Source organism: Barrientosiimonas humi, assembly GCF_006716095.1.
GTDB lineage: Bacteria > Actinomycetota > Actinomycetes > Actinomycetales > Dermatophilaceae > Barrientosiimonas > Barrientosiimonas humi.
On record NZ_VFOK01000001.1, the window covers coordinates 3,117,387 to 3,346,090 of the forward strand.

Consider the following 228,704-nt stretch of genomic DNA (forward strand, 5'->3'; position numbering starts at 1 on the left):
GGGCGGCGCCGACCGAGCAGTCGACGTCGCTGACCGCACCGCACTCGCGGCAGACCAGGTGGTGGTGGTTGTCGCCCACGCGCAGCTCGTAGCGCGCCGGCGACCCGGCGGGCTGGATGCGCCGCAGCAGGCCGAGCTCGGCGAAGGTGTTGAGGCAGTCGAAGATCGCCTGGCGCGACACGGCCGGCAGCTCGTGGCGCACCTGGTCGACCAGCGCGCGGGCGTCGGCGTGCGGCTGGTCGCGGACGGCGCGCAGCACCGCCGCGCGCGGCCGCGTCACGCGCAGGCCGGCGGCGCGCAGCGTGGCGGTCTCGTCGAGCTCGGGGGGCACGGCACCCACCCTCACCGACTCATTGGACCGAGTCAAGATACCTCCCGGTCGTCTCACCCGTCGGAAGGGATTCTCACCCCTGGGGCGGGGTGCGGTCCACACCGAGCCCCGCCGCGAGCGCGTCGACGATCTTGGGCCGCAGCTGCTGCGCGGAGATCACCTCGTCGACCGAGCCGACCTCGACCGCGCGGTGCACGCTGTGCACCCGGTCGAACTCGGTGGCGACCTCGCCGAGCTTCTCGCTGCGCACGGCCTGGCGGGTCTCGGCGAGCTCGGTCGCGAGCGCCGCCCGCTCGGTGTCGGACGCCTCGGCGAGCCGGCTCTCCAGGCTGGTCACCCGCTCGTCCTTGGCGGTGCGCGCGTCGACGTCGCGGGTGAAGACGACCGCGGCCGCCGGCGCACCGCCGATGACCGACGCGAACGAGCCCTCGAGAGCGAGCACGGTCATCCGCGGGTTGAGCGCCTTGGAGAAGACCACGAACGCACCGCCGTGGTAGCGCGAGATCACGCAGAACACGATCGGGCGGTCGAAGTTGACGATCGCGCGGCCGATCTCGGCGCCGTACTCCAGCTGCAGGTTGCGCATCGACTCCGGCGACCCGTCGAAGCCGGAGAGGTTGGCGAGCACGACGACCGGGCGGTTGCCGCGCGCGGCGTTGATCGCGCGGGCCGTCTTCTTCGACGACCGCGGGAAGAGGGTGCCGGCGGTATAGACGTCGGGCCCGTCGGTGGGCGGGAACCCCCGCCGCGCAACGGGTTTGGACTCGATGCCGATGAGCGTGACCGGGAACCCGCCGATGTGCGCGTCGTAGACGACCGAGGTCTCGGCGTCGGCCATGCCGGCCCACCGCTCGAGCGTGACGTGGTCCTGGTCGGCCACCGCCGACATCACCGTGCGGATGTCGAACGCCTTCTTGCGGTCGGGGTTCTTCGCCACCGAGAAGATGTCGCCGACGGTGCTGAAGCCGGAGTCGGTCGCGTCGTGCGGGTAGTCCTGCACGTCGCGGTCGACCGGGTCGGTGGTCGGTGCGCGGCGCGGCCCGTCCTCGCCGGGGGCGACGTAGGCGTGATCGTAGTGCGCCATGAGGATGCCGAGCGCGCCGGCGAGGTTGGGCGACCAGTACTGCGCCTGGCCGTTCGGGCCCATGACGCGGTCGAAGCCGCCGATGCCGTGGTTGTCCTCGGCCGAGACGCCGCCGGAGAAGTCGAGCGACTGCTTGCCGGTCAGCACCATCGCGCTGTCCGGCGTCATCACGAGGATGCCCTTGGTGTGCATGAGCATCGTGGCCTCGGCGTTCCAGTACGGCTGGGCGCCGACGTTGATGCCCGCGACGACGATGTTGATCTCGCCGCCGGCCTGGGTGAACTCCACGATGCGCTTGAGCGCCTTGGCGACCCAGTCCATGTTCTCGGTGCCGGAGTCCATCGAGATGCGGGCGCCGGCGGACACGGCGAACCACTCGACGGGCACGCCGAGCTCGGTCGCGAGGTCGAGCGCGGCCATCACCCGGGCGCACTCGGGCTCGCCCAGCGCGCCGAGCGCGCGCAGCGGATCCCCGCACAGCAGAACGCGTTTCACGCCCTCGGGGTATCGCTGGGTCGGGGTCGAGATGACCCCGACGATCATGCCGGAGCTGTTGCGGCCGTACGGCCGGTCGACCGGGACGAGCCGGCCGGACTCGTCGAGGTCGTACTCCTGGGCGGTGCCGCCCACGCCGGCAATGAGCGACTGCAGCTCGTAGGGGTAGACCGTGCCGCGCCGGCGGGCGCGGATGACCTTCTGCTGGTAGTCGTCGAGCGGGGCGAGGCGCTCGGTCGGCGGCCCCTCGATGGAGCTCACGACACCCGACCCCGGCTGGTAGTGGAAGCGCGCGACGAGCGGCACCACCTCGCCGTCGGCGGCGGCGATGCGGCCGCCGACGCGCAGCTCCTCGATGCCGGCGCCCGCGGTGAGCGGGGCGATCTTGGACTTCAGCGCGGTGAGCTGGTCGAGGTCGGCCTCGATGGGCGGCCAGATCTGCACCCAGACGTAGTTCAGGTCGAGCCGCTCGCCGGTGCTCGCGGCGCGCACCCGGCGGATCGCCTCGAGACAGTTGGCGATGGCGCGCTCGGCGTGCGGCAGGCCCACGACCTTCCCGTCCTCGTCGCGCACGACTGCCAGCTGGCGGACCTGCGCGAGGGCCACCAGGCGTACGTCGGACTCGTTGCCCGGGGCGACGCAGCGATAGAGCAGCACGTCCTCGGGCGCGTCGAGGCGGGTGATGTCGAAGTCGGCGAGGCGCCACAGGTTGAGGCGGCGGCCGACCATCGGGTGGACGCCGCGGATGAGGGCGTCCTCGGCCAGCGAGCCGTCGGGCTGCGGGCGGAAGGTGAAGTAGCCGACCGGACGCCCCTCGTCGGGACAGACCGCGACGGCGACCCGGCGCACGGTGGCGGTGAAGTCCAGCTGCGAGAGCCGCTCGGCGAGCGCGGCGGCGGCCTCGTCGGGCGTCGCGGGCTCGTCGGGCCAGGCGAGGTAGAGGTCGACGACCGCCTCGTGGCCCTCCGGGCGGGCGGCGAGCTGCTCGGTGACGCCGGTGACCAGGTCGCTGCCGGGCGCGAGCTCGGAGACCCGGCCGATGGTGGTGACCAGGTGCGTCGGCCGGTCGTCGAGGGTGTAGTCGGCGACGGCGTACGGCCGGGCGGCGAGGGTCAGCTCGCGCAGGTTGCGCAGGTCGTGCTCGCGGTAGTGCCGCTTGACCAGCACCGCCAGCATCGGCTCGTCCTCGGGCAGCCGGTCGCCCTCGAGGTGCTCGGCGAGGAAGCGCACGATCTGCTCGGGGATGGCGGCGAGCCCGTCGATGCGCGCGTCGCGGTCGGGGCCGGCAGGGGTGCCGGCGATCGCGACCAGCTCGTCGCGCACACCGCCGAGCACGCTGCGCCGCTCGCTGTCGACCAGCGGCTGGTCGAACCAGCGGAACCGCACACTGCGCGCGAGGTCGCCGACCACGGGGAAGCGCAGCTGGGTGGCGACGACGAGGCGGTCGAGCACGTCGCGCGCGACCGCGTCGAGCGGCGGCTGCGGCGGCGGCTCGGCGATCCAGCGCTGCAGCAGGCTGGAGACCAGCTGCACGTCGGGGGCCGAGCGCAGCTGGGCGAGGAAGACGCGGAAGACCGCCTGCTCCAGCTCGGGGGTGCGGTCCAGGCTCGCGACGCCGTAGTGGCGCAGCACCCGGCTGAGCTTGGTGCGGAACTCCTCGGGCAGCGCCCCGCGGTCGGGGTCGAGGCTCTGCAGGTAGGTGTGGAAGTGCTCGCGGGGGCTGTGCACCCGGGTCTCCAGGTGCAGGTCCTCACCGACCGGCCGGTTGCGGGACAGCTCGGCGAAGTCGGCGAACGTGCCGACCAGCTCCAGCTCCTCGGCGAGCGGCGTGGCGCCCTCGGCGATGAGCTGCTCGCCGTCGCGCAGGTAGTCGGCGAGGGTGCGGCCCTCGTCGCGCGGGTCGACGTCGTAGCCGAGCAGCATCGCCGACAGGTCGGCGCGCAGCCGCTCGACGCGGCCGGCCAGCGTGGACGGCATCGAGTCGCCGTCGGGCAGGTCGAGGTCGACCTCCTCGTCGGCCGTGGCCGCCTCGGCGACGCCGTCACCGACCGGCTCCAGACGTACGAGCGGGGCACCGGTCTCGACCTGGCTGCCCGTCGCGACGAGCAGCTCCTTGACGCGCGCGGGGAACGGCGCGGGCAGCACCGTCTCCATCTTCATCGACTCCAGCACCAGCACCGGGGCGCCCGCCTCGACCTCGTCGCCGACGGCCGCCGGGGTCGCGACGACCAGCGCCGGCGCGGGTGAGCGCAGCACGCCACCCTCGTCGAGGCTGACCCGGTGGGTGACGCCGTCGACCTCGACCAGCTGCACGGGTCCGTGGTTGGCGGTGACGAGGCGGTGGTTGCGGCCGCCGATGCGGATGCGGCTGGCGTAGTCGTTGATGCGGTCGACGTCGGCGTCGACGGTCTGCTCGGTGGCGCCGGTCGCGACGAGCACGCGGTACCGGGTGGGGCCGATGCGCGACACGGTGACCTTGTACGGGGCGCCGCGCAGCTTCAGGTCGACCGCGCGGCCGGTGCGGTGCTGCACCTGCGGGCGGCCGCCGCGGGCGGTCTCGAGCAGGCGGGTGCGCTCGACCTCCTCCTCGGCGACGTACGCCTCGATGCCGGCCGCGACCAGCGCGACGCCGGAGTGGCGCGTGGTGACCAGGCCACCCTCGGCGCGGGTGCGGTCGATCCACCCGGTGTCGGCCCAGGTGACGCCCTCGCCGCCGACGACCTCGGGGGCGTCGAGCAGCTCGAGAACGAAGCTCTTGTTGGTGGCGCCGCCCTCGATGACGACGGTGGTCTCGGACATCGCGCGGCGCAGCCGGGCCAGCGCCTCGTCGCGGTCACGGCCGAAGGCGATGATCTTGGCGATCATCGAGTCGAAGTCGGCGGGGATCGAATCCCCTTCAGCCACACCGGTGTCCACCCGGATGCCCGGCCCGGCCGGCAGCTCGAGCAGGGTGATCCTGCCGGGGCTGGGCGCGAAGTCGCGGTCGGGGTCCTCGGCGTTGAGACGGGCCTCGACGGCGTGACCGACCTCGACCGGCTTGTCGCCCTCGAGCCGGCCCCCGGAGGCGACGTGGATCTGCAGCTTCACCAGGTCGGTGTCGGTGGTGACCTCGGTGATGGGGTGCTCGACCTGCAGGCGGGTGTTGACCTCGAGGAAGGCGAAGAAGCGGTCCTGCGGGTGATAGAGGAACTCGACCGTGCCCGCCCCGGCATAGCCGACCGCGACGGCGAGCCGCTCGGCGCTGGCCTTGAGCTCCTCGACCTGGTCGGGGTCCAGCAGCGGCGAGGCCGACTCCTCGATGACCTTCTGGTTGCGGCGCTGCACCGAGCAGTCGCGCACGCCGATCGCCCACGCGCTGCCCTGCCCGTCGGCGATGACCTGCACCTCGACGTGCCGCGCGCCGGTGACCAGCCGCTCGAGGAAGACCACGCCGGAGCCGAAGGCGCGCTCGGCCTCGTCGCGGGTGCGCTCGTAGGCCTCGGTGAGCTCGGCGTCGGAGGACACCTTGCGGATGCCGCGACCGCCGCCCCCGGCGGTCGCCTTGAGCATGAGCGGGTAGCCAATCTCGGCCGCGGCCGCCTTGGCGTCGTCGAGCGTGTCGACCCCGCCGCGGCTCCACGGCGCGACGGGCACGCCCACCTCCTCGGCGATCAGCTTGGAGCCGATCTTGTCGCCGAGCTTGCGCATCGCCTCGGCGCTCGGGCCGATGAACGTGACGCCGACGCGCTCGCACAGCTCGGCGAAGCTGGGGTCCTCGGCGACGAAGCCCCAGCCGACCCAGGCGGCGTCGGCGCCCGTCTCGCGCAGCGCCTTCTCGAGCACGTCGTAGTCGAGGTAGGGCCGGTTCGCGGCCGGGCCGAGGTCGTACGCCAGGTCGGCCTCGCGCACGAACATCGCCCGACGCTCGCCCTCGGTGTGCAGCGCGACGGTCTCGATGTGCGGACCGTCCGGGCCGGCCGCGGCGTTGAGGTCGCGGACCGCGTGGATGAGACGCATCGCGGCCTCGCCACGGTTGACGATGGCAATGCGCGAGAACATGGGCAGGCTCCTTCAACAACCTCGCCGGCGGCGGTCGTACGTCGTGCGCGCGCGTGGGTGCGCAGGTCGCCAGCCTGCCACCTTGCCGCGGTCGGCGGCGGGGCGACGCCGAACCGGCGGGTAGCTCAGCGCGCGGTGGTCGCCGACGCGGTCGTCAGCGTGCCTAGGGTCGGGTCATGAGTGAAGGGCTCGAGGAGCTGCGCGAGGCGCACGACCAGCTGGCCGAGCTCTACGCCGCGCACCTCGCGGACCACCTCGCGAGCGCGCCGGTGGACCGGGCGGTGCTGGACCTGTTCGCGGAGCTGGTGACCCAGGGTCGTGTCGACGGATCTGCACCACAAGTTGCCGACATCGGTTGTGGCACAGGGAGACTCGCGCCCTATCTGGCACGGCACGGCTTCGAGGTGAGCGGGGTCGACCTCTCGCCGGAGATGATCCGGGTGGCTCGCCGAGAGCAGCCCGGTCTGGAGTTCGCCGTCGCCGACCTGCGTGCGCTGCCGTACGCCGACGCCGGCCTCTCGGGTGCTGTCGCCTGGTACTCGCTGATGTATCTCCCGCCGGGCCAGCGCGCGGACGCCTACGCGGAGCTCGCCCGGGTCGTGCGTCCCGGCGGTCATCTGGTCACCGCGTTCAAGCTGGGTGACGACCGGCACCGTCGCGGTGGGGCGCGGGTCGGGGTCGCGTTCGACATCTGGTGGATGTCGGTCGATGAGGTCGAGCGGCGGCTGACCGACGCGGGGTTCGTCGTCCGCTTCCGGGCCACGCGCCCGGCCGAGCCCGACGAGGAGCAGGCACAGGCGTACGTCATCGCGCAGCGCGGCTGAGCGACCTGCCGGGGCGCTCTCTCGACGGGACGGGGTGGGCGGGGACGGGGCGGGGTCGCGGCGGCGATGTGATGAGGTGGGGCGTACGCACGAACGCACCCCCGCAGAGGTCAGCACCATGAATCCATCCGCCGGCAAGCTCGGCCGCGCCGCGCTGGGCGGGCACAACCGCGCCGCCGTGAGCACGACGATCGCAGGCGCCGTCACGGCGCTGTCGGCCGCACCCGCCCAGATCGGTCACGTGCTGCGCCGCCGCTTCCCGACCGTGGCGGTCACCGGCATGACCGGCGTCGGCAAGACGCAGCTGGCCGACCGGCTGGCCCGACGCGCCACGCCCGAGGGCTCGCTGGACGTGGGGTCGGCGGTGATGGAGCGGCGTACGCGACGCTCGTCGAAGCTGCACGGCTTCCGGTTCCGCGTGGTGCCGGGCGACAACGCCGCGACCCGGCTGGGCGCGCTGGACGAGGTGTTCCACGACGAGCCGGTCGACGGGGTGCTGCACGTCGTCGCCTACGGCCACGCCACGGCCCGGCGCACCGGTGGCACGAGCGGCACCGCCGAGGCCACCCGCGAGGAGCAGCTGGCCGCCGAGCTCGAGGACTGGGCGATCACCTCTCACCGCATCGCTTCGATGGCGGTGCGCCGCGACCGGCCGCTGTGGCTGGTGATCGTGGTGACCAAGGCCGACCTGTTCGCCGGTGACGTGGAGGAGGCCGTGCGCTACTACTCCCCCGGCAGCGGCACGCCGTTCGGCGACAAGCTCGACGAGCTGCGCGCGCTCGCCGGCGGAGCCCGGCTGTCGATCGACGTGCTGCCGGTGAGCACCCAGCGCGGCGACGGCCCGCTGGACAAGCGCGGCGAGGAGCTGCTGGGCGCGCTCGAGACGCGCATGGCGCAGCTCAGCGGCCACGTGTGACCTGACCCCGCGTGCGGTCGAGGGCGCGTGCAGTCGACGGCGCGTGGGTCAGCCGTCGACCTCGGCCTCCCTGGCCCGGTCGTCGACCATCGGCCCTGCGTGCACCCACCACCGCACCCGCGGGTCGTCGGCGCCGAACGTGCCGAGGTCGGCGTGCCCCCACAGCCCCGCGGCGTCGATGCCGAGGTCGTGGCTGCCGGTGCGCTCGGCCAGCGTCGCGGGGCTCAGCCCGTCCGGCGGGCGCTTCCAGCTGAGCAGGGTGGAGGCGGCGAGCACGCGCTGCTCGCGGTTCCCGTCGCGCAGCATCCGCAGGAGCGCGTCGGTCGCCTCGTGCCCGGCCGTCTCGCGCGCGATGTACGCCGTCCGAGACCGGGCGAGCGGGCTCAGCGACCCCGAGCGCAGGGCGTCCAGCGCGACCCGGGCGATGACGTCGCGGTAGGGGCTGGCCCCGAGCAGCACGACCGCGTGGTGGCGGCGCTCGGCGTGGTCGTGACCGAGCGCCTCGAGCACGAGGCGCTGCAGCACGGGGTCGGTCATGCCGGACTCGCGATAGGCGGCGCGGACGTACGTCCGGGTGTCGCGCACCGCGGCCGGGCTCGCCGGGCCGGCCGGGGTGGGTGAGTCGAGCCGCCGACGCAGCGACCGGGCGAACGCGGCGCGCGAGCCGTCGGAGTCGCGCACGGTCGCGTCGAGCAGCCGCTGCAGCCGGGTGCGCACGAGCGGGTCCGTCTCGCCGTACGCCAGCTGGCAGTTGAGCGCGAGATAGGCGCCGAAGTGGTCCGAGCCGCTGGTGGTCTCGAGGTCGTCGACGAGGCGGGTGACGATGCCGGGGGCGACGGAGTCGCCGAGCACGTCGAGGAGGTTGTGCTTGCGCGGGCAGCCGGGCTGACCGGCCACGTCACGGACGGTGCGCTCGACCGCGTCGGCGTGCGAGGGGTCCGCGGCGAGCCGGCACAGCGCCTCCAGCCGGGCGGCCTGCTCGAGCCGCGTGGAGCGCAGCAGCTCGCTGCACAGGGTCTGCAGCCACTCCTCGCGGGTGCGGTCGAGGATCGAGAGCCCGCCGTCGCCGGTGAGCAGGTCGGCGGCGTCGGTCCAGGTGCGACCGGTCGCGAGCCCGGCCATGATCTGCGCGTCGAGCACGTTGAGCTGCCGCGCCCGCTGCGCCCGGTCGCGCTCCGGCTCCACGACGCGCAGGCGCCGCCAGTCCAGGGCGCGGGTCATGCTGTCGATGACGCCGCGCAGGGCGCCGGCGGTGACGCCGAGCTGCTGCTCGTAGCGGTGGATCGTCCCGATCCCGATCTTCCCGCTGCCGTCCTCGACCCGGGTCAGCGTCGGGGTGCTGCGCACGGCCGGGTCGCGCAAGGTCGCGAGCCAGGCCCGGTCAGGCTCGTTGCCGAACTCCGAGGCCAGGCGAGAGCTGCGCAGCAGCCAGGCGGTGCGCACGCGCGAGTCGACGGTTGCGTCCTCGAACCTGGTCAGGTCCGTCGCGGCGAACAGACGCGATCTGCCACGATGCCCCAGCTGCCACACCATCCACTCCCTCCCGCGGAGCGTCCCCAGAGCCTGAGTATGTGCGGGTGGAGTTATGCCCGATCCAACAACGCGGGCGTTATTTCACGAGACGACGCGCGCTGGAAAGACGGGCGTACGCCGGCAGCCGGACCGTGCGATCAGCCGTCAGCCGTCAGCCGTCAGCCGTCGGCCAGGCGGGGAGGGAAGCCGCCGGTCGCGATCGGGCCCCACCGGTCCGGCGTGATCCGCAGCAGCGACTTGCCCTGGGTGCGCATGGCCTCGCGGTACTCGTCCCAGTCGGGGTGCTCCCCCGAGATGTTGCGGAAGTACTCGACGAACGGTTCGACGTCGTCGACCGCGTCGATCACCTCGGCGGTGCCGTCGACCTGGATCCAGGCGTCGCCGAAGTCGTCGGAGAGCACGAGCACCGAGACGCGCGAATCACGCCGTGCGTTCACGGTTTTCGCGCGCTCCGGATAGCTGGTCACGACGATGCGACCGCTGTCATCGACACCCCCGGTGACCGGCGACAGCTGCGGCCGCCCGTCCCGGCGGACGGTGACGAGCACGAGGTTGTGGCGCGGACGTACGAACTCGAGCATCTGCTCGCGGTCGACCGTGGTGTTCTTCGCGATGGTGCGTGCCATGCGCCCAGCCTGGCAGGCGGCCCGTCGACTGACAGACTCGATGCCGTACACCGACGTCACCCGACCCTGGAGGTTCGATGCCCACCGAAAGTCTGCAGCTGGGACTGGACACGTTCGGCGACGTCAACGCGCGCGCCGACGGTGAGCTCGCGCCGTACGACGAGGTCATCCGCAACGTCGTGGCGCAGGGGGTGCTGGCCGACCAGGTGGGGGTCGACGCGTTCGGCGTCGGGGAGCACCACCGCGACGACTTCGCCGTCAGCTCGCCCGACATGGTGCTCGCGGCGGTCGCGGCGCAGACCGACCGGATCCTGCTCGGCAGCGCGGTGACCGTGCTCAGCTCCGACGACCCGATCCGGGTCTACGAGCGGTTCGCGACGCTCGACGGGATCTCCCACGGGCGCGCCGAGATCACGCTCGGCAGAGGCTCGTTCACCGAGTCGTTCCCGTTGTTCGGGTACGACCTCGCCGACTACGAGCGGCTGTTCAGCGAGAAGCTCGACCTGTTCGCCGCGCTGCGCAGCGAGGGTCCGGTGTCGTGGTCGGGGAGCCACCGGCCGCCGCTGGACGACACCGAGGTCTTCCCCAAGTCGGTGCGCGGCTCGTTCCCGGTGTGGGTGGGCGTGGGCGGCTCGCCGGAGTCGGTGGTGCGCGCGGCGCGGTACGGCATGGCGCTGATGCTCGCGGTGATCGGCGGCGACCCGAGCCGGTTCGCGCCGTACGCCCAGCTGTATCGCCAGGCGCTGGAACAGCTCGGTCAGCCGGCGCTGCCGATCGGCGTGCACGCACCGGGCTTCGTCGCCGAGACCGACGAGGAGGCGCGCGAGCTGCTCTTCCCCCACTTCAAGCGCAACCGCGACCGCATCGGGCGCGACCGCGGCTGGGGACCGGTGACCAAGGAGGAGTACCTCGCGGACATCGAGCACGGTGCGATGCACGTCGGGTCGCCGGAGACGGTCGCGCGCAAGATCGCCGGCACGGTGCGCACGCTCGGACTCGACCGGTTCGACCTGAAGTACAGCCACGGCACGATCCCGCACGAGGACCTCATGCGCGCGATCGAGCTCTACGGCACCAAGGTGATCCCGCTCGTGCGCGAGATGGTCGCCGACGGTCAGTGAGCCCCGGCCCGCATGCCCTCCGGCAGCGGGAAGGCGCGCAGCGCCGCCACGGCGACGGCGACGCCGATCATCAGCGGAGCGAGGCCGAGACCACCGAGCAGCAGGGCGCTGATCAGCAACGCTGCCAACGGTTTTCGCAGACCGATCGCGGTCGCGGCGCCCACCCCGGAGGCCATCGCGGCGGTGACCTCGAGCCCGGGGACGAGCGCGAGGGCCGCGGCACCGGCGGCCGCGCCGGCGAACATCAGCGGGAAGAACTCACCGCCGAGCCAGCCGGAGCTGACGCAGATCGCGGTGGCCAGCAGCTTGGCGAGCGCGAGCGCCGCGAGCGCGAACCAGGCCGACTCGTCCGCGAGCTCGACCACGTCGACGAACTCCTCGTGCCCGGAGAAGCGCACGAGCGGCCAGGCCGTCGCCAGCGCCGCGAAGACGAGGGTGCCGACGAGCGTCTGGGCGCGCGGCGTGCCGACCCGGCCGAGCGCGGCGGCGACCTGCGGGCGGGCGTGCAGGTAGGCGTACGCGACGACGGCGGCGAGCGCCGCCGGGAGCACGGCGCGGAGCAGGTCGAGGGCGGTGTCGAGGTCGTACGCCGGCAGCCCCAGGTCGACACCGCCGTGCCCGAGCGCGCGCACGGTGGCGAGGAACGTGGCGAAGCCCGCGATGGCGGCGAGGAACGGCAGGGCCTTCGGCGGGGACAGCGCGTCGTCGTCGTAGGCGGCGGCGCCGGGCGGCGATCCGTAGAGACCGGCCAGGGCGGCGGCGGAGCCGGAGCGGCCGATGAGCTGCTCCTCCGCGTGGTTGCGAGCGATGGCGTGACTGACCAGGGCGGACAGCTCGGCGACGACGGCGAGCAGACCCGCCTCGGGTCCGATGGCGCCGCCGAACCCGACCGCGACGATCGCGGCGGCGGCCAGCACCGCGGTGCGCCGCCAGCGGACGGCGCGCGGGTCGGCGGACTCGGCGATCTGCAGGTCGATGGTCGAGGCGTCGAGCGAGGGGCGCAGCACCGCGAGCAGGGTGCCGCCGACGAGGATGGCGACGAAGACGTACCACCGCGCGTCGGACACCGACCAGACCAGGTCGGACAGCAACCCGGTGAGCAGGTAGGTCAGCCCGGCGACCACCCCCGCGAGCGCGCCGAAGACCACGGCGATGGTGACGAGGCGCAGCGACGGCGACGGCGCGTCGGTGTCGACGGCTGACCCGTCGGGAACGGACGTCATGGCGTCAGCCTGCCGCACCCGGGCCCGGCGCGGCGGCCAGTCGAGCGGGCGCACGCGGGCGGATGTCGTACGTCTGCGGCAGGCTGGGCCTGACCGCGAACCTCCCGAGCCGACCAGCCCCAGGAGAGCCCGATGCCTGCACCGCACCACCGGATCGCGACCGAGAACCGGTTGCTCGCCGCCGACATGTTCGCGTCGCTGACCCCGCAGCAGTGGGCGACGCCGAGCCTGTGCGAGGGGTGGACCGTGCGCGAGGTCGCCGGGCACCTGCTGGCGCCGCTGGAGTCGGACTTCAGCTGGCCGACGGTGATCGGGGTGCTCGTGCGCTATCGCGGCAACGTGGACAAGTACGTCGACGACGAGACCCGCAAGCGCTCGGCCCGCCCGACCGAGCAGATCGTGGCGCAGCTGCGTGAGCGGGCGGGCGAGGAGCTGACGGTGCCGTTCACCGGGGCCGGCGGCCCGATGGCTGACTCGGCGATCCATCTGCGCGACGCGGCGCGGCCGCTCGGGCTCGACGTCAGCCCCGACCTCGACGCGTGGCGCGCGACCCTCGACTTCCTGGTGAGCAAGCCCGCGACGCGCGGGTTCGTGACGCGGAAGCGGCTGGCCGGGCTCCGCCTGGTCGCCACCGACCAGGACTGGTCGTGGGGTGCCGGCGAGGAGGTGCGCGGGCCGAGCGAGGCCGTGGCCATGGCCGTCGCCGGGCGGCCGGTGGCGCTGGACGACCTCGCGGGCGAGGGCGTGCAGGTGCTGCGAGGACGGTTGTCTGCGTGAGCGACGGGCGGGGCCCCGCCCACCAGCCTGGCGAGGCACCGGCTGACGCGAGCGGTCGCTGGTGGTGAGCTGAGCGCGGGACCTCGGAAGGACCTCGGCGAGCCCTCTCCGTTGGGGCGTGTGGTGCGCCAGGCCAGCGCAGGGTGTACGTCGTCGTGGGCTACTGCGAGAGGGCGTAGACCAGCAGGAAGCCGACGAAGAACAGCGCGCTGAGCAGGGTCGTCTCGCGCTCCTCGTGGGCCTCGACGAGCAGCTCCTCGACGGCGAGGTAGAGCAGGGCGGCCGCGCCGAACGCCAGGACCGTCGCGAGCACGGCGGCGGAGGCGCCGTCGAGCAGGATGACCGCGCCGAGGCCGCCGACCGCGGTCAGCAGACCCAGCGCCCAGCAGATCGCGGTGGCGCGCGCACGGCTCATGCCCAGCTGGGTCAGCTCACCGGCGACCGACAACCCGAGGAACAGCACCTCGATGGTCAGTGCCGCGGTGATGATCAGGCCCTGGGTGCCGCCCATGGTGCTGCCGAGACCGACGAGCGCACCGTCCACGAGCAGGTCGACGGCGACTGCCGCGAGCAGGCTGACCGGCGCGACCGCAGCCGCCCGGGTGGCGACCCGGGCGCGACGCTCGTCGGCGCGACGGCCGTACGCCGCGAGTCCGAGCATCAGGGCGACCCCGGCGGCGAAGCCGACGACCGCCCAGCCCTGGTTGCCCTCCTCGCGCAGGTCGGGGAGCACCTCGCCGACGAGGGCAGCGATGACCACGCCCGCGGCGAAGTGCTGCACCCCCGCGACCACCCGGGGCGAAGGTGGGCGCAGGACCGCCACGGTCGACCCCACACCTGCCGCGACCACCGGGATGCTGACCAGCAGCGACGCCTGACCGATGGAGCTCATCCACGCACCTCCGTGCTCGGTTTTCTGCATCGTTGCACGCGGGTGCGGCGCACCGGCGGGGTGAGGCACGCCGAGCTGCGAGCGTGAGAGTGCGCGACACGCCCACCGCGCGCGCCGCGAAGGGGCCACAAGTGCACTCTCAGGAGACCCGGCCGACGCGGGCGCAAACCTCGCCAGCCGGCGCCTCAGAGGAGCGCGGCGACCTTGTGCGCGGTCTCCTTGGCCGACCCGGGGTTCTGGCCGGTCACCAGGTTGCCGTCGACGACGGCGTTGGAGACGAAGGGGAGGAGCGCCTTGGAGTAGTTGGCGCCGGCGGGAGCTCGTAGATGCGCGGGTGCGGGTCGGTGTCCTCGGCGAGCTTCTTGGCCTCGGGCTCGAGGTAGGCAGTGGTGGGGGCGGGCAGGTCGGTCATGGCGTCGTTCCTTCTGCTCGGGGGCCGGTCGTCGTGCGTCATCGACGCTCCGGAGCGGGCGGGGCGAGGAGGAGTGCCGCACACGACACCTTTGGTGCGGATCGCGACACGGTCGTGTTTGGCTCGACTGGCCTCCGTGCGCGCCGGCGGACCGGCGGCGAGGGCATCGCCGTGAGAGTGCACAACACGCCCATCTCGGGCGCCGAGCAGGGGCCACTTGTGCACACTCACGCAGCGGCTCCCCGAACTCGGCTGGTCACAGCCGGGTGCTGTCACACCTCGCCCATACGGTCCCGTCATTCGACGGAGGGGAGATGGAGATGACCGACGCACAGACCCAGGCGTGGCTCGACCAGGAGGACGCGATGGTGCGCGACTGCGTCCGCGAGCACGGGTGCTTCTTGCAGTACGTCTGCGCAGAGCCGGAGACGAGATCGGCGAGCTTCTGCTACTCGACGGGGTTCTTCGGCCTCGGGCACCCGGAGCTGATCGTGTTCGGCCTGGCCCCGCAATCGGCCGGCGGGATGCTCAACTGGTGCTTCGCCGAGGTCAAGGCGGGCAAGATCATGATGCCGGGCGAGATCCTCAAGTTCGGCGACGGCTGCGGTCGAGCGCGCGTCGAGGAGTTCCCCAACCCGGGAGAGATGCTGCTCAGCGCGAACCGGTTCTACCAGCGGCCGCCGGAGTTCTCGGTGCCGGCGTACCAGCTGACCTGGGACGTCAACGGCGCCTTCCCGGAGGACCCGGGCTATCCGTACGGCCCGCACCAGCAGCCCCGCCCCGGGACTCTGTAGAACGCGCGGTGAACGCGGCAGTGATCGACCCGGCGTGGCCGGACGAACCTCGACCACGGAGTGCGGGGTGAGCTAGCCCTATCGCGCTGACTCAAACGGACGGCACCCTCGACCCCCGCAAGCGCGAGGCTGGCAGGGCTGCCACGCCGTCGGTGCCCGGGCCCGCCCCTCGACCCCCACGAGCGCGGGGCGCACGGCGTCGCCGGCCAGAGCTGGCTCATGCCGTTGGCTCTACCCCCGAGGAGCGCGGGGAGAACCCTCGACGCTGCCGCCGATCCAGGTGTTGGTGCCTCTACCCCGCGACCGCGGGTAGAACTCGGACCAGCCGCCGCTGCTCGGCGCGACGTACCCTCTACCCCCGCGCCTGCGGGGAGAACAAGATCCGGCATGGCAGATCGGGTCGCGGCAGGCCTCTACCCCCGCGACCGCGGGTAGAACTTCAGCGGCCACCAGTCGTAGCCGCCCACGTCGCCTCGCCCCGCGACCGCGGGGAGAACACGACGAGCCGCGCGAACTCGAACACCAGCGAGCCTCGACCCCCGCGACCGCGGGGAGAACTCCGGCAGCGGCACGAGCCGGACGTGCCCGCCCCCTCGACCCCCGCGACCGCGGGGAGAACTACCGCAGGTCCTTGTCGGTCATCCCGCGGGCCCTCTACCCCCGCGACCGCGGGGAGAACTCCAACGCGCTGAATCCCTATAGCGGACAGGAGCCTCCACCCCCGCGACCGCGGGGCAGACCCCGGGATCACCGACGCCGGGGGCGGGTTCGGGCCTCCACCCCCGCGACCGCGGGGCAGACGTCATCACCCGACCCAGGGCGTCGACCTGGGGCCCTCCACCCCCGCGACCGCGGGGCAGACCGGGCTCGGCCGCGAGCCTGGTCCAGGTCGGCGCCATCACCCCCGCGACCGCGGGGCAGACACCTGCGGGATGCGCTCGTCGCCGGGGCACACCCCTCCACCCCCGCGACCGCGGGGCAGACCGGGCTCGGCCGCGAGCCTGGTCCAGGTCGGCGCCATCACCCCCGCGACCGCGGGGCAGACACCTGCGGGATGCGCTCGTCGCCGGGGCACACCCCTCCACCCCCGCGACCGCGGGGCAGACGACGCAGTGAACTCGCCGGCCTTCCAGCAGGGGCCTCCACCCCCGCGACCGCGGGGCAGACTCCGCTGTCCCGGTGCACCCGCCCGCCGAGTGGCCTCCACCCCCGCGACCGCGGGGCAGACCGCCTGATGATGGCTTGCGCGCGCACGTGGGCGCCTCCACCCCCGCGACCGCGGGGCAGACGGCAAGCAGCCGGTCGCCGGGTTCGACCTGACGCCTCCACCCCCGCGACCGCGGGGCAGACCCCGTACATCAAGCGTCCGTTCGCGGCTGGTGGCCTCCACCCCCGCGACCGCGGGGCAGACGCGCGGGTGCCGACCGGCGCCGAGACGTGTGCGCCTCCACCCCCGCGACCGCGGGGCAGACTCCGAGACGCGCCAACCCATTCCGCGCGCGGCCCCTCCACCCCCGCGACCGCGGGGCAGACGGCGGCTCCCACCCGTCGGCACTGAGGGCGAAGCCTCCACCCCCGCGACCGCGGGGCAGACCCGGACTTGCCCGAGCCGGGCGAGTATCGAGGCCCTCCACCCCCGCGACCGCGGGGCAGACGTCGGGTCGCTGGTCTCGACGGTGACGTCGTCCCCTCCACCCCCGCGACCGCGGGGCAGACCCCACGTCGTAGGCCGCGGTGGTGCGCATCGTCCCTCCACCCCCGCGACCGCGGGGCAGACGTGGTGCCGGACCCGAGCGTGGACGTGCCGCCCCCTCCACCCCCGCGACCGCGGGGCAGACACGCGCCGTAGTCCGCGTACTTCTCGAACGACGCCTCCACCCCCGCGACCGCGGGGCAGACCCAAGGACGGCGGCCAACGGCGATTCGTCATGGCCTCCACCCCCGCGACCGCGGGGCAGACACGATCTACCGCGACGGGTCGGCGTACGCCGACCCTCCACCCCCGCGACCGCGGGGCAGACGGGTTTTTTCAAATCGTCTCAGATTGTGAAAAGCCTCCACCCCCGCGACCGCGGGGCAGACCGCACGGCGTACAGCGGGCGCCCGGCGGCGTCCCCTCCACCCCCGCGACCGCGGGGCAGACACTTCCTGACCTGCAACGACGCGCGACTGATGGCGCATTCTCATTCAGTTCGCGCGCCCACGGGTTCCAGCCCAAACGGACCTAGTTGAAGCGGGCCAGCGACCTCCCGATCAAGGAGCAAGGAGACGTGAGTGAGGCCGGGGTGGAACTCCACCCGCGGCGCGCGCATGTCCCTGGCCACGTCGTGCACAGTGACTTCCTGAAGCTCTGCCCCGTGCTGCGCGGCCAGACGCTGACACTCATCCAGGAGGCGCCCAGGCTCGGCCGGCACCGGAACCTGCGTGGTCCAGGCAGCAGACCGGCCCAGCACGCGCTGGAGCACCAGCTTCCGCACTGAGTTGAGGTTGTCTCGCCGCGGAGCCGTGACGCTGACGTGTCCCTCCCGCACCAGGCGCACCGCCTCGGGCCCCTGCCCCCGAACCAAGACCTCACGCAGGCCATGGGTCTCCAGCCCTCGATGGTTCTGCGTCACGAGAACTGGCACCGCAAGCACGTCGTCCGACAGCTGAGAACCAAGCGCCAGCAACGCTTCTGGCGCGGCGGCAGGTGTGAACCGGTACACGACGGCGTCGGCCCACCACCGCTGCACGTCGCCGAGTCGCGCCGTGGACCACGACTCAACCTCGACCGTCTCGGTGGCTGCACTCACCGCATAGGTCGCCATCGGGCGGGCGCCGAGCGAGGGGTGAAATCCCGGGCGACCAAACGCCCTGCGCTGCGCCTCACGCTTGTCGAGAGCGGCCAGCAAGCCCGAGGTAGCGACCCGCACCCGGCGGGAGCCCTGCTCCGCAGGCGACCACACTTCGCGCCCCTTCGACATGGCCGCTACGTCTGCGTGTTCGAGCACGTAAGCATCCACCACGGCGGGAGATGTCGGGCGCCCGAGGTAAGGGATCTCGGCCATCACCGCTTGCAGGCCTCCGAGCTCGGCTGGGTCCAACGGCACATCCGCGAAGACGTACGACACACACCCGTCCGCCACGGTCGTCCCACGGCGCGCGGGCTTGCTGATCGTGCCGGTGAGACCACCGCGTTCGATGCGTCCGGTCGACAGATCGAGGTCAGCATCAACGCGCACCCACGTGGTGACGTTGCCCGCGCGCTCTCCGCTGCGCGGCACCACCATCGTCGGAGGCGCCAGGCCGAACATGGCCCTGGCAACCTCGACCCCCTCGCCGCGGCCGTACGCCGTCGCCAGGGTGGCGCTCGCAAGCCGGGCTGGCGAGGGGGGCCACTCCGCCGACCCGCGTTCGTCGTGCGCTTGAAACTCACCGAGCGGGAAGCGGACGTCGACCACCAGGTCAGGCACCGCCGTCCGCCTCGACTAGCTCGCGGTCGGACTTCTCGAGAAGCTGGCCGAGGATCGACTTCGGCGGGATCGTGACCGTGACGGGACCCTCCCACCCAGCCCGCGAACCCAGCTCGCGAACCAGAGCCACCAGCTCCTCGCCGCTGGGGAGGCTCACCTCCTCGGCGTCGACGGCGTGCCGGACCAGCGTGGCCTTGGGGGCGTTCACGATGCGGAGCTCGGTTCCGGCTCGAAGCCGCGCGTCCTGCGCCGCGACTTCGCGAAGCAGCAAAGCCAGGGCCACCATGAGCGCGTTGGCGTCGGCGGCGTCCTGGTCGGCCCAGCCGAAACGTCGGAGCCCCGAGAAGGACAGGAACCAGTGGCCGACGATGGACTCATACGTCACGTCGACGGGTGCCTTCTCGATCGCGGTAGGCGGCATGGAGCCCAGCCCTAGTGCGCTCGGACCGACCTCGTCCTTGCTCCCGCCCTGCTTGGCCTGAGGCCCGAACAAGGTGTCCTGCTTCGCCGCCATCCGGTGCCGCCTGGCCACGCCAGTCGCGACGATCTCAGCCGTCACGATGCGAGCAGACCTCGCGTCGCTGTGCACCTTCGCGTAGCCCTCGAACGCGTCAGCGAGCTCCTTGCCGAAGACCTTGGTGTTGCGATCGAGCTTCTTCTGGCTGACCGTGTGCGAGTGCCACCACCCGAAGATCGGACTCGTCGGGAACCAGCGCACCAGCGCCCCAGCGTTGGATGTCGTGGCTTGCTGAATCTCCTGGAACGGAATGCCCGCTTCCTCCAGCTGCACCCGAGCGGCGCGCCACGTGGCGTCAGCCTGCCGATGCGACAGGCGGACCGAGGTGGTGAGCAAACCACCGTCCTCGTCGACGAACCTGACGAGCGGGTACCCGATGTCCTCGGCGACTGCCTCCACGGCCGCCTCCATGCGGGAGGCCTGCGATCCCCACGAATCGATCGTGACGGCCACCCTGCCGTCCGGGAGCGTGAACTCGCCCTGAACCACACGTCCGCCAGCCTGCATGGTGCCGGCCGGGGGCGTCACGGTCTCCCCGATCAGCGACTCGAATCCCGTGGTGAACTGCAGCCCTGCCACGTCACGGTCGGAGATCCAACCCTGGACGAGATCGACGTACTTCTGGGTCTTCATGCGTGCGCTCCTGCCAAGACGCTGGCCGCGGCGACCGGCACGACCATCCCCAAGCCGTACGCTCTGCCGCGCCCGATCCCGTTGGCCAGCACCTTCTTGGCCGCGTCCGCAGCCACGTCCGCAACGACGAACGACAGGTCTCGCACGGTGAACCGGACTCGACGCTCGCCCCGCACGCCGTAGCCGCGGGCCGCCGACCATGCGAGGTCTTCGACGTCGATCCCGTGCCGTGCGAGCAGGCCGGTTGCCCACGCCGCCATTTCCTCGTCGGTCACCGGTCTGACCCGGACCGCACCATCAACGGTGTTCCGCTTCTCTGCGGCCACGAGAGCGACGCAGCGCGTGCCCGACACCAGCGGCGGGGTCTCGATCGGTCGCCCTCCGGGCACTGTCGCCCCCGCACTGCGCACCCGAAGCCGCACGTCTCCCGGTTCACCCAGGGGATCTGATGGCAGGTCGACGCGAAACTGCGAGCCGGTGTCGATGCGGATTCCCGCTGACCGACCGTGCATGTCGGGGAGGAGCTTGCAGAACCAGCCGTGCGTGGCCTCCGGCTGTGCGACGGTCTTGAGCAGGTCGGTGGACAACGGGTAGTCGATGACGAGGTCGGTCATGACGATGAAACCCTTCTGATCGAGTCGAACCTGGATGCTTTGGTGCCGCCGCCGATCGACCGGACCGACGCGGTGAAGGTGGGCCACGACGCAGGATGGATGTCGTTGATCACAAGCTGCGCCACGGCAGATGCACCCATCGGCGCAGGGTTGAGGCTCCAGACGAGCCCAGCGCCACCTTCCGCGTCGAGGGTGCCGGGCAGGAGCTGGAGCACGCCCACGAGAGCCAACAGCTCCACGACAGGCACAGCCGCCGCCGACTCTGTCCCGAGGGTCAGCCGTGGGGATGTCTCCGCCACGGAGAACCTCAGGACCATCGAGTCGGTGATGAATCGGGGAGCGTCCCCATCGAGGAGGGCATGTACGTCGTCGAGCAGCAGCTGCCGTTGTTGCGCACGGTGCTGAGCCGAATCCTTTCCCCTCTTCGCGGGAGGCCACAGGTCTGCGCAGGACTTGCGGACGTAGCTGCGACCCGAAATGAGGATGAGAGCAGCCGACTTGACCTGCGGATCCGCCGGGATGACGGCACCGCCCTTGGTCCCGCCGACGTCCATCGTTCGCAGGACATCATCAAGGGCTGGGCTGTCCCACGACTGAGCGCACAGGTCAGCCAACGCGGACCACGCCGGTGTCGTAGACCGAAGGGTCGCCACGTCGGGCAGCGGGAAGTTCTCCGGAGCGGTGAGATTCTCCAGCTGGTCCACGACCGAGCGGGCAACATCACCCGCCTCCTTCTCGTGTGTGAGGGCGGGGGTCCCCGACTCTAGGAAAGAGAGCGTCCCGTCGGACAGGGCAGCGAGGCCGAGCGCGGCAAGGAACCCGGACGGGTGTCCACCGTCGAGCGCAGTCAGTTCCCACGTCGTCATGCCAACCTCCGGGAAGCCGCCCAGTCTGCGAGGCGCACGATCGCCTCGGCGAGCGCGAGCGAGTAGGGACCGTAGGTGCGCACGAGCTCGTTGAACTCGTCGACCCGGGTGGCCCACTCGTCCGTGGTGGGATCCTGCAGCGGCGGGGCGTCCGGGCCGTCGAGCAGCGGGCCGAACGGGCGGAACGACCCGTGGTGGGTCAGGATCAAGTGCCGGACCATCGCCGGATCGTGGGGGCTCACCTCACCCGCGGCCCTCGCCGCCTCGAACCGGGCGACGGAGTCGGCTTCGTGCCGCCACCCGTGCGGCACGCCGGACTGCCGCTGCACCCATCGCCAGTCGCGGCGAGCCAGCGCTGACTTTCCGACGTCGTTCGCCGACTCGTCCACGACGTAGGTCCCGTCGGGGCAGCGCCGGTGACGCAGGGCATGCTGAAAATTGTTGTTCCGTTTGCCCTCATCATGTCGAAGTGCCGCTAGGGCTAGGTCTTCGGTGAGCGCCTCTGGCAGCGCGAGCCGGGAGCACCATTCCCGCACCTGCTTCTCGACGTCACGCTGGTGCTCATCCAAGCCGTACGGCTCCGCCAGCACGACCTCGTCGGGGTCCGGCGAAACGGGTGTGACCTCGAACCAACCGGTCGAGTCGCCTAGCTCGTTCACCAGCTCGACCACCTCGACCTCGCCCTGGTATCGCGATTCGTCGGGCTTGGCAGTCAGCTCGAAGCGCCCGATGGCGTTCTCCGTCGTGGCGTCAGCCGGCGGCTGCCCGTCCACGAGATCCGCACCCGCTCCTTCGATTCCGAAGGCGTCTTGCTGCGGCGGGAACACGACGACCGAACCCGGACGGAGGCCAGCGGCCGGTGGCGACAGCTGCGGCACCCCGCTGGCGGGATCAATCAACAAGAACGGAATCCGGGCGCACAGTTCGCGGGCCAGAGCGATCGGGACGGTCCAGGTCTCGTCAGGGTCCGGCGGGTGCCGTTCCAAGTGAGCTACCAGTGGGTTGTCCGCCGCCGATGAAGGCTCTCCGGAGGCTCCATCCGGCCACAGCTTGGAGATGCCCACCGAGCGGCGGAAGGCGACGCTGACCTCCGCAGCGGGATCGTCCGGGAAGCGCAGCCACCGGCCGACCGGCGCTTCGTAAGGCGAGCGCCCAGTGGGCACGTACGAGTCGAAGACGAACCGCGGCAGCACGGCCGCTGCGCCTGGTGCCGCAGCGTGCTCTGGACTCTCGAGGACGCGGATGAGCGCGGAGACCGTCGTCGGCGCGGCCGCCAGAAGCGCCGAGCCCAAGTCAGCGGCGGCGGTTCCGTAGACAGGTTCAGGCTTCCCCTCGCCGACGATGATCCGCACCGAGCCGCCTGAACGGGAGCCCACTCGGTTCACTCGTCCGAGGCGCTGGGTGAGGGCCGCGGCCGATGCAATGGGCGTCAGCAGATGATCGAAGTCGAGGTCGGCTCCGACCTCGAGAGTCTGGGTCGCGACCACGATGAGCGCGTTCTCGTCCGGCCCCCGACGCCGTTCACCCGTTCTGACCGATGCCAGCCGACGAAGCACGCGCCTCTGAAACGTGTTCGGCATTCCGCCCACCAGCAGAACGATGTCCGCATCGCGGTGCCGTGAGCGCAGCGTGGAGGCAAGGGTCTTCGCCCGCTGCGGAGTGTTGGCGAAGACGAGGTACGACTGCCCCGGCTCGACGGTCAGACCCGAGACAGCTCGAGCCATCCCTTGGTCCCCCGTGCTGGCCTCCACGTGCTCAACCGCCACCGGCACTTCTGCGCGGCGGCGGATCCGGTCGCCGACCTCGGGCTGGGACCGGATCTCGGCCACGCGGTCGAACTGCAGCCCGGCGTCACCGGCACTGGGCGTGGCCGTCATGCGCATCACCCTGCGCTGAGGAATGGCCCCGCCCAGGCAGCCTTCGTCCTGCTGCTGGCGCTCGAGCACCTGCAGGGTCCGGTCCAACTGCCCCGAAAGGTGCGCCTCGTCGAGCACCAGCAGCGAGTCGGTGCCCAGCAGAGCCATGTCGATGGGACGGCGACCCACGGAGCCCACGTAGCTGCGCCCGAGCAGGGTCGAACCCACGAGGTCCACCGTGCCCACGACGATCCCTGGCGCCGCTGGATGCGCCGCGATCTGAGGGCGTACTGAGAGCCCACCGCGCAGAATCGACAGCGACACGAGCGGAGGTTCGGACTCAACGTGGGCCTCCGCGCTGTCGCCACCAAGTCGCAACGCATCGGCGACCGCAGCGACCGCGGGCGTCTCAGCGCGCTTGAGTTTGTCGATCCATCGCTCGGCGGAGGCGACGGTGTCGTCGACGACAACACGCCGATCGACCACCAGGACGTAACGCATCGGCACAGTGCGTTGCTGCCCTGAGGGGCGACCCAGATCTTGGGCCAACGCCCACAGCCAGGCGAGCAGCACCGATGTCTTCCCGTATCCAGTGGGCACCGTGAGCGTCCTGGGTGGGTCCCCCCGACGCAGCGCCTCGGCCACCTGCACCAGCCAGAGATACGGCCGGTGACCCGTCATCTCGAAGAAGAAGCCCTCGAAGGAACCCCGTTGGCTCGCCACGAGTGCGACGTTAGCGGTGAGCACCTTAGGAAAGATGGTTTTCAAACAGAACGTCCGCCATCGTCCCCATCCAGGGAGGGAAGCCACGCCGGGGGAACCTCGCTGCGGCCATGCATTCTCCGCCAGGCTGTCGAGCGTCGCAACGACCAGGAGACAGCGTTGGGCGCGGCGTTCGCACTCAACGCGGTGATCTCCAGGCGGCCAGCGCGAACGGCCCATATGCTTAGTTAATGACCGAATGGGTCCTGGACGGGAAATGGCATCGAGTCGACCCGGACATCGAGGGCCGGTCGCTCTGCGCTCGGAGGCTTACAGGTCGCCCACGGTCGATGGATGTCGTCGTCGAAGACGTGCGAGAGAACCAGACCTCGGTTTGCGGCACCTGCGACCGGATTCATGCCGATTGGACAGCAGACAAAAACACTTCTCCTCCGAAGTCCAAGACACGGCTTCAGCGGCTAACCCCGGAACAGTTGCGGATCTATCGAGAACGCGAGGAAGAGCAGGCGCGTCGAGCGACAATACGAGAGGCCGAGGCGAGCGACTCGCGGCCTAGATCTACATCGGTGCGAGCAGTTTCCGGAGGACTCCCCACGCTAGGAAGGCGCAGGAAATAGACGTCCTCGACCGAGCGCTTCGCTCTGAGTTAAGGATCAGGTGGGAGGCGCCGACCTTGGTCAATCCAGGCCATCGACTAGCCTTCCGGCACGCGAGGCCACTTTGCACAGATTCAGAGGAAATCTCCGAACGGTCCCAAAATTTGAACCAGTCACGAAACGTCGGGGCCAGACTCGAAAGTCTTCTTTGATACTGCTGATCTCGCCATCAGCCTCCAGCACGAGTCAATGCGCTAGACCGACACGTGCGACACCGACACCCATGCAGGCGCGACAGCCCCGGCACCTTGGGCTCCAGATCCAGCGACTCGCGCGGCTTTGGACGCTCGCGCCCCTCCTCGCCTAACCGCTACCTGCACTTGGGAGCGTGCCTCGAGGTAGTTCAACGCACGTTCTCCCGCAGCGGCTCGTGATCCGCCCCCTGTAGCGCAGACGATCCGACCGGTCGCGGCCACCAGAATTACGCGTACCACGGTTATGGAACATGGTCATTGTGCGAGATTGGTCGCACCCTGATAACGAACTAACCTCGGGCGTACGGTCAGAAGCTCTGCGCCATATTGGTGAAGCGGCTGTAGTGCCCCTGGAACGCCACCACGATCGTGTCGGTGGGGCCGTTACGGTGCTTGGCCACGATCAGGTCGGCCTCACCCGCACGCTCGGACTCCTTGTTGAAGGAGTCCTCTCGATGGAGCAGGATAACCATGTCGGCGTCCTGCTCGATGCTGTTGTGGGCGGCGATGCCGTTAGCGATGAAGTTGTGCGATCCGATCACGGTCGCGTCGTAGACCGCTTCGAGCCCGTCAAGCTCGACCGCCACGATCGCGTCCCAGAGAACGTCGTTGACCGCATCGAGATCGAGATCGGACTCGTCGAGCAGGGTCGCAACCGCTTCGAGTGCCGACCCGGAGTCCCCACCGTCCGACACCGCCGTGGCCAGCCCCCGGTGCAGCGCGGGGGTCACCGCAGCAGCGTCGCGGGTCGCGGTCTGCTCCCGGACGTGCTCCAGCAGGGCTAGCGCCGACTCGGTCAGCTCGCCGTGGCAGTAGACCTCTTGGAGGAAGCGACGCTGATCGTCAATCCCCTCCACGCAGAGCTGAAAACCGTTCTGATCAACCGTGACTCGCGTCGAGATCCCGAAGCGGAGCAGCAGCTGCGACACGTCGTGGAGCAGCCGTCGGGACTGCGCCTGCAGCGTCACGGTCCCCTCGCCAGCGAGCCAGGAAACACGACCATCGAGGCGCCACAGCGCGTCGATGAAGACAGCGATCTGGCGCTTGGGCATGTGGAACAGATCGGGGATCAGTTCACGATCAGCCTCCGGAACCATGTCCACACCAAGGGAGCAGCCGTACGCCGCGTGGCCATAGTTCGCGCGGTCGTACGGCGTCTTGCTCGACCAGAGCAGCGCCATGGTGCGCACCTGGGCGTCGTCGCCGAACTGTTCGTGCCGCTCCGGTGCAGGGACGTGACGCGGGACAGCGATCCGGTCGTCAACGCGCAGGTCACCCAGCTGCTTCCACCCGTCGTACGTCAGGAAGCGGTGGTTCTCCGTCGCACGCACGGTCTTGCCCGAGGCGAGCGTCATCCGGAAGACCGGCCGGGTGCCTGTCGAGAAGGCGTGCGTCAGCGGCCGGGCGACGTATCGCAGCGAGTCGTCCAGTGCCCAGACAGGCACATCGCGCGCGCCCGACTCGGCAAGCTCCCCGATCGTCACTTCCGCACCCGTGTCGGCACGCAGCAGCCGAGTGTCGGCAGTCAGGCAGCCCGATTCGCGAAGGTCGCTCATCTGCGGCCGCTTGTCCGTGCGCTGCTCGGGTCCACGGTTCAGCTGGCTGATCGCGATGACCGGGACGTCGATCTCCTTGGCCAACAGCTTGAGCGCACGGGAGAACTCCGAGACCTCCTGCTGACGCGACTCGACGCGCTTGCCCGAGGTCATGAGCTGCAGATAGTCGATGACCACCAGCTTGAGGTTGTTGGTCTGCTTGAGCCGGCGGCACTTCGCGCGGATCTCCATCAGCGACATGTTCGGAGAGTCGTCGATGAACAATGGCGCGTCGGAGACCCGGCCCATCGTCGCGGCCAGGCGCGTCCAGTCGGTGTCGCGCATCTGCCCCTTGCGCATGTGCTGCAGCTGGATCTCGGCCTCGGCCGACAGCAGACGCATGGTGATCTCGGACTTGCTCATCTCCAGGCTGAAGATGACCGCGGCCTGGTTGTGCTTGATCGCCGACGACCGCACGATGTCGAGTCCCAGGGTCGACTTGCCGACGGCAGGCCTCGCCGCCAGCACGATCATCTGCCCCGGGTGCAGGCCGTTCGTCAACGTGTCGAGATCGGTGAATCCCGTTGGCACACCGATCATCTCGCCCGAGGTCGACGACGCCGCCTCGATCTCGTCGGCGGTCGACTCGATGACCTCGCCGAGCCGGACGTAGTCCTCGCCGCCGCGCTTGTCGGCCACGGCATAGACCTCGGCCTGGGCCGCGTTGACCAGGTCCTCGACGTCGCCGCCGCCCTGGGCGTAGCCCATCTGCACGATGCGGGTGCCCGCGTCGACCAGGCGCCGCAGCACCGCCCGCTCGGCCACGATCTGGGCGTAGTAGCCCGCGTTGGCCGCGGTCGGCACGCCCTGGATCAGCTGGTGCAGGTATGCCGGCCCGCCCGCGCGACCCAGCTCGCCCCGCTTGTTGAGCTCGTCGGCGACGGTGATGGCGTCGGCCGGCTCGCCCCGGCCGTACAGATCCAGGATCGCGTCCCAGATGACCTCGTGCGCGGGGCGGTAGAAGTCGGTGCCCTTGACCGCCTCGACACAGTCGGCGATGGCGTCCTTGGACAGCAGCATCCCGCCCAGCACCGACTGTTCGGCACTGACGTCCTGCGGCGGGACGCGCTCGTCGGAGGGACCATCGCTCGGGGCGTCATAGGCCCCTTCGAGCTCGGCGATCGACACCCGAGATCCTCCTTCGCACCGGTCGGCTCAGCTCGCTGCTGACAGCAGAGATGAGACCACCCGGCACCGACAAGCAACACGTCCGCCCGACGTTAGGACGCGCCTCGGCGACACGCCCAACTGGCGGAGGGGAGTCGCGTCAAGGCCTGTGGACGACGCTGTGGAGAACTTGCGGACAAGTGGGCTCAGCCTGTGTGCAAGCGGTGGACAGCCCTGTGGACAAACCGCATCCCCGCACCCACGACAGGCCGTTGACCTGCAGAAACGTCGTCCACACACTGTGCACAGCAGAAAGTTACGCCTCCGTCGGCTGGCCCCGCGGTTGTCCACCGACGTGGCCCACCAACGGTTCTTGCACCAGCACCAATCCGATGCGGCGGCCGCTCCGAAACACTGGTCATGAACCGCCCGCTCGACCCGCCCGGGGCACCATGATCAGCCCCATGGAGCCCGGCCCCGATCGCGGACCGGGCCCCGCCGCGCCCGCCGGCGGGACCGAGTCCGCCGGCCCGACGGAGCCGGCCGACCTGGCCGGGCTGATCCGCCGCTGCGCCCGCGGCGACGAGGACGCCTTCGCCACGCTGTACGACGCCACCAGCCCGCGCGTCTACGGCCTGGCCCTGCGCGTGGTGCGCAACCCCGCCCACGCGGAGGAGGTCACCCAGGAGACCTACCTGGAGATCTGGCGCCACTCCGCCCGCTTCGACGCCGGCCGGGGCAGCGCCCTGTCCTGGCTGCTCACCCTCACCCACCGCCGCGCGGTCGACCGGGTGCGCAGCGTCGAGGCAGCCACCCGGCGCGACGACGACTACCAGCAACAGACCGAGCCACGGGCGTACGACACCACCGCCGAGCAGGCCCACCGCGGACTCGACGCCCAGCGCGTCCGCAAGGCCCTCGCCGGCCTGACCGAGACCCAGCGCCAGGCCGTGGAGCTGGCCTACTTCGGCGGCTACACGCACACCGAGGTCGCCCAGCTGCTCGACCTGCCGCTGGGCACCGCCAAGACCCGCATCCGCGATGGACTCATCCGGTTGCGCGACACGATGGGAGTCGAGCGATGAACGCCGCCGACACCTACCAGCTGCTCGGCGCCTATGCCGTCGACGCGCTCGACGACACCGAGCGCGCCGAGGTCGAGCGCTACCTCGAGGCCCACCCCGACGACCGCGCCGAGATGCACAGCCTGCGCGACGCCGCCGCCGACCTGAGCCTGCTCACCGAGACCGCGCCGCCCGCCCGGTTGCGCGCGTCCGTGCTGGACGAGGTACGCCGCACTCGCCCGCTCCCGCCCGAGGGCTCGGCGAGCGCGGACGTGGAGCCGACCGAGGACGTACGCCCGGAGCAGCCGCGCGACGAGCTCGCCGCTCGCCGTCGGCGCCGCGCCCCGTGGCTGCTCGGCGCCGCCGCGGCCGCCGCGGTCGCGATCGGCGGAGTGGGCGTCTGGTCGCCGTGGGACGACGCGCCCGGACCGACGCAGACCGCCATCAGCCAGATCACCGAGGCGCCCGACGCGCAGGAGTACACCCTGCGCATGGACGGCGGGTCGGTCACGATCTACCGCTCGGAGTCGCAGTCGCGCGCCGCGCTCCGCTCGACCACCCTGCCCAACGCCCCCGAGGGCCGCGCCTACCAGATGTGGCTGCAGCACGCCGACGGGTCGATGGTGTCGGCCGGGCTGGTGCCGCGCGCGTCCGACGGCACCGTCACGATGATGCTCAGCGGCGACGTCGCCCAGGCGGTCGGCGCCGGGATGACCGTCGAACCCGCAGGCGGGTCAAGGCAACCCACGAGCGAGCCGCTCGGGATCGTCGAGTTCCGATGACCGAACCGCGGTATGCCGTCGTCGGCTCGGGAGTCAGCGGCCTCGTCGCCGCCTACGTGCTGTCCGGCGCCGGCCCGGTCACGATCTACGAGGCCGACGCGCGCCCCGGCGGCCACGCCCACACCCACGACGTCACGCTTCCCGGCGGCCAGGTCGTGCCCGTCGACAGCGGGTTCATCGTGCACAACGACCGCACCTATCCGACGCTGTGCCGGCTGTTCTCCGAGCTCGACGTCGCCACCCAGCCGACCGACATGAGCATGTCCGTCAGCGGCGGGCCACGGCGCTGGCAGTACGCCGGCGGCCAGGGCGCGCGCGGCATCCTCGGCGACCCGCGCACGGCGGCGAGCCCGGCGTACTGGCGGATGCTGGGTGAGGTCCGGCGCTTCCACCGCGCGGCGCGAAACCTGTTGGCAGACACCGGGAGTGGTCTCGATACGGGCTCCGCTGGCGCTCCGCCCTACTCGACCAGCACGGACGTCACCATCGGTGAGTGGGCCGGGGGCCTGGGGTTCAGCGACACCTTCCACCAGATGTTCCTGCGCCCGCTGGTGGCCGCCGTGTGGTCGTGCGACACCGCAGACGCGCTGCGCTACCCCGCCCGCAGCCTGCTCACCTTCCTCGAGCACCACGGCATGCTCACCGTCACCGGGTCGCCGACGTGGCGCACGGTCGTGGGCGGCTCGCGATCCTATGTCGACCGAGTCCTCAAGAACGTCAGTGAGATTCGGCTGTCCAGCCCCGTGCGCGAGGTCCGCCGCACCGACGACGGCGTCGAGGTCACCGACCCCCACGGCACGAGGACGTACGCCGGTGTCGTCATCGCCGCGCACCCGCACCAGGCCCTGCGCATGCTCCACCGGCCGGACGCCCTCGAGGACGCCGTGCTGTCGGCGATCACCTACTCCACCAACCCCGCCCAGCTGCACACCGACACGAGCCTGCTGCCGACCCGGCGCCGCGTGCGGGCGTCGTGGAACTACCGGCTCCCCGACGACGAGCAGCAGGGCGTGCTGGTGTCCTACGACCTCACCCGCCTGATGCGCCTGCCGCGGGGCGACGAGCAGCGAGTCCTGGTGACGCTCAACGGATCTCACCGCGTCGACCCCAGCACGGTCATCGCCGAGATGACCTACGAGCACCCGCTCTACACCGCCGAGGCGGTCGCTGCGCAGCGCCTCCTGCCGCAGCTGTCCGACGACCGCATCGCTTTCGCCGGCGCCTACCACGGGTGGGGGTTCCACGAGGACGGCGCGGCCAGCGGCCTGGCCGCCGCCCGACGTCTCGGGGTGAGCTGGTGACCGCGCTCTACCGCACCCGGGTCGCTCACCACCGCGGCACGCCGCTGCGGCACTCGTTCCGCCACTCCTCCACCGCCTGGCTCGTCGACCTCGCCCGGCTCGGCGGGCGTACGACCCCGCCCGACCTGCCGCGCTGGCTCCGCCCGGTCGTGCAGTTCCGTGCCTCCGACCACCTCGGCGACCCCGAGTCCCGTTGGTACGACAACGTGCTCGCCTTCGCGGACACGCAGGGCGTCGACCTCTCCGGGCAGCAGGTGCTGGCGCTGACGACGCCGCGCAGCCTCGGTCACGCCTTCAACCCGATCACCGTCTACTGGTGCCTCGACGGCGAGCACCTCACCTGCGCGATCGCCGAGGTGCACAACACCTACGGCGAGCGGCACGCCTACCTCGTGCGGCCCGACGAGGAGTCGCGGGCCGAGACCGACAAGGAGCTCTACGTCTCGCCGTTCAACGACGTCTCCGGTCGCTACACGCTCTCGCTCCCGCTGCCCGGCGACACGTTCGACGTGCGAGTCACGTTGCACCGCAACGGTTTCACCCCGTTCGTGGCCACCTGGGACGGCGAGCGAGTGCCTGCGCCCGACGTGCTGCGCACCGCGCTGACCAGCGCCCTCGCGCCGCGCCTGGTCGCGGCCCGCATCCGGGTGCACGGCATCCGGTTGTGGGCGCGGGGCCTGCCCATCGTCCACCGACCGCACCACACCCCCCAGGAGTCGGTATGACCGCGTTCGACGCCACCCTCAGCCCGCTGCGCCCCGACGACGGCCCGATCGACGCCACCCGATGGCCCGACGTCGCCCACGCCCCGTCCACGCTCCGCGCCCGGCTCGCCCGCCCCGTCGCGGAGCGGATCTTTCTGCGCGCCGTCGACCGCATGCCGATCCGGGTGCTGCTGCCCGACGGTCACGCCGTCGGTGGCGGCGCGGCCACCCTCGGCGCGCCGACGATGGTGGTGCACGACGCGGAGCGGCTGCTGCGGCGCCTCGGCGACAGCGGCCTCATCGGCTTCGGCGAGAGCTACTGCGCCGGCGAGTGGGACAGCCCCGACCTCGCGCCGCTCATCGCGGCGTTTGCCGACGCCATCGACGAGCTGGTGCCGGCGCCGCTCGCCCGGCTGCGCGCGGCCTACCTCGCGCGGCAGCCGCACACCGACCGGCAGACCACCGACAACTCGCGCAGCAACGTCGAGCGGCACTACGACCTGTCCAACGAGATGTTCGCGCTGTTCCTCGACGAGACGATGAGCTACTCCGCGGCCCTGTTCGACCCGCCCCCGACGTACGACGCCCACACCCACCCCCAGCCCCTCGCCGAGGCGCAGCGCGCCAAGATCGACCGGCTGCTCGACCAGGCCGGCGTCGGCGAGGGCACCCGGGTGCTCGAGATCGGTTCTGGTTGGGGCGAGCTCGCGCTGCGCGCCGCGCAGCGCGGCGCCCACGTCGACACCATCACGCTGTCCTCGGAGCAGCTCGACCTCACCCGCGACAAGGTCCGCGACGGAGGGGTCGGCGACCGCGTCGAGGCGCGGCTGCTCGACTACCGCGAGGTCACCGGCAGCTACGACGCGGTCGTCTCGGTCGAGATGATCGAGGCCGTCGGTCTCGACTTCCTCGACACCTACTTCGCGACGATCCAGCGGGTGCTGCGGCCCGGCGGCCGCGCCGCGATCCAGGCGATCACCATGCCGCACCACCGCGTCGACCTGACGCGTGGCGGATACACCTGGATCCACAAGTACATCTTCCCCGGCGGCGCCCTCGCCTCCCGCGAGCTGCTGCTCGAGGAGGCCGGCCGCGCGGGGCTGAGCACCGTCGACACCCTCAGCATGGGCAGCAGCTACGCACTGACCCTGCGGCAGTGGCGCCAGGAGTTCGACGAGCAGCGAGATGCGTTGTGCGAGCTGGGTTTCGACCACACCTTCCAACGCATGTGGCGGTTCTACCTCGGCTACTCCGAGGGCGGATTCCGCTCCGGATACCTCGACGTGCACCAGCTGACCTTCGAGGCGGGCGCGTGAGACGTCCGACCAGCGCACCCGCCCGTCCCGTCGCACCGGCCCTCGTCGCGCTCCTCGAGGACGCCCTCGGCGCCCCGCCACCGGTGCGCATCGTCGCCTGGGACGGCTCCAGCGCCGGCCCCGACATCGGCGCGCCCACCGTGACGCTGCACTCGCCGCGGGCGCTGCAGCGCCTCGTGCGCCACCCGGGCGAGCTCGGCGCCGCCCAGGCCTACGTCACCGGTGAGCTGTCGATCGACTGGCCGGTCGAGCGAGCGCTGCGACACGTCTGGGAGCAGGCGCGGCGCCGCCCCACCCGCCGGATCCGCCTGTCCCCCAGCATGATTCGTGACGCGGTCGGCATCCTGCGCGCCGCCGATGCCTTCGGGCGGCCGCCGGCACCGCCCGCGACCCAGATCGCGGTGACCGGCCGCCTGCACTCCCGCCGCCGCGACGCCGCGGTCATCCACCACCACTACGACATCCCGACCGACTTCTACGAGCTGATCCTCGACGACGCCATGGCCTACTCCTGCGGCTACGTCACCGGGGCGAGCCTCGATGCCCACGAGACACCGGCGTACACGCTGGAGGACGCGCAGGGCGACAAGCTCGACCTGGTCTGCCGCAAGCTCGGCCTCGACCAGCGGCCCGGCATGCGGCTGCTCGACGTCGGGTGCGGCTGGGGCGCGCTCAGCCTGCACGCCGCCGAGCACTACGACGCCCGGGTCACCGGCGTGACGATCGCCCGCGAGCAGCAGCAGTTCGTCGAGAAGCGCGCCGCCGACCGCGGGCTCACCGACCGGGTCACGATCCGGCTGCAGGACTACCGCGACGTCGCCGACCGGCCGTACGACGCCGTCGCCTCGCTCGAGATGGGCGAGCACGCCGGCGACCGCGGCTACCCCGCGTTCGTCGAGACCCTGCGCCGCAACGCCGCGCCGCACGCGCGCATCCTCGTGCAGCAGATGACCCGGCGCGGCAAGCACCCCGGCGGCGGCCCGTTCATCGAGGCGTTCATCGCGCCCGACATGACGATGCGGCCGGTCGGCGAGACCGTCGAGCTGCTCGAGCGCGGCGGCCTCGAGGTGCGCGACGTGCACGCGCTGCGCGAGCACTACGTCTGGACCGTGCGCGCCTGGCAGGGCCGGTTCGTCGCCGCGCGCGAGGAGCTCGTGCGCCTCGTCGGCGAAGAGGTCGTGCGCGTCTGGGAGCTCTACCTCGCCGGCGGGCTGCTGGCCTTCGAGGAGGGGCGCATGGGCGTCGACCAGATCCTCGCGGTGCCCGCGACCGGCGCGCCCGCCACCGTCCCCGCCGTGCGGCCCGCGACCTGGAGCGACCCCCGTGGGTGACTTCGCTGCACTGTCGCTGCTCAGTCTCGCGCTGGTGCTCGCCCTCCAGCTCCTGACGTACGCCATCAGCCGCCGGGCCGGCCGGCTCTCCGTCGTCGACGTGACCTGGGGCATCGGCCTCGCCCTGGTCGCACTGCTCGCCGCAGCGGTCGGCACCGGCGACGCCACCCGCCGGACGCTGCTCGCCGTCATCGTCGTCGTCTGGGGCTCCCGGCTCGCCTGGCACATCCACCGCAGGTCGCGCGGCAAGGGCGAGGACCCGCGGTACGCCCGGCTCGCCGAGGGCCGCTCCCCCGCCTCGATCTTCGTCCGGGTCTTCCTCACCCAGGGCCTGGCGCAGTGGTTCGTCTCGCTGCCGATCCAGGTCTCCGCCAGCACCGGACCACCGCGCGGATTCAGCCTCGCCCTGGTGGTTCTCGGCGTCGTCGTCTCCGTCGTTGGCATGACGATCGAGGCGGTCGCCGACCGGCAGCTGGCCGCGTTCAAGGCCGACCCGGCCAACCGCGGCACGATCATGGACCGCGGCGTGTGGGGCTGGTCGCGCCACCCCAACTACTTCGGCGACTCGTGCGTGTGGGTCGGCGTCTACCTCGTCGCGTGCGCCGTGTGGCCGGGCGTGCTGACCGTGCTCTCGCCCGCGGCGATGGTGTGGTTCCTCGTCGTCGCGACGGGCGCCCGGCTGCTCGAGCGGCACATGGCCGACCGCCCGGGATACGCCGACTACCAGCGGCGCACGAGCTTCTTCGTCCCGCTCCCGCCGAAGAAGGGTTGACCTCAAGTCAACTTGAACTTCTAGCGTCGCCTGGGTGACCGCCACTCAGCCCGCACCGGCCGCGCCGCCCACCGACGCGCCCACCTCGATCTTCGACCCCACCCTGCGTTCGGTGACGATCGGCCTTCTCGCGCTCGTCTTCCTCGGCGCGTTCGAGGCCCTCGCCCTCACCACCGTCATGCCCGCGATCGCCGCCGACCTCGACGGAACCGCCTGGTACGCCATGGCTTTCACCGTCACCATGGGCTCCGGCATCGCGACGCTCGCCTTCGCCGGCGCCCTCGCCGACCGGCGCGGACCCGCCCTCCCGCTCGGCCTCGGCGTCGCCCTGCAGGCCGCCGGACTCGTCGGAGCCGCTCTGGCCCCCACGATGACCGCGTTCCTGCTCGCGCGCGTGCTGCAGGGCGTCGGCGCCGGCCTCGCCGTGGTCGCGCTGTACGTCGTCGCCAACCGCGCCTTCCCCGCCGCCCTGCACACCAAGATCTTCGCTGCGTTCGCGACAGCCTGGCTGCTGCCGAGCATGGTCGGCCCGCTCGCGGCCGGCACCATCGAGCAGCTGTGGGGCTGGCGCTGGGTGTTCGGCGCCGCGCTGGTCGTGCTGGCCCTCGCCACCGTCGCCCTGCGACCCGTGCTGCTGCCGAGAACCGTTGCCGCGCCGTCTGATCCGAGCGATGCGCTCGGGGACCTGAGCAGCGCGCCCGGGACAGGCGTACCTCCCTGGCCGCGGCGCGCCATCGCCGTCTCGGTGCTGCTCGCGGTGCTCGTGATCGCGGTCAACGCGGTGGCCGAGACACCCGGAGCCTGGCGCCTGCTCGGAGTGCTCGGGCTCATCGCCGTGCTCGTCGCGCTGCGACCCCTGGTGCCGGTCGGCACGCTCCGCGCCCGCGCCGGCCTGCCCGCACCGATCGCGATGCGCGGTCTGGCGTTCGCGGCGTTCGCCGGCGCCGAGATCTACGTCCCGCGGCTGCTCGTGGAGGAGCGCCACCTCACACCGACCCAGGCCGGGCTCGCACTCAGCCTGGCCGGGGTCGCGTGGTGCCTGGCCTCCGGTGCCCAGGGCCGGTGGGAGCAGCGCCTGCCGCTGCGCCCGACGCTGACGACCGGGGCCGCGCTGATCGCGACGGGGACCGCGAGCGCGGTCGGCGTGGCGACGCTCGACCTGCCGTGGTGGGTGCTCATGGCCGGCTGGACGCTGGTCGGCACGGGCATGGGCACGATCTATCCGCGCCTCACGACCGTGGCGCTCGGCCAAGCCCCGGCCGGTCAGGACGGCTTCGTCTCCTCAGCCCTGCAGACCGTCGACAACGTCGGTGCCGCAGCCGCGCTCGCCGCCTCGGCCATCGTCTTCGCGACGGTCGGCGCGGTCTCGGTGACCGCGGGCTACGCCGCCTGCTTCCTGCTCAGCACCGCAGCCGCCACCCTCGCGCTCCTGGTGACCACGCGCGTACGCCCGGGCCCCAACCCACATGAAACCGGGTCACACGCGTCTGACCCTGATTGATCGGGGTCAAACGCACCTAACCCGGTTTCATGACCGCGGGGCCGGTCCCACGCGCGGCCTGAGCGGCACCGGGCGCGGGCGCGGTCAGGCGTCGTCGACCGGTGGTTGCTGGGTCTGCGGGCGGTCGCCGCGGCGGCGCAGCACCGTGACGACGTAGTCGGTGCCCGGGGCGTACGGCGCCAGCTCGTAGGAGGCGAACCGCTGCTCCACCTCGAGCCCGGCCGCCTCGGCGTCGGCGACGAACTCGTCGGGGTCGTACGTCCGCGAGCCCGCCGGCCCGGCCTGGGTGTGGAAGCCGACCAGCAGCCGCCCGCCCGGCGCCAGCAGCGCCCGCAGCCGCGCGAGCACCGCCCGCTCGGTGCCCTCGGCCAGCAGGATCATGACGTTGCCGACGCAGACGACGAGGTCGTACGCCGTCGGATAGCCCGCCTCGTGCAGCAGCTCCGGCGCGAGGTCGTCGAGCCGGGCCTGCAGCACCGGGAGCTCGGGATAGGTGCGGCGCGACTGCTCCACCAGCTCGGCGTCGAGGTCGACCCCGATGACGCGGTGCCCCCGCCGCTGCAGCGCCGCCCCGACCCGACCCATGCCGGAGCCGGCGTCCAGCACCGTCGCCGCGCGCGGCGCCAGCACGTCCGCGAGCCGCGCCTCACCCTCGATGTCGTGCCCGTCGCGCAGCAGCCGCGCGAACCGCTCGCCGTAACCCCGGTTGCCCGGGCCCCCCATCTCCCAGCGCGTCGGACGGGCCGGACTGGTCGGGCGAGGTGCGGTCACACCCTCCAGGATGGCGTACGCCCGCCGCACCCCCTCCCGGACCTCCGCCTGACCGTGCGCCCCGCCGCCCGAGACCGCACCGAGAACCGACTCGGCCCCTCCGGCGTCGCTTCGCCAGAGGGGCCGAAAGGCCTGTGCGCAGGTGGTCTGCCGGGGTCAGCCGTTCTGGCTGGTGGCGTAGACACCCACGGGGTAGGACGTGCCGCGCTCGACGGTGCGCGGGACCTGGATCGACACGTAGTTGCTGCAGCCCACGATGCCGAAGTGCAGGTGCGGCCCGGTCGAGTTGCCGGTGTTGCCCGAGCGGCCGACCTGCTGACCCTGGCTGACCGACTGACCCGCACGCACCGAGATCGAGCTCATGTGGTTGTACTGCGTGCAGTTGCCCGACGCGTCGCGCAGCAGCACCGCGTTGCCGCCGCCGTAGACGTCCCAGCCGGCCTTGTAGACCGTGCCGGAGCGGGCCGCGACCACGCTGGTGCCGGTCGGCATCGCGAAGTCGATGGCGTACTGGTCGTAGCGGCCGTCGTGGCTGAAGCTGCCCTGGGGACCCTGCGAGATGCGGGCCGAGGTGCCGGCCGGGAACGGCAGCTTGTAGAGCGCGTTGGGGTCGGCCGGGGCGCTGCCGCCACCGGTGCTCGGGCCGCTGCCGCCACCGGTGCCGCACGGGAAGCCACCCAGCGAGCTCCAGGTCGCGGGGCCGACGACGCCGTCGACCAGCAGGCCCTTGCTGCTCTGGTAGGACTTCACGGCCGACAGGGTCTGCGGACCGAAGCTGCCGTCGACCGAGATGCGCAGCCGCTCCTGCAGGGTGCGCACCAGCGAGCCGGTGGAGCCGTAGCGCACGACCGTGACCGTGCAGTTGTTGGGGGCGGGCTCGGGCTCGCTCGGGGTGGGGCCGGGGAAGCCGCCGAGCGACTCCCACGTCTTCGGGCCGACGATGCCGTCGACCTCGAGGCCCTTGCGCTCCTGGTAGGCCTTGACCGCGCGCAGCGTGATCGGGCCGAAGCTGCCGTCGACGGCGATGCCGCCGAGGCGCGACTGGAGGGTCTTCACCAGCGACCCGGTCGCGCCGTAGCGCAGCACCACCAGGGTGCTGCCGGTCATCGGGGCGGCGGGCAGCGTGGTGGCCGCCTGCGGGACGGCCGCGGCCGCCGGGGCCGTCACCGCGGCCGGGGCGACACCGGGGGCCGCGGTGGCCGAACCGGCCATCGCGACGCCGCTGATCGAGGCGGGGACGGACAGCGCGGCGCCGGTGGCGAGCGCGGTGCCGCGGCGACCCGCGACGGCGGGAACGGCGCGGGCGGCGAGGCTGGGCTGCGCCTTGAGGTGGCGCGGGGCGGGACGTCGGCTCATCTGACCCTCCGTGGACGGCTGCGGCGAGCCGACGTCGGCCAGCGGCCGGCGGCACGAGCAGCGCGTGTGCACAGGGCACCCGGCGTGCTCGGCGAGCACCGGCGATCGGTCGGTCGTGGTCGTGCTCGTCATCTGTATTCCTCCTACGGTGCCGCAGTGAGAGGGGGAGCGGCGGGGGTCAGTTACGGGCTGTGGAAAGGCCGCCCGCGAGCGAGCGGCCTGTGGACAGGGGTCAGACGAGGCGGATCGCCTTCACGGGCGAGACCCACATCTTGTGGATCGAGATCTGGGTGCCCGGCTTCGCGGAGTCGATGATCATCCCGTTGCCGGCGTAGATCGCGACATGGCTCACCGGCGAGTAGAAGAACACCAGGTCCCCGACGCGCAGGTCGTTCAGCGAGACGCCCGAGCGGAACTGCGACTGCTGCAGCGAGGTGCGCGGGAGGTTCACGCCGACCTGGCGGTAGACGTACTGCGTGAAGCCCGAGCAGTCGAAGCCGGCCGGGGTCGAGCCGCCGTAGACGTACCACGTGCCGAGGTACTTCTTGGCGATGTCGAGCACGTCCTGGCCGTTGTAACTGGCACCCGGCTCGGGCTCGGGCGCCGGCTCGCTCGGGGCGCTGGGGTCGGGAGCGGGGGTCGGGTCGGGCGTGTCGCACGGGTAGCCGCCCAGCGAGCGCCAAGTGATCGGGCCGACGATGCCGTCGACCTCCAGGCCCTTGCGCGACTGGTACGCCTTCACCGCCGACAGCGTGGCCGGCCCGAAGTCTCCGTCGGCCGTGATGCCCAGGCGCGACTGCGCGACCTTGACCATCTCGCCGAACGAGCCGTAGCGCAGGACGTAGCTGCTGCAGGTCTCCGGCGGGGCCGGGGTGGGGCTCGGGGCCGGCGCGGTGCCGGGGAAGCCGCCGAGCGCGGCCCAGGTCAGCGGACCGACGTAACCGTCGACCTCCAGGCCCTTGCGCTCCTGGAACGCCTTGACCGCGCGCAGGGTGATCGGGCCGAAGCTGCCGTCGGCGGTGATGCCGAGGCGCGACTGGAGCGTCTTCACGAGCGACCCGGTGGAGCCGTAGTGCAGCACCACGACCGAGGTCGGCGACTGCGGCAGGGTGACGGGGGCCTGCGGGAGTGCGCTCGGTACGCCCGGGGCCGCCTGCGGCGTGACGGGCGCGGCCACGGCGGTCGGGGCGAGCCCGGCGAGCGAACCGGGGACGGCCACCGCTGCGCCGGCGGCCAGGACGGCAGCGCGACGAAGGGTGACCTGCTGTCGGAGGGTGGCGCGTGCCGGGCGTTGACGCAGGTGCTGCGGTGCGGCGGTAGGCATCCGGTCGGGGGCCTTTCGGACGGGACCATCGCGGTCGTCGGACGTGCGGGTCGTGCGCGGGCGCGGTGCTCGGTGCTCGGTGCCAGAGCCAGTCCCCCGACGGTTCGGGCACGGCGGACAGCATGCCGGACCTGCGACGGGTGTGAAAAGAAGAAACGGATGTGACTCGGTGTGTCTGATTGACAACTGGGGCCAGAGTGCTCGAATCCGAACATTCCGCGGAATCCCGCGGTTCCGCGGCATTCCGGGGGCTGCCGCTGCACGACACATCTGTAACTTCGAACACCATGCCGAAGGGTGTAGCGATAGCACCCTGTCTCATATTCTGAGACCCCTAGGATGGGTGGGTGGTGAAGGCGCAGCGATCCCGGGCCGTTCCGGACGACGCACCCGCCGCTCCCGGCGACGCCAGGGCCCGCCCGCACCGGGCCATCGCCCGGCTGGCGGTCCCCGCGTTCCTCACCCTCGTCGCCGAGCCGCTGTTCCTGCTCGCCGACTCCGCCATCGTCGGCCACCTCGGCACCGCCCAGCTCGCCGGTCTCGGCGTCGCGAGCGCCGCGCTGCTCACCGCGGCCAACATCTTCGTCTTCCTCGCCTACGGCACCACGAGCCTGGTCGCGCGTCAGCTCGGCGCCGGCCGGCCCGACGCAGCGCTCTCGGCGGGACTCGACGGCGTCTGGCTGGCGGCCGGGCTCGGCCTCGTCAGCGGCGCGCTGACCGCCGCCTTCGCCCGACCGATCTGTGCCCTGTTCGGGGCGAGCGCCGCAGCGCTCGACCATGCGACGACGTACCTGCGCATCTCGGCCATCGGCATCCCGGCGATGCTCGTGCTGCTGGCCACCACGGGCGTGCTGCGCGGCTTCCAGGACACCCGCACGCCGCTGGTCGCCGCCACCCTTGGTTTCACGGCGAACATCGTGCTCAACCTGGTGCTGGTCTACCCCGCGGGCCTGGGCATCGCGGGCTCGGCGCTCGGCACGGTGATCGCCCAGACCGGCATGGCCGGCGGACTGCTGTGGGTCGTGCTGCGCAAGGCGCGCACCAGCGCGGCGGCGCTGCGTCCGCACCCGGGTCGCGTGCTGCGCGCGGCGCTCGGCGGGATGCCGCTGCTGGTGCGCACGCTCGCGCTCCGGGCCGCCATGCTGCTCACCACCTGGGTCGCGGCCGGGCTCGGTGACGTGCCGCTCGCGGCGCACCAGGTCGCCCTGACCGTCTTCGGTTTCCTCGCCTTCGCGCTCGACGCACTGGCGATCGCCGGGCAGGCGCTGACCGGGGCATCGCTCGGCGCCGGTGACGTCGAGGGCACTCGCGCGGCGACCCGGGTGATGCTGTGGTGGGGCTGGTGGGGCGGCGTCGCCCTCGGCCTGCTGGTGCTGGCCGTGCACCGGGTGCTTCCGGCGCTGTTCACCCCCGACCCGGCCGTGCGCGACGCCCTCGCCGTCGCGCTGCTCGTGCTGGCCATCGGACAGCCGATCGCGGGCCTGGTGTTCGTGCTGGACGGGGTGCTCATCGGCGCCGGCGACGGCCTCGCGCTCGCGGTGGTGCAGGTCGGCGTGCTGGTCGCCTACCTGCCGGTGCTGCTCGCGGTGCGCGCCAACGCCCCCGACGACGCCGTCGCCGCCCTGCAGCTGCTGTGGTGGTCGTTCACGGCGTTCATGGCCTTCCGGCTCGTCGCGCTGTGGCTGCGCGCCCGCACCGACCGCTGGCTGGTCACCGGCGCCGCCTGACCGCCCGTACGTCCGCCGCACCTGCCGTACGCCAGCTGCCGACGGCGTACGCCTTCCGCAGATCGTTCACCGGTGCACGAAATGAGCAGGGGTCACCCCAGGATCCCGGGGGTCGCCGCCGCAGATCGTTCACCAGTGCACGAAATGCGGAGGAGGTGCCCTGACTGCGCCCGGAGACACCGACGGGGTGGCCGCACCTCATCGGTGCGGCCACCCCGTGGGTTACAAGAACTACCGCGCCGGGACGACGTTCAGGTTCACCGTCGCGACGACCTCGGGGTGCAGGCGCACCTCGACCTGGGCCGGGCCGGTGGACCGGATCGGCTGGGTCACGACGATCGCGCGGCGGTCGATCGTGCCGGCGCCTGCGGCGGCGACGGCGTCAGCGATCTCGGCGGTGGTGACGGCGCCGAAGAGGCGACCGCTCTCGCCCGCGCGGGCGCTGAGGTTGATCGTGGCGGCCTCGACGTTGCCCTTGAGCTGCTGGGCGTCCTCGAGGGACTTGACCGCGCGGGTCTCGCGGGCGCGGCTGATCGCCTCGACCTGCTTCTGGCCGCCCTTGGTCCACGGCGTGGCCAGGTTGCGGGGCAGCAGGTAGTTGCGGGCGTAGCCGTCCTTGACGTCGACGACGTCACCGGCGGTGCCCAGCTTGGACACCTCGTGGGTGAGAATGACCTTCACTTCGGATCTCCTTCCGCGAAGGCTCAGCGAGCCGAGCTGGAGTAGGGAAGCAGCGCCATCTCGCGGGCGTTCTTGACCGCGGTGGCGATCAGCCGCTGCTCCTGGACGGACACACCGGTCACCCGGCGAGCGCGGATCTTGCCGCGGTCGGAGATGAACTTGCGCAGCAGCGCGGTGTCCTTGTAGTCGATGTTCTCGACCTTCGCCGCCTTCAGCGGGTTGGCCTTCTTCTTGGGCTTGCGCACAACGGGCTTGGCCATCGTGGTGCTCTCCTTAGGTTGCGGGGAGCCCGAGCGGTGCTCGGGATGGGTGTTCGGTTGTTCTCGGTTGTTGGTCTCGATACGCCTCGCCTAGCGGCTCGGCTACTCGACCAGCGTGGGCCTCGGCGACGATGCCGGCGAGCCGGAGCTTGCGACGGATCGCCGGAGGAGGAGCCGAGGCCAAAAGGATCTAGAACGGAGGCTCGTCGTAGGACGGGCCGGTGCTCCAGCCGCCGCCCTGCTGACCGCCACCCTGCTGACCACCGGAGGACTGGCCCCCGGTCGCCCACGGGTCCTCGGCCTGGCCGCCCTGAGCGGGACCGCCCTGGCCACCGGACGGTTGCCCGCCCTGCTGGCCGTAGCCGCCACCGCCGTAGCCGCCGCCTCCGCCGCCGCCGAAGCCACCGCCGCCACCACCACTGCGCTGGGTCTTGTTGACCTTGGCCGTGGCGTAACGCAGCGACGGGCCGACCTCTTCGACCTGCATCTCCATGACGGTGCGCTTCTCGCCCTCCTTGGTCTCCCAGGAGCGCGAGACGAGCCGGCCGGAGACGATGACGCGTGCGCCGCGGGTGAGCGACTCGGCGGCGTTCTCGGCCGCCTCCCGCCACACCGAGCAGCGCATGAACAGCGTCTCGCCGTCCTTCCACTCGTTGGTCTGCCGGTCGAACTGGCGCGGCGTCGACGCGACCGTGAAGTTGGCGACCGCAGCCCCGTTGGGCGTGAAGCGCAGCTCCGGGTCGCTCGTGAGGTTGCCGATCACCGTGATCGGGGTGTCACCAGCCATGCGGGATCCTTTTCTGAGTGCGGATCGGTGAGGAGTCTCAGGCGTCGCCGCGCATCAGCTTGGTGCGCATGATCGACTCGTTGAGCCCGAGCTGACGGTCCAGCTCCTGGGCCGTGGCGGGCTCGGCGGTCATCGTGACGACCGCGTAGATCCCCTCGGACTTCTTCTTGATGTCGTAGGCCAGCCGGCGACGACCCCAGATGTCGAGGTTGTCGACGGTGCCACCGTCCTTGGTGACGACGGTGAGGAACTTCTCCAGCGAGGGCTGGACCGTGCGCTCATCAAGCTCGGGGTCGAGGATGATCATCAGTTCGTACTGACGCATGCGGGAAACCCACCTCCTTCGGTCTCGGCGGTCACGGTCTCTCCGTGACAGGAGGGTTGCAGCGTCTCGGTGCACCCACCTCGGGTGGTCGTCGGGCCGTTGGACTCCACGGTGCCACGCGGCACCGACAGACGTCCGGGCGTGATCCGTCGACCTGTGGATGCACCGGGAACCGGACAAGGGTAGCCGCGCGCGCGGCGCCGGCCCTAATCGGTCGGGCTGGGCACCGCCGTCAGCCGCCCGGGCTGCGCCTGCGGCTCGGCCGCGCGGGCCCGCTCGTCGGCGCGCTGGGCGAGGTCGACCATCCGCCAGGCGAGGGCCCCGAGGGCGAGCAGCCGGGCGAGCGAGACGAGGGCGTACGCCGCCGCCGGCAGGCCCTTCGCGGAGTCGAAGCCGCTGCCGACGTACAGCCAGGTGGCGACGAACGCGGTGATCTCGACCCCGGCCCACAGGAGGTGGTCGCGCCACCCGATCAGCGACGCGGCGATCAGCGGCAGCAGCCAGGTGGCCGCCTGCACCGGGTTGCTCTTGCCGGTCACCATGACGATCACGAGCATCACCGTCGCGACCGGGATCAGCGGCAGCGGCCGCTCGCGCGCGACGAGCATCCCGCCGACCGCGAGCGCCACGACCCAGCCGAGCACCGCGATGGCGGTGAGCACCCCGGCCGGCAGCGTCACGCCGACGATCTCCAGGATCTTCCAGACCGAGCCGTACGCCGCCGCCTGGTCTGCCCAGAGCCGGTACGGCGCGAGCGGGTCGCCGCCGAGGGCGTACGCCAGGACCAGGCACAGCACGATCACGCCGGCCGCGGCGGCCAGCGTCTTGCGCACGTCGTCGCGCCGCCCGGCGCGCCAGCCCACGAGCGCGACGGCGGCCAGCACGACCAGCGGGAAGCTGCGCGCCATCACGGCGGCTCCGAGCAACGCCCCGGCCGCGACCGGGTGGCGACGCACCCACGCGGCCAGGCCGGCCGCCATGAGCAGCACGCCGAACAGGTCGAGCGAGACCAGCGCAGAGGTGATGAGCACCGGGCTGAGCGCGACGTGCGCGGCCCGCCAGGGGGTGTCGGGCAGCATCCACGCGATCGCGCAGACGGTTCCGGCGACCAGCAGCGCCACGACCACGGCCGCGAGCGCGAAGAACCACTGCTGCCGCGCCAGCGGGGTCGACCCGTCGGGGGTCACCAGCTGCATCACCCAGGTGAGCATCGCCGTGAGGAACGGCTGGTTGGTGCCGGGAGCGAACGGGTCGTACGCCGACCCCGGCGCCGCGCCGTTGGCGGCGGCGGGCAGGTCGGAGTAGCACATGCGCCACAGCGAGTTGGGCGTCGCCCAGCCGGTGCGCACGCAGCTGTTCTTCTGCAGCACGCCGAGGGCCACGACCATGCTGCCGAGGGCCGACAGCACGGCGGCCGCGGCGAGCCAGCCGCGCTGCCCGACGCGGGCGTAGCGACCGACGGGGCCACCGATGACCTCCGAGGCCGCCCGCGCGACCGGGTCTTCACGGGTCGGCAGCTGCTGGGTCATGCCGCGGAGTCTAGGTGGCTCCGCTGCGGCACGCCCGGGCTAGTCCTGCTGAGGTCGGGCCGAGGCCGAGGGCCCGTTGCCGTTGCCGCCGCCGAAGGTCGAGGTCGGCTGCGGCGGGCGCGAGGGCTCCGGCTCGGGCTGGGGCTCAGGCTCCGGCTGCGGCGGGCTGGGCTCGGGCTCCGGCGGTGCCGTCGGCTCGGGCGGCTGCGTCGGCTCCGGGGGCTGCGTGGGCTCCGGGGGCTGGGTCGACGAGGGCGGCGGCGCGCTCGAGGACGACGGCTCCGGAGCCTCGCTGCTGCTCGGCTCCGGTGCCTCGCTGCTGCTCGAGGGCTGCTCGGGGCTCGGCTCAGGAGCCGGGGCGGGCGCCTCGCTGGATGCCGGCGGCGGCGCCGGAGCCGGCTGCTCCTGCGTCGGGCGCGAGGTGGTCGTCGGGCTGAACGAGCTGGTCAGCCCGGGAGCCTTCGGGAACTTCGTCGCCGGGTCGCCCTGCAGCGCCCCCTGCATGAACGCGGTCCAGATCTCGGTCGGGAAGGTGCCACCGGTGAGGTTCGGGATGCCCGCGATGTTGCGCATCGGCTGGTACGTCTTGCCGCCGTCGGCGGACTGGAAGATGCCGACCGACGCGGTCAGGTCGGGCGTGAACCCGTTGAACCACACGGCCATGTTGTTGTTCGACGTTCCGGTCTTGCCGGCCGCCGGGCGGCCGAGGCCACGGGTGCCCGGGCGACCCGACCCCTCGGTGATGACGTCCTCCAGCGCGACTCGGGTGTTCATCGCGACGGCCCGGTCGAACACCCGCGTCGTCTTGGGCTTGGCGTCGTAGGTGTAGCTGCTCGTGCTCGAGGTGACCTTCTTGATGTAGTACGGCGTCGACTTCACGCCCTCGCCGGCGATGGTGTTGTACGCCGTCGCCATGTCGACCACCCGCACCGAGTCGGTCCCGAGGATGTTCGACAGCGTCGGTTTGCCGAGCGAGCTCTTCGGGATGCCGGCCTGCTCGGCCACCTGGGCGGTGCGGCTCGGGCCGATGTCCTCGTTGAGCTGCAGGAAGACGGTGTTGACCGAGTTCGCGGTCGCCCGCTGCAGCGAGATGTTGCCGTAGGAGATGTTGCCGAAGTTGCCGACGCGGCCGCGCGGGTTGGTCTCGCTGACGTACTGCTTGAAGTACATCGGGCTGCGGCCGGAGTAGGTCTTGTTCAGCGTCATGCCGTCCTGCAGCCCGCCGAGCAGCCCGAAGACCTTGAAGCCCGACGCGGCCTGCATCCGCTGGTAGGTCGCGTTGTTGGCCTCCTTGGCCGGGTCGCGACCGCCGTAGACCGCGACCACCGCGCCGTCGCCGGGGCGCTGCGCGACCAGTCCGACGTGCAGGTTCTTCGTCGCCTCGGTCTCGGGGACCCGCTTGTTCACCGCGTCCACCGCGGCGGTCTGGGCCTTGCGGCTGATCGTCGTGGTGATCCGCAGACCGCCCCGGTCGATGTCCTCCTGGGTCAGGCCCAGCGGGCCCTTCAGCTCGGTCTCGACCAGGTCGCGGATGTAGCCGTTGGGGCCGGGCACCGTCTGGCGCTTGCGCTCCTGGAAGGTCGGCATCGTCTGCCGGTTGCGCTCCTCCTGGGTCAGCCAGCCCTGGCTGACCATGCCGTCGAGGACGTACACCATGCGGGCGTTGACCCGGTTCTTGGCGTCCTGACCGTTCGCCGGGTCGAGCCGGCTCGGCGCCTGCACGACGGAGGCGAGGAACGCGCCCTCGCTGACCGTGAGGTCCTTCGCGTCCTTGTTGAAGTACGCCTTCGACGCCGCCTGGATGCCGTAGGCGTTGCGCCCGAAGTAGATGGTGTTGAGGTAGTTCTGGAGGATCTCGTCCTTGGGCGTCTGGTTGTCGATCTTCAGCGAGATCATGACCTCTTTGAGCTTGCGGGTCATGGTCTTGTCGGCCGTCAGGAAGTAGTTCTTGACGTACTGCTGGGTGATCGTCGAGCCACCCACCGTCTGCCCGCCGGTGAGGTTGGTCCACAGCGCCCGCACGATGCCGGTCGGCGAGACACCCTGGTTGTCGTAGAAGCTGCGGTCCTCGGCCGACAGGAAGGCGTAGCGCACCGACTGGGGCACCTGCGAGATCGGGATGTCCTCGCGGGTCGTGTTGTTGAACCGCGCCAGCTCGGTCTTGCCGTCGTCGTAGTACAGGACCGAGATCTGCCGCTGCGCCGCGGCGTTGGGCTCGGGGATCTCGGTGCGCTGGTAGATCACGAACAGCGCGATGACGCCCACCACGAACAGCGCCGCGAGCGCGGCGAGGCTGCGGGTGATCACCTTGAACAGCAGGGAGCGCTGCTTGCCCCGGCCACGCGGCTTGCCGCCGCCAGCACCTGCGCCGGCCGCGGACGTACGTCGGGCGCGCCGTTCGCTGCGTCGCTCGACCGGCGCGACGGCGGCCTGGGTGTCGTCGGCGTCGTCGGAGCGTCGGGGTGCGTCGGAATCCGCCACGGAAGTCCTCACGGGCTGGGTGGGCAACAGGAAAGTCGGCGCGCGACGGGCGCGCCGACATACCAGACTAACCCGGATTCGCCGGACGACCGACACGCCGACGCTGTGAGCTGCCTAGGTCCCCCCGGGCTCGCCTCGCGTCGTCCGCGCCCGGCGGCGGGAACGAAGGCTCGGCGCGCGCGGGCTGCCCCGGATGTATCGGCGCGATACATCGGGCGTGCTACCGTGCACCTGACAAACACGAAGTTTGTCAGTCCCACCCCGTCCCGCCCGTCATTGCCGCATCGCCAGGAGGTCTCGTCGTGGCTGCTGCCGCCCGGTCCTCCCGCCGCGCCGCCGTGCTCGAGCTCGCGGTCCTCGGGCTGCTGCACGAGTCGCCGATGCACGGGTACGAGCTGCGCAAGCGGCTGTCCGGGGTGCTCGGCGCGTTCCGCGTCGTGTCGTTCGGGTCGCTCTACCCGTGCCTGCGCACGCTGGGCGAGCGCGGGTGGATCACCGAGTCCGCCGACGGGCCGGTGACGGCCGGGCGTCGGGCGCGGATCACGTACGAGCTCACGGCCGAGGGCAAGGAGCAGTTCCAGACCCTGCTCGACCAGGCCGGCCCCGCGGCGTGGGAGGACGACACGTTCGACGTGCACTTCGCCTTCTTCGCGCGGGCCACGCGCGACGTGCGGCTGCGCATCCTCGAGGGCCGGCGATCCCGCCTCGAGGAGCGGCTCGACGCCGCGCGCCAGGTGAGCCGGGAGCGGCGCGAGCGGCTCGACGCCTACACCGCCGAGCTGCAGCGGCACGGCCTGGAGTCCACCGAGCGCGAGGTCCGGTGGCTCACCGAGCTCATCGAGACCGAGCGCACCGCGCCAGCGGCGCCCTAGGCCGGCGCGGGCGTACATCCACCAGACATCCCCGAGTTCCATTGACCTGCAAGAAAATCCAAGGAGAAACCATGGGTAAGGTCCGCGTCGCGATCGTCGGCGTCGGCAACTGTGCGAGCAGCCTCGTGCAGGGAGTCGAGTACTACAAGGACGCCGACGCGCAGTCGACGGTCCCCGGTCTGATGCACGTCGAGCTCGGCGACTACCACGTCGGCGACGTGGAGTTCGTCGCCGCGTTCGACGTCGACGACAAGAAGGTCGGCAAGGACCTCGCCGAGGCGATCAACTCCAGCGAGAACAACACCATCAAGATCACCGAGGTGCCGACCAGCGGCGTCGAGGTGCAGCGCGGTCACACCCTCGACGGGCTGGGCAAGTACTACCGCCTGACCATCGAAGAGTCGGCGGCCGAGCCGGTCGACGTCGTGCAGGCGCTGAAGGACGCCGAGGTCGACGTGCTCGTGTCCTACCTGCCGGTGGGCTCGGAGGAGGCCGACAAGTTCTACGCCCAGTGCGCGATCGACGCGGGCGTGGCCTTCGTCAACGCGCTGCCGGTGTTCATCGCCTCCGACCCGGAGTGGGCGGCGAAGTTCGAGCAGGCGGGCGTGCCGATCATCGGCGACGACATCAAGTCGCAGGTCGGCGCGACCATCACCCACCGCGTGATGGCCAAGCTGTTCGAGGACCGCGGCGTCGCGCTGGACCGCACCTACCAGCTCAACGTCGGCGGCAACATGGACTTCAAGAACATGCTCGAGCGCGAGCGCCTGGAGTCCAAGAAGGTCTCCAAGACCCAGGCGGTCACCTCCAACCTCGAGGGGTCGCTGGCCGGCAAGGTCGACGACAAGAACGTGCACATCGGCCCGTCCGACTACGTCGCGTGGCTCGACGACCGCAAGTGGGCCTACGTCCGCCTGGAGGGTCGCGCGTTCGGCGACGTGCCGCTGAACCTGGAGTACAAGCTCGAGGTCTGGGACTCCCCCAACTCCGCGGGCATCATCATCGACGCGATCCGCGCGGCCAAGATCGCCAAGGACCGCGGCATCGGCGGCCCGCTGCTGTCGGCCTCGTCCTACCTGATGAAGTCCCCGCCGGAGCAGCGCGAGGACAGCCTCGGCCGGGCCAAGCTGGAGGCGTTCATCGCCGGCAGCGAGCCCCGCTGACCGGGCTCGGCCGCCGCTGACGTACGACGACGGCGGCACACATCGCACGACGGCGGACCACATCACACGTGGTCCGCCGTCGTAATTTCTGGTCCGCCGTCGACGATGCCGGCCGGGCGAGCCTGCGAGCGCGGCCGGAGGAGGAGACGCGGCCGAACAACATGTCAGTCCACCGTCGACGATGCCGGGCCGGCGAGCCCCGCGGAATGCCCGCCTCGGGCGCGGGGTTGACACGGGCGTACGCCCACCCCCCGATGCGAGGAGCGTCCGCATGTCTTCCGATTCCCAGCAGCCGGTGCCTGACCGGGCCGAGCACAACGCGTTCTTCCCGAGCGAGTTCTCCCTCGGCGAGTACGTCCCGCCGCAGACCGACTTCGACGGCACCGAGCACGACGGCGCAGTGGCGGGCAGCGGCAAGCGGATCCTGGTGATCCAGACCGACGAGCGATACCTGCAGATGAAGAACGGCACGCTGTTCTCCACCGGCAACCACCCGGTCGAGACGCTGCTGCCGCTGGTGCACCTGGACGCCGCCGGGTTCGAGATCGACGTCGCGACCCCCTCGGGCAACCTCGCGAAGTTCGAGCTGTGGGCGATGCCGGCGAAGGACGAGGCCGTGCAGCAGGCGTACGACAAGCTGCTGCCGCAGGTGCTCGAGCCGAAGAACCTGGCCGAGGTCGCCGACGATCTCGGCCCCGACTCCGACTACCTCGCCGTCTTCGTCCCCGGCGGGCACGGCGCGATGATCGACCTGGCCGACAACCCCGACGTGGGGCGGGTGCTCGGCTGGGCGCTCGACGAGGACCGCTTCGTCATCACCCTGTGTCACGGTCCCGCCGCGCTGCTCGCGGCGAACGACGCCGACGGCACGTCGCGGTTCGCCGGCTACACCACCTGCGCGTTCCCCGACGCGCTCGACACCGGCGCCAACGTCGACATCGGCTACATCCCCGGTCCGATGCCGTGGCTGCTGGGCGAGGCGCTGGTCGCCAAGGGCCTGAAGCTCGCGAACGAGGAGATGACCGGCGCGGTGCACCAGGACCGCAACCTGCTCACGGGCGACAGCCCGCTCGCGGCCAACGCCCTCGGCAAGCTGTCCGCGGACGTGCTGACGGCGTACGTCAAGGACGGGAAGTCGGCCTGAGCAGACACCGCTCCCCCGCCGCTCGTCGAGTGGTCATTCGTGGTCGGTCAGGACTCCCGTCCACCCACCACGAGTGACCACTCACCGGGCAGGGTCGAGGGCGGTCAGGGCGCGCAGCAGCGTGTCCCGCGCGTAGGCGCGCACCTGCCGGCCCTCGCTCAGCGCGATGACGACGGCGCCGTCCAGCACGGCGAGAACCAGGTCGGGCGGGGCCGAAACACCATGTGCCGCAAGGATCTTCGCGGTCGCGGCGTCGAGCTGTGCGCGTCCTGCGCGGTAGGCCCGCGCGAGCGTCCGGTCGCGCCCGGCACCCACGAGGTGCTCGTAGTGACCGCGGATCTCGCCCACCTTGGGCGGGAGCAGCGCGGTGATCAGGTCGTCCACCAGCCCGCCGTACGCCCTCGCCGGCTCCCCCACGCCCGTCGCCTCGGCCACCGCCCGCTTGGCCACCCGCTCGGCCGCGACCACCCACGAGTCGACGATGCGCTCCCCGGCCGCGGCGAGCAGCTCGTCGCGGCCGGAGAAGTAGTAGGTCGTGGCCGCGAGCGGCACCTGCGCCGCCTCGGCGACGCGGCGGTGGGTGAGCGCCGCCGGGCCGTCGGACAGCACCAGCCGGGCCGCGGCCGCCACGACCGCGGCCCGGCGGCGCTCGCCCTTCGGGGTCGCCATCAGTGGGCGCCGCCGGCGAGGTTGAGGCCGACGATGCCGGCCACGATGAGCACGACCGAGACGATCTTGATCGCCGACGTGCCCTCCCCCAGCCAGACCATGCCGATGATCGCGGTGAGCGCGGCGCCCGTGCCGGTCCACACGGCGTACGCACTGCCGACCGGCAGCGACCGCAGCGCGTAGGCGAGCCCCCCGAGGCTCAGCGCGGCGGTGACCACGAAGGTCAGGCTCGGCCACAGCTTCGAGAAACCCTCCGACGCCTTAAGGCTGATCGCCCACGCGCTCTCGAGCATTCCGGACACCAGCAGGATGACCCATGCCATGACGTACCCTCCTCTAGTTTCTGGTACGAGCGTACCACTTTTGAGGAGGGCGGCAACGTGGCGGACTGGCGGGGCGGACGGCCGGGGCCGCCGGCTGAAACGCGGTTCTAGCGCTACGACTCCGCTGCAACCCGGTCAGAGCGCTGAAACGCGGTCTCAGCGGCCCTCGGCGGCCGGCGCCGGGATGCCGCGGCGGAAGAACTCCGGCCGCCGCCACGCCTGGTAGGCCATGAGCAGCAGGCCGATGCCGATGATCGAGACACCCAGCACGAACACCATGCCGACGCCGCCGATCGAGGAGCCCGAGCCGTAGGAGGGGTCCATCGAGTCGACCGCGGTCTTGAGGAACATCGCGAGCAGCACCACGCCGCCGACGAGCGGGCACAGCAGCTTCAGCACGAACGAGCGCACCGACTCCAGGGCCTCGCGGCGGAAGAACCACACGCACGCGACGGCGGTGATGCCGTAGTAGAAGCAGACCATCATGCCGAGCGCGGTGATGGTGTCCCAGAGCGCGTTCTCCGAGAGCAGCCGGGTGACGACGTAGAACACGCCGGCGGCGGTGCCGGAGACGAACGTCGCGACCGAGGGGGACTTGAAGCGCGGGCTGACCCGGCCGAAGGACTCCGGCAACGCGCGGTAGAACCCCATCGACAGCAGCGTGCGCGCCGGACCGACCATCGTCGACTGCAACGACGACGCCGACGAGGTGAGGATCGCCAGCGACATGACGAACGCCAGCGGCCCGAGCACCGGCCCGGCCAGCACGGCGAAGATCGACTCCTGGTTCTCCGGGTTGCCGGCGCCGAGGCCGGTGGTGCCGACGCCCGCGAACGCGATGGTCGACAGGGCCACGAGCAGGTAGAGCGCCATGACGACCAGCACCGTCAGCGTCGAGCCGCGGCCGGGCGTGCGGGCGGGGTCCTTGGTCTCCTCGTTCATCGTGAGCGTGACGTCCCAGCCCCAGAAGATGAAGATCGACAGCGACACCCCGGCGGTGAAGGTCGTGAGGTCGCCGACGCCGAACGGGTTGAACCACTCCAGCTGCGGCGGGGTCGGGTCGAAGGCGCTGCCGCGCGCGAGGTGCACGAACCCGGCGACGGCGAAGACCAGGAGCACGATCACCTGGAAGGCGACGAGGACGTACTGCACCGTCATGGTGGTCTGCACGCCGCGGTAGGACACCCAGACCGCGAGCGCGAGGAACGCCAGCGTCGTCGGGATGTTGACCCACAGGTTGGTGGTCAGGTCGGCGATGGCGTCGTTGCCGGTGACCTGCGCGAGCATCAGGTAGAGGAAGTCCACCGCGACGGCGGCCAGGTTGGACAGCACGATGACGGTGGCGGCGATGAGACCCCAGCCGCCCATCCAGCCGACCCACGGGCCGAACGCGCGGGTGGCCCAGGTGAAGGTCGTGCCCGCGTCGGGCATCCGGTTGTTCAGCTCGCGGTAGCCCAGCGCCACGAGCAGCATCGGCACGAACCCGGCGAGAAAGATCGCGGGCAGGTGGGTGCCGACCTCGGCCACGGTCGGGCCGAGCGCGGCGGTGAGGGTGTAGGCCGGCGCGATCGTCGAGATGCCGATGACGACCAGGCCGAGCACCCCGACCGCGCCCTTCGCGAGACCCTTGTCGGCCGGGTGCTCGCTCGGGTGCTCAGGGTCCGTACGTTCGTGAACAGCGTTGTGGCTCATGGCTTCTCACCCTTCGCCGGGTCAGGGGGTGGGACGACGAGCACCGGCACGGGCGACTGCCGCACGATGCGGTGGGCGACCGTGCCGAGCCGCAGCCGGGTGCGCTGGTCGAAGCGACGGGCGCCGACCACGGCGAGGTCGCTGGGCCGCCACGAGACGCGGGCGAAGGCCTCGTTGCTGCTGCGGCCGTGCGCGATCTCGACCGCGGCGTCGGTGTGCTCGCGGGTGATCTGCTCGATCTGCTCGCGCGCCCGGTCGATCTGCTGCGCGGGGGCGCCGATGCGCCGGTCGACCTCGAGCATCGACACGATGCGCAGCGGGATGTCGCGCCGCCGGGCGAGCAGGGCGGCCGCCCGGGCCACCTCGGCGCCGCCCGGACGAGTGCCGATGAACGCCGAGACCCGTTGCGGGGCAACGGGTTCGGTCACCTGATCGACGGCCAGCAGCACTGGCACGGGGCTCGCGTCGAGCACCCCGCGGGCGACCTGGCCGAGGGTGCCGGGCAGCGCGCTGTCGCGCGGCGCCACGACGATCAGGTCGGCGCCGGTCTCGGCGGCCGCCGCGAGGATGCCCTCCGCCTCGCTGTCGGCCGCGCGCGTGATGAGCCGGCCCGAGACGGTGTCGGGCAGCTCGGTGAGCGCCTCGTGACCCCAGCGGTGCAGCGTGGCGTCGAGGATCTCGCCGTAGCCGCGGGTGTCGGCGCCGGGATAGACCGCGGTGAACGGGTTCTGCGCCGGCTCGACCTGGGCGATCACCACCTCCGCCGGCGGGTCGCTCGCGAGCGCGCCCGCGAGCCGCAGCGCCCGGCGCCCACCGCGGTCGGCGGTGTAGCCGACGAGGTATCTCATGCGGTGACCTCGAAGGGGGAGGCGACGCCGTCGTACGTCGGGTCGTGGGGTGACCCGTCGAGCTCGGCGACGATCCGGGCGGCCGTGCGCCGGCCCATCCGCACCGCGCCGTCGACGTGCTGATAGCCCGCGCCGGCGAGGTCGGAGGAGGCGAAGAAGATCGGGCCGACCGGGTCGTGCTGGCTGGGCCCGAAGCGGTGCAGCCCACCGAGGTCGAAGCTCGTGGCATAGGCGCCGCGCGTCCACTCCTCGGACCCGAAGTCCGACAGGTAGAACACCTGCGGCTCGCGCGCCTCGTCGCCGAGGAACAGCGCCAGGTCGTCGAGGATGACCTTGCGCCGGGCGTCCTCGTCCAGCGCCCAGACCGCGTCGGCCTTCTCGTCGGACACGAAGCCCACGAGCGTGCCGCGGGCGTCCTCGTGGAAGGTGTTGTCGTAGACCTCCTGGACCGTCGAGGTCGGCGAGAACGCCGTGCCCGACAGGCCCGCCTCGCGCCAGAACGGCCGGTCGTAGACCGCGTGCACCTTGATCACCAGGCCCATCGACTGGTGCTGGTGCGCGACCAGCTGGGTGCGCGGCAGCGCCGGCTCGTAGCTCACCCGGCCGTAGAGGTTCGGCGGCACGGCGAGGATCGCCCGGCGAGCGCGTACGACCACGTCGGCTCCGTGCGCGACGACGCCCTCGGCGGTCCACTCCAGCCGGAGCACGGGGTTGTCGAGGAAGACGACGTCGTCGCCGAGGCGGGCGGCGAGCGCCTGCGAGACGCCCTGCATGGTGCCGACGACGCGCCGGTCGAGGATGAAGTCCTCGTCGACCAGGTGCGAGAACGACCCGGCCGAGGCGGCCATCAGCAGCGCCTGCAGCGCCGAGAACGACGTGGCCGGCTTGGTGAGCATGCCGCCGGCGATGAACAGGCCGACGCAGTCGACCGCCACCGGGTCGTCGACCTGCTCGCGCAGCCAGTGGTGGAAGGAGATCGTGTCGAGCTGCTTGGCCTCCGGGTGGGCCCACGGCAGGTCGGGGTCGATCTCGGCGGCGTAGCGGTCCATCACCTCGACCAGGCGGTGGATCTGGCGCACGGTCTCCTCGCCGACCGGGAAGTCCTCGCCGTCGTAGACCCGGCGGTTGCCGTCGTGGTCGACGAAGACCGAGCTGCCCTCGCGGTGGCGGGCGTAGGTGTCGATGCCGAGCTCGTCGAGGAGGGCGTACAGCGCGGTCTGGTCGGGGCTGATCCACTGGCCGCCGATCTCCAGCGTCGCGCCGTCGACCTCGCCGGTCCAGGTGCGCCCGCCCACCCGGTCGCGCGCCTCGAGCACGGCCACGCTGCGGCCTGCCTTGGTCAGCTCGTGCGCCGCGGTCAGGCCGGTCGGGCCCGCTCCCACGATGACGACGTCTCGGTCCAGCTGGCGCATCGGACGGTCCTCCTGCGAATAAATGAATCCGATTCATTTACGGTAGCGCCTCGGCCGCCTAAAATGAACCTCGTTCATATCGTGGGACGTGAGGGGGATCACCGTGCAGCGCAGCGGCACGCGGCGGCGACAGGGACGACCGACCTCGGCGGTGCTGACCCGGGCGGCCATCGGGCAGGCCGCGCTGCGGCAGATCGACGCCGCCGGCTACGCCGCGATGACGATGAAGGCGCTGGCCGCCGACCTCGGGGTGGCGCCGTCCGCGCTGTACAACCACGTGCGCGGCAAGCACGACCTGCTGCGGCTGGTGCAGGACGCGCTGATGGAGCAGGTCGACGTGTCGGCCTTCGACGATCAACCGCTGCGCGCGGCGGTCGCCGACTGGGCGCGCAGCTATCGCGACGTCTTCGCCGCGCACCCGCAGGTCATCCAGCACATCTCGGTGCTGCCGGTGACCGACGCCCCGCGCACGCTCGACCGCTACGAGGCCGTCGCCGCCGCGCTGGCCGCCGGCGGGGTGCCCCCGGAGCAGGTCGTGCCCGTGATCGTGGCGTTCGAGTCGTTCATCTACGGGTCCGCGCTCGACGTCGGCGCCCCGGCCGACATCTTCGAGGCCGGGTCGGCCGACCGGTCGCACCCGCAGTTCACCGCCGCCGTCGCCGCCCAGCACGCCGCCACCGACGACCCGGCCGAGGAGGCCTTCGAGCTGGGCCTCGGCGCGCTCCTCGCGCTGGTCCCGGCCTGAGCTCGCTCGGCCGCCACGGACGTACGGGCCGCGGCTCAGCCCGCCGAGGACTCCGGCTGCTGCGCCCACCACTCCAGCAACCGCTCGCGGGCGGCCGCCTCGCCGATCGGACCCTCGTCGAGGCGCACCTGCAGCAGGTGCTTGTAGGCGCGGCCCAGCACCGGCCCCGGCGGGATCCCGAGCACCTCGCCGATCTGGTTGCCGTCCAGCTCCGGCCGCACCTTGCCCAGCTCCTCCGCGGCGACCAGCTCGGCGATGCGCCGCTCGAGGTCGTCGTACGTCCGCGCCAGCCGCTCGGCCTTCTTGCGGTTGCGCGTGGTCGAGTCGGACCGGGTGAGCAGGTGCAGGCGGGACAGCAGCGGCCCCGCGTCGGTGACGTAGCGGCGCACGGCGGAGTCGGTCCACTCACCGCCGCCGTAGCCGTGGAAGCGCAGGTGCAGCTCGACCAGGCGGGAGACGGCCTTGATCGTCTCCTTGTCGAACCGCAGCGCGCGCAGCCGGGCGCGGGTGAGCTTGGCGCCGACCATCTCGTGGTGGTGGAAGGAGACGCCGCCGTTCTTCTCGAACCTGCGGGTCGCCGGCTTGCCGATGTCGTGCAGCAGCGCCGCGAGGCGCAGCACCAGGTCGGGTCCGTGGACCGGCTCCACCTCACCCAGGTCGGGCACCGTGCGCGGCCCCTCGAGCGCCATCGCCTGCTCCAGCACGGTGAGCGAGTGCTGATAGACGTCCTTGTGCCGGTGGTGCTCGTCGACCTCGAGCCGCAGCGCCGGCAGCTCGGGCAGCACCTGCTCGGCGAGGCCGGTGTCGACCAGCAGGGTGAGGCCGTCCCGCGGCTGCGGGGCCAGCAGCAGCTTCACCAGCTCGTCGCGCACCCGCTCGGCCGAGACGATCTCGATGCGCTCGGCCATCGCGGTCATCGCCGCGCGCACCGGCTCCGCGACCTCGAAGCCCAGCTGCGCCGCGAACCGCGCCGCCCGCAGCATCCGCAACGGGTCGTCGGAGAAGGAGATCTCCGGCGCCGACGGCGTCATCAGGCGGCGGGCGGCCAGGTCGGCGAGGCCGCCGTGCGGGTCGACGAACGTCAGGTCGGGCAGCCGCATCGCCATCGCGTTGATGGTGAAGTCGCGCCGCACCAGGTCCTCGTCGAGGTTGTCGCCGAACGCGACGACCGGCTTGCGCGAGTCGGCGGCGTAGGCGTCGGCCCGGTAGGTCGTGACCTCCACGACCACGTCGCGGCGGCGGGCGCCGATCGTGCCGAAGTCGCGGCCGACGTCCCAGGTGGTGTCCGCCCAGTCGGCCAGGATCGGCTCGATCTGCTCGGGCCGCGCGTCGGTCGTCAGGTCCAGGTCGGAGCTGTCCCGCCCGATCAGCGCGTCGCGCACCGGCCCACCGACCAGGGCGATCTCGTGGCCGGCCGCGCCGAACCGCTCGCCGAGCTCGGTGAGCACGGGAAGGTGAGGGGCGAGCTGGCGGGTCGCCTGCTGCAACAGCTCGACGACCGGCGGCACAGACACGACGGACAGGGTAGGCGACCGCCCGACCACCGACGTACGCCCTCGGCCGGCGCAGCCACCGCACGGCTTCCCCCAGAAGTGTGGCCGACTCGACTTGTTCTGCCAGGGTCGCTGGTTACAGTGACGGAATGACCCTTCAGCTGCCCCGGCGCCGCACGGCGCGGCGGCTGACGGCGGTCGAGGAGACATCGGCAGGGGGCGTGGTGATCGACGTGCGCGACGGCGTCGCCTATCTCGCGCTGATCGCCCGCTACAACCGCGCGGGGCGCCTGGAGTGGTGCCTGCCCAAAGGGCACGTCGAGCCGGGCGAGACGCTCGTCGAGACCGCGGTGCGCGAGGTCGCCGAGGAGACCGGCATCCTCGGCCGGGCGCTGGTCACCCTCGGCACCATCGACTACTGGTTCTCCACCCCGCACCACCGCATCCACAAGATGGTCCACCACTACCTGCTGGAGGCGATCGGGGGCGAGATCGGCGTCGAGGGCGACCCCGACCACGAGGCGATCGAGGCGCGCTGGTTCCCGCTGACCCAGGTGCACCGCCACCTGACCTTCCCCAACGAGCGGCGCATCGCCCGCACGGCCTGGGACTGCCTGGCCGGAACCGCCTGAGCCGACGGTGTCACCCACGTCTGCGGGGGCGTCGCGCGGCGCCCGCCACTTCGTCCTGGCCGCCCTGTGCGCGCTGCTCCTGCTGCTCGGCGTCGTCCCGGCGCCCGCCGGCTTCGCGGCCGTCCCCGCCGACCCGGTGCCCGTCGCCGACCGCGACTCCACCGTCGACCTCACGCTGACCTCGGTCGCGCCGTCGGTGCTGCGGCCGGGCTCGCCGATCAACGTCGTGGGCCAGGTCACCAACAACGGCTCGGAGACCCTCGAGACACCGGTCGTGCGCGTCGCGCTGTCCTCCTCCTCGCTCGCGACCCGCACCCGGGTCGCCGAGTGGCTCGACGGCAACCGCACGCTCAGCACGACCCAGGTGGCCACGGTGACCCTGGACGAGCCGCTGGCCGCCGGCCGGTCGCGCCAGTTCAACGTCACCGTCGCCCCCGACGACCTGCCCGACGTGTCGAGCCAGGTCACCAGCATCCCGCTGCGGTTCACGGTCACCGACGGGAGCTCCACCGCCCGCGGCGCCACCCGCGCCGAGGAGCGCACCGCCCTGCCGTACGCCGCCGCGGACGCCCAGTTCACCAACCCCTTGGAGATCGGCTGGGTCGTGCCCCTGACCCTCCCGGCCGACCCCGCGCTGTTCAGCAGCTCCGGCGAGGACCGGCTGGCCGCGTGGCGCCGGGCCATCGGCCCCGGCTCGGCGATCGACGAGCGCGTCTCGGCGCTGCGCGGGCTGCCGGTCACCTGGCTGGTCGACCCGACGATCCTCGAGCCGCCGATCGACCCCGACCCGCAGCTGCCGCCCGCCGGTGCCGCCGAGGAGGGCTCGCCCGACAGCACCCCCAGCACGCCCCCGCCGAGCACCCCGACGCCCACCCCCACGCCGAGCTCGCCGACCACGCCGGCCCCCAGCACCGACCCCTCGGGCGAGCCCACCGAGACCGGCACGGGCACGCAGCCCGGTGCCACCGGCCCGACCACGACCGGACCGGCGGGCACCGACCAGCCGACCGACGGGGCCGGCGGCACCGGCGCCGCCCCCACACCCACCCCGTCCACCAGCACACCCGCGCCGAGCCCGACGACCACCACCCCCGAACCGCCCACCGACACCTCCTCGGTCGACGGGCTGGTCAGCTCGCTGCGCAGCCGCCTGGTCGCCCGCTCGAGCCAGCAGCCGGTCTGGCTGCTGCCGTACGGCGATCCCGACACGGTCGCCCTGCAGCGCGCGGGCGGGTCGGCCGCGCTGGAGCAGCACCTCGGCCGCGCCCCGAGCACCGCCACCGACTCGATGAGCGACGTCTCGGTCAGCTGGCCCGCCGCCGACCTGCGCCGCCGCGAGGCCACCGCCATCAGCAGCGCGTGGCGCTCCTCGCGCGACACCCCGCCGGTGACCCTGCTGAGCACCCGTCAGCTGCAGGGCACCCAGCGTCCCGAGACCTCCACCGTGGCCCGCGAGCTGTCCGACGGCACGCCGGTGCTCGCCTACGACGAGTCGCTCTCGGCCGCGACCACGAGCAGCGGCGACGCCGGCACGCGCACCCGCCGCTTCCTCGCCGACTCGCTCGGCAGCTACCTCGAGGCGCCCAGCCGCGACCGCAGCGCGCTGGTGCTCGCCCCCCGCGCCGACCAGGCCAGCGGCGCCGAGCTGGCCTCGCTGATCACCGCGACCGCCGACGCCCCGTGGCTGCGCTCGGTCGGCGCCGACGAGCTGCGCACCGCCGAGGGCGACCGGCCGCGCGCCCAGATCGACGACAGCCCCGCCGCGCCCCCGTCGCCGCAGGCCCCCAGCCCGATCTCCGGCGAGACGCTGCAGGTCACCGAGGGCGACCGCCGCACGCTCGACGCCGTCGGCACCGTGCTGGTCGACTCCGACGACGTCATCACCGGGTGGAGCGCGGCGTTCGACGAGCTGGCCTCGGCCCGCTGGCGCGGGCAGCGCGGGCCGCACACCACCACCGCGCAGGGGCTGCACGAGGCGATCGAGCAGGTGCCGAGACAGGTCGCCGTGCGGCCCAGCTCGGTCAACTTCTTCACCGACGCCGGCCAGGTGGGCGTGCTCGTCGTCAACGACCTCAACCGCCCGGTGCGCGACGTGCGGCTGCTGCTCAACCCCCGGCGCTACGTCGTCGCCGTCGAGGAGCAGCCCGAGCCGCTGTCGCTCGGCGCGCAGAGCCGGCTGACGGTGCGGGTGCCGTTCCGCGCGGTCGCGGCGGGGCGGGTGCGCATCGACGCGGTGCTGACGACCCCGGCCGGCACCCCGCTCGGGGCCCCCGCCGACGCGCCGAGCCAGCTGGAGTTCAACGTCCGCCCCACCGGCACTTGGCTTTACTGGGTCATGGGTGCGGTCGCCGGCCCGATCCTCGTGGTCGGGCTCTACCGCAGCCTGCGCCGCGGCCCGCGGCCCCACAACGAGCTGGACGCACCGGTCGACGCCGGGGCCTCATCAGAGAGCGACGATGACTGAACGCCCGAGCCTGGGTCAGCTGTACACCCAGCCCGCGCCGCCCGCCCGCACGACCTCCCAGCACGACCTCGCCGGGTCGCTCGGCGAGCAGTTCAGCGAGTGGATCGCCGAGGACACCGCGACCAAGGCCGTCGCGCTCGAGGTCGACGACGCCACTGAGGTCGGCACCCAGTTCGACACCTCCCTGCCCGGCCGGCTCGGCCGGCAGTGGTACGTCGACAACGCCGACTCCTTCGCCACCCGTGACGAGGTGGCCGGCACCGACGCCCCCGACCGGGCCGACGAGGCCGGCAGCCACCCGACCGACCGCGTCGGCCGGCGCACCGCCAGCTATGCCACGCACCCGGTGGAGACGACCCCGGCGGCCGGCGCGGACGTACCTGCTGCGCCCGGTGCGCCCCAGACCGCCGGCACCGCGCGCGCCGACCAGGCCGACCAGCGCCCGGCCCCGAGCGGGCGTGCCGGCCTCGCCCGAGCCGGCGCGCTCATGGCCGCCGGAACCCTCGTGTCGCGGCTGCTGGGCTTCCTGCGCGGCACGCTGCAGGCCGCCGCGATCGGCACCACCACGGTCCCGGCCAACGTGTGGTCGACCGCCAACACGCTGCCCAACATCGTCTACCTGCTGCTCGCCGGCGGCGTGATCAACGCGGTGCTGGTCCCGCAGATCACCAAGTCGCTCCAGCACGAGGACGGCGGCAAGGGCTACACCGACCGGCTGCTGACCCTGGCGTTCACGATCCTCGGCGTGCTGACCGTGCTGTGCGTGGCCGCGGCACCGCTGCTCTACAAGCTCTACGACTTCAACGCCAGCGGGTCGCGCCTCGCGCTCGGCTGGTCGTTCGCGCTGATCTGCCTGCCGCAGATCTTCTTCTACGGCATGTACGCCCTCCTCGGCCAGGTGCTCAACGCCCGCGGCCGCTTCGGCGCGTTCATGTGGGCGCCGGCCCTCGCCAACGTCGTGGCCATCGCCGGGCTGGTCTACTTCCTCGCGCGCATGCCGCGGCAGGCGTCGATCGACCAGTGGGACTCCTCGATGATCTGGGTGCTCGCCGGCTCGGCGACGCTCGGCATCGTGCTGCAGGCCCTGTGCCTGATCCCGGTGCTGCGCCGCGACGGCTACCGCTTCAGCCCCAACTTCCGCTGGCGCGGCGTCGGGCTGCGCGCCGCGTCGAAGGTCGCGCTGTGGGCGTTCGCCGCGGTGATCCTGCAGCAGCTGGGCCTGGTCGTCACGACCAACGTGCTCAACACCCAGCCCAACGGCGAGCCCGGAAAGGCCTCGCAGGAGTACGCCTTCCTGCTGTTCATGCTGCCCCACTCGCTGCTCACCGTGTCGCTGGTGACGGCGCTGTTCACCCAGATGTCGCGCGCCGCCAACGCCCGCAACCACGCGCTGGTGCGCCGCGACGTGCGCGAGGGCCTGCGGCTGATCGGCGTCGCCACGATCCCGTGCACGGTCGGCGGCATCGTGCTGGCCGAGCCGCTCATCACCGCGTTCTACGGCGAGGGCAGCGTCTGGCCGATCGGCTCGATCATGGTCCCGATGCTGCTGGGCCTGTCGATCTACGGCCTGTGTGTCACGGTGCAGCGCGCGTTCTACGCCTACGAGGACGCCCGCACCCCGTTCCGCATGCAGCTGCTGTGCACCGGCATCGCCGTCGTCATCACGCTCGGCGCCCTGCTGGTGCCCGACCGCTACGTCGGCATCGGGATCGGCCTGGCGCTCACCGTCAGCAACGCCGCGCAGGGCTTCGTCGGGCTGCGCTGGCTGCAGCGCACCACCGGCCGGATCATGGTGTCCGACATCGTGCGGTCGTACGTCCGGCTCACCCTCGCCGCGCTCGTCGCCGGCGTCGTCGCGTTCGTCGTGTTCGCGCTGCTCGCCCAGGTCGTGAGCGGCCGCTCCGGCGCCCTGGTCGTGCTGGTCGTCGCCGGGCCGATCTTCCTGCTGGTCTACGTCCTGGTCGCCCGGCGCCTGCAGGTCAAGGAGGTCGAGGAGCTGCTCCGGCCGATCACCCGCCGCCTGCGCCGTGCCTGACGTCCCGGGCCCTCTTGGCTTCAGCTCCTCGTCCGGCCGGTCGTCGCACGCTCCGGCCGGCCATCGTCGCCGAAGCGAGCCTGCGCTGCGCGTGACGTCCCGGAGGTTGGCGGGGTGCTCGCCTAGGATGACCGCGGCGTGTCCTCCGCCGGACACCGCTCACCCCATCGAAGGAGCTCGGAGTTGGACGGCATCGGCCGCGGCACGATCCTGGGCGGGCGCTACGAGATCGACCGCGCGCTGTCCCGGCGGGACGGCGTCGAGCAGTGGATCGCCCGCGACGCCACCCTCGGCCGCGAGGTGACGGTCACCTGCTTCGCCGCCGACCACCCGTTCGCCTCCGCGGCGCTCGACTCCGCCCGCCGCGTCGCGGGCGTCGAGGACCGCCGGCTCAGCCAGGTGCTCGACGTCGGCACCGAGACCGACCCGCCGGTGTCGTACGTCGTCTCCGAGGCCACCCACCACTCCCAGTCGGTCGCGGCGCTGCTGCGGCTCGACACGCTCCCGGCCGAGGAGGTGCGCCGCCTGGTCGGTGAGTCCGCGCTCGCCCTGGAGACCGCGCGCCAGCGGGGCCTGCACCACCAGATCCTCAACCCGCACCACGTGCTGCGCAGCCCCGACGGCGCCGTGCAGGTCGCGGGCGTCGCCGTCGGCGCGGCCCTCACCGGGCACGACGGCGACGACGGCGACACCGCCTCCCGCGACGACGTGCGCGCGCTCGTGTCGGTGGCGTACGCCGGCCTCACCGGCCGCTGGCCCGGCCCCGACGAGGTGCCCGGGCTCGAGACCGTCTCGCGCCGCGCCGACGGCCAGCTGCCCAGCCCGAGCGAGCTGGTCAGCAACGTGCCGGGCGACCTGGACACCCTGGCCCGCACCGTGCTCGGCGACGACGAGGGTCCGCGCACGCCGGGCGAGCTCGCGCGCCAGCTGTCGCCCTGGTCGTCCGACCAGGTGCACGGCATCGGTGGCCGCACCCCCGAGCAGGGCGGCGTCACCGGCGTCGAGCAGCGCGGCGGCCGCACGAGCGGCACGACCGGCCGGCACCTCGCGGGCGGCGCCGCCGCCGCCGGAGCCGGTGCTGCCGGTGCCGGCGCTGCCGGTGCCACCGCCGCGGGCGCGACCCGTGCCGACGACGACCTGACCGACCCGCGCGGCCTCGGCACCGACCCCGACGCGACCGTCGTGGGGCGCCGTCCCGAGTTCGACAACGACGAGACCTCGACCTTCCAGGCCGCGCCGGCGAGCGCGTACGACCCCTATGTCGAGGAAGACCTCGACCCGCCGCTGCCGCTGCTCACCTCCGGCACCGCCGAGCCCGACCGCAGCAGCAGCCGGCTCGCCCTGGCCATCGTCGCGGTGACGGTCGTCGTCGCGATGCTGCTGGGCTTCCTCGGGCTGCGCAGCCTGTTCGGCAGCCCCGACAGCACCAGCGCCGACGACCCCGCCGCGCCGGGCACCAGCGCCACCTCCACCGCGAGCGGCACCGGCGGCTCGACCAGCTCCAGCGCGTCCCCGTCGTCGGGCCAGAAGCTCACCGTCTCCGACATCACCAGCCTCGACCCGCAGGGCGACGGCGACGAGCACAACGACCTCGTCGACAAGGCCATCGACGGCGACCCCGAGACGGTCTGGATGACCCACCGCTACCTGCGCGAGACCTTCACCCGCTCCGGCAAGCAGGCAGCCGGTGTGGTCCTGGACCTCGGTGAGCCCCGCGATGTCGGTACCGTGAAGGTGCTGGTCGACGGGGGCGCCATCGACGCCACCGTCTACGTCAGCGACGAGAAGCAGATCGAGGGGGCTCAGCAGCTCGGCCAGCTCAGCGGCACCGGGCAGCAGGAGGTCCGCTCCTCGGACGCGAAGAAGGGGCGTTACGTCATCGTGTGGGTCACCAAGCTCGGGCCGCAGGACACCGGCGGCTTCCGCGCGCAGATCGGCGAGATCGAGGTGCTGTCGTGATTCCTTTGGTCGCGTCTCCTCCTCCGGCCGGGGTCGCAGGCTCCCCCGCCCGGCATCGTCGACACGACGCCACACCCTCACACCTCGTGAGCTCATCCGACCTGCGCACCCGTCCGCCCGTGCGCCATGGCTGACACCGCGCCGCTCGACGAGCGGTCCGACCGGGACCTGCTGGCGCAGCACTGCGCCGGTGACCCGGACGCGTTCGGCGAGCTGTTCCGCCGGCACAAGGACCGCATGTGGGCGGTGGCGCTGCGCACCTGCCGCGACCCCGAGCTGGCCGCCGACGCCGTCCAGGACGGCTTCATCTCGGCCTTCCGCCGCGCCGACAGCTTCCGCGGCGACTCCCAGGTGACCACCTGGCTGCACCGGATCGTCGTCAACGCCTGCCTCGACCGGATCCGTCGGATCAAGCCCACCAGCGAGCTCCCGGAGTACGACCTCGCCGACCGGCACGACCACCACGGCTCGGTCGACGTGCGGCTCGACGTCCAGGAGGCCCTGGCCCGCATCCCCGAGGGGCAGCGGATGGCCCTCACCCTCGTCGACATGCACGGGATGAGCGTGGCCGAGGCCGCCGAGGTGCTCGACGTCGCCGAGGGCACCATCAAGTCGCGGTGCGCCCGCGGCCGCAGCGCGCTCGCCGAGCTGCTGCGCGACAAGCACGGTGAGGGATACCCGCTGCCCGGATGAGTGTCCCGACAGCCGCGGAACCCCCCTGCGCCCCGGCCTCGTCGCTGCTGCACGAGTGCTCCGCACGGCGCAGCTCGCCGATGATCGGCCCAGGTCACGGTCCCACGAAGATTTCTCGAACTCTCGTGGAACCCGAGCCCGGGTCCCCGTCGTCGTACCGATGTCCTGCCCGTGGTGTGCACCGCGGGCGCCGGTGGCCACCGCCGCCGGTGACGTGTCCGATGGAGGTTGACCAGTGACCGCACCCAAGACCCCCCAGGGTCCTTCGTCGCCCGACGAGGACCCCACGGGTGTGCGCCAGCTCCTCGCGTCGTTGCCCGACCCCGGGCCGATGCCGCAGGACGTCACGCTGCGCATCGAGTCCGCGCTGCGGGAGGAGCAGGCCGCCCGCGGCTCGTCCTCCGCCGACAACGTGACCCCGCTGGTCTCCCGGTCCACCGCCGACGACACCGACGTCGAGCGCGTCGACACCCGCACCTCCTCCGGCAACGGCGGCTCGGTGCGCTGGCTGCGCCCGCTGGCCGCGGTCGGCGCGGCCGCCGCCATCGGCATCGGCGCGCTCGCCGGCTACCAGGCGCTGCGCGGCGACCAGGGCGTCGCCCCGGCCGCGGCCCCGCCCTCGAGCTCGGCCGCCCAGCAGCAGCCCTCCGGCAGCGACGTGCTCGACCGGATCACCATCCAGAACTCCGGCCGCGAGTACAGCGCCAGCGGCCTGGCCACCCAGGCCGCCGCGCTGAAGACCCCGACCAGCACGATGGACCCGGCCCAGGCCAGCGCGCAGGGGACCGGCCCGATCGGCACCCCCGCCGGCCTGCTCAGCTGCATGCGCAGCATGGGCACCGAGATGCTCGGCGGCGGGCTGCCCGACAAGATCTCCGCCGACCTGGGCAAGTACGAAGGCCAGCCCGCCGTGATCGTCGTCGTCACCGAGGGCGGCGAGAGCAAGGCGTGGGTGCTCTCGCGCACCTGCACCGACGGCAACGGCAAGATCGCCGGCCCCACCGCGGTCGTCTGACGGTCGCCCGGACCGCCGCGCCCGCAGGGGTGGAATCGTGAGCGCCTACGATGCGTTGCACGCCATGCACCGCGTCCGCGAGACGCCGGTGCTGTTGACCTCGTCTCGGAAGGACTCGTCGTGACCGCTGCAGGTCCGGTGCGCAACCTCATCATCATCGGCTCCGGCCCCGCGGGCTACACGGCGGCCGTCTACGCCGCGCGGGCCAACCTGGAGCCGCTGATCTTCGAGGGATCGGTGACCGCGGGCGGTGCGCTGATGAACACCACCGACGTCGAGAACTTCCCGGGCTTCCCCGACGGGATCATGGGTCCGGACCTGATGGACCAGATGCGCGCGCAGGCCAAGCGCTTCGGCGCCGAGCTGGTGCGCGACGACGTCGTCGAGGTCAGCCTCGAGGGCCCGGTCAAGGAGGTCGTCACCGGCTCCGGCGAGCGCCACCGGGCGCGCGCGGTCATCCTCGCGATGGGCTCGGCCTACAAGGAGCTCGGCCTGCCCGACGAGCAGCGCCTCTCCGGCCACGGGGTGTCCTGGTGCGCCACCTGCGACGGCGCGTTCTTCCGCGAGCAGGACCTCGCGGTGGTCGGCGGCGGCGACTCGGCGCTGGAGGAGGCGATGTTCCTCACCCGGTTCGCCCGGTCGGTCACCGTCATCCACCGCCGTGACGAGCTGCGCGCCTCCAAGATCATGGCCGAGCGCGCCCTCGCCAACGACAAGGTCACCTTCGCCTGGAACAGCCAGGTCACCGCGCTGCACGGCGACGCCAAGCTGACCGGCGTCACGCTCACCGACACCGTCGATGGCAGCACCCGCGAGCTGGCCGTCTCCGGCCTGTTCGTCGCCATCGGCCACCTCCCGCGCAACGAGCTGGTGCGCGGCCAGGTCGAGCTCGACGCCGAGGGCTACGTCCTCGCCGAGGGCCGCACCACCCGCACCAACGTCGCGGGCGTCTTCGCCTGCGGCGACCTGGTCGACCACACCTATCGGCAGGCCATCACCGCCGCGGGCTCCGGCTGCTCGGCCAGCCTCGACGCGGAGCACTACCTCGCGGGCCTGCCCGAGGAGGAGACGCCGCCGGCCGAGCAGGCCGAGACCGTCGGTGCCCCCGCCTAGCCTGATCCGCACCACCCGCCAGACCCCCGATCTCCATCACCGCAGACGAAAGGACCGTGCCATGGCCGCTCTCAAGAGCGTCACCGACCAGACCTTCGAGCAGGACGTCCTCAAGAGCGACAAGCCCGTCCTCGTGGACTTCTGGGCCGAGTGGTGCGGCCCGTGCCGCCAGGTCGCCCCGATCCTCGAGGAGATCGCCGCCGAGCACGGCGACAAGCTCGAGATCGTCAAGCTCAACACCGACGAGAACCCCGCCATGTCGCGCAAGTACGGCATCACCGGCATCCCGGCGATGAACGTCTACGTCGGTGGCGAGGTCGTCAAGAGCATCGTCGGCGCCTACCCCAAGCCGCGCCTGGTCAAGGAGCTGTCCGACTTCATCGGCTGATCCACGCCGCGCAGCACCACCCTCACCTCGGCCCCGGAGCGACCTGCTCCGGGGCCGACGTGCGTCCGCGCCGGCCCGGGATCACCGGTGGGCCTGGGCGGGTCTCGTCGTGGGCGGGGCTCGTACACTCCGGAGCCGTGACCGCACCGACCTTCCGCCTCGCCACCGTCGACGACGTGCCCGCCGTGGTGACGCTGGTGACCTCGTCCTACCGGGGTGAGGCCAGCCGCGCCGGCTGGACCACCGAGGCCGACCTGCTGGACGGGGAGCGGCTCGACCCGCAGGTGCTGCGCGCCGACATCGAGCGCCCGGACAGCAAGGTCCTGCTGGCGGAACGCTCCGGCGAGCTCGTCGCGTGCGCGCACGTCGCGGTCGAGGACGGCGCCGGCTACTTCGGGATGTTCGCGGTGCGGCCCGACCTGCAGGGCGCCGGGCTCGGCAAGCAGGTGCTGGGCGAGGCCGAGCGGGTCGCGCGGGAGGAGTGGCGGCTGCCGGCGATGCGGATGACCGTGCTGACCGCCCGGGCCGACCTCATCGCGTTCTACGAGCGCCGCGGCTTCCGCCGCACGGGCGCCACCAAGCCGTTCCCGTACGGCGACGAGCGCTTCGGGCGACCGCGACGCGAGGACCTGGAGTTCGCGGTGCTCGAGAAGCAGCTCTGACGCCGGCTCGTCGCCGAAAAGGATTGGCCAGCAACGGTTCTCGGCGATCCCGGATCGTTGTTGGTCGACCTCAGCTCGCGAGCAGCACCGCCGACAGTCGCTTGGCCGGGCCGGGGCCGGCGTCGCCCACCGCGTTCACCCGCTTGAGCTCGTTCCGGGTGAGGTTGCCCAGGTCCTGGTGGATCGCGCGCAGCGTGCGGTCGGCGACGGCGTCGACCCAGGGCTGGGTGAGCTCGACGACCTGCCCGCTGTCCTCACCGAGCCCCCAGGCGCGCGCGATCGACCCGCCCAGCGCGTGCGGGCCGCCGCCGGCGGCCGCCTGCTTGCCGAAGATGCGCATGCTCGGGACCTCATCGTCGGTCAGCGGGCCGCCCAGCTGGTGCAGCCGCTGCTGCACGTCGTCGGCGGACAGGTCGATGCCGGCGTTGGCGTACGGCTGCTGGGCCAGGTCGGGGTCGAGCAGCACCAGCAGGTCGAGCATGCCGCCCTTGGCCCGGGTGAAGACCCCCGTGCCGGGCCGGTCGGGCCGGTGGCCGAGCGCCAGCACGTCCAGCTGCATGAGCGTGCGCACGGCCGACAGGTGCATCGGCGAGTGCGCCGCACCGTGCTGCCCGGCCCGGTAGGCCGCGTAGTGCCACTCCGAGGCGTCCGGGGCGTCGGGGTCGACGTCGATCGCGCGCAGGCCCTTGGCCAGCTGAGCGACCGCGGCCCGGTGGCGAGCGGCGGCGTGCGCCGAGGCGTCCTTCATGCCCGTCGACAGCCACTGCGCCATCTGCGGCAGCGAGCGGAAGCCGTAGTTGCCCTTGAGCAGCTCGGCGCCCAATCCGCCGAGCTTGACCATCCGGGGGTTGTACCAGGTGCCGCTCATCGGCAGGACCCGGTCGTACAGCCCCAGGTGGCTGGTGGCGAAGACGGGGATGGCGGCCTCGCTGAGCCGGATGGGGTCGCCCGGGTCGACACCGGCCCGGGAGTTCAGCGCGAAGCCGCCCCACCTGCTGAGCTGCTGGGCGCAGGCGTAGTCGGCCTCGTTCGCCGCAGACCGGTTCCACGACTCGATGAGCACCTGGTCCTGAGCGCCCGCGCGACGCACGGCGGCAAGCATCATGCGTGAGTCGACGCCGCCGGACAGCGCCAGCTCCGGCACGACGCACGGGGAGTCGGCCAGCGCCCGAACCACGGCGACGGTCGAGGCCGCGATCCGCCGGGTGAGCTCGGCCCGGTCGTCCTGCACCCGCGCGACCCGCGCGGGCAGCGAGTCGCCGCCCAGCCGCATCCGCAGCCCCAGGCCGCGGCGTTCCACGTGGAACGAGCGCCCCGCCGGCAGGGAGCTGATCTGGTCCAGCAGCGTCTCCGGCGACATCGACTGGTGGGTGATCGCGAGGGTGCGGGTGCGCGCGGTGGCAGCCTCGAGATTGACCGTGGTGGTGCTGCCCATGGCCGTGCGCAGGTCGCGCAGCAGGAGCAGCGAGTCGCTCACCGCGACCCAGCCGGACCCGCCGGTGTGCAGCACGGGGATCGAGCCGAACAGGTCGCGCGTGACGGTCAGCTCCGGGCCGGCCCAGGACACCTCGAGGAACTCACCGGACAACCCGTCCAGGTCGCCGGTGCCCATCTGCTGCCAGCCGGCGAGGCCGAACCCCAGCGCGCCCCGTTCGTAGTCGACGGCCGTACCGATGCCGAACCTGCTGCCCGCGACGTGCCGGTGCACGTCCCGTGCGACGACGAGCACCGTCCGGTGCCGCCAGGTCGTCTCCAGGACCTCCCGCTGCGGGACGTCGTGCTCGGCCAGCCAGCGCTGGACCCCGCGGCGGCCTCCCCGGTCGCACACCACGACTGCGTACGTCGACACGTCCCCCACACCTCACTGCCGCACCACCGACCTCCCTGTCGGTGGCTGGTGGGGCTGAAGGTAAACCTGTGACTTCGACGACGTCTCGCCAACACGCCGACGGAAATGTTCACCGATCCGGCCGCCTCTGAAACAATCCGCGCCGCTCGGCGGACTCCCGGGCGTGACCCGCGGGCGGGTCACTGCCTACTGCCCTGCCTTCAGCCCCAGCAGCTCGATGATCCGGTGCAGGTCGTCCACCGAGGCGAACTCGACGGTCATCCGTCCCTTGTGCTTGCCCAGCTGCAGCTTGACCCGGGTGTCCAGCTGGTCCGACATCGACGCCGCGAGGTCCTCCAGCTGCGGGTCGCGCTGGGCAGGTCCACGCGCGCTGCGCTGCTTGGGCTCGTCGTCCATGCCGAGCGTGACGATCTCCTCCACGGAGCGCACCGACAGCCCCTCGGCGACGATCCGCTGGGCCAGCCGCTCCATCGCGGCGGCGTCGCCGAGACCCAGCAGGGCCCGGGCGTGACCGGCCGACAGCACGCCCGCGGCGACCCGGCGCTGAACCAGCGCCGGCAGCTTCAGCAGCCGGAGCATGTTGGAGATCTGCGGGCGGGACCGGCCGATGCGGGTGGCCAGCTCGTCGTGCGTGCACCCGAAGTCCTCGAGCAGCTGCTGGTAGGCCGCGGCCTCCTCGAGGGGGTTGAGCTGGGCCCGGTGCAGGTTCTCCAGCAGGGCGTCGCGCAGCAGGTCCTCGTCGGTCGTGTCGCGCACGATCGCCGGCACCGTCTGCTGGCCGGCCTGGCCGCTGGCGCGCCACCGGCGCTCACCCATGACGAGCTCGTAGCGCACCTCACCCTCGCCGTCACCGACCGGGCGCACGACCACCGGCTGCAGCACCCCGATCTCGCGGATGCTGGCCACCAGCTCGTCCATCTCCTCCTCGGCGAAGACGGTCCGCGGCTGGCGCGGGTTCGGGCGGATCGCGGCGAGCGGGATCTCGGCGAAGGTCGCCCCCGGCACGGGCGCCAGGCCCTCGCCGGCCGGCACCGCCGCTGCATCGACGGCAGCCGCGCTGGACGCCGCGTCCTCGGCCGGGGCGGTCACGTCGGTGTCGGCCGCGCGGTCGTCGTCCGGGGTCTGCGGGGCCGCGCCGTCATCTCCCGGCGTGTCCTGCTGGTTTCCCGTGAAACGGGCCTCGCTCGAGTCCGCCGCGCGGTCCTCCACGGTGGCGGCCGGACGCTGCTCGGCGAAGAACACGTCGCTGGGACGGGGCGTCCCCGGGGTCGCCGGGGCGCTGGGGATCAGTGCACCCAGCCCACGTCCCAACCCTCGCCGCTTGTCGCTCACGCCGTCCTCGTTCCCACGTCGGTCCTGCCGTTCTGTTCCGCGTCACAGATGACTCGGTTCGCGCCCCGCCGGCGCACCCGCGAGCCTATCGAGCGGGTGGGGTCGCGCCGCGCACCCACTCCGCCCTGGGGAAAACTCCGTCAGTCCGCGCGCTGCGGCGCCCGCAGCGCCAGCTCCCGGGCCGCGTCGGCGTACGACAGTGCGCCGCTGCTGCTCGGGTCGTACGTCATCACGGTCTGCGCGTGGCTCGGCGCCTCGGAGATGCGCACGCTGCGCGGCACGGTCGTGCGCAGCACCAGGTCGGGGAAGTGGTGGCGCACCTCGTCGGCGACCTGCGCGGACAGCCGGGTGCGCCCGTCGTACATCGTCATCAGGATCGTCGAGACGGCCAGGCCGGGGTTCAGGTGGGTCTGGATCATCTCGACGTTCTTCAGCAGCTGGCTCAGCCCCTCGAGCGCGTAGTACTCGCACTGGATGGGGATGAGCACCTCCTGGGCGGCCACGAACGCGTTGACCGTGAGCAGCCCCAGGCTCGGGGGGCAGTCGATGAAGACGTAGTCGTAGTCGCCCTGGCCGTCCGCGGCAGCCGCGGCCAGCGCGCGGGAGAGCCGCTGCTCGCGCGCCACCATCGAGACGAGCTCGATCTCCGCCCCGGCGAGGTCGATCGTGGCCGGCACGCAGAACAGGCCGGGCACGTCGGGGCACTCCTGGACGACGTCCGCCAGCGACGCGCCCTCGACGAGCACGTCGTAGATCGACGGGACCTCGGCGTGGTGGTCGATGCCCAGCGCGGTGCTGGCGTTGCCCTGCGGGTCGGTGTCGATGACCAGCACCCGCAGCCCGGCCTGCGCGAGCGCGGCCGCGATGTTGACCGTGGTCGTGGTCTTGCCCACGCCGCCCTTCTGGTTCGCCACGGTCAGCACCCGCTGCGCGGCGGGCGCGGGCAGCTGCTCGACGGCGGGGCGGACGCGCGCCGGAGCGACGGGGGCCGACGCCGGGGGCTCGGAGTCGATGAGCTCGGCGACCGCGGCCTCCGCGTGCTCCGGACCGGACAGCGGCGCGGCCGCGACCTCTTCGTCGTCCGCTGCGACGGGAGCCGACGCGGCCTCCCCCGGGGCAGGTGTTTCACGGGAAACCACGGCGTCATCCTCCGCTGCGAACTGGGTGAGCATCGGCGAGTCGTCCGGCGTCACACCCTGCCAGCCCAGCGGACTGGGGTCGCCCGGGAGGGCGGCGTGGCGGGCAGGACCGACGCCCTGCCAACCGACAGGAGTCGGCGTCACGGACTGCACGGGGTTGCTCACTCTCCTCGACCTGGACGGGCCCGGCGCCGCTCGGCGCGACGGGCCTTCTTGCGGGCGGCGGTGCGGGCGGGACCGTCACCGACCGGCTGCCGCAGCTGGGGGGCGACACCGTCGAGCGTCAGCTCCACCACCGTGCTCGGCGGATCGAGCACGCCCTCACCGTAGGTCGCCACGCGCCGGTGCGCGACTCGGAGCCGGTCGAGGACCTCGGCGTCGGCCTCCAGCTCGCTCGCGGCGCGTTCGCCCTTCAACGCCACCATCCGCCCGTTGGGCCGCAGCAGCGGCAGCGACAGGCGGGCCAGCTCGCCGAGCTGGGCGACGGCGCGCGAGGTGACCGCGTCGACGACGACCTCGCCCCAGGCGTTCTCGGCCTTGCGCTGCAGCACCGTCACCTCCAGCCCCAGGTCGTGCACGACCTCGCTGAGCCAGCGGGTGCGGCGCTCGAGCGGCTCGACCAGGGTCACCCGCAGGTCGGGCCGCGCGATGGCCAGCACCATGCCGGGAAGCCCGGCGCCGCTGCCGACGTCCGCCACGGTGGCGTCCGGACCGAAGGCCGGGGCGATGACCGCGCAGTTCAGGACGTGCCGGTCCCACAGCCGCGGCACTTCCCGCGGCCCGATCAGGCCGTGCTGCACCCCGGTCGTCTCGAGGAAGCGGACGTACGCCGTCGCCAGCTCGAGCCGGTCCCCGAAGATGCGCGCGGCGACCTCGGGCGGCTGACCCGAGGGAGAGGCGTCAGCCTGTTCCACGTGAAACGCAGGCTCGCTCAGGCGGGGAGGACCACGACGTAGCGCCGCGGCTCGGCACCCTCGGACTCCGAGGTCAGCCCGGCGGCGAGCACGGCGTCGTGCACGACCTTGCGCTCGAAGGCGCTCATCGGCTCCAGCGAGCGGCGCTCACCGGTCTCCTTGACCTCGTCGATGACGACCCGGGCGCTCTCCACCAGGTCGGCGCGACGCTGGGCGCGGTGACCCGCGACGTCCAGCATCAGGCGCGAGCGCTCGCCGGTCTCGGCCTGCACCGCGAGCCGGGTCAGCTCCTGCAGGGCCTCGAGCACGGCACCGCCCTGGCCGACCAGCCGGCGCGGGACGCGCCCCTCGTCGCTGTCGACGATGGCCACGGCGGCGCGGTCGCCCTCGATGTCGACGTCGAGGTCGCCGTCGAGATCAGCGATGTCCAGCAGCGTCTCCAGGAAGTCGGCAGCAACCTCTCCTTCGCGCTCCAGGTGCTCCTTGCGGGAGGACGGGCCGCCCTCGCCCCGCTCGGACGCGGCGGCCGCGGTCTGGTCATCGCCGGTCTGGTCATCGCCGGTCTGGTCGTCCTCGTCAGCGGCGGAGGACTCGTCGGCCTCGTCACCGGCTGCGGCGTCGCTCGAGGCGATCGACTCGACCGGCTCGGTGGGTGCCGCGCTCTCGCGGGGCTCGGCGGCCTCCGGGGCGTCGGTGGCCTCGGCGGGCTGCGGCACCTCCTGCGGCTCGGTCTCGGTCGAGGCGTCGTTCTGCTGCGTCATGCGGTTGCTCCGGAACGGGTCGGGCGGCCACCACGGGGTGCGGGCCGCTGCGGGACGTGGCTGGTGGGGTGCGGCGCTAGCGCTTGCGCTTGGGCTTGTTGCGCTTGGGCTGCACTCGTTGTCCGCTCGTCTTGCCGGCCTGGGTGCCGGCGGCGGTGGCCTTGCCGGGCGTCGCGGTCGGCTGCGCGGGGGTCTCGTCGGCGGCGGGCAGACCGGGCACGGTCTCCTTCTTGGTCACCTTGCCCTTGGCGCGGTTGCGCGCCTCGAGGGCCTTCTCGGCCTCCGAGCCGGGCGCCGGCATGCGACGGATGACGTAGAACTGCTGACCCATCGACCAGATGTTGGTGACGAGCCAGTAGATGAGCACACCGATGGGGAAGTTCGGGCCGGTCACGAAGAAGACCAGCGGCATGGCGTACATGATGATCTTCTGCTGCTTGGCCATCGGGTTGTCGAGGGCCGCGGCCGGCATGTTCTTCATCATCAGCTGTCGCTGGGTGAGGAACATCGTGACCGACATCAGGATGATCAGGACGACCGTGACGATCTTGGTCGAGGCGCCCTCGCTGTTCAGGAACGAGCTGGACAGCTGGGCCCCGAACAGGGTGGAGCTCTCGGCCTGGGCGGCGAGCTCCTGGGTGAGCGGGCCGATGCCCTCCCGGCGCCCCTCGGCCATCGCCGGCAGGTTGTTGAGGACGCGGAACAGCGCGAAGAAGAACGGGCTCTGCAGCAGGATCGGGAGGCAGGAGCCGAACGGGTTGGTGCCCGTCCGCTTGTAGAGCTCCATCGTCTCCTCAGTCATCTTCTGACGAGACTCGGCGTCCTTCTTGCCCTTGTACTTCGCCTGAATCTTCTGCATCTCCGGCTGGATGAGCTGCATCCGCCGGGAGGACTTGATCTGCTTGACGAACAGCGGGATCAGCAGGATGCGCAGGACGATGACCAGCCCGACGATCGACAGCGCCCAGGTCCAGCCGGAGTCCTCGGGCATCCCCACGGCCGTGAAGACCGCGTGGAAGCCCACCATCACGACGGCGACGAACCATTCGAGCGGGAAGAGCAGGGTGTCGAGCATGTGTTCCTCAGGCGGTAGTTCCCGGCCCGGTGGCCGGGTCGGACGGACGGACCCGCGGGGCGGGCGGTGGAACGTGGTCGACGCCACCCGGGTTCCACGGGTGGCAGCGCAGCAGCCGCCGGACAGCCAGGTAGCCGCCACGGAACAGCCCGTGGCGACGCAGCGCGGTCACGGCGTACGCCGAGCAGCTCGGCGTGAACCGGCAGCTGGGCGGGGTCATCGGCGAGACGAATCGCTGGTATCCGCGGATCAGCCAGATCAGCGGCGTCGCCAGCCAGACGAGCAGGCTGCGCGGTTCGGTGCTCATGAGCCGACCCGGGCCGGTCGGGCCCGACGCAGGGCGGTCGGAAGCAGCCGGTCCAACTCGGCTCCCAGCGCCGCGGAGTCGGCGAGCCCCGCCTCCGGCTGAGCCCGCACCACGACGTCGGTGCCGGCCGGCAGGTCGGCCAGCCGGGCGGCCATCAGGTGCCGCAGCCGGCGCCGGGTGCGGTTGCGCACGACGGCGTTGCCCACGGCCTTGGAGACGACGAAGCCGACGCGCGGCGCATCCGGTGCGGATGCGTCCGACGCGTCGGACTCGGCGTGGGTCACCAGGTGCAGGACCAGCAGGTCGCCTCCGGCGCGGCCGCTCGGCAGGCGCGCCGCGTCTCGCCGACCGCGCAGCACCGTGCGGAACTGGTCAGGTCGTCGGAGGCGGTGCGCCGAGGGCAGCACGTCGAGGCGAGGCTCGGGGCGCGGGGTGCGCGCGACGAGCCGGCTCAGGCCGACAGCTTGGAGCGGCCCTTGGACCGGCGCGAGGCCAGGATGGCGCGGCCCGCGCGGGTGCGCATGCGCAGGCGGAAGCCGTGCTTCTTGGCGCGGCGGCGGTTGTTCGGCTGGAAGGTGCGCTTGCTCAACGTCGTCTCCGGTGTCGATCGGCAGGCGGGCTGCCTGCGGTAGGTCTGCACGGGCGGGGCCCGAGCGGCTGCGCAGCCGCTGTCGTAGGCCCACGGGCCGCCCCGCACCGGGACGCGGGACGACGCGAGGCCGACCAGCACGATGTGGGCGAACGCATGAGCATGCGAGAGCGGCCGCGACGAGCACGGCTGATTCAGGGTACGGTCCGCCGTCAACGCCGGTCAAACCGCGCGGACCCTCGCGCTAGTCGAGTTCCCGGGCCCCGTCAGCGCGACACGCCGACGAACGCGAAAAAAGTCAGGGCTCATGTTGCCGCGGCCCGAGCAAGGTTGTTACCTTCGGCCCTTCCGGTCAGCGCACCGTCCCCGCACCCCTCGACCCTCGGGGTGCGCCATGCACAGTCTGTGGATAAGTTTGTGGACAGGCGTGCCGTTCTGTCGTGGCCTGCCGGTCGAGCTCCAGCAGTCGTGAGAAGAGGAACAGGGGCACGTGAGCGACGAGCAGCCAGATCTGGCGCATGTGTGGCACTCCACGTTGCTCCTCCTCGACGAGGCCGGGCTCCCCGCCCGTGACCGCGCCATCCTGCGGCTGACCCGCCTGGTCGGGGTCGTCGACAAGACCGCGCTGCTCGCGGTGCCGTTCGACCACACCAAGGACGTCATCGAGCAGAGCCTGCGCGAGTCGGTCACCACCCACCTCGGCCAACAGCTCGGCCGTGACGTGCACCTCGCCGTGGCCGTCGACCCCCAGCTGCGCGCCGCCGTCGAGGACGAGGCGGTCGTGGAGTCCGGGGAGGACCTCGACGAGGTCGAGCAGCCCGCGCTCAGCGACAGCCTCGCCGAGCAGGCCCCCAGCCGCGAGCCCGCGCCCCGAGCCCCGGCGACCACCTCGCCGGCCGACGCGATGGGCGACTCCCGGCTGAACCCGAAGTACACCTTCGACACCTTCGTCATCGGCGCCGGCAACCGGTTCGCCCACGCCGCGGCGTTCGCCGTCGCCGAGCTGCCGGCGAAGTCGTACAACCCGCTTTTCGTCTACGGCGGCAGCGGGCTGGGCAAGACCCACCTGCTGCACGCCATCGGCCACTACGTGCGCAACCTCTACCCCCACCTGCGGGTGCGCTACGTGAACTCCGAGGAGTTCACGAACGACTTCATCAACTCGGTGAAGGACGGCAAGGCGGCCAACTTCCAGAAGCGCTACCGCGACGACGTCGACGTGCTGCTCATCGACGACATCCAGTTCATGCAGCGCAAGGACGGCACGCAGGAGGAGTTCTTCCACACGTTCAACGCGCTGCACAACAGCGACAAGCAGATCGTGCTGACCAGCGACCAGTCGCCCAAGAACCTCTCCGGCTTCGCCGACCGGCTCCGCTCGCGCTTCCTGTGGGGGCTGCAGACCGACGTCACGCCGCCGGACCTGGAGACCCGCATCGCGATCCTGCGCAAGAAGGCCGACGCCGAGCGCAAGAGCGTGCCCGACGACGTGCTCGAGCTCATCGCGACGAAGTTCCCCACGAACATCCGTGAGCTCGAGGGCGCGCTGATCCGGGTGATGGCCTTCGCCTCGCTGTCGGGCCAGCCGGTCGACCTGTCCTCGACGAGCAAGGCGCTCAAGGACGTCGAGCCCTCGCCGCGCGCGGGTCAGATCACCACGACGCAGATCATGGCCAAGACCGCGGAGTACTTCGGGGTGACGGTCGAGGAGCTCACCTCCCAGTCGCGCTCGCGCACGCTGGTCAACGCCCGGCAGATCGCGATGTACCTGTGCCGTGAGCTCACCGACCTGTCGCTGCCGAAGATCGGCCAGCAGTTCGGCGGCCGCGACCACACGACGGTCATGCACGCCGAGCGCAAGATCAAGAACCTCATGGGCGCCAAGCAGCCCCTCTACGACCAGATCACCGAGCTGACCGGTCAGATCCGACGGGACGCCGCGCAGGCCGCTTCCTGACCCACCCGCCGGCGACGCCCACCGCGCGCCCGGCCCCCGTCGTACGTCATCCACACCTGCTGTGGACAACTCCCCCTGCCTGGGGATAACCCTGAGTGCTCCCTGGACGCGACGCGTCCCGGCGCGGTCGGCGACGCTATCCGTGCCCTCCTGCCCATCATCCACAGACTGTGGACAACGCCGTGGACAACCTCCTCACGCATCCCAGTCATTCACTGGAACCACACCCGTCACACCCGCACCGTTCCGGGGACAGTCGGTGGACAACCGGGGCACAGCTGCGGACGACCTGTGGGAGCTCCGGTGGACCGGATGTGTCGTTCGCCGCTCGTCCACAGACCCGCCGAGTTATCCACAGTCATCGTCCCCGGGTCGTCCACAACCGGGTCGCGCGCGATGCCGCCGACGCAGCCGGTTGTCCACACGATCCACAGCGCCGACGACGATCACCACAGTTCTCCATCAGCATCCGTCCCGCCCCGCGCACCTGGGGACGAGCAGGAGCGAGCGGCCAGGGTGAACCACAAGAAACGATCCCCGCCGGGTAGGGTCAGGCCCACCCGCACGGGAGTGCTCTCGTGCGGGCGACGTGCGCGCGAGAGCGAGGACCGCTGCTCGCGCTCCACTGCGACGCACTGCAGACGACGGCAAGGACGGTTGAACGTGAAGCTTCGGGTCGAACGCGATGTTCTGGCGGAGGCGGTCACCTGGGTGGTGCGCGGGCTCTCGCCGCGGCCGCCGCTGCCCGTGCTCGCCGGAGTGCTGCTCGAGGCCACCGACGACGGGCTGACGCTGAGCGCGTTCGACTACGAGGTCTCCGCCCGCGTCACGGTGAAGGCCGACGTCGACGAGCCCGGCACGGTGCTGGTGCTCGGCCGGCTGCTGGCCGACATCTCGCGCTCGCTGCCCCCGCAGCCGGTCGACATCGCGACCGACGGCGCCAAGGTGCAGGTGACCTGTGGTTCGAGCCGGTTCAGCCTGCAGCAGATGCCGACCGACGACTACCCCACGCTGCCGGCCTCCCCCGAGGCCACCGGCGCGATCGACGGGCAGCTGTTCACCCAGGCCGTCAGCCAGGTGTCCATCGCGGCCGACCGCGGCGACACCCTGCCGATCCTCACCGGTGTCCGGGTCGAGGTCGAGGGCGAGAAGGTCACCCTGCTCGCGACCGACCGCTACCGGCTGGCCATGCGCGAGCTGACCTGGAACCCCGCGTCCTCCGACGCCGACTACACCGCCCTGATCCCGGCGCGCACCCTCTCCGACACGGCCAAGGCGCTCGGCGCGGCCGGCTCGGTGCAGGTCGCGCTCGGGACCGCCGCGGGCGGCGACGGGCTCGTCGGCTTCGAGGTGGGGCAGCGCCGCGCCACGACCCGGCTGCTCGACGGCGACTACCCCAAGGTCACCTCGATCTTCCCCACGAGCGTCGACACCGTGGCGGTCGTCGACACCGCGGTGCTCACCGAGGCGGTCAAGCGCGTGTCGCTCGTGGCCGAGCGCAACACCCCGGTGCGGCTGCGCTTCGCCGAGGGCCAGGTCGCGATCGAGGCCGGCACCGGCGACGACGCGCAGGCGAGCGAGGCGGTCGAGTGCACCCTGACCGGCCCCGAGCTGGAGATCGCGTTCAACCCGCAGTTCCTGCTCGACGGGCTGGGCGTGCTCGGCACCCCGTTCGCGCGGCTGTCGTTCACCCAGCCCAGCCGGCCGGCGGTCATCTCCGGCCAGCAGGAGGCCGACGGTGATTCCGACGAGAGCTACCGCTACGTCCTCATGCCGGTGCGCTTCGCCAGCTGAGCCCGAGTAGCGTCGCCCGTGACGACGTACGACCTCGCCTAAGGAGCAGCGACCATGCAGATGGGTCTGATCGGCCTCGGCAAGATGGGCGGCAACATGCGCGAGCGCATCCGCCGCGCCGGCCACGAGGTGATCGGGTACGACCGCAACCCGCAGGTGAGCGACGTCGCCTCGCTGCAGGAGCTGGTCGAGAAGCTCGAGCCCCCGCGCATCGTGTGGGTGATGGTGCCCGCCGGTGAGCCCACCCGCGCGACCGTGCGCGAGCTGGCCGGCCTGCTCACCGAGGGCGACCTGGTGATCGACGGCGGCAACAGCAAGTACACCGACGACCAGCCCAACGCCGACCTGCTCGCGCAGACCGGCGTCGGCTACGTCGACTGCGGCGTCTCCGGTGGCATCTGGGGCCTGGAGAACGGCTACGGCCTGATGTGCGGCGGATCCGACGAGCACGTCGAGAAGGCGATGTGGATCTTCGACGCGCTGCGCCCCGAGGGCCCGCGCGACGAGGGCTTCGTGCACGCCGGGAAGGTCGGCGCCGGGCACTACACCAAGATGGTGCACAACGGCATCGAGTACGGCCTGATGCACGCCTACGCCGAGGGGTACGAGCTGCTCGAGGCCAAGGACATCGTCACCGACGTGCACGGTGCCTTCAAGGCGTGGACCCGCGGCACGGTCGTGCGCTCGTGGCTGTTGGACCTGATGGTCAAGGCGCTGGAGGAGAAGCCCAACCTCGAGGGCATCAGCGAGTACACCACCGACTCCGGTGAGGGCCGCTGGACGCTCGAGGACGCCATCGAGCTCGCCGTGCCGATGCCGGTGCTCGCGGCCGCGCTGTTCGCGCGGTTCGGCTCGCGGCAGGAGAACTCCCCGAGCATGCAGGCCGTCGCGGCGCTGCGCGGTCAGTTCGGTGGGCACGAGGTCATGCAGTTCGGTCAGGAGCCGTGGCGCGAGCAGGGCCCCAAGGAGGGTCAGGCCGAGGTCAGCCCCGCGGCCGAGACCAAGCAGGACGACCAGCTGCAGACCCCGGGCGCTGCCGCCAACGACGACTAGGCCGACGCCGCCTCGTGCACCTGCGTCACCTCACGCTCGCCGACTTCCGGTCCTACCCCGCGGTCGACGTCGCGCTGGAGCCGGGGGTCACGACGTTCGTCGGGCTCAACGGGCAGGGCAAGACCAACCTGGTCGAGGCGGCGGGCTACCTGGCCTCGCTGTCCTCGCACCGGGTCTCCCAGGACGGGCCGCTGGTGCGGGCCGGGGCCGAGCGGGCGATCGTGCGGGCCGCGGTCGTGCGCGACGGTCGCGAGCAGCAGCTGGAGCTGGAGATCAACCCGGGGAAGGCCAACCGGGCCCGGCTCGGCCGGGCGGCCGCGACCCGGCCGCGCGACGTGCTCGGCACGCTGCGCACGGTGCTGTTCGCCCCGGAGGACCTGGCCCTGGTCAAGGGTGACCCGGGCGAGCGGCGGCGGTTCCTCGACGAGCTGCTGGTCGCCCGGCAGCCGCGCTGGTCGGCGGCCCGGTCCGACTACGACAAGATCGTCAAGCAACGAAACGCGCTGCTGAAGTCGGCAATGCCGTTGCTGCGCAAGGGTTCTCGGCGTCGAAACTCCGATGTCGACGTCTACTCCGAGCTCGCCAGCGCGTTGCACACCCTGGAGGTCTGGGACTCCCACCTCGCCACGGTGGGCGGGTCGCTGGTCTATGCGCGGCTGCGGCTGCTGCGTGACCTGTCGCCCTACCTGGAGCAGGCGTACGACGAGGTCAGCGCCGGGCGCTCGCAGGCGCGGGCGACGTACCGCTCGTCGCTGCACGAACCGGTCGCCGCGCGGATCGCGGCCGGGGAGGTCCCCGAGCAGGAGGAGATCGTCGCGGCGATGCACGAGTCGTTCGCGCAGGTGCGCACCCAGGAGGTCGAGCGCGGCGTGACGCTGGTCGGCCCGCACCGCGACGACGTCGTGCTGCAGCTGGGCGACCTGCCCGCCAAGGGGTACGCCAGCCACGGCGAGTCCTGGTCGTTCGCCCTGGGTCTGCGGCTGGCCTCCTTCCAGCTGCTGCGCACCGACCTCGGCACCGACCCGGTGCTGGTGCTCGACGACGTGTTCGCCGAGCTGGACGCGGGCCGCCGGGAGCGGCTGGCCGCGCTGGTCGCCGACGCCGAGCAGGTGCTGATCACCGCGGCGGTGGCCGACGACGTGCCGGAGGCGCTGACCGGCCGGCGGTTCGAGGTGGAGCTGGGGAAGGTCGCGGCGTGCCCGGACTGAGCACCCTCGGCCTGACCGAGCTGGAGGAGCTGGTCTATCGGCACTTCCTGCGGCACCCGGCCGAGGATGCGGCAGACCTCGGGGTGCTGCTCGGGGCGACCGATGCCGAGGTCGAGAGCGCGGTGGAGTCCCTGCGGGGGCTCGACCTGCTGCACGGCCCGCCGGGACGGTTGGAGCCGCGCGAGCCCGGCGCCGCCGTCGACCTGCTGACCGAGCGGCGGCTGCGCCGGCTGACCGACGAGATGCGCGAGCTGAGCCGCACCCGCCACCTGATCACCGAGCTGGAGCAGCTGCGACCCGGCAGCGACCTCGCCGAGGAGCGGCTGGACGACGTCGACCTGGTGCGCGAGCGGCTGGCCGACCTGGCGTTCTTCGCCCGCGAGGAGATCCTGTCGATCGAGAGTCAGGCGCGGTACTCCTCGGCCAACATCGACCACGCCCGGCCGCTGGACCTGCGCTGCCTGCGGCGCGGGGTGGCGATGCGCAGCCTGGTGCACAGCGCGATGCTGCAGGACCGGGCGAGTGCGGCGTACCTGCGCGAGCTCGGCGCGGCCGGGTTGCAGGTCCGGCACGCCACCGACCTGACCGGCCGGGTGCTGGTCTACGACCGGCGCACCGCGCTCGTGCCGATAGACCCCGGCGACACCTCTCGCGGCGCGCTCGTGCTGCGCGACCCGGCACTGGTGAGCACCCTGATCTCGCTGTTCGAGCGCTCCTGGGCGGCCGCCGCGCCGGTGCCCGCGGCGGACGGGGACGACGCGCGCGACCGCGAGCTCAGCGAGACCGAGCGGGCCGTGCTGCGCAGCATGTGCGCGGTCAGCAAGGACGAGACCGGCGCCCGTGAGATGGGTGTGTCGGTGCGCACCTACCGCCGCTACGTCGCGGACCTGCTGCGTCGGCTCGGGGCCACCAACCGCGCCCAGGCGGCGCTGCTGGCGCGCGAGCGCGGCTGGGTCTGACCAGGTTCTGACTCGACCTCACATGATGGTGATGCGCCGGTCCAGCGCCGCCCGACGTACGCCCTGGGCCGGCCCCGGCCAGCACGCGGCCAGTCGCTGCTCGGTCGGCCGGGTCATGGTGGGCAGCTCGACCGCGACCGTGTGGGCGATGCCCATCGCGTGCAGGCCCAGCGCGAGCACGCTGACGGGGTCGGCGCAGTCGGGGTCGCGGACGAGCGTCGAGACCCGCTGCCCGAGCAGCTCCCGCTCGGTGTGACCGGCGGCGGTGACGCCGGCCGCGGTGTGGCGGCACGGCCCGATGCCGTGGCGGGAGAAGGTGACCAGCCCGGCCCGGGAGAGCTCGTCCTCGGCGCTCGCCATCGTCGCGCGGCCGTCCCGGCCCACCGCCGAGCGCCAGGAGCGACCGTCGCGGCAGGCGTCCCAGAGCAGCGCGGCGGTCGCCCCGGCCGGGCGGCCACCGGCGGCGCGGACGTCGTCGCCGGCATCGTGCAGCGCGCCGGCGTGCAGCAGCTGGGCCAGCCCGGCCGCGCGCATCACCGGTCCCAGTCGCTGGGCGTCGACCCGGCGCCCGGCGTCGTCGGTCGCGAGCAGCAGCGTCAGCGCGGCGAGCCCGGGCCGGATGTCGTGGGTCATGATCTGCTCCTGCGTCGCTCGCGGTCGGCGGTGCCTGCGGTCCCACCCTCGACGAGGCGGGCGCGTGGGGGCAGGCGGTGCGCTGGCACGAACCTGCATCTGCGACCGTCGTGCGTGCAGCATGTGGTCAGGTCGTCCGACGCAACCGAAGGAGGGATCGGCATGGACCTCCCGGAGCAGGGCCGCGGGGCGGACGACCGGTCCCCTAACGCGCCGCCGGCCGACTCGCCTCCAGGCGACTCCTCCCCGACCGACGGGCAGCCGGGCGATCCGGCGCCCGACGAGCTGGGTTCGGCCCGGGCCGCCCTGGCCCGCGCCCGGCGCGCCGCGCGCGACCGAGGCCTGCGCCCCGGGTCGCCGGCCGCGCGCCGGCGCAAGGCGGGAGATCTCGGGCGTGGAGGGCGTACGTCGGACAAGGGTGGGCGCGACCCCGCACCGCTGGCCGACCAGCTGGACCGGTTGCTGCGCGACCGCGACTGGCAGGTCGACGTCGCCGCGGGGTCGGTGATGAGCCGGTGGGCCGACATCGTCGGACCCGACGTGGCGGCGCACGCGACGCCGGTGTCGTTCGAGCAGGGGCGGCTCACCGTGCGGGCCGAGTCGACCGCGTGGGCGACCCAGCTGCGCTGGCTGGAGTCGACGCTGATGTCGCGGATGAGCGACGCGGTGGGCGCTGGCGTGGTCCAGGAGCTGCGGGTGGTCGGGCCGTCGGCGCCCTCGTGGAAGCGTGGACCCCGGTCGGTCAGTGACGGGCGCGGCCCGCGCGACACCTACGGCTGACGCGGGGGCCGCGGCCAAGCTCGTGGCGACACCGCGCATACCCATGGGTATGGACGTGAACTAGCCATCCCCCGGTTCGGTGCCTACCGTGGTCGGCTGGATCGGCGGCCCCCGCCGGACGACCTCGAAGGGAATCCTCCAGGTGAACGACGCGCAGCGACCGCCCGGTCGCGACACCGACCGCCTCGACGAGATGCTCGACGAGGACGGCACGGGCGACCAGGACGTGCGCTATCTCGCGCCGATGCCGACGCGTCGTCCCGGGGCTGACACCTCCGACGACCCGACCGCCGCCACCCCGATCGAGCCACGGCCCGGTGGGTACGTCCGTCCGGCGACCGACGGCGCGGCCCGCGAGCGCGGCCGGCCTGGGGGCTGGCTCGCGCCGGTGCTGGTCATCGCGATCTCGCTGGCCAGCCTGCTCGCGGTGTTCGCGCTGACCCGCAGCGGCCCGGACCGCACCACCCAGCCGATGCCCTCCCCCTCGACCGCGGTGCAGTCCCCGAGCGAGCCGACCCCTGCTCCGAGCACGCCGGCGCCGAGCACGGCCACCGACCCTGCGACGAGCGACTCCCCCACCTCGCCGGAGCCCACCCCGAGCGAGACGTCGACGCAGGAGTCGCCGAGCGAGGAGCCCGCGCCGCAGGAGAGGGCGACCACGCCGGCGGCCACCCCCTCGCCGACGCCCACCCCGACGCCCACTCCGACGGAGTCGCCCAGCCGCACCTCGTCCTCCCCGTCCCCGCGCTCGTCCGAGCCGCGGCCCGAGCCCACCGTGACCCGGGTGGCGCTGCCCGGCGGCGTGCGCACGTGCGGCACGGGCGTGGGGGCGACCGGCTCGGCGAGCTGCCCGTTCGCCAACAACATCGCCTCGGCGGCGCGCGCCGCCGAACGGTCGGGCCGCTACACGCTGCAGGTGTTCAGCCCCACCACGGAGCAGTCCTACGAGGTGAGCTGTCAGGCCGGCACGATCCACGTCTGCCGCGGCGGGCGTACGGGCGTGATCTACGTCGTCGTCTGACCGCCGGACCGCGCGGTGACGCGACCGTAGGTCCGGGTGGCGCGGGGCGGAACGAGCGAAACCGGCATCGCCCGCCCTGAGCCCTCAGAGGCCCGGGGCGCGTGATCCCCCTCGTCCACACACCCGTACGCGCGCCACGACCGTCCACAAGGCGCCTCCTGCGGGTGATTCGCCATGCGCGACCGGTAGGATGGACGACGGTCTGCAACCCGTTGCCGGACACTCGCCGAGGGCGGGCAGACCACACCATCCGTGGTCGTCCTGCGGGTCCTCCGCAGGACGTCGCCGCGCCGAGAAGGAGCACTGTGGCTGACGAGCCCGACACCCCCGACCAGACCTCGAGCACCCCGGAGCCGTCGGTGGCCGAGCGGTTGCCCGACGACGGCAGCTACGGCGCCGACGCGATCCAGGTCCTGGAGGGCCTGGAGGCGGTGCGCAAGCGCCCGGGCATGTACATCGGCTCCACCGGCGAGCGGGGCCTGCACCACCTGGTCACCGAGATCGTCGACAACGCGGTGGACGAATACATGGCCGGCCACGGCGACCGCATCGACGTGACGCTGCTCGCCGACGGCGGGGTGCGGGTCGTCGACCACGCGCGCGGCATCCCGGTCGAGCTCAACGAGGCGTACGGCATGTCCACCGTCGAGCTGGTGCTGACCCAGCTGCACGCGGGCGGCAAGTTCGGTGGCGGCGGCTACAAGGTGTCCGGCGGTCTGCACGGCGTCGGCTCCTCCGTCGTCAACGCGCTGTCGACGCGGCTGACCGCCGAGGTGCGCCGCGACGGCAAGATCTATCGCGTCGAGTTCGAGCAGGGGGTGCCGCTGGCGCCGCTGTCGGTCGTCGGCGAGACCGAGGTCGACGACACCGGCACCACCATCACCTTCTGGGCCAGCGGCGACATCTTCGAGACGACCGAGTACGACTTCGAGACGCTGCGCGCCCGGTTCCAGCAGATGGCCTTCCTCAACAAGGGGCTGACCATCACCCTCACCGACGAGCGGCCGCGCGAGGTCGAGGCGGGCGCCGAGGAGGAGGCCCAGGCCGAGGGCGAGGCGGCCGCGACCGAGCGCAAGCCGCGCAGCGTCAGCTATCGCTACGACGACGGTCTGCTCGACTACGTCAAGCACCTCAACTCCAGCAAGCGCAGCGAGCCGGTGCACGAGGACATCATCGCGTTCGAGACGAGCGACGAGGGCCGGATGCTCTCGCTCGAGGTGGCGATGCAGTGGACCGGCGCGTTCAGCGAGTCGGTGCACACCTACGCCAACGCCATCAACACCCACGAGGGCGGCACCCACGAAGAGGGCTTCCGCACCGCGATGACCTCGCTGATCAACGCCTTCGCCAGGCAGAACAAGCTGGTCAAGGACAAGGACGACAACCTCACCGGTGAGGACATCCGCGAGGGTCTGACCGCGGTCATCTCGGTCAAGGTCGGCGAGCCGCAGTTCGAGGGCCAGACCAAGACCAAGCTCGGCAACTCCGAGGTGCGCGGCTTCGTCGCCTCCGCCGTGCGCGACCAGCTGGGCCACTGGCTCGAGGCGCACCCCCGCGAGGGCAAGGCGATCGTGCAGAAGGCCGCGCAGGCGGCGGCCGCGCGGATGGCGGCCCGCAAGGCGCGCGAGGCCACCCGCCGCAAGGGCCTGCTCGAGACCGGCGGCCTGCCCGGCAAGCTCAAGGACTGCCAGAGCAACGACCCGACGATCTCCGAGGTCTTCATCGTCGAGGGCGACTCGGCCGGCGGCTCGGCGGTGCAGGGGCGCAACCCCTACAACCAGGCGATCCTCCCGATCCGCGGCAAGATCCTCAACGTCGAGAAGGCCCGCATCGACAAGGTGCTCGCCAACAACGAGGTGCAGGCGCTGATCTCCGGCTTCGGCACCGGCATCGGCGAGGACTTCGACATCACCCGCGCGCGCTATCACAAGATCGTGCTGATGGCCGACGCCGACGTCGACGGCATGCACATCCGCACCCTGCTGCTGACCCTGCTCTTCCGGTTCATGCGCCCGCTCATCGAGGCGGGGTACGTCTACCTCGCGCAGCCGCCGCTCTATCGGCTCAAGTGGTCCAACGCCGAGCACGAGTTCGCCTTCTCCGACCGTGAGCGCGACGTGCTGGTGGCCGAGGGCCAGAAGAACGGCCGGCGCCTGCCGAAGGAGAACGGCATCCAGCGCTACAAGGGTCTCGGCGAGATGAACTACCAGGAGCTGTGGGAGACCACGATGGACCCCGACCACCGGGTGCTGCTCCAGGTCACGCTCGACGACGCGGCCGCCGCGGACGAGATCTTCTCGATCCTGATGGGCGAGGACGTGGAGTCGCGGCGCGGGTTCATCCAGCGCAATGCCAAGGACGTGCGGTTCCTTGACATCTAGGGACTACGGGCGCCGGGCGCAGGCACGCCCTACGGGCCAGCCATCCGGCCTCGCAGGCTCGGCCTCCCGCCAGGCCCGTCCACGGCCCTACGGGCCTGCCCACCCCGGGCTCGGGTCCGCCGACGCAACCACTGACGTACCGAATCTTGTTGAGCAGCAAGGGATCTGATGACTGACGACCTTCCCCCCGAGGACGAAGGCACGACTGCGGTGGGCAACCGGGTCGACCCGGTCGACCTCAACACCGAGATGCAGCGCAGCTACATCGACTACGCGATGGCCGTCATCGTCAGTCGTGCGCTGCCGGACGTGCGCGACGGGCTGAAGCCGGTGCACCGGCGCATCGTCTACGCCATGTACGACGGGGGTTACCGGCCCGACCGCGGGTACAACAAGTGCAGCCGCGTCGTCGGTGACGTGATGGGTCAGTACCACCCGCACGGCGACAGCGCGATCTACGACGCGCTGGTGCGGCTGGTGCAGCCGTGGTCGATGCGCTACCCGCTCGTCGACGGGCAGGGCAACTTCGGCTCGCCGGGCAACGACGGTGCGGCGGCGCCGCGATACACCGAGTGCCGGATGGCGCCGCTGGCGATGGAGCTGGTGCGCGACATCGACAAGGACACCGTCGACTTCGAGCCGAACTACGACGGCAAGACCATGCAGCCGTCGGTGCTGCCGGCGCGCTTCCCGAACCTGCTGGTCAACGGCTCGGCCGGCATCGCGGTCGGCATGGCCACGCAGATCCCGCCGCACAACCTGCGCGAGGTGGCGGCGGCCGCGCAGTGGTTCCTCGACAACCCCGAGGCGACCCGCGAGGAGCTGCTCGAGAAGGCCATCGAGCTGGTGCCCGGGCCGGACTTCCCGACCGGCGCGCTGATCATGGGCCGCAAGGGCATCGAGCAGGCCTACCGCACCGGGCGCGGCTCGATCACGATGCGCGCGGTGGTCGAGGTCGAGGAGATCCAGGGGCGCACCTGCCTCGTGGTGTCCGAGCTGCCGTACCAGGTCAACCCCGACAGCCTCGCCGAGAAGATCGCGATGCTGGTCAAGGAGGGCAAGATCGGCGGCATCGCCGACCTGCGCGACGAGACCTCGGGGCGCACCGGTCAGCGCCTGGTCATCGTGCTCAAGCGCGACGCCGTGGCGAAGGTCGTGCTGAACAACCTCTACAAGCACACCCAGCTGCAGCAGACGTTCGGCGCGAACATGCTCGCGCTGGTCGAGGGTGTGCCGCGCACGCTGCCGCTGTCGGCGTTCATCCGCTACTGGGTCGACCACCAGGTCGAGGTCATCGTGCGGCGCACGAAGTTCCTGCTGCGCGAGGCCGAGGAGCGCATCCACATCCTGCGGGGCCTGCTCAAGGCCCTCGACATGCTCGACGAGGTCATCGCGCTCATCCGCGCCTCGCGCTCGGCCGACGCGGCCCGCGAGGGGATCATGGAGCTGCTGGGCGTCGACGACGTGCAGGCCCGCGCGATCCTCGCGATGCAGCTGCGCCAGCTGGCCGCCCTGGAGCGCCAGCGCATCGTCGACGAGCACGACGAGCTGCAGGCCAAGATCGACGACTACAACGACATCCTGGCCAAGCCGGAGCGCCAGCGGCAGCTGATCAAGGACGAGCTGGCCGAGGTCGTCGACAAGTACGGCGACGACCGGCGTACGCGCATCGTGCCGTTCGACGGCGACATGAACATGGAAGACCTGATCCCCGAGGAAGACGTCGTCGTGACGATCACCCGGGGTGGTTACGCCAAGCGCACCAAGCTCACCGAGTACCGCTCGCAGCGCCGCGGCGGCAAGGGAGTGCGCGGGGCGCAGCTGCGCGGCGACGACGTGGTCGAGCAGTTCTTCACCACGTCCACGCACAACTGGTTGCTGTTCTTCACCAACCACGGGCGGGTCTACCGGATCAAGGCGTACGAGCTGCCCGAGGGGTCGCGCGACGCCAAGGGTCAGCACGTGGCCAACATGCTGGCCTTCCAGCCCGACGAGCAGATCGCCGCGGTGCGCTCGATCAAGGACTACGAGCAGGAGCCCTACCTGCTGCTCGCGACGCAGCGCGGTCTGGTGAAGAAGACCCGGCTGACGGAGTACGACAGTGCCCGCTCCGGCGGGCTGATCGCCGTCAACCTGCGCGACGGGGACGAGCTGGTGGGCGCGGCGCTCGCGAGCGGCTCCGACGACGTGCTGCTGGTCTCGCGCAAGGGGCAGTCGGTGCGATTCCACGCCAGCGACGACGTGCTGCGGCCGATGGGCCGGGCGACCTCGGGCGTCACCGGCATGAAGTTCCGCGACGGCGACGACCTGCTGGCGATGATGGTCATCCACGACGACGAGGACCCCGACGTGTTCGTCGTCTTCGAGAACGGCCTGGCCAAGCGCACCGCCGCGTCCGACTACCCCGTGAAGGGGCGCGCCACGCTGGGCGTCAAGGTCGCGCAGCTGAGCGACCGCGGCGGCGACCTGGTGGGTGCGCTCGCGGTGGACGAGGACGACGAGGTCATGGTCGTCATGGAGAAGGGCAAGATCGTGCGCTCGCGGGTGGCCGAGATCCGGCGCACCGGGCGGTCGACGATGGGTGTGCAGTTCGCCACACCGGCCTCGGGCGACTCGATCGTGGCGGTCGCGCGCAACACCGAGCGGGAGGTCGAGGAAGAAGTCGAGGATGCCGTAGCGTCGGAGGAGTCCAGCGACGCCCCGACCCCGCCCGCCTCGGATGCCGAACCTGCTGACTCCGTCGAGGAGTCGGTCGAGGTGGAGTCGACCGAGGTCGAGGCCGCGCCGGGCGATGCGACCGACGAAATGACCGACGTTGAGCCGGGAGATGACGAGTGAGCAGCACCCCGCAGAGGCAGGGCGCCGGCAGTGACGCGGCGTCCGCCGCCGCGCGCAGCAAGGACACCGCGGCGGCGAAGCTGCCCCGACCGGGCAGCGGTCAGCGGGCGAGTCGCTCCGAGGGCTCCAAGGGTGGCGGCGAGCGGGGCGCCCGGCCCCAGCGGCCGCAGCGTCAGGCGAGCGGCGGTCGTACGTCTCGCTCGACTCCTCGCCGGGTGCGCCTGACCCTGTCGCGCATCGACCCGTGGTCGGTCATGAAGATCGCGTTCCTGCTGTCGGTGGCCGCGGCCATCGCCGGCGTGATCATGGTCGCGGTGATGTGGACCGTGCTGTCGGGCATGGGCGTCTTCTCGGCGTTGCAGGACATGCTCGGCCAGCTGGAGTCGGGCGGCGGCGGGTCGACGTTCGACCTCATGGACTACATCGGCTTCGGCCGCATGGTGTCGCTGTCGGTCGTCATCGGGGTCATCGACATCGTGCTGCTGACCGCGATCGCGACGCTGGCCGCGTTCCTGTACAACATCTGCGCCTCGCTCGTCGGCGGCATCCAGCTGACGCTGTCGGACGAGTAGGCGTTTTGTCGCCGTCGGCAGGCGTGGGGTAAAGTCACGTCCTGCGCGTCGCCCGGCCGACCACGGTCAGGCGACGCACGACGGTGCAGGGGCCTATAGCTCAGTCGGTTAGAGCGCTGTCCTGATAAGACAGAGGTCACTGGTTCAAGTCCAGTTAGGCCCACCACCGCCGCCCCGATGATCCAGTGACGAGGAGTCCTGAGATGAAGAAGGCCCTGATGGTTCTGGCGGCTGCGGGTGCGGCCGCGTTCGCGAACTCCAAGTACAAGTCGCACACCGTCGGCAAGGAGCTGTGGAAGCAGACCTCCGACCGTCCCGGCGAGAAGAGCATCTCCGCGAGCGCGAAGGTCGACTGACGCTCACCGCCTCCCGGCGGAGCAAGACCTGACGGCCCGCGTGGCCGGCCCAGCGGCCGGAGCGCGGGCCTTCGGGGGCGTGGCGCAATTGGTAGCGCACCTGCTTTGCAAGCAGGGGGTTAGGGGTTCGAGTCCCCTCGCCTCCACCCAGCAGCCCGACCCAAGACCCTTCTCCATGCCGGAGGAGGGTCTTTGTCGTGCCGGCGGGACCACGTATAACGGAGGGCCTTGAGGTCGTACGTCGAACGGGGGTTTCGCGTGAGCGTCGGGTCGGGTCGGGTTGTCGAGTTCCTGGGACTGAACGGGTCGCCGGACGAGGGCGGCAGGGTGCCTCGGTGGCGTGGGTCGCCGCCGGGGACGGCCTGGCGGCACGTGGTGCTGTGGGCGGTCATCGCGTTCGCGGCGTACTGGTTGTTCGACGCGCGGATGCCGGACGACGACGGCTTCGGCGGGTTCGTGCCGGGGTGGCTGGCGCTGCTGATCTGGGTCGTGGGGATCACCCTGACCGAGCGGGCGACGCTGCGCGACCCGAGCCCGGGACGAGGCCGTGGGCCCGGGTCTCGCAGCGAGTCAGGCTGATGCGGGACGGTCGGCGAGCTTGAGCCAGACGACGCCGGCGATGATCACGGCGAGCCAGAAGCCCTTCACCAGGGTCAGCGTCTCGTCGAAGAACACCGGGCCGAGCACGGCCGCGCCGATGGCGCCGATGCCGGCCCACACGGCGTAGCCGATGCCCACGTCGATCTGCTTCAGCGCGACGCTGAGGAAGAACAGCGTGAACAGGAAGAACACCACGGCGACCACCGACCAGAGCGGGTCGGTGAAGCCGGTGCTGCCGTTGACGCTGAGGGCGTAGCCGACCTCGAACGCGCCGGCGACCAGCAGCGCGATCCAGGCGCGTCCCCTCTGCGCGGTCGGGGCGGGGGCCGTGGGTGTGGTGGCGGGAGCGGTCGTCATGAGGATTCCTTTCCGACAGAGCAGCCGGGTCAGTGGGCGCCGGCGAGGTTGAGGCCCACGACGCCGACGATGACGACCGCGATGCCGAGGAGTTTCTGCCAGGTGAGTCGCTGGGCCAGGAAGAGCGCGCCCACGACGACGATCCCGACGCCGGCCAGCGAGGTCCACAGCGCGTAGCCGACGCCCACGTCGAACGTCAGCAGGGCCAGGCTGAGGAAGAAGGTGGCGATCGCGCCGGAGACGAGGGTCGCGACGGTCCACCAGGCGTGCTTGAAGCCGTTCGCGTTGCCCGCGCAGATGCCGACGGCGACCTCGAAGACGACGGCGACGGCCAGATAGAGCCAGCTCATGACGATGTTCCTTTCGGTGCGGTGCCCGGTCCCGCGGCCGCGGGACCAGCGGGGTGGAGCCGCAGGTAGTGCACGAAGGGGTCGAGCGCACGCTCGACGGGGAGCGGCACGAAAACCCGAGCCCGACGTACGTCCGTCACGGCGAACGCGGGATAGCTCGCCCGGTAGTCGAAGCCGAGCCGGGCGACCTCGTCGCGGTCGACGGCGACGAGGACCGAGGCGATGCCGTGGTCCAGCGCGAACCGGTAGCACAGCCCGCACGGCTCACCGGTCGCGAGCAACGAGCAGCCCGCAAGCGTGTCGCGCCGCTGCCGCGTCAGCGCCTCGCGCATCGCGACGACCTCGGCGTGCGCCGTGGGGTCACCGGTCTCGGCGACCTGGTTGGTGCCGAACCCGGAGATCACCTCCCCGGCTGCGTCGACCACCACGCCGACGAAGGGCAGGCCGCCCGCGTCGACGTGTGCGGTGCTCGCCGCGACCGCGCGTGACATGAGCGGCTCGAGCCGGGCGACGACTGCGCTCACGGCTGGGTCCGATCCGGGGCGGGGCCGCGGGAGGCGAGGTCGTCGACCGCCTTCTTGAGCCGGGCCGCGGACGGCACCCCGCGCAGCACCTGGCCCTCGACCACGACGGTGGGGACCGCGTCGATGCCGACCGTGCGGACGGCGTAGTCCTGGTCGGCGCGCTGCTGCTGGCGCCGTTCGTCGCTGCGCAGCGCCTCCTCGACCTCGGCCCGGTCCAGGCCGACGGAGGTCGCGACGTCGACGATGACCTCGTCGAGCCCGATGTCGCGGTCGTCCTGGAAGAACGCGCTGAACATCGCCTCGGTGTAGGCCGCCCCGAGCCCGCGCTCCTGCGCCAGCTGCAGCACCATGAACGCCTTCTCGGTGCGCGGCTGCGGCGACACCGAGGGCAGCTGCACCGGCACGCCGACCCGCTCGGCCATCGGATAGACCGACTCGCGCCACACGCGCGGCAGGTAGTCGTCCTCCGGGCGCAGCGTCGGCACCGGGTCAGGACGCAGCTCGAACGGGCGGATCGTCACCTCGACGTCACGCTCGCGCCGGAGCTCCTCGATCGCCGGCTCCACCAGGAAGCAGAACGGGCAGACGTAGTCCACGAACACGTCGATCTTCGTCGGCACAGGGATCATCCCTTCGGGTTAGGTGTGTGTACATGCATATATAGATCGGAAAGAGAGCGCCCCCAGCAAGAGCTGAAGGCGTCAGGGCTCGACCAGCGCGCTCACCTCCTCCAGCGCGGACGCCACCGCCCGCGGGTCCAGGTGGGGGAAGTGCTTCGCCGGGTCGGTCAGCAGGTCGCGCACCCGAGCGTCGTACGCCGGCCGCACCTCGCGCAGCAGCGTCTCGCCGGGCTCGTCGATCACCGCGTAGACCCCGCGGCCGTCGTCGTCGCACACGTCGCGCCGCGCGTGGCCCTTGGTCTCCAGGCGGCTGACCAGCCGCGTCGTCGAGGTCGAGGTCAGGCCCACCCGCTGGGCGAGCGCGGTGATGCGCAGCTCCTTGTCGGGCTGCTGGCTGAGCAGGGTCAGCGCGCGGAACTCGGTCAGCCCCAGCCGATAGGTGTCACCGAGCCACCTGTCGAGGTTGGCGTCGACGGCCGCGGCGAACGCGGCCGTCTGCAACCACGCGCTGCTGACCGATCCGGACATGACCCACTCCTCAATGTGTGTACATGCACATACATTCATGCGGGCTTGGACCGTGTCAAGCGCTCACGGTGTCCGATCTGAGCGGACACGCTTGGCAGACTGGGCCGATGAGCGATTCCCAGGACCCGTACGCCGCGCCCCAGCCGGGCGCCGAGGGCCACCCGAGTGCCGGCCAGGGTCAGAATCCGCCGCCCGGGCCGCAGGGCTACCCGCAGCAGGGATACCCGCAGTCCGGCTACGGCCAGCAGTACCCGCCGCAGGGACCGCCGCCGGGTTACCCGCAGCAACAGGGTTACCCGCCGCAGCAGGGATACCCGGGGCAGCAGCCGTACGGACAGCAGGGCTACCCGCAGCAGTACGGCCAGCAGCCGTACGGATACCAGCAGCCGCCGCAGCGGTCCGGGGCCCGCACGGCGTGGGGATGGATCCTGATCGTGTTCGGCTGCCTGGTGCTGCTCGCCCAGCTGGCCATGGCCGCGACCGGACAGGGGCCCCAGTCGGCCAACGGCGCCGAGGCGGCGGGCCGACTGTTCGGCATCTTCCTGTTCGGGATCGCGCCGGTCGTCGGCGGCATCCTGCTGCTGCGTAAGCCCAAGCGCTGACCGGGACCTCGCGCCACAGCCGCGTCAACGTGTCCGAACTGTTCGGACACGTTGACGCGGCGTTGTCGGAGCGGGCAGCGCGTCAGTGGGTCGCGATCCGCGCGGTCGCGCGCCGAGCACGCGACAGTGCCGCGACGAAGGCGACCCCCACGCCGACGCACAGCAGCAGCAACGCGCCGAGGAGAGCGAACAACCGGTCCGGCACAGGTGGGTCGAAGCCGAACCGTTCGACGGCGACGGCGGTCCCGATCAGCCACGCGACGGCCAAGATCCCCGCGACCGTCACCCAGCGGCTGCGGGCTGGACTCGGCCTCTGGCCCGAGAACGTTGCGGCGTACTCGGCCGCGCTCCCGAGCTCGGCAGCCGGGTCCTCCCCGCGACTCTCGCGCAGGTTGACCTGGTGGACAGCCGCGAGAATCTCTTCGTCGGCAGCGTCGCGAAGGGTCAGCTGCCAGACCAGATCCTTCGCATAAGCAGACTGCATCGATCTCCCCCGTCGAGTCATGAGAGCCGGTCGATCTGTCGATGCGTCCGAGCTCGTGCCGCACAGCCTAGACGTTGCGTTCCACGGGAAACCGGCCGGCGGCGGCTGCCTGCTCGAGGGCGGCGAAGTCGGCCTCGCACCGATCGGCGTATGCCCGCGCCCAGCGGGCGAACGCCTCACCCGCGGCGTCGTTCTTGCCGAGGTAGTCCGCGACGGCTCGGCCGGACGGCGACTGGCTGTGCGCCCGCGCGAGCAGCCGGCCGCACAGCCGCACGTAGGTGAGGAACTGGCTCCGGTTCAGCCGCGACGGCTCGATCGAGCCCTTCATGTCGCGGAACTGGCGCCAGAAGTAGTCGACGCGCGCGTGCCGCCCCTGCTCGCCGGCGTACCCGATGATGTGGCCGAGGAACGGGTCGGACTGCGCCTGCAGGATGCGCTGCCCGGCCACGACCCGGTGCCCCTCGGTGAGGTCGCGGCCGCCGGTGTCGCCGGGCACCGCCTTGGGCATCCGGCCGTAGGTCGACAGCACCGACGGCTGGGCCTCCTTGGCCTGCAGGAAGATCACCTGGGAGTCGGGGCCCTCGAGGGCCAGGACGTAGCACCGCGTCCCGACGCTGCCGACCCCGACGACGCGCAGGACGAAGTCGACCGGCCGGAACTGCAGCAGCAGGAAGGCCGAGTCCTCCCGCAGCGTCGTGAGGTACTGCCGGAACAACCGGGTCATGTCCGCCAGGTCGGCGTGCGTCTCGACGTGCTGGGTGACCGGCGGCTGGTCGACGATGCGCAGCCGGTCGTCGGCGCCGCGGGTGGCGATCTTGGCGAGCACCTGGTCGGAGGTGCGGCCGCGCGCCTTGGCCGTCGCCCTGCGCGCGAGCTTGAGGTCCTTGCCGGAGAGCCTGGCCTCGAGCGCGGAGTCGTCGACCTGGTAGTAGAAGCGCTCCAGCGCGGTGAGCTCGACCAGGCCCCGCAGCGCCTCGCGGTAGCCCTCGACCGAGGCGTGCGCCGCCGCGGCGCAGTCGTCCTCGGAGAGCCCGTTGTCCCGACCCCCGACGTACGCACTCGCGGCCAGCCGACGTACGTCCCACTCCCACGGGGCCACCGCGGTCTCGTCGAAGTCGTTGAGGTCGAACAGCAGCGAGCGCTCGGGCGAGGCGAAGAAGCCGAAGTTGCTGATGTGGGCGTCGCCGCAGGCCACGACCCGCGGGCCGGTGACCGGAGCGTCGGCGAGGTCGGCGGCCATCACGGCGGCGGTCCCGCGGTAGAACGCGAACGGGGACTGCAGCATGCGGCCGACGCGCACCCCGATGAGCTCTGGCAGCCGGGTCGCGTGCTGCTCGGCGAGGATGCCCAGCGGGTCGCGGTCGGGAGGCAGGTGCAGCTCGCCGAGCGCGCGGCGGGGCAGGGCCTTGCGCAGCCGCTTGCCGCCGCCCTCGGGCGCCGCGAGCGGCGAGGCGCCCGTGCCGGTCACAGGAACTGCTCGGGGTCGAACTCCTCGATCGGGATGACCCGCAGCCGCGGCAGCGGCGAGTTGAACGCGCCGATGTCGAGCTCGAGGTCGTGGAACTCCAGCCCCTTGTCCTCCAACGCGGCGAACCCGGCGTTGCGGAACTCCTTGAAGCCGATGAGCGCGACGTCGTGGGCGTCGGTGACCAGCGCCTCCAGCTGCGGCAGGAAGTCGCCGTCGTGGCTGAGCAGCATCACGTCGGCCGGCCGGTCGACCAGCGCCGACAGCGTGCGCTGGATCGCGATGTCGACGACCTTCTCGCCCGGCTCCCCCGACAGCGGCACCGGCCGGTAGCCCATCGCGGTGAGCGCCTGCACGAACGGCATCGGCAGGTCACGGTTGGACGCCGCGAGGAAGAACAGCGCGGTGACCGGCTGCTCCCACTCCTCGTGGGCGTACTTCAGGACGCGGTCCCAGCGCGGCCGCTCCTCCGGCAGCGGTCGCCGCTGCAGGATCGAGGTGCCCAGGGTGGCGTCGATGTTCTCGCCGTCGATGAGGACGTACGTCGTGCGTCCCAGGGCCGGTCCGGCCTCCTCACCCGTCATGGGGCGACCCTACGCCGAAGGGTGGACCAGGCACCTACTCGTAGTAGTACTTCCCCGGTCCGGGGAAGACCCAGGACAGCCCGTCGCGCAGCCGGTCGCGCCAGTTCTCCCAGGAGTGGCCGTCGCGCGCCTCGACGTAGCGCACCTGCATGCCGGCCGCCTCGAACACCGGCACCATCGAGCGGTTGGGCACGATCAGCGGCTCGTAGACCCCGCACGAGGAGAAGATCCGGTCGGCGACCTTGGTCGGGGCGGCGCGGTATCGGTTCATGAACCGCACGACCGGGTCGAACGCCGGGCCGCCGCCGTGCTCGGTGCCGATGTCGGTGAACACGAACGACCCCGACTGCACCAGCAGCGAGCCGAACAGGTCGGGGTTGCGCACCGCCACCGACAGCGACGCCACCCCGCCGAACGAGGCGCCCATCAGGCAGCGGGCGTCGGGCCGCTCGATCAGCGGCAGCTCCTCGGCGAGCCGCGGCATGAGCTCGGCGGTGACGAACCGGGCGTGCGCGGCGGAGTTCGGATACTCCTTCAACCGGTCGCCCGGGTTGGTGAACACCACGATCGTCTCGGCCATGTCGAGGCGGTGGATCAGGTTGTCCAGCACGGTGCCCATCGCCGCGTAGCGCAGGTAGTCGTCACCGTCGTGCACGATCAGCAGCGGATAGCTGTGCCGGCGGCGGAAGCGCGCGGGAAGGTAGACGCGACAATGGGATTCGCGGCGCAGCGCCCGCGAGCTGATCGTCAGGTCGACGATCTCGCCGGGGCGGGCGTCGGGGTCGTGCTGGGTCCACTCCGGCGTGACGTAGCCCGCGGCGTGCAGCACCGACGACGACCCGACCGGGCTGTGCGCGACGCGCGGGTTGAGCGGGTCGTTGGCCGTCTCGACGTGCTCGCCGCGGCGCACCTCCAGCTGATACTCCACCCGCGAGCCGGCGGGCAGCTCGATGATCGCGTACCAGAGCGAGGTCTCCCCGACGCGGCGCATCGGCACCCGTTGCGGCTGGCCCACGATGCGGTGCTGCACGTGCACCTCGTCGGCCTCGCCGCGGAACAGGAACGTGCACTTGGGCCCCTCGACGACCGGCACCTGCCCCTGCCGGGCGAGGAAGCGGTCGACGGCGGCCTCGTCGAGCGGGCGGCGCGCGCGCAGCCGGTTGATCGCGAGCTTGCCCTTGTGCGTGCTGGTCGGGACCGGCAGGGCCGTGGTCTCACTCACCGTCGACCGCCTCGCGATCCGTCTCGTCGGGCGCCGTCTTGCCGGGCGCCACCGTCTCGTCGTACGCCAGCTCGCCCACCGCGACCAGCTCGCCCTCTCCGCCGATCACCGACGCCGTGGCCGGGAGCCGGTAGTCGGCGTCCAGCTCCACGCGCGACCCGGGCTCGAGCGGGAGGCACCACGAGGGCGCGAATCTCCTTGCGAGAGACGCCATTCGAGCCCGGTCGCCCAGGAGCAGACGCTGCCGGGCGGCCGGGAGCGCCACCACGTCGCGCACCAGACCCAGGCCCGCCCCGAACACCTCGGGGTAGGCGTGGCCGTGGGTCGCGCGGTCGTTGAACAGCACGACGCGGTCGGTCAGCACCATCGCGCCGGCCGACCAGGCGACGACCGGCCGCGAGGCGAGCAGCGGCGCCACGTTGAACAGGTGCAGCAGGTCCAGCAGCACCGCGACGTGCCCGCCGGTGAGCACCACTCCCTCGCAGTCGGCGACGATCGCTGCCACCTCGGCCCGGTGCCGGGCCACGTCGGGCCGCTCGTGCGGGGGATATCGCTCGTAGAAGCCGGACTCGAGCTCGGCGATGCGCCCGAGATGGCGTACGTCGAGGTCGTGCAGCACCTCGTCGGCGTCGGCGATCGCCTGCTGCACCAACGCGGGCGTGCGGTGCGGCAGGTGGTAGAGCTCGATGAGCGCGGCCATCGCGTGGCCGACGCCGAGCAGGTAGAGGTCCTGCACCTCCGAACGCATCTCGCGGCGGCGCCGATCCGCCTCTGCCAGCTGGGGATCCGCGTCGAGGATGTGCTGCCAGCGCTGCCACAGCTCCAGGTTGCGGGTGGCGCCGCCGAGGTGCTGGTCGAGCTCGGGGTCGTCCATCTCGCGGTCCTGCCACCCGGCCGTCACCGTGGCGACCGGCCGCCCGAGCAGGCCCAGCCGGTGCATCGTCTTCTCGACCGTGGGTCGGCGCTGCGGGCCGAGCAGGGTGACAGGGGGCGCAGGGGTGTCGGTCACGGTGCGGGCGAGCCTAGGAGGCGTGCACCTGCACGGTGCGCCCGACCTCGTCGAGCATGCCGCGCAGCGCGTCGTAGTCGGGGTGCTTCAGGCGCACCCACGCGTTGGCCATGAAGCCGGCCTCGACCGGCTGGGTGCCGGTGCCGGGGTCGGGCAGGTGGGTGTCGATGACCCACTGGCCGAGGTGCTGCTGCACGTGGTCGAGCCCGGAGTAGCCGCTGATCGTGCCGTCGCGGTCGGGGCGCAGCGCCACGATGCCCGAGGCGAACCGGCGCGACGGTCGCGACCACACCTGCCCGTGCACGATCGCGTCGGCCCACGCGCGGTAGACGTCGATGTCGTTGCCGGCGCTGTAGAGGTCCCAGCACCCCACGCCGGGCGGTCGCGCCCCGATCTCGCTGAACCGCAAGCCTTTCGGGCCGTAGAACCACTCCATGTGCGTCGCCGACGTGCGGATGCCGAGGGCCTCGTTGACGCGCTCGCCGAGCTCGCGCAGCTCGCCGTAGAAGGGGGCGTCGTCGACCCGGTTGGTGGAGACGTACTGCGGGCTGATCCACCGGGTGCGCATCGCCTCGAGCACGTTGGGGTAGTAGTGGCTCGCGAAGTCGAGCGCGATGCCGCCGTCGACCGAGACGGTGTCGTAGAAGCCCTCGTGGCCCTCGACGAACTCCTCGACCGCCACCGACGTGGCGCTCCCGAACGTCGCGGCCGCGGCGGCCAGCTCGGTGTCGTTCTCGACCTTGTGCGTGCCCGAGGCGCCCGCCCCGTCGCGCGGCTTCACGATCACCGGGTAACCCACCTGCGCGACGAATTCGCGCAGCTGGTCGAGGTTCTCGGCGGCCGCCGACGCCGCGGTCGGCACCCCGACCTGACGTAGCGCCTCCTTCATCGACGGCTTGTCACGGCACAGGTAGGTCGTGTGCACCGACGTGCCGGGGATGCCGGTCTGCTCGCGCACGACCGCGGCGGGCAGCGTGTGCGACTCGATGGTGGCCTCGAGCGAGTCGATCCAGGCGCGTGACTGGAAGTGCTCGACCACCGTGCGCAGCCGGTCGACGTCGGTGACCGACCCGACCTGCTCGTAGTGGTCGATCCAGCCCTTGAGCTCCTCGTCGAGCCAGTCCCACGGCGTCTCGCCGACCGCGAAGACCGTCGCACCGACCTGCGACAGCGCGCGCACGAACTCGCGCTGGTTGCGTGGGAAGTTCGGCTCCACGAACACCACGTTCATGGTGCCGACCCTAGTGCCCGCATGAAACCGGGTTACGTGCATCTGACCCCAATGCATTGAGGTCAAACGCACGTAACCCGGTTTCATGCCCGGGGCTTCGCGGTCACATGCGCAGCTGCACGTTGTCGACGACGGGGCGGTAGCCGAGCCGCTCGTACAGCGCGTTGGAGACCGGGTTGGCCTGGTCGGTGTAGAGGCAGACGCGGTCGCCGGCGTCTAGGACCTGCTGGGAGAGGGCGGCGACGGTGCTCGCGGCGTAGCCGTTCCCGCGCCAGCGCGGCGGGGTGTAGACCGGGCCGATCCGGGCGACGCCGAACGCCGGCGGGTTGAGCCCGGTCATGTGCACGACCTCGCCGTCGACCTCCCAGAACCAGGTGCGGGCGGCGAGGCTGCGCAGCCGCTGCTCGGTCATCGGAGCCTCGGGCTCGCTGTCGCCGGGTCCCCGGCCGGCCTGCGCGTCGGCGTCGCGGTGGAACGCGGCGGTCCACGCGGTGACCTGCTGCAGGTCGTCGACGTCGCCGGTGTCGACCCGGCGCAGCGACCCCTCGGCGGGCTCCGGCGGCGTCAGCTCGGTGAGCTCGAACAGGCGCGTGTGCATGACGGTGCGGACCGTGCTCTCGGTGGCGTCGGCGACCCGCTCGGCGAACACCCGGGCCGCCGGCAGCCCGCCGTTGACCCCCTCGACCGGCTCGCCGCGCCCGAGCAGGACGTCGGCCAGCTCGACCGCCAGCTCGTCGGGCATCGCGAGCAGGAAGGGCGGGTAGGGCACGAACGGTGCGGTGCGCATCGCGACGCCGGTGATCTCGTCACCGCCGGCGACGGCGAACCATCGGTGCGGCAGGTCGGGAGCGCCCTCGCGCTGCTCGCGCTCGGCCATCGTCGCGACGACCGACGCCTCCACCGGGTTGGCGCGCAGCGCGTCCCCCGCTGCGTCGAGGAACGGGCCGGCCGCGTCGAAGAACTCCCACGTCATGACCGGACGCTAGCGGGCGTACGCCCTGGCCCGGCACGGGTTTTCGCCGCGCCCCTCCTCCCGCCCGCGAGAGAGGGGCGGCCCAGCCGTTCGAGGTGGGGCCCAGCTAATAAGGGGCCGCCCCTGCCGTAAGGGGGGCCGCCCCTCCTCGGCGGGGGCGCGAGCGGGCCGAAACTTCCCTGCCTTCGGGGGTCGAAATTCACGGCGATCTGCCCTAGGAATGAAGGGCAGACAACCAGCCCCGTGGCGCCCGCCACGAGACGGACACGAGGAGGACGGAATGACCGACAACTCCGACTTCGACCCGGAGCAGCAGACTCCTGGCGGCGAAGGACCTGCCGACGGCGGCGCGAACCCCGGTGGTCACGACGGTGGCGCCGACGGCGGTGCCGACGGAGGCGCTGGCGGCACCGGTCTCGGTGGCGACGGCGGTGCCGATGGTGGTGCCGGTGGCGAGGGCCCGGCCGACGGCGGCGCAAACCCCGGCGGTCACGACGGTGGCGCTGACGGCGGTGCCGACGGTGGTGCCGGCGGTGGCGTCGGTGGCTCGGGCCTCGGTGGCGACGGCGGTGCCGATGGCGGCGCTGACGGTGGTGCCGGTGGCGAGGGCCCGGCCGACGGCGGGGCCAACCCCGGTGGCCGTGACGGTGGAGCCGACGGCGGAGCCTGAGGCCAGATGACGACGACGTCGTCGCACCGGGAGCGCACCGAGTCCGGTGCGCTCCCGGTGCTCTCCCGCCTGGTGTCGGTGCCGAGCGAGGAGTTCGCGCAGCGCATCTGGTCGCGCGAGCCGCTGCTCAGCCGAGCCGCCGACCTGCCGGGCACCTTCGAGGACCTGTTCAGCGCGGCGGCGGTCGACGAGCTCGTCGCGACGCGCGGGCTGCGCACCCCCTTCCTGCGGATGGCCAAGGAGGGCAGCACGCTGCCCGAGCGGTCGTTCACCCGCGGCGGCGGCATCGGCGCCGCGGTCGCCGACCAGGCCAGCGACGACGCCGTGCTGCGCCACTTCAGCGAGGGCGCGACCCTCGTGCTGCAGGGGCTGCACCGCACCTGGGAGCCGATCGTGCGGTTCTCCCAGGACCTGGCCGGCGAGCTCGGCCACCCCGTGCAGGTCAACGCCTATGTCACCCCGGCGCAGAACACCGGGTTCAGCGACCACTACGACGTGCACGACGTGTTCGTGCTGCAGATCGCCGGCGAGAAGCGGTGGCGCATCCGCCCGCCGGTGCACGAGCTGCCGCTGCGTGACGAGCCGTGGACGGATCACCGCGCGGCTGTTGAGGAGTCGGCGGCGAGCACCACGCCGCTCATCGAGACCACCTTCGCCCCGGGCGACTGCCTCTACCTCCCCCGCGGCTTCCTGCACTCCGCGACCGCGGTCGGGGGAACGAGCATCCACCTGACGATCGGCGTGCACAGCTGGACCCGCCGCCACGTCGCCGACGAGCTGGTGCGCGCCGCCGTGCGCCGGGCGAGCGACGACCCCTCGCTGCGGGCCGCGCTCCCTGTCGGCACCGACCTGGTCGGTGCGGGCGTCGCGAGCGCCCAGGTCGAGGACGTGCGCGAGGCCCTGCTGCGCGCGCTCGCCGAGGTCGATGCGACCGAGCTCGCGGCCGGTCTCGCCGGCGCCGCGCGCGCCGCCCAGCGCCCCGCCCCCCTTGCTCCCCTGGCCCAGGCGCACGCCGCCGACGCCGCCGACGAGACCACTGCGGTCCGGGTGCGCGACCACGTCGCCGCGACGATCGAGCCGGCCGCCGGCGGACGTACGCACCTGCGCAGCCGGGTCGGGTCGCTCCCCCTGGAGCGCGACCAGCTCGCTGCCGTCGAGGCGCTGCTGTCGGCCGGCCGCGCCACCGGCGCCGACCTCGGGGTGGCGCTCACCCAGGCGCTGCTGCGCACCGGCGTCGTGGTGCCCGAGTGACCCCCGCCCGCCGCGTGCGGGCCGAGGTGACCGACGACGTCGACGCGGGCCGGGGACCGCACTGCGCCACCCTCGCCCGGCGCCGCGGCGACCCGATGCTCGGGACCGCCGCCCCCGGCCGTCGCTGGCTGCTGATCGAGCACCCCGCCGGCTGGGCGCGCGCCGCGCTCGACAGCTCCGGCTTCACCCCTGCGCTCGCCGACCTGCTGCAGCGGACGGCCCTCGAGATCGGCGGCCGGGTGCTGCTCGTCCGGCGTCCGGGGCGGCGGGCGCACCGCGACGTCACGGTCGACCCGCTGCGCTGGGCCGTGGTCGACGTCGACGGCAGCCAGCGCTGGGGCACCTGGCGGACCGAGGCCGACCTCGAGGAGGCCGCCTGGGTGCTGCGCGTCGACGGGCGCCCTGCCGCCGCCGAGACGCACCCGCCGCTGCTGCTGGTCTGCACGCACGGCACCCACGACGTGTGCTGCGCGATGCGCGGCCGCCCCGTCGCGGCCGCCCTCGCCGCGGCCTGGCCGGAGCAGACCTGGGAGTGCTCGCACGTCGGCGGCGACCGGTTCGCCGCGAACCTGCTGATGCTGCCCGACGGCACGGTCTACGGCGGGCTCGACGCGACCGACGCGGTGCAGACGGTGCGTCAGCACCTCGCCGGGGCGGTGAGTCCCGAGCACCTGCGCGGCTTCTCGCCCTATCCCCCGGTGGTGCAGGCCGCCCTGGCCGCCGTGCTGCGCGAGCGGGGTCCGGCCGCCGCCACCGACGTACGCCCTCGCTCGGTCCACGAGACCGGCGCCGGCGAGTGGGTGGTCGGCGTGGCCGGACAGGCACCGCTCCCGGCGACCACCACCGTGCGGGTGCGCCGGTCGGTGCAGCCACCGGCGCGACTCACCTGCGCCGCGCAGCGCGACGAACCGGCGTACGTCTACACCGCCGACGTCGTGGAGTGACGAGAACCGTTGTGGCTCAGGCCTTCTCGGGCCCGGATCGGCTGGCACGCCACCGCTCGAGCAGCGCGGGCAGCTCGGTCTCCATGAACGCGAAGAAGTCGGCCATCTGATCCATCCGCTCCCCCGCGCGCGTGCCGAGGCCGAGCTCGTCGGCGCCGTGGCGCATGGTGTCGCGCCAGCGCTCGATGACCGAGCCGCGGTGGATGAGCGCTTCGTACCAGATGTCGTTGGTGAGGTTGAAGACGTCGCGGCGGCTGCCGAGCGGGCGGGTGCGGCGGATCATCTCGACCTGCTCGAGATAGCGCACCGCGCCGGAGATCGCCGCCGGGCTCGCGTGCAGCAGCTCGGCCAGCTCGGCGGCGGTGAGCTCGCCCTCGTCGGTGACGACCAGCGCGGCGAAGACCCGCGCGGCCATGCGGTTCATGCCGCTGCGGGCGAACTCCTCGGCCAGCTGCTCCAGCACCCTGCGGCGCGCTGCGTCGGTGCTGCTGCGGCGTGCCATGGCGACGATGGTGCCACAGCGCGTGTCAAGGACCTCAATCGCTGAAGAAGTTTCACAAATCTGTGAAACCGGAGTAGCGTCGAGACCATGGACAACGCGATCGAGGTGCACGACCTCGGCAAGCGGTTCGGGCCCACGACGGCTCTCGACGGGCTCGACCTGACCGTGCGCGGCGGCGAGGTGCACGGCTTCCTCGGCCCCAACGGCGCCGGCAAGTCGACGACGATCCGGGTGCTGCTCGGCCTGCTGCGCGCCGACCGCGGCACCGCCCGGCTGCTCGGCGGCGACCCGTGGAGCCAGGCGCCGCAGCTGCACCGGCGGCTGGCGTACGTCCCCGGAGACGTCACGCTGTGGCCGGGCCTCAGCGGCGGCGAGGTGATCGACCTGATGGGGCGGCTGCGCGGCGGTCTCGACGCCCGTCGGCGGGCGAGCCTGCTGGAGCGGTTCGACCTCGACCCGCGCAAGAAGGGCCGCACCTACTCCAAGGGCAACCGGCAGAAGGTCGCGCTCGTCGCGGCGCTCGCCTCCGACGTCGAGCTGCTGCTGCTCGACGAGCCCACCAGCGGCCTGGATCCGTTGATGGAGAAGGTGTTTCGCGACTGCATCGCCGAGGAGCGCGAGCGCGGCCGCACCGTGCTGCTGTCGAGCCACATCCTCTCCGAGGTGGAGCACCTGTGCGACCGGCTGTCGATCATCAAGGACGGCCGCACCGTCGAGACCGGGACCATCGACGAGATGCGCCACCTCACGGCCAATCGCGTCGTGGTGACCCTGCGCGAGGCGCCGCCCGAGGGGCTCGACCGGCTCCCCGGCGTGCAGCACGTGCAGGTCGACGGTCAGCGGGTCGCGCTGCAGGTCGACGCGCCCGAGGTGGCGCGCGTGGTGGAGGCGCTGCAGGCGTACGGCATCACGTCGTTGACCAGCGAGCCGCCGAGCCTGGAAGACCTGTTCCTGTCGCACTACGGGGCGTCGGCATGAGCGACGCCGTCGTCGGCGCGCCCGCGCTGGCGCGGCTGCAGCTGCGCCGCGACCGGCTCTGGTGGCCGCTGTGGGTCCTGGTCGTCGTCGCGGTCGCGGTGGTCACGCCGACGTCCTACGAGGAGCTGTATCCCGACCCGGCCGCGCGGGCCGACCTCACCCGCAGCATCGGCGGCAACGGGTCGCTGCTCGCGCTCACCGGCCCGGCGTACGACCTGTCGAACGCGGGTGGGTTCGTCGCCTGGCGGGTGCTCGCCTTCCTGGCCGCGACGGCCGGGCTCGCCGCGATCCTGTCGGTCGTGCGGCACACCCGCGCCGAGGAGGAGTCCGGGCGCATGGAGCTGCTGCGCTCGGGCGTGCTCGGCCGGCACACCTCCCTCGCGTCGGCGCTGGCCGGCGTGACCGGGTGGGCGCTCGTGATCGGGGCGCTCACCACGCTCGGGCTGGTCGGGGTCGGGCTGCCCGTCGCCGGCAGCGCCCTCTTCGGCGCCGGGCTGGGCGCGACCGCGGTGGCGTTCGGCGGGGTCGGGGCGCTCGCGGCCCAGGTCACCGAGCACGCACGCACCGCCCGCGGCCTCGCGGGAGCGGTCCTCGGCGTCGCCTACCTGCTGCGCGCGGCGGCCGACGCCTCGCCGTCGCTGTCCGCGCTGGGGTGGGTCTCGCCGCTGGGCTGGCCGCAGCGCGCCCGGCCGTACGCCGGCGACCGGTGGTGGGTGATCCTGCTGCCCCTGGCGCTGGGCGCGGTCGCCGCGGCCGGGGCGTTCGTGCTGGAGCGGCGGCGCGACGTCGGCGCGGGACTGGTGGCCGCCCGGCTCGGCCCGGCCGACGGGCGGATGGGCTCGGTCGCCGGACTGGTGGCGCGGCTGCAGCGCCCGTCGCTGGTCGCCTGGACCGTCGGCATCCTGGTGTTCGCCACCGCGTTCGGCGGGGTCGCACCGGGCCTCGCCGACGTCGTCGACGAGAACCCCGGCATGGCCGACGTGCTGCGGCGGATGGGCGGCGAGCAGGGCCTGATGCTCAGCTTCTTCGCCGTCGTCCTGCCGATCCTGCTCGGCGTCGGGATGCTGCACGGCGTCGGCGTGCTCGCCCGGCTCGACGGCGAGGAGGAGTCGGGCCGCGCCGAGCTGGTGCTGTCGACCGGCGCCTCGCGCAGGCAGCTGTTCCTCGCGCACCTGGCCTGGGCGGTGGGTGGCGCGGTGCTGCTCGCGGCGGCGGCCGGGGTCGGCCTGACCGCGGGGTACGCCCTCGCCGGCGGCCGCGAGGACCTGGCGAGCGACGTGCTCACGGGGGCGATGACGTACGTCGGGCCGGTGGGGGTCGTCATCGGCGTCACCGCCCTGGTGCTCGGGCTGCGGGCGCGGGGGACCCGGCTGGGCTGGGCGTACGCCGGGGTCGTGCTGCTGCTGGTGTGGGTCGGCGCGCTGCTGCGCCTGCCCGACGCGGTGCTCGCGATCTCGCCGTTCGACCACCTGCCCCAGCAGCCCGGCAACCCGGTCGCCTGGACGCCGCTGCTGGTCGAGCTCGCGCTCGCCGCGGCGCTGATGGCGGCCGGGCTCGTGGCCTACCGCCGGCGCGACCTGGGCTGAGCACGACGAAGACGCGCGGGGCGGACAGGAGATCCTGCCCGCCCCGCGCGTCTGTGCGTCGGGCGCGGCTCAGTCGCGCAGCGTGCTCTGCGCCTTCGCCTCGGTGTCACCGACCAGGTCGTCGACCTTGGCCTGGGTGGTGCCCGCGGCGGTCTGCGACGGGGTGGCGGTGGTGACCTGCTGGGCCTGCTTCTTCTGCTGGCCCTGGTAGTACAGGTAGCCCGCGCCCGCGAGGCCCGCGAGGCCGAGCAGGATCAGGAAGCCGCCGCGCTTCTTCTGCTTGACCAGGTCGGGGGCGACCTTGGCGACCTGCTCCTGCGCCGGCTCGGGCAGCTTGTGCACGGCGGCCGTGGTGCCGGCGGTGGCCGCGGCGAGGGCCTGCTGGATGCGCGGCATCCACTCGTCGTTGAACAGGCTGGTCGCCTGGTCGCGGGTGATGCCGGCGGCCTCGGCGGTCTTGTCGCGCGCGGTCGACAGCGAGTCGCTGCGGTCGACGGTGTCGGCGACCTTCTCGGCGGCCGGCGCGGTGAACGCGGCGAACCGGGCGCGGCCGGTCGAGGCCTTGCTCTTGGCCGAGTCCTTCAGCCCATCGGTGTCGACGTCGTGCGCCGCGTCGCGCAGGTCGCTGGCCTTCTCGCTGACCGTGTCCTTGACCTGGTTGAGGGCCTCGGAGTCCTCGAGCTTGCCCTTGACGGTGTCGAGGATGTCGTGGGCCTTGTCGGCCACCTTCTCCGAACGGGACTTGGTGAAGCGCATGAGTGGTGTCCTCCTCTGGACGATGACTGGTCCTCATCCTGCCTGCTGACTTGCAGCGGTGCCACCTCGCTCACCCTGCCGGGTGGGCGGGTGCGGTCCTGCGCCGGGGGCGGGTCGGGCGTACGTCGGGGGTGGCCAGGCGCGCCCCGACCGCACAGGAACGGCACAGCCCCGCGTGACAGACTGACGCCATGAAGGCGACGCTGCACACGAACAAGGGCCCGATCACCGTCACGCTCTTCCCCGACCAGGCACCCAAGACCGTCGAGAACTTCGTCGGCCTGGCCACCGGCCAGAAGGAGTACCGCGACGACGCCGGCCGCACCAACCCGACCCCGTTCTACGACGGGCTCGGCTTCCACCGCATCATCCCCGGCTTCATGATCCAGGGCGGCTGCCCGCTCGGCCAGGGCACCGGCGGCCCGGGCTACGAGTTCGACGACGAGATCTCCCCCGACCTGAACTTCTCCGCGCCCTACATGCTCGCCATGGCCAACGCCGGCAAGCGCGGCGGCCGCGGCACCAACGGCTCGCAGTTCTTCATCACCGTGGGCCCGACCACCTGGCTGCAGGGCAAGCACACGATCTTCGGCGAGGTCACCGACCAGGCCGGCCGCGACGTGGTCGACGCCATCGCCGGCGTGCAGACCGGCGCGCAGGACCGCCCGGTCGACCCGGTGGTCATCGAGCGCGTGACCATCGACGAGGAGTAGATCCCGTCTGATGTCTGACCCGCGCGACGCCTCGCCGCCCGCCACCGGAGCGGGCGGCGAGGCGTCCTCGTCCCCGGTCTGCCCGCGTCACCCCGACCGGGTGTCCTACGTGCGCTGCCAGCGCTGCGAGCGACCGATGTGCCCCGACTGCCAGCGCCAGGCGTCGGTCGGCAGCCAGTGCGTCGACTGCGTGAACGAGTCGGCGCGCGCGATGCCCCGCGTGCGCACGGTGTTCGGCGGCGACGCCTCCGACGGCAAGCCGCTCGTGACGTACACGATCATCGCGATCACCGCGCTGGTCTACCTCGGGCAGCTGCTGTCGCCGCGCGTCGTCGACACGCTGGGCTACGCGGCGGTGCTCGGGGCCGAGCAGCCGTGGCGGATGGTCACGGTCGCGCTCGTGCACGCGCCGCTCGGCAGCGGCACGGGCATCCTGCACATCCTGATGAACATGTACGCCCTGTGGTTCTGCGGGCAGTACCTCGAGCCGATGCTCGGCCGCGCCCGTTTCCTGGCGCTGTACGTCATCTCGGCCCTCGGCGGGTCCGTCGGCTACGCCGCGTTCGGGGCGTTCGGGGTGGCCGGCGGCGACGGGAGGCTGTGGCTGACCGGCACGGTCGGTGCCTCCGGCGCCGTGTTCGGCCTGTTCGCCGCGGTCGTCATCCTCAACCGGCACCTCGGTCGCGAGGTCGGCCCGATGGTCGGGCTGATCCTGATCAACATGGCGCTGCCGCTGTGGCTGCCCAACATCGCCTGGCAGGCGCACGTCGGCGGCGCGGTCACCGGCGCCGTGGTCGCCGCGATCATCGCGGCCCTCGGCCGGGACCGGGCCCGGCTGCAGTGGCCCGCGCTCGGCGGGCTGGTCGTCGGCCTGGTGGCCCTGTCGTACGTCCTCGACGCCTACGTCATGTCGCAGGTCCGCGCCCACATCGGCTGAGTTACACGCGTGTAGTTATCCCCACTGTGGACAACGCCTGTGGATAACTTCCGGCGACCCCGAGAACCGCAACAATGCGCGAGGCGGTCAGGCATGCCTGTCCGCCTCGCGCATTGGTGGTCGTCTCGCGCTGATCCCGGCGCGGTGAGCCGGCGAGCTCAGCCGGAGGAGGAGACGAGACCGAACGTCACTTCCAGCGTGTGGTCATCATGAAGCCGACCATGATCAGGCCGAACCCGATGGCCAGGTTGCCGTAGCCGATGCCCGGGACCGGCCAGGTGTTGTCGGGGCCGTCGGACAGGATGTAGAACACCACGATCCACAGCAGCCCGACGACCATCAGGCCCACCATCACCGGCGCCCACCAGGTGGGGTTCATGCCGGGCAGCGGCTGGGGCCGGTCGCCGCGGCGGCGGGTGCGCTTGGTGGGCGTGACCTTGCCGTCGTCGTCGGCGTCGTCCTTGACCGCGTCCTCCTTGGCCAGGCCGTCCGTGGCGTCGTCGTCGGCCACGGTGTCCGGCTCGGCGGCGATGCGGCGGTCCCGGTCGGTCTTCTTGGCCTTCGGCGGACGCGTGCCCTTCCCGCCCTTGGCCGGACGGTCCCCCTTGGACTTGCCCTTGGCCTTGGCGGTGCCCGTGGTCGTCGTCTCCTCGACCTCGACCGTCTCGTCGACGGTCGTGCCGTCGGCGTCGGTGCGCTCGACCTCGATCTCGGTGACGTCGTCGGTCGCGTCGACGGGCTTGCGGTTGTCCTTCGACGTTGCCACGCCGCTCCTTCGGTCGGGGACCGGCAGGGACTCGCCCGGCCGGCGCTGGCTTAGGCTAGAAGGGTAGTTGACCATCCTTGAGCCGGAGCGTCGCCCGTATGTCGCGATCCCGTTGGCGGCTCGTCGTCCCCGCCGTCGCCACCGCCGCCGGACTGCTGTTCGGCATCAGCGCGTCGACCTCGAAGGGCACCGACCTGCGCAGCGGGCAGACCGACCTGGTCGGGCTGATCAACGACGGCAACGCCAAGGTCGCCCGGCAGCAGCGCGAGGTGCAGGGGCTGCGCAAGCAGGTGCAGGACCTCACCGCCAAGGACGCCCCCGGCACCAGCGCCGACCAGCTCACCAAGCAGGCGTCGGCGATCGCCCCGACCGCCGGGCTGAGCCCGGTGTCCGGCGAGGCGATGCGGATCACGCTGTCCGACTCCACCCGCGACGTGTCGTCGCTGCCCGAGGGCGGCACGGCCGACTGGCTGGTGGTGCACCAGCAGGACGTGCAGGGCGTGGTCAACGCGCTGTGGCAGGGCGGGGCCTCGGCGATGATGCTGATGGACCAGCGGGTCATCTCGACCAGCGCCGTCCGCTGCGTCGGCAACACGCTCATCCTGCAGGGCCGGGTCTACTCCCCGCCGTTCACCATCACCGCGATCGGCGACCCGGGCGCGCTGCGCAAGGCGCTGGACGCCAGCCCGGCGGTGCGCAACTACCGCGCCTACGTCGACATCGCCGGTCTCGGCTACAAGGCCGAGCAGCTCGATGCCAGCTTCCCTGCCTACTCTGGGTCCCTGACCCTGCGCTACGCCAAGCCGGCGTCCTGACCGGCCGCGAGAAGGACCCGCCCGTGCCCCGCATCCTCGTCGTGGACAACTACGACAGCTTCGTCTTCACCATCGTCGGCTACCTGCAGCAGCTCGGCGCCGACACCACGGTGCTGCGCAACGACGCCCTGTCCGCCGCCGACGGCGCCGACTTCGACGGCGTGCTCATCTCGCCCGGCCCCGGCACCCCCGAGGAGGCCGGTGTGTCGATGGCGATGATCGAGGCGTGCGCCGAGCGCGGCCAGCCCATGCTCGGCGTGTGCCTCGGCCACCAGGCGCTCGGCGCGGTGCTCGGCGCCACGGTCGGCCGCGCGCCCGAGCTGCTGCACGGCAAGACCTCGCGGGTGCTGCACGACGACACCGGGGTGCTCGAGGGGCTGCCGTCGCCGTTCACCGCGACCCGCTACCACTCCCTGACGATCGCGCCCGACACGGTGCCGGCCTCGCTCGTGGTCAACGGGCGTACGTCCTCCGGAGTCGTCATGGCGGCGCACCACGCCACGCTGCCGCTGCACGGCGTCCAGTTCCACCCCGAGAGCGTGCTCACCGAGGGCGGCCACCGGATGCTGGCCAACTGGTTGCAGCTGGTGGGCGACACCGGCGCGGTCGAGCGCAGCGAGGGCCTCGCCCCGCTCGTGCACCGCTGACGTCACCGAGCGAGAGAACCGCACGAGACCACCGGACCGAAACGCGAGCGCGGGCCCAGCCGAACGGCTGGGCCCGCGCGCGTCTGCCGGGCCGGAACCTCCCGGCCCGCCGACTCAGCCGGTCGTCGCGGACAGCGTCGGCTCCGGCGTCGACGTGGGGGACGGCGCCGGGCTCGACGGGGTCGGCGACGGGGTCTGCGACGGCGGCTCGCTCGTCGGCGTCTCCGGCGGCGAGGTCGTGGTCGGCGACGGGGTCGACGGCGAGGGCGTCGCGGTGGTCGGCGGCGGCACGGTGACCGTCTCGTTGGGCGCCTGGCCCACGATCAGCTCGATCTCGGAGTTGAGGTCGACCTTGTCGCCGGCCTGCGGCACCTCCAGCACCCGGCCCTGCTGGTTGGTGTCGTCGGTGACCCGGTTGGTGATCGGCTGGCGCACCCGCAGCCCGACCTCGTTGAGCGCGAGGGTCGCATCGGGGGTGGTCTGGCCAGAGAGGTTCTCCGGCACGGTGACCTGACCCGACGACAGCCGCAGCGTGATGGTCTGCTCCGGGCCGACGTCGCTGCCGCTGGCCGGGGTGGTGCTCGCGACCTGGTCCTTGGCGTAGCGGGTGTCGTCCTGCGGGCTGCTCGACACCTGGATCTGGCTGTCGTCGAACCCGGCGGCCGTCAGCTGTTGTCGCGCCTCGGTCTCGGTGCGGCCGCGCACGTCGATCATCGAGATCGAGCCCGGGCCGCTGGAGACGGTGATGGTCACGGTGCTGTTGGGGGGCGCCAGGCTGTTGGCCGCCGGGTCCTGCTCGACGACCGAGCCCTCCTGCTGCTCGCTCGCGACCTGCGTCGCGCGCGGCGTGAAACCGGCCTGGCGCAGCACGTCCTCGGCCTGGGTCTGATCCATGCCGCGGACCGACGGGACCGTCTCGGTCGCGCTGGTGGTGCCGCCCGGGTTCATCTGGCTGAGCAGGTAGCCGATGCCGAGGATCGCCGCGAGCGCCACGACCGCCGCGGTGATCCACAGGGCCGTACGGCGCGGCGGCCGTTCGGCGGTCGACATGTCGGCCGTGTGGTCGCGACGGGTCGCGGGCTCCGGCGGCTCGGCCCGCACCCGGGTCGGGTCGGCCCCGAGCGCCGCGAGCGAGGCGACCGCCGCCTCGCTGATCGGCTGCCCGGCGCGGGCGGCCTGCAGGTCGGACCGGAAGTCGCCCGCGGTCTGGTACCGCCGGTCGCGGTCCTTCTCCAGCGAGTGCAGCGTCACGGCGTCCATCGCCTGCGGCACGTCGGGCTGATAGGTCGACGGCGGCGCGGGGTCGTCCTTGATGTGCTGGTAGACGAGGCTCACCGGCTCACCGATGAACGGCGTACGGCCCGCGAGCAGCTCGAACAGCAGGCAGCCTGTGGAGTACAGGTCGGAGCGCTGGTCGACCTTCTCGCCCTGCGCCTGCTCGGGCGACAGGTAGCGCGCGGTGCCGACGACCGCCTGGGTCGAGGTCATCGTGGCGCTCGCGTCGGCGAGCGCGCGGGCGATGCCGAAGTCCATCACCTTGACGCTGCCGCCGCGGCTGACCATGACGTTGGCCGGCTTGATGTCGCGGTGGACGATGCCCTTGGCGTGGCTGTACTCCAGCGCCGAGAGCACCCCCTGGGTCACCCGGGCCGCCTCGTCGGGCGAGAGCCGGCCCTCCTCGTTGAGGATCTCGCGCAGGGTCTTGCCGTCGACGTACTCCATGACGATGTACGGGATGTCGACCCGGGCGCCGCCGGTCTCGATGTGCACGTCCTCGCCGGAGTCGTAGACCGCGACGATCGCGTGGTGGTTGAGCCCCGCGGCCGACTGCGCCTCGCGCCGGAAGCGGGTGAGGAACGTCTGGTCGCGGGCCAGGTCGGCCCGCAGCATCTTGATGGCGACCTGACGCCCGAGGCGGGTGTCGTGGCCCAGGTGGACCTCGGCCATGCCGCCACGTCCGATGAGCTCGCCGACCTCGTATCGGCCGCCGAGGACGCGGGGCGTCTCGCTGCTGTCTGTCACGCCTCGCTCCGGTCAGGGACGTCGTCACCCGGCATGGAGACCGGGGTGAACGGGGTTTCGAAGGGCCCGGTGTTGACCGGGTTGCTGGGGGAGTTGCCGCCGCCGGGGCTGTCGTCGCCGCCCTGGCTGAGCACGATCACGAGCACGACCACGGCGATCAGCGCGAGCAGCGCGACACCGGCGGCGATCAGCTTGCCGCGGCTGATGCCCCCGAGGGTGCTGGTGGCGGTCGCGCTGCCGCCGAGCTGGCCCGAGCGCTCGCCCGGGCCGTCGCCGGAGCGGCGCACCGGCTGGGTCTGCTGCGGCCCGGACGTGCTGCGCAGCTGCTGCTGCGGGCCCGAGCGGACCTGGCTCTGCGGGCCCGACTGGCCGCCGCGCAGCTGCGCCTGCGGACCGGACTGCCCGTGCGGGCCGCCGTGCTGCCGGTTCGGCCCGGAGGTGCCGGCGGGCTGCGGACCCGTCGGCTGCGGACCGGAGACGGCCCCGGGCATCCGGGCGCGGTGCTGCGGACCGGAACCGCCGGCCGGCACCGGACCGGTCGGCTGGGGACCGGAGTGCGGGCCGCGGCCCTGCGGACCCGAGGGGCCGGCCGGGTGCGGACCCGTCGGCTGCGGACCCGACTGCGGCCCCCGGGGGCCGTGCTGGCCCGGACCGCCCTGCGGCGGGCGACCCGGCGCTCCCTGCGGTCCGCTGTGCGGCCCGCTCGTGGGGCCGGGGTGACGCTGGGCGCGCTGCTCGGGGCTGAGCGCCCGCGGGCCCTGCGACCCCATCGGCCCGCGCGGCGGCGCCGCACCGAGCATCCCCATCCGGTCGGCGTCGCGCAGCGCCTGGCGCAGGGCGCGGCCGAACTCCGCGGCCGACTGCGGCCGGCGGCGCGGGTCCTTCTCGAGCGAGGCGTGCACGACCGCGCGGATGGTGGGCGGGACGTACGGCGGCAGCGGCGGGGGCGGCTCGTTGACGTGCGCGAGCGCGAGCGCGACCGCGGTGTCGGCCTCGAACGGGCGGCGGCCGGCGAGCATCTCGTACGCCACCACGCCGAGGGCGTACACGTCCGACAGGCCGGTGGCCGGGCGGCCGACGGCGGCCTCGGGAGCGAGGTACTGGGCGGTGCCCATGACCTCGCCGGTCTTGGTCATCGCGACCGCGTCGGCGGCCCGGGCGATGCCGAAATCGGTGAGCTTCGCGGTGCCGTCGGGGTCGATGAGGATGTTGGCCGGCTTGACGTCGCGGTGGATCAGGCCGTTCTTGTGCGCGGCCTGCAGCGCGCTCGCGGCCTGCGCGACGATCTCGACCGTGTCGATCGGCGACATGGGCGCGCGCTCCTCGATGAGCTTCGAGAGCGGCCGGCCGGGGACGTACTCCATGACGAGGTAGGCGGTGCCGTCGTCCTCGCCGTAGTCGTAGACCTGGGCGATGTTGCCGTGGGTGAGCGCCGCGGACAGGCGCGCCTCGTTGCGGAACCGCTCGGTGAAGCCGGTCTCGTCGGTGAGGCCCGACTTGAGCACCTTCAGGGCGACGCTGCGCCCGAGGATGTCGTCCTTGGCCTGCCAGACCTCGCCCATGCCGCCGGCGGCGATGCGCTCGGTCAGGGTGTAGCGGCCGCCCATGCTGCCGCCGACCGTCGGGTGCTTGCTCACTGCGACACCACCGCCTCCATCACCTTGCGGGCGATGGGCGCCGCCACCACTCCACCGCTGGCCTCGTCAGCCATCGTTCCCCCATCCTCGACCACGACGGCCACGGCCACCCGCGGGTTGTCGGCCGGCGCGAAGCCGGTGAACCAGACGTCGGCCTTGCCCTGCCCGGTCTGCGCGGTGCCGGTCTTGCCCGCGACCCGCATGCCCGGGATCGCGGCGTTCTTGCCCGACCCGTTGCTCACGACCCGCTCCATCATCTGGGTGAGCGAGGAGGCCGTGGTGCCCGAGATCGGCCGGGCGAACTGCGACGGGTCGGTCGTGTCGATGACGTCGAGGTCCTTGTCGCGCACGTTGCGCACCAGGAACGGGTTCATCTCGCGGCCGCCGTTGGCGATCGCGGCGCTGGTCATCGCGACCTGCAGCGGCGTGGCGCGCACGTCGAACTGGCCGATCGCCGACTGCGCCAGCTGCGGCTGGTTCAGCGAGGGCGGGAAGGTGCTGGGCGTCGCCCGCATCGGCACGTTGATCGGCTTGCCGTAGCCGAACTTGGCGGCCTGCTCACGGATCGGCTGCTGCCCGAGGTCCATGCCGAGCTTGCCGAAGTAGGTGTTGCAGGAGATCTCCAGCGCCCGCGCCATGTCGGTCTTGTTGTCCGGGCCGCACGGCTGGCCGTCGACGTTGGGCAGGTCGACCGAGGTCTGCGGCAGGTCCAGGCTCGCGGGCGCCGGCAGCTCGGACTGGGGGGTGTACTGCCCCGACTCCAGCGCCGCCGCCGCCGTGACCAGCTTGAACGTCGAGCCCGGCGGGTAGAGGTCGCCCCGGATGGTGCGGTTGATCATCGGGTCGTTCGGCGCCTTGCTGAGCTGCTCCCAGTTGCGCGACACCGCCCGCAGGTCGTGGCTGGCCAGCAGGTTGGGGTCGTACGACGGCTTGCTGACCATCGCGAGGATCGCGCCGGTCTTGGGGTCCAGCGCGATGACCGCGCCGCGCTGGTTGCCGAGCGCGTCGTAGGCGGCCTTCTGCGCGGCCGGGTCGATGGTCAGCTCGACCGAGGCGCCCTGCGGCGGCTTGCCGGTGAGCACGTCGCCGATGCGGCGGTAGAACAGCGCGTCGGCCGTGCCGGACAGCATCGAGTCGTAGTTGTCCTCGATGCCGTTGCCGCTGCCGTAGGTGAAGGAGTAGTAGCCGGTGACGGGGGCGTACAGCTTGGCCTGGGGGTAGGAGCGCTGCCACTGCAGGTCGTCCTCGGTCGGGCTGGACTGCGCGACCGGGGTGGAGCCGACCAGGATCGAGCCGCGCTCGCGGCTGTAGGAGTCGAGCAGGGTGCGCCGGTTGCCGTCGGCGGTGTTGAGCTCCTCGGCCTGGACGAACTGGATCATCGTGCTGGCCAGCAGCAGGCTGAGGAACATCGCGGCGGCGACGACGCCGATGCGGCGGATCGGGGAGTTCATCGGGTACGCACCACCTGGGTCTCGTCCTGGCCCACCTGGGCGACACGGGCTTGGTCGACCGGGCGACGCGCCTGGTCGGAGATGCGCAGCAGCAAGGCGACGATCACCCAGTTCGCGAGCAGGGAGGAGCCGCCGGCGGACAGGAACGGCGTGGTCAGACCGGTCAGCGGGATCACCCGGGTCACGCCGCCGACGACCACGAAGATCTGCAGCGCCAGCGAGAACGCCAGGCCGGTCGCGAGCAGCTTGCCGAAGCCGTCGCGGGCGCCGATGCCGGTGCGCAGACCGCGCTCGACGATGAGGGCGTACAGCGCCAGGATCGCCATCAGCCCGACCAGGCCGAGCTCCTCGCCGAAGCTGGGGATGATGAAGTCGGACTCGGCGTAGTAGGTCAGCTGCGGGCGCCCCTGGCCGAGGCCCTTGCCGAGCAGCCCGCCGGAGGCCATGCCCATCAGGCCCTTGGCGAGCTGGTCGCTCACGCCGGGGGCGAACGGGTCGAGCCACAGGGTGACGCGCTGCTGCAGGTGGGAGAACAGCTGCCAGGCGACGAGCGCGCCGCCGGCGAACAGCAGCAGACCGATCGCGATCCAGGCGCGGCGCTCGGTCGCGACGTAGAGCATCGCGACGAACAGGCCGAAGAACAGCAGCGAGGAGCCGAGGTCGCGCTGGAAGACCAGGACCGCGAGCGAGGCGAGCCAGGCGATCATGATCGGGCCCATGTCGCGGGCGCGCGGCAGCGGGAAGCCGAGCACCCGGCGGCCCACGAGCGACAGCGCGTCACGGGTCGCGACGAGGTAGGACGCGAAGAAGATCGTCAGCAGGATCTTGGCGAGCTCGCCGGGCTGGAAGCTGAACGGGCCGATGCCGATCCAGATGCGCGAGCCGTTGATGTTCTTGCCGATGACCGGGAACAGCGGCAGCAGGAGCAGCAGCAGACCCGCGAGCGCCATCGTGAAGGTGTAGCGGGTGAGCCGGCGGTGGTCGCGGATCAGCAGGATCAGCCCGATGGCGCACGCCACCGACAGGCCCGACCACATCAGCTGCTTCAGCGCCGCGCCCTCGCCGAGGGTGCGGTCCTTGGCGATGTCGATGCGATGGATCATCACCAGACCCAGGCCGTTGAGCAGGGTGGCCATCGGCAGCAGCAGCGGGTCGGCGTAGGCGGCGCGCCAGCGCAGCACCAGGTGGAAGACCAGGCCGAGCACGCCGATGCCGATGCCGAGCGTCGCCAGGTCGGTCGGGACCTGGCCGTCGGTGGCCAGGCCGACGTTGGCGTACGCCAGCAGGACGATGCCGATCGCGAAGATCAGCAGCACCAGCTCGGTGTTGCGTCGGGTGCGCTGCGGCAGGGTGGTCACGGTGCTCACGAGGTGCAGCCGCTCCCCCCGGTGCCGGTCTGGCACTTGACCATCTCCGCGCGCAGGTTCTCGACGATGCGGATGGCGGCGGTCTTGCCGCTGGCCGAGAGGGTGTCGCCGACCTTCTGGCGGTAGAACGGCGGCAGGTCGGCGACCGCGATGTCGGTGCGGGTGTCGACGTCGTTGAGCGACAGCGGCCCGAAGTCCTGCGGCACGCCGCGGAAGATCGTGACGACGCCGTTCTGCTGGCCGACGTAGAACTGCTGCTGGCTCCAGCGGTGGCCGACGAACGCGGCGACCGCGAGGACGACGGCGATCAGGCCGGCGAGGAAGGCCCATCGAAAGCGGGTCGACGAGCGCGACCCAGGGCCCTCCTCTGCCAGCAGCGGCCCGGAGCCGGGTGCCGGGGTGGCCCCACCGGCGGGTGCGTCGGGCGGCCCCTGCGGGGGCGGTGGCTGGTTGGCCTCGCGGCGCAGCGCGGCGGCCTTCTCGGCCGGGGTCTGCGGCTGCGGCTGGGTCGCGTCGGGGTCGTGCGTGGCGCCGAGCGCCGCGGCGGCGCCCACCACCTGCGGCTGGTTGGACGAGGCGTTGGCCTGGTCGACCACGTCGGCGACGACCACGGTCACGTTGTCGCGGGTGCTGGCGCGCAGCGCGATCGCGATGAGCTTGTCGGCCGTCTCGTCGGGGGTCCCGCCGTTCGCGAGGATGTCCTTGATGGTGGACGCCGCGACGTAGTCGGACAACCCGTCGGAGCACAGCAGGTATCGGTCGCCGATCTTGCCCTCGCGCAGGCTCAGGTCGGGCTCGTCGTCCTCGCGGCCGGTGAGCACCCGGGTGACCATGTTGCGCTGCGGGTGGTGCTCGGCCTCCTCCTCGGTGATCCGGCCGTCGTCGAGCAGGGCCTGCACGAAGGAGTGGTCCTTGGTGATCTGGGTCATCGTGCCGTCGCGCAGCATGAACGCGCGGGAGTCGCCGATGTTGGCCACCACCAGCTTGGTGCCGGTGCGTAGCAGGGCGATGCACGTGGTGCCCATGCCCTCGAGGTCGTCGGAGGCGTCCATCGCCTCGCGCAGGTGGGCGTTGGCGCGCAGCACCGCGGCGCGCAGCTGCTCCTGGGCGTCGTCGGCGCCGAGGCCGACACCGTCGAGCGCGACGAGCTCGCCGACGACGGTGGAGCTCGCGACGTCGCCCGCGGCGTGCCCGCCCATGCCGTCGGCGAGGATCAGCAGGTCGGGGCCGGCGTAGGCGGAGTCCTCGTTGCGCGACTTGGAGCCGAGGCCGAGGTCGGTGCGGGCGGCGTAGCGAAGAGCGATCGGCATGCAGGCCTACTTCCTCAGCTCGAGCACGGTCTGGCCGATGCGCAGGCGCGAGCCGGCGTCGACCTTGAAGCCCTGGCCGATGCGCTGGTTGCCGGAGAACGTGCCGTTGGTGGAGCCGAGGTCGTCGACGTACCAGCCGTCGTCCTGGCGATAGATGCGGGCGTGCCGCCCGGAGGCGAAGTCGTCGCTGAGCACGAGGGTGCACTCGGGGTTGCGGCCGATGAGCACGCCCGCGTCGGTGAGCGGCACCGTCACGCCGCGCAGGCCGCCCTCGATGACCGCGAGGTGGGTCGGGCCGCGCCGGATCGCGCGCGGCTGACGGCGCTCGCGCTCCTCGCCGCGGCCGCGCCCGGTGGCCGGGGCGTTGCGGTTGACCACGCGGGTGCCGTAGAGGTCGCCGCGCAGCACCCCCACGATGCTGAAGACGAACGTCCAGAGCAGGGCGAGCAGGCCGAGCCTGATGACGGTGACGGTCAGCTCGCTCACCGGCGCCCTCCCATGTGGATCGTGAACGTGGTGCGGCCGACCGTGATGCGGTCGCCGTCGATGAGCCGCGCGCGCGAGACCGGGTCACCGTTGACGTACGTGCCGTTGGTGGATCCGAGGTCGCGCAGCGTCGCGACCAGGTGCGGCCCGTCGTAGGTCACCCGGATCTCGCTGTGCTGCCGGGAGATCCCGGGGTCGTCGAGGATCACGTCGGCGCTGTCGTCGCGGCCGATGATCGTCATGGCCGACAGCAGCGGGTAACGCTCGCCGTCGATGTCGAGCCAGGGGCGCTGCTTCTTGGGGCGCGGCGGCGGGGGCGGCTTGGGTGCCGCGGCCGGCGGCTGCGCCTGCTGGGTGGGCTGGGCGTGCGCGCCGGGCTGGCCGGGGTGGCTCTGCTGGGTGGGCTGGGCGTACGCGCCTGGCTGGGGGTACGCGTCCGGCTGGGCGTGCTGCGTGGGCTGGGCGTGCGGGGCGAGCGGCGCGGCCGAGGTGGGGGCGTCGGGGCCGGCCTGCGGCTCGGGCCGCTGGTCAGCGCTGTCGGTGGGCCACTGGCTGGGGTCGCCGCCGCGCTGGGTGGCGCCGGGGTCGGGGTAGCCGCCGTAGTCGTACGCCTGCTGGTCGCCGCCCTGCTGCGCCGACTCGGGCTCGTCGCGCTCGGCGGGCCGCACGGGCTCGAGGTTCTCGACGTTCTTGGCGGTCGAGGAGCGGATGTGGAAGACGCCGGTCTCGAGCTCGGTGTTCTCCGAGAAGGTCACGGCGACCGGGCCGCCCGCGGTGTAGCGCTGGGTGTCGACGTGCTCGAGCGCGGAGGCGATGAGCTCGTCGGACAGCTCCTCGCGATAGGCGGTGAGCCGCTCGAAGTCGCCCTGGCTGAGCTCGACGTCGAACACGTTGGGCACGATCGGCCGCTGGTTCTTGCTGATGCTGCTGGCGCGGTTGTCCATGGCGCGGCGCATGGCGCTCGCGATCTCGACCGGTTGGACCTCGGCGCGGAAGGCCTTGGCGAACGCGCCGTTGACGGTGCGCTCGAGTCGGCGCTCCAGCTTGTCGAACAGTCCCATCGGCCCTCCTCCCAGGTGTGCTCGGCGATGCGGACTCGGTGTGGCCCGCGGGCAGGACTCATCGTGACCTGCCGGGTCAGTTCCAGGATCGTATCTGCCGTGCCTTGGCGGATCCTGCAACCTGGCGGCGCGTGCGAGGCTCGGGGCATGCCCACTGCACGCGGGAACCTCTCCTGGCAGCCCCTGAAGGACCACCTCGACCTCGTCGCGCAGCCGGTGGCCGACGCCGCCGACCTCGTGCCCGACGCCCAGGTCGCCACCATCGACGAGCAGCTCGCCGACACCGCCGAGTTCTGCGCGGAGTACGACGTCGCGCTGGAGTCGTCGGCCAACTGCGTCGTCGTGACCGCCCGGCGCGGCGACCGCACGACGCATGCCGCCCTCATGGTGCGCGGCACCGACCGCGCCGACGTGAACAAGACGGTGCGCAAGCACCTGGACGCCCGCAAGATCACCTTCGCCGACCAGGGGTATGTGGAGGAGGCCACCGGCATGCGCTCCGGCGGCATCACCCCGATCGGGCTGCCGAGCGACTGGCCGCTGCTGGTGGACAGCGCGGTAGCTACCGGCGGGCTGATGGTCGTGGGTGCCGGGGTGCGCTCGGCGAAGGTGCTGATCGACGGTGCCGCCCTCGCCGAGCTGCCGGGGGCGGAGGTGCTGGGGCTGGTGGTGCGGTGAGGTGCGTGTCGTGATCGGGCAGGCGAGGCCGGGTCGCGGTGAGGTGCGGGTCGCGATCGGTCGAACTCGTGCCTGTGGACAACGCTTCTCGGGGGCTCTGAGCGGGCAGGCTGGGAGTGCAGGCCCCGGAATCACGGCGATGCTTTAACAACTCTTTACGGTCGCGAGCCCGGGGTGGCAGGCGCCGGCTGGACATACTGCCGGGGTTTCGTGCACGCCAGTGGAGGGGCTTCCCGTGACTGTCACATCGTTCGTACGCGCCACCGCAGCCGCGGGGATCGCGCTCCTGGTCGCCGGTTGCACCGGCTCCGCCGACGGGTCGGAGACCAGCGCCGCGTCCTCGACGCCGGCACCTGCCACCACGTCGAGCTCGACGTCCAGCGCCCCACCCACCACGACCACGAGTACGTCGGCGACGACTCAGTCGATGGCGGAGAAGTACCCGGAGACTCCCGCCGGGGCGGAGGCGTTCGTGCGGGCGTATTGGTCGACGTACGACGAGGCCTGTCAGAAACCCTCAAAGGTGCCCGACCTGAAGTCGTTGGCGCAGCCCGAGTGCGCCTCTTGCAAGCGTTTGTCGGACGAGATTGAGGGCTGGGTCAAGAAGGGGGCTCACCAAAGCGGCCCCTCGGCCAGGGTTCTCAAGCTGAAGAGTGAGTCGGAAACGGATCCCGGTGTTGTGTTCGCGCTGGTGGACCAGTTGCCAGGCAATGTTGTAACGGCTGATGGCAAAGTTATCGACAAGATCTCTGCTCAGCAGGTGAAGATGGCGATGACGCTCACCTGGACGGACAGTGGATGGAAGGTCGCCCGGATTCAGCCGTATGAGGGGGAGCTGTGAGACCCCGGATAGCTTCGACCGGCTGTGCGTTCCTGGGCCTCTGGTTGCTGGCGCTCCCTGCCGCGCACGCCGGCAAGGTAGACGGTGCTGTCAAGGAAGAAGCGATCTATAACGGTCTTAGCAGGACGGAAACCCAGGAGCTGCCGTCTGTTGGGGATTACGAAGGTTCCGCGAAAGCCGGCACGAAGGTTCCTGCGAAGGTGCCGTACGAGTACAACACGGTGATGGCATGCGGACAGAATGGACCGAACAGTGATGGTGGCCTCGTGTGCTCGCCCGCGCTGACTGCATGCGAGAACGTGCCGGATGCGAACGGGCCATATGTCCGAGTGTTCCGCCGCCAGGTGTTCCCCGGACAAGAGCCCACAGGCTGGCGTCAGGTGGGCACGACGTGTTACCCCGAGCTGGTGCCGGGCGGTGCCAGTCGACCGCAGCTGACTCTCGCCATGATTCGCGACGCGTGGTCCAAGACCCCCTTCGCGAAACCGGCCCTGCGCACGCAGCCGGTGGGTGGGCGGACGCTGGTGACGCTGCCGACGTACTTCGAGATCAGCTGGCCGAGCGACGGCTTCCAGCCCGACGAGGTGCGCACCGTGACGCTGCTCGGGCAGCAGGTGCGGATCAAGCCGACGTTCAAGAGCAACAACTTCGTGTTCGGCGACGGCACGAGCAGCGGACCGACGAGCTCGTTCGGCGGGCCGTACCCCACCGGCGACATCACGCACAAGTACGACAAGGCCGGCACCGTCACGGTGAGCGCCTCGACGGTCTACGGCGGTGAGTTCAGCGTGAACGGCGGCGCGTACGTGCCGATCCCCGGCACCGCCACCGTCGCCGGCCCGTCGCAGCAGCTGACGATCGTCACCGCCAAGAACCGCCTGGTCAATGAGTGAGCGCCGCGCGGGACTGGCGCGGTGTCGACCAGCTGCAGCGGCCGGGCTCGTCCTGGGGGTGGGCCTGACCGCCGGGTGCGGTGGTTCGGGCGGGACGCAGGAGGCAGCCGTCGGCACGTCGTCGGCATCCACAACGGCAACCACGGCCTCGAGCACCGCGCCACCAACCCCGTCGACCACGAAGCCGCCGGTGCCCCGGACCTTCGCTGCGACCCCTGAGGGCGCGGAGAAGTTCGTGCGGCACTACGTCGACGTCTACCGCAAGGTCGCCGGCAATCCGGCTCAGTGGCAGGAGTTCCAGAGCCTCGGCACCGTCGGCTGCGTCCCGTGCTCCGACCTGTCCCGTGAGATCGAGCTCGACGACCGGTTCGACCGGCGTCAGACCGGCAAGGTGCTGACCCTCGGCAGTGTCCGAGCTCTGCCGCAGAAGGCTTCCGACCCGGCCGACGTCGTCACCGTCGACGCAGACGTACGCCAGCATCCTGGCCGCATCGTCGATAGCTCCGGGTCGACGGTGGAAACCATCGCTGAGGCGCGCCTGATCAGCAGGTTCAAGCTGAACCTCACCGACACGGCGTGGATCGTGGCCGATATCGACAACCGCACGAAGTGAGCGCGGCGGGTCGCTATCGCTCCATCGGTGAGCAGGATCGGTGACTCGGATCGGTGAGGAAGCGTGCGCTCTACCGCACGGTTGCTCACCGATCCGACTCACCGATCCCCGCGGCCGATCTCGCCGTCGCCCGCACCCTGGCCGCCGATCTCGCCCGTGCGGCCCGGTGCGGTGCCGGGGGCGGCCAGCTGCGGGCGTACGGACTCCAGCTGGCGCTTGAGCTCCTGGCCGACCGCGCCGATCGGGCGGGGCGGCAGGTAGGCCTCGGCGCCGGCCGACAGCATGCGGGTGACGGCGCCGGTGTAGCTCACGCCGAGCTCGGGGTCCTCGATCTCGGTGACGATGATCCGGGCCTGCGGGAACATGCCGCGCAGCGCGCCGAGCAGCTGCGGGCTGACCGGGTGTGTCATCAGCACGTCGGTCGAGGCGGGGGCCTCGTTGAGATCGAGCACGACGTACGGCTCGCCCAGCTCCTGCGCGAGCCGTCGCCGCGCGCTGTCGCTGAGCTTCATCGCGGTCGCCACCACCTGGACGTCACCCTCGGGCCGCGGGATCGACCACCGCGAGGCCCCGTCGTTGGCCCCGTCGTTGGACCCGTCGGACCCCTCCGCGCTGCGGCCCGCAGAGACGATCTGCCCCTCGAGCACCAGCGACGACGCCTCGAGCGAGGCGACCGGCTTGCCGTCGCGGGTGACCTCGACGGGGAAGCCGAACAGCAGCCGGTCGAAGACCTCGCGCAACTCGTCGGGCAGCTCGGTGATCTCGATGCGGGGCGTCTCGCGGGGCTTCACGCGGCCATTCTGCGCGCTGGCGCGCCGCGATCAGTCGAAGACGATGGTCCGCGCGCCGACGAGCAGGACGCGGTCCTCGGCGTGCCGGCGCACGGCCCGGCTCAGCACGAGCCGCTCGACGTCGCGCCCCATCGCGACCAGGTCGGCCACGGTGGCGGTGTGCGACACCCGCACGACGTCCTGCTCGATGATCGGCCCCTCGTCGAGGTCGGCCGTCACGTAGTGCGCCGTCGCGCCGATCAGCTTCACGCCCCGCTCGTGGGCCCGGTGATACGGCTTGGCGCCCTTGAACCCGGGCAGGAACGAGTGGTGGATGTTGATCACGCGCCCGGACAGCTCGCGGCACAGGTTGTCCGACAGCACCTGCATGTAGCGGGCGAGGACGACGAAGTCGGCGTCGTGCTGGCGTACGAGATCGAGCAGCTGGGCCTCTGCCTCCGGCTTGGTCTCGGGAGACACGGGGATGTGCACGAACGGAATCCCTTGCTGCTCCACGAGATTGCGCGCCGTCTCGTGGTTGCTCACGACGACGGGGATGTCGACGGGCAGCTCGCCGATCTGGTGGCGGTAGAGCAGGTCGACCAGGCAGTGGTCGAACTTGGAGACGAGGATGACGACCCGCCGGCGCTGCGCCTCGGGGCGGACGGTCACGGTGGCGTCGAGCGGGGCGACCCGTTCCTCGACGAGGCTGCGCAGGGTCTCGACGTCGGCGGGGCTGTCGACCGCGACCCGCATGGTGAACGTGCCGGTGTCGGGGTCGCTGAACTGATGGCTCTCCACGATGTTGCCGTCGGCCGCGACGACCCCGTCGGCGAACGCCCGCACGATGCCCGGGCGGTCCTGGCAGCGCAGGGTGAGCACGAATCTGTCCATGACGCAGATTCTGACGGCATCGCCGTGCGACCGTGGAGCATGGGGATCTTCGACCGATTCAGGGGCACCCGTCCGACCGCACCGATCAGACCGCAACCAGGCAGCTCGCTGGGCACGGGTGACAGCGACGACGAGTTCACCGAGGAGGAGCTGACCGAGGCTGTGCGCGAGAGCCTCCTGCCCGGCTTCTTCGACGAGGACGAGGTGATCGAGCGGGTGGCTGACGCCTATGACCTCGCCGACGACGACCCGCGGCTGCTCAAGACCGTCGAGCGGGTCGTCGACGAGCACGAGCAGCGCATCGCGAGCGGCCGCGGACCGAGCGACTACGACCGGCTCTCCGCCGCGTTCCGGCAGCTGGAGCAGGAGGGCGTCGTCGCGCGGATGAACTTCACCTGCTGCTCCAGCTGCGGCTTCACCGAGATCGACGACGAGCGCACGCCGCTCGATCGAGTGATCAATGGCGAATACCGTTATCTGGAAAGGGAGTTCGTGTTCTTCCACCATCAGGACGCGGAGCGCCTGGTCGATCCGCCGGCGCTGCTCTATCTGGGTTATGGCTCGTTCCTTCGGGAGCCGTCTGACGTCGACGAGCAGGCCGGGCGACACGTCGCGCAGGTGCTGGAGCAGCACGGCTTCGACGTCGACTGGGACGGCGACGTGCAGGCGCGCATCTGCGTGCAGATCAGCGACTGGCGCAAGCCGCTGCCCGTCTGATCGTGGCGGGGGTCAGCGCGCGTCGCGCTGATCGTCGACCGTGGCGTGCTGCCGGATGAGCCAGGCGCGCTCGGCGTCGTTCTCGCAGCGCTCGATCGCCAATGCGTATGCCGCACAAGCCTTTTCGTTCTCGCCCGCCCGGGTGAGCAGCTCGGCTCGCACGGCGGGCAATCGGTGGCTCCGCGGGAGCTCCTCGTCCAAGCCGTCGAGCGCCCGCAGCCCGGTGGCCGGGCCGGCAGCCTCCGCGAGGGCTACGGCCCGGGCGAGCCGGGCGCTGGGCGTGGGGGTCAGCTCGACCAGGTCGTCGTAGTGCCGCACGATCTCGTCCCAGCGGGTGTCCTCGGCCGACCGTGCGGTCGCGTGGACGGCCGCGATGCGGGCCTGGAGAGCGTACGACGCGGTCTGGACCGTGATCGGGCCGGACAGGGCGGGAGAGGCCAGCAGGCGTACGGCCTCGTCGATCTCGTCGCGATGCCAAAGCGACCGATCCTGCTGCGGGAGTAGGACGATCGCGCGGTCGGCGTCGACGCGCGCGTCGCGGCGGGAGTGCTGGAGCAGGAGCAGCGCGAGCAGGGCGGTGAGCACGGGCTCGCCCGGGCGGGCGGCCAGGACCACGCGGACGAGGCGGACGGCCTCGCCGGCCAGCCCCACTCGTACGACATCCGGGCCGCTGCCCGGCGCGTAGCCGGCCGTGAAGGCGAGGTAGGCGGTCTGGGCGACGACGTCGAGGCGCTCGGGGAGGGCGTCGGCCGACGGGACCGCGAACGGGATGCCGGCGGCGACGATCTTCTTCTTGGCGCGGGTGAGGCGGGCCGCCATCGTCGGCTCGGGCACGAGGAAGAGGCGGGCGATGTCGGCGGTGCTGACACCCAGCACGAGGCGGAGCGTCAGGGCGCTCGCGGCCGCCGGGTCGAGCGCGGGGTGGGTGCACATCAGGACCAGGCGGAGCAGGTCGTCCTCGACGAGACCGCCGGGGTCGGCGCGCACGGGGGTGTCGGTCCGGTCGTGCTCGACGAGCAGGAGGGGCGCCTTGCGCTGGGCCATGGCCTCTGCGCGCAGCTGGTCGAGCACGCGGCGGCGGGCGGCGGTGTGCAGCCAGGCGGCGGGGTTGTCGGGCACGCCGTCGGTGGGCCAGCGGCGGGCGGCCGCCTCGACGGCGTCGGCGAGGGCGTCCTCGACCAGGTCGAGCCGTCGGAAGCGCGCGAGGAGCAGGGACGTCAGGCGCCCCCACTCCTCGCGCACGACCGTCGCGAGCTCGACGTCGGCGCTCACCCGCTCTGGTATCCGTCGATCTTCACGGTCGGGCGGATCTCGACGGTGTACTGCCGCGGCAGCAGCTTGGCCGCCGCGATCGCGGTGTCGAGGTCGGGCAGGTCGACGTCGTAGTAGCCGCCGATCTGCTCGGTGAGCTCCGCGAACGGCCCGTCGGTGACGGCGCGTTCGCCGTCGCCCGGGTGGACCGTGGTCGCCGTGTCCGCGTCGCACAGCGGTGCGCTGCTGACCCGGCTCCCGTGGGCGTCGACGAACCGCTCGAAGGCGCGGTGGGCGTCGAAGTACGTCTGGCGCGTGGCTTCGTCGGCCCCCTCCCAGTCGCGGGAGTCGCAGGCGACGAGGACGACGTACCTCACGACGCGTCGGCCTCGGGGCGGTCCTCGGGCTGCACCGTGCGGCGCACCTCGATCCCCTCGCCGATCTTGGCGACGATCTGGCAGCAGTCCATCAGGTCGTCGAGGTCGTCGGTGCGGATCTGGTAGAAGCCGCCGACCTGCTCGGTGACCTCGGTGAACGGGCCGTCGGTGACCGCACCGCCCCCGGGCGCGATGCGCTTGGCGTCGGCGGTGCTGTGCAGCTCGGCGCCGCCGACGATCTGGTGGCCGCGCCGGGTCAGCTCGGCGCCGAAGCGCTGGAACTCGGTGTACCCCGCCTTGCGCTCCTCCAGGCTCATGGTGGTCCACCAGCGGTCGGCGTCACCGACGAAGAGGACGACGTATTCGGTCATGGCGAATCTCCTTGCTCGACGTGGGCCGCGGGCGCGACCTCGTTCCCCTGACGCGCGAGCTGGGGTCGATTCGACAGCCTGCCGGAGATTGGTCTGGCGGGGCGCCGGTTCGGCGGGGTCGTACGCCCTCGCGGGCCGGTCGTGCCGGGCCGGCGGGGACCCGGTTTGGTGCTGAGGCGGTCCCTGGGGCACACTGTGACGGCACTCGCGCGAGTGGCGGAATTGGCAGACGCGCACGGTTCAGGTCCGTGTGCCCGAAAGGGCGTGGGGGTTCAACTCCCCCCTCGCGCACCACATCACGAAGCTCCCGGCCGGATCATCCGGCCGGGAGGTTTCGTGTTTGGTGGCGCGGACGTCGCCACAGCCCTTCGGTCAGGAGTGTGTCGGGCGGGGGCCGAGCCTCGGGACCAACGTCCAGGACGGTGCGTCGCGGTGCACAGGACGCTGGTAACGCCCTCTGTCACCCTCTTCACCAGTCCAAGACGGAGGTAGCGTGGGCGTCTAGGGCTGCCGGGAACACATGCTGAGCTGAGCGGGATCCCTCTGCGCGGCGCGGGAGACGCGCTGTGTCCGACTTTCCTGCGAGAATCGTGTGATGGATAGCGACGGCGAATACAACGATCACGGCGGGTCTAATGCCGGGGGCGAGGACTTCCGACCGGTACATTACATCGGGAACAAGTCTCGATACCTTCATGCGATCGGCCAGACCGTTGACCGAATCGCACGTCCCGGCTCAGCCGCCTGTGACCTCTTCGCAGGCACCTCAGTTGTCACGAGACGACTCGCGCACCGCCGCGAGGTGGTCAGCGCCGATATCCAGGCGTACTCGCAGGTACTCGCACGGGCGCTTACTCAGCCCTATCGGGTCTCGTCCAACGATGTTGCCACCTTGCTCGGTGTAGCAGAAGACTGGCTAAGAACGGTCCGGCCCCAAACCATGTCACTTGTGGCGTATGAGTTGGATGCGCAGACGAATACCCAGTCTGACCTCGAATCTTTTGCGGCGTTAGTCGAACATGGATCGTTTGCTGTCGACGATATCGGTCCGCGGCAACTGGTGGAAGCAAAACGCCGTGCACGTGGTATCCTGACACCTGACAGCGCGACGCTTACTTGGTATTACGGAGGTGTCTATTTTTCCTACTTGCAGGCACTTGAGATGGACGCGCTTCGACATGCGATCCGCGTGGTGACGGGGAACAATGAAACACTGGTCGCTGCACTCATGGGCACAGCCAGCGATGCTGTGTCTACTGTCGGCAACCATTTCGCCCAGCCCGTGCAGCCACGTTATCGAGACGGATCGCTGAAGCGATCTTGGGTCGCGTCCGTCTCACGACGCCGGCAGCACCCTGTCGTGGACACCTTCTTGCGGTGGCTGGCGCGCTACGAATCACTGCGCCCAACCGCCCATAGGGTTTCAGCTATCACGTCTGACTTCCACCAGACGCTGTCAGGACTTGGACCAGAAGTTGGCGTGATTTACGCGGATCCTCCGTATACGCGTGATCACTACAGCCGCTTCTACCACGTGCTGGAAACGATCGCGCTGGATGATAACCCTGGAGTCACGCCAACCCCAGGGACGGCAACGCCCAGCCGCGGTCTCTACCGAGTTGGCAGGCACCAGTCTCCGTTCAGTATCCGCAGCCAGGTTAGGCCGGCGTTCCAAGAACTATTTGCGCAAGCCAAGCGGCTGGATGTTCCTCTCGTTCTTTCCTATTCTCCCATGAGCGAAGGAACCAAAGCTCGACGCGAAACCCGCTTGATGTCCATGCAGGACCTCGTCGAGATGGCCGCGAACTACTTCACCAATGTCGACCTAGTCAAATTGGACGCGTCCACGCACAGCAGGTTCAATCGGGTCGAGGTGAACGCAGCGGTGGAAGGGGCGGCCGAGGCCCTCATCGTCGCCACGAACTAAAGCGCCGGAAGTGCGGCGTCCCAGAGGGGCGAAGTTGGCCATGCAGCGCGCACCTGGTCCTCATTGAAGCGAACGCGTCGCCTTCGGTCGGTACGCCCGTGCCAGTTGCCCGCTAGAAGGGTTTCTATTTCTTGATATCCTGGCTCTCCAGGGAGCAGAAGAGAGTAAAGAAATTCGCCGGTCGCGAGGCGGAGGAATACCCCGATCGGTGAACCGTTCGAAGGATAGGGCAGACCCCGAGCTGCAGCCAATTCGAAGCGGTAGTTCTGGCTCGCAACCTCGACGCTCGGGCGACTTTCCAGCTCACCGATCGTCCCCGTGGAATCGACCTGGCGCAGCGAGATCCGGCGCTGGGAGCCCACCTTGGCTCCGAAGAAGTTTTCGTAGTTGTGAAGATCGAAGTTGGCCTGCGCCCATCGATTCCCAGCCCTTGGGATCTCCGCGATGAGAATCTCATCTACTGAAGCAGCCGCAGGCGATTTTGGCGGCGGTGCCGGAACCGGGGTCCTCAGACTCCGCTCATTGCCCGAGTTTTGCTTGACTCGCACAAGCACGCGAGGATCGCTAATGGGTAGGATGTGGTCGGTGACGTGCGTGAGGAAGGACTCGATCCCCTGCAAGGCTTCGGTTCGATCTTCGCCTCTCAATTTGAGCAATGCGAACGCCTCCCAGTTGGATCGGAGACCACCCATCGTCAGATTTCCTGAACCAACGATGAGACTCAGGTGAGAATCGTGCTCGAACCAGGCCAGCTTCGGGTGGAAGAGCGAAGACGATGGACTCATGAACGCTCGTACTTCAAGGCGTGGCCGGCGTGTCGAAATTTCCAACAGACGCTCCACTGCCGGCGGATCGGTGATCGAATCTGTGCCGATGAGCAGGCGGAAGTTTCCCGCCAGCAAGAATTCATCGAACGCGTCATCTTCAAGCAGACTTCTGACGCCTCCAGAGTTAGCCCACGCGAAAATACCTCCGCCGCGACGCGCACCCATCGACTCGAGGATGAGGTGTTCGAGCAGGTAGCCGTTGGTGGCCCCAGCCATCTGGAACTTGAGCACTTCTGATCCACCTCACCGGAAATTTCGTATCCGACGAGTACACTAGTGTCATCCGCCCACCGAATACTAGAGGCGCGCCACACCTACACCTGTGCCGGGTGCGGACTCCCAGGCCGCGCGGATGCGCGGCAGTGCGAACTGCTCGACCGTCTGAGCACTCTGCTCAATCCCGACCCAGCGGCGCCCCGAACGTTGGGCGGCCACGGCTGTCGTCCCCGAACCAAGGTAATAGTCGAGCACGGTGTCGCCAGGGTCGGTGGCGATGGCAACGATCCGCTCCATGAGAGCCAAGGGCTTCGGTGTGTCAAAGGGGTGGCGATCGGGGAATTCTGCGAGCAGAGTCCGCTTGGCGCCTCCCGTGTCGCCCACTTCGTCCGCGGGCCAGATGGTGAACGGAGCCAAGCCCTCAACTTCAGACTGGTAGCGCTTCAAACGCGGCTTGCCGCTACCCCCGCGCGGCCAATAGACGCGTCCATCGGCGTCCAGCTCGGCAAGGCGTCGGGCGGTGTAGGTCCAGCAGCGTCCAGGCGGCGGATCGTGCCGGTCGCCCGTTGGTGTCGTGAGGGTGTAGAACTGACTAGCAGTTGCGTGTCCGGCCTGCACGTTCATGGGTACCGATCTCCAGGGTCCGCGCGGGTCGCAATCTGGGTTGCTGAATGCACCCTTGTCGGGGAGCCCGTTCCGGACCTTCTTCCATGCTTTCGGTCCTGCGGGGGCGTACACATGTATGTAGTCATGCATCGAGCTGAAGGCTTTGCGGTTGTCTCTGGTTGTTCGCTTCTGCCAGATCACCGTCGCAACGAAGGCTTCAGAGCCGAACACATCATCCAGCATGCAGCGCGCCCGATGCTGCTCCGAATCGTCAAGATGGAGCCAGATGCTCCCATCTGGAGCTAGAACTCGCTTGGTCAACTCAAGATTCGCTCGTAGGTTTGCGAGCCACTCGCCCGTCGACTTGCGATCGTCGTAGTGCCTGAAGCGTTCGCCAGTGTTGTATGGAGGGTCCAAGTAGCAGAGCTTGACGGACCCCATGACCGATTGGTAACCGTTAGCAGCTAACAATTGCTCAAGTCCGCGCTGAGCGTCCGACAAGAGGAGCAGGCTGTCGGCTGCAGCGCCGTAGGCGAGTTGCTCGCCTACGCCCCATGCGCTGCTGCTGGGTGAACGGCGAGGCTCGAGCAGGCTGACTGCGCGCGACCCCCCTCGTCGAGCGGGCGAAGCTGTTGGTTGGCCATGTTGGACGCGCTCCTCGAACAGTGCTGGTTCAGCCGTCACTGGCCCTCTTCCCGGTTTGGTCGGCGCCCCACAAGGGGTGCGAGTATGTGCCATGGTTGAGTAGCACGCTACTCAGTAGGACCGACAGAGCCCATCGTGACAAGCCGTCAGCTCAACATCCGGCTGAGCCCGCAGGCGCGGGATCGGCTTGACGCGCTTGCCTTCGTTCGTCGCACGGCTGCCTCAACCTTGGCTCGCGACATTGTCCTGGACTACCTGCACCACCATGGTGACGAGCCTGGGCACGACGCCGCCCTGCGTGCCCTCGACGCGCATGACAATGCAGATCGAACCCGTCCGAGTGCCCGCCGGCTCGACGTCGCGTGGATCCCGGGGCCTTGGGCCGAGGCGGCTTCGAGCGAAGACGAACATGCGGAGGGCCCTAGAGAGGAGCCCCTGGCGGACGGGCGAGATGGCTAGACGCCCGTCACACGAAGGAGACTGACGTCCGGGCGTGGAGAGGGAGGGGCCTTGCGCGATCCGCCACTGCACTGTCGTGCCAACAAGGGCGACTTGACGATGTCGCGGCTGGTCAACGCGTGTCGCTGACAAGCCGCCACCACAGAGCGAAGCTCCCCGGGCGGATCATCCGACCGAGAGATTTGTCATGGTTGTGCCGAGTGCGATGCAGGCACAGGCGGTTGCCACGGAGGGGCTGGTCGCACTCGTCGCGCGACTTGGTAGGTCACGCGTAGGTCGGCGCCGCCGGTGAGCGGCGGGAAGCCGATGCCGGGTCCGTCTGTGACGACGTGACCGTCTCGCGCCGCCGTACGGTCGACCCATGATCGACTTCCAGAACGCATCCATCGTCAAGCTCGACAGAGTCGATCCGGGCCGCGTGCTGGCGGATGTTGATCCGCTGCTCACTGAGTCGGAGACCGTCCTGCACGCCTACAAGGGCGCCCGCGACTACGTGGTGATGACCGAGCGGCGGCTGATCACGGTGAACGTCCAAGGCATCACCGGCTCCAAGCGGGACTACACCTCCTTGCCGTGGTCGAAGGTGCAGGCGTGGTCGGTCGAGACCGCGGGCGCCTTCGATCGCGATGCGGAACTGGATCTCTGGTTCAGCGGACTCGGCGAGATCCGGCTGGAGTTCAGGGGAACGGTTGACATCCGCCAGATCGGCCGGCTGATCGCGGCGCACGCGTTGGCAGGTTGATACGTGGGCGTGTTCGGCGGCGAGCAGCGCAACCGGCTGGGGCTGCATAGCCTCAAGACGTGAATCTGCGAGAGAGTGCCCGCGCCCTCATCGTGGACGAGGCGAACTCGGTCTTGCTCGTGCACTTCGACTGGGCCGGGCTCGACCTGCCCGACGGCTTCTGGGCGAACCCAGGAGGTGGTCTCGAACCCGGCGAGAGCCAGCGCGACGCGCTCGCGCGTGAGCTCGACGAGGAGGTCGGTCTCGCGATTCATGACATCGGGCCTGAGGTCTGGACCAAGACCGCGATCTTCCCGATGGGTGAGTGGGACGGCCAGGTCGACCACATTCATCTCGTACGCGTGCCGCACTTCACGCCGGCCCCTCGCCTGAGCCCCGAGCAGCTTCGTGCGGAGAACGTGCACGAGATCCGGTGGTAGTCGTTGGCGGAGCTCCAGAGCACGACGGCCGCGTTCGCCCCTCGAGCGATGCCCGCGCTCCTGACGGAGCTTCTCGGCGGTCCCGAACCTGCCGAACCGCTTGTGCTGCAAGGGTTCTGACGCCTTCGACCTACTTGATCCCCGTGCTCGCCACGCCCTGCACGATCTGGCGCTGGAACAGCAGGAACACCACGAACAGCGGCAGTGCGCCGAGCACGGCAGTGGCCATGACCTGGGCGTACATGATCCCGAACCCGCTGGCGACCGTGGCCATCCCGACGGGGATGGTCATCTGGTCGACGTTGCTGAGCACCAGCAGCGGCCACAGGAAGTTGTTCCAGCTCGTGACGAAGGTGAAGATCGCGACGGCGGCGACCGCGGGGCGGGTGAGCGGCAGGCAGATCCGCCAGTAGATCCCGAACCAGCTGGTGCCGTCGACGCGTGCGGCGTCGATCAGCTCGCGGGGCAGGCCCGAGAAGAACGACTCGAAGATGAAGACCGCGATGGGGGCGGCGACCGCGGGCAGCACCATCGCCCAGTACGTGTTCAGCAGCCCCATCCCCTGCACGATCTGATAGAGCGGCAACACAAGAATCTGGCCGGGGATCAGCAACCCGGCGAGCACCAGCGCGAACACCCCGCCGCGCCCTCGGAACCGGGTCTGGGCCAGCGCGAACCCGATGAGCGAGGTCACGAACACCGTGAGCACGACGGTGAGCGCGGCGATGATGAAGCTGTTGAGATACCACGTCAGCATCGGGGTGCTGTCGAGCACCTTGCGGTAGGCCTCGAGCGAGAAGTTCTCGCTCCACCACGAGGTGGGGTCGGCCGCGATCTCCGACTCCGGCCGCAGCGAGGTCACCCCGGCGAACAGCAGCGGCACCACCCACACTGCGGCGAACAGCACGAGCACGATCGCCGAGAAGATCTTGAAGACCCGCGAACGGCCGTTGTAGTCGAGGGGATTCGTGGTCACGCGTCCGCTCCCTTCCGAGTGCGCACCCGCGCGAGATACCAGAGCACCGAGATGATCAGGACGACCGCGAAATAGATCATCGTCGCCGCGGCGGAGTAGCCGGCCCGGTAGTCGGAGAAGCCGGTGTCGTAGATGTACTGCATCACCGGCCGGGTCTCGGTGCCCGGGCCTCCGGCGGTCAGCAGATACATCTGGTTGAAGATCTGCATGCTCGCGAGGATCTGCAGCATCGTCACCAGCACCACGGTCGGCCGCAGCAGCGGGAGGGTGAGCGACCACAGCGTGCGCACCGGGCTCGCCCCGTCGAGCGCGGCCGCCTCGTAGACCTGCTCCGGGATGTCCTGCAGTCCGGCCAGGAACAGCACGAAGTTGAACCCGATGGTCCACCAGACCGTCAGCGCAGCGACGGAGATGAAGCCCCACCGCGCCTCACCCAGCAGGTCCGGGACCGGCAGACCGAGCGCCTCCAGGGCGTTCGGCAGCAGCCCGATCTCGGCGGCGTAGAGCCACCCGAAGATCATCGTGACCGAGGTGACGGGAAGGACGAACGGCGCGAAGAAGATGAAGCGGACCAACGCTTTTCCGCGAGCGACGCGCTCGGCCAGCACCGCCAGCACGAACGCCAGGATCACCAGCGGCGGGACGGTCAGCACCGTGAACCACACCGTGTGACCCATGGATGCCCAGAACTCCGAGTCGGTGAAGATCTGGCGGTAGTTGTCGAGCCCGACCGCCTCACCCAGCCCCGGACGTACGGACGTGGTGTTGAAGAAGCTCATCACCAGGCCGAAGACCGCCGGTCCGATGAGGAACAGCAGGTAGAAGGCGAGGAACGGGGCCGCCATCAGCCAACCCGCCCGGTTCTCGTCGGACCGGCCTCCGGTCGGCAGCGTGGCCACGGTCCTGGCCGGGGCGGCGTCGTCGATGATCGTGGTGGTCGCCATCTCGTCCCTCACTCCACCGGCGGCTTCGCCGCGGCCAGCTTGTCGAGCTGCTTGCGCATCTCCCGTACGGCCTGGGCCGGCTTCGCCGAGCCCGTCTGGCTGGTGGCGATGGCGGCACCCAGCAGGTTCTGCAGCTGACTGCCGGCGCCGGAGTACCACGCCGGAGGGTCGTACTGCGCGGTGCGCGCAGCCTCGGTGTAGTTGGCCTGCGGGCGCATCGCGCGGAACTCTGCGGAGTTCTGCACCGGCAGCCAGGCCGGGATGTGGCCGCCCTTCGCCCAGATCACGCTCGACCCGATGAGCGAGCGCACGAAGTCCAGCGCCGTGCCGCGTCGCTGGTCGTCCATCTCGGCGTTGCGCGGGAGCACCAGCGCATGGCTGTCGGCGTACGCCACCGGCTTGGGGCCGAACACGTGCGGCACGGGGACCACGTCGAACTTCAGGCTCGAGCCGGCGTACGTCGGGATCTGCCACTCCCCGTCGAGCAGGAAGCCGACCTTGCCGGTCGAGAAGAGCGAGGTGACGCCCGGTCCGTCGATGCTCTTGGGCATGAGGCCGGACGTGGTCAGCCCTTGCATGAAGCCCAGCGCCTGCGCCGCGAGGTCGTCGTCCAGCGTGACCCGGGTGCCGTTGTCGGCCACCACCGATCCGCCGAGCTGGTAGTAGAGCGTCGCGAACCAGCGCCAGTTGGTGGACGGGTCCTTGGTGATGTTCACGACCCCGCCGTAGCCACCGGTGACCCGCGCGGCGGCGGCGATCGCGCCGCGGAACTGCTCCGGCCCGCGGATCGGACGGAGCTTCCCGTCGCTGCCGAGCAGGCCCGCCCTGCGACACACGTCGACGTTGTAGAACAGGACGAAGGGGTGGGTGTCCAGCGGGACCGCGTGCAGGCGGTTGTCGTACCGCGACTTCTGCACCGCCGTCGGCACGAATCGCCCGGGATCCAGGTCGTGCTCGCCCAGCAGGGACTCATCGAGCGGCTGGAGCAGGTCGGCCTGGGCGAGGGTCTGCAGACGCGACAGGTGCACCGCTGCGACGTCGGGCGGGGCGCCGCCGGAGGTCGCCAGGGTGAGCTTCGTGTAGTACGGCGTGCCCCAGGCGAGGACGGTCGCGTCGAGTCGGACGTCGGGATGGGTGCGGAGGTACTCCTCCTGCATCGTCACCATGTTGGCTCCGTCGCCGCCGGTGAACATGTTCCAGTACGACAGCTGGCCCTCTGGGGGAGCCACCCCGAACAGGCCGCGCGCGGCAGGCGACCCGCAGCCGCTCAGCGCAGTGGCCGCCGCCAACGAGCCGAGCACGGCGGCGCGCCGGGACAGCCGGCTGCTCACGGGGCCGTTCCAGGTTGCAGAACCGATGACATCGGCAGCACCTCCTTGTGCGTTCCGACGAGTTTGCATCGCTGCATGCAACGTTGCAAGGATTTTGCTACTTTTCCCTCGTGGCGGTGACTCTCAAAGAGGTGGCGACCCGCGCGGGGGTGTCTCCGCGCACGGTCTCCAACGTCATCAACGACTTCCCCTATGTCTCGCAGACGACCCGTGAGGCCGTGCTGCGTGCGGTCGCAGAGCTGGGCTATCGCCCGAATCTCGTTGCGCGGCAGCTGAAGTCGGGACGGACGGGCGTCGTCGGGCTTCTGCTCCCGTCGGTGCGCGAGCAGTACTTCGCCGCACTCGCCGACGCGGTCGGGCGAGCCGGGCAGCAGCGGGGCTGGTCGGTCGCGATCGAGCAGACCGACGGCGCCCCCACCGCGGAGATGGCCGGCAAGGCCACCCTCGACCACTTGTGGGACGGCGCGATCGTGAGTGCCGTCAGTGTCGCCGAGCGTGACCTGGCGCAGGGGACGACGCCCTTGGTCGTCCTCGGGGAGCACGGCGCGGAGTTCGACCTGGCGTGGGTCGGTGCTGACAACAAGGCGGCCGCCCGAGAGGCCACCAGCCACCTGATCGACGCAGGGCGCACCCGCATCGCGGTGATCGGGCACCAGCGCGGTCCGGGAGGGGAGACCGGCGCCCTGCGCACCGCGGGCTTCCGCGCGCGCATGCGCAGCGCCAAGCTCAAGGTCTCGCCCGCGTGGGTCGTGCAGCCCGACGGCTACGGGCTCGAGCAGGGCTATCGGGCCATGGGCGGGCTCCTCGACCTGCCGCGGCGGGACCGGCCGGACGCGGTCCTGTGCTACAACGACGAGCTCGCGCTGGGTGCCCTGCGCGCCCTGCACGACTGCGGGGTCGACGTGCCCGGGGAGATCGCCCTCATGGGATGGGACGACCTCCCGAGCTCGGGATTCACGACGCCGCGGCTGACGTCGGTGAGCGTGCCCGTCGCCGAGGTGGCCGAGGCCGCGGTGGACCAGCTGGCCCAGCAGATCGCCGCCGGCCGGCGCTCCCGCGAGCACATCGTCGTCCCGCACCAGATCGTCGCGCGCGAGAGCACCCGAGCCTGACCGCGCGCTCCCCTGACCGAGCCACCCTCGACGAGAGGCGACACCATGAACCGACCCACGCCCGACGTACCGCGCCCGGAGTATCCCCGCCCGTCGTGGGTACGCGATCGCTGGCTCTCCCTCAACGGCACCTGGGACTTCGAGATCGACCAGGGCGACAGCGGGTTGGAGCGTGGCCTGCTCGAGGGTGACCTCGGTGCGCGGATCACCGTGCCGTTCGCGCCGGAGTCGAACCTGTCGGGTGTCGGGGAGACCGACTACCTCAACGCGGTCTGGTATCGGCGGACGCTCGACGTGCCGGCCGACTGGGCGGGCAGCACCCTGCTGCTGCACGTGGGGGCGGCCGACTACGACACGACCGTCTGGGTCGACGGCGTCGAGAAGGGGCGCCACCGTGGAGGATTCACGTCGTTCACCGTCGACCTCGGTCCCGTCGACGAGCTGAGCGACGCGCCGGTGCTCACCATCCGGTGCCGCGACGACGGCCGCGCCGGGCAGGCCCGCGGCAAGCAGACGCGCGAGGTGCACGGCCGCGACGCGGTCTACGGCCGCACCACCGGCATCTGGCAGTCGGTCTGGCTGGAGCCGGTGCCCACGGCCCACCTCAAGCGCGCGCGGATCACCCCCGACGTCGGGGCGGGCGCGTTCCACCTTGAGCTGCCGGTCGCCGGTCCCCGTCGCGGCCTCCGCGTCGAGGTGCAGCTCAACGACGACGACGGTGAGGTCGCGACGACGACCGTCAGCGCGGAGTCCGACTTCACGCCGCTGAAAACCGTTGCGATCCCTGACGATCGGCGACGCCTGTGGTCGATCGACGACCCGCACCTGTACGACCTGCGCCTGCGCCTGCTCGCACCGGACGGCTCCGTCGTCGACGAGGTGCGGACGTACGCAGGGTTGCGGTCGGTCACGATCGACGGGCTCGCGATCCGCATCAACGGCAAGGTCGTCTTCCAGCGGCTCGTGCTCGACCAGGGCTACTACCCCGACGGCCTGATGACGGCCCCCAGCGACGAGGCGCTGGTCGAGGACATCCGGTTGTCGATGGCCGCCGGCTTCAACGGTGCCCGGCTGCACCAGAAGGTCTTCGAGGAGCGCTTCCTCTTCCACGCCGACCGGATGGGCTACCTGGTGTGGGGCGAGTTCGGCGACTGGGGCTGTCGCGAGCCGGGCGGCCCCGGCCTCGACAACCAGCGGCCCGACGCGTCGTACATCACCCAGTGGCTCGAGGCCGTCGAGCGCGACCGCAACCACCCGAGCATCGTCGGCTGGTGCCCGCTCAACGAGACCTTCCAGAAGCGGCACGACCGGATCACCGTGCTCGACGACGTCACCCGCGGGATGTTCCTCGCCACCAAGGCCGCTGACCCCACCCGCCCGGTCATCGACGCGTCCGGCTATGCCCACCGCGTCGACGAGACCGACGTCTGGGACTCGCACAACTACGAGCAGGACCCGGCGAGCTTCCGCGCGGCCATGGCGCCGCTCGCGGAGGGCAAGCCGTACGCGAACCAGGGAGACGAATGGTCCCTCCCCTATCGCGGACAGCCTTATTTCTGTAGCGAGTTCGGCGGCATCTGGTGGAATCCCGCCGCCGAGCAGGGTGCCGACTCCTGGGGGTACGGCCAGGCCGTGGCGTCCGAGGAGGAGGTCTACGAGCGCTTCCAGGGCCTCGTCGACGTCCTGCTCGACGACCCGCACATGTTCGGCTACTGCTACACCCAGCTCACCGACGTCTTCCAGGAGCAGAACGGCGTCTACTTCTTCGACCGCAGCAGCAAGCTCGACGTCGACCGCCTCCGGGCGATCCAGTCGCGCAGTGCCGCGATCGAGGCGACCGAGGGCCGAACCGACTGACGCCCGAACGGGTTTGGGCGATATTTCCCCCACGCGCGCGTGGCAGGCCCTACGCTCCGCTCAACGTCACCGCGCGCGGACTCCTGGGGGCCGCGCCTCTCCCTGCAAGGACTCTCATGAGCAACCTCTCGCTGCCCAAGCGCGCCGCCCGCACCGGCGCCGCCCTCGGCATCCTCGGCGTGACCATGGCGCCGCTCGCCTTCGCCGGATCCGCTAGTGCCGCAGAGCTTTCCGGCCTGAAGTACGCCTGCTCCTACCTGGCCGAGGACGGCGAGTCCTACTCCTTCGACGACCCGTGGACGCTCAACATCAGCGCCGACCTGCCGGAGAGCGTGCGCAAGGGCGAGGCCGTCGACGCGCCGCAGTTCAAGGCCCGCATCACGATGGGCAACGACGCCGTGCAGGCGCTGCGCGACAGCGACTACACCGTCGTGACGGAGGGCGGCAGCCTGCACCTGTACACCGTGGGTTCGCAGGAGCAGGTCGCGCTCGTCGACTTCAACACCCCGGCGAGCGTGCCGTCCTCGGGCACCATGACCGTCCGCGGCTCCGGCGAGGGCGAGGAGTTCACGCCGCGCACGGCCGGCAGCCTCACGGTCAAGGTCGGCGAGATGGCCGTCCTGATCGCCGACGACCAGGGCGAGTCGGAGATCGACTGCGAGCCGCTGAAGGGTCAGAACCTCACGCTCGGCACGATCGCCGTCACCGGCGGCACCGCGAGCCCGACGACCAAGCCGACCGCGAGCCCGACGGGCACCGGCACGCACAGCCCCACGGCGACGGGCACGCACAGCCCGACGGCGACCGGCACCAGCACGCCGACCGACAGCTCCACCGCGGCCCCCACCGACGGCGGCCCGTCCGGCCCGCGCGTCGACACCGGTGTCGTCGGCGACGGCGGCAGCAACCGCGCCGTGGCGCTCGGTGCGACCGGCCTGGCCAGCGCGTTCGGGCTCGCGTGGGCGTACGCCCGCCGCGCGCTGCGCGACTGACCGTTCGGATTACTACCGCGCCCAGAAGGGTGCAGCCGTCCCCCGGCTGCACCCTTCTGGGCCGTCGTATGTATTGACAAGCGCCATATTGTCGAGCCGACAGCCAGCCACCTATGAAGAGGTGAAGGGATGACCATTCCGACCTTGGCCCCAGCTCGGTTCCAGACCGCGTTCTGGGACGAGTTCAACTGGGCCGACATCGCCCAGAAGGCGATCCTCGCGGTCGTGATCCTGGCCGTGACCTGGATCGTGGCCAAACTCGTGACCCGGGCCTTCGCGGCCCTGGTCGGCAGAGTCCCGGCCCTGCAGAGAAGCAGCGCCGACGGTTCGAGCATCGGTCAGTCGCTCGGGCAGATCGTGTCGTTGCTGGTCTGGATGTTCGGTCTGATCGCCGTCCTCCAGCTGTTCCAGCTCGACCAGGCGCTCGCCCCCGTGCAGAACCTGCTCAACGGGGTGACCTCGTTCCTGCCCAAGCTGATCGGCGCCGGCGTCGTGTTCGTCATCGGCGCGCTCCTGGCGAAGGTCGTGCGCGAGCTCATCGAGACCGCGCTCTCCGCGCTCCCGATCGACCGCTGGCTGGGTCGGGCGCGCGGCGCTCAGAACCAGGTGACGGCCGAGGCGACCGGCCACCGCGAGCAGCAGCAGGCGTACAACAACCCGGCTGAGGGTGGCCAGATCGGCCAGCAGTACGCCCAGCAGACCGGCCAGGCGCCCGCCCAGCAGGGCGGCCCCGGGGCTGGTGGCGCCGGCAGCGTCGGTCAGCGGATCGCGAAGACCCTGGCCACGATCGCGTACGCGCTGATCATGATCGTCGTCAGCATCGCCGCCCTGCAGATCCTCGGGATCCAGTCGATCTCGCGGCCGGCGGAGCGGATGCTCACCACGATCTTCGACGCCATCCCGGTGATCCTGGCGGCGCTGCTGCTGCTGGCGCTGGGTGGTCTGATCGCGAAGTTCGCGGCCGACATCCTCGGCCAGATCCTCGAGGGCGTCGGCACGGACCGCGTGCTGCGTGACGCCGACCTGCTGCCGGAGGGCAAGAGCGCCACCCCGATCATCACCAAGATCGTGCAGGTCGCGATCGTGCTGTTCTTCGCGGTGATGGCGGCGCAGACGCTCAACTTCCCGCAGATCACCCGCTTCCTCAGCGAGGTGCTCGAGCTCGGCGGACGTGTCGTGTTCGGCGCGGCGATCATCGCGGCGGGCGTGTTCATCGCGAACCTGCTCGCCAAGCTGATCGGTGGCGAGGGCGCGACGCCGCTCGTCATCCGGGTCGCGACGATCGTGCTGTTCTCGGCAATGGGCCTGAAGTACATGGGCATCGCCGACTCGATCATCGAGCTCGCCTTCGGCGCCCTGGTCGTCGGCGGTGCCGCGGCCGCGGCGCTGGCGTTCGGCCTCGGTGGCCGCGACGCCGCCGCCCGGCAGCTCGAGGAGCTGCGGCAGCGCAAGGGTGAGAACCAGAACAACTGACCCTGGTCAGATCACGAGGCCCGCGTCGTACGTCGGCGCGGGCCTCGTGCTGTGCGTGGGCTGACGTCGTGTGCGGTGCGGTCGGGCCCGGGTGGAGCCCGGCGGCGCCTTTACTCTGGGGCACCACGTGCCCCAAAGGAGAGTCAGCGCGGACGCAACCCGTCAAGCACGTGGTCGGCGGCGCTGGCCAGCAGGCTCTGCGACGACCCGGCCGTGATGAAGCCGGCGTTGGCGAGCGAGGTCAGGCCGTGCAGCACCGCGACGACATAGATGCCGAGCTGCTCGGGGTCGCCCTCGATCAGGTTGCCGCGCCGCTGCTCTTCGGCGATGACCTCCAGCGGCACGCGAAAGGCCTCCGCCACCGCCTCGTCCATCCCCTCGACCGGTGAGTGCTTGCGGGTGAACATCAGCTGCACCAGCTCGGGCCGGGCCATCGAGAACTCCAGATAGGTGACCGCCAGCGCGGTCAGGCGGTCGCCGCCGCCGACGTTGCGCATGGTCTCGGCGTAGGCCTCGCCGAGCATCGTGAACCCCTGCTTCGCCACCGCGTCGAGCAGGTCGGCCTTCCCGCTGAAGTGCCGCTGCGGCGCGCCGTGACTCACCCCGAGATCGCGGGCGATCCGGCGCAGGCTCATGTCGCGGACGCCGTCGACTTCGATGACCTCCACGGCCCGGGCGAGCAGGGCGGGCCGCAGGTTGCCGTGGTGATAGCGGGCGCTGTCGGTCACCTGCCTATTCTGCGCCAAACCCGGCAGAATGTATCCGTTGACAACTATGTAGGCGCTGGCTACTTTCGCGGCATGGCGATGACGTCCCCCTGGACCCCTGACCGCATCCCCGACCTGACTGGCCGCCATGCGGTGGTGACCGGCGGCAACAGCGGCCTCGGCCAGGTCGCGGCCACCCACCTGGCGGCGCGCGGCGCCACGGTCACCCTGGCCGTTCGCGACGTCAGCCGTGGCGAGCGGGCCGCGTCCGCCATCACCGGCGACGTGCGGGTGCGCCAGCTCGACCTCGCCAGCCTCGACTCGGTGCGCGCCTTCGCCGCCGACTGGTCCGAGCCGATCGACATCTTGCTCAACAACGCGGGGATCATGATGGTCCCGCAGGGCAGGACCGCCGATGGTTTCGAGCTGCAGCTCGGCACCAACCACCTCGGCCATTTCGCCCTCACCCTCCAGCTGCTCCCGCACCTGCGCGACCGCGTCGTCACCGTGTCCTCGCAGGCGCATCGCCGCGGCAGGATCGCGCTGGACGACCTGCACTGGGAGCAGCGGGCGTACGACCCGGCCGGTGCGTACGCCCAGGCGAAGCTGGCCAACCTGCTCTTCACGCTCGAGCTCGCCCGGCGCCTCGAGGGGCGTTCGTCGGTGCGCTCGCTCGCCGCTCACCCCGGCTACTCCGCCACCAACCTGCAGAACCACAGCGGCAAGCGTGGCCCGCACGTCGTGATGCAGCTCGCCAACCGCTTCATCGCCCGGGATGCCGAGGCCGGCACCGAGCCGCTTCTGTTCGCCGCCGTCGAGGACATCCCGTCCGGCAGCTACGTCGGTCCGGCGAAGGCGTACGAGTGCCGCGGGCAGCCCACGCTCGTCGGCCGCTCGCCCGCCGCCAGCAACGTCGAGCTGGCGAAGGAGTTCTGGCTGCGCTCGGCCACGGAGGTCGGTCTGTCGCCCGAGCTCACGCTGGGGTGAGCCGGGGCTGTCCGAATGGTTCGGACAGCGGGGCGCTCAGGAAGCCAGGAACCGATCCCACTGCATCTCCAGAAGGTCGGGATCCGGCTTTTCGGACCTGCGGCGAGGAAGAACACGCAGGCGCTGGCCGTGCATGTCTTGCAGTCCGTGCCGCAGCATCGGTCCGTCCACCTCACGCAAGACCTCTTCACGGATGGCCAAGGTGTAATCGGGGCGAATGCCGAGGATGCCCGTGTCGTAGGCCGCGTGGTGAATCTTGCACAGGGACAACCCATTTCGTACGGCCGCAATGCCCGCCCGATCGCTGTCGGGCACGATGTGGGCCGCGTCCAGCAGGACGGCGTGCCGCAGCTCGCAGACACTGCAGCGCTCGCCGTATGCCCGCAGCACCATCCCACGGAAGATTGGCTGATGCAGGCGATGCTTCGCCTCCCGGGCCACGTAGCGACGCAGCACTTCCTCCTGGAGGGTGTCACCGGCCTGGGGCAAGACGCCCTCGATCGGCGACAGGACGAACTCGTGCAGTGCTCGGTCCTCGGCGACGATGAAGACAGGGAAGACCGCTTGATAGGTGCCCACCCCGACGCCGTAGAACCAGATCAGCGGTAGCTGCTGCTCATAAGCCCGCCGGAGTCCGCGGTTCTCCGGATGGTCGGGGTCGGTGCCGCGCCACTTGTAGCTGATCAGACCGTCGGGCCGCAGCGCGTCTTCGTAGGGTCGTTCGGCGCCGTCCGGCCGGAATGTCGTGCGGATGGACAGCGCCGCTTGCAATTGGGCTGGCTTGCGGATGCCGCGCTGGCGATCCATGAGCGGGAAACGTTCGCCGCGGAATCGGAACTCGCCGATCTCATCCGTGGACAGGTAGTGCCGCTGGTCATCGGTGCGGACGGCCAGCCATGCCATCGCCTCACGACGCAGCGCCGCATCGTCATCCTCCGTCCACACGCGAGCAGCTTGTCAGGAACCGCCGGCGGCGTGGGCCGATTCGCCTGCGGAGGCGGCTACTTCTTCAACAACCTCTCCATCGTGCGGATCTCGGCGTTCTGGCTCTTGATGATGCCGTTGGCCATCGTGCGCACGTCGGGGTTGTTCGTGGTCTTGTTGACGTCCTGCGCCATCTGCACCGCACCCCGGTGGTGCTTGATCATCATCGTCAGCCACTGCCGGTCGAACTCCGGCCCCTCGGCCTTCTTCAGCCCATCCATCTCGGCCGGCGACATCATGCCGCTCATGTCGTGACCGCCCGGCATCGAGGTGGGCGCACCCCACGACTTCAGCCACCCGGTCATCGTCGTGATCTCCGGGCCCTGCGCCTTGCGGATGTCGGTCGCGAGCTTCTTCACCTGGGCCGACGACGACGGCTTCCTCAGCGCGATGTCGGCCATCTCGATCGCCTGCTGGTGGTGCGGGATCATCATCTGCGCGAACATCACGTCGCCCTGCCGCCCGGAGTCCGCCGGTGCCGAGCTGGAGCTGTCCATCGTGCTCATGTCGTGCCCGCTGCTCTGGCTCCCACCGGCTCCGGTCGAGCTGTCCCCGCTGCCGCACCCGGCGAGCAGAAGGCTGCCGGTGAGGAGGGCGGTGGTGGCGACCAAGGACGTACGTCGTGGCACGGGGTGCTCCGATCTGGTTGCAGCTGGGCGGTTCTCACCCCAGCCTGCGGCCGGGCCCACCCTCGGCGGATGGGCGTTCGATGGAGATTCGATGGAGTCAGGCGCGCGGCAGGCGCACCGTGAACGTCGCACCCGTCCCCGGCCCGTCGCTGGCCACCGTGATCGTCCCGCCGTGCGCGTGCACCATCGCGCGGCAGATCGCCAGACCCAGCCCTGAGCCGCCGTGGTCGCGGTCACGCGCGGTGTCGGCGCGGAAGAACCGGTCGAAGACGTACGCCAGGTGCTCGCCCGCGATCCCCTCACCGGTGTCGCTGACGACCACTTCGACGGCGTCCCGCGCCTCGGCCCGCACCGTGATGCTGCCCGCGCTCGTGTGCCGCACCGCGTTGTCGAGCAGGTTGGTCATGACCTGCTGGAGCCGCAGGCGGTCGCCGGTGACCACCAGTCCGGGCGCCACGTCCGAGCGCAGCGACACCGCAGACCCCGCCAGGCGCGTGCGCACCGGTTCGACCGAAGCGGCGAGAAGCGCTGTGACATCTATGGATTCGCGGTCCAGCACCAGCGCCGATTCGTCGGCCTGCGACACGGCGCGCAGGTCGTGGGTCAGGCGGGTCAGCCTCTCGACCTGCTCGCGCAGCACGCCGGCCGTCGACGCGTCCGGTTCCACCCCGTCCTCGAGCCCGTCGAGATAGGCCGTCATCGTCGCCAGCGGTGTGCGCAGCTCGTGCGCGAGGTCGGAGAGCAGCCGGCGACGCACCTGCTCGGTCTGCTCCAGGTCGTCCGCCATCCGGTTGAAAGCCGTTGTCACCGTGGCGATCTCGGCCGGCGTGCTCGGCTCGTCCAGCCGCACGTCGCGTCGCCCGTCAGCGATCTCACCCGCCGCGGTCGCCATCGAGGTCAGCGGCCGCGCGAGCCGGCGACCCAGCACCCACGCCACCACCGCGGCGGCCAGCACGGCCGCCCCGCCGGCCGTGGCGAGCGTGATCAGCCCGGCCGACCGGAAGGCCTCCTCGACGTGCGCGAGGGTGCTGGACGACGGGTCCGCGCCCGCTCGCACCATGTGCTCGTGGAACAGGGGCGGCCCCACCAGGGCTGCCGTCACGGCGGCCACGACCGCCGCGACCACGAGCACCGCCAGCTGTGCGAACAGCAGCCCCGTCGACAGCCTGGGCCGGCCACGCTCACGGCTCACGCGCCCTCACCCGCCCGATAGCCGACCCCGCGCACCGTCACGACGTACGCCGGCCTCGCCGGGTCGTCGCCCAGCTTGCGGCGCAGGTGCTTCACGTGGGTGTCGACCAGGTGCTCGTCGCCGACCCAGTCGGCTCCCCACACCTCGGCGATCAGCTCGCGCCGAGCGAACGCCCGCCGCGGCTGCGCGAGAAGCGTTGCCAGCAGGTCGAACTCGAGCTTCGTGAGGTGCACCGGCGCTCCCGCGACCACGACCGTGCGCGCCTGCGGGTCGAGCTCCAGCGCCCCCAGCCGCAGCACGGCGACCGGCGGGGTCGACGCGCGCGGCCGCCGCAGCAGCACCCCCACGCGGGCCACCAGCTCGCGCGGCCGGAACGGTTTGGTGACGTAATCGTCGGCACCGACCGACAGCCCGATCAGCGTGTCGGTCTCGTCGTCCCGTGCGGTCACCATGAGCACCAGCGGGTCGGAGAACTCACGCACCCGCCGGCACACCTCGATCCCGTCGAGCCCCGGCAGCCCGAGGTCGAGCACCAGCACGTCGGGCACCCACTCGCGCGAGACCTCCACCGCGGTCGCGCCGTCGTGACACATGCGTACGTCGTGGCCGGCCCGGTCGAGATAGTTGCGGATCATCCCGGCGAGCGCCCGCTCGTCCTCCACCACGAGCACCCGCGCGGCCGTCGACGACATCACCGCCTCACCCTCGCACGCAGACCTGCAGGCAGCGGCGTCGAAGCCTCATGGCCGGGTCGCGCCGGTGAGGACTCCCCACCGGCGCAGCGCCGCGTCGCTGCCGAGCTCCCAGCGCAGCGACGGGTCGGTGGCGTAGAGCCGAAGGAAGTGGAACGCCGCCACCGGGTCGCACAGGAGGTCGTCGGACTCGATGTCGGCGTCGCCGTGCCCGGTTCCGCGGTCGGGGGTTCCGGCCGCACCGGGCGGTCGCACGGTGAGCGTGAGCCGGTTCGAGGCTTCCGGCCGCGGTCCGAACGGGAGGTGGTTGGCGTTGTGCATCGGCACCCACGTGTGCCAGGCGTGCACGTCGCCGATGCGGTCCCACGCCCACGTCTCCACCGGGTTGCGGTCGTGCAGCTCGACGCCCGACGGGGTCAGCACCAGCCCGCGCGGGCCGCGCCGTCTCATCTGCAGCTCGTCGGCCATGGCGATCGCCGCGAGCACGGCCAACCCGATGACGAAGACGCTCGGGAGCAGCTCCCGGTTCAGCAGCCCGCGCACGCCGGCGACGAGCGCAAGGACGATGCACAACGAGCCGATCGCGACGAACCGCAGCGACTTGCCCTGCATCGGCAGCAGCACGCCCAGCCCCTGGCCCGAAGGGACCGTCCGCGGCTCACGAGCCACCCGCCGCGGCGCCGGGACCATCCACACCAGCGCTGCGGCGATCACGAGCGGGACGGCCGCGCCGACGGGCCCCCCTTCGACGAACGCCATCCAGGCCAACCAGCCGAACAGCGCGGCCAGGGCCGCCCAGACCACAGGCATCACGCGGCGCCGCGGCCGCTCCAGGTGCCACCCGATCGAGGACCTGCGCTCCACCTTCGGCTCGGCGTCGCGCACCGGGTCCCAGCTCACGGGCGGAGAGCGTACGCAGACGGGGGCTCAGCGGCCTCGCGCGGGCGCGACCGCCCGCGTGCACGGGCCCGCGATATAGCCGTCACAGCGAATCCTCAGTAACACCAGTGCTTGTGAGCCGCGTCACATTCGGGGGTTCGGGTGTAACGAATGTTGGTCACGAAACGGTTAACGCGTGACCACTCGTGGTCTGGCTCGGCCCGGAGACATGAACAGGACCGAGCAGCTGGCGTGCCCACTCGCCGATTCCTCCCGTGGGCGCGGCGCCGGAACTTCCGGACCCAGCAGAGGCGCGGACGTACGCACGTCAGGCCGACCGATCACCATCGGGGCCGGGCGGCTTCGTGCTGCGAGGCGGCAACACGAAGGGAAGAACTTTTGCTGAACAACCGCAAGGCCCGAGTGACCACGCTCGCCGCCACCGGCGCCGCGACCATCGCGGCCGTGACCGTGGGTGGCGCTGCCCCCGCGAACGCTGACACCGGCGTCTGGGACCGCGTCGCGCAGTGCGAGTCCGGCGGCAACTGGAGCATCAACACCGGCAACGGCTACTACGGCGGCCTGCAGTTCTCGCTGTCCACCTGGCGCGCCTTCGGCGGGTCGGGCATGCCCAACCAGGCCAGCAAGGCTGAGCAGATCCGCGTCGCGCAGCGCACCCTGGCCGCGCAGGGCCCGGGCGCCTGGCCCGTGTGCTCCAAGCGCGCCGGCCTGACCGCGAGCAACGGCGGCTCGTCGTCCTCCTCCTCGGTCGACACCCAGGAGCAGGAGCGCGAGACCGAGGCCCCGCAGCGTCGCACCGAGACCCGCGAGCGCAACAACGACCGCCCGGAGCGCACCGAGACGCGTGAGCGTTCCTCGCGTTCCAGCGAGCGCGCCGAGGTCAAGCAGGACGCCCCGGCCAAGAAGTCGACCCACAAGTCGAGCAAGTCCGAGAAGAAGAGCTTCTCCAAGAGCGAGAAGAAGTCGACCAAGCACACCCACAAGAAGTCGGTCCCCTCGGTGAAGGCCTCCAACGAGACCATCACCGTCAAGGCCGGCGACACGCTGGGCAAGCTGGCCGAGAAGCACGGCATCGACAGCTGGCGCACCCTCTGGGCCGCCAACTCGAAGACGGTCTCGAACCCGAACCTGATCTTCGTCGGCCAGGTCCTGAACCTGCCTGCCTGATCCAGGCATCACGTCGAGGCCCCGGGAGCGATCGCTCCCGGGGCCTCGTCATGTCCAGGCGCGCCCGACGTACGCCGTCGGCCGGCAGCCCTGCGCCGTAGGCTGACCGCATGGCTGAGCTGTTCGTCGACGTCGGCGGCACCCGCGTGTTCGTCGACGACCGCGGGTCACGGTCCACGGCCGTGCTCTACGTGCACGGCGGCCCGGGGCAGGGCAGCTATGACCTCACCGCCTCGGTCGGCGACCTGCTGAGCCGGCACGTGCGGCTCGTCGCGGTCGACCAGCGGGGCGCGCTGCGCTCCGACCCGCTGCCCGCCGAGCCGCCGCTCACCCGCGACCTGCTGATCGCCGACTTCGAGGCGGTGCGCCGCGAGCTCGGGATCGAGCGGTGGGTGCTGCTCGGCCACTCGGCGGGCGCGCCCGTCGCGCTGGAGTACGCCGTCGCCCACCCCGACGCGGTCAGCGCGGTGATCTTCTCCTGCCCGACCTTCGACGCCGACCTCACCGACCGGCACCGGCTGCCGGTCGCGGCCAAGCGGCTGCGCGAGCTCGGTGACGAGGAGGGCGCGGTGCTGTGCGAGGAGATCGCCGCCCGGCCCGACCACCTGAGCCCCGCCGACGGCGCTCGCGAGGCGACGCAGCGGCTCGGCGAGCACTATCTCGAGCTGTTCTTCCATGACGCCGACGGGCAGGAGCGCTACCTGCGGCTGATGCGTGACTCCGAGCTGACCGACGAGCAGCGCGAGCGCGGCATGTCGCACCTGCCGCTCATCGAGCCGATGTACCGCTCCACCCTCGGTCTGCTCCCGCGGCTGCGGCAGCCGCACCTGCTCGTGCACGGCATCGACGACCTGGTGGCCGCGCCCGCGATGATCAGCGCCTACCGCCAGACGGCCCAGGGCGCCCAGGTCGTGACGCTCGCCGCGTCCGGCCACTTCCCGCACGTCGAGGAGCCCGAGGCCTTCGCGGCCGTCGTCCTCGAGCTGGTCGCCGGACTGGACTGATCCCGCCATGCCCGCTGCCGACTCGTCGGTGCTCGACGCGCTGCGCTGGGTCGACCTCGCCGGCGTGCTCGGCAACGCCATGCTCGGCGGGGTCGTGGCCCGGGCCGCCCGGCTCGACCCGGTCGGCTTCGCGGTGCTCGCGATCATCTCCGGCCTGGGCGGCGGACTCATCCGCGACACCCTGCTGCAGGCCGGCCCGCCCGCCGCACTGCTCGACAACGCCTACATCCTCACCGCGCTCGCCGGCGCGGCGATCGCCTTCCTGGTGCAGGTCGAGGGCGGGCGCACCTGGGACCGGGCCTGGCCGTGGATCGACGCGGTCTCGCTCGGCGCCTGGGCCGGCGCCGGCGCCCTCAAGACGCTCGACACCGGCCTCGGCTGGCTGCCCGCCGTGCTGCTCGGGGTCGTCACCGCCGTCGGCGGCGGGATGGTGCGCGACATCGTGCTGCGCCAGGTGCCGGCGGTGCTGGGCAGCAGCCCGCTCTACGCCACCTGCGCCCTCGCCGCCAGCAGCACCCTGGTGGTGTGCGCCCAGCTGGGCCACCCCACCCTCGGCCTGGTCCTCGCGGTCGTCGTCGGCGCGGGCCTCACGCTGCTGGCCCGCAAGCGCCGCTGGATGCTGCCGCTGTCGGCCAACTGGGGAGCGCTGCGCCGCGAGGGCGAGCGGCGCGCCCGCGCGGTCCGCCGGGTGCGGAGGCGTCGGGACGGCTGAGACACCGATCAGACTTGGGTGTCTCACGGGGGTGGGAGGACGAGCGACGGCAGGAGCAGCGCGGAGTCGCCGAACTCGTGCCAGAGGTAGCCGCCGGAGGTGGCGGCGGCGTACGCCCGTTCGGTCAGCTCCGCCCCGGCGACCGCCTCGACCAGCAGCAGGTGCGACGCCTCGGGGTCGTGCCAGCCGGTGACCAGCCCGGTGACGACGCGCGGCGGGTCGGACGGCGTGACGAGCCGCTCGGTCCAGCCCCGCGTCGCCTCGACCCGGCCGCCCGGCGTGACCGCCGACTCCAGCGCGCGGGTGACGGTGGTGCCGACCGCGACCACTCGGCCCCCGCCGGCGCGCGTGGCGTTGACCATCCGCGCCGTGACCTCCGGGACCTCGAAGCGCTCGGGCTGCGGCCCCTCCCCGGCCTCCTGCGACGAGACGCCCGTGTGCAGCGTGACGGTGGCCGTCGCGACCCCGCGACCGACCAGGTCCGCGAGCACCCCGCCGGTGAACGGCCTTCCCGCAGAAGGCATCTCGGCGCTGCCCGGGACGGTGCTGAAGACGTTCTGGTACGTCGACAGCGGGTATCGGCGATCGAGGTAGCCGTAGGCGATGGGCCGGCCCGAGCGCTCGGCCCGCGAGGCGAGGTCGCCGTCGACCTCGGCCCGCCACAACCGGTTGCCCGACCCGGTGGGGGACGAGCCGTCCTGCGGGTAGCCGGAGACCAGGGTGAGCGTGACGTCCGCGATGCGCAGCCGCTCGCCGGCCTCGGCGTCGAGCACTGGCCGCTCTGCGTCGGGGGCGCTGCGCAGCTCCACCACCCAGGCGCCGTCGTCGAGCGGGGTCGCCAGGTGCACCACCACCGCACCGCGTCGGTCGCTGACGGCGTCGAGCTGCCCGGCGACCGTCGCCGAGTTGTTGACGACCACGAGGTCGCCCGGCTGCAGGTGGTCGGCGATCCGGGTGAACCGGGTGTGGGTGACGCCGTCGCCGGAGGCGACCAGCAGGCGTACCTCGTCACGGCGGAGGCCGCGTTGCTCGGGCGGGCCGGTCGCCGCGAGGCCGGCACCGGGCGCGTGACCGGCGGCTGGCAGCGGGGTCGCGGCGTGCGCGGCGGGGGTGGTCATGCGCGCGCCTGCGCCGGCGCGAAGTCGGCCGCGCGCAGGCGTCCCGACGGTGGCCGCTGGTCGAGGATCGCCAGGACGTGCGGCACGACGGTCTCCGGCAGCGGTCGGTCGGAGATGTCCTCGTCGGGGAAGGCCGCCTGGTGCATCGCGGTGCGCATGTCGCCCGGGTCGATGGCATAGGCGCGCAGGCCCTCCTCCTCGCCCCAGGTCAGCGTGAGGTGGTCGAGCGCGGCCTTGGAGGCGCCGTAACCGCCCCACGTCGGGTAGTGCTCCACCGCCGCGTCCGACGAGATCGACGCCAGCACACCGTCGTTCGCCGTCAGCAGCGGCAGCAGCGGGCGGGTGAGGTCGAGGCCGGGGCCGACGTTGACCGCCCACACCGCCCGCAGCTCCTCGAGCGCGAGGTCGCGCAACGGCCGCAGCGGAGTCGGTCCGAGATCGCTCGCGTTGTGCAGCAGCAGGTCGAGCCGGCCGAGCCCGGTGACCCGGTCGACGAGAGCGGCGCGGTGCTCCGGGTCGGACACGTCGCCGGCGACCGCGTGCACCGTCGGCAGCTGTGCGGTCGCCTCGCGCAGCCGGTCCGGGTCGCGGCCGTCGGTGACGACGGTCCAGCCCCGCGCGGCCAGGGCGTGCACGAGCTCGCGCCCGAGGCCCGCGGAGCCGCCGGTGATCAGGGCGACGGGTGAGGTGGTCGAAAGGTCTTGTGCGTTGACGTGATTGCTCATGCCGGCCATGCTTCAAGTTCAACTCAACTTGAAGTCAAGGGGTGATGTCGTGGAGCGCTCGAAGCACGACCAGCTCACCGTCGGTGAGGTCGCTCAGCGCAGCGGGTTCGCGGCCAGCGCGGTGCGCTACTACGAGGCGCAGGGGCTCATCGCGTCCACGCGCACCTCGGGTGGGCAGCGGCGTTTCGAGCGCAGCGTGCTGCGCCGCCTGGCGTTCGTCCGGGCCGCGTCCAACGTCGGGCTGTCGCTCGAGGAGGTGCGCGAGGAGCTCAGTCGGTTGCCGCGGAACCGCACGCCCACCAAGGCCGACTGGAACCGCATCTCCCGGCACTGGCACGGCCTGCTCGAGGAGCGCATCAAGGCGCTGGAGAAGCTGCGCGACGGCCTCGACTCGTGCATCGGCTGCGGCTGCCTGTCGCTGCAGCGCTGCGCGTTCTCCAACCCCGACGACCGCGCCGCCAACGGTCCCGGAGCCCCTGGCGCGGCGTTCCTGCCCCGCCTGCTGCGCGAACCGCTGGACCCGTCCCGCTGAGCCGGCACCGACGTACGCCATCGCGGTCCACCGCCGAGACGTGCGGCGGAGCGCACGGGCCGGCGGTGCTCCGGCGGAGCGTGGCGCGGGGCCGGCGAGGGCACGGCTTACCGTGGGTCCCGTGAGTCCTGCGTGGATCGACCTCGACGGCCTGGCCAACATGCGCGACCTCGGTGGGACGCCGCTCGCCGACGGTGGGGAGGTGCAGCCGGGGCGGCTGCTGCGCTCGGACAACCTGCAGACCCTCACCCCGGCCGACGTCGAGGAGCTCGTCGAGCGGCGCGGGGTCACCGACATCGTCGACCTGCGCAGCGACGTCGAGCTGCAGCTCACCGGGCCCGGGCCGCTCGTCGAGGTGGAGTCGCTGACGCACCACCACCACTCGTTCTTCCGCGAGCGCAAGGTCGCCGTCGAGGACGCGCTGGTGCTGCCGTGGCGCGACGCCGACGCGCGGCGGGCCGAGCCGAAGGACGCGAACCACTGGACCAGCCACTACCTCGGCTACCTCGCCGACCGCCCCGACTCGGTGAGCAACGCGCTGCGCGTGGTCGCCGAGGCCGAGGGGGCGGCCGTGGTGCACTGCGCGGCGGGCAAGGACCGCACCGGCACCGTGGTCGCGATGGCGCTGTCGGTCGCGGGCGCGTCGGACGAGGTGATCAGCGCCGACTACCTCGCCACCGGCGAGCGCATCGAGCGGGTGGTCGAGCGGCTGATGACGATCCCGGCCTACGCCGACAACCTCAGCGGCCGCGCGCTGGCGGAGCACACGCCCTCCCCCGACACCATGCCGCGGCTGCTCGCCGCCATCCGCGACACCGCCGGCTCGGTGGAGGGGTGGTTGCGGCAGAACGGGTGGACCGAGGCCGACGTTGCGCAGCTGCGGGCGCGGCTGACCCGGCCGTAGCCGCACGACCGACCGGCACAACGGGTCCCGGAGGGGCTCTGGGCGCCCGATCAGGCAACTTGTGCCGGTCCGTCGTCCGCCCGACCCGGACGATTTCGCCCGCACCGCGCACTACCGTGAAGTAACTTGCCGGGATGAGCAGCGCCACCTCCGACCGCACGACCGCCGCGACCCGGGTGCACGCGTTCACCGACGACGCCCTGGCCGACCACGACGCCACGGCGCTCGCCGAGCTGATCCGCCGCGGCGAGGTGTCTCCGGCCGAGGCGATCGAGGCCGCGATCGCCCGCAGCGAGGCCGTCGAGGCGCAGCTCACCGCGCTCGAGCGCACCGACTTCGAGCGCGCCCGGGCCCGCGCGCGCACCGCCGACCCGGCCGCGGCGGACCTGGCCGGAGTCCCGACCCTGTTCAAGGACAACGTGCCCGTCGCCGGTCTGCCGATGACCGTGGGGTCGCGGGCGACGCCGCCGCAGCTGCCGGTCCGCAAGAACGGCAAGGTCGTCGACCAGCTGCTCGCCACCGGTCTCGTCCCGATCGGCACCTCGCGCATGCCCGAGTTCGGCTGGACGCCCACCACCGAACGCGCCGACGGCACCCTCACCCGAAACCCCTGGCACACCGACTTCTCCGCCGGCGGTTCCTCCGGCGGATCCGCGGCGTACGTCGCGGCCGGGGTCGTGCCCATCGCGCACGGCAACGACGGGGGCGGGTCGATCCGCATCCCCGCCGCGGCGTGCGGCCTGGTCGGGCTCAAGCCCACCCGCGGCCGGCTGCGCATCGGCGAGTCGTCCGCGGCCATGCCGGTGCGCATCGTGAGCGACGGGGTGCTGACCCGCACCGTGCGCGACGTCGCGACGTTCTACGCCGCCGCCGAGCAGGTCTACCGCCCGCGGCGGCTTCCGCCGGTCGGCCGGGTCACCTCCCCGCCGGAGAAGCGGTTGCGCATCGGGCTGCTGCTCGACTCGCCCGTCGCCCCGCCGACCGACGCCGAGACCCGCTCTGCCACAGAGGATCTCGCGCGCACGCTCGAGTCGCTCGGTCACCACGTCGAGCCCTACGACCCGCCGATCCCCGACTCCTTCCGCGAGGACTTCATCGACTACTGGTCGTTCCTCGCGATGACGGCGGCGGACGGCGGCCCGCTGATGTTCGGCAAGGGGTTCGACAAGTCGGCGCTCGACCCGATGACGCTCGGCCTGGCCGGACAGGGGCGCCGGCGGGTCTGGCGCGCGCCGCTGTTCCTCAGCCGTCTGCGCGCCTCGGGTCTGGTCTACGACCGTCAGCTGCGCGGGCTCGACCTGGTGCTCAGCCCCGTGCTCACCCGCACGACCCCGCGCCTCGGCGAGCTCGACCCGAACGGCGCGTTCGAGGCGGCCTTCCAGAAGGTCTGCGACTACGCCGGATTCACCCCGCTGCACAACGCCACCGGCGCACCCGCGATCTCCCTGCCCACCGGGCGCACGTCCGACGGCCGACCCATCGGCGTCATGCTGTCCGCCGCGCGCGGCGCCGACGCGCTGCTGATCCAGACCGCGCTCGAGGTCGAGCAGGCCGTTCCGTTCGCCCGGATCCAGGACTGAACCGCCTACCCTGAGGCACGTGACGGCCACCCCGCCCCCGGTCCGCGACTGGCGCGGGGTGCTGCCCGTCCCTCGCACCTCGCTCACGCCGCGGCAGATCCAGACCGAGACCACCCTGGTGCTGCTCGCCGGCCTCGGCGCGTCGGCGATCTATGCGGTGCTGTCGATCCTGCGCAAGCTCAGCGACAGCCGCCCGCTCGCTGAGCAGACCACGACGATGAACAACAGCCAGGCGCAGAACTCCTGGCTCGACCTGGCGTACCAGCTCGTCGGCATCGGACTCGGCCTGGTGACCGTCGGCCTCGCGCTCTACTTCCTCAGCCGCGAGATCCGTTCTCCTGCAAGGTTCGTCGGCTTCGACACGCGCAAGCCCGGCCCCGACCTCGCCCTCGGCGTGGTGCTCACCGCCGTCATCGGCATCCCCGGGCTGGGGCTCTACCTCGTCGCGCGGGCGATGGGTCTCAACACCACGATCGCCGCCTCCGCGCTGGGCGAGGACTGGTGGTCGCTGCCGGTACTGGTGCTCGCCGCGATCCAGAACGGCGTGCTCGAGGAGGTCGTGATGGTCGGCTTCCTGTTCACCCGGTGGAGCCAGGCCGGCTGGTCGCTGCCGAAGGTCGTGCTGGTCTCGGCCCTCATCCGCGGGACGTATCACCTCTACCAGGGCTTCGGCGGCTTCGTCGGCAACATCGTCATGGGCATCGTCTTCGGAGCGGTGTACGCCCGCACCCGCCGGGTGATGCCGCTCGTCATCGCGCACGCCCTGCTCGACATCGTGGCCTTCGTGGGTTACGCGCTGCTCAAGGACCAGGTGTCGTGGTTGTGACCGCGCGCGGCTGACGAGGGCGATCCGGTCGCCCGCTCCCCGAGCGGCGGCCGACACGAAGTTCGGTCAAGAAATCACCACGAGTGGTGCACCGCTGGTAAATCTTGACCATGACCCAGCCCACACGCCGCACTGCCCTGGCCGCCGGGGCCGGCCTGGTGGCCGCCCCGTTCGTCGCCCCGCCGTTCGCCTCCTCCGCCCTGGCCGCCGGCCGACCGGTCGTGCCGCTGCCCGACGGCGGCTGCCCGACCGACCCGCGCACGCCCAAGCGCGACCTGCGCGCGATGTGGGTCGCCTCGGTGGAGAACATCGACTGGCCCTCGCGCACGGGCCTGTCCGCGGAGCAGCAGCGCACGGAGCTGGTCGGCTGGCTCGACCTCGCCAAGCAGCAGCGGCACAACGCGATCGTGCTGCAGGTGCGGCCGACCGCCGACGCGTTCTGGCCGTCCGACGTCGAGCCGTGGTCGGCGTACCTCTCTGGCACGCAGGGGGTCGAACCCGGTTGGGATCCCTTGGGTTTCGCGGTCGACGCCGCGCACGAGCGCGGGCTGGAGCTGCACGCCTGGTTCAACCCGTTCCGGGTCTCGCAGCGCGCCGACCGGTCCGTCCTGGCGCCCGAGCACCCGGGTGCGCAGCACCCGGACTGGGTGGTGGCGTACGGCGGGAAGCTCTACTACAACCCCGGGCTGCCGCAGGTGCGCGAGCTGTGCCGCCGCGCGATCATCGACGCGGTCCGGCGCTACGACATCGACGCCGTGCACTTCGACGACTACTTCTATCCCTATCCCGTCGCGGGTCAGGTCTTCGACGACGCGGCCGCGTATGCCGAGCACGGACAAGGGTTCTCGCTGGACGACTGGCGGCGCGACAACATCAACCGCTTCATGAGCGACCTGCGCGACGACATCCGCCGCACCCGCCCGACCACCCAGCTCGGCGTCTCGCCGTTCGCGATCTGGCGCAACCGCGCGACCGACCCGGAGGGCTCCGACACCACCGCCGGTGCCGAGACCTACGACGACCTCTACGCCGACACGCGCAAGTGGGTGCGCGAGGAGACGGTCGACTACATCGCGCCGCAGGTCTACTGGTCCCGCGGGTTCGCCGCGGCCGACTACGAGAAGGTCACCGACTGGTGGGCCGAGCAGGTCACGGGCACCCGGGTGCACCTGTTCATCGGCCAGGCCACGTACAAGGTCGCCGCCAACGCCGACCCCAGCTGGGACGACCCGGAGGAGCTCTCGTCGCACCTGGAGTTCAACACCCGCTACCCGCAGATCGACGGCAACATGTTCTTCTCCGCGAAGCAGGTGCGGCTCAACGCGCTCGACGCGACCGGGATCCTCAACCGCACGTGGTACTCCCGCCCGTCGCTCACCCCCGCGTCGCCGTGGCTCGACGGCCGGCCCGGGGCGCCGCGCGCGATCACCCGGGTCGTGCTCGGGCGCGGCGGCCGGCAGCCGACGCTGCGCTGGTCGGGCACCGACGGCGACGCGCGGCTGTTCGTCGTCTATCGCGTGCCGCGGGACCGGGCGACCTCGTGCGACCTCGCCGACGCGCGGCACATCGTCGACATCGTGCCGGCGCGGCGCGGCGTGCAGACCTGGACCGACCCGCAGCCGGCAGCCGGCCCGGTGACCTACGTCGTCACTCCGGTCGACCGGGTGCGGCAGGAGGGGCCGGGCACCGTCGCGCGCTGAGGCTGGGCCCCGCAGGCTGGGCCCGCCGGGTGGTGCCGCCGGGACGACGGGCGCCGGGGACGACGACCGGCTGGGTCGACCGCCGGCCGGTCAGCGTCCGACGACGAGCCGCCGCGGACGTACGTCGGTGGGCGGGGGCGGCACGCGCCCTCCCGCCGGCGAGACGCGCCCGAGCACGTGCGGCTCGCGGGCGCCGGTCGTGCCGGGCAGCGCCCCCGGGACGCCGTGCCAGGTCAGGTAGCCGACGAGCGCCATGAGATAGGCCTCCTTGGCGTCGACCGGCAACCCCAGCTCGTCCGACGTGCGCAGCTCGACCGGCCCCAGGCGGCGCTGCAGCGCGGCTCGCATCGTCGGGTTGTGCACGCCGCCGCCGGAGGCATAGACCCGTGAAACGCCCTGCCCCACAAGCGAATCCGCGACCGTCACGGCGGTGAGCTCGGTGAGCGTCGCGAGCAGGTCGTCATCGGCGACCGGGTGCCCGGCCCGGGACAGAGCCTGGTCGACGAAGTCGGTCGTGAACAGCTCGCGGCCGGTCGAGCGCGGCGGCGGCAGGGCGAAGAACGGCTCGTCGAGCAGCACCCGCAGCAGCGGCTCGTCCACCCGGCCGGCGGCGGCGCGCCGCCCGTCGATGTCGTACGTCTGGCGCCCGTCGGTCAGCCGCGTCACCGTCGCGTCGACGAGGCAGCTGGCCGGCCCCGTGTCGAACGCGAGCGGGGTGCCGACCGGCGGCACGACGGTGACGTTGGCGATGCCGCCGAGGTTGAGCGCGGCGACGGGGGTGTCGAGGCCCAGCCCGCGCAGCAGGAGCACGTCGAGGGTGCCGGCCAGCGGGGCGCCCTGGCCGCCCGCCGCGATGTCGCGGGCGCGCAGGTCGGACACGACCGGCAGGCCGGTGGCCTCGACGATCTCGGCCGGCTGGCCGAGCTGGAGGGTGCCGCGGGCCCGGCCGTCGGTCACCCAGTGGAAGACCGTCTGCCCGTGGCTGACGACGAGATCGGCGCTGCCACCGGCGAACTCGTCGATCGCCGACAGCGCGGCCAGGCCGCTGGCGCGCCCCACGAGCACGTCGAGCTCGGCCACCTCCTGGATCGTCGTGGCGGCCGGGGGCAGCAGCCCCAGCAGGCGCCGACGCAGCGCCTCCTCCCACGGCACGGTGCGCGCCCCGAGCGGCCGCAGCTGCAGCTCCGCCGACCCGGCACCCTCGAGCTCGGCGACGCCGACGTCGAGACCGTCCATCGACGTCCCGCTGATCAGGCCGACGACCCGCATCAGGCGCCCCGCCGCACGACGTACGCCTCGTGCGGCAGGTCTTCTCGCTCCAGCAGGGTGGCTGCCCCGTCGAGCGCCGACCCCTGTGCGGGGACGAAGCGGGACGGCGCGATCCCGCAGGCGAGCCGGTCGGTGAGCAGCGCGCCGAGCGTGGTCAGCCCGCCGAGCAGGGCGACGGGGACGGTCGCCGAGCGGTCGAACAACGGGTCGCGGGCCGCGCGCACGGTCGCCGCGAGGTGGTCGGCCGCGGCGCTGATCACCGCGCGCGACTCCGGGTCTCCCTCGCGCGCCGACCGCGCCACGTCGGGCACGAACGTCCCTCTGCGGCGGGCGAGCTCGTAGCTGCCCGCGTCCGCCGCGAGGTCGTGCCAGTCGTCGCCGAACCGGGCCCGGGCCAGCGCGGCCAGCGGCTGGGCGCCGGCCTCGGCCCGCCGCAGCGCCTCCGCCCCGATCCAGGCCCCGCTGCCGAGGTCGCCGGTCACCGGGCCGCCGCCGTCCTCCACCGCGAGGCGACCGCGCTCGTCCAGCGCCACGGCCACCGCGCCGGTGCCGACGACCAGCGCGACCCCGGGCTCGGCACCGAGCGCCCCGACGTGCGAGGTGATCGCGTCGCTGGTCACCACGGCCGCCCTGGCGGGTGTGCGCTCGAGCAGCTCGCGGGCCAGCTGGTCGGCGGCTGCGGGCGCGGCGATCGCCCCGGCGGCCCCCACGACGATCGCGCGCAGCGGGGTGGGTGCGAGGGCGGGCACGACCGAGTCGAGCAGCGTCAGCACGGAGTGGGCTGCGGCCGAAACCCCTTCGGGCGCAGCGAGACCCGGCGCACCCACGCCCGAACCCTCGGTGAGCACCTGGCCCTCGGACACCAGGCGCAACCGGCAGCGGGTCTTGCCCAGGTCGACGAGCGCGTCAGTCACGCGGGCAGCCTTGACCGCCGATGCGGACATGTCAATGTTTTCCGTCGGATACCGTCTGCATGACGTTTGTTGTCAGCGACGCCGGGCGGGTACGCCCGCCCGACCGGGCGCTGACCGGCCAGCCGTGTCGAGCGGGAGGTGTGCATGAGCGCCGACGGCGCCGGAGCCGCTGGCTCCACCGACGTGCTGGTGCGGCTGCGCTCGAGCCTGCCGCAGCTGCAGCCCGCCGAGCAGCGGGTCGCCCAGGTCGTCATCGGCGACCCCGCAGCGGCCGCGCGCCGCTCGATCACCGGCCTCGCCGAGGACGCCGAGACCTCGGTCGCCACGGTCGCCCGCTTCGCGCGCAAGGTGGGCTTCGCGGGCTATCCGCAGCTGCGTATCGCGCTCGCCGGCGCCGCCGCGCGCGAGGACGCGCTCGGCTCGACCGGCCGTCAGCCGCCCGCCGACCTCGACGAGAGCGCCTCGCTCGAGGACGTCGTGCGCACGATCGTGCACCACGAGACCCGGGCGCTGCAGGAGACCGTCGACCACCTCGACCTGGACCACCTGCAGCGCGCCGTCGACGCCCTGGTCGGCGCCGCCCGCATCGACGTGTTCGGCGTGGGCGCCAGCGCGGGCGTCGCCTCCGACCTGCAGCACAAGCTGCTGCGCATCGGCCGAATCGCCTTCGCGTGGCACGACATCCACGCCGCGTCGACAGCTGCGTCGCTGCTCGACGAGACCGCCGTCGCCATCGGCATCTCGCACACCGGCGCCACCGTCGACACGGTCGAGCCGCTGGAGCGGGCGCGCGCGGCCGGCGCCACCACCATCGGCCTCACCAACTTCGCCGAGTCGCCGCTCGCGCGGGCCAGCGACATCCTGTTGACCACCGCCGCCCGCGAGACGACCTTCCGCGCGGGCGCCACCGCCAGCCGCACGGCGCAGCTCGCCGTGGTCGACATGCTCTTCGTCGCGGTCGCCCGCACCGACCTGCCGGCGTCGACCGCGGCGCTGGCGAAGACGTACGACGCGGTCACCGGCCGACGCGCCACCCCCGGGAAGGCCGAGCGGCGATGAGCGCGGCCGCCGACCGGCGCGATCTCGCCGCGCTCGGCACCGAGGCGCAGGACCCTCGCACGCGCGACCTCGACCGGCTCGCCGTCGCCGAGGTGCTGGAGCTGATGAACGACGCCGACGCGACGGTCGCCGGGGTCGTGCGGCAGGCGCTGCCTCAGGTCGCCGAGGCGGTCGAGCTGGTCGCCGGCTCGTTCCGGTCCGCCGGCCGCCTCGTGTATGTCGGCGCGGGCACGAGCGGGCGCCTCGCCCTGCTCGACGCCGCCGAGTGCCCACCCACCTTCAGCACCCCGCCGGAGCAGGTGATCGCGCTGCTGGCCGGCGGTGAGCGGGCGTTCACGACCGCGGTCGAGGGGGCCGAGGACGACACCGACCGGGCCGCGGCCGACGTGCGCGCCGCCGGCGTGGGCCCGCGCGACACGGTGGTGGGGCTCAGCGCCAGCGGCCGCACGCCGTACGTCCTCGCCGCCCTCGACGAGGCCCGTCGCCTCGGCGCGCGCACCGTGTCGGTGGCGTGCAACCGCGGCGCCGCGGCCAGCGCGCACGCCGACGTCGCGATCGAGCTGCCGACCGGGGCCGAGGTGCTCACCGGCTCGACCCGGCTCAAGGCCGGCACCGCGCAGAAGATGGTCTGCAACATGCTCACGACCGCCGCGATGGTGCGCACCGGTCGCGTCTTCCGCAACCTGATGGTCGACATGGCGCCGACCAACGGCAAGCTCGTCGACCGGGCCCGGCGCATCGTCGCCGCGGCCGCCGAGGTCGACGAGCAGACGGCCGACGACGCGCTGCGGGCGGCCGGCGGCGAGAGCAAGGTGGCGATCGTCGCGCTGCTCACCGGAGCCGAACCCGCTGACGCCAGAGCGCGACTCGCGGCCGCGGACGGTCGGGTGCGCGCGGTCGTCGAGCCGCGGGCCGAGTGACCGCCGACGTGGGAGCATGACGGCGATGGGTCAACGGATGTTCGTGGCGATCAAGCCGTCCGAGGAAGCGGTCGCCGATCTCGCAGCCTTCCTCGAGCCGCGCTCGCAGCACCCCTGGATCGACCCGCGGCAGTGGCACCTGACCCTCGCGTTCCTGCCCAGCGTGCCCGAGCACCGCGAGGAGGAGCTGGCCGAGGCGCTCGCCGAGCGGCTGCTCCGCCTGGCGCCGCTGCGGCTGCGGCTCGCCGGCGCGGGGGCCTTCCCCGACCCGTTCCACGCGACGGTGCTGTGGATGGACGTGCGCGGCGACCTCGACGGGCTGGCCGCGACCGCGCAGGCGGTGCGCCGCACCAGCAACCACGTCGGGGCCACGCCCGACGGGCAGGCGTTCCGTCCGCACCTGACCGTCAGCCGACTCCGCCGACCGCAGCAGGAGACGCGTTGGGTCGAGGTGCTGCAGACGTACGCCGGGCCGGAGTGGGTGGCCGACGAGGTCGAGCTGATCGCGTCGCATCTGCAGCCCGGCGGGCGCGGGCGGCCCCGTCATGAGACGGTATCCGTCGCGGAACTGGCCGATCGAGAGGACACCGATGGTTCGACCTGGTGAGGCCGTGATGTTCCTGCTGGAGCTCGCGGCGTACGTCGGGGTCGCCCTGTGGGCGTACTCCCTCGCTGACAGCACCCTCGTCGGCGTGCTGCTCGCGCTCGGCGCGATCGCCGTCATGGGCACGATCTGGGCACTGTTCTCCTCGCCGCACGCGCGCTACCCCGTCTACGGCTGGCCGCGCGTCGCGCTGGAGGTCGCCTGGTTCGGCATCGCCGTCGCCGCGTTCATTGCCGCCGGAATCCTTTGGGCCGGAGTGCTGCTCGCGGTCGTGTTCCTCGCGCTGCTCGTCTACCGCCTGCGTGCGGTGGGCAGCTGACATGGCCGACGCGCGGGGCGAGCGACTGCTGCAGGCGGTGGCCCGGCTGCACCGGTGGGCCACCCGCCACGCCGAGCTGGAGGTCTCCCCGGCGCAGGCGCGGCTGCTCGCGCTGATGGGCGAGGTCGGGCCGGCCCGCGTCGGCGACCTCGCCGAGGCCGACCACTGCAGCCAGCCCACGATGACCGCCCAGGTGCAGCGGCTCGAGGCGCGCGGCTGGGCCGAGCGCGAGCCCGACCCGACCGACGGCCGCGCCTCGCTCGTGCGTCTCACCCCCGCCGGGTCGACGGTGCTGCGGCGGGCCCGCAAGGCCCGCGCCGCCGTCGTGAGCCCGCTGCTCGCCGACCTCACGCCGCACGAGCAGCAGGTCATCGACGAGGCGGTCACGATCCTCACCCGGCTCGTCGAGCGCGACGCCAAGGCCTGAGCGAGTCCTCGCATGAGCCCCACCGAGCACCCCTGCGCCGCATAGGGTCTGGGCCATGGGGAATCCGCACCCCGCGTCACGCGCCGAGGACGCCTTCAACGCCCACCTCGCGGGGAGACTCGCGAAGCGGGGCTGGGGGCGGCACGTGCTGCCGTTCACGGGGTACGCCGGCGCAGACTTCGCGCGCGTCTTCGCCCGGGTGGTCATGCGGCGGCGCGGCGGGCCGGGTCTGCCCGACGAGGACGAGCCGGTGCAGCGCGGCTGGCGGATGTTCCTCTCGGCGCCGCTCCCGGCCGTGACGGTGACGGTGCGGCTGGGGCGCGCGAAGGTCGAGGTGGTCTCCGACCGCGGCGGCTACATCGACGTCGAGCTGCGCGGCCACGGGCTCGAACCCGGTTGGCACGAGGCGACGTTCGAGCTCGACGGGCACGTCGACACCGGCCCGGTGCAGGTCATCGACCCACAGGCACGGCTCGGCATCATCAGCGACATCGACGACACCTGCCTGGTGACCTCGCTCCCGCGACCCATGCTCGCGGCGTACAACTCGTTCGTGCTGCAGGAGACCGCGCGCCGCGTCGTGCCGGGGATGGCCGCGATGTTCCGCTCGCTGATCGCCCACCACCCCGGCACCCCGGTGATCTATCTGTCGACCGGGGCGTGGAACGCCCAGCCGACGCTCGCCCGCTTCCTGCGGCGGCACGGCTATCCCGAGGGGGCGCTACTGCTCACCGACTGGGGGCCGACCGAGGAGTCGTGGTTCCGCAGCGGGCAGGCGCACAAGCGGGCGGCGCTGCGGCGGCTCACCGAGGAGTTCCCGCACATCCGGTGGCTGCTGGTCGGCGACGACGGGCAGCACGACCCGACGCTCTACGACGAGATCGCGCGGGCCCGGCCCGACCGCGTCGAGACCATCGCGATCCGGCACCTGACCACCGCCCAGCAGATGCTCTCCAGCGGCACCCCCCTGCCGGCCGACGAGCCGAGCGGGCCGTCCAGCGTGCCGGTGGTCGAGGGCCCCGACGGCTACGTGCTGCACCGGCTCGTGACCCACGCGATGCGCGCCCGCCAGCAGGTCGAGGAGCAGGCGGCCGAGCAGAGCGGGCCTGCCGATCAGCGGACCGACCAGGCCGAGCGAGAGCTGGAGGGGGCCGACCGTGCCTGAGCTTCCCGAGGTGCAGGCGCTCGCGGACTTCCTGCGCGGGCGCATCGTCGACCAGGCCATCACCGCGGTCGAGCTGGGCTCGATCAGTGTGCTGAAGACGTACGACCCTGCGCCGCAAGCACTTTCGGGCCTGCTGGTCAGCGACGTGCAGCGGCACGGCAAGTTCGTCGACATCGACGCCGACGGGCTGCACCTGGTCTTCCACCTGGCTCGCGCCGGGTGGCTGCGTTGGTCGGAGGAGGCGCCGAAAGCCCTTCTGAAGCCTGGGCGTTCGCCGATCGCGATGCGGGTGCGCTTCTCCGACGGCAGCGGTTTCGACCTGACCGAGGCGGGCACGAAGAAGGGGCTGGCGGCGTACGTCGTCCACGACCCGGCCGACGTGCCCGGCATCGCCTCGCTCGGCCCCGACCCGCTCGCCGACGACTTCGACCTCGCCGGGTTCCGCGCGCTGCTGGAGGGCAAGCGCACCCAGATCAAGGGGCTGCTGCGCGACCAGTCGGTGCTCGCGGGCGTGGGCAACGCCTACTCCGACGAGGTGCTGCACGCCGCGAAGCTGTCGCCGTTCGCGCTCGCGTCCTCGCTCGACGACGAGGAGATCGAGCGGTTGTTCGCCGCGTTGCAGGAGACGCTGCGGGGCGCCGTGGCCGCAGCTGCGGGCAAGCCCGCGGCCGAGCTGAAGGACGCCAAGCGCGCCGGCATGCGGGTGCACGGCCGCACCGGCGAGCAGTGCCCGGTGTGCGGCGACGTGGTGCGCGAGGTGAGCTTCGCCGACTCCTCGTTGCAGTACTGCGCGACCTGCCAGACCGGCGGCAAGCCGCTCGCCGACCGGCGAATGTCACGCCTGCTGAAGTGACCCGCCGGTAGGTTCGGAGGGTGAGTGAGTTCGAGGACGCCCTGACCCTGCGCGACGGCGAGTTCCCCGGGAGCTACGCGGTCGACATCTCCGCCGGCTGGACGATCGGTGGTGGGATCAACGGCGGGCTGCTGCTGGCGACGATGGCCAAGGCGATGTCCGACGCGCTCGGCGGCCGCGGGCACACCGAGCCGCTGGCCGTGTCCGCCTACTACCTGTCGCCCACCCGGCCTGGTCTCGCGATGGTCGAGACCGACATCGCGCGGCAGGGCGGCTCCAGCTCGACCGGCAGCGCCGCGCTGGTGCAGTACGCCGACGACGGCCGCCGCGAGGAGCGCATCCGGGCGATGGGCAGCTTCACCGACCTGTCGCGGCTGCCGACCGAGGCCACGACCCGGCTGACGCCGCCCGACCTGCCCCCGGTCGAGCAGTGCGTGAGCAAGGACGACGCGCCCGCCGGGTCGCCGGTGCCCGACGCCCCGCTGCTGGAGCGCACCGACGTCCGCTTCGACCCGGCCAGCGCCGGGTGGGCGATGGGCCAGCCGTCCGGCCGCGGCCTGATCCAGGCGTACTTCCGGCTCGCCGACGGCCAGGAGCCCGACCCGTTCGTGCTGCTGTTCGCCTGCGACGCGCTGCCGCCGGTGTCGATGGACCTGGGGCGCTACGGCTGGGCGCCCACGATCGAGTTCACGGTCAACGTGGTCGCCCGCCCGGCGCCCGGGTGGCTGCGGATCAAGCACTACACCGAGCACACCGCCGCCGGGCACTTCGTCGAGGACTGCCAGGTCTGGGACAGCGAGGACACCCTAGTCGCCCAGTCCCGCCAGCTCGCCCGGATGCCCCGCGAGCCGAAGGCCTAGATCACTTCGTCGGGAGGCTGCACTACCGGTCGCAGTCGTACGTTCACGCACGATCTGAGTGGCCGGCCCCCGGGATGACGGGGGCGAGCGCCGCATTTCGTACGTTCACGCACGATCTGAGCGGCCGGCCCCGGGATGACGGGGGCGAGCGCCGCATTTCGTACGACAACGCACGATCTGCGGGAGCGGTCCGGTCAGATGACCTCGCCCGGGCCGTTCGCCGACTCCACCGGCTTGCCGGCCTGCGCCCAGGCCTTCATCCCGCCGTCGACGTTGACCACGTCGTAGCCCTGCTGGCTCAGCCACGCGACGGCGCGACCCGAGCGGCCGCCGGAGCGGCACACCACCGGCAGCGTCGCGTCGGTGGCGGGCACGTCGTCGAGGCGGGTGGGGAGGTCGCCGAGCGGCACGTGGATCGCGTTCGGTGCGTGGCCTGCGTCCCACTCGTCCTGCTCGCGCACGTCGAGCACGACGGCGTCGTCGGCGATGTCCTGGGGAACGATCTCATCGGTCATGGCGCCATCCTCGCGCAGCTGCTCCCGGCGTACGATCCCGCGGGTGAACATCCTGTCGATCCAGTCCTCGGTCGCCTACGGCCACGCCGGCAACAGCTCGGCCGTCTTCCCGCTGCAGCGGCTGGGCCACGAGGTGTGGCCGGTCTTCACCGTGCACTTCTCCAACCACACGGGGTACGGCGCGTGGCGCGGCCCGGTGTTCGCGCCCGACACGGTCGCCGACGTGATCACCGGCATCGAGGAGCGGGGGGTGCTCGGCGAGGCCGACGCGGTGCTGTCGGGATACATGGGCGCCGACGCGATCGCCGACGTCATCCTCGACGCGGTCGCGCGGGTCAAGGCGGCCAACCCCGACGCGATCTACTGCGCCGACCCGGTGATGGGTGACGTGGGCCGCGGCTTCTTCGTGCAGCCCGGCATCCCCGAGATGATGCGCGACAAGATCGTGCCCGCGGCCGACATCCTCACGCCGAACCAGTTCGAGCTGGACTACCTCACCGGCTCCGAGGTGCGCACGGTCGAGGAGCTGCTCGCGGCCGCGGACGCGTTGCGCGCCAAGGGGCCGCGCACGGTGCTCGTGACCTCGGTGCAGACCGACCAGACGCCGGCCGACTCGGTGCAGATGGCGGTCGTCACCGGCGACGGGGCCTGGATCGTCACCACGCCGCTGCTGCCGATCTATCTCACCGGAGGGGGCGACGCGACCGCCGCGATCTTCCTCGCGCACGCCCTCACCGAGACGCCGGAGGTGGCGCTCGGACGTACGGCCGACGCGATGTTCGCGATCGCGCAGGCGACGCACGACTCCGGCGCCCGCGAGCTGCAGATCGTCGCGGCCCAGGACCAGATCGTCGCGCCGGAGCGCACGTTCGAGGTCACCCGCCTGCGCTGACCGCCGCGCCGGTCCCCCGCCGGCGCCCCCGGTCCCCCGAGCGAGGAGGGGCGGCCCAGAAGATCCAGGTGGGGCCCCCTTGATAGCCGGGCCGCCCATGCACTAGCTGGGCCGCCCCTCCTCGGCAGGGTCAGGACAGGAGCCGCTTCCAGGTCTCCGGGCCGGGGTAGCCGTCGGCGTCGGAGCCGGACCAGCCCTGGGCGAGCTGGAAGTCGCGCACGTTGGCGCGGGTGTAGCGGCTGAACGTGCGGCCGGCCTGGTAGCCGTCGCCGTCGTGGTTCTTGGTGAACCCCTTGCGGATCAGGCCGCGGTCGAGCGTCTCCACCGCCGGGTGGCTCTTGCCGAGCTGGAACGCGTCGCGGCCCGGGAACGGCGGCACCTGCGGGTCCTGCCCGCCGCCGAGCTCGCCGGCCATCTCGCGCACGAGCTCCTGGCCGCGGCCGTCGACCCACCGGTTCAGCGGACCGCCGGGGCAGGAGGTCGCCGTGTGGTCCTGGTGGCCGGTGATCTTCAGCGCGCGCTCCTTGCCGAGCGCCCGGTGCGAGTTGCGGTAGAGCCACTCCAGGGCGCGCAGCGCCGCCGCGGTCGGCCGGGTCGACCCGCTGATGTGGATCTGCACCCCGATCGAGAAGTCGTTGGCGCCCTTGGTGGCGCCCGACTTGAACTGGTAGCCGCGCGCCTGGAAGATCTCGCCCTTCTGCGTGATGACGAAGTTGTAGAGGATGCCGGCGTTGCCCGGGTCGGCCTTGTGGATGCGGTCGACGGTCTGCGGCGCCTGCGGTCCGCTCACGTTGGCCCCGGTTTGGCCGTGGTAGTGCACGACGAAGTGGGTGATCGCGGTCTTGTCGATCGCGGGCGGCCCACCGGCCTGCCACCCGGTGAAGCCCCACTCCTTGCGCGGGATGATCCGCTGCGCGGCGACGGCGCTGGTCCACCCGCCCGGTCCGACCGCGGCGAGGGCGGCGGCCCCGACCGAGCCCGCGCCGACGTACTGCAGCAGGGTGCGCCGGCTCGGGCCGGCCTGGTTGGTGCTGGTCATGAGAAGTCCTTTCTCGCGGGAGGGGTGCGGGCGGACGTACGCCGCCCGCACCCCCTCGCTGTCAGTCGCGTGGTCCGGGGCCGGTCACTTCTCGACGTAGCCCTGGTTGTTCCAGAAGGTGGTCGGGTCCGGGTTGTCCAGCACCGGGTCGTCGACGCTCTTGGAGGCGTTGGTCTGCTTGCCCGGCCGCATCTCCACGTGGGTGTGGGTGGGGGCGCCGACGTTGGCCTCGGTCGCGATCTGCTGGCCGCGGCTGACGTTCTGCCCCGCCTTCACGGTGGGCTTGCTGTGCAGGTAGATCACGGTCTTGTCGACCTTCGGCAGGTAGATCGCGAGGGTGTTGATCCGGTCGCCGCCGGCCTTCAGCACGACCCCGTTGGTCAGCGAGTTCACCCGGGAGCCGTAGCCCTTGACGATGTCGATGCCCTCGTGCCGACCGCTGGTGTTCTGGTAGCCGTCGAAGCCGGCGGTGATCCGGCCGCCGCCACCGGCGTACAGCGCCTGCGACATGGGCACCTTGTCGCCCGAGGGCGGCGGGTTGGTGGCGGCGCCGATGCGGTGCGAGGCGTTCTCGTTGTAGACCGCGGTCGGAAGCTTGCCCTTGGTTCCGGGCTTGAGCTCGGCCTTGCGGGTGCCGCCGAAGTTGGAGTTGTAGAACACCGTGACGGTCTTGCCGGAGCGGTTCCAGTAGCCCCCGGCGTTGTTCTTGATGCACTTGCCGGCGCCGGGCTTGTTCTTGGTGCGGAACTCGTAGCAGCCGGGCTGGCTCGTGCCGTAGTCACCGACCGACTTCGTGAAGTCCGACCACGAGCCCCCCAGGTCGGAGTTGAAGTTGTAGCAGAACTCGCCGCTCTCGCAGCTGCCGTTGCGCGCGGCGGCGTCGGCCGAGGGCGACGTGGCGATGGCGCCGAAGCCGCTGGCGGTGAGCGCGAGCGCCCCGAGTGCGGTGGCGGTGCGGGTCTTCATGGTGCGCATGTGCCGTTCCTTTCGTGGGTCCTTCGTCCGCTCTGGACGACCACGACGCTGCCCAGCCGGCGACGGCGTACGGCAGTGGTCGGGCGGGCTCTGACGCGATCGGACGACGCGTGGTCACGTCGCGCCGGGCCGGTCGGGCGGTGTCGTCAGACCTGTCAGACGCCCGGCATGACGCGGATCTGACATCCGTCGCCTCGCTGTCACCTGCGCGACGCCTCCGGTTGCCATCCTGGGAGGCCAGTGACCGGACGACTCGGGGAGAGGTTTGTCGTCGTGAGCGACGGGACAGGGCGCGCGAGCGAACGCGCTACGGCCATCGAGGGATTCGTCGACCGGCTGACCAGAGTGCGCGAGGAGGCGGGCAACCCGTCGTTCCGGCGGATGGCCAAGCGGTCGGGCGTGATCTCGCACGCGACGCTGCACGACGCGGTGCAGGGCGCGCGGCTGCCGTCGTGGACGACGGTGGTCGAGTTCGCCAAGGCGTGCGACGCCGACCCGGAGCGGCTGCGCGGCCCCTGGGAGCAGGCCGAGCGTGCGGTCAGCGCGAGCGGGGTGCCCGATCCGCGGCCGGTGGAGCCGGCTCCGGTTGACGGCGCGCCGGAGGAGCCGGCGCCGGACCGGTCAGCGCCGGACGACCGGTCAGCGCCCGACGAGCGGGCGTCGGCGGGGCCGGCCTCGGCTGAGTCGGCCTCGGTGGAGCCGGCGGGCGTGGGTGAGTCCGGCGATGACGTACGTCGGGGGTCGGGGGCGAACGACGATCCGGCAGCGGCGCGCTCGACCCGGCCGTCCGCGCTGCTGCTCGCCGGAGCCGCGGCGCTGGGGGCCGTGCTGTCGCTCGGGGCGGTCGCGACCTACGGCGCGCTGGCCGACGACGAGCAGGCCCCGGCCGCCGCGCTGACCCCGTCGAGCACGCCGCGCGCTGCCGGTGTCGCGGCGTCGGCGTCACCCTCCTGCCCGACGAACTCGGCGACGCACGACCGTGACCTCGCGCCGCGCACCCCGGGAGACGGGGCCAGGAAGGGATCGGAGACGCCCACCGACTGCGGCCTCTACGACCGCGGCACCAAGGTCACCAAGACCTGGGAGCTGCGCAACAACGGCAACCAGGTCTGGGAGGGCCGCGCGATGCGGCGAATCGACCCGCTGCTCGGCCGGTTCGGCTGCACCACGCCGGAGACCGTGCCGATCCCCCGGACCGAGCCGGGCGGCACGGCGCGGGTCTCGGTGCCGATCACGACGCCGCGCACGAGCGCGACCTGCTACGTGCGCTGGATGATCGTCGACCGCGAAGGCAACTACGCCTTCCCGGGGCAGCGGCCGATCTTCTTCACCCTGCGGGTGCGCTGACCGGCGTACCCGACGCCGGCGCACCTCGCGCCGGCGACCCCACTCACGCGCGGATGTCGCTGGGGTGGGTGGCGAGCGGCGTGACGTGGATGTCCATGTAGGGGAACAGCGGCAGCCCCGAGATCAGCTGGTGCAGCTCGTCGCCCGACTCGACGTCGAAGACCGAGAAGTTGGCGTACTCCCCGGCGATGCGCCAGATGTGCGGCCACCGCCCGTCGCGCTGCAGCTCCTGGCTGTAGGCCTTCTCCCGGGCGAGCAGGGCATCCCGCTCGCCCGGGTCGAGGTCTGCCGGAAGACGGACATCCATCCGGACGTGGAACAGCATCGGCGCTCAGGCCGCCTTCGTCTCGGGGTCGAGCACGAAGTCGTACGAGATCGTCTGGTGCTCGCCCGCGTCCTGCGGGTCGAGCATCAGCTCGGGCTTGACCGCCGAGGCGATGTCGTCGTCGTTGTGCTCGTCGCCGGGGAAGTACAGCTGCGCGGTGAGCAGCTCGTGCCCGGGGGCGGAGGCCTTGACGTGGATGTGCGCGGGGCGCCACGCGTGCCAGCCGGCGGCGGCGATGAGCTTGCCGCAGGAGCCGTCGGTGGGGATCTGGTAGGGCGCCGGCCGGATCGTGGTGATCTCGAAGTCGCCGTTCTCGTCGGTGGTGAACGAGGCCCGCAGGTTCCACTCGGGGATGTCCGGCGCGAACTGGGAGTAGAGCCCGTCGTTGTCGGCGTGCCACACCTCGACCTTGGCGCCGGCGAGCGGGGAGCCGTCGGTGGAGGTGACCTTGCCGGTCCAGACCAGCGGCGTGCCGGTCTCGCCGTCGCGCATCGGGAGGCTGCCGCGGGCGCCCTGGTCGGGCGAGTCGGGCACGTAGTAGGGGCCCTCGATCGTGCCCTTGTTGCCCTCGCGGTGCTCGGTCGCGACCTCCTCGACGACGTGCTCGATCCACACGTCGAGGAACAGCGGCCACTCGCCGTCCTCGCCGACGCTGATCAGCCACGACTTGAGCGCGTTGTACTCGTCGTAGGTGACCTTGTGGCGGCGGATGGTGTCGTGCACCGCCCCGACGACCTCGCGCGCGAGCAGGTCGACCCGCTCGGGGTCGGCGCTCGCGCCGGCCTTCTTGTCGCTGCGGAACCGCTCGGTGGCCGAGGCCCCCGACGAGGCGGCGCTGGGGGCCTGGGTCTGTTCCTGCGTCATGGCGTTCTCCTTCATTCCTGGTGGGTGAGTGGGGTGCGCGTCACCGGTCGGACCGGTAGCGCTGGAGCTTGTCGGGGTCGATCTCGACGCCCAGGCCGGGACCGGGCCGCACGGTCAGCACGCCCTCGCGGATCTGCAGCGGCTCGGTGAGCAGGTCGTCGCTCATGTCGAGGAAGTTGGACAGCTCGCCGGCGCGTGCGGCGGTGAGCCGGAAGGCCGCGCCGAACGCGACCGTGCAGACCGTGCCGAGCTGGCTGTCGATCTGGTTGCCCATGACTGATTCCACCCCCAGCGACTCCGCGAGGTGGTGCACTCGCGCGGATCGGGTGAACCCCGTGCGGGCGGTCTTGATCGACAGGGCGGTGGCCGAGCCGGCGAGCAGCTCGCGCACGGCGTCGGCCGGCGTCACCGCCGACTCGTCGGCGATGAACGGCACGTCGCACTGCTGCACCAGCCAGTGGCGGCCGAGCACGTCGTCGGCGGGGCACAGCTCCTCGGCGAACAGCAGCCCCAGGTCGGCCATCTCGCGCATCGCGCGCGCGGAGTCGGCGGCCGACCAGCCGCGGTTGCCGTCGACATAGAGCTCGACGTCGTCGCCCAGGTGCTCGCGCAGCGCGCGCACCACGGCGACGTCGAGGCGATAGGGGTTGCGGCCGACCTTCACCTTGAACGTGCCGATGCCGTACGTCTGTCGCACCCGCTGCGCCTCGGTCACCATCGCCTCGGGCGAGTCGAACCCCAGCATGTGCGACACGCGCATGCGGTCGGTGAACCCGCCGAGCAGCTCGGTCACGGGCAGGCCGACGGTGCGGCCCAGCGCGTCCCAGATGGCCATGTCGACGGCCGACTTGGCGGCCGGGTTGCCGACCGTGCGGGACATCCGCGCGTCGACCTGCTCGCGCTCGACCAGCCGGGTGCCGACGACCTGCGGGGCGAACAGCTCGGTCACCGCGGCCACCACGCTGCGCTGCGTCTCGCCGTAGGTGAACGGGCGCGGCGGGGCGTCGGCGATCCCGACCACGCCGTCGTCGGTGTGCACCCGCACCAGCACGTGCTCGGCGGTCGACACCTCGCCGCTCGCGAAGCGCAGCGGCTTGCGGTAGGGGATGGCGTAGGGGATCGCCTCGACGGCGGTGATCTTCATCGTGGGGCTCCCGTGGCGGAGGGGCGGTCGGTGAGGATGCCGGCGGCGTCGAGCACCCCGACGACCTGCTCGACCAGGGCCGAGGCCGGCTCGTGCCAGGCCAGCGCGAGCTCGACGGCGCCGGCGTCGGTGACGTCGTGGAACGTCACGCCCTCGAGCGGGAGGGCCCGGGCCGACTCGGGCACCAGCCCGATGCCGAGCCCGGCCGCGACCAGCGCGAGCAGCACGGCGGTTCCGGGGGCCAGGTGGCTGCGCCGCGGCGTGAATCCTGCTGCGCGAGCTGCGCGTTGGATGGCCTCGTTGACCGCGGAGTCCTTGCTGGCGTACAGCACGAAGCCCTCGGTGCGCAGGTCGGCCATCGCGATCTCCGGCTCGTCGACGAGGCGGTGGTCGCTGGGGAGCGCCAGCACGAGCGGCTCGACGGCGATGGCGCGCACGGCGGTGTCGTCGCCGGTGGCCGGCGGGCGCAGCACGGCCAGGTCGAGCCGGCCTTCGCTCAGCCCCTCGCACAGCTGCGGGGTGAGCTGGTCGGCGTGCACCTCGAGGTCGATGTCGGGCAGGTCGCGCTCGATCGCCCGGGCGATGGCGGGCAGCTGGGAGAACACGGCCGTCCCGGTGAACCCGATGCGCGCCAGGCCCCGGCGCCCCGCGGAGATGCGTTGCACGCCGGTGGCGCTGGCGTCGACGGCGTCGAGGATGCGGCGGGCCTCCTCCAGGAGGTACTCCCCGGCCGGGGTCAGCGAGACCTGCCGGGTGGTGCGCGTGAAAAGCGTTGCGCCCAGGTGGGACTCGAGCTGTCGCACGCTCTGGGAGAGGGCGGGCTGGGCCATGTGCAGGCGCTCGGCGGCGCGGCCGAAGTGGCAGGTCTCGGCGACGGCCACGAAGTAGCGCAGGTGTCGCAGCTCCACGGCGGCCTCCTTCCCGACGGGCCCCGAGGGCGGGGCGATCGATTCACGGTAGGTACGGATATTGATTCATCACAAGGACTCATTTGGCGCTGATTGATCGACACAGACGATGGATGGATGTCCGGGTCAGGACTGGGCAGGTGCCCGGTGCGCCGGTCCGGGCGGCGCTGCGAGCGTGGTCCAGATCACAGGCACGAGGCACCTGGAGGAGCCATGACCCAGTCGCTGGACCACCTGGAAGAGGTGCTGGCCAACGCCGTCGTCGACGACGCCGAGGCCGGCGTCTACCGCGCTAACCGGCGGATCTTCACCGACGAGGAGCTCTTCGAGCTGGAGATGAAGCACATCTTCGAGGGCAACTGGCTCTACCTCGCGCACGAGAGCCAGGTGCCGGAACCAGGGGACTACTTCACGACGTACATGGGGCGCCAGCCGGTCGTGATCACCCGCGACAAGAGCGGCGAGCTGCACCTGCTGATCAACGCCTGCGCCCACCGCGGCGCGATGATCTGCCGGCGCAAGACCGACAACCGCACCACCCTCACCTGCCCGTTCCACGGGTGGACGTTCCGCAACGACGGCACGCTGCTGAAGGTCAAGGACCCCGACGGCGCCGGCTACCCCGAGACGTTCGACACCGACGGCTCGCACAACATGACCAAGGTCGCGCGGTTCGACTCCTACCGCGGGTTCCTGTTCGGCAGCCTCAACGAGCACGTGCTGCCGCTGGAGGAGCACCTGGGCGACACCACGAAGGTCATCGACCTGCTCGTCGACCAGTCGCCCGACGGCCTGGAGGTGCTGCGCGGCTCCTCGACCTACACCTACGACGGCAACTGGAAGGTGCAGGCCGAGAACGGCGCCGACGGCTATCACGTGACCGCGACGCACTGGAACTACGCCGCCACCACCTCGCGCCGCGGCACCGGAGACTCGGCCAACGAGACCAAGACGCTGGACGCCGGCAGCTGGGGCAAGTCCGGCGGCGGCTACTGGTCCTACCCCAACGGCCACCTGTGCCTGTGGACCTGGGCCGGCAACCCCGAGGACCGCCCGCTGTGGGACCGCCTGGACCGGCTCAAGGAGCTCTACGGCGAGGCCAAGGGCGAGTTCATGGTCAAGGGCAGCCGCAACCTGTGCCTCTATCCGAACGTGTACCTGATGGACCAGTTCTCCACGCAGATCCGCCACTTCCGGCCGATCTCGCCGGAGCAGACCGAGGTCACGATCTACTGCATCGCACCCAAGGGCGAGAGCGCCGAGTCGCGCGCCTGGCGCATCCGGCAGTACGAGGACTTCTTCAACGCCTCGGGCATGGCCACGCCGGACGACCTGGAGGAGTTCCGCTCCTGCCAGCTGACCTTCCAGGCCTCGGCCGCCCCCTGGAACGACATGAGCCGGGGCGCCGTGCACTGGCTGTCCGGCCCCGACGAGGTGGCCACCAAGCTCGGCATGACCGGTGTGGTCTCGGCCGGGCTGAAGAACGAGGACGAGGGGCTCTACCCCGTGCAGCACGGCTACTGGCTGACGGTGATGCGCGAGGCGCTGGAGTCCGAGCGGCAGCACGAGGCGAGCGAAGGAGCGGCGTCATGACCACCACCGACCCGACCACGGACGTACGTCAGGAGCCGGCTGCGAGCGACGGCGCACCGCGAAAAGCCATCTCGCAGAACGACATCGAGCAGTTCCTCTATCGCGAGGCGCGCTACCTCGACGACCGCGAGTTCGAGAAGTGGCTCGAGTGCTACGCCGACGACTGCGAGTACTGGATGCCGGCGTGGGCCGACGACGACCGGCTCACCGACGACCCGCAGCAGGAGATCTCGCTGATCTACTACCCCAACAAGGGCGGGCTCGAGGACCGGATCTTCCGCATCCGCACCGAGCGGTCGAGCGCGACGTCGATCCCCGAGCCGCGCACCAACCACAACGTGAGCAACGTCGAGGTGATCGAGCGGCGCGGCGACGTGCTGGACGTGCGCTTCAACTGGCACACGATGTACTTCCGCTACAAGACCGTCGACCCCTACTACGGGACGACGTTCTGCACGATCGACTTCTCCGGGGAGTCGCCGCTGATCCGTCGCAAGACCGTGGTGCTGAAGAACGACTACATCCACCACGTCGTCGACGTCTACCACTTCTGATCGGGCCGGTGACCAGCCATGAGCCACCAGGTAGCGCTGTCCTTCGAGGACGGGGTGACGCGGTTCGTCACCTGCGCCGAGGACCAGACCGTCGCCGACGCGTCATACCGCGCCCGCATCAACATCCCGCTCGACTGCCGCGACGGCGCGTGCGGCACCTGCAAGGCGTTCTGCGAGTCGGGTGAGTACGACGGCGGCACCTACATCGACGACGCGCTCAGCGACGCCGAGGCCGAGGAGGGGTTCGTGCTGCCGTGCAGCATGAGGCCCCGCTCGGACCTGGTGCTGCAGATCGCCTCGACGTCGGCCGTCGCCAAGACCCAGGCCGCGAGCTACACCGGTGAGGTGACCCGGCTCGACCGGCTCTCCCCCACCACCGTCGCCCTGTCGCTGAAGATCCCCGACCGCGACAAGCTGACCTTCCTGCCCGGGCAGTACGTCAACATCGCCGTCCCCGGGACCGACCAGACCCGGTCGTACTCCTTCTCCAGCGCGCCCGGCGAGGACGAGCTGAGCTTCCTGGTGAAGATCACCCCCGGCGGCCTCATGTCGGATCACCTGACCGGCGTTGCGGCAGTAGGCGATTCGGTGACCTTCACCGGGCCGCTGGGCAGCTTCTTCCTGCGCGAGACCGCCCGGCCGGCGCTGCTGCTGGCCGGCGGCACCGGGCTGGCGCCGATCCTCGCGATCCTGCGCAAGCTGCGCGACGACGCCATCGAGCGACCGATCCACCTGATCTACGGCGTGAGCACCGACGACGACCTCGTCGAGCTCGACGCGATCGAGGAGCTCGCGGCGCAGCTGCCCGGGCTCACCTGGGACTACTGCGTCTCCGACCCCGGCAGCAGCGCGCCCAACAAGGGCTACGTGATGTCGCTGATCCAGCCCGAGCACCTGCACGAGGGCGACGTCGCGGTCTACCTGTGCGGCCCCCCGCCGATGGTCGAGTCGGTGCGTCAGCACTTCACCGACGCCGGCCTGACCCCCACCGGGTTCTACTACGAGAAGTTCGCGCTGTCGGCGGCAGACGCGGAGCCCGCTGAGCCGGTCGAGCCCTCCAAGCCGGTTGAGCCCTCCAAGTCGGTTGAGCCTGTCGAAACCCCCGCGCCCGAGCCGGTCGAGCCCGTCGAGACCCCCGCGCCGCTGCACCTGGTTCCCGACCCCGACCTCGCCCGGGAGGTGGCCCGGCAGCCGGTGTTCGTGCCGCGCGAGACCGCACCGCTCACGGTCCCGGCCGCGGGGCTGGACCGGTCCGCCGAGGCGACGCTGCTGCGTCAGGTCACCCGCCAGCGCGTCTACGCCGGCCGCGAGTCCGACCCTGCCGCAACGGTTTCCGCGGTCGACCTGGCACCCGACGACGAGCTGGTGCTCGCGCCGCAGGCACGCGAGGTGACCCGCCAGGTCGTCTTCCCCGAGCGCGTTGTCCAGCCCCTGGTGGCACCGCCCGTGGTGGCACCGCCCGCAGGGCCGGCCGTGGCGGACTCCCCGTCCGAGCCCGCGCCCGTGGCGCCGGACGCACCCGGCCAGCAGCCGGCGTACGAGATCGGCGAGGAGCACCCGTCGGTGCACGAGTCCGACGCGGTGTTCGAGGCGCGGCAGGCGCTGGAGCTCGGCGCGATCGAGCTGACGATCGGGCGGCTCGGGTCGCAGCAGCTCGCGGGATACCGCTTGCTGGCCGAGTCGACCCTGCCGTACGTCGACGCCGAGTCCGAGAGGTTCGTCGACGCGGGCGCCTACACCGAGTCCAACGCCGCGTTCCACGACTACCTGTTCGGTCAGACGCGCAACGAGCACCTGCTGCAGGCCTATCAGGCGCTCGGCGTGAAGGGGCACATGGACGCGGTGCTGCGCAACGCCACCTGGTGCCACCCGCGCTGCGCGACCGACCACGTCGAGATCGTCGACGCGTTCGAGGCCGGCGACCGCGAGGCTGCGCGGCGGCTGGTCGTCGAGCACGCCGAGCGGTCGAAGGTGACCATGCGGCGGGCGATGGCCGACGCGCAGCAGCGGCTGCGGCCGGCGCACGTCAGCCCGGGCCGGTTCGACGGCCTGGCGGTGCTGATCACCGGCGCCGCGCAGGGCATCGGCGAGGCCGTTGCGCGGCGGGTGAGCGCCGAGGGCGGCTCGGTCGTGCTCGCCGACCGCTCCGACTCGGTCGGCGGAATGGCCTCCGAGCTGGCCGCCGCAGGTCGCGAATCCCTCGCTGTCACAGCCGATCTGGAGACCTGGGAGGGTGCGGAGAAGGTGGTCGACCAGGCGCTCGCGAAGTTCGGCCGCATCGACGTGGCGATCCACACCGTCGGCGGGACGATCTGGGCGAAGCCGTTCACCGACTACCCGCCCGAGCAGGTCGAGGCCGAGATCTCGCGCTCGCTGTTCCCCACCCTGTGGGGCTGTCGGGCCGTCGCGCCGCACATGGTGGCGCGCGGGACGGGCACGATCGTCAACGTCTCCTCGGTCGCGACCCGCGGGCTGAACCGGGTGCCCTACGCCGCGGCCAAGGGCGGCGTCAACGCGATCACCACCTCGCTGGCGATGGAGCTGGCGCCGCATGGTGTCCGCGTCGTGGCGACCGCCCCCGGAGGCACCGAGGCGCCGCCGCGCCGGATCCCGCGCGGCCCGGCGCCGGAGAGCGACGAGGAGAAGCAGTGGTACCAGACGATCGTCGACCAGACCGTCGACTCCTCGCTGCTCAAGAGATACGGCACGCTCGACGAGCAGGCCGCCGCGATCTGCTTCGTCGCCTCGCCGGAAGCGTCCTACATCACGGGGACGGTGCTGCCGGTCGCCGGCGGCGACCTCGGGTGACCCCGGGCGAGCCCGTCGCGCGCGACCGGCCCCCGGGCGAGCCGAACCCTTCTACTGTGACGGCGTGACCGCGAGGGATCCGGTCGGACGTGACGCCGAGGTCGCGCAGCTGGTGGAGCTGGTCCGCCTGCCGCGCGACCGCGGCATGTCCGTCGCCCTGGTGACCGGTCCGCCGCGGGTGGGGCGCAGCACCGTGCTCGACGCCGTGGCCGCGCAGCACGACGGCCCGGTGCTCCGGGCGCACGGGCTGCCCTGGGAGAGCGCACGGCCCGGGGCCGTGCTGGACCAGCTGGTGGGCTCGGTCGGTCTCGACCTCGACACCGACGCAGACCCGATCGCCGCCGCGACGCGGCTGCGGGACGCCCTGGTGGCCGGCGACGCGGCGGGTGCGCCGGGTCGCGGTCCCTCGCCGGCCGACGACGCCGACGCGGCCGCCGGCGAGGATGCCGCGGTGCTCGTCGTGGTCGACGACCTCCACCGGGCCGACGCCGAGTCGCTGCAGGCGCTGGCGTCGCTGCGCCGGCACCACCCCGACGCTGCCGTGCGCCTGCTGCTGTCGATCCCGACCGGTGGCGCCTCGCACACCGAATCCGCTGCTGCCAGTGGGCTGCTCGCCGATCTCGCCGACCTGAGGATCGAGCTGGGGCCGCTCGACGCGGACGCGGTCGCCGCGCTCGCCGCGCGCCGTGGCATCGCCCTCGCTCCCTGGGCGGTCGAGCGGCTGCGCGCCCACACCGGCGGACGGCCCGGACCGATCGCGGCCCTGCTGGCCGAGTCCGAGCCCGCCACCTGGGCCGAGCCCGCGGGGGAGCTGCCGGCCCCGGCGGGCACGACCGCGGACGTACGTCGTCGGCTGGGTGACCTCGCTCCCCCGGCTCGGCGCCTCGTCGAGGCGGCCGGCGTGCTGCAGCCCGACGGCGGGCTGGCACTCACCGGGGAGCTGGCACAGGTCGACGACGTGTGGTCGGCGGTCGATGCGGCCGTGGCCAGCGGCCTGCTGCGCGTCGCCGGTCCGCCGGGTGCGCCCCGGGTGCGGCTGAGCGACCCGATGGTGGCCGCGGCGGTGCGCGCGCAGGTCGGCACCGCCGGGGTGCGTGCGCTGCACCTGCGCGCAGCAGAGCTGGTCGCCGACCCGGCCGACGCGCTCACCCACCGGGTCGCGGCCGCCGCCGGCCCCGACGACACGCTCGCGCACGAGCTCGACGACGCCGCCGAAACCTTTGCAGCACAAGGGGCTTGGGGTCGCACCGCGGCGCTGCTCGCCGACGCGAGCCGGCTGTCGTCCGGGCGGCGCGAGCGCGAGTCGCGGCTCACCCGCGCGGTCGACGCGCTCGTGGGCGCGGGTGACGTGCACGCCGCGCTGGCGCTGCTGCCCGAGGTCGAGAGCCTGCGCGAGACGCCGCTGCGCGACGCGGTGCTCGGCTATCTGGCCATCCTGCGCGGACGAGGTGTCGACGCGCACGCGCAGCTGGACCGCGCGTGGGCGATCGTCAACGCCGACCGCGAGCCGGCGACGGCTGCACTGATCAGCCAGCGGTTCGTCCTCGATGCGCTGTGCCGCGGGGCGTGGACCGAGCTGGTCACCTGGGCCGACCGGGCGGTGGCGCTGGGCGGCGCGGAGTCGGCCGAGGGCGTGGAGTCCGCAGCGATCCGCGGGCTGGGCCTGGTCGCGGGGGGCGAGATCGCGGAGGCGCGGAGGGCGTACGCCGGGCTGCGGGAGACCGTGCGGCACGGGGCGCAGGCCCAGCGGGTGCTCCTCGGCACCGGCTGGCTGCTACTGGCGACCGACGAGGTCGCGGCGGCGCGGGCGGCGCTGGAGCGGGCCGTGCCGCTCAGCCACCACGGCGGCTCGACGCGCATCTCGCTGTGGGCGCGGGCCTGGCTGGCGCGGGCGCAGTTCCGCAGCGGCGACTGGGACGAGGCGGTGCGCACGGCCACCGAGGGGCTCGACCTGGTCGACGCCTCGGGCATCGTGCTAACCCGTCCGCTGCTCGGGTGGACGCTGGTGCAGGTGCACACCCTGCGCGGTGACGACGAGGCCGCCCTGCACGCGCTGCGCGGCACGGAGTCGGCGCCGCAGGACTACGCGACGATGCGGGTGCCCACGCTGCTGGCCCGGGCAGCCCTCGCCGAGGCACGGTCGGACCACGAGGGGGTGGTCGCGGCGCTCACGCCGCTCACTGATCCCCTGCTGGCAGAGGCCGTCTCGGAGCCGGGGTACTGGCCGTGGGTCGAGCCGCTGGTGTCGGCCCTGGTGGGCCTGGGGCGGCTCGCGGAGGCGTCGGACCTGCTGACCGCGACCGAGGAGCGGGTGGGCGCGCGCGGCGGCCCGCCCTCGGCGGTGGCGCGGCTGGCGCGCGCCCGGGGCCGGCTGGAGGCGGCGCGCGGCAACGGCAACCTCGCCGCCGCGCGAGAGGCCTTCGAGACTGCGCTCGAGCAGCTGGCGGGCACCCCGCTGCGGGTCGAGCGCGCGCACACCCTGTTCGCTTTCGGGCAGGTGCTGCGCCGTGCGGGCAAGCGCGGCGACGCCGACCCGCTGCTGACCGCGGCGCGCGACGGCTATGCGGCGATCGGTGCGCGGGCCTGCGTCGAGCGGTGCGAGCGGGAGCTGCGCGCGGGCGGGGTGCGCGGCCGGTCGGGGCCCGAGGGCGCCCGGGCCGAGCGCGCGCCCACCGACCTCACCCCGCAGGAGCGGGCCGTGGCCGACCTGGTCGCGCAGGGCAGGTCCAACCGGGAGGCCGCCGACGTGCTCTTCCTGTCGACCAAGACGGTGCAGTACCACCTGACCCGCATCTACGCGAAGCTCGGCGTCCGCTCGCGCACCGAGCTCGCGGCGCAGTGGGACCCGACGACTGAGCACCCCTGACGACGGACCGGCACAACCCCGCCGCAGACCCCCGGATCGAGGGTTCTCGGGTCCTTGTGCCGGCCCGTCGTCCGGATCGCGCCCGGGCATGGTGAAACGGTCGTCCGCCGGAAGGTGCGCCCGGGCGCACCTTCCGGCGGAGGACCGCTGGGGCGGGTCAGGCTCGCGCGGCTGTGGGCGCGGGCGCGGCGGGCGCGGACTCGACCAGGTCCGCGCCCGTCGCGTCGCACACCTGCGCGGCGGTGACGCCCGGCGCCAGCTCCACGAGCGCGAACGCGTCACCGGTCACGTCGAGCACGGCCAGGTCGGTGATCACCCGCGACACGACGCCGCGGCCGGTGATCGGGAGGGTGCACTCCGCCAGCAGCTTGGGGTCGCCCTTCCTGGTGACGTGCTCCATCAGCACGATCACCCGGCGGGCGCCGCTGACCAGGTCCATCGCGCCGCCCATGCCCTTGACCATCGCGCCGGGCACCATCCAGTTCGCGAGGTCGCCGGCGGCCGACACCTGCATCCCGCCGAGCACGGCGGTGTCGATGTGGCTGCCGCGGATCATCGCGAAGCTGGTCGAGGAGTCGAAGAACGACGCCCCCGGCAGCACGGTCACGGTCTGCTTCCCGGCGTTGATCAGGTCGGGGTCGACCTCGTCCTCGAACGGGAACGGGCCGACGCCGAGGATGCCGTTCTCGGCGTGCAGCGTGACGGTGGAGCCCATCGGCAGGTGGTCGGGGATGAGGGTGGGCAGACCGATGCCGAGGTTGACGTACTCCCCCGCCTGCAGCTCCAGCGCCGCGCGCGCGGCCATCTCGTCTCGGGTCCAGGCCATGTCAGCTCGCTCCTTGCGCGGCGGTCGCGGGGCGCTCCCCGCGGGTGGTGCGCTTCTCGATGTCCTTGTGCTGCGCCTGCTCGGGGGTCAGCTCCACGACCCGCTGTACGAACACGCCGGGCAGGTGCACCTCGTCGGGTCCGAGGGCCCCCACCTCCACGACCTGCTCTGCCTCGACGATCGTCAGTCGCCCGGCCATCGCGGCCGGTGGGTTGAAGTTGCGCGCCGCCGCGTGGAACACGCAGTTGCCGGCGCGGTCGGCGACGGCGGCCCGCACCAGCGCGACGTCGGTGACGATCGCCTCCTCGAGCACCATCTCCCTGCCCTGGAAGACGCGGGTCTCCTTGGCGGGCGAGGCCAGCTCGACGTTGCCCTCGGTGTCGTAGCGCCACGGCAGGCCGCCCTCCGACACGAGGGTGCCGACGCCGGTGGGGGTGAAGAACGCGCCGACCCCGGCTCCCCCGGCGCGCAGCCGCTCGGCGAGCGTGCCCTGCGGCGTGAGCTCGACGGTCAGCTCGCCGGAGAGGTACTGCCGGGCGAACTCCTTGTTCTCCCCGACGTAGGACGCGATCACCCGGCTGATCCGGCGCTCCTCGAGCAGCAGCCCGAGGCCGGCGCCGTCGACGCCGCAGTTGTTGGAGACGACGAGCAGGTCGTCGGCGCCCTGCGCGAGCAGCGCCTCGATCAGGGTCCACGGGATGCCTGAGAGACCGAAGCCGCCGACGGCCAGGCTCGCGCCGCTCGGGATGTCGGCGACCGCCGCCTCGGGGCCGGCCACCACCTTGTCGAGACTCATGCCGGGGCTCCTTGCAGGTGTTCGATGATCGCGGCCGAGACCTGTTGCGGTTGCTCGACGTTCGCGAGATGGGCGGCCTGGTCGAGCACGAGCAGGCGCCCGTCCGGTACGCCCTCGGCCACCTCTCGCAGGTGCTCCGGCGGGGTGGCCGGGTCGTCGGCGCCGGCGATCGCGAGCGTGGGGGCGCCGATGCTGGCGAGGTCGGCGCGCTGGTCCATCGCGGCGATGGCGTCGCAGCAGGCGGCGTAGCCGGCCGAGGGAGTGGCGGCGACCATGTCGACGTGCGCCCGGCGTACGTCGGGGTGGGCCTGGGAGAAGCCGGGGGTGAACCACCGGTCGACGATCGACTCGGCGATCGAGGCGACGCCGTCGGCGCGCACCGTCGCGGCCCGCTCGAGCCACACGTCGGGCGGCAGGTGGGCGCTGCTGCACAGCACGACCAGGCGGTCGACCCGCTCGGGGTTGCGCACGGCGACCCGCATGCCGGTCATGCCGCCGAGCGACAGCCCGACGAGGTGGGCGCGCTCGACGCCGATGTCGTCGAGCAGGGCGACGAGGTCGTCGGCGAGGTCGTCGATCGCGTAAGAGCCTGGGGGCACTGGGGATTCGCCGTGCCCGCGCGCGTCGTAGCGCACCACGCGGAAGTGCTCCGACAGCGCCTCGACCTGCGGGTCCCACATGCGGTGGGTGGACCCGAGCGAGCCGGCGAGCACGACGGTGGGGGCGTCGCTCGGGCCGCTGATCTCGCGGTGCACCCGGACGGCGGCCATCACGCGATCCGCTCGAACACGGCGGCGATGCCCTGGCCGCCGCCGATGCACATGGTCTCGAGGCCGAATCGCGTTTCGCGGCGGTGCATCTCGTGCGCCAGCGTGGCGAGGATGCGTGCCCCGGTGGCGCCGACGGGGTGGCCGAGGGAGATGCCGGAACCGTTGGGGTTGAGCCGCTCGTCGGTGGGGTCGAGCTTCCACTCGCTCAGCACGGCGAGCACCTGGGCGGCGAACGCCTCGTTGAGCTCGATGACGCCGAGGTCGTCCATGGTGATGCCGGCGCGCTCGAGGGCGGCGGCGGTGGCGGGCACCGGGCCGATGCCCATGACCTCGGGTCCGACCCCGGCGACGGCCCAGCTGCGGAGCGTGAGAAGCGGTGTCAGTCCTCGCTTCTCGGCCTCGGCGCGGGTGGTGACGATGCACGCGGCGGCGCCGTCGTTCTGCCCGCTGGCGTTGCCCGCGGTGACGGTCGACGCCTCGTCGGTCTTGAGCCGGATCGGGCGCAGCCCGGCGAGCTGCTCGAGGGTGGTGTCGGGGCGCGGGTGCTCGTCGGTGTCGACGACGGTGTCGGGCTTGCCGCGTCGACCGGGGATCGTGACGGGCACGATCTCGGCGTCGAACCGGCCGGCCTGCTGGGCGGCGCCCGCGCGCTGCTGCGACTGCACGGCGAGCTCGTCCTGCGCCTCGCGGCTGATGCCGTAGTCGCGGCGCAGGTTCTCCGCGGTCTCGATCATCCCGCCGGGGACCGGGTGGTCCTTGCCTCCGGCGGTCTCGCGGGCGCGGTCGAGGCGGTCCATCAGGTCGACGCCACCCTGCTTCACGCCGGTGCGCAGCCCGAGGGCGTAGTGCTCGACCTGCGACATCGACTCCGCTCCCCCGGCGATCACGAGCCGGGCACCGCCGGTGGCGATCTGACCCGCGGCGACGAGCACGGCCTGCAGGCCGGAGCCGCAGCGCCGGTCGAGCTGCAGCCCCGGAACGCCCGTGCCGAGGCCGGCGTCGAGCGCGGCGACGCGGCCGATGGCCGGCGACTCGCCGTTGGGGTATCCCTGGCCGAGGATCACGTCGTCGACGTCGCCCTCGGTGAGGCCGGTGCGCTCCACGAGGGTGCGCAGCAGGCCTGACGCCAGTTCGGTCGCGGTGACCGAGGCGAGGGAGCCGCCGAAGCGGCCGACCGGGGTGCGCAGCGGGGCGCAGATCACGACATCGTCCATGGCATCGACGGTAGGGCGAGGCGTCGATATAGAGAAGTACTCAGTTGTGCGCCATTCGGACCTCAGAAGTCTCGGTCGTGCGACGCTGGTGGCGTGGAGCTCCGACACCTGCGCTACTTCCTGGCGGTCGCCGAGGAGCAGCACTTCGGCCGCGCGGCCCAGCGGCTGCACATGGCCCAGCCGCCGCTGTCGCACCAGATCCGACAGCTCGAGGCCGAGCTGGGGGTGCGCCTGCTCGACCGGACGACGAGGCGAGTGTCGTTGACCGAGGCGGGGGAGGCGTACGTCGGGCGGGTGCGGGCGATCCTCGCCGAGGTCGACGCGGCGGGCGAGCAGGCGCAGCGGGTGGCGGCCGGCACCGAGGGGCGGCTGGTCGTCGGGTGCGTCGGCTCGGCGACGTACAGCCTGCTGCCGGCGTTCGCCCGGGCGGTGCGCGAGGAGCTGCCGGGTGTGGACCTGGGCTTCCGCGGCGAGATGCTCGTGCCCGCGCAGGTGCGCGCGCTGATGGCCGGCGAGATCGACCTGGCCCTGCTGCGTCCGCCGGTCGACGAGCCGGGCGTACGCCTTTCGCGCCTGCGCGCCGACCGGCTCATCGTCGCGCTGCCCGACGCCCACCCGCTCGCCGCGCGCAAACGGCTGCGGGTGCCCGACCTGGACGGGCTCGACCTCGTCGTGCACGCGGAGGGGCGGTCGGTGATGCACGACGCGGTGATCGAGCTGTGCCGCGCGGCCGGGTTCGAGGCGCGGGTGCGGCACGAGGTGACCGAGACGTCGACGCTGGTGACGTTCGTGGCGGCCGAGCTGGGCGCGGCCGTGGTGCCCGAACCCGTTGCGCGACTAGGGGTTCCGGGCGTGACGTTCCGCCCGCTGGCGGCGCGCGGGGCGCGCATCGAGCTGGCGGTCGGCATGCGCGAGGACGACGACTCCCCCGCGCTCGCGCGAGCCGTGAAGCTCGTACGTCGGCTCGCCGCGAGCGACGATGCCGCCCGCTAGCGCTGTCTCGGCTCAGCACTAGACAGGCGAAGACGGGCCGATCGGCGACACGCGATCGGTTCCGCTAGCGAAATATCGGGGATCGCCTAGACGCGCGGATACGGTCCGATCGTGGACCCGATCAGGAACCCCTACGCCCCCGGCGCCGGCCAGCGCCCGCCCGAGCTGGCGGGGCGCGACGCCGAGCTGCAGACCTTCACCATCGTGCTGGAGCGCATCTCGCGCGGCCGGCCGGAGCGGTCGGTGGTGCTGACCGGGCTGCGTGGCGTCGGAAAGACGGTGCTGCTCAATGCGCTTCGCTCCGCGGCGGTGCGCGCGCACTGGGGCACCGGGAAGCTCGAGGCGCGGCCCGACCAGCGGCTGCGGCGACCGCTGAGCGCGGCCCTGCACACGGCCGTACGCGAGCTCGGCCACCCGCAGACCGACGACGTCGACCACGTGCTGGGCGTCGTGAAGTCGTTCGCGCAGCGCGACGCCCCGGCGGGCGCGAAGCTGCGCGAGCGGTGGAACCCGGGCATCGACGCGCCGGCCGTCTCGGGGCGTGCCGACTCCGGCGACATCGAGATCGACCTGGTCGAACTCCTCTCCGACGTAGGCGGATTGGCCGCCGACGTGGGCAAGGGCGTGGCAATCTTCATCGACGAGATGCAGGACCTGCACCCCGAGGACGTGTCGGCGCTGTGCGCGGCGTGCCACGAGATCAGCCAGGCGGCGCTGCCGGTGGTCGTCGTCGGTGCGGGGCTGCCCCACCTGCCGGCGGTGCTGTCGGCGTCGAAGTCGTACAGCGAGCGGCTGTTCCGCTACGCGCGCATCGACCGGCTGCCGCGCGACGCCGCCGAGCGGGCGCTGCAGATGCCGGCGAAGGAGGAGGACGCCGACTTCACCGAGGACGCGCTCGAGGCGATGTACTCCGCGACCGGCGGCTATCCGTACTTCATCCAGGCGTACGGCAAGGCGGTGTGGGACCTCGCACCGCGTACGCCCATCACCGGCGAGGACGTCGGCGTCGCCGCCCCCGAGGCCGAGTCGGAACTGGCCGTCGGATTCTTCGGATCCCGTTACGAGAGAGCGACTCCCGGCGAGCGGGAGTATCTGCGCGCCATGGCCGACGTCGCCGCCGACATCGCGGCGAAGGGCGAGGAGGAGCTCGACGAGATCGAGTCGGTGCCGACGTCGGACGTCGCGAAGCTGCTGGGCCGCAAGCCCCAGTCGCTCTCGCCCGCCCGCGACGCGCTGCTGAAGAAGGGGTTGATCTACTCCGGCGAACGCGGCCGCATCGCCTTCACCGTCCCCCACTTCGGGCGGTACCTGCGCCAGCAGGGGTGAGCACGCCGGCCCAAGCCGGCCGAGTAGCGACGGAGCCAGGCCGGCCGAGTAGCGACGAAGGAGCGTATCGAGGCCCCGCGAGTTGCTCTGGAACCTGCCCCAGGCTGAGTGGTCACTTACGGTCGGTGTCTGCGGGCGTACACCCGCAACAAGTGACCACTCAACCTTCGGAGACTGCGTTGCCGACGGCGCAGTCTCCTGCTTGCGACGACCAGCGCAGTGCGGTCGCGGAGGGCTACCGTGAGTGTGGCGAGGGGGAGACGCGCGCCTGACTCCTTCCGCGTTTTCGATCCTTCGGGAGCGGGAGGAAGTCCGATGACCACGCGACGCCTCACCGTCATTGCCCTGATCGCGGGCGCCATCGGGAGCGCGCTGATGGCCGGCGTCTCCCTCGCGTACGCGATCGCCGTCATGCCCGGCCTGGCAGCCGGCGATGATCGCTCGTTCGCCGAGACCTTCGACGCGGTGGACCGGTCGCTCGACGACGCCGTCTGGTTCTGGACCCTGGTGTTCGTCGGGCCGCTCCTGGCGATCGCCGTTGCGGCGGTCCTGAGCTGGCGCACCCATCAACGAGCGACCCTGCCCTTCGTGGCCACGGGTCTGGTGCTCTACCTCGTGGTGGTGGGCGTCACCGCGTTCGGCCTGGACCCCCTGGAGAGCGACTTCGCCGATGCGTTCGCCGGTTCGGCGCAGAACGCGGCGGCGGCCCGGGCGGCCCTCGACACCGGTCGGTGGGAGACCTTCAACCTGGTCCGGTTGGTCGCCGCCGTCGGGGCCAGCGTCGTGCTTTTCGTGGCAGCCACCCGGCTCGCGCGTCTCGGCTGGTCGAGAGACTGATCGGCGCTCTTACAGCGGCGGGGTTGCGTCTTCCGGATTGCGGGGTTATCGCCCGCTTGCTGCTGACTCTGGCTCGCCGCCTGAGCCCCTACGCGAGCGTAAGGCCGGGGGTTCGCGACCGAGTACGCTGTGCTCGTGGTGAGGCAGCTAGAAAGACGTACGTTCGCGAGGGGCATCGCCTGGTCGGTCCCCGTCGTGGTGGCCGCCAGCGCGGCACCGGCCGTGGCTGCGTCGTGCGCCGCGGTCACCATCGACTGGGACACGACGACGCTGTCCGGCGGCGCCGTGACCGTCGGCACGACCACCATGCGCGTCATGCGAGCAGGCTCCGGCAGCGGCACCGCGAACGACCTGACGGTGCGCAGCGGCCCGATGGGTGGGGTGAACGAGCGCTTCCTCCAGCTGGAGCGTGCGACACCGGCCAAGACGACCTCGGCCACCTACACGTTCACGTTCTCCCAGCCGGTGTCCAACCTGACGTTCTCGGTCTACGACATCGACGCCACCATCGGTTCCGGCTGGATCGACGGCGTCTCGTTCAGTTCCGGGTTCAGCGCCACGAGCACCGGGGCCACGCTGACCGGCACCGGCACCGCTGCGTCACCGTTCCAGCCGAGCCAGCCGGCCACGACGGGCAACCTGTCCGGTTCCGATGCCCGAGGCAACGTGACGGTCTCCTACGCCGGGCCGCTGACGTCGTTCACGATCACCTACACGAACGTCTACACCGGCACGAACTCGGTGTCCGGCAACCAGGGCATCGGTGTGTCTGACCTGACGTTCATCCCCAGCTCCTGCTGATCCGAACCCGGGAACGGGCGTCGCTCGGTCGGCCGGATCAGACGCCAGACTGACCGGTGGTCTCGGTGGCCACGGCGATGATCTCTTGGACCTGGGTGCGATTGCGCTGATAGGGGTGGGCGGCTCAGGGCAGCGAGGGCAGCCCAAAGATCAGCCCCAGCTCTTTCCACAGTGTTTGCGCCGGTCGCGATATCCGGCCGGATGATTCCCACTCGCGGGTGGCCCCATCGACCCAGAACGACTCCTCCTCGGAGTCGAAGTGATTGGCAATCGCCCGATGGACGTAGAAAGTCTTGGAACGTCCGGTCCTGGCGACGAGCGCGTCGAGACGCGCATCTTCTTCTGCGGTCAGTCGGATGCGGAGCGTCACGTCATCACCTCTCGCGATGCACCAACCGTACGTCGCCGGGACGGCTGCCCTACGTCAGCAGCCGCTGACTCCTCAGCCCGCCAGCCCCAGCGTCGCCAGAGTCTTCTCGTGCCGCCGCAGACCTTCCTCGACCATCTCGGGGTGCTCGGCGTACCACGCGCGGTGCGTCGCGGCGAGCTCCTCCTCCGAGACCTCGCGCCCGTCGACGACCCAGCCGTCGCGCGGTTCGCCGTCCAGGTCGAGCTCGTCGACCACCCACGCGGGGATCGGGGCGAACAGGCTGCCGAGCAGCTCGCGACCGGGGTCGGCGACGGAGCCGTCGGCCCCCAGCTCCTCGGCGATCCGGCCGGCCAGCCCGATGAGCACCGGGTTGCCCGGGTGGTTGATCACGTTGGTCGCGGCGGTGTCGGCCGCGGTCAGCAGGTCGTCTGCCGGCAGCGTCTCGTCCCGCTCCTGCCGCCGCCGCAGCTCCTCGCGCGACTCCTCAGCGATGGCGCGCACCGCCCCGGCCGGCGGTCGATGGGCCAGCGGAGCCCCGGTGAGCACGCGCAGGTCGTGATACGGCACCCGCGGCGGGTCGCCCGCCTCACCGCGCACCAGCACCTGGAACGGGTGGAGCGGTGCCCAGAACAGGGCTGGAATGCGTACGACCTGGGCCGAGCGGGTGCGCTCGGCCACCTGGGCGGTGCCGAGCGGCAGGTCCCGGTAGTTCTCGCGCACGGGCTGGGCGACGAACGCGGTCGTCTGCTCCAGAGCGCGGTCCAGGTGCGGCACGTCTGCCTCGGTCAGCTCGTGCACGGGGGGAATCCGCACGGTCGTCCACCGGTCGCCGACGAGCGGGTCGAGCAACACGCGCAGCGCCTCGGCCTGGCAGTTGCCCCACACCATCAGCGACGGCCCGGCCACCTCGCGGTGACCGTAGAACTCGCCGTAGTGCCACTCTCGCGGGTCGACCCCGTCCGGCGCCTCAGTCATACGGTTCAAGGTAAGTCGGGGTGTGACCTGCACGCCCCGCCCTAGGGGAGGTATTGCGCCGCGGCGACCATCTCCACCACCCGCACCGCACCGGCGGCTCCTGGCGCGGCTCTCAGCTCGTCGCCGACCCGGGCCGCTGTGGCGCGAATCCCGTTGTCGTACAACGCTTTTCCGACCGCGTTGTCGATCCACCGGCGGTTCGGCGTCAGCGTCGCGGTCGTGACTCCGGTGCCGCTCCAGCGCACCCGCGCCGCGATGTCGGCCTTGTCCTGCTGGGCCCCGGCCACCACGAGCGGGATGCCGTGCTGGAGCGCCTGGAGCACCCCGCCGTACCCGCCGTTGGTCACCATCACGTCGGTGCGGGGGAGCAGCCGGCTCGTCCAGGTCGGCCTCGTCCGGGAGCGGCAGGAACTGCGCACCCGCCCCCTCGACCCGGTGACGGAACCGGCTGCCGGTGAGCACGCGTACGTCGTGGCCGGCCTCGACCAACGCCCGCGCCAGCCGCACGGTCGGGTCGACGTGCCCGGTGAACGGGCACGCGGCGAGCAGGACCGACACCATGGCCGCACGCTAACGCCCGGCCCCGCGCGCCACCTCCCGCAGTTCGTACGTCCTCGCACGATCTGCGAGCCGGCTCCCCGTCGTTCCGGGGCTGGCTCTCCCAGATCGTGCGTGAACGTACGAAATGATGCCGCGGTGACCGAGCCGACCGACTCGACAGAGCCGCCCGACCCGACCGATGCCGCCGACTCGCCCGACACGACCGCCGCCGCGCTCGCGGCGGCCCGTGCCCTCACCGGCGAGATCGACCACTTCGACCAGCTGGCGACGATCGAGGTGGCGGCCATGGGCGGGCCGGAGGCGGCGCACGAGCCGATCCGGATCTGCGCGGTGACCCGCGAGCAGGTCGAGCGGCACCTGGCCGCGCCGGGGAGCTGGGCCGCCCCCGACCCGCAGCCAGCGCCCCAGTTCGCGATCACGTTCAGCGCCCGCAAGCGCCGCGAACGGGCCGAGGCGGCGGCCGCCGCCGAGCGCCAGACAGAGGCGTGGGAGCGGGAGTACGACGACATGGAGGCCGCCGCTGAGACCGCGCTCGCCGACTGGCGGCGCCGCGCAGACCCCGACTGGATCGCCCGGGCGACCGCCGCCCGCGACGCCGCGCTGGACGACCTCGTGACCCGCGGCCTGTGGACGAGCGAGGTGCGCGAGGGCTACCGCGACAGCCCGCTGGCCGCGCTCATGATGCACGCCGCTCTGGCCTGGGACTGAGGCCGGCCGCGCCCTGTGAGAACTTCTCGCGAGAACGCTGTAACGCCCGCGCAGCCCCCCACGATGTAGCGGACGCATGAGGCGCCACTCGGACCCCCGAGCGAGTGGCGCCTCATGTTTCTGTCTGCAGCCGCGCCCGGCTCAGCCCAGGTCCACCGACCCGACCTCCTGGCCCTCACGCTTCCGCGCGTGCCGAGCGATCAGGTACAGCAGCGAGCCGACGACCAGGTAGCACGCGGCGATCGTCCACGTCTGCAGGCTCTGCTGGGTCAGCAGCGCGATGCTGGCGATCAGCGCGAGCACCGACACGATCCGCGGGACGTGGAAGTACTCGTGGTCGACCTTGTCCTTCTTGAGCACCAGCACCGAGATGTTGGCCGAGATGAACACCAGCACCAGCAGCAGCACGGTGGTGTCTGCGAGGGTGCCGACGTCACCGACGAAGCTCATGCCCATGGTCACGGCGCCGACGACGAGGATGGCGACCCAGGGCGTACGACGGGCCGGGGCGACCCGCCCGAAGACGCTCGGCAGCAGGCCGGCCTCGGCGAGGCCGTACGTCGCGCGGCTGGCCATCACCATGAACAGCAGCGCACCGTTGCCGATCGCGACCAGCGCGATCAGCGCGAACAGCCACGGCGGGAACGACAGGCCCGAGGCGTCGATGACCTCCAGCAGCGGCCCCTCGGACTGCGCCAGCTGGTCGGTCGGCACGACCGCGCCGGCACCGATCGCGATGAGCAGGTAGACGACGCCGGCGGTGGCGATGGCGCCGAACAGCGCGCGCGGGTAGGCCCGGCTCGGCTGGCGCACCTCCTCGGCCATGTTGGCCGCGGCCTCGAAGCCGAGGAAGGAGAAGAACGCGGTGATCGTCGCGGCGAACGCGCCCGACATCGGGCTGATCCCGTCGGCGAACGTGGTGAGTCGCGAGGGCTCGGCGTCGCCGTTGCCGAAGACGATGGCGGCGACCACGATGATGATGATCAGACCCGTCATCTCGATGATCGTGGCGCACACGTTGGCCATCAGCGACTCGCGCACGCCGCGCAGGTTGATCGCGACGAGCGCCGCGATGAAGGCCAGCGCGACGGGCACCGACGGGATGTCGGTCAGCGCCTTGAGGTAGTCGCCGGCGAACGCGTTGGCCAGCGCCGCCGACGTCGTGATGCCCGAGGACAGCATCAGGAAGCCGATGAGGAAGGTGACGAACGGCTTGTTGAACGCCCGCTCCGCATAGCGCGCGGCGCCGCCTGCGTGGGGGTACTTCGTGATCAGCTCGGCGTAGGTGCCCGCGGTCAGCAGCGCCAGCACCAGCGCGATGATCAGCGGCAACCAGATGGCGCCGCCGACGTCCTGGGCGATGCTGCCGACGAGCGTGTAGATGCCCGCCCCCAGCGTGTCGCCGACGATGAAGAAGAACAGCAGCAGCGGGGTGATGCCCCGCTTGAGCTTGGTCTCGGTCTCGCCCACGGCGTTGGCGGTGGGTTGCGCTGGTGCGTCAGGCATCCGGACACCTTTGCAGGGTCTGGCGGCGGGCACCACCTCCCCAGGCGGCCTTTTGCCCGAAACTGCCCGGGTCTGCCCGACCAGCCCGTACGCCCGTGGCCGGCTCAGCCCAGGACGCCGAGCCCGTCGAGCACCAGCCACAGGCCGAAGACGGCGAACAGGAACGCGGCGCCGTACTTGATGAACTTCTCCGGCAGCTGCTTGCCGAGCACCGCACCGATACCGATCGCGAGCGCGTCGGCGAGCACCATGCCCAGCGTGCTGCCGATCCAGGTGCCGAACCAGCCGTTCTGGGTGGCCAGGGTGATGGTCGCGAGCATCGTCTTGTCGCCGAGCTCGGCGAGGAAGAACGCGACACCGACCGCGAGGATCGCGGCTCCGGTGCTGTTGCGCACCTTCTGCGCCTCGTCGTCGGTGAGCTCGTCACCGCGCAACGTCCACAGGGCGAAGATGAAGAACGCGATGCCGGCGGCGATCGCGATTGGCCCTTGGTACTGCGCGAACGCGTCGCCGATCCAGAAGCCGATGCCGACGGATGCCAGGTGCGTGATCAGGGTGGCGATCGAGATACCGATGAGCACATCGCGTGCGCGATATCTGGTTGCGAACGTCATCGCCATGAGCTGGCTCTTGTCGCCGAGCTCGGCCACGAAGATGACGGCGGTCGAGATGAGGAAGGCCTCCATTGCTACCTCTCCGCCTGGGCGAAGAGCAGCCGGCCTGATGGACGCGCCTCCGACCAGGCACAGTCAACGGGTTGCTGCACTGGTCGAAAGTCTCGTCCGCCACCGTCTCGGGTGGCCCACCTCGCCGGGCCCGAGGGCCAGTGTGTCGACGAGGTCGTTGGGGACTACTCCCTTTCAGCCGCCGAGTGTGCCGTACGCCTGGCGCACCGGCCAAATCCGTCTCACCCCGGTCGGCGGCCGGCGCCCGAGGGCGCTGGGCGACTGGTGCAGCCTGCCGTCCTGCCCTACGCTTACGGCGGCGTACGCGCACCCGGGGGAAGGATCGACCGACCGGTCGATGACGAGGGGCGTTCGCTCTACCGAACACCAGGGGAAATTTGATGGTTTCAGCACCAGTCCACCCGTCGCGGCGCACCGTCACCAAGGGCGTCGGATGGGCCGTGCCCACCATCGCCCTCGGAGCGGCGGCCCCAGCGCTCGCGGCCAGCCCGTGCTCGTGCACGCCGAACGGCTGCCCGAGCATGGGCTTCGGCGGCGCGCTCGACGGCAACGGCTGGAAGCTCTCGACGGTGGGGACCTTCACCGGCGGCACCACGCGCTATTCCGGCACCTACGCCCCCTCCACGGGCGGCAACGCCAGCTGCAACAGCGTCACGGGCGGGACCGGGGGCGGCTCCATCTCCGGCGCGATCGTCATGGAGGGCGACCCCACCGCCGCGGGTGCCTCGATCACGTACTCCAAGAGCGTCTGTCTTCAGGCGGGGCGCACCTACACGTTCACGTGGAACTGGAACAGCTTCAACGCCAACAACCGGTCGATGTTCCTCGACGCCCAGCTGACGAGCTGCTCCGGCACCGTGGTGGCGACGGCGGCTCAGGTGCAGGCGCTGGGGCGCACGACGAACAATCGCGGCTCCCGCATGCTCACGGTCACGCCGACCGCGACCAGCCTCTACACGTTCGAGTTCATCGGCACGTTCGGTACGACCCCGGCGTACGACAGCGCCTGCAACCGCTACGCCAACGACATCGGTTTCACCGCGCCGCTCTGCAGCGGCGGCTGATCAGCCGACTCGAACGACTCCTCCGTGTCACCGACCCCGGCGCGCAGCCGGGCCGACCGCCCACTTCGGGAGCCGGTCGTAGGGCGGTGACGTGCTGCGCACAGCATCCGGACAGCCCTGGGCGCCAGCGTGCATGGCACACCGAGCCGGACCTGCCGGCCAGGGAAGGAGAACGCCATGACCAACCGGAGGCTGGGACAAGGAACCCGCATCGGTCTGACGACCGCCGGATTCCTTGCAGCAGCAGGGGTTCTCGTCGGTGGCGCCAGTGCCTATGCCGCCACCGACGCACCGGGTACGACCTCGCCGGGCGCGACGTCCACCACGAGCCCGGACGGCCAGGGTCAGCAGGACCGCGGCCAGCAGGGCCGCTCCGACTCGGGCGCCCCGGGCGACCGGGAGGGCTGCGACGACGCCGACAAGGCGCCGGGCGGCGCAGCCTCGCCGAGCTCCTCGACCGACGCGACCGACGCGACCTGATTCCCTCAGACCAACCCGGCCTTGGTGACCACCACGGCGACGCTCACTCGGTTGGTGACGCCGAGCTTGTGCTGAGCGCTCGCCAGGTGGGTCTTCACGGTGGCCTCGCTGGCGTACAGCTCGCGCGCGATCTGCGCGTTGCTGAGCCCGCGGGCCACGGCGACCGAGACCTCGCGCTCACGGTCGGTCAGCCGGGTCACGGCGGTGCGCGCCGCCGTGCGCTGCGGGTCGTCTGACGACGCGACGTGCGCGAAGACGGCCCGGACGGTGGCGGGGGACAGGGTGGCCTGTCCCCCGTCCACCCCGCGCACCGCGTCGAGGATCTGGGTGGGCGAGCTGGTCTTGAGCAGGAAACCGTCGGCCCCGGCAGTGATCGCCCGGACCACCACGTCGTCGGCGTCGAACGTCGTGAGCACGACGACCCTCGGGGGGTTGTCGAGCCGCTTGATCTGCCCGGTGGTCGTGACGCCGTCCTGGCGTTGCATGCGCACGTCCATGAGCACGACGTCGGGCCGGTGGGTGCGGATGGCCTCGAGCGCCTGGTCGCCGTCGTCGGCGCGGCCGACCAACTGCACATCGTCGGCGGACGACAGCATCAGCTCCAGCCCCGCGCAGACGATGGGGTCGTCGTCGACGAGCAGGACGCGAATCCTCCTGAGATCACTCATGACTCGCCTTCACCGGGTTGGCGGCGGGGTCCCACTCCCAGGGCAGGGTGACCAGCACCCGGAAGCCGGCGTCGTCGTCCACCCACGCCCACATCTGGCCCCCGCACTGCTGGGCCCGCTCCTCGACCCCGGTCAGTCCGTGCCCGGGCGAGATCTGCTCCGGTGACCCCCCGGGAAGCCGGTTGGTGGCCGAGATCTCCAGGCCGTCAGCCGGGTTGCCGGTGACATGCAGACGTACGGCCTCGCCGGGCGCGTGCTTGCGCGCGTTGGTGAGCAGCTCCTGGGTGATGCGGAAGGCGCTGCGGCTCGTCGGCAGCGGCACCTCGTCGATGCGGTCGACGTAGACCGTGGAGGCCACGGGGCTGCCAGCGGCGAGGGTCTCGTCGACCAGCTGAGGCAGGTCGCGCAGCGTCGGGGTGGCGCTGCCGATGTCGGCGCTGTCCGGCTGGCGCAGCACCTCGAGCAGCGCCTGCAGGTCGTCCATCGACTGCTGCGCGGCCTGCCGCACGAGCGTGGCACTGCGCGCGACGCGACGGTCGTCGTCACCGCTCACCATCTCCAGCGCCCCCGCGTGCAGCGAGACCAGGGAGAGCCGGTGTCCGAGCGCGTCGTGCACCTCGCGGGCGATGCGCTCACGCTCGGCCTGCCGAGCCACCTGGCTGTTGAGCTGGGTGAGCTCGGCGTCGATCTCCTGCTCGCGCAGCTCGTGCCGCCGCAGCTTGTCGCGGTCGCGCAGCAGCACGGCGAAACAGATCACGACCCCGATGAGCGTCAGGGTGAACACGGCGATCCCGAGCCCTTGGCCCATACCTCGCGCGGTGAGCGGCACGACCGTGCTGTGCACGCCGTTGCCGAGTCCGTGGTGCTCGGTGCCGTCGCGCAGGAAGTACAGGACGATCGCGAGGGTGGCCACCGATCCGCACAGCCAGGCCCGCCAGTCGCGCCACCCGGTGGAGGAGGCGACGACGGCGTACAGACCCGCGGCGGGCAGGACCGCGTCGAGCGGGTGGATCAGCACGACGGTGCTGATCAGCAACGAGATGACGACCGGCCAGCGGTGCCGCCAGATCAGGGAGAGGCTGAGCAGCACGCCGACGGTCCACACGACCGCCCACTCGGTGTTGTTGTCGATGTCGAGCGGCCCCTCGTTCACGCCGTGGGCGTAGGTGACCGAGAGGGTCATGCTGACCAGGCAGAAGCCGACGAGCACGGCGGTGCGCACCGACGGCTGGAGCAACGTCCACCGCCCGCCTTGCACCGCCCCTGCCGTCATGAAGCCTGATCTAACCCGAACGTAGGTTGTGGCGAGCCGTTCGGCGGTCAGATTCCCCGCGAGCGCCAGCCAGTCGGAGGAGGGTGGTCGAGCCGTTCGGTGGATCCGCGCAGGTGGTCACCCCGGCTTGACTCTGTCTCGTCGCCAGAACACTCAGACAGGGGAAACCACGACATGTCCACGCCCATGAACACCCAGCCGCCGTCCGACGCCGCTCCGGGCCACCAGGCCGCCGGCGGCCTGCCGCCAGTCCCGCCGCAGCAGTTCGCCTACCCGCCGATGCAGGAGCCGCAGAAGAAGAGCTGGTTCGCCCGGCACAAGATCATCACCGGGCTCGGCGCGCTGCTGCTCGTCGCCGGCGGCGTCTCGGCCGCCCAGGGTGGGTCCGGGGGGACCACCACCGACGGGTCGAGCAACCAGGCCGCTGCGCCGGCCGACAACGGTGGGGACGCGGCCCCCGCCGCCGGTGACGGCGACGGTGCGCAGGACGCCGCTCCCGCCGCCGACGACGCCAAGCCCGTCGCCAAGAAGGACTCGCTGCCCGGCCTGAACGCTCCCGTCCGTGACGGCAAGTTCGAGTTCACCGTCACCAAGGTCGAGACCGGCAAGACCCAGATCGGCGATCAGTACGTCGGCGAGAAGGCCCAGGGCCAGTTCACCCTGGTGACCGTCACCGTGAAGAACATCGGCGACGAGCCGCAGACGCTCATCGACACCGAGCAGCAGCTGACCGACGGGTCGGGTCGGCAGTACACCAGCAACACGATGGCCGCGCTGCTCCTGCCGGGCAACGAGAACGCGTTCATCACCGACATCAACCCCGGCAACAACATCAAGGCTGTCCTGGTCTACGACATGGCCAAGGGCGCCAAGCCGACGACCATCCAGCTGCACGACTCGATGTTCTCCGGCGGCGTGAAGGTCGACCTGACCAAGTAGGCGCCAGCCCTGCAGCACCCGCCCGGCCCGCGACGGACTCCACCGTCGCGGGCCGGGCGAGCGTCCGGGTGGGGCGGTGGGCGTACGCCCGCGGCTAGCGTGGCCGGGACGCGCACCCGACGCCGGCCGCAGGAGGCACCCATGTCCGACGAGCAGCCCTACATCGACTACGACAACCTGCCCGTTCCCGACGAGGGGATCCTGGTCACCACGTTCCTCACCGTCGAGAACGTCGACCGGTCGCGCCGGTTCTACTCCGAGGTGCTCGGCGGCACGGTGGTGCTGGAGCGCAACCCGTGCATGGTCAAGCTCGCGAACTCGTGGCTGATCATGAACCCCGGCGGCGGCCCGACGCCGGACAAGCCGGGCATCACGCTCGTGCCGAACCAGCAGCGCGACGAGGTCTCCGCGTTCCTCAACCTGCGGGTCGCGGACATCGCGCAGGTCTATCGCGAGTGGAGCGCCAAGGGCGCCGAGTTCGTCACCGAGCCGATCGACCGTGGCGCCGAGATCCGTTGCTATCTCAGGGATCCCGACGGTTACCTCATCGAGGTGGGGCAGTCGACCGGGCTGCTCCAGGGCGACCTCGCCAAGATCCGCCCGGAGGACCCGACGGGATGACCGGCCCCGCGCGCGGCGCGAAACTGCGTCGCCCCCGCCCCCGACGTACGCCAGGGTGGGCGCATGCAGACCGACTACCGCTGGAGCCGGCTCACCACGGACGACGGCGAGGCCTGGGCGGCGCTCGCGAACACGCTGGCCGAGGTCGACGACACCGACGAGTTCGTCAGGGCCGAGGACCTCACGGAGGAGCTGACCGACGACGGCGTCGACCCGAGCCGTGACACCTGGGCGGTCTGGGACGGCGACCGCCTCGTCGCGTTCGGCGGCGTCCGGGTGTCGCCGACGCTGGGCCACGACGGCACGGCCCGCGCCTGGTTCCTCGGCGGCGTGCACCCCGACCACCGCGGGCGGGGGATCGGCCACCGGCTGGTCGCGCAGCTGGAGGCGCGGGGCCGCGAGCTCATCGCCGAGCGGCACCCGGGCCAGCCCGCGGTGTTCGCCTCCGACGCCGGCCGCGAGGACTCCTCGTCGGCGGCGCTGCTGCGCCACCGCGGTTACGCGGTCGTGCGCTACTTCAACCAGCTCGTGCGCCCGTTGCCCGGGGAGGTGCCCGCGCAGCCCGAGGTGCCCACCGACGTACGCCTGGTGCCGGTCAGCGACGACCTCAAGGAGGCGGTGCGCGAGGCGCACAACGCGGCGTTCCGCGACCACTTCGGCTCCTCCGAGGTGCCGCCGGCCGCGTGGGACCACCGCTGGGCGGCGCGCGCCAGCCGGCACGACCTGTCGTCGCTGGCCGTCGACGGCGCCGGACGGGTGCTCGCCTACGTGCTGTGCCAGGTCTGGGAGGAGGGGGAGCTCTACGTCGCGACCGTCGGCACCGTCGCCGAGGCGCGTGGGCGCGGCCTCGCCCAGGCCTGCCTCGCCCGGTCGCTGCGGCTCGCCGTCGACGAGGGCGGCTTCACCCGCGCCGACCTGCACGTCGACTCCGCGAGCCCGACCGGCGCCACCCGGCTGTACGCCCGGCTCGGCTTCGAGACCGCGCGCGTCTTCGCCCGGTTCGAGCGCCCGCAGGGCAAGGTCTCAGCCTCCCGGCCGACCGAGGGGCTCAACAGACGGGCGTGAACGAGATGTCGGAGATCCCCGCGAGGATGTACAGGTCGTAGTTGGTGCTGAACAGGTTCGAGTAGGTGATGCTGAAGCTGGTGAGGGGACCGGCGTAGGAGATGCCGACGTTGCCCGCGGTCTCGGTGGGCAGGGCGGAGCCGGTGTTGGTGAACGGATCGGCGGCCGTGCCCGAGCCCGTCGCCCTGCTGCCGCGTGACCGCACGGTGAAGCCGGACGAGAGGGAGAAGCCCTCGCGGAAGCCGGTGGTGCCGCTCGTGCCGGTGCCGACGGTCTCCAGGTCGAGCAGGGTGAAGCTCACGTTGGTCACCGGTCGCGAGAAGGTGAACGTGATCGTCTGGGTGTCTCGCGCCGCGACGCTCGGCGAGAACGAGAAGGCGAGGTATTTCTGCGAGATGCCGCCCTGCGGGCCGGCGGTCACTCGCAGGTTGCGGTCGTTCGAGACCGTCGAGGTCACCGTGAGCGTCGTCCCGTTGACCGTGGTCTGACCCACGAGCGTCCCCGTGGCCAGGGCATCCCAGTCGACCACGCCGGGGGCGCACGTTGGAGAGGCGGCGGCGGAGGGTGCGGCGGTGGCGATGCTCACGATCGGGACCGACCACAGGGCGCCCTTGCTCACGGTCCGACGGGTTGTTCCGGTCTGCTGCTGCACGGCTGCCTCCCGCTGCCTGCTGATGACTGTGCTCACTCTAGATGCGCTGCGGTGCGCTGCGGCTCCCGCGCTGCGTCCCTCGCCGAGGGGATAGGTGAGGCGAACCTAACTCATGCCCTACACTCCTGCCCGTGGCCAAGAAGTCCAAGCAGCGCAAGCCGAAGAAGGAGTGCTGCGTCTCCAAGTCGCGGTGCCAGCGCTGCCCGATCCGGATGCTGCGCGAGGGCACGCTCCCGGAGGGCTACACGGTCAAGAAGCGCAAGCTGGTCAAGGCCGCCTGAGCCGCACGCTCGGCTGAGCGTCAGGACCGCTCGAGCCGGGCGAGCAGCCGCTCCTCGGCGTCCGGCCCCGCGGCCACGCCCGACGGCAGCCGCAGCAGGAAGACCACGCCGAGCAGCCACCACAGCCCGAACAGGATCCACGGCTCGATGCTCAGCGCGGCCGGCATCCCGGGCAGGTAGAGCGACAGCAGCGCCAGGGTGAGCACGGCGGCGGCGACCCCGACGACGGTCCCGAGCGGGGAGCGGGCGCTGCCCACGCGGAACGGGCGGTCCATCTCCGGCTCGCGCCGGCGCAGCACCAGGAACGTCACCGCCACGAGGAAGTAGGCGACGACGATGCTCGGGGCGCCGGAGTCGACCAGCCACACCAGCATCGCCTCGCCGAACCACGGCGCCAGCACCGACAGCGACCCGATGAACAGCAGCGCGTTGACCGGCGTCCTGTACGTCGGGTGCAGCTTCCCGAAGAAGCGCGGCAGCATCCCCGAGCGGCCCATGGCGTACAGCAGCCGGGAGGCGCCGATGAGGAAGGCGTTCCACGAGGTGAGGATGCCGGCGATGCCGCCCGCGATCAGGATGGTGCCGAAGATCTCGCTGCCCCACAGGGCGGTCATCGCATCGGCGGTCGCGAGGTCGGCGGCGGCCAGCTCGCTGCTGCTCATCGCCGAGCCCGCGGTGACGACGACGAGGATGTACCAGAGCGCGGCCATCGCGACCGACAGCACGACCAGCTGCCCGATGCGGCGGAACGGCACGTTGATCTCCTCCGCCGACTGCGGCACCACGTCGAACCCGACGAACAGGAACGGCACCACCACGAGCACCGCGACGAACCCGTCGAACCCGCCGGTGAACAGCGGCCGCATGTTGGCGGTGGAGCCGCCGACGAACGAACCGACCAGCAGCAGCGCGCCCACGACCAGCAGGAACAGCACGATGAACGACTGCGCCGCGCTCGCCGGCTTGATGCCGCGAATGTTGAGCAGGGTCAGCACGACTGCGGCCACGACACCGACCAGTGCCCAGGTCAGGTAGACGTCGGACCCCGCGACCGACCACAGGCGTACCTGGTTGAGCTCGGGGAACAGGTAGAGCGCCGTGCGCGGCAGCGCCACCGCCTCGAACGCGACGATCGTGACGTAACCGCCGGTGATCGCCCACGAGCAGACGAACGCCCACCGCGGACCCATCCCGCGCATGACGTAGTGGTGCTCGCCGCCCGCGTGCGGCATCGCCGAGACGAGCTCGGAGTAGGTCAGGCCGACCAGGCACATGATGAGCCCGCCGACGACGAAGGCCAGCGCGGCACCGAACGTGCCCGCCGACTCGAGCCAGCCGCCGGTGAGCACGACCCAGCCGAAGCCGATCATCGCGCCGAAGCCGATGGCGATGGTGTCGAGGCTGCCGAGCGCGCGGACGAAGCCGCCGTCGGTGCCGTGCGTGGGGGAGTGGTCCGTCATCTCCCCATGCTGCCGGGCTACCGGCGAGTCGGGAGGTCAGACGCGCACGTCGACCCAGACCAGGCGGTGGTCGCTCGTCGGGAACGGGTAGCTGCCGGTGAGCCGCGACAGCGGGTCGGCCTTGACCGGCCAGAACACCCGGGCGTCGAGCATCTTCAGGTTGCGGCTCGGCAGGACGTAGTCGGCCCGGATGTTGCCGGGCGGCTCGGCGAAGTCGGCGGTGTCGTACTTCGCCGGCGTGCGGTGGGTGAGGTTGGCCCCGCCCTGCTCGCGCGCGGCCTCGACGGCGCCCTCCGACCACGGCGTCAGCGAGGTGTTGACCCGCTTGTTGGTCAGTAGCTGCTGGACCGCGCCGGGCAGCGAGTCGCCGTCGTAGGGGTCGCTGTTCTGGTCGCCGGCGATGACGAACCGGCTGCCCGGCTTCAGGCCACCGCGCTGGCCGGCGTCGTCGTAGATGTAGCGCGACCGGCTCGGCCCGGAGACATAGTCGGCCCACAGTCGGATCTCGTCGGCGTTGCGCAGGCCGTTGCGGTCCTCCGGCCCGTCGAACACCGGCGGCGTCGGGTGCGAGGCGAGCACGTGGACCGTGCGCCTGCCGACCCGCACGGGGACGTCCCAGTGCGACTTGCTCGACAGCCGTACGCGCTCCAGCTCCTCGGGGGAGAACCAGTCGTTCGGCTCGGGCGTGGCCGGGTCGTCGGGCAGTCGCGCGCCCGGCATGTCCTTCCAAAGGAAGTTCTGGAAGGTGCGCACCCGCGCGGTGTCGATGGGGTACTTGCTGTAGACGACCATGCCGTACTGCCCCGGGAACTCGCCGAACCCGAACGCGTCGTTCGGGCCGCCGACGGTGCCGTCGTTGTCGAGGTCCATGCCGCTCGGCACGCCGGTGTTGACCGGGGCGGTGTAGGCGTAGGGGTAGGTCACCGGGTCCGCGCCGCGCTGCCCGCGCTCGAGGTAGTTGTCGCGGAACAGGTCGACCGCGACGTTGCCCGGGACGTAGTCGAACTCGTTGATGAGGACGACGTCGGGGTCGGTGCGCTGGATGGTCTCGGCCACGTTGCGCGCCTGCTCGTTGTCCGGCGTCGACAGGTCGCGCACGAGCTGGCCCTCGGCGGAGCGGTTGAGCGAGGCGTTGAACTGGGCCACGCGCAGGGTGCGGTCGGGGGCGTTGCTCCCGGGCTTGGCGCGGTCAGGCTTGGCGCTGCCCTGCGGCTTGGCGCTGTCGCCGGGCTTGGCGGTGGCGGCCGGGGCGGCGAGGCCGACCGAACCGGCCAGGGCGACACCGACGAGGGCGGTGAGGAGCGACGTACGGCGGGTGCGACGGGTCATGAGCCCCACTGTGGCCCGGTCCGGGCGACCTGCGGGCGAACACGAGGAGATCTTTGGGCGGTGGGGACGGCTGGCGGAGTCGCCGCGCGACTGAGTGGTCACTTGTGGTGGGTGTCGACCGTCGCGCACCCGCCACAAGTGACCACTCGAGCCGGTGAGTCGTCACCTACGCCGGTCGGCGCTGGCTATCACCGAAGGCCGGTGCGTCGAGCGGGGTCGTGGGGGAGCATGGGGCGGTGAGTCAGACCGAACCCATCCTGGGCGCCTCGCTCGACGAGCTGCGCCGCACCCGGACCAGCGTGAAGTGGCAGGCGTACGGCCACGAGGCCATCCCCGTGTGGGTCGCCGAGATGGATGCGCGGCCCTGCCCGCCGGTGGTCGAGGCGGTCACGTCGGCGCTCGGCCGCGGCGACACGGGGTATGCGTGGACGGCCGAATACGTCCGTGCCGCAATGGATTTCGCGAAGCGGCGGTGGGACTGGTCGCCCGACCCCGGCGCGGCGATGAGCGTGCCCGACGTGATGTCGGGGATCGAGGCGCTGCTCGTGCACAACGTGCCCCGCGAGGCGGGCGTGGTGCTGAGCCCGCCGTGCTACGACTCGTTCTACGGCTTCGTCGCCGCCACCGGTCGGCGCCTGGTGAAGGCTCCGCTCGGCGCCGACCTGCGGCTCGACCTCGACGCGCTCGACCGGGCGTTCGTCGAGGCCGGGCCGGGCGGGGCATACGTGCTGTGCAACCCGCAGAACCCGACCGGCACGGTGCACACCGCCGACGAGCTGCGGGCGCTCGCGCGGCTGGCCGACGAACGCCGGATCCTGGTGCTGTCGGACGAGATTCACGCGCCGCTCGTGCAGCCGGGGACGACGTACACGCCGTATCTGAGTCTGCCCGAGGCCGCCCGCGGCGTCGCCCTGATGAGCGGGTCGAAGGCGTTCAACCTGGCCGGGATCAAGGCGGCGCTGGCGTTCGCCGGGCCCGACGCCAAGGAGCGTCTCGCGGCGCTGCCTGAGGTGCTGACTCACGGCGCCAACCACCTCGGGGTGATCGCGGCGACCGCGGCGTACGACCACGGCGGGCCGTGGCTCGACCAGCTGCTCGGCGAGCTGGCCGACCGGCGCCGGCTGCTGGGTGAGCTGCTCGCGCAGCGTCTCCCCGACGTACGCCCGGTGCCGAGCCAGGCGACCTTCCTCGCCTGGCTCGACTGCCGGGGGCTGGGCGTCGACGACCCGGTCGCGACGTTCCGGCGCGGGGGCGTGATCGTCAGCGCGGGCACCTGGTACGACCCCGACCAGGGCGCCGGGTGGGTGCGCTTCAACCTCGGCACCTCGCCCGAGGTGATCACCGCCGCCGTCGACCGCATGGCCGCAGCGCTCGAGCCGGTCGAGTAGCGCGAGGAACGAGCGCGTATCGAGACCCCGGCGACCGCCCTACCTGGCCACCTCGGGCTCGGCGTCGGCGATCTGCCGGTGCGCCCACGGCGACAGCAGCGCGAGCACCACACCGAACGCGACGGCGATGACGCCGAGAACCGTGAAGAACTGCGCGTCGGGGGTGTCCTCGGTGAGCCGGATGGCCTGCGCGGCGATCGACTGACCGGTCGCCGACGACAGGAACCACAGCGCCATCGCCTGCGACGCGAACGCCTTCGGGGCCAGCACCGTCGTGGCCGAGAGACCGACCGGCGACAGGCACAGCTCACCGAGCGTCTGCACGACGAACACGCCGCCGAGCACCCACACCGGGGCGGTCGGACCCTCGTAGTAGTTCGCGGCGATTCCCAGCAGCACGAACGAGATTCCCGCGATGGCCACACCCATCGCGAACTTCATCGGCGTGCTCGGGAACTTGCCGGAGCGGGCCAGCCACAGCAGACCGAACAGCGGTGCGAGGAGGGTGATGGTGATCGGGTTGATCGACTGGAACCACTCCTCCTCGAAGCGGAAGCCCAGCGAGTCCAGGTCGGTGCGCCGCGCGGCGAAGGTCGCCATCTTGGTCGCGGCCTGCTCGAAGATCATCCAGAACAGCACCGCGGCGATCCACATCGGGAGGTAGGCCCGCAGGTGGCGTCGCTCGGTCGGGGTGACTCGCTTGCTGCGGAACATCACGACGAAGTACGTGACCGAGGCGGCGACCGACAGCAGCGCCACCGTGTCGATGACGGCGGCGGCATAGCCACCGCGCACGACGCGGAGCAGGCCGATGAGCACCGCGACACCGCCGACGACGCCGAGTCCGATCAGCCCGGCGCGGCGCCGCGCCGTGTCGTCGACGGGGTTCGGAGCCTTGTCGCTGTCGGGGTCCAGCCGCTTGCGGCCGAGGTAGTAGAGCACCAGCGCGATGCCCATGCCGACGGCTGCCGCGGAGAAGCCGGCGTGGTAGCCCCAGCGGTTGCGCAGGAAGGCCACCACGAACGGGGCGAAGAACGCGCCGATGTTGATGGAGACGTAGAAGATCGAGAAGCCGGCGTCGCGGCGCGGGTCGCGGTCGGTGTAGAGGTGCCCGACCATGGTGGACACGTTCGGCTTCAGCAGACCGGTGCCGAGGGCGACGAGTGCGATGCCGAGCCAGGAGAAGCCGGCGCCGGGGACGGCCAGCGACAGGTGGCCGGCCATGATGATGAGGCCGCCGTAGAGCACGGACCGGCGCGCGCCGATCATCCGGTCGGCGAGCCAGCCGCCGATGATCGACAGCAGGTAGACCGCGGCGCCGTACGTCGCGACCACCGCCTCGCCCAACGTGTCGTCGAGCCCCAGCCCGCCGTTCGCGGCCGTGTCGACGAGGTAGTAGAGCAGGATGGCGCGCATCCCGTAGTAGGAGAAGCGCTCCCACAGCTCGACGTTGAAGAGGGTCGCGAGTCCGCGCGGGTGGCCGAGGAAGGTCTTCTCGGCGGGAGTCGCCCCGGTGTCGGTGGGGGTGGCCGACATGCTCAGGTCACTTGCCTTTCGATTCTGGACTTGGGGGCCCGAAAGCCGCCGTCCACCGTACGGCGCGTTCCTAGGGCACTCCTGTCGGGTCGTACGCTGGTGGTCACTTCGCACATCCATCGCGGGAGTCCCAGGAGGGGCTGAGAGGGCGCTGCTGCCGCGCCGACCGTCACACCTGATGCGGGTCATGCCGCCGAAGGGAGACTCCGATGCCGTCGTCTGCCGTGTCGCAGATCGGTTCTGCCAGAACGAGATTCACGCCGGACAGCCCTGCCCGGAGGCGGGCGACCCGCGGCGGGATGCTCGGCAACTACGTCGACCAGGTCGACATCTTCCTGCCCGTGATCGCCCTCGCCCCGGTCAGCGACCGGGTGCTCGGGCCGGGCAGCACCGCGGCCCAGACGGGCCTGGTGTTCGTGGCCACGCTGCTCGGCCGGCCGCTGGGCGCCGCGATCTTCGGCGCGGTCGCCGACCGCCGCGGCCGCACCAGCACGACCCGCATCGCGATCGCGGGCATCGCGGCGACCACGGCGGCGATCGCGCTGGTGCCGGGGCACACCACGCTCGGGGCGGCGACGCTCTGGGCGTTCGTGGCGCTACGGTTCCTCGGCGGCATCTTCCTGGGAGGTGAGTACACCGCGGCCATCCCACTGGCGATGGAGTGGTCGCGGCCTGAGCGGCGCGGCGGCCTGAGCGGCGCCGTCATGGCGATGTCGCCGCTGGCCAACGCCTCGATCGCCGCGCTAACACTGACGCTCGTCGAGGTGCTCGGCGTCGACGCGTACGCCGACTGGGCCTGGCGCGTCCCGTTCGCCGTGGGTGCTCTGCTGGCGGCCGCGATGCTGCTCTACTACCGCCGCGGGGTCTCCGACGCGCCGGCCTGGAAGCGGGCCGAGCGACGCCCGAACCCGTTGCGGGACATCGTGATCGGGCAGTGGCGCCGGCAGCTGTGGCAGGTCTTCGTGCTGATGACCGGGCTGTGGCTGTTCACCCAGATGGCCGTGCCGGTGCTGACCGGTGAGCTGCGCGCGTCCACCGCGCTCGACCCCGCCACGGTGCCGTTCGTCATGCTGATCGCGACGCTGGTGTCGGCGGTGACGATGCTCGCCGCGGGCGAGCTGTCGCAGCGCACCGGTCGACGGGCGTTCTTCGTGGCGTTCGGGGCGGCGGCCGTGCTGCTCGCCCCGCTCGCGCACGCGCTCACCGGGGCGTCGCGGTCGCTCGCCGTGGTGGTGCTCGGCGCCGCCGCCCTGCAGGTGGTGACCGTGACGGCGTACGGGCCCGTCGGCGCCTATCTCGCCGAGCGGTTCCCCGCGCAGGTGCGCTCCAGCGGCTACGGCGTGGGCTACTCGCTGTCGATCGTGCTGCCGGCGCTCTACCCGTTCTGGCTGCCGCCGCTGCAGGAGGCGCTGGGCGCCGAGGTCGCGGTGCGGCTGGTGCTCGTGGTCGCCGCGCTGCTGCTGGTGGTGGGTGCGCTGGCCGGCCCCGAGCCCGACCGTCGCGCCCCGCTCGCCTGACCCCTCACCGGGCTGATCCGGGCGAGCGGTCGGGTCAGCCGCGCAGTCCGAACTCGTCGTCGCGCCACTCCCGACCGTCGCCGATGAGTCCGTTCTCGCGGGGCTCGTCGGAAGGGTTGTCGGCCTCGCGCTGGCGCAGCTCGACGCGGCGGATCTTGCCGCTGATGGTCTTCGGCAGCTCGAAGAACTCGATGCGCCGCACCCGCTGCCACGGCGCCAGCCGCTCGCGGGCGTGCCGCAGGATCGACTCGGCCGTCGCGGCGTCCGGCTCGTGACCGGAGGCGACCGCGACGTACGCCTTCGGCACGGCCAGGCGCACCGAGTCGGGTGCGGGCACGACGGCCGCCTCGGCCACCGCCACGTGCTCGATCAGCACCGACTCCAGCTCGAACGGACTGATCTTGTAGTCGCTGGCCTTGAACACGTCGTCGGTGCGCCCGACGTACGTGATCGACCCGTTCGCGTCGAGCGTCGCCACGTCGCCGGTGTGGTAGAAACCGCCGGCCATTGCCTCGGCGTTGCGCTCCTCGTCGCCCTGGTACCCGGTCATCAGCGGCAGCGGGTGGGCCGACAGGTCGAGGCACAGCTCACCCTCGGCCACCCCGTCGGCGTCGGGCTCGACGCGCTCACCGGTGAGCGGGTCGACCAGCGCCACCGGCACGCCGGGCAACGGCTTGCCCATCGACCCCGGCTTCAGCTCCGACCCCGGCGTATTGCCTACTGCCGCAGTCATTTCCGTCTGCCCATAACCGTCGCGCAGCGGCAGGTCCCAGGCCTTGCGCACCTGCTCGATGATCTCGGGGTTGAGCGGCTCGCCGGCGCCGATGACCTCGCGCAGCGCGCCCGGCTTGTCGCCCAGGTCGGACTTGATGAGCATCCGCCACACCGTCGGCGGCGCGCACAGGCTGGTCACCTGGTTCTTGCTCAGCGTCTCGAGCAGCGCGGCCGGGTCGAAGCGGGAGTAGTTGTCGATGAAGATGCACGCCTGCGCGATCCACGGCGCGAAGAAGCACGACCACGCGTGCTTGGCCCAGCCGGGGCTGGAGATGTTCAGGTGCACGTCGCCGGGCCCCAGCCCGAGCCAGTACATCGTCGACAGGTGTCCGACCGGGTAGGACACGTGCGTGTGCTCGACCAGCTTGGGCTTGGAGGTCGTGCCCGAGGTGAAGTAGAGCAGCACCCGGTCGGTGCTCGCGTTGCCCGGGTGCGGGGCGGGCTCCGCGTCGATGCCGTACGCCTGGTGCAGGTCGACCCAGCCGTCCGGCACCCCGCCGGCCTCGCCCGGGTCGGGGATGGCGAAGCGCAGGTAGTCGCCGGGCACGGCGTCGAGCTTGTGCGCCTCGGCGGCGCTGGTCACCACAGCCCTCGCCCGGCCGCGCTCCATGCGGTCGACCAGGTCGGCGGGGCCGACGGCGGTGGTGGTCGGCATGATCACGGCGCCGAGCTTCATGATCGCGAGCATCGTCTGCCACAGCTCGACCTGGTTGCCGAGCATGACGATCACCGCGTCGTCACGTCCGACCCCGTTGTCGGCGAGAAGCCTTGCCACCTGGTCGGACTGGCGCGCCATCTCGTCGAACGTCACGGACCTGACGGTGCCGTCCTGCTCCACGATCGTGAGGCACGGCGCGTCGTTGCCGCGGGCGTTCGCGTCGAACCAGTCGATCGCCCAGTTGAACGACGGGCCCACCTCGGGCCAGGCGAAGTCGGTGGTGGCCGCGGTGTAGTCGTCGCGCTGCTCGATGAGCCGGTCGCGGACGGCGCGGTAGGCCTCGGTGGGGCTGGTGGTTCCTGACGTCGCTGTCATGGCGCAAGTCTGGCGCGTACGCCTTCCGCGCGGGCCGCTTCGCGTCACCTCGACCCATTGACAGGTGACCAAATGGTCACCTAATGTCGCTGGCGTGCCCATCGATGACGACCTCGTCTTCAAGGCGCTGGCGGACCCGGTCCGTCGGCTGCTGCTGGACGCGCTCTTCCAGCGGGACGGCCGCTCGCTGGGGGAGCTGGAGGAGATCGTCAACGCCGAGCACGAGATGACCCGGTTCGGGGTCGCGAAGCACCTGCGGGTGCTCGAGGCGGCGAACCTCGTCGTGACGCGCAAGGAGGGGCGGTCCAAGGTGCACCGTCTCAACCCGGTCCCGATCCAGCAGATCCATCAGCGCTGGATCGGGAAGTACACCGAGCGGGCGGGCATCTCCTCCGTCCTCATCGGCATGAAGGAGCAGATCGAGCGATCCGCGGCCGAGCCGTCGGACGACCCCGAGAAGGACGGAAAGTCATGAGCGACAACGAGATCCAGGTCTACAGCATCTACATCGACGCGCCGGCCCAGAAGGTGTGGGACGCGATCACCACGTCGGAGTTCACCACCGACTACGGCTACGGCGGCGACGTCGAGATCGACCTCACGCCGGGCGGGACGTACAAGAACTTCACCACCGCCGAGATGAAGCAGATGGGCATGGGCGAGGTGTCGGTGAGCGGCGAGGTGATCGAGGCCGACGCGCCCCGCCGCCTCGTGCTCACCTGGACGCCGGCGTGGATGCCCGACGCGAAGACCCAGCTGACCTGGGAGCTCACGGAGTACCCGTCGGGCCTCACCCAGGTGGTGCTCACCCACGACCTCACCGGCGCGCCCGACCTCGCCGTGCAGACACGCGGCGGCGGCGAGCCCGCGAGCGGTGGCGGCGGGTGGCCGTGGGTCCTCTCCGGCCTCAAGACGCTGCTCGAGACGGGCGCGTCGATGGACCGGCAGGCCGGTTGAGCGCTGCGGACAGACCGGGCGGGGCGTGCGGACGGGAACTGTCCGCACGCCCCGCTTCGCTGGGTGCATCAGCTTCCCGCACCCCGAGGAGAACCCATGAACGTCGACCCGCAGATCCGCACCGAGCGCGACGAGCTGCTCGCCTTCGTCGCGGAGCAGATCCAGGCGCTGCGCAACGCCGCCTCCGGGCTCAGCGAGAGCCAGGCGCGAGAGACCCCGACCCGCAGCGCGCTGTCGATCGGCGGCCTGCTCAAGCACGCGGTGTACGTCTTCGACACCGCGCAGCACCGGCTCGACCACCCCGACGGCCGGCTCAGCCCGGAGGACTACGAGCGCCTGCTGCCGGCCTTCGAGGCGAGCTTCGCGCTCACCGAGGACGAGTCGCTCGACGGGATGCTGGCCGAGTTCGACCGGAAGGCCACGGGCTACCTGGCGACTCTCGCCGGGCTCGACCCGGACGCGGAGATCAACGAGCCCGCCGCGCCGTGGTTCGGCCGCCCCGACCCCACCCCGGTCCGCACCCGCTTCTACCTCCTGCACCAGATCGAGGAGCTGGCCCGCCACGCCGGCCACGCGGACATCGTGCGCGAACAGCTCGACGGCAAGACGGCGTACGACCTCTTCCCCGACGCCGCCCAGGCCGGCTGACCCCCGCGAGGAGGGGCGGCCCAGATGATCGAGGTGAGGCCCCCTAATAGCTGGGCCGCCCTTGTCGTAAGGGGGCCGCCCCTCCTCGGCGGGAGGTCCGGCGGTCAGACCTGGACGAGCACGAACTTGTACCCAGCACCGATGCCGTATGGGCACCAGGCGTGCGACGACGCCGAGGTCGACTGATCACCCGCAGGCGTCGAGCTCCCGGACCAGCCGTTGCGGCGCCGTGTTGCGGAACGACATGTCCAGCAGCTCGCCGATCTCGGCCCAATCCGGCTGTGCCGCACGGAAGTTCACGCCGACCCATCCCGACGGGCCGTAGTAGCCCGGCACGAAGCAGCGCGTCTCCTCCAGCAGCGCCAGGCGCTCGTCCTCGTCGGGCTTCACCAGCACCGACTGGCGGTAGGCGTCGGAGGCGTGGTCGCCCTTCACGACACCGCCGTAGATCGCGAACACCTTGGTGGTGAAGAAGTTCGGGTGGCCGTGCGAGACCTTCTCGGCCGCACCGGGCAGCGCCAGCGCCAGCTCGCGCACGCGCGCGAGGAACGGGTCGTCCTCGTCGAACCGCGGCGGGTGCGTCATGTCGCCGACGCTAGCGGGGTGACGCCTCGATCACCGGGTATCCGGCGATCTACCCACGTCACTAGACACACCCATACGAAGGCATCGTCACCGGGTGCGGCCGGTTGTTAGAGTCCACCGGTGCAGATCGCCCGTGAGCAGCTGAGCGAGATCCTCGGCACCTCGATCCCCGACTCCGTCACCGCCGTCGACGCCGTCACCCACGACTCGCGGGCCGTGCGCGCGGGCGGTGCGTTCGTCGCGATCCCCGGCTTCACCGTCGACGGGGTGACCTTCGTCCCGCAGGCGATGGCCAACGGCGCCAGCCTCGTCATCGCCGAGCGCGACGTGCCCGGCGCGCCGACCGCGGTCGTCCCCGACGCCCGCGTCGCGCTCGCCGACCTCGCGGTCGAGGTCGCGGGCCACCCCTCCCGAGAGCTCACCGTCTACGGCATCACCGGCACCAACGGCAAGACCACGACGTCGTACGTCCTCCACGCCATCCTCTCCGCGGCGTACGGCGCCGAGCACACGGGTCTGATGACCACCGCCGAGATCGTCGTCGGCTCCGAGCGCGAGGCCGCGGTGCGCACGACCGGGGAGGCGCCGCAGGTGCAGGGCAACCTCGAGCGGATGCGCGCCGCCGGCGTGACGCACGTCGTGCTCGAGACCTCCTCGCACGGCATCCATCTGCACCGGGTGCGCGGAACTCGTTATGCCGCAGCGCTTTTCACCAACCTCACGCGCGACCACATCGACCTGCACGGCTCGATGGAGGACTACTACCTCACCAAGCGCAGGCTGTTCGAGTGGACCGACGGGCCCAAGCTGTCCAACGCCGACGACGAGTACGGCGCCCGTCTCGCCCGCGACGTCCCCGGCACCCTGACGTTCGGTGTCGTCGAGAGCGCCGACTACCGGATCTCCGACGCCCGGGTCGAGGGCGCCGGCACCACCTTCACGCTGCGCACCCCCGAGCACGGTGACCTCACGCTGCGCACCCCGCTGCTCGGCGACTACAACGTGCACAACGTCGCAGGCGCCGCCGCGATCGCGCTCGAGACCGGCATGGACCCCGACACACTCGTGCGCGCTGTCGCTGAGATGGCCCAGGTTCCAGGGCGATTCGAGCGCGTGCCAGCTGCGGTCGACCGTGGTTTCGAGGTCGTCGTCGACTACGCCCACACCGACGTCGGCCTGGAGCTGGTGCTGCAGGTCGCCCGCGACGTGCTCGCCGCCCAGGACGGCGACGGCCGGCTGATCTGCGTCTACGGCGCCGCCGGCGACCGCGACCCGGCCAAGCGACCGCTCATGGGCGCCGTGGCATCCCGCCTCGCCGACGTCGCGATCGTCACCACCGACGACGCCTATACCGAGGACCCGCAGGCGATCGCCGACGAGGTCATGGCGGGCGCCGACGCCGGCGACACCACCGTCGTGCTCGACCGCCGCGAGGCGATCCGCGCCGCCCTCGCCCAGGCCCGCCCGGGCGACGTGGTGGTCGTCGCGGGCAAGGGTCACGAGCGGGTGCAGCACCTGCCCACCGGCGACGTCGACTTCCACGACGCCACCGTGGTGACCGAGGAGCTCGCCCGCGCCTGACCGCGCCCCGGCCCCCGACGTACGTCCGCGGCGGCCCCAGGCGTTTATCCACAGTTCACGATCGCTCGCCCGGCGCGCACCCGCCGATCCTTGTCAGGGTGTGCGCCATGAGCCGTCGATCGCCGTCGATGTCGCCGCTGCTGCTCGCGCGGATCGCCCAGCAGGGCGGGGTCCTGTCACGTCGTGACGTGGTCGAGCTCGGCCACCACGACCAGGACCTCCAGTCGTGGCTCCGCGCGGGCCTCGCGATCCAGGCGTCCCGAGGTGCTTACTACCTCTCTCCCGACCGCGAGCCGGGCTGGGCCGAGCTGACCTCGTTCGAGCGGGCCGAGGAGCACGAGCGCCGACGCGCGGCGGCCCTGCTGACGGTGCTGCCCCGCCCGCTCGTCGCGAGCCACAGCACCGCGCTGCTCCTGCACGGCATCCCCCGGTTGCTCCCTGACGGAGCGCCGACGGTGTGCCACGTCATGACCACGAGACGCACGGTGACCAGCCGGCGCAAGGGCGTCCGGGTGCACGCGCACGTCGCCGGCACCCAGCTGTACGCCAGTGAGCCGCGACGCGTGTCCGTCGCCGACGCCATCGCGCAGACCGGCTGCCTGGGAGGTCTGCACGCCGCGGTGGCCGCCGCCGACGCCGCGCTGCGAGCCGAGCGGGTCGAGCGCGCCACGCTCGAGGCGGCGTTGCGTCGCGTCTCGGGTCAGCCGGGTGCGACGGGGCTGGTGGCCGCCGTCGAGCTGGCCGACAGCCGCAGCGAGTCGCCCGGCGAGAGCTGGCTGCGTCTCGTCTGCCGCGCCGCCGACATCGCGGTCACGCCCCAGGTGTCGCTGGGCGACGAGCGCGGGCCGTTCGCGCGTGTCGATCTGCTCGTCGACGGAACCAACGTGGTGCTCGAGTTCGACGGGCTGGGGAAGTACACCCGTGACCCCGAGGCGCTGCGCACGGAGAAGGTCCGCGAGCAGCGGCTGCACCGGGCGGGCTTCGTCGTGGTGCGGGTGACCTGGGGGGACTTCCGCGACATCCCGGCGCTGGTGGCGCGCATCCGCGCGGCGATCGCGCGCGACGAGGCGAGCCGGCGGAGCTCCTGACACAGACGTACGTTCTCGACAGGACCCGACGCTTCTGACAGGCAGTGCTGCTGCAGCAGGGTGTTGTGTCAGGAACGCGGGGTCGTGTCAGGAACGCGCGGGTGTGTCAACAACGTCGACACCTGCGCGGACCCGGAGCGACCGCGCGCGGCGGCACCCCCGCCCACGGTGCCGACCCAACCGACAACCCTCAGCCGAACGCCGCCTGAACCTCGGCGGGCGTGACGTCCTCCACCCGGGCGTGCTTCCACCGGGGGGAGCGGTCCTTGTCGACCAGCTGGGCGCGTACGCCCTCGTCGAAGTCTCCCGTCGTCACCAGGTGGTCGGCGAGCACCAGGTCCTGGTCGAGCACCTCGCGCACGGTGTCCATGGTGGCGGCGCGCCGGATGCCCTCGAGCGTGACGGCGACCGAGATGGGGGAGCGGGCCCGGATCAGCTCGGCGGCCTGCTGGGCGCCCTCGGCGCGGTGGGCCTCCAGACGCTGCACGATCGCGCCCGCGTCGTCGCCGGCGAAGCACTCGTCGATCCACGCGCGCTCGGCCTTCAGCGGCGGCGGCGGGGTGGAGCCGAGGTCGTCGGGCACCGGCTCGCCCTGCGCCAGCCGCGCCACGAGCCCTTCCCAGTCGCCGCTGTCGATCTGGGTGTCGGCGAGCCCTGCGGCGATCGCGTCGGCGCCGCCGATGGTGGCGCCGGTGAGCGCGAGGTAGGTGCCGAGCTCGCCCGGCGCCCGGCTCAGCAGCCAGCGCGCGCCCACGTCGGGGAAGAACCCGATGATCGTCTCGGGCATCGCGATCTTCGACCGCTCGGTGACCAGCCGGTGCTGCGCGAACGCCGACACCCCGATGCCACCGCCCATGACGATGCCGTCCTGGAACGCCACGACGGGCTTGGGGTAGTCCGCGAGCAGCGCGTCCATGTCGTACTCCTCGCGGAAGAAGAGCAGGTGGTCCTCTCCCTCGAGGTGCGCCCGGCGTACGGCCACCACGTCGCCGCCCGCGCACAGGCCCCGCTCGCCGGCGCCCTCGATCGTCACCGTCTGCACGCCGTCGTCGCCGGCCCACTCGGTCAGCAGCGCCGAAATGCCTTTGATCATGGGCAGATTCAGCGCATTGATCGCCTTGGGGCGCGCGAGGAACAGTCGTGCGACGGCCCCCTCGCGCACGAACTGGATCTCGTCGGTGCCGGGCGCGGCCTGGGCGTCGGGGCGGGTTGCGTCCATGGGTCGAACCCTACGGAATGCCCGCGTGCGCCGCGCTCGCACGCACAATGGGCGCGTGCACACCACGCTGAGCGGACTGCGGCCCGAGGTGGTGGCGCACCGTGGTTCGAGCCACACCCGCCCCGAGCACACCGCCGCGGCCTACCTGCTCGCGATCGAGGAGGGCGCCGACGCGGTCGAGTGCGACGTGCGGCTCACCGCCGACCGGCACCTGGTCTGCGTGCACGACCGGCGCATCGACCGTACGTCCACCGGGGCCGGGCTCGTCTCCTCCCTGACTCTCGAGCAGCTCATGGAGTACGACTACGGCACCTGGCGGGACCAGCCCTCGGCCGGGGTGCTCACCTTCGACTCCCTGCTCGACCTGCTCGCGGCCGCGCCGCGCCGGGTCGACCTGGCGGTGGAGACCAAGCACCCCAACAAGTTCCGCGGAGCCGTGGAGGTCGAGCTGGCCCGGGTGCTGCGCGACCGCGGCCTCGCGCCGGAGCCCGACGTCACCGGCGCCGATCCCACCGAGAGCGCCCCCGACCCCGACCGCACCCGCGTGCGCGCCATGTCCTTCTCCGTCCTGGCCATGCGCCGCGTCGGCGAGCTGCTGCCCGGCCTGCCGCGCGTGCTGCTCAACGAGGCGGGCGTGCGCCGCCAGGTGCGCACCGGCGGCCTGCCCTACGGCATCCCCATCTGCGGCATCAGCACCGGTCTGCTGCGCCGCGACCCGGGCATGGTGCAGCGCCAGCACGAGCGCGGCCACGCCGTGCACGTCTACACCGTCGACGAGCCCGACGACATCCGGCGCTGCCTGGAGGCCGGGATCGACGGCATCATCACGAACCGCCCGGCGGTGGTGCGCGAAGCCGTCGCCGCCGTGTGGGATTCTCGGTGAATGACCGCAGACCAGAAGCACGCCTCGGACGCCCGGGTGCGCACCGTGCGCCTGGCCTGGAGCCTGGAGTCGGTGCCCGAGATCCGCAAGATCGTGGTCGACGACCTCTCCGACGGCGCCACCCCGCAGGAGATCGTGCACGAGGCCGAGACCGTGGTGTGCGAGCTCGTCGCCAACTCGGTGCGGCACGCCAAGCCGCTGCCCGACGGCAGCGTGCGGGTGCACTGGAAGGTGCGCGGTCCGCGGGTCGAGGTCGAGGTGACCGACGGCGGTGGCGGCGACATGCCCGCCCCCAAGCCGCAGGCCGAATATGCCCCCGCCGGCCGGGGTCTGCGCATCGTGCGCAGCATGGCCCACGAGTGGGGCGTGACCGACGAGAAGGTCGGCCGCACCGTCTGGGCCTCGCTCGGTGGCCCGTCGCGCCGCCGCGCCTGACCCGCCCGTGACCGCACGGCCGAGGATCGTCGGCGCCCTCGCCGGCCTCCTCGCGACCGCGTGGTTCTTCGTGCTCGCCCTGGCCCGGTTCAACCAGGCCAAGGCGACGTCGTACGACCTCACGATCTTCAGCCAGGCGGCCGCCGCCTGGCGCCGTGGCGAGCTGCCGCGCTCGTTCGTGCGCGGCCCCGACACCCTGCTCGCCGACCACTTCAGCCCCGCCACCGCGGTCTTCGCGCCGGTCTGGGCGCTCTGGCCCGACCCGCGTGCGCTGCTGCTCACCCAGGCGGTGTGCCTCGGCCTCGCCGTCGGGATCGTCGTCGCGGTGACCCATGCCCGGCTCGGCCCGGCCGCGGCCGGCTGGGTGCTGCTGACCGCGCTGCTCGGGCGGATGCTGGTCGCCGGCGACATCTTCGACGTGCACGAGGTGGCCCTCGCGGTGCCGCTGATGGCGGTGCTCGGGTGGGCCCTGCTGGAGCAGCGGCTGACCGCCGCCGTGCTCGCCTCGCTCGGGCTGGTGCTGGTCAAGGAGGACCTCGGGCTCACCGTCGTCGCCGCGGGCGCGGTCTGGTGGTGGCTGCGCGGCCGTGGCCGGCGGGCCCTCGCCGAGGGAGCGCTGCTCGTCGCGATCGGCGTCGCCGGGCTCGCGCTGGCCGTCGCGGTGATCGCCCACTTCAACGGCGGCGGCTCGTCCTATCTCGACTACTTCACCGGCGGCTCCGGCGGGGCGCTCGCCGACCACAGCGCCCGCCCGACCCCGGGCCTGCACCTCGACCAGCGCGTCCTGCCGGTGCTGCTGCTCACCGCGACCGCGTTCGTCGTGGGGTGGCGCTCGCCGCTGATCCTGCTGGCCCTGCCGACGCTGGCCTGGCGGCTGCTGTCGAGCAACGCGAGCTACTGGTCGGTGAGCTTCCACTACGACCTCGTGCTGTGGCCGGTCGCGGTCCTCGCCGCCGTCGATGCCGTACGCCGGCACCGGCTCGCCGAGCGAGCCTGGCTGCGGCCGGTGGCCGTGCTGAGCGGCCTGGCGGTGATGGCCTCGGGCCTCACCCTGCTCGTCGACAAGGGCATCGACCCGCGCGCGGCGTTCTCCCGGTCGGCCGAGCTGGCTGACCTCGACCGGCTCATGGTCGGGGTCCCGGCGGGCGCGACCGTCGCGGCGCAGAACCACCTCGGCCCCTACCTGACCCCACGGTTCGAGGTCACGATGCTCGGCACCGGCCGCCCCGAGCGGGTGCGCTACGTCGTGCTGGCTGCCGACCGGCGCCCGGAGTTCCAGGCGCCGCCGTGCGCCCGGGACCAGCTGCTGCGCGACCTGCGGGGGCAGCCGGGCGTGATGATCCGGCAGGTCGGCGACCTGGTGCTGGCCGACCTCGGCACCTCCCGCCCGGCAGGTCTGCGCGCCTGCTCCGCCGGCTAGCACCACGGGCCGGGCGGCCTCGTCCGCATCCGCGCCACCCCCGCCCGGGGGGCCGCACTAGGGTGAGCGCCCATGGGCAAGGCTTCCCGCCGCAAGGCGCAGCAGAACAAGGCGAAGGCACCGAAGGACCCGAGCACCCTCCCCCCGGCCTACGCCGCCCGCCCCTTCGCGGGGCTCCCCGGCGAGACCGAGTGGGTCGCGATGCGCGAGATCGTGCCGGCCGCCACCGCGCCGATCTCCTTCTCCCACGGCGGCACCAGCGGCGAGGCCACGGTCGCGACCGTGCTGCCGCTCGCCTGGGCCGGGCTGCACCGCGACAACGGCGAGCTCATGGTCGGCCTGCAGTCCGGCGGCGGCACCGGCGACCTCAGCCGCGACCTCGCGGAGGCGCTGCTGGCCGCCGCGCAGCTCGAGGCCGGCCAGCCGCTCGAGCACGCCCCCAAGGCGACCGCCGCCAGCCCCCGCCTGCAGGACCTCATCGCCGAGTCCGCCGAGCCGTTGCGCGCACAGGTGCACGAGGGCTTCGAGTTCTGGGTCGACGCCGACCAGCTCGACGCCGAGGGCCAGGCCTCGCTCGACCGCGCCAACGAGGCCGCCGCCCCGACCGTGCGCGTCGTCGAGGACCAGTCGGCCTTCTGGTGCCGCATCGGCGACCGCACCTACGTGCGCTGGGTGCTGCCGCACGACGAGAACCGCGCCACCGACGCCCTCGCCCGGCTGCACGCCGCCGACCGGTCGCGCCTCGGTGACGGCCGGCTGCTCGGCGCCTTCCGCGCCTGCGGCCTGCTCGTGCCCGTCTGGGAGGTCGAGCCCGACGTCGACCCTGCCGACCTGGCCGGGCCGATGGCCGACATGGTCCAGCGCTTCGACGAGGCCCACGCCGACGAGTCCCCGCTGACCCCCGAGGAGCGACGCGCCCGCAACGGGTTCGTCAGCCGCCAGGTGACGCTCCGCTGAGACACTCGGTGCGATGACCGACTCGGGGGAGTGCGTCGCGATCATCCCCGCCAAGGACGAGGCGGGGCGCATCGCCGCGACCGTGGCCGCCGTCTCGGCGCTGCCCCAGGTCGCCACCGTGATCGTCGTCGACGACGGATCCGCTGACGGCACAGGCGCGCTCGCGCTCGCCGCCGGCGCCGCCGTCGTCACCCACCCGCGCAACCGGGGCAAGGCCGCCGCCATGACCACCGGCGCCGACTTCGCCGCCGAGCACGGCTGGCCCGACCTTCCCCTGCTGTACGTCGACGCCGACCTCGAGCAGTCCGCCGCGGCGCTGGGGGTGCTCGCCGACCCCGTGCTCGCCGGTGACGCCGACCTCACCATCGCGGTGCTCCCGCCGCAGTCCACCGCCGGGGGCGGCCGCGGCTTCGTGGTCCGCCTGGCGCGCAACGGGATCCGCGAGCTCGCCGGGTTCGAGACCACCCAGCCGCTGTCGGGGATGCGCTGCCTGAACCGCGCGGCCTACACCGCCGCTCAGCCGTTCGCCCGCGGCTGGGGCGTCGAGACCGCGATGACCGTCGACGTCGTGCGGGCCGGCCTGCGGGTGCTCGAGGTGCCGGCCGACCTGCACCACCGGGTCACCGGCGCCGACTGGCGCGGGCAGCTGCACCGCGCCGAGCAGTACCGGGACGTGTGGCTCGCGCTCGCCGCCCGGCGCGGCCGCGCGCTCGCCGCCCGGGTCCGCGACCGCGGCGGCCGGGACACGCCCCCGTGAACACGCTCGCGAGGGTGCGAGTTCCCTTGCTGCTGCTGTCGTTCGGCATCCTGCTGCTGATCGCCGCGAGCAAGGCCAACGCCGCGAAACCACCGCTCGGCCCGCCGCTGTGGCCGGGGGAGCTCGCCTACCACCCCAGCCCGCGCGCGGTCACCCTGCTGCTGTTCATCGGCTACCTCGCGGGCGCGCTCGCGGTGCTCGCCGGCCTCGCCCGGCCACGCATCGGCAGGCGCTGGCTCGGCTGGGTGCTGCTGCTCGCCGTGCTGACCCTGCTCACCGCGCCGATCGGCAGCGGCGACCACACCAACTACGCCGCCTACGGCCGCATCGCGATGCAGGGCGGCGACCCCTACGTCGAGTCGCCCGAGGCCTGGCGAGACGGGCTCGACCCGATCACCGCCTCGGTGCAGCCGCCGTGGCGCACCACCCCGAGCATCTACGGCCCGCTCGCCACGGCGCTGATGGCCTTCTCCTCCTGGGTCGGCGGCGACAACCTGCGCGAGACCGTCGGCACCTGGCAGGTGCTCGTGATCGCGGCGTGGCTCGCGATGCGCTGGATGCTCCTCCAGCTGGTCGAGGGCGAGCGCGCGCAGGGCCGCATCGACGTGCTGTGGACGTTCAACCCGCTGGTCTTCGGCGCGCTGGTGATGGGCGCGCACGTCGACATGATCGCGGGGGCGTTCGCCGTCGCGGCCCTGCTCGCGCTGCGCCGATCCCCTGTCCTCACAGGCCTGTTCGTCGGCGCGGCGGCCAGCACCAAGATCACCTACGGCGTGGTGGCGCTCGGCATCCTGTGGGCCTGGCGGGCGGCCGTGCAGCGCCACCCGGCCTGGCGGCCGCCCACCGGGGCCGGGCCGCTGCGCCGCCTGGTCGCGCCGCTGCGCACCGCCGGGGCGAGGCAGCAGGTCACCCGGCTCGTCCTCGGCGCGCTGGCCGTCGTCGTGCCGTGCTACGTCGTCGCCGGACCGCACGTGCTGCGCCAGCTCGGCGCCGCGGGCGGGTCGTTCTCCTTCGCCACCCCGGCCGCCCCGATCTGGCGCGGGCTGCGGCACGTGCTGCCCGAGTGGGCGGTCGCGACGATCGTCTTCACCCTCGCCGCGCTCGTGATGATCCTGCTCGCCTGGCTGCTCCACCGCGTCGCCGCCCGGGTCAACCTCGGCCGTCGCATCCCCGACGGAGCCACCCGCCAGGCCGTCGTCACCACGTGGGCGCTCTCGACGGCGTACGTGCTCGTCGCGCCCTACTCCCTGCCCTGGTACGACACCCTCACCTGGGCGCTGCTCCCGCTCCTGCTCGAGCTGGCCTGGGACCGGGTGCTGGTCGTGCGGTACCTGTTCATGGTCCTGGCGTACGTCCCCGGCCGGGTGCTGGCGCTCACGCCCACCGTCGAGGCGTTCACCCTGAACTTCCGCAAGAACATCGCGCCGTGGGTGACCACCGCGATGCTGCTCGCGATGTTCTGGCACTGCTGGCGCATCCTGCGCGCGCCGCGCGTCGGGCCGGTCAGTCGGCGGTTCGGTCGCGCCACGCTGCGGCGGCGGCCGCGACGAGCAGCGGCACCGCCAGCTGGGCGCCGGTCGCCGGCACGCCGACACCGGAGTCGTTGAGCACGAACGCGACCGACCAGCACACCAGCAGGCCGACGCACACCCAGCGCAGCAGCGGCAGCTCGTCCCACAGCCACTGCAGCGGGCGGCCGAGCCGGCCCTCGGGGCGCAGCACCGCGACCCAGGCGAGCACCAGCACGACCGGCACGAGCAGCGCCAGGGGCGAGGAGAAGAGCAGACCGACGTTGCCGGCGAGCTTGTCACCGATCACGCCGAGGGCCTCGCCGTCAGCGATCTGCTGCACGAATCGCCCCAGGTGCGAACGGGATCCGGGACCGCGACGCCAGTCGAGCCACGCGGCCAGGGCCACGAACGCGAGCACCCCGAGCAGCAGCAGCGCCACCCGGCGCTTGGTCGGGCGCACCCGCAGGATCAGCGCGACCACCACGGCGGTCGCGGCGAGGATCGCCGGCGGGCCGCCCAGGTCGGCGCCCCAGCTCGGGTGGCCGTCGACGACCGCCGCGGCCACCCCGACGACGCCCACCGAGGCTGCGGCGAGGCGCACGTCGGTCTCGTCGGTGTCGTCCCACCAGACCAGGCGCATCGCCGACAGACCGCCGAGCAGCAGCGCCGCGCTGGCGAAGAAGCCGAACGCCGCGTTGCCCATCCCGTGATAGCGACCGCCGAGCAGCGGCTGGAGGCCCTGCGGGGCGATCAGCTGCAGCTGGGAGCCGGTGACCACGTCGAGCGCCATGACCGCGAGCGTGATCGCGGCGACGACGAGCGGCGGTCCGGCCGCCCACTCCCGCCACGGCCCGGCGTAGGCCACCGACACCACGAGCGCGGCTGCGACCACCACCGCGACGACGAACCACAGGGTCGTCGGCCCGCCGCGCCACCAGGGCACGGCGCTCGCGAGCCAGCTCGCGACCGGCAGCGAGGCGACCGTGACGGCGGCCGGCCCGAGCCAGCTCGGCGGCGCGCCGCGGCGGCGCCAGCGCCAGGCGCCCACCCCCAGCACGAGCACGGCGAGCACTCCGGCCGCGACGACGTACGGCAGGGAGACGTCCTGGCTGCGCATCAGCTTCAGGTCGGCCGCGCGCAGGTCGGTCGCGATCTCGGCGTCGGGCGTGGTGCGGTCGGGGCGCACGGTGAGCGGCGAGCCGACCGACCCGTCGGGCTGGTCGCCGAGCCGCGCGAGCACGGTGGCCGACACGTCGGGGGCGGTCACGAAGCCGGTCTGCTGGGTCGACTGCGAGGTCAGCGCGCCGCGCTTCACGCCGGAGCCGACCGTCATGAGCATCCGCGGCGCGGGCTCGTCGTCGGTGCCGTCGGACAGGCCGGTGATGATCACCGTGGCGGAGCCCTGGATGTTCGTGAAGACCGGCTGGATCGCCTTGTCGATGTCGGCGGGGGCGACACCGGCCGAGGTGCCGAGGTCGACGAAGGTCACCGGGCAGGCCGACATGGCGGCCTGGGTCGGCGAGGAGAAGTAGCGCTCGACCTTGCCGTCGCGGTCGGCCGCGGCCAGCGCGGCCCCGCGGCCGACCGCGGCGACGCACTGGTCGCGCCCGGCGAAGCTCGACGCGAGCATCCCGATGTCGGGGCTGCCGGGGGCGTCCTGGTTGGTGCTGCGCAGCGACGACCAGCCCGGCACGGTGGCGCCTCCGCCGCTGACCCGCGGCTCGGGCATCCGGCAGCTGGCGTCGGCCCCTTCGGCGGCCGACAGCGACAGCCACGCGTCGGCGGTGCAGGTGGGGGTGGTGGTGGCCTTGGGCGTGAGCGAGGCGGTGCCGGCGATCTGCAGCAGCGCGCTGAGGCCGGGCTCGCGCTGCTGGGTCACGTCGGCCCACTGCGCCCCCGGCAGCCCGACCACGACGACCGGCCCGGGCTGGGTGATCGCGCTGCGCACCGGCTCGGGCGTGATGCGGGTGAGCGCAAGACTCAGCACGACGAACGCCACCAGGACGCCCCCGACCACGATGACCCACCGGCGCAGCATGGGGGACACCGTAGGGGGCCGGCATGTGAATGCCCTGGCGGCCGGCGGAGTCGTCGCGACGGGCTCGTGGGGGAGGAGCCGGGCCAGGGCACAATGCTGCGGGTGACCGAGGACCGCCGGAGCCGGGTGCCGCGCTGGCTGTTGGCGTACGCCGTGGTCGTGGTGGGGACCGTGCCGTGGATGGTGCTCTACCTGCTGCGCCCCGACGACCAGCACTGGATGGTCGACCTCGAGGTCTATCGCGAGGCGGGCCTGTCGAACCTCGTCGGGCGGCCGGTCTACGAGTGGTTCACCCCGCCCCCGCAGAACCTCCCCTTCACCTATCCGCCGTTCGCGTCGATCCTGGCAATCCCGTTGGCGCTGCTGCCGTTTCGCGTGGTCGGCTGGATCTGGTTCTACCTGCAGCTGCTCGCGACCCTCGGCATCGTCCGGTACGCCGGCGCCGGCCTGATCGCGCGCGCCACCCGGGTGCCGGGCTGGCTGCTGTGGGGCGGGCTCACCCTCGCCGCGGCCGCGACGCTGCCGGTGGCCGACGGGCTGCGCTACGGCCAGGTCAACGCCTTCCTCATCCTCGGCTGCCTGCTCGACGTGGTGCGTCCGCGCGCCGGCCGCTGGCTCGACCGCATCCCGCAGGGCGTGCTGGTCGGCGCGGCCGCGGCCATCAAGCTCACGCCCGCGATCTTCGTGGTGCACCTGGTGCTGACCCGGCAGTGGCGCGCCGCCGCGACGGCCGCGGGCACCGCGATCGGCATCACGCTCGCGACGTTCGTGCTGCTGCCGGGGCCGTCGTTCGCGTTCTGGGGCGGAGCGCTGCAGGACCCCGAGCGGCTCGGCCGCAACGACGGCACCGCCAACCAGTCGCTGCGCGGCGTGCTGCTGCGGCTCGGCCCCGACGGGCTGGCCGGCGACCTGCTGTGGCTCGCCCTCGTCGCGGTCGTGCTGGTCGTCGGGCTCGGCTCGGCCCGCCGCGCCCACCTCGCCGGCGACCGGCTGCTGGCGTTCTGCCTCGTCGCGACCACGGCGCTGCTGGTCTCACCCGTGTCGTGGACCCACCACTTCCACTGGCTCCTGCCCACGATGGTGCTGC

General features: G+C 72.0%; 214 protein-coding genes, 3 tRNA genes, 1 CRISPR repeat array and 1 riboswitch (2 of these 219 cut by a window edge). Of the genes, 112 read left to right on the forward strand and 105 right to left on the reverse strand.

Going from position 1 to position 228,704, the window contains the following annotated elements; all coding sequences use genetic code 11:
- Positions 1–331, reverse strand: partial view of a Fur family transcriptional regulator gene (locus FB554_RS14460; protein ID WP_142007095.1) — the 5' portion only. The gene continues 131 nt to the left of window position 1, outside the view; only the first 331 of its 462 coding nucleotides appear in the window; it begins with the start codon at positions 329–331; the stop codon falls past the left edge of the window.
- A 73-nt stretch (positions 332–404) separates the two neighbouring features.
- Entirely contained in the window at positions 405–5,948 is a 5,544-nt protein-coding gene (locus tag FB554_RS14465) for an ATP-binding protein (protein ID WP_142007096.1), read from the reverse strand.
- A gap of 176 nt (positions 5,949–6,124) precedes the next feature.
- Between FB554_RS14465 and FB554_RS14470 the strand changes: the two genes are divergently transcribed.
- Both FB554_RS14470 and FB554_RS14475 read left to right on the forward strand, forming a co-directional pair.
- On the forward strand, positions 6,125–6,772 hold the full coding sequence (locus FB554_RS14470) for a class I SAM-dependent DNA methyltransferase (protein WP_142007097.1): 648 nt from the start codon (positions 6,125–6,127) through the stop codon (positions 6,770–6,772).
- Between the two features lie 118 nt (positions 6,773–6,890).
- Complete coding sequence (locus FB554_RS14475) at positions 6,891–7,688, forward strand: GTPase domain-containing protein (RefSeq protein WP_142007098.1); 798 nt, start codon at positions 6,891–6,893, stop codon at positions 7,686–7,688.
- Between the two features lie 48 nt (positions 7,689–7,736).
- Here the strand turns inward: FB554_RS14475 and FB554_RS14480 are convergent, their stop codons facing one another.
- Together FB554_RS14480 and FB554_RS14485 are read right to left on the reverse strand one after the other, a co-directional pair.
- Positions 7,737–9,221, reverse strand: a complete 1,485-nt coding sequence (locus tag FB554_RS14480) for a hypothetical protein (protein WP_142007099.1) — start codon at positions 9,219–9,221, stop codon at positions 7,737–7,739.
- A gap of 158 nt (positions 9,222–9,379) precedes the next feature.
- Positions 9,380–9,847: a PPOX class F420-dependent oxidoreductase gene (locus FB554_RS14485; protein WP_142007100.1), complete on the reverse strand. Its 468-nt coding sequence runs from the start codon at positions 9,845–9,847 to the stop codon at positions 9,380–9,382.
- 77 nt (positions 9,848–9,924) lie between these two features.
- Here FB554_RS14485 and FB554_RS14490 point away from each other — a divergent pair, with 77 nt between their 5' ends.
- On the forward strand, positions 9,925–10,968 hold the full coding sequence (locus tag FB554_RS14490; protein ID WP_142007101.1) for an LLM class flavin-dependent oxidoreductase: 1,044 nt from the start codon (positions 9,925–9,927) through the stop codon (positions 10,966–10,968).
- Here FB554_RS14490 and FB554_RS14495 read toward each other — a convergent pair.
- Positions 10,962–12,191 (reverse strand): chloride channel protein, encoded by a 1,230-nt coding sequence (locus FB554_RS14495; protein ID WP_142007102.1) that lies wholly within the window; start codon positions 12,189–12,191, stop codon positions 10,962–10,964. The genes FB554_RS14490 and FB554_RS14495 overlap by 7 nt on opposite strands.
- Before the next feature lie 132 nt (positions 12,192–12,323).
- Here FB554_RS14495 and FB554_RS14500 point away from each other — a divergent pair, with 132 nt between their 5' ends.
- On the forward strand, positions 12,324–12,968 hold the full coding sequence (locus FB554_RS14500) for a maleylpyruvate isomerase family mycothiol-dependent enzyme (protein ID WP_142007103.1): 645 nt from the start codon (positions 12,324–12,326) through the stop codon (positions 12,966–12,968).
- 160 nt (positions 12,969–13,128) lie between these two features.
- Here FB554_RS14500 and FB554_RS14505 read toward each other — a convergent pair whose 3' ends face one another.
- Complete coding sequence (locus FB554_RS14505; protein WP_142007104.1) at positions 13,129–13,860, reverse strand: ZIP family metal transporter; 732 nt, start codon at positions 13,858–13,860, stop codon at positions 13,129–13,131.
- A 732-nt stretch (positions 13,861–14,592) separates the two neighbouring features.
- Here FB554_RS14505 and FB554_RS14520 point away from each other — a divergent pair.
- Entirely contained in the window at positions 14,593–15,066 is a 474-nt protein-coding gene (locus FB554_RS14520; protein WP_142007105.1) for a DUF4262 domain-containing protein, read from the forward strand.
- Between the two features lie 530 nt (positions 15,067–15,596).
- Positions 15,597–17,209: direct repeats of the CRISPR family, unit length 28 nt; unit sequence CCTCCACCCCCGCGACCGCGGGGCAGAC.
- Between the two features lie 40 nt (positions 17,210–17,249).
- Here the strand turns inward: FB554_RS14520 and csb2 are convergent.
- From csb2 to dnaB, 6 genes are all read right to left on the reverse strand, one after another.
- Positions 17,250–18,518, reverse strand: coding sequence for a type I-G CRISPR-associated protein Csb2 (csb2, locus tag FB554_RS14525; protein WP_142007106.1), 1,269 nt, complete (start codon positions 18,516–18,518; stop codon positions 17,250–17,252).
- On the reverse strand, positions 18,511–19,668 hold the full coding sequence (gene cas7g, locus FB554_RS14530; RefSeq protein WP_170206898.1) for a type I-G CRISPR-associated RAMP protein Csb1/Cas7g: 1,158 nt from the start codon (positions 19,666–19,668) through the stop codon (positions 18,511–18,513). Before cas7g ends, csb2 begins: the two co-directional genes overlap by 8 nt.
- Positions 19,665–20,282 (reverse strand): type I-E CRISPR-associated protein Cas6/Cse3/CasE, encoded by a 618-nt coding sequence (locus tag FB554_RS17245; protein ID WP_170206899.1) that lies wholly within the window; start codon positions 20,280–20,282, stop codon positions 19,665–19,667. The genes cas7g and FB554_RS17245 overlap by 4 nt, the downstream gene beginning before the upstream one ends.
- The gene (locus FB554_RS14535) at positions 20,279–21,148 is read right to left on the reverse strand and encodes a hypothetical protein (protein ID WP_142007108.1); all 870 of its coding nucleotides are present in this window, start codon (positions 21,146–21,148) and stop codon (positions 20,279–20,281) included. The genes FB554_RS17245 and FB554_RS14535 overlap by 4 nt, the downstream gene beginning before the upstream one ends.
- Positions 21,145–23,727: a type I-G CRISPR-associated helicase/endonuclease Cas3g gene (gene cas3g / locus FB554_RS14540; RefSeq protein WP_170206901.1), complete on the reverse strand. Its 2,583-nt coding sequence runs from the start codon at positions 23,725–23,727 to the stop codon at positions 21,145–21,147. Before cas3g ends, FB554_RS14535 begins: the two co-directional genes overlap by 4 nt.
- Positions 23,728–24,885: 1,158 nt before the next feature.
- Positions 24,886–27,300, reverse strand: a complete 2,415-nt coding sequence (gene dnaB, locus FB554_RS14545; protein WP_142007110.1) for a replicative DNA helicase — start codon at positions 27,298–27,300, stop codon at positions 24,886–24,888.
- A gap of 443 nt (positions 27,301–27,743) precedes the next feature.
- Here dnaB and sigK point away from each other — a divergent pair, with 443 nt between their 5' ends.
- Genes sigK through FB554_RS14585 form a run of 8 tightly spaced genes read left to right on the forward strand, consistent with a single transcriptional unit; the run spans position 27,744 to position 36,050 of the window.
- On the forward strand, positions 27,744–28,364 hold the full coding sequence (gene sigK / locus FB554_RS14550) for an ECF RNA polymerase sigma factor SigK (RefSeq protein WP_142007111.1): 621 nt from the start codon (positions 27,744–27,746) through the stop codon (positions 28,362–28,364).
- Positions 28,361–29,125 (forward strand): anti-sigma factor, encoded by a 765-nt coding sequence (locus FB554_RS14555; RefSeq protein ID WP_142007112.1) that lies wholly within the window; start codon positions 28,361–28,363, stop codon positions 29,123–29,125. The genes sigK and FB554_RS14555 overlap by 4 nt, the downstream gene beginning before the upstream one ends.
- Positions 29,122–30,426 carry an NAD(P)/FAD-dependent oxidoreductase gene (locus tag FB554_RS14560; protein WP_142007113.1) on the forward strand — a complete coding sequence of 435 codons (1,305 nt, stop codon included), beginning with the start codon at positions 29,122–29,124 and terminating at the stop codon, positions 30,424–30,426. The genes FB554_RS14555 and FB554_RS14560 overlap by 4 nt, the downstream gene beginning before the upstream one ends.
- Positions 30,423–31,151: a DUF1365 domain-containing protein gene (locus FB554_RS14565; RefSeq protein ID WP_338070572.1), complete on the forward strand. Its 729-nt coding sequence runs from the start codon at positions 30,423–30,425 to the stop codon at positions 31,149–31,151. The genes FB554_RS14560 and FB554_RS14565 overlap by 4 nt, the downstream gene beginning before the upstream one ends.
- The gene (locus tag FB554_RS14570; RefSeq protein ID WP_142007114.1) at positions 31,148–32,446 is read left to right on the forward strand and encodes an SAM-dependent methyltransferase; all 1,299 of its coding nucleotides are present in this window, start codon (positions 31,148–31,150) and stop codon (positions 32,444–32,446) included. Before FB554_RS14565 ends, FB554_RS14570 begins: the two co-directional genes overlap by 4 nt.
- A complete protein-coding gene (locus FB554_RS14575; RefSeq protein WP_142007115.1) occupies positions 32,443–33,777 on the forward strand; it encodes an SAM-dependent methyltransferase in 1,335 nt (444 codons plus the stop codon). Before FB554_RS14570 ends, FB554_RS14575 begins: the two co-directional genes overlap by 4 nt.
- Complete coding sequence (locus FB554_RS14580; protein WP_142007116.1) at positions 33,770–34,549, forward strand: DUF1295 domain-containing protein; 780 nt, start codon at positions 33,770–33,772, stop codon at positions 34,547–34,549. The genes FB554_RS14575 and FB554_RS14580 overlap by 8 nt, the downstream gene beginning before the upstream one ends.
- A gap of 34 nt (positions 34,550–34,583) precedes the next feature.
- Positions 34,584–36,050, forward strand: coding sequence for an MFS transporter (locus FB554_RS14585; RefSeq protein ID WP_142007117.1), 1,467 nt, complete (start codon positions 34,584–34,586; stop codon positions 36,048–36,050).
- An 84-nt stretch (positions 36,051–36,134) separates the two neighbouring features.
- Here the strand turns inward: FB554_RS14585 and FB554_RS14590 are convergent, their stop codons facing one another.
- The 3 genes from FB554_RS14590 to FB554_RS14600 all read right to left on the reverse strand — a co-directional run bounded on the left by FB554_RS14590 (position 36,135) and on the right by FB554_RS14600 (position 39,396).
- Positions 36,135–36,821 carry a class I SAM-dependent DNA methyltransferase gene (locus tag FB554_RS14590; protein WP_236022160.1) on the reverse strand — a complete coding sequence of 229 codons (687 nt, stop codon included), beginning with the start codon at positions 36,819–36,821 and terminating at the stop codon, positions 36,135–36,137.
- 156 nt (positions 36,822–36,977) lie between these two features.
- Positions 36,978–38,309, reverse strand: a complete 1,332-nt coding sequence (locus tag FB554_RS14595; protein ID WP_142007118.1) for a peptidoglycan DD-metalloendopeptidase family protein — start codon at positions 38,307–38,309, stop codon at positions 36,978–36,980.
- Positions 38,310–38,409: 100 nt separating this feature from the next.
- Positions 38,410–39,396 (reverse strand): C40 family peptidase, encoded by a 987-nt coding sequence (locus FB554_RS14600; RefSeq protein ID WP_211344614.1) that lies wholly within the window; start codon positions 39,394–39,396, stop codon positions 38,410–38,412.
- 455 nt (positions 39,397–39,851) lie between these two features.
- Between FB554_RS14600 and FB554_RS14605 the strand changes: the two genes are divergently transcribed.
- Positions 39,852–41,228 (forward strand): MATE family efflux transporter, encoded by a 1,377-nt coding sequence (locus tag FB554_RS14605; protein ID WP_420809468.1) that lies wholly within the window; start codon positions 39,852–39,854, stop codon positions 41,226–41,228.
- Positions 41,229–41,459: 231 nt separating this feature from the next.
- Here the strand turns inward: FB554_RS14605 and rplI are convergent, their stop codons facing one another.
- The 6 genes from rplI to FB554_RS14635 all read right to left on the reverse strand — a co-directional run bounded on the left by rplI (position 41,460) and on the right by FB554_RS14635 (position 47,291).
- Positions 41,460–41,909, reverse strand: coding sequence for a 50S ribosomal protein L9 (rplI, locus tag FB554_RS14610; RefSeq protein ID WP_142007120.1), 450 nt, complete (start codon positions 41,907–41,909; stop codon positions 41,460–41,462).
- A 23-nt stretch (positions 41,910–41,932) separates the two neighbouring features.
- Positions 41,933–42,169 carry a 30S ribosomal protein S18 gene (rpsR, locus tag FB554_RS14615; RefSeq protein WP_013494395.1) on the reverse strand — a complete coding sequence of 79 codons (237 nt, stop codon included), beginning with the start codon at positions 42,167–42,169 and terminating at the stop codon, positions 41,933–41,935.
- Positions 42,170–42,359: 190 nt separating this feature from the next.
- Positions 42,360–42,956 (reverse strand): single-stranded DNA-binding protein, encoded by a 597-nt coding sequence (locus tag FB554_RS14620; RefSeq protein WP_142007121.1) that lies wholly within the window; start codon positions 42,954–42,956, stop codon positions 42,360–42,362.
- A gap of 37 nt (positions 42,957–42,993) precedes the next feature.
- Complete coding sequence (rpsF, locus tag FB554_RS14625; RefSeq protein WP_142007122.1) at positions 42,994–43,281, reverse strand: 30S ribosomal protein S6; 288 nt, start codon at positions 43,279–43,281, stop codon at positions 42,994–42,996.
- Between the two features lie 206 nt (positions 43,282–43,487).
- The gene (locus FB554_RS14630; protein WP_142007123.1) at positions 43,488–44,810 is read right to left on the reverse strand and encodes a hypothetical protein; all 1,323 of its coding nucleotides are present in this window, start codon (positions 44,808–44,810) and stop codon (positions 43,488–43,490) included.
- Between the two features lie 39 nt (positions 44,811–44,849).
- Positions 44,850–47,291 (reverse strand): transglycosylase domain-containing protein, encoded by a 2,442-nt coding sequence (locus tag FB554_RS14635; protein WP_170206903.1) that lies wholly within the window; start codon positions 47,289–47,291, stop codon positions 44,850–44,852.
- 302 nt (positions 47,292–47,593) lie between these two features.
- Between FB554_RS14635 and FB554_RS14640 the strand changes: the two genes are divergently transcribed.
- From FB554_RS14640 to hchA, 3 genes are all read left to right on the forward strand, one after another.
- A complete protein-coding gene (locus FB554_RS14640) occupies positions 47,594–48,163 on the forward strand; it encodes a PadR family transcriptional regulator (RefSeq protein WP_338070573.1) in 570 nt (189 codons plus the stop codon).
- Between the two features lie 71 nt (positions 48,164–48,234).
- Positions 48,235–49,326 carry an inositol-3-phosphate synthase gene (locus FB554_RS14645; protein WP_142007125.1) on the forward strand — a complete coding sequence of 364 codons (1,092 nt, stop codon included), beginning with the start codon at positions 48,235–48,237 and terminating at the stop codon, positions 49,324–49,326.
- A 271-nt stretch (positions 49,327–49,597) separates the two neighbouring features.
- Positions 49,598–50,470 (forward strand): glyoxalase III HchA, encoded by an 873-nt coding sequence (gene hchA, locus FB554_RS14650; RefSeq protein ID WP_142007126.1) that lies wholly within the window; start codon positions 49,598–49,600, stop codon positions 50,468–50,470.
- A gap of 81 nt (positions 50,471–50,551) precedes the next feature.
- Here hchA and FB554_RS14655 read toward each other — a convergent pair whose 3' ends face one another.
- The 5 genes from FB554_RS14655 to FB554_RS14675 form a co-directional block, all read right to left on the reverse strand.
- Positions 50,552–51,139, reverse strand: a complete 588-nt coding sequence (locus tag FB554_RS14655) for a TetR/AcrR family transcriptional regulator (RefSeq protein ID WP_142007127.1) — start codon at positions 51,137–51,139, stop codon at positions 50,552–50,554.
- Positions 51,139–51,462: a DMT family transporter gene (locus tag FB554_RS14660; protein WP_142007128.1), complete on the reverse strand. Its 324-nt coding sequence runs from the start codon at positions 51,460–51,462 to the stop codon at positions 51,139–51,141. The genes FB554_RS14655 and FB554_RS14660 overlap by 1 nt, the downstream gene beginning before the upstream one ends.
- Before the next feature lie 156 nt (positions 51,463–51,618).
- A complete protein-coding gene (locus tag FB554_RS14665) occupies positions 51,619–53,154 on the reverse strand; it encodes an APC family permease (RefSeq protein ID WP_142007129.1) in 1,536 nt (511 codons plus the stop codon).
- Positions 53,151–54,002, reverse strand: coding sequence for a universal stress protein (locus FB554_RS14670; RefSeq protein ID WP_142007130.1), 852 nt, complete (start codon positions 54,000–54,002; stop codon positions 53,151–53,153). The genes FB554_RS14665 and FB554_RS14670 overlap by 4 nt, the downstream gene beginning before the upstream one ends.
- Positions 53,999–55,414 carry a flavin monoamine oxidase family protein gene (locus FB554_RS14675; protein WP_142007131.1) on the reverse strand — a complete coding sequence of 472 codons (1,416 nt, stop codon included), beginning with the start codon at positions 55,412–55,414 and terminating at the stop codon, positions 53,999–54,001. The genes FB554_RS14670 and FB554_RS14675 overlap by 4 nt, the downstream gene beginning before the upstream one ends.
- Positions 55,415–55,502: 88 nt before the next feature.
- Here FB554_RS14675 and FB554_RS14680 point away from each other — a divergent pair, with 88 nt between their 5' ends.
- Positions 55,503–56,159 (forward strand): TetR/AcrR family transcriptional regulator, encoded by a 657-nt coding sequence (locus tag FB554_RS14680; RefSeq protein WP_236022161.1) that lies wholly within the window; start codon positions 55,503–55,505, stop codon positions 56,157–56,159.
- A gap of 35 nt (positions 56,160–56,194) precedes the next feature.
- On the opposite strand, the gene FB554_RS14685 is transcribed toward FB554_RS14680, so the two are convergent.
- On the reverse strand, positions 56,195–57,667 hold the full coding sequence (locus FB554_RS14685) for a CCA tRNA nucleotidyltransferase (protein WP_420809472.1): 1,473 nt from the start codon (positions 57,665–57,667) through the stop codon (positions 56,195–56,197).
- Between the two features lie 134 nt (positions 57,668–57,801).
- Here FB554_RS14685 and FB554_RS14690 point away from each other — a divergent pair, with 134 nt between their 5' ends.
- From FB554_RS14690 to FB554_RS14730, 9 genes are all read left to right on the forward strand, one after another.
- Entirely contained in the window at positions 57,802–58,284 is a 483-nt protein-coding gene (locus FB554_RS14690; protein ID WP_142007134.1) for an NUDIX hydrolase, read from the forward strand.
- 7 nt (positions 58,285–58,291) lie between these two features.
- Positions 58,292–60,748, forward strand: coding sequence for a DUF6049 family protein (locus tag FB554_RS14695; protein WP_142007135.1), 2,457 nt, complete (start codon positions 58,292–58,294; stop codon positions 60,746–60,748).
- Complete coding sequence (murJ, locus tag FB554_RS14700; RefSeq protein WP_142007136.1) at positions 60,741–62,783, forward strand: murein biosynthesis integral membrane protein MurJ; 2,043 nt, start codon at positions 60,741–60,743, stop codon at positions 62,781–62,783. Before FB554_RS14695 ends, murJ begins: the two co-directional genes overlap by 8 nt.
- Before the next feature lie 183 nt (positions 62,784–62,966).
- A complete protein-coding gene (locus FB554_RS14705) occupies positions 62,967–64,742 on the forward strand; it encodes a protein kinase family protein (RefSeq protein ID WP_142007137.1) in 1,776 nt (591 codons plus the stop codon).
- A 126-nt stretch (positions 64,743–64,868) separates the two neighbouring features.
- Positions 64,869–65,435, forward strand: coding sequence for an RNA polymerase sigma factor SigM (gene sigM, locus FB554_RS14710; RefSeq protein WP_142007138.1), 567 nt, complete (start codon positions 64,869–64,871; stop codon positions 65,433–65,435).
- A gap of 235 nt (positions 65,436–65,670) precedes the next feature.
- Complete coding sequence (locus FB554_RS14715; RefSeq protein ID WP_142007139.1) at positions 65,671–66,450, forward strand: hypothetical protein; 780 nt, start codon at positions 65,671–65,673, stop codon at positions 66,448–66,450.
- A gap of 120 nt (positions 66,451–66,570) precedes the next feature.
- Positions 66,571–67,563, forward strand: a complete 993-nt coding sequence (trxB, locus tag FB554_RS14720; RefSeq protein WP_142007140.1) for a thioredoxin-disulfide reductase — start codon at positions 66,571–66,573, stop codon at positions 67,561–67,563.
- Positions 67,564–67,624: 61 nt separating this feature from the next.
- Positions 67,625–67,951 carry a thioredoxin gene (gene trxA / locus FB554_RS14725; RefSeq protein WP_142007141.1) on the forward strand — a complete coding sequence of 109 codons (327 nt, stop codon included), beginning with the start codon at positions 67,625–67,627 and terminating at the stop codon, positions 67,949–67,951.
- 137 nt (positions 67,952–68,088) lie between these two features.
- On the forward strand, positions 68,089–68,613 hold the full coding sequence (locus FB554_RS14730) for a GNAT family N-acetyltransferase (protein ID WP_142007142.1): 525 nt from the start codon (positions 68,089–68,091) through the stop codon (positions 68,611–68,613).
- A gap of 70 nt (positions 68,614–68,683) precedes the next feature.
- On the opposite strand, the gene FB554_RS14735 is transcribed toward FB554_RS14730, so the two are convergent.
- The 9 genes from FB554_RS14735 to rpmH form a co-directional block, all read right to left on the reverse strand.
- A complete protein-coding gene (locus FB554_RS14735) occupies positions 68,684–70,462 on the reverse strand; it encodes a hypothetical protein (RefSeq protein ID WP_142007143.1) in 1,779 nt (592 codons plus the stop codon).
- Positions 70,463–70,648: 186 nt separating this feature from the next.
- Entirely contained in the window at positions 70,649–71,794 is a 1,146-nt protein-coding gene (locus tag FB554_RS14740) for a ParB/RepB/Spo0J family partition protein (protein ID WP_142007144.1), read from the reverse strand.
- A 140-nt stretch (positions 71,795–71,934) separates the two neighbouring features.
- Positions 71,935–72,933: a ParA family protein gene (locus tag FB554_RS14745; protein WP_276489305.1), complete on the reverse strand. Its 999-nt coding sequence runs from the start codon at positions 72,931–72,933 to the stop codon at positions 71,935–71,937.
- Between the two features lie 161 nt (positions 72,934–73,094).
- Positions 73,095–73,847 (reverse strand): 16S rRNA (guanine(527)-N(7))-methyltransferase RsmG, encoded by a 753-nt coding sequence (gene rsmG, locus FB554_RS14750; protein WP_142007145.1) that lies wholly within the window; start codon positions 73,845–73,847, stop codon positions 73,095–73,097.
- Positions 73,848–73,864: 17 nt separating this feature from the next.
- Positions 73,865–74,608: a Jag family protein gene (locus FB554_RS14755; RefSeq protein WP_236022163.1), complete on the reverse strand. Its 744-nt coding sequence runs from the start codon at positions 74,606–74,608 to the stop codon at positions 73,865–73,867.
- Positions 74,609–74,684: 76 nt separating this feature from the next.
- Complete coding sequence (yidC, locus tag FB554_RS14760; protein ID WP_142007146.1) at positions 74,685–75,683, reverse strand: membrane protein insertase YidC; 999 nt, start codon at positions 75,681–75,683, stop codon at positions 74,685–74,687.
- A 7-nt stretch (positions 75,684–75,690) separates the two neighbouring features.
- Positions 75,691–75,990, reverse strand: coding sequence for a membrane protein insertion efficiency factor YidD (gene yidD / locus FB554_RS14765; RefSeq protein WP_142007147.1), 300 nt, complete (start codon positions 75,988–75,990; stop codon positions 75,691–75,693).
- Complete coding sequence (gene rnpA, locus FB554_RS14770; protein ID WP_142007148.1) at positions 75,987–76,397, reverse strand: ribonuclease P protein component; 411 nt, start codon at positions 76,395–76,397, stop codon at positions 75,987–75,989. Before rnpA ends, yidD begins: the two co-directional genes overlap by 4 nt.
- Before the next feature lie 44 nt (positions 76,398–76,441).
- Positions 76,442–76,579 (reverse strand): 50S ribosomal protein L34, encoded by a 138-nt coding sequence (rpmH, locus tag FB554_RS14775; RefSeq protein ID WP_142007149.1) that lies wholly within the window; start codon positions 76,577–76,579, stop codon positions 76,442–76,444.
- 490 nt (positions 76,580–77,069) lie between these two features.
- Here rpmH and dnaA point away from each other — a divergent pair, with 490 nt between their 5' ends.
- The 5 genes from dnaA (at position 77,070) to FB554_RS17685 (ending at position 83,550) form a co-directional block, all read left to right on the forward strand.
- Complete coding sequence (gene dnaA / locus FB554_RS14780; protein ID WP_236022164.1) at positions 77,070–78,536, forward strand: chromosomal replication initiator protein DnaA; 1,467 nt, start codon at positions 77,070–77,072, stop codon at positions 78,534–78,536.
- A gap of 663 nt (positions 78,537–79,199) precedes the next feature.
- Positions 79,200–80,330, forward strand: coding sequence for a DNA polymerase III subunit beta (dnaN, locus tag FB554_RS14785; protein WP_142007150.1), 1,131 nt, complete (start codon positions 79,200–79,202; stop codon positions 80,328–80,330).
- A 54-nt stretch (positions 80,331–80,384) separates the two neighbouring features.
- Positions 80,385–81,383, forward strand: coding sequence for a phosphogluconate dehydrogenase (NAD(+)-dependent, decarboxylating) (gene gnd / locus FB554_RS14790; protein WP_142007151.1), 999 nt, complete (start codon positions 80,385–80,387; stop codon positions 81,381–81,383).
- A 14-nt stretch (positions 81,384–81,397) separates the two neighbouring features.
- Positions 81,398–82,591, forward strand: coding sequence for a DNA replication/repair protein RecF (recF, locus tag FB554_RS14795; protein WP_142007152.1), 1,194 nt, complete (start codon positions 81,398–81,400; stop codon positions 82,589–82,591).
- The gene (locus tag FB554_RS17685; protein WP_142007153.1) at positions 82,579–83,550 is read left to right on the forward strand and encodes a helix-turn-helix transcriptional regulator; all 972 of its coding nucleotides are present in this window, start codon (positions 82,579–82,581) and stop codon (positions 83,548–83,550) included. The genes recF and FB554_RS17685 overlap by 13 nt, the downstream gene beginning before the upstream one ends.
- 18 nt (positions 83,551–83,568) lie before the next feature.
- Here FB554_RS17685 and FB554_RS14805 read toward each other — a convergent pair whose 3' ends face one another.
- Positions 83,569–84,183 (reverse strand): GPP34 family phosphoprotein, encoded by a 615-nt coding sequence (locus FB554_RS14805; protein WP_170206904.1) that lies wholly within the window; start codon positions 84,181–84,183, stop codon positions 83,569–83,571.
- A gap of 162 nt (positions 84,184–84,345) precedes the next feature.
- Between FB554_RS14805 and FB554_RS14810 the strand changes: the two genes are divergently transcribed.
- The 9 genes from FB554_RS14810 to FB554_RS14845 all read left to right on the forward strand — a co-directional run bounded on the left by FB554_RS14810 (position 84,346) and on the right by FB554_RS14845 (position 92,710).
- The gene (locus tag FB554_RS14810; protein ID WP_142007155.1) at positions 84,346–84,963 is read left to right on the forward strand and encodes a DciA family protein; all 618 of its coding nucleotides are present in this window, start codon (positions 84,346–84,348) and stop codon (positions 84,961–84,963) included.
- Positions 84,964–85,105: 142 nt separating this feature from the next.
- Positions 85,106–85,984 carry a hypothetical protein gene (locus FB554_RS14815; protein WP_142007156.1) on the forward strand — a complete coding sequence of 293 codons (879 nt, stop codon included), beginning with the start codon at positions 85,106–85,108 and terminating at the stop codon, positions 85,982–85,984.
- Positions 85,985–86,289: 305 nt separating this feature from the next.
- Positions 86,290–88,365 carry a DNA topoisomerase (ATP-hydrolyzing) subunit B gene (gene gyrB, locus FB554_RS14820; protein ID WP_392424721.1) on the forward strand — a complete coding sequence of 692 codons (2,076 nt, stop codon included), beginning with the start codon at positions 86,290–86,292 and terminating at the stop codon, positions 88,363–88,365.
- Positions 88,366–88,533: 168 nt separating this feature from the next.
- A complete protein-coding gene (gene gyrA / locus FB554_RS14825; protein ID WP_142007157.1) occupies positions 88,534–91,203 on the forward strand; it encodes a DNA gyrase subunit A in 2,670 nt (889 codons plus the stop codon).
- Entirely contained in the window at positions 91,200–91,775 is a 576-nt protein-coding gene (locus tag FB554_RS14830) for a DUF3566 domain-containing protein (RefSeq protein WP_236022165.1), read from the forward strand. The genes gyrA and FB554_RS14830 overlap by 4 nt, the downstream gene beginning before the upstream one ends.
- An 89-nt stretch (positions 91,776–91,864) precedes the next feature.
- Positions 91,865–91,941 (forward strand) — tRNA-Ile (locus FB554_RS14835).
- Between the two features lie 37 nt (positions 91,942–91,978).
- A complete protein-coding gene (locus tag FB554_RS17250; RefSeq protein WP_170206905.1) occupies positions 91,979–92,131 on the forward strand; it encodes a hypothetical protein in 153 nt (50 codons plus the stop codon).
- A gap of 73 nt (positions 92,132–92,204) precedes the next feature.
- Positions 92,205–92,277, forward strand: a tRNA-Ala gene (locus tag FB554_RS14840).
- A 181-nt stretch (positions 92,278–92,458) separates the two neighbouring features.
- Entirely contained in the window at positions 92,459–92,710 is a 252-nt protein-coding gene (locus FB554_RS14845) for a hypothetical protein (protein ID WP_142007158.1), read from the forward strand.
- Here the strand turns inward: FB554_RS14845 and FB554_RS14850 are convergent.
- From FB554_RS14850 to FB554_RS14870, 5 genes are all read right to left on the reverse strand, one after another.
- On the reverse strand, positions 92,702–93,088 hold the full coding sequence (locus tag FB554_RS14850) for a DMT family transporter (RefSeq protein ID WP_142007159.1): 387 nt from the start codon (positions 93,086–93,088) through the stop codon (positions 92,702–92,704). The two genes, FB554_RS14845 and FB554_RS14850, sit on opposite strands and share 9 nt — an antisense overlap.
- Before the next feature lie 29 nt (positions 93,089–93,117).
- Complete coding sequence (locus tag FB554_RS14855) at positions 93,118–93,438, reverse strand: DMT family transporter (RefSeq protein WP_142007160.1); 321 nt, start codon at positions 93,436–93,438, stop codon at positions 93,118–93,120.
- Positions 93,435–93,962 (reverse strand): nucleoside deaminase, encoded by a 528-nt coding sequence (locus FB554_RS14860; protein WP_236022166.1) that lies wholly within the window; start codon positions 93,960–93,962, stop codon positions 93,435–93,437. The genes FB554_RS14855 and FB554_RS14860 overlap by 4 nt, the downstream gene beginning before the upstream one ends.
- On the reverse strand, positions 93,959–94,582 hold the full coding sequence (locus FB554_RS14865) for a DsbA family oxidoreductase (protein WP_211344615.1): 624 nt from the start codon (positions 94,580–94,582) through the stop codon (positions 93,959–93,961). The genes FB554_RS14860 and FB554_RS14865 overlap by 4 nt, the downstream gene beginning before the upstream one ends.
- 81 nt (positions 94,583–94,663) lie before the next feature.
- Complete coding sequence (locus FB554_RS14870; RefSeq protein WP_142007161.1) at positions 94,664–95,110, reverse strand: MarR family winged helix-turn-helix transcriptional regulator; 447 nt, start codon at positions 95,108–95,110, stop codon at positions 94,664–94,666.
- Positions 95,111–95,217: 107 nt separating this feature from the next.
- Between FB554_RS14870 and FB554_RS14875 the strand changes: the two genes are divergently transcribed.
- Complete coding sequence (locus tag FB554_RS14875) at positions 95,218–95,712, forward strand: hypothetical protein (protein WP_142007162.1); 495 nt, start codon at positions 95,218–95,220, stop codon at positions 95,710–95,712.
- 82 nt (positions 95,713–95,794) lie between these two features.
- Here the strand turns inward: FB554_RS14875 and FB554_RS14880 are convergent, their stop codons facing one another.
- From FB554_RS14880 to FB554_RS14910, 7 genes are all read right to left on the reverse strand, one after another.
- Positions 95,795–96,196, reverse strand: coding sequence for a hypothetical protein (locus FB554_RS14880; RefSeq protein WP_211344616.1), 402 nt, complete (start codon positions 96,194–96,196; stop codon positions 95,795–95,797).
- 67 nt (positions 96,197–96,263) lie between these two features.
- Complete coding sequence (locus FB554_RS14885; protein ID WP_142007164.1) at positions 96,264–97,664, reverse strand: DUF2252 domain-containing protein; 1,401 nt, start codon at positions 97,662–97,664, stop codon at positions 96,264–96,266.
- Entirely contained in the window at positions 97,661–98,245 is a 585-nt protein-coding gene (locus FB554_RS14890; RefSeq protein ID WP_142007165.1) for an NYN domain-containing protein, read from the reverse strand. The genes FB554_RS14885 and FB554_RS14890 overlap by 4 nt, the downstream gene beginning before the upstream one ends.
- Before the next feature lie 34 nt (positions 98,246–98,279).
- Positions 98,280–99,467 carry an alpha/beta hydrolase-fold protein gene (locus FB554_RS14895; protein WP_142007166.1) on the reverse strand — a complete coding sequence of 396 codons (1,188 nt, stop codon included), beginning with the start codon at positions 99,465–99,467 and terminating at the stop codon, positions 98,280–98,282.
- Entirely contained in the window at positions 99,460–100,476 is a 1,017-nt protein-coding gene (locus FB554_RS14900; protein WP_142007167.1) for a type 1 glutamine amidotransferase family protein, read from the reverse strand. The genes FB554_RS14895 and FB554_RS14900 overlap by 8 nt, the downstream gene beginning before the upstream one ends.
- A 13-nt stretch (positions 100,477–100,489) precedes the next feature.
- Entirely contained in the window at positions 100,490–101,707 is a 1,218-nt protein-coding gene (locus FB554_RS14905; protein ID WP_142007168.1) for an ATP-grasp domain-containing protein, read from the reverse strand.
- 103 nt (positions 101,708–101,810) lie between these two features.
- Positions 101,811–102,680: a GNAT family N-acetyltransferase gene (locus FB554_RS14910; protein ID WP_142007169.1), complete on the reverse strand. Its 870-nt coding sequence runs from the start codon at positions 102,678–102,680 to the stop codon at positions 101,811–101,813.
- Between the two features lie 280 nt (positions 102,681–102,960).
- On the opposite strand from FB554_RS14910, the gene FB554_RS17255 reads away from it, so the two are divergent.
- Genes FB554_RS17255 through FB554_RS14930 form a run of 3 tightly spaced genes read left to right on the forward strand, consistent with a single transcriptional unit; the run spans position 102,961 to position 105,545 of the window.
- Entirely contained in the window at positions 102,961–103,350 is a 390-nt protein-coding gene (locus tag FB554_RS17255; RefSeq protein ID WP_170206907.1) for a BatC protein, read from the forward strand.
- A 6-nt stretch (positions 103,351–103,356) separates the two neighbouring features.
- Entirely contained in the window at positions 103,357–104,601 is a 1,245-nt protein-coding gene (locus tag FB554_RS14925; protein ID WP_142007170.1) for a cupin domain-containing protein, read from the forward strand.
- Positions 104,598–105,545 (forward strand): sucrase ferredoxin, encoded by a 948-nt coding sequence (locus FB554_RS14930; RefSeq protein WP_142007171.1) that lies wholly within the window; start codon positions 104,598–104,600, stop codon positions 105,543–105,545. Before FB554_RS14925 ends, FB554_RS14930 begins: the two co-directional genes overlap by 4 nt.
- 16 nt (positions 105,546–105,561) lie before the next feature.
- Here FB554_RS14930 and FB554_RS14935 read toward each other — a convergent pair whose 3' ends face one another.
- Positions 105,562–106,047 (reverse strand): GbsR/MarR family transcriptional regulator, encoded by a 486-nt coding sequence (locus tag FB554_RS14935; RefSeq protein ID WP_142007172.1) that lies wholly within the window; start codon positions 106,045–106,047, stop codon positions 105,562–105,564.
- Between the two features lie 87 nt (positions 106,048–106,134).
- On the opposite strand from FB554_RS14935, the gene FB554_RS14940 reads away from it, so the two are divergent.
- Together FB554_RS14940 and FB554_RS14945 are read left to right on the forward strand one after the other, a co-directional pair.
- Entirely contained in the window at positions 106,135–107,025 is an 891-nt protein-coding gene (locus FB554_RS14940) for an ABC transporter ATP-binding protein (RefSeq protein ID WP_142007173.1), read from the forward strand.
- Entirely contained in the window at positions 107,022–108,611 is a 1,590-nt protein-coding gene (locus FB554_RS14945) for an ABC transporter permease (RefSeq protein WP_142007174.1), read from the forward strand. The genes FB554_RS14940 and FB554_RS14945 overlap by 4 nt, the downstream gene beginning before the upstream one ends.
- A 69-nt stretch (positions 108,612–108,680) precedes the next feature.
- On the opposite strand, the gene FB554_RS14950 is transcribed toward FB554_RS14945, so the two are convergent.
- Positions 108,681–109,367: a hypothetical protein gene (locus tag FB554_RS14950; RefSeq protein WP_142007175.1), complete on the reverse strand. Its 687-nt coding sequence runs from the start codon at positions 109,365–109,367 to the stop codon at positions 108,681–108,683.
- 191 nt (positions 109,368–109,558) lie between these two features.
- Here FB554_RS14950 and FB554_RS14955 point away from each other — a divergent pair, with 191 nt between their 5' ends.
- The gene (locus FB554_RS14955; RefSeq protein WP_142007176.1) at positions 109,559–110,080 is read left to right on the forward strand and encodes a peptidylprolyl isomerase; all 522 of its coding nucleotides are present in this window, start codon (positions 109,559–109,561) and stop codon (positions 110,078–110,080) included.
- Between the two features lie 10 nt (positions 110,081–110,090).
- Positions 110,091–111,017, forward strand: a complete 927-nt coding sequence (locus FB554_RS14960) for a rhomboid family intramembrane serine protease (protein ID WP_142007177.1) — start codon at positions 110,091–110,093, stop codon at positions 111,015–111,017.
- 187 nt (positions 111,018–111,204) lie between these two features.
- On the opposite strand, the gene FB554_RS14965 is transcribed toward FB554_RS14960, so the two are convergent.
- Positions 111,205–111,783: a cell division protein CrgA gene (locus FB554_RS14965; RefSeq protein ID WP_236022167.1), complete on the reverse strand. Its 579-nt coding sequence runs from the start codon at positions 111,781–111,783 to the stop codon at positions 111,205–111,207.
- Between the two features lie 98 nt (positions 111,784–111,881).
- Here FB554_RS14965 and FB554_RS14970 point away from each other — a divergent pair, with 98 nt between their 5' ends.
- The gene (locus FB554_RS14970) at positions 111,882–112,598 is read left to right on the forward strand and encodes a DUF881 domain-containing protein (RefSeq protein WP_142007179.1); all 717 of its coding nucleotides are present in this window, start codon (positions 111,882–111,884) and stop codon (positions 112,596–112,598) included.
- A 23-nt stretch (positions 112,599–112,621) separates the two neighbouring features.
- Entirely contained in the window at positions 112,622–113,245 is a 624-nt protein-coding gene (locus FB554_RS14975; protein ID WP_142007180.1) for an aminodeoxychorismate/anthranilate synthase component II, read from the forward strand.
- Between the two features lie 114 nt (positions 113,246–113,359).
- Here FB554_RS14975 and pknB read toward each other — a convergent pair whose 3' ends face one another.
- Genes pknB through FB554_RS15010 form a run of 7 tightly spaced genes read right to left on the reverse strand, consistent with a single transcriptional unit; the run spans position 113,360 to position 122,579 of the window.
- The gene (gene pknB / locus FB554_RS14980) at positions 113,360–115,267 is read right to left on the reverse strand and encodes a Stk1 family PASTA domain-containing Ser/Thr kinase (RefSeq protein ID WP_142007181.1); all 1,908 of its coding nucleotides are present in this window, start codon (positions 115,265–115,267) and stop codon (positions 113,360–113,362) included.
- On the reverse strand, positions 115,264–116,904 hold the full coding sequence (locus FB554_RS14985; RefSeq protein WP_142007182.1) for a protein kinase domain-containing protein: 1,641 nt from the start codon (positions 116,902–116,904) through the stop codon (positions 115,264–115,266). Before FB554_RS14985 ends, pknB begins: the two co-directional genes overlap by 4 nt.
- On the reverse strand, positions 116,901–118,355 hold the full coding sequence (locus FB554_RS14990; RefSeq protein ID WP_142007183.1) for a peptidoglycan D,D-transpeptidase FtsI family protein: 1,455 nt from the start codon (positions 118,353–118,355) through the stop codon (positions 116,901–116,903). The genes FB554_RS14985 and FB554_RS14990 overlap by 4 nt, the downstream gene beginning before the upstream one ends.
- A complete protein-coding gene (locus FB554_RS14995; RefSeq protein ID WP_142007184.1) occupies positions 118,352–119,722 on the reverse strand; it encodes an FtsW/RodA/SpoVE family cell cycle protein in 1,371 nt (456 codons plus the stop codon). The genes FB554_RS14990 and FB554_RS14995 overlap by 4 nt, the downstream gene beginning before the upstream one ends.
- A complete protein-coding gene (locus FB554_RS15000) occupies positions 119,719–121,032 on the reverse strand; it encodes a PP2C family protein-serine/threonine phosphatase (RefSeq protein WP_142007185.1) in 1,314 nt (437 codons plus the stop codon). The genes FB554_RS14995 and FB554_RS15000 overlap by 4 nt, the downstream gene beginning before the upstream one ends.
- 6 nt (positions 121,033–121,038) lie before the next feature.
- On the reverse strand, positions 121,039–121,518 hold the full coding sequence (locus tag FB554_RS15005) for an FHA domain-containing protein FhaB/FipA (RefSeq protein ID WP_142007186.1): 480 nt from the start codon (positions 121,516–121,518) through the stop codon (positions 121,039–121,041).
- Positions 121,515–122,579 (reverse strand): FhaA domain-containing protein, encoded by a 1,065-nt coding sequence (locus FB554_RS15010; protein WP_142007187.1) that lies wholly within the window; start codon positions 122,577–122,579, stop codon positions 121,515–121,517. Before FB554_RS15010 ends, FB554_RS15005 begins: the two co-directional genes overlap by 4 nt.
- Before the next feature lie 147 nt (positions 122,580–122,726).
- On the opposite strand from FB554_RS15010, the gene FB554_RS15015 reads away from it, so the two are divergent.
- The 4 genes from FB554_RS15015 (at position 122,727) to FB554_RS15030 (ending at position 125,604) form a co-directional block, all read left to right on the forward strand.
- A complete protein-coding gene (locus FB554_RS15015) occupies positions 122,727–123,257 on the forward strand; it encodes a YbaK/EbsC family protein (protein WP_142007188.1) in 531 nt (176 codons plus the stop codon).
- Positions 123,258–123,492: 235 nt separating this feature from the next.
- Entirely contained in the window at positions 123,493–124,098 is a 606-nt protein-coding gene (locus FB554_RS15020; protein WP_170206908.1) for a hypothetical protein, read from the forward strand.
- A 446-nt stretch (positions 124,099–124,544) separates the two neighbouring features.
- Positions 124,545–124,991: a hypothetical protein gene (locus FB554_RS15025; RefSeq protein WP_142007190.1), complete on the forward strand. Its 447-nt coding sequence runs from the start codon at positions 124,545–124,547 to the stop codon at positions 124,989–124,991.
- A complete protein-coding gene (locus FB554_RS15030) occupies positions 124,984–125,604 on the forward strand; it encodes a hypothetical protein (RefSeq protein ID WP_142007191.1) in 621 nt (206 codons plus the stop codon). The genes FB554_RS15025 and FB554_RS15030 overlap by 8 nt, the downstream gene beginning before the upstream one ends.
- Before the next feature lie 98 nt (positions 125,605–125,702).
- Here the strand turns inward: FB554_RS15030 and FB554_RS15035 are convergent, their stop codons facing one another.
- Together FB554_RS15035 and purU are read right to left on the reverse strand one after the other, a co-directional pair.
- The gene (locus tag FB554_RS15035) at positions 125,703–126,395 is read right to left on the reverse strand and encodes a hypothetical protein (RefSeq protein ID WP_142007192.1); all 693 of its coding nucleotides are present in this window, start codon (positions 126,393–126,395) and stop codon (positions 125,703–125,705) included.
- 30 nt (positions 126,396–126,425) lie between these two features.
- A complete protein-coding gene (purU, locus tag FB554_RS15040) occupies positions 126,426–127,268 on the reverse strand; it encodes a formyltetrahydrofolate deformylase (RefSeq protein WP_142007193.1) in 843 nt (280 codons plus the stop codon).
- 39 nt (positions 127,269–127,307) lie between these two features.
- Here purU and FB554_RS15045 point away from each other — a divergent pair, with 39 nt between their 5' ends.
- Positions 127,308–127,985 carry a DUF6891 domain-containing protein gene (locus FB554_RS15045; protein ID WP_142007194.1) on the forward strand — a complete coding sequence of 226 codons (678 nt, stop codon included), beginning with the start codon at positions 127,308–127,310 and terminating at the stop codon, positions 127,983–127,985.
- A 12-nt stretch (positions 127,986–127,997) separates the two neighbouring features.
- On the opposite strand, the gene FB554_RS15050 is transcribed toward FB554_RS15045, so the two are convergent.
- Genes FB554_RS15050 through FB554_RS15060 form a run of 3 tightly spaced genes read right to left on the reverse strand, consistent with a single transcriptional unit; the run spans position 127,998 to position 129,984 of the window.
- Entirely contained in the window at positions 127,998–129,257 is a 1,260-nt protein-coding gene (locus FB554_RS15050; RefSeq protein WP_142007195.1) for an RNA polymerase sigma factor, read from the reverse strand.
- Positions 129,254–129,613 carry a YciI family protein gene (locus FB554_RS15055; protein ID WP_142007196.1) on the reverse strand — a complete coding sequence of 120 codons (360 nt, stop codon included), beginning with the start codon at positions 129,611–129,613 and terminating at the stop codon, positions 129,254–129,256. The genes FB554_RS15050 and FB554_RS15055 overlap by 4 nt, the downstream gene beginning before the upstream one ends.
- Entirely contained in the window at positions 129,610–129,984 is a 375-nt protein-coding gene (locus FB554_RS15060) for a YciI family protein (protein WP_142007197.1), read from the reverse strand. The genes FB554_RS15055 and FB554_RS15060 overlap by 4 nt, the downstream gene beginning before the upstream one ends.
- A gap of 207 nt (positions 129,985–130,191) precedes the next feature.
- Between FB554_RS15060 and FB554_RS15065 the strand changes: the two genes are divergently transcribed.
- Together FB554_RS15065 and FB554_RS15070 are read left to right on the forward strand one after the other, a co-directional pair.
- Positions 130,192–130,278, forward strand: a tRNA-Leu gene (locus FB554_RS15065).
- A 301-nt stretch (positions 130,279–130,579) separates the two neighbouring features.
- Positions 130,580–131,911: a DNA adenine methylase gene (locus FB554_RS15070; protein ID WP_142007198.1), complete on the forward strand. Its 1,332-nt coding sequence runs from the start codon at positions 130,580–130,582 to the stop codon at positions 131,909–131,911.
- Here FB554_RS15070 and FB554_RS15075 read toward each other — a convergent pair.
- Together FB554_RS15075 and FB554_RS15080 are read right to left on the reverse strand one after the other, a co-directional pair.
- Positions 131,908–132,969: a phospholipase D family protein gene (locus FB554_RS15075; protein WP_142007199.1), complete on the reverse strand. Its 1,062-nt coding sequence runs from the start codon at positions 132,967–132,969 to the stop codon at positions 131,908–131,910. The genes FB554_RS15070 and FB554_RS15075 overlap by 4 nt on opposite strands.
- Before the next feature lie 66 nt (positions 132,970–133,035).
- Entirely contained in the window at positions 133,036–134,001 is a 966-nt protein-coding gene (locus FB554_RS15080) for a site-specific DNA-methyltransferase (protein ID WP_170206909.1), read from the reverse strand.
- Positions 134,002–135,025: 1,024 nt separating this feature from the next.
- Here FB554_RS15080 and FB554_RS15085 point away from each other — a divergent pair.
- Together FB554_RS15085 and FB554_RS15090 are read left to right on the forward strand one after the other, a co-directional pair.
- Positions 135,026–135,406, forward strand: coding sequence for a PH domain-containing protein (locus FB554_RS15085; protein WP_142007201.1), 381 nt, complete (start codon positions 135,026–135,028; stop codon positions 135,404–135,406).
- Between the two features lie 59 nt (positions 135,407–135,465).
- Entirely contained in the window at positions 135,466–135,825 is a 360-nt protein-coding gene (locus tag FB554_RS15090) for an NUDIX domain-containing protein (protein WP_142007202.1), read from the forward strand.
- Between the two features lie 130 nt (positions 135,826–135,955).
- Here the strand turns inward: FB554_RS15090 and FB554_RS15095 are convergent, their stop codons facing one another.
- Genes FB554_RS15095 through FB554_RS15105 form a run of 3 tightly spaced genes read right to left on the reverse strand, consistent with a single transcriptional unit; the run spans position 135,956 to position 139,076 of the window.
- Positions 135,956–136,801 carry a carbohydrate ABC transporter permease gene (locus tag FB554_RS15095; protein WP_211344617.1) on the reverse strand — a complete coding sequence of 282 codons (846 nt, stop codon included), beginning with the start codon at positions 136,799–136,801 and terminating at the stop codon, positions 135,956–135,958.
- Entirely contained in the window at positions 136,798–137,745 is a 948-nt protein-coding gene (locus FB554_RS15100) for a carbohydrate ABC transporter permease (protein WP_142007203.1), read from the reverse strand. The genes FB554_RS15095 and FB554_RS15100 overlap by 4 nt, the downstream gene beginning before the upstream one ends.
- 8 nt (positions 137,746–137,753) lie before the next feature.
- The gene (locus tag FB554_RS15105; protein ID WP_170206911.1) at positions 137,754–139,076 is read right to left on the reverse strand and encodes an extracellular solute-binding protein; all 1,323 of its coding nucleotides are present in this window, start codon (positions 139,074–139,076) and stop codon (positions 137,754–137,756) included.
- A 116-nt stretch (positions 139,077–139,192) separates the two neighbouring features.
- Here FB554_RS15105 and FB554_RS15110 point away from each other — a divergent pair, with 116 nt between their 5' ends.
- The 4 genes from FB554_RS15110 (at position 139,193) to FB554_RS15125 (ending at position 144,510) form a co-directional block, all read left to right on the forward strand.
- A complete protein-coding gene (locus tag FB554_RS15110) occupies positions 139,193–140,188 on the forward strand; it encodes a LacI family DNA-binding transcriptional regulator (protein ID WP_170206912.1) in 996 nt (331 codons plus the stop codon).
- A 45-nt stretch (positions 140,189–140,233) separates the two neighbouring features.
- Positions 140,234–142,045 carry a glycoside hydrolase family 2 protein gene (locus FB554_RS15115; protein WP_142007206.1) on the forward strand — a complete coding sequence of 604 codons (1,812 nt, stop codon included), beginning with the start codon at positions 140,234–140,236 and terminating at the stop codon, positions 142,043–142,045.
- A 116-nt stretch (positions 142,046–142,161) separates the two neighbouring features.
- Entirely contained in the window at positions 142,162–143,037 is an 876-nt protein-coding gene (locus FB554_RS15120; RefSeq protein ID WP_142007207.1) for a DUF6801 domain-containing protein, read from the forward strand.
- 129 nt (positions 143,038–143,166) lie between these two features.
- Positions 143,167–144,510, forward strand: a complete 1,344-nt coding sequence (locus FB554_RS15125) for a mechanosensitive ion channel (protein ID WP_142007208.1) — start codon at positions 143,167–143,169, stop codon at positions 144,508–144,510.
- A gap of 143 nt (positions 144,511–144,653) precedes the next feature.
- Here the strand turns inward: FB554_RS15125 and FB554_RS15130 are convergent, their stop codons facing one another.
- On the reverse strand, positions 144,654–145,238 hold the full coding sequence (locus FB554_RS15130; protein WP_170206914.1) for a TetR/AcrR family transcriptional regulator: 585 nt from the start codon (positions 145,236–145,238) through the stop codon (positions 144,654–144,656).
- A gap of 72 nt (positions 145,239–145,310) precedes the next feature.
- On the opposite strand from FB554_RS15130, the gene FB554_RS15135 reads away from it, so the two are divergent.
- A complete protein-coding gene (locus tag FB554_RS15135) occupies positions 145,311–146,204 on the forward strand; it encodes an oxidoreductase (protein WP_211344618.1) in 894 nt (297 codons plus the stop codon).
- Between the two features lie 36 nt (positions 146,205–146,240).
- Here the strand turns inward: FB554_RS15135 and FB554_RS15140 are convergent, their stop codons facing one another.
- From FB554_RS15140 to FB554_RS15160, 5 genes are all read right to left on the reverse strand, one after another.
- Positions 146,241–147,149 carry an HNH endonuclease gene (locus tag FB554_RS15140; protein ID WP_236022168.1) on the reverse strand — a complete coding sequence of 303 codons (909 nt, stop codon included), beginning with the start codon at positions 147,147–147,149 and terminating at the stop codon, positions 146,241–146,243.
- A gap of 56 nt (positions 147,150–147,205) precedes the next feature.
- Entirely contained in the window at positions 147,206–147,817 is a 612-nt protein-coding gene (locus FB554_RS15145; RefSeq protein ID WP_236022169.1) for a DUF305 domain-containing protein, read from the reverse strand.
- Between the two features lie 97 nt (positions 147,818–147,914).
- The gene (locus FB554_RS15150) at positions 147,915–149,009 is read right to left on the reverse strand and encodes a HAMP domain-containing sensor histidine kinase (RefSeq protein WP_236022170.1); all 1,095 of its coding nucleotides are present in this window, start codon (positions 149,007–149,009) and stop codon (positions 147,915–147,917) included.
- A complete protein-coding gene (locus tag FB554_RS15155) occupies positions 149,006–149,701 on the reverse strand; it encodes a response regulator transcription factor (RefSeq protein WP_142007211.1) in 696 nt (231 codons plus the stop codon). Before FB554_RS15155 ends, FB554_RS15150 begins: the two co-directional genes overlap by 4 nt.
- Positions 149,702–149,749: 48 nt before the next feature.
- Complete coding sequence (locus FB554_RS15160; RefSeq protein WP_142007212.1) at positions 149,750–150,601, reverse strand: hypothetical protein; 852 nt, start codon at positions 150,599–150,601, stop codon at positions 149,750–149,752.
- 378 nt (positions 150,602–150,979) lie between these two features.
- Between FB554_RS15160 and FB554_RS17840 the strand changes: the two genes are divergently transcribed.
- The 3 genes from FB554_RS17840 (at position 150,980) to FB554_RS15175 (ending at position 153,484) form a co-directional block, all read left to right on the forward strand.
- Positions 150,980–151,768, forward strand: a complete 789-nt coding sequence (locus FB554_RS17840; RefSeq protein ID WP_276489341.1) for a LysM peptidoglycan-binding domain-containing protein — start codon at positions 150,980–150,982, stop codon at positions 151,766–151,768.
- A gap of 110 nt (positions 151,769–151,878) precedes the next feature.
- On the forward strand, positions 151,879–152,772 hold the full coding sequence (locus FB554_RS15170) for an alpha/beta fold hydrolase (RefSeq protein ID WP_142007214.1): 894 nt from the start codon (positions 151,879–151,881) through the stop codon (positions 152,770–152,772).
- 7 nt (positions 152,773–152,779) lie between these two features.
- Positions 152,780–153,484, forward strand: coding sequence for a trimeric intracellular cation channel family protein (locus FB554_RS15175; protein ID WP_142007215.1), 705 nt, complete (start codon positions 152,780–152,782; stop codon positions 153,482–153,484).
- A gap of 23 nt (positions 153,485–153,507) precedes the next feature.
- On the opposite strand, the gene FB554_RS15180 is transcribed toward FB554_RS15175, so the two are convergent.
- Positions 153,508–154,602, reverse strand: a complete 1,095-nt coding sequence (locus FB554_RS15180; RefSeq protein ID WP_142007216.1) for an S-adenosylmethionine:tRNA ribosyltransferase-isomerase — start codon at positions 154,600–154,602, stop codon at positions 153,508–153,510.
- A complete protein-coding gene (locus tag FB554_RS15185) occupies positions 154,599–155,327 on the reverse strand; it encodes an SDR family NAD(P)-dependent oxidoreductase (RefSeq protein ID WP_142007217.1) in 729 nt (242 codons plus the stop codon). Before FB554_RS15185 ends, FB554_RS15180 begins: the two co-directional genes overlap by 4 nt.
- A gap of 49 nt (positions 155,328–155,376) precedes the next feature.
- Between FB554_RS15185 and soxR the strand changes: the two genes are divergently transcribed.
- The 5 genes from soxR (at position 155,377) to FB554_RS15210 (ending at position 160,869) form a co-directional block, all read left to right on the forward strand.
- A complete protein-coding gene (soxR, locus tag FB554_RS15190) occupies positions 155,377–155,859 on the forward strand; it encodes a redox-sensitive transcriptional activator SoxR (RefSeq protein ID WP_338070574.1) in 483 nt (160 codons plus the stop codon).
- A gap of 121 nt (positions 155,860–155,980) precedes the next feature.
- Entirely contained in the window at positions 155,981–156,763 is a 783-nt protein-coding gene (locus tag FB554_RS15195; protein ID WP_236022171.1) for a tyrosine-protein phosphatase, read from the forward strand.
- A gap of 134 nt (positions 156,764–156,897) precedes the next feature.
- Positions 156,898–158,343 (forward strand): amidase, encoded by a 1,446-nt coding sequence (locus FB554_RS15200; protein ID WP_142007220.1) that lies wholly within the window; start codon positions 156,898–156,900, stop codon positions 158,341–158,343.
- A gap of 19 nt (positions 158,344–158,362) precedes the next feature.
- On the forward strand, positions 158,363–159,169 hold the full coding sequence (locus FB554_RS15205) for a CPBP family intramembrane glutamic endopeptidase (protein ID WP_142007221.1): 807 nt from the start codon (positions 158,363–158,365) through the stop codon (positions 159,167–159,169).
- Between the two features lie 110 nt (positions 159,170–159,279).
- Entirely contained in the window at positions 159,280–160,869 is a 1,590-nt protein-coding gene (locus tag FB554_RS15210) for a glycoside hydrolase family 10-like protein (RefSeq protein WP_142007222.1), read from the forward strand.
- 90 nt (positions 160,870–160,959) lie between these two features.
- On the opposite strand, the gene FB554_RS15215 is transcribed toward FB554_RS15210, so the two are convergent.
- On the reverse strand, positions 160,960–162,138 hold the full coding sequence (locus tag FB554_RS15215) for an anhydro-N-acetylmuramic acid kinase (protein ID WP_142007223.1): 1,179 nt from the start codon (positions 162,136–162,138) through the stop codon (positions 160,960–160,962).
- Positions 162,138–163,052 carry an N-acetylglucosamine kinase gene (locus FB554_RS15220; RefSeq protein WP_170206916.1) on the reverse strand — a complete coding sequence of 305 codons (915 nt, stop codon included), beginning with the start codon at positions 163,050–163,052 and terminating at the stop codon, positions 162,138–162,140. The genes FB554_RS15215 and FB554_RS15220 overlap by 1 nt, the downstream gene beginning before the upstream one ends.
- 144 nt (positions 163,053–163,196) lie before the next feature.
- Here FB554_RS15220 and FB554_RS15225 point away from each other — a divergent pair, with 144 nt between their 5' ends.
- From FB554_RS15225 to FB554_RS15260, 8 genes are read left to right on the forward strand one after another with little or no spacing between them, the layout of a single operon-like run.
- Positions 163,197–164,111 carry a MurR/RpiR family transcriptional regulator gene (locus FB554_RS15225; RefSeq protein ID WP_142007225.1) on the forward strand — a complete coding sequence of 305 codons (915 nt, stop codon included), beginning with the start codon at positions 163,197–163,199 and terminating at the stop codon, positions 164,109–164,111.
- The gene (gene murQ, locus FB554_RS15230; protein ID WP_142007226.1) at positions 164,108–165,031 is read left to right on the forward strand and encodes an N-acetylmuramic acid 6-phosphate etherase; all 924 of its coding nucleotides are present in this window, start codon (positions 164,108–164,110) and stop codon (positions 165,029–165,031) included. The genes FB554_RS15225 and murQ overlap by 4 nt, the downstream gene beginning before the upstream one ends.
- A gap of 25 nt (positions 165,032–165,056) precedes the next feature.
- Positions 165,057–165,638 carry an RNA 2',3'-cyclic phosphodiesterase gene (gene thpR / locus FB554_RS15235; protein ID WP_142007641.1) on the forward strand — a complete coding sequence of 194 codons (582 nt, stop codon included), beginning with the start codon at positions 165,057–165,059 and terminating at the stop codon, positions 165,636–165,638.
- Complete coding sequence (locus tag FB554_RS15240) at positions 165,622–165,954, forward strand: YrdB family protein (RefSeq protein WP_142007227.1); 333 nt, start codon at positions 165,622–165,624, stop codon at positions 165,952–165,954. Before thpR ends, FB554_RS15240 begins: the two co-directional genes overlap by 17 nt.
- Position 165,955: 1 nt before the next feature.
- Positions 165,956–166,381 (forward strand): MarR family winged helix-turn-helix transcriptional regulator, encoded by a 426-nt coding sequence (locus FB554_RS15245; protein ID WP_142007228.1) that lies wholly within the window; start codon positions 165,956–165,958, stop codon positions 166,379–166,381.
- Positions 166,382–166,436: 55 nt separating this feature from the next.
- Positions 166,437–167,546, forward strand: coding sequence for an App1 family protein (locus FB554_RS15250; RefSeq protein WP_142007229.1), 1,110 nt, complete (start codon positions 166,437–166,439; stop codon positions 167,544–167,546).
- On the forward strand, positions 167,539–168,399 hold the full coding sequence (locus tag FB554_RS15255) for an Fpg/Nei family DNA glycosylase (protein ID WP_142007230.1): 861 nt from the start codon (positions 167,539–167,541) through the stop codon (positions 168,397–168,399). The genes FB554_RS15250 and FB554_RS15255 overlap by 8 nt, the downstream gene beginning before the upstream one ends.
- 20 nt (positions 168,400–168,419) lie before the next feature.
- On the forward strand, positions 168,420–169,259 hold the full coding sequence (locus tag FB554_RS15260; protein ID WP_142007231.1) for a thioesterase family protein: 840 nt from the start codon (positions 168,420–168,422) through the stop codon (positions 169,257–169,259).
- A 194-nt stretch (positions 169,260–169,453) separates the two neighbouring features.
- Here FB554_RS15260 and FB554_RS15265 read toward each other — a convergent pair whose 3' ends face one another.
- Positions 169,454–169,774: a rhodanese-like domain-containing protein gene (locus tag FB554_RS15265; RefSeq protein WP_142007232.1), complete on the reverse strand. Its 321-nt coding sequence runs from the start codon at positions 169,772–169,774 to the stop codon at positions 169,454–169,456.
- Positions 169,775–169,817: 43 nt separating this feature from the next.
- On the opposite strand from FB554_RS15265, the gene pdxY reads away from it, so the two are divergent.
- Positions 169,818–170,666 carry a pyridoxal kinase PdxY gene (gene pdxY, locus FB554_RS15270; RefSeq protein ID WP_142007233.1) on the forward strand — a complete coding sequence of 283 codons (849 nt, stop codon included), beginning with the start codon at positions 169,818–169,820 and terminating at the stop codon, positions 170,664–170,666.
- A gap of 130 nt (positions 170,667–170,796) precedes the next feature.
- On the opposite strand, the gene FB554_RS15275 is transcribed toward pdxY, so the two are convergent.
- Positions 170,797–171,705: a peptidoglycan-binding protein gene (locus FB554_RS15275; RefSeq protein ID WP_142007234.1), complete on the reverse strand. Its 909-nt coding sequence runs from the start codon at positions 171,703–171,705 to the stop codon at positions 170,797–170,799.
- Between the two features lie 84 nt (positions 171,706–171,789).
- A complete protein-coding gene (locus FB554_RS15280) occupies positions 171,790–172,680 on the reverse strand; it encodes a peptidoglycan DD-metalloendopeptidase family protein (protein ID WP_142007235.1) in 891 nt (296 codons plus the stop codon).
- Between the two features lie 273 nt (positions 172,681–172,953).
- Between FB554_RS15280 and FB554_RS15285 the strand changes: the two genes are divergently transcribed.
- Positions 172,954–174,027: an NBR1-Ig-like domain-containing protein gene (locus FB554_RS15285; protein WP_142007236.1), complete on the forward strand. Its 1,074-nt coding sequence runs from the start codon at positions 172,954–172,956 to the stop codon at positions 174,025–174,027.
- 43 nt (positions 174,028–174,070) lie between these two features.
- Here FB554_RS15285 and catC read toward each other — a convergent pair whose 3' ends face one another.
- Genes catC through FB554_RS15305 form a run of 4 tightly spaced genes read right to left on the reverse strand, consistent with a single transcriptional unit; the run spans position 174,071 to position 177,268 of the window.
- Positions 174,071–174,352 (reverse strand): muconolactone Delta-isomerase, encoded by a 282-nt coding sequence (catC, locus tag FB554_RS15290; protein ID WP_142007237.1) that lies wholly within the window; start codon positions 174,350–174,352, stop codon positions 174,071–174,073.
- Between the two features lie 6 nt (positions 174,353–174,358).
- On the reverse strand, positions 174,359–175,216 hold the full coding sequence (gene catA, locus FB554_RS15295) for a catechol 1,2-dioxygenase (RefSeq protein ID WP_142007238.1): 858 nt from the start codon (positions 175,214–175,216) through the stop codon (positions 174,359–174,361).
- A gap of 40 nt (positions 175,217–175,256) precedes the next feature.
- Positions 175,257–176,360, reverse strand: a complete 1,104-nt coding sequence (locus FB554_RS15300) for a mandelate racemase/muconate lactonizing enzyme family protein (RefSeq protein WP_142007239.1) — start codon at positions 176,358–176,360, stop codon at positions 175,257–175,259.
- The gene (locus FB554_RS15305) at positions 176,357–177,268 is read right to left on the reverse strand and encodes a LysR substrate-binding domain-containing protein (RefSeq protein ID WP_142007240.1); all 912 of its coding nucleotides are present in this window, start codon (positions 177,266–177,268) and stop codon (positions 176,357–176,359) included. The genes FB554_RS15300 and FB554_RS15305 overlap by 4 nt, the downstream gene beginning before the upstream one ends.
- A gap of 213 nt (positions 177,269–177,481) precedes the next feature.
- Here FB554_RS15305 and benA point away from each other — a divergent pair, with 213 nt between their 5' ends.
- The 4 genes from benA to FB554_RS15325 all read left to right on the forward strand — a co-directional run bounded on the left by benA (position 177,482) and on the right by FB554_RS15325 (position 185,089).
- Positions 177,482–178,861: a benzoate 1,2-dioxygenase large subunit gene (gene benA / locus FB554_RS15310; RefSeq protein WP_142007241.1), complete on the forward strand. Its 1,380-nt coding sequence runs from the start codon at positions 177,482–177,484 to the stop codon at positions 178,859–178,861.
- Entirely contained in the window at positions 178,858–179,415 is a 558-nt protein-coding gene (gene benB, locus FB554_RS15315) for a benzoate 1,2-dioxygenase small subunit (RefSeq protein ID WP_142007242.1), read from the forward strand. Before benA ends, benB begins: the two co-directional genes overlap by 4 nt.
- Before the next feature lie 18 nt (positions 179,416–179,433).
- Positions 179,434–182,223 carry a benzoate 1,2-dioxygenase electron transfer component BenC gene (gene benC / locus FB554_RS15320; protein WP_142007243.1) on the forward strand — a complete coding sequence of 930 codons (2,790 nt, stop codon included), beginning with the start codon at positions 179,434–179,436 and terminating at the stop codon, positions 182,221–182,223.
- Between the two features lie 64 nt (positions 182,224–182,287).
- Entirely contained in the window at positions 182,288–185,089 is a 2,802-nt protein-coding gene (locus tag FB554_RS15325; protein ID WP_211344620.1) for a helix-turn-helix transcriptional regulator, read from the forward strand.
- 157 nt (positions 185,090–185,246) lie between these two features.
- Here the strand turns inward: FB554_RS15325 and FB554_RS15330 are convergent, their stop codons facing one another.
- The 4 genes from FB554_RS15330 to FB554_RS15345 are packed head-to-tail and all read right to left on the reverse strand — an operon-like array spanning position 185,247 to position 188,695.
- On the reverse strand, positions 185,247–185,915 hold the full coding sequence (locus tag FB554_RS15330; protein WP_142007244.1) for a 3-oxoacid CoA-transferase subunit B: 669 nt from the start codon (positions 185,913–185,915) through the stop codon (positions 185,247–185,249).
- Position 185,916: 1 nt separating this feature from the next.
- Complete coding sequence (locus tag FB554_RS15335; protein WP_142007245.1) at positions 185,917–186,711, reverse strand: CoA transferase subunit A; 795 nt, start codon at positions 186,709–186,711, stop codon at positions 185,917–185,919.
- A complete protein-coding gene (gene pcaD, locus FB554_RS15340) occupies positions 186,708–187,481 on the reverse strand; it encodes a 3-oxoadipate enol-lactonase (RefSeq protein ID WP_142007246.1) in 774 nt (257 codons plus the stop codon). Before pcaD ends, FB554_RS15335 begins: the two co-directional genes overlap by 4 nt.
- Positions 187,481–188,695 carry an acetyl-CoA C-acetyltransferase gene (locus tag FB554_RS15345; protein ID WP_142007247.1) on the reverse strand — a complete coding sequence of 405 codons (1,215 nt, stop codon included), beginning with the start codon at positions 188,693–188,695 and terminating at the stop codon, positions 187,481–187,483. Before FB554_RS15345 ends, pcaD begins: the two co-directional genes overlap by 1 nt.
- A 93-nt stretch (positions 188,696–188,788) precedes the next feature.
- Here FB554_RS15345 and FB554_RS15350 point away from each other — a divergent pair, with 93 nt between their 5' ends.
- From FB554_RS15350 to FB554_RS15365, 4 genes are all read left to right on the forward strand, one after another.
- Complete coding sequence (locus tag FB554_RS15350; RefSeq protein WP_142007248.1) at positions 188,789–189,688, forward strand: LysR substrate-binding domain-containing protein; 900 nt, start codon at positions 188,789–188,791, stop codon at positions 189,686–189,688.
- Positions 189,689–189,799: 111 nt separating this feature from the next.
- Complete coding sequence (locus FB554_RS15355) at positions 189,800–191,014, forward strand: ATP-binding protein (RefSeq protein ID WP_142007249.1); 1,215 nt, start codon at positions 189,800–189,802, stop codon at positions 191,012–191,014.
- A 315-nt stretch (positions 191,015–191,329) separates the two neighbouring features.
- Entirely contained in the window at positions 191,330–191,851 is a 522-nt protein-coding gene (locus tag FB554_RS15360) for an anthrone oxygenase family protein (RefSeq protein ID WP_142007250.1), read from the forward strand.
- Between the two features lie 135 nt (positions 191,852–191,986).
- Positions 191,987–192,652 (forward strand): hypothetical protein, encoded by a 666-nt coding sequence (locus tag FB554_RS15365; RefSeq protein ID WP_142007251.1) that lies wholly within the window; start codon positions 191,987–191,989, stop codon positions 192,650–192,652.
- 124 nt (positions 192,653–192,776) lie between these two features.
- On the opposite strand, the gene relB is transcribed toward FB554_RS15365, so the two are convergent.
- From relB to FB554_RS17705, 3 genes are all read right to left on the reverse strand, one after another.
- A complete protein-coding gene (gene relB, locus FB554_RS15370; protein ID WP_142007252.1) occupies positions 192,777–193,022 on the reverse strand; it encodes a type II toxin-antitoxin system RelB family antitoxin in 246 nt (81 codons plus the stop codon).
- A 72-nt stretch (positions 193,023–193,094) separates the two neighbouring features.
- Positions 193,095–193,997: a WcbI family polysaccharide biosynthesis putative acetyltransferase gene (locus FB554_RS15375; RefSeq protein WP_142007253.1), complete on the reverse strand. Its 903-nt coding sequence runs from the start codon at positions 193,995–193,997 to the stop codon at positions 193,095–193,097.
- 41 nt (positions 193,998–194,038) lie between these two features.
- The gene (locus FB554_RS17705) at positions 194,039–194,344 is read right to left on the reverse strand and encodes a glycosyltransferase (RefSeq protein ID WP_244937445.1); all 306 of its coding nucleotides are present in this window, start codon (positions 194,342–194,344) and stop codon (positions 194,039–194,041) included.
- Between the two features lie 349 nt (positions 194,345–194,693).
- On the opposite strand from FB554_RS17705, the gene FB554_RS17710 reads away from it, so the two are divergent.
- Positions 194,694–195,266 (forward strand): hypothetical protein, encoded by a 573-nt coding sequence (locus tag FB554_RS17710; protein WP_170206917.1) that lies wholly within the window; start codon positions 194,694–194,696, stop codon positions 195,264–195,266.
- A gap of 141 nt (positions 195,267–195,407) precedes the next feature.
- On the opposite strand, the gene FB554_RS15395 is transcribed toward FB554_RS17710, so the two are convergent.
- The gene (locus tag FB554_RS15395; protein WP_142007257.1) at positions 195,408–196,772 is read right to left on the reverse strand and encodes an APC family permease; all 1,365 of its coding nucleotides are present in this window, start codon (positions 196,770–196,772) and stop codon (positions 195,408–195,410) included.
- A 104-nt stretch (positions 196,773–196,876) separates the two neighbouring features.
- Positions 196,877–197,458: a TMEM165/GDT1 family protein gene (locus tag FB554_RS15400; protein WP_142007258.1), complete on the reverse strand. Its 582-nt coding sequence runs from the start codon at positions 197,456–197,458 to the stop codon at positions 196,877–196,879.
- Between the two features lie 440 nt (positions 197,459–197,898).
- Between FB554_RS15400 and FB554_RS15405 the strand changes: the two genes are divergently transcribed.
- Positions 197,899–198,522 (forward strand): hypothetical protein, encoded by a 624-nt coding sequence (locus FB554_RS15405; RefSeq protein ID WP_142007259.1) that lies wholly within the window; start codon positions 197,899–197,901, stop codon positions 198,520–198,522.
- 177 nt (positions 198,523–198,699) lie between these two features.
- Positions 198,700–199,002: a hypothetical protein gene (locus tag FB554_RS15410; protein ID WP_142007260.1), complete on the forward strand. Its 303-nt coding sequence runs from the start codon at positions 198,700–198,702 to the stop codon at positions 199,000–199,002.
- Between the two features lie 5 nt (positions 199,003–199,007).
- Here FB554_RS15410 and FB554_RS15415 read toward each other — a convergent pair whose 3' ends face one another.
- A complete protein-coding gene (locus FB554_RS15415; protein ID WP_142007261.1) occupies positions 199,008–199,670 on the reverse strand; it encodes a response regulator in 663 nt (220 codons plus the stop codon).
- On the reverse strand, positions 199,663–200,907 hold the full coding sequence (locus FB554_RS15420; RefSeq protein WP_211344623.1) for a sensor histidine kinase: 1,245 nt from the start codon (positions 200,905–200,907) through the stop codon (positions 199,663–199,665). The genes FB554_RS15415 and FB554_RS15420 overlap by 8 nt, the downstream gene beginning before the upstream one ends.
- Positions 200,908–201,117: 210 nt before the next feature.
- On the opposite strand from FB554_RS15420, the gene FB554_RS15425 reads away from it, so the two are divergent.
- The 3 genes from FB554_RS15425 (at position 201,118) to FB554_RS15435 (ending at position 203,568) form a co-directional block, all read left to right on the forward strand.
- Complete coding sequence (locus tag FB554_RS15425) at positions 201,118–201,882, forward strand: DUF4352 domain-containing protein (RefSeq protein WP_142007263.1); 765 nt, start codon at positions 201,118–201,120, stop codon at positions 201,880–201,882.
- Between the two features lie 141 nt (positions 201,883–202,023).
- Positions 202,024–202,503, forward strand: a complete 480-nt coding sequence (locus FB554_RS15430) for a VOC family protein (protein WP_142007264.1) — start codon at positions 202,024–202,026, stop codon at positions 202,501–202,503.
- Between the two features lie 63 nt (positions 202,504–202,566).
- Positions 202,567–203,568, forward strand: coding sequence for a GNAT family N-acetyltransferase (locus FB554_RS15435; RefSeq protein WP_142007265.1), 1,002 nt, complete (start codon positions 202,567–202,569; stop codon positions 203,566–203,568).
- On the opposite strand, the gene FB554_RS15440 is transcribed toward FB554_RS15435, so the two are convergent.
- A complete protein-coding gene (locus tag FB554_RS15440) occupies positions 203,552–204,220 on the reverse strand; it encodes a hypothetical protein (protein ID WP_142007266.1) in 669 nt (222 codons plus the stop codon). The genes FB554_RS15435 and FB554_RS15440 overlap by 17 nt on opposite strands.
- Before the next feature lie 131 nt (positions 204,221–204,351).
- Here FB554_RS15440 and FB554_RS17260 point away from each other — a divergent pair, with 131 nt between their 5' ends.
- The gene (locus FB554_RS17260) at positions 204,352–204,501 is read left to right on the forward strand and encodes a hypothetical protein (protein WP_170206918.1); all 150 of its coding nucleotides are present in this window, start codon (positions 204,352–204,354) and stop codon (positions 204,499–204,501) included.
- A 20-nt stretch (positions 204,502–204,521) separates the two neighbouring features.
- Here FB554_RS17260 and FB554_RS15445 read toward each other — a convergent pair whose 3' ends face one another.
- A complete protein-coding gene (locus FB554_RS15445; protein WP_142007267.1) occupies positions 204,522–205,961 on the reverse strand; it encodes an APC family permease in 1,440 nt (479 codons plus the stop codon).
- Positions 205,962–205,997: 36 nt separating this feature from the next.
- Positions 205,998–207,290, reverse strand: coding sequence for an endonuclease/exonuclease/phosphatase family protein (locus tag FB554_RS15450; RefSeq protein ID WP_142007268.1), 1,293 nt, complete (start codon positions 207,288–207,290; stop codon positions 205,998–206,000).
- Positions 207,291–207,526: 236 nt separating this feature from the next.
- Between FB554_RS15450 and FB554_RS15455 the strand changes: the two genes are divergently transcribed.
- A complete protein-coding gene (locus tag FB554_RS15455) occupies positions 207,527–208,678 on the forward strand; it encodes a MalY/PatB family protein (RefSeq protein WP_142007269.1) in 1,152 nt (383 codons plus the stop codon).
- 39 nt (positions 208,679–208,717) lie between these two features.
- Here FB554_RS15455 and FB554_RS15460 read toward each other — a convergent pair whose 3' ends face one another.
- A complete protein-coding gene (locus tag FB554_RS15460; RefSeq protein WP_142007270.1) occupies positions 208,718–210,214 on the reverse strand; it encodes a peptide MFS transporter in 1,497 nt (498 codons plus the stop codon).
- A gap of 111 nt (positions 210,215–210,325) precedes the next feature.
- Positions 210,326–210,433, forward strand: a riboswitch (TPP riboswitch).
- 80 nt (positions 210,434–210,513) lie between these two features.
- On the opposite strand from FB554_RS15460, the gene FB554_RS15465 reads away from it, so the two are divergent.
- Positions 210,514–211,731 carry an MFS transporter gene (locus tag FB554_RS15465; RefSeq protein WP_236022172.1) on the forward strand — a complete coding sequence of 406 codons (1,218 nt, stop codon included), beginning with the start codon at positions 210,514–210,516 and terminating at the stop codon, positions 211,729–211,731.
- Between the two features lie 34 nt (positions 211,732–211,765).
- On the opposite strand, the gene FB554_RS15470 is transcribed toward FB554_RS15465, so the two are convergent.
- Positions 211,766–213,538: an AMP-binding protein gene (locus tag FB554_RS15470; protein WP_142007272.1), complete on the reverse strand. Its 1,773-nt coding sequence runs from the start codon at positions 213,536–213,538 to the stop codon at positions 211,766–211,768.
- Positions 213,539–213,632: 94 nt separating this feature from the next.
- On the opposite strand from FB554_RS15470, the gene FB554_RS15475 reads away from it, so the two are divergent.
- The 3 genes from FB554_RS15475 (at position 213,633) to FB554_RS15485 (ending at position 215,143) form a co-directional block, all read left to right on the forward strand.
- Positions 213,633–214,013, forward strand: a complete 381-nt coding sequence (locus tag FB554_RS15475; RefSeq protein WP_142007273.1) for an ArsR/SmtB family transcription factor — start codon at positions 213,633–213,635, stop codon at positions 214,011–214,013.
- Positions 214,010–214,495 carry an SRPBCC domain-containing protein gene (locus tag FB554_RS15480; protein WP_142007274.1) on the forward strand — a complete coding sequence of 162 codons (486 nt, stop codon included), beginning with the start codon at positions 214,010–214,012 and terminating at the stop codon, positions 214,493–214,495. The genes FB554_RS15475 and FB554_RS15480 overlap by 4 nt, the downstream gene beginning before the upstream one ends.
- A 96-nt stretch (positions 214,496–214,591) precedes the next feature.
- Entirely contained in the window at positions 214,592–215,143 is a 552-nt protein-coding gene (locus FB554_RS15485; protein ID WP_142007275.1) for a mycothiol transferase, read from the forward strand.
- Positions 215,144–215,329: 186 nt separating this feature from the next.
- On the opposite strand, the gene FB554_RS15490 is transcribed toward FB554_RS15485, so the two are convergent.
- Positions 215,330–215,728, reverse strand: a complete 399-nt coding sequence (locus FB554_RS15490; protein ID WP_142007276.1) for an MmcQ/YjbR family DNA-binding protein — start codon at positions 215,726–215,728, stop codon at positions 215,330–215,332.
- Positions 215,729–215,848: 120 nt separating this feature from the next.
- On the opposite strand from FB554_RS15490, the gene FB554_RS15495 reads away from it, so the two are divergent.
- Both FB554_RS15495 and FB554_RS15500 read left to right on the forward strand, forming a co-directional pair.
- The gene (locus FB554_RS15495; RefSeq protein ID WP_142007277.1) at positions 215,849–217,309 is read left to right on the forward strand and encodes a UDP-N-acetylmuramoyl-L-alanyl-D-glutamate--2,6-diaminopimelate ligase; all 1,461 of its coding nucleotides are present in this window, start codon (positions 215,849–215,851) and stop codon (positions 217,307–217,309) included.
- Between the two features lie 107 nt (positions 217,310–217,416).
- The gene (locus FB554_RS15500) at positions 217,417–218,397 is read left to right on the forward strand and encodes a type IV toxin-antitoxin system AbiEi family antitoxin domain-containing protein (protein WP_142007278.1); all 981 of its coding nucleotides are present in this window, start codon (positions 217,417–217,419) and stop codon (positions 218,395–218,397) included.
- A gap of 190 nt (positions 218,398–218,587) precedes the next feature.
- Here FB554_RS15500 and FB554_RS15505 read toward each other — a convergent pair whose 3' ends face one another.
- Positions 218,588–219,616 (reverse strand): enoyl-CoA hydratase/isomerase family protein, encoded by a 1,029-nt coding sequence (locus FB554_RS15505; RefSeq protein ID WP_142007279.1) that lies wholly within the window; start codon positions 219,614–219,616, stop codon positions 218,588–218,590.
- Between the two features lie 55 nt (positions 219,617–219,671).
- Here FB554_RS15505 and FB554_RS15510 point away from each other — a divergent pair, with 55 nt between their 5' ends.
- From FB554_RS15510 to FB554_RS17265, 6 genes are all read left to right on the forward strand, one after another.
- A complete protein-coding gene (locus FB554_RS15510; RefSeq protein ID WP_211344624.1) occupies positions 219,672–220,499 on the forward strand; it encodes a glycerophosphodiester phosphodiesterase in 828 nt (275 codons plus the stop codon).
- Entirely contained in the window at positions 220,500–220,934 is a 435-nt protein-coding gene (locus FB554_RS15515) for an ATP-binding protein (RefSeq protein ID WP_142007281.1), read from the forward strand. It abuts the gene before it with no gap.
- A 7-nt stretch (positions 220,935–220,941) separates the two neighbouring features.
- Complete coding sequence (locus tag FB554_RS15520) at positions 220,942–222,354, forward strand: DUF2079 domain-containing protein (protein WP_170206919.1); 1,413 nt, start codon at positions 220,942–220,944, stop codon at positions 222,352–222,354.
- Positions 222,355–222,426: 72 nt separating this feature from the next.
- The gene (locus FB554_RS15525) at positions 222,427–223,311 is read left to right on the forward strand and encodes a DUF5926 family protein (RefSeq protein WP_142007283.1); all 885 of its coding nucleotides are present in this window, start codon (positions 222,427–222,429) and stop codon (positions 223,309–223,311) included.
- A gap of 13 nt (positions 223,312–223,324) precedes the next feature.
- Entirely contained in the window at positions 223,325–224,068 is a 744-nt protein-coding gene (locus FB554_RS15530) for a glycosyltransferase (protein ID WP_142007284.1), read from the forward strand.
- Between the two features lie 14 nt (positions 224,069–224,082).
- Entirely contained in the window at positions 224,083–225,675 is a 1,593-nt protein-coding gene (locus FB554_RS17265; protein WP_170206921.1) for an MptA/MptB family glycosyltransferase, read from the forward strand.
- On the opposite strand, the gene FB554_RS15540 is transcribed toward FB554_RS17265, so the two are convergent.
- Positions 225,572–227,617: a hypothetical protein gene (locus tag FB554_RS15540; RefSeq protein WP_142007285.1), complete on the reverse strand. Its 2,046-nt coding sequence runs from the start codon at positions 227,615–227,617 to the stop codon at positions 225,572–225,574. The genes FB554_RS17265 and FB554_RS15540 overlap by 104 nt on opposite strands.
- A gap of 102 nt (positions 227,618–227,719) precedes the next feature.
- Here FB554_RS15540 and FB554_RS15545 point away from each other — a divergent pair, with 102 nt between their 5' ends.
- Positions 227,720–228,704 carry the 5' portion of a glycosyltransferase 87 family protein gene (locus FB554_RS15545; RefSeq protein ID WP_170206922.1) on the forward strand. Its footprint extends 302 nt past the window's final position, so only the first 985 of its 1,287 coding nucleotides appear in the window; it begins with the start codon at positions 227,720–227,722; its stop codon lies off the right edge, out of view.

Excerpts from the sequence above, each read along its gene's own strand:
- FB554_RS14465 (WP_142007096.1), bottom strand. The coding sequence starts at position 5,948 with ATGTTCTCGCGCATTGCCATCGTCAACCGTGGCGAGGCCGCGATGCGT.
- FB554_RS14470 (WP_142007097.1), top strand. The coding sequence starts at position 6,125 with ATGAGTGAAGGGCTCGAGGAGCTGCGCGAGGCGCACGACCAGCTGGCC.
- FB554_RS14475 (WP_142007098.1), top strand. The coding sequence starts at position 6,891 with ATGAATCCATCCGCCGGCAAGCTCGGCCGCGCCGCGCTGGGCGGGCAC.
- FB554_RS14480 (WP_142007099.1), bottom strand. The coding sequence starts at position 9,221 with ATGGTGTGGCAGCTGGGGCATCGTGGCAGATCGCGTCTGTTCGCCGCG.
- FB554_RS14485 (WP_142007100.1), bottom strand. The coding sequence starts at position 9,847 with ATGGCACGCACCATCGCGAAGAACACCACGGTCGACCGCGAGCAGATG.
- FB554_RS14490 (WP_142007101.1), top strand. The coding sequence starts at position 9,925 with ATGCCCACCGAAAGTCTGCAGCTGGGACTGGACACGTTCGGCGACGTC.
- FB554_RS14495 (WP_142007102.1), bottom strand. The coding sequence starts at position 12,191 with ATGACGTCCGTTCCCGACGGGTCAGCCGTCGACACCGACGCGCCGTCG.
- FB554_RS14500 (WP_142007103.1), top strand. The coding sequence starts at position 12,324 with ATGCCTGCACCGCACCACCGGATCGCGACCGAGAACCGGTTGCTCGCC.
- FB554_RS14505 (WP_142007104.1), bottom strand. The coding sequence starts at position 13,860 with ATGAGCTCCATCGGTCAGGCGTCGCTGCTGGTCAGCATCCCGGTGGTC.
- FB554_RS14520 (WP_142007105.1), top strand. The coding sequence starts at position 14,593 with ATGACCGACGCACAGACCCAGGCGTGGCTCGACCAGGAGGACGCGATG.
- cas7g (WP_170206898.1), bottom strand. The coding sequence starts at position 19,668 with ATGAAGACCCAGAAGTACGTCGATCTCGTCCAGGGTTGGATCTCCGAC.
- FB554_RS17245 (WP_170206899.1), bottom strand. The coding sequence starts at position 20,282 with ATGACCGACCTCGTCATCGACTACCCGTTGTCCACCGACCTGCTCAAG.
- FB554_RS14535 (WP_142007108.1), bottom strand. The coding sequence starts at position 21,148 with ATGACGACGTGGGAACTGACTGCGCTCGACGGTGGACACCCGTCCGGG.
- sigK (WP_142007111.1), top strand. The coding sequence starts at position 27,744 with ATGGAGCCCGGCCCCGATCGCGGACCGGGCCCCGCCGCGCCCGCCGGC.
- FB554_RS14555 (WP_142007112.1), top strand. The coding sequence starts at position 28,361 with ATGAACGCCGCCGACACCTACCAGCTGCTCGGCGCCTATGCCGTCGAC.
- FB554_RS14560 (WP_142007113.1), top strand. The coding sequence starts at position 29,122 with ATGACCGAACCGCGGTATGCCGTCGTCGGCTCGGGAGTCAGCGGCCTC.
- FB554_RS14570 (WP_142007114.1), top strand. The coding sequence starts at position 31,148 with ATGACCGCGTTCGACGCCACCCTCAGCCCGCTGCGCCCCGACGACGGC.
- FB554_RS14595 (WP_142007118.1), bottom strand. The coding sequence starts at position 38,309 with ATGACGAGCACGACCACGACCGACCGATCGCCGGTGCTCGCCGAGCAC.
- rpsR (WP_013494395.1), bottom strand. The coding sequence starts at position 42,169 with ATGGCCAAGCCCGTTGTGCGCAAGCCCAAGAAGAAGGCCAACCCGCTG.
- FB554_RS14620 (WP_142007121.1), bottom strand. The coding sequence starts at position 42,956 with ATGGCTGGTGACACCCCGATCACGGTGATCGGCAACCTCACGAGCGAC.
- rpsF (WP_142007122.1), bottom strand. The coding sequence starts at position 43,281 with ATGCGTCAGTACGAACTGATGATCATCCTCGACCCCGAGCTTGATGAG.
- FB554_RS14630 (WP_142007123.1), bottom strand. The coding sequence starts at position 44,810 with ATGACCCAGCAGCTGCCGACCCGTGAAGACCCGGTCGCGCGGGCGGCC.
- FB554_RS14645 (WP_142007125.1), top strand. The coding sequence starts at position 48,235 with ATGGGTAAGGTCCGCGTCGCGATCGTCGGCGTCGGCAACTGTGCGAGC.
- hchA (WP_142007126.1), top strand. The coding sequence starts at position 49,598 with ATGTCTTCCGATTCCCAGCAGCCGGTGCCTGACCGGGCCGAGCACAAC.
- FB554_RS14655 (WP_142007127.1), bottom strand. The coding sequence starts at position 51,139 with ATGGCGACCCCGAAGGGCGAGCGCCGCCGGGCCGCGGTCGTGGCGGCC.
- FB554_RS14660 (WP_142007128.1), bottom strand. The coding sequence starts at position 51,462 with ATGGCATGGGTCATCCTGCTGGTGTCCGGAATGCTCGAGAGCGCGTGG.
- FB554_RS14665 (WP_142007129.1), bottom strand. The coding sequence starts at position 53,154 with ATGAGCCACAACGCTGTTCACGAACGTACGGACCCTGAGCACCCGAGC.
- FB554_RS14670 (WP_142007130.1), bottom strand. The coding sequence starts at position 54,002 with ATGAGATACCTCGTCGGCTACACCGCCGACCGCGGTGGGCGCCGGGCG.
- FB554_RS14675 (WP_142007131.1), bottom strand. The coding sequence starts at position 55,414 with ATGCGCCAGCTGGACCGAGACGTCGTCATCGTGGGAGCGGGCCCGACC.
- FB554_RS14690 (WP_142007134.1), top strand. The coding sequence starts at position 57,802 with ATGACCCTTCAGCTGCCCCGGCGCCGCACGGCGCGGCGGCTGACGGCG.
- murJ (WP_142007136.1), top strand. The coding sequence starts at position 60,741 with ATGACTGAACGCCCGAGCCTGGGTCAGCTGTACACCCAGCCCGCGCCG.
- sigM (WP_142007138.1), top strand. The coding sequence starts at position 64,869 with ATGGCTGACACCGCGCCGCTCGACGAGCGGTCCGACCGGGACCTGCTG.
- trxA (WP_142007141.1), top strand. The coding sequence starts at position 67,625 with ATGGCCGCTCTCAAGAGCGTCACCGACCAGACCTTCGAGCAGGACGTC.
- FB554_RS14755 (WP_236022163.1), bottom strand. The coding sequence starts at position 74,608 with ATGACGCAGCAGAACGACGCCTCGACCGAGACCGAGCCGCAGGAGGTG.
- yidC (WP_142007146.1), bottom strand. The coding sequence starts at position 75,683 with ATGCTCGACACCCTGCTCTTCCCGCTCGAATGGTTCGTCGCCGTCGTG.
- yidD (WP_142007147.1), bottom strand. The coding sequence starts at position 75,990 with ATGAGCACCGAACCGCGCAGCCTGCTCGTCTGGCTGGCGACGCCGCTG.
- gnd (WP_142007151.1), top strand. The coding sequence starts at position 80,385 with ATGCAGATGGGTCTGATCGGCCTCGGCAAGATGGGCGGCAACATGCGC.
- FB554_RS14805 (WP_170206904.1), bottom strand. The coding sequence starts at position 84,183 with ATGACCCACGACATCCGGCCCGGGCTCGCCGCGCTGACGCTGCTGCTC.
- FB554_RS14810 (WP_142007155.1), top strand. The coding sequence starts at position 84,346 with ATGGACCTCCCGGAGCAGGGCCGCGGGGCGGACGACCGGTCCCCTAAC.
- gyrA (WP_142007157.1), top strand. The coding sequence starts at position 88,534 with ATGACTGACGACCTTCCCCCCGAGGACGAAGGCACGACTGCGGTGGGC.
- FB554_RS17250 (WP_170206905.1), top strand. The coding sequence starts at position 91,979 with ATGAAGAAGGCCCTGATGGTTCTGGCGGCTGCGGGTGCGGCCGCGTTC.
- FB554_RS14850 (WP_142007159.1), bottom strand. The coding sequence starts at position 93,088 with ATGACGACCGCTCCCGCCACCACACCCACGGCCCCCGCCCCGACCGCG.
- FB554_RS14855 (WP_142007160.1), bottom strand. The coding sequence starts at position 93,438 with ATGAGCTGGCTCTATCTGGCCGTCGCCGTCGTCTTCGAGGTCGCCGTC.
- FB554_RS14870 (WP_142007161.1), bottom strand. The coding sequence starts at position 95,110 with ATGTCCGGATCGGTCAGCAGCGCGTGGTTGCAGACGGCCGCGTTCGCC.
- FB554_RS14875 (WP_142007162.1), top strand. The coding sequence starts at position 95,218 with ATGAGCGATTCCCAGGACCCGTACGCCGCGCCCCAGCCGGGCGCCGAG.
- FB554_RS14880 (WP_211344616.1), bottom strand. The coding sequence starts at position 96,196 with ATGCAGTCTGCTTATGCGAAGGATCTGGTCTGGCAGCTGACCCTTCGC.
- FB554_RS14890 (WP_142007165.1), bottom strand. The coding sequence starts at position 98,245 with ATGACGGGTGAGGAGGCCGGACCGGCCCTGGGACGCACGACGTACGTC.
- FB554_RS14905 (WP_142007168.1), bottom strand. The coding sequence starts at position 101,707 with ATGAACGTGGTGTTCGTGGAGCCGAACTTCCCACGCAACCAGCGCGAG.
- FB554_RS14910 (WP_142007169.1), bottom strand. The coding sequence starts at position 102,680 with ATGACGTGGGAGTTCTTCGACGCGGCCGGCCCGTTCCTCGACGCAGCG.
- FB554_RS17255 (WP_170206907.1), top strand. The coding sequence starts at position 102,961 with ATGACCGACAACTCCGACTTCGACCCGGAGCAGCAGACTCCTGGCGGC.
- FB554_RS14925 (WP_142007170.1), top strand. The coding sequence starts at position 103,357 with ATGACGACGACGTCGTCGCACCGGGAGCGCACCGAGTCCGGTGCGCTC.
- FB554_RS14935 (WP_142007172.1), bottom strand. The coding sequence starts at position 106,047 with ATGGCACGCCGCAGCAGCACCGACGCAGCGCGCCGCAGGGTGCTGGAG.
- FB554_RS14940 (WP_142007173.1), top strand. The coding sequence starts at position 106,135 with ATGGACAACGCGATCGAGGTGCACGACCTCGGCAAGCGGTTCGGGCCC.
- FB554_RS14945 (WP_142007174.1), top strand. The coding sequence starts at position 107,022 with ATGAGCGACGCCGTCGTCGGCGCGCCCGCGCTGGCGCGGCTGCAGCTG.
- FB554_RS14950 (WP_142007175.1), bottom strand. The coding sequence starts at position 109,367 with ATGCGCTTCACCAAGTCCCGTTCGGAGAAGGTGGCCGACAAGGCCCAC.
- FB554_RS14955 (WP_142007176.1), top strand. The coding sequence starts at position 109,559 with ATGAAGGCGACGCTGCACACGAACAAGGGCCCGATCACCGTCACGCTC.
- FB554_RS14960 (WP_142007177.1), top strand. The coding sequence starts at position 110,091 with ATGTCTGACCCGCGCGACGCCTCGCCGCCCGCCACCGGAGCGGGCGGC.
- FB554_RS14970 (WP_142007179.1), top strand. The coding sequence starts at position 111,882 with ATGTCGCGATCCCGTTGGCGGCTCGTCGTCCCCGCCGTCGCCACCGCC.
- FB554_RS14990 (WP_142007183.1), bottom strand. The coding sequence starts at position 118,355 with ATGAACTCCCCGATCCGCCGCATCGGCGTCGTCGCCGCCGCGATGTTC.
- FB554_RS15000 (WP_142007185.1), bottom strand. The coding sequence starts at position 121,032 with ATGCCGATCGCTCTTCGCTACGCCGCCCGCACCGACCTCGGCCTCGGC.
- FB554_RS15010 (WP_142007187.1), bottom strand. The coding sequence starts at position 122,579 with ATGGGACTGTTCGACAAGCTGGAGCGCCGACTCGAGCGCACCGTCAAC.
- FB554_RS15015 (WP_142007188.1), top strand. The coding sequence starts at position 122,727 with ATGCCCACTGCACGCGGGAACCTCTCCTGGCAGCCCCTGAAGGACCAC.
- FB554_RS15025 (WP_142007190.1), top strand. The coding sequence starts at position 124,545 with ATGATTCGCGACGCGTGGTCCAAGACCCCCTTCGCGAAACCGGCCCTG.
- FB554_RS15030 (WP_142007191.1), top strand. The coding sequence starts at position 124,984 with ATGAGTGAGCGCCGCGCGGGACTGGCGCGGTGTCGACCAGCTGCAGCG.
- purU (WP_142007193.1), bottom strand. The coding sequence starts at position 127,268 with ATGGACAGATTCGTGCTCACCCTGCGCTGCCAGGACCGCCCGGGCATC.
- FB554_RS15045 (WP_142007194.1), top strand. The coding sequence starts at position 127,308 with ATGGGGATCTTCGACCGATTCAGGGGCACCCGTCCGACCGCACCGATC.
- FB554_RS15060 (WP_142007197.1), bottom strand. The coding sequence starts at position 129,984 with ATGACCGAATACGTCGTCCTCTTCGTCGGTGACGCCGACCGCTGGTGG.
- FB554_RS15070 (WP_142007198.1), top strand. The coding sequence starts at position 130,580 with ATGGATAGCGACGGCGAATACAACGATCACGGCGGGTCTAATGCCGGG.
- FB554_RS15080 (WP_170206909.1), bottom strand. The coding sequence starts at position 134,001 with ATGGGGTCCGTCAAGCTCTGCTACTTGGACCCTCCATACAACACTGGC.
- FB554_RS15085 (WP_142007201.1), top strand. The coding sequence starts at position 135,026 with ATGATCGACTTCCAGAACGCATCCATCGTCAAGCTCGACAGAGTCGAT.
- FB554_RS15100 (WP_142007203.1), bottom strand. The coding sequence starts at position 137,745 with ATGGCGACCACCACGATCATCGACGACGCCGCCCCGGCCAGGACCGTG.
- FB554_RS15115 (WP_142007206.1), top strand. The coding sequence starts at position 140,234 with ATGAACCGACCCACGCCCGACGTACCGCGCCCGGAGTATCCCCGCCCG.
- FB554_RS15120 (WP_142007207.1), top strand. The coding sequence starts at position 142,162 with ATGAGCAACCTCTCGCTGCCCAAGCGCGCCGCCCGCACCGGCGCCGCC.
- FB554_RS15125 (WP_142007208.1), top strand. The coding sequence starts at position 143,167 with ATGACCATTCCGACCTTGGCCCCAGCTCGGTTCCAGACCGCGTTCTGG.
- FB554_RS15135 (WP_211344618.1), top strand. The coding sequence starts at position 145,311 with ATGGCGATGACGTCCCCCTGGACCCCTGACCGCATCCCCGACCTGACT.
- FB554_RS15155 (WP_142007211.1), bottom strand. The coding sequence starts at position 149,701 with ATGTCGTCGACGGCCGCGCGGGTGCTCGTGGTGGAGGACGAGCGGGCG.
- FB554_RS15170 (WP_142007214.1), top strand. The coding sequence starts at position 151,879 with ATGGCTGAGCTGTTCGTCGACGTCGGCGGCACCCGCGTGTTCGTCGAC.
- FB554_RS15175 (WP_142007215.1), top strand. The coding sequence starts at position 152,780 with ATGCCCGCTGCCGACTCGTCGGTGCTCGACGCGCTGCGCTGGGTCGAC.
- FB554_RS15180 (WP_142007216.1), bottom strand. The coding sequence starts at position 154,602 with ATGACCACCCCCGCCGCGCACGCCGCGACCCCGCTGCCAGCCGCCGGT.
- FB554_RS15185 (WP_142007217.1), bottom strand. The coding sequence starts at position 155,327 with ATGAGCAATCACGTCAACGCACAAGACCTTTCGACCACCTCACCCGTC.
- FB554_RS15200 (WP_142007220.1), top strand. The coding sequence starts at position 156,898 with ATGAGCAGCGCCACCTCCGACCGCACGACCGCCGCGACCCGGGTGCAC.
- FB554_RS15210 (WP_142007222.1), top strand. The coding sequence starts at position 159,280 with ATGACCCAGCCCACACGCCGCACTGCCCTGGCCGCCGGGGCCGGCCTG.
- FB554_RS15215 (WP_142007223.1), bottom strand. The coding sequence starts at position 162,138 with ATGCGGGTCGTCGGCCTGATCAGCGGGACGTCGATGGACGGTCTCGAC.
- FB554_RS15225 (WP_142007225.1), top strand. The coding sequence starts at position 163,197 with ATGAGCGCCGACGGCGCCGGAGCCGCTGGCTCCACCGACGTGCTGGTG.
- murQ (WP_142007226.1), top strand. The coding sequence starts at position 164,108 with ATGAGCGCGGCCGCCGACCGGCGCGATCTCGCCGCGCTCGGCACCGAG.
- thpR (WP_142007641.1), top strand. The coding sequence starts at position 165,057 with ATGGGTCAACGGATGTTCGTGGCGATCAAGCCGTCCGAGGAAGCGGTC.
- FB554_RS15240 (WP_142007227.1), top strand. The coding sequence starts at position 165,622 with ATGGTTCGACCTGGTGAGGCCGTGATGTTCCTGCTGGAGCTCGCGGCG.
- FB554_RS15245 (WP_142007228.1), top strand. The coding sequence starts at position 165,956 with ATGGCCGACGCGCGGGGCGAGCGACTGCTGCAGGCGGTGGCCCGGCTG.
- FB554_RS15250 (WP_142007229.1), top strand. The coding sequence starts at position 166,437 with ATGGGGAATCCGCACCCCGCGTCACGCGCCGAGGACGCCTTCAACGCC.
- FB554_RS15265 (WP_142007232.1), bottom strand. The coding sequence starts at position 169,774 with ATGACCGATGAGATCGTTCCCCAGGACATCGCCGACGACGCCGTCGTG.
- FB554_RS15275 (WP_142007234.1), bottom strand. The coding sequence starts at position 171,705 with ATGACCAGCACCAACCAGGCCGGCCCGAGCCGGCGCACCCTGCTGCAG.
- FB554_RS15280 (WP_142007235.1), bottom strand. The coding sequence starts at position 172,680 with ATGCGCACCATGAAGACCCGCACCGCCACCGCACTCGGGGCGCTCGCG.
- catC (WP_142007237.1), bottom strand. The coding sequence starts at position 174,352 with ATGCTGTTCCACGTCCGGATGGATGTCCGTCTTCCGGCAGACCTCGAC.
- catA (WP_142007238.1), bottom strand. The coding sequence starts at position 175,216 with ATGACGCAGGAACAGACCCAGGCCCCCAGCGCCGCCTCGTCGGGGGCC.
- FB554_RS15300 (WP_142007239.1), bottom strand. The coding sequence starts at position 176,360 with ATGAAGATCACCGCCGTCGAGGCGATCCCCTACGCCATCCCCTACCGC.
- benA (WP_142007241.1), top strand. The coding sequence starts at position 177,482 with ATGACCCAGTCGCTGGACCACCTGGAAGAGGTGCTGGCCAACGCCGTC.
- benB (WP_142007242.1), top strand. The coding sequence starts at position 178,858 with ATGACCACCACCGACCCGACCACGGACGTACGTCAGGAGCCGGCTGCG.
- benC (WP_142007243.1), top strand. The coding sequence starts at position 179,434 with ATGAGCCACCAGGTAGCGCTGTCCTTCGAGGACGGGGTGACGCGGTTC.
- FB554_RS15330 (WP_142007244.1), bottom strand. The coding sequence starts at position 185,915 with ATGGCCTGGACCCGAGACGAGATGGCCGCGCGCGCGGCGCTGGAGCTG.
- FB554_RS15335 (WP_142007245.1), bottom strand. The coding sequence starts at position 186,711 with ATGAGTCTCGACAAGGTGGTGGCCGGCCCCGAGGCGGCGGTCGCCGAC.
- pcaD (WP_142007246.1), bottom strand. The coding sequence starts at position 187,481 with ATGGCCGCCGTCCGGGTGCACCGCGAGATCAGCGGCCCGAGCGACGCC.
- FB554_RS15345 (WP_142007247.1), bottom strand. The coding sequence starts at position 188,695 with ATGGACGATGTCGTGATCTGCGCCCCGCTGCGCACCCCGGTCGGCCGC.
- FB554_RS15360 (WP_142007250.1), top strand. The coding sequence starts at position 191,330 with ATGACCACGCGACGCCTCACCGTCATTGCCCTGATCGCGGGCGCCATC.
- FB554_RS15375 (WP_142007253.1), bottom strand. The coding sequence starts at position 193,997 with ATGACTGAGGCGCCGGACGGGGTCGACCCGCGAGAGTGGCACTACGGC.
- FB554_RS15395 (WP_142007257.1), bottom strand. The coding sequence starts at position 196,772 with ATGCCTGACGCACCAGCGCAACCCACCGCCAACGCCGTGGGCGAGACC.
- FB554_RS15400 (WP_142007258.1), bottom strand. The coding sequence starts at position 197,458 with ATGGAGGCCTTCCTCATCTCGACCGCCGTCATCTTCGTGGCCGAGCTC.
- FB554_RS15410 (WP_142007260.1), top strand. The coding sequence starts at position 198,700 with ATGACCAACCGGAGGCTGGGACAAGGAACCCGCATCGGTCTGACGACC.
- FB554_RS15415 (WP_142007261.1), bottom strand. The coding sequence starts at position 199,670 with ATGAGTGATCTCAGGAGGATTCGCGTCCTGCTCGTCGACGACGACCCC.
- FB554_RS15425 (WP_142007263.1), top strand. The coding sequence starts at position 201,118 with ATGTCCACGCCCATGAACACCCAGCCGCCGTCCGACGCCGCTCCGGGC.
- FB554_RS15430 (WP_142007264.1), top strand. The coding sequence starts at position 202,024 with ATGTCCGACGAGCAGCCCTACATCGACTACGACAACCTGCCCGTTCCC.
- FB554_RS15435 (WP_142007265.1), top strand. The coding sequence starts at position 202,567 with ATGCAGACCGACTACCGCTGGAGCCGGCTCACCACGGACGACGGCGAG.
- FB554_RS15445 (WP_142007267.1), bottom strand. The coding sequence starts at position 205,961 with ATGACGGACCACTCCCCCACGCACGGCACCGACGGCGGCTTCGTCCGC.
- FB554_RS15450 (WP_142007268.1), bottom strand. The coding sequence starts at position 207,290 with ATGACCCGTCGCACCCGCCGTACGTCGCTCCTCACCGCCCTCGTCGGT.
- FB554_RS15460 (WP_142007270.1), bottom strand. The coding sequence starts at position 210,214 with ATGTCGGCCACCCCCACCGACACCGGGGCGACTCCCGCCGAGAAGACC.
- FB554_RS15465 (WP_236022172.1), top strand. The coding sequence starts at position 210,514 with ATGCTCGGCAACTACGTCGACCAGGTCGACATCTTCCTGCCCGTGATC.
- FB554_RS15470 (WP_142007272.1), bottom strand. The coding sequence starts at position 213,538 with ATGACAGCGACGTCAGGAACCACCAGCCCCACCGAGGCCTACCGCGCC.
- FB554_RS15480 (WP_142007274.1), top strand. The coding sequence starts at position 214,010 with ATGAGCGACAACGAGATCCAGGTCTACAGCATCTACATCGACGCGCCG.
- FB554_RS15485 (WP_142007275.1), top strand. The coding sequence starts at position 214,592 with ATGAACGTCGACCCGCAGATCCGCACCGAGCGCGACGAGCTGCTCGCC.
- FB554_RS15490 (WP_142007276.1), bottom strand. The coding sequence starts at position 215,728 with ATGACGCACCCGCCGCGGTTCGACGAGGACGACCCGTTCCTCGCGCGC.
- FB554_RS15500 (WP_142007278.1), top strand. The coding sequence starts at position 217,417 with ATGAGCCGTCGATCGCCGTCGATGTCGCCGCTGCTGCTCGCGCGGATC.
- FB554_RS15505 (WP_142007279.1), bottom strand. The coding sequence starts at position 219,616 with ATGGACGCAACCCGCCCCGACGCCCAGGCCGCGCCCGGCACCGACGAG.
- FB554_RS15515 (WP_142007281.1), top strand. The coding sequence starts at position 220,500 with ATGACCGCAGACCAGAAGCACGCCTCGGACGCCCGGGTGCGCACCGTG.
- FB554_RS15525 (WP_142007283.1), top strand. The coding sequence starts at position 222,427 with ATGGGCAAGGCTTCCCGCCGCAAGGCGCAGCAGAACAAGGCGAAGGCA.
- FB554_RS15530 (WP_142007284.1), top strand. The coding sequence starts at position 223,325 with ATGACCGACTCGGGGGAGTGCGTCGCGATCATCCCCGCCAAGGACGAG.
- FB554_RS15540 (WP_142007285.1), bottom strand. The coding sequence starts at position 227,617 with ATGCTGCGCCGGTGGGTCATCGTGGTCGGGGGCGTCCTGGTGGCGTTC.